213 protein-coding genes, 1 tRNA gene and 4 pseudogenes (1 of these 218 only partly in view) are annotated in these 225,140 nt (G+C 62.9%); 124 read left to right on the top strand and 94 right to left on the bottom strand.

Going from position 1 to position 225,140, the window contains the following annotated elements; all coding sequences use genetic code 11:
- The 3 genes from ACYU03_RS25585 to ACYU03_RS25575 form a co-directional block, all read left to right on the top strand.
- Positions 1-392: the end of a 5-(carboxyamino)imidazole ribonucleotide synthase gene (locus ACYU03_RS25585; RefSeq protein ID WP_461887382.1), read on the top strand. Its footprint begins 691 nt before the window's first position; 392 of the gene's 1,083 nt are visible here — the last part of the coding sequence; its start codon lies beyond the left edge, outside the window; the stop codon is at positions 390-392.
- A 94-nt stretch (positions 393-486) separates the two neighbouring features.
- Complete coding sequence (locus ACYU03_RS25580) at positions 487-732, top strand: GlsB/YeaQ/YmgE family stress response membrane protein (protein WP_461887381.1); 246 nt, start codon at positions 487-489, stop codon at positions 730-732.
- 49 nt (positions 733-781) lie between these two features.
- Positions 782-1,315 (top strand): DUF3299 domain-containing protein, encoded by a 534-nt coding sequence (locus ACYU03_RS25575; RefSeq protein WP_461887380.1) that lies wholly within the window; start codon positions 782-784, stop codon positions 1,313-1,315.
- 49 nt (positions 1,316-1,364) lie between these two features.
- On the opposite strand, the gene ACYU03_RS25570 is transcribed toward ACYU03_RS25575, so the two are convergent.
- Together ACYU03_RS25570 and ACYU03_RS25565 are read right to left on the bottom strand one after the other, a co-directional pair.
- Positions 1,365-2,261 (bottom strand): D-hexose-6-phosphate mutarotase, encoded by an 897-nt coding sequence (locus ACYU03_RS25570; RefSeq protein WP_461887379.1) that lies wholly within the window; start codon positions 2,259-2,261, stop codon positions 1,365-1,367.
- 72 nt (positions 2,262-2,333) lie between these two features.
- The gene (locus ACYU03_RS25565; protein ID WP_003253317.1) at positions 2,334-2,732 is read right to left on the bottom strand and encodes an acyl-CoA thioesterase; all 399 of its coding nucleotides are present in this window, start codon (positions 2,730-2,732) and stop codon (positions 2,334-2,336) included.
- A 361-nt stretch (positions 2,733-3,093) separates the two neighbouring features.
- Here ACYU03_RS25565 and ACYU03_RS25560 point away from each other — a divergent pair, with 361 nt between their 5' ends.
- The 7 genes from ACYU03_RS25560 (at position 3,094) to ACYU03_RS25530 (ending at position 12,546) form a co-directional block, all read left to right on the top strand.
- Positions 3,094-4,383 (top strand): MFS transporter, encoded by a 1,290-nt coding sequence (locus tag ACYU03_RS25560; protein WP_461887378.1) that lies wholly within the window; start codon positions 3,094-3,096, stop codon positions 4,381-4,383.
- 165 nt (positions 4,384-4,548) lie between these two features.
- Positions 4,549-5,547: a phosphate ABC transporter substrate-binding protein PstS gene (locus tag ACYU03_RS25555; protein WP_461887377.1), complete on the top strand. Its 999-nt coding sequence runs from the start codon at positions 4,549-4,551 to the stop codon at positions 5,545-5,547.
- Between the two features lie 139 nt (positions 5,548-5,686).
- Positions 5,687-7,975 carry an ABC transporter permease subunit gene (locus ACYU03_RS25550; protein ID WP_461887376.1) on the top strand — a complete coding sequence of 763 codons (2,289 nt, stop codon included), beginning with the start codon at positions 5,687-5,689 and terminating at the stop codon, positions 7,973-7,975.
- A gap of 17 nt (positions 7,976-7,992) precedes the next feature.
- The gene (pstA, locus tag ACYU03_RS25545; protein ID WP_461887375.1) at positions 7,993-9,663 is read left to right on the top strand and encodes a phosphate ABC transporter permease PstA; all 1,671 of its coding nucleotides are present in this window, start codon (positions 7,993-7,995) and stop codon (positions 9,661-9,663) included.
- A gap of 101 nt (positions 9,664-9,764) precedes the next feature.
- Complete coding sequence (gene pstB, locus ACYU03_RS25540; RefSeq protein WP_461887374.1) at positions 9,765-10,598, top strand: phosphate ABC transporter ATP-binding protein PstB; 834 nt, start codon at positions 9,765-9,767, stop codon at positions 10,596-10,598.
- Positions 10,599-10,717: 119 nt separating this feature from the next.
- Positions 10,718-11,488, top strand: a complete 771-nt coding sequence (phoU, locus tag ACYU03_RS25535) for a phosphate signaling complex protein PhoU (RefSeq protein WP_461887373.1) — start codon at positions 10,718-10,720, stop codon at positions 11,486-11,488.
- A gap of 161 nt (positions 11,489-11,649) precedes the next feature.
- Entirely contained in the window at positions 11,650-12,546 is an 897-nt protein-coding gene (locus tag ACYU03_RS25530; RefSeq protein ID WP_461887372.1) for a response regulator, read from the top strand.
- Between the two features lie 113 nt (positions 12,547-12,659).
- Here the strand turns inward: ACYU03_RS25530 and ACYU03_RS25525 are convergent, their stop codons facing one another.
- The 3 genes from ACYU03_RS25525 to phoB all read right to left on the bottom strand — a co-directional run bounded on the left by ACYU03_RS25525 (position 12,660) and on the right by phoB (position 16,264).
- Positions 12,660-14,000 (bottom strand): hemolysin family protein, encoded by a 1,341-nt coding sequence (locus tag ACYU03_RS25525; RefSeq protein WP_461887371.1) that lies wholly within the window; start codon positions 13,998-14,000, stop codon positions 12,660-12,662.
- Positions 14,001-14,112: 112 nt separating this feature from the next.
- Positions 14,113-15,453: a phosphate regulon sensor histidine kinase PhoR gene (gene phoR, locus ACYU03_RS25520; protein WP_461887370.1), complete on the bottom strand. Its 1,341-nt coding sequence runs from the start codon at positions 15,451-15,453 to the stop codon at positions 14,113-14,115.
- A 121-nt stretch (positions 15,454-15,574) separates the two neighbouring features.
- Entirely contained in the window at positions 15,575-16,264 is a 690-nt protein-coding gene (gene phoB, locus ACYU03_RS25515) for a phosphate regulon transcriptional regulator PhoB (RefSeq protein WP_012312105.1), read from the bottom strand.
- A 149-nt stretch (positions 16,265-16,413) separates the two neighbouring features.
- On the opposite strand from phoB, the gene ACYU03_RS25510 reads away from it, so the two are divergent.
- A complete protein-coding gene (locus tag ACYU03_RS25510) occupies positions 16,414-16,785 on the top strand; it encodes a COG4315 family predicted lipoprotein (protein ID WP_461887369.1) in 372 nt (123 codons plus the stop codon).
- A 69-nt stretch (positions 16,786-16,854) separates the two neighbouring features.
- On the opposite strand, the gene ubiA is transcribed toward ACYU03_RS25510, so the two are convergent.
- Complete coding sequence (gene ubiA / locus ACYU03_RS25505; protein WP_461887368.1) at positions 16,855-17,745, bottom strand: 4-hydroxybenzoate octaprenyltransferase; 891 nt, start codon at positions 17,743-17,745, stop codon at positions 16,855-16,857.
- Positions 17,745-18,305: a chorismate--pyruvate lyase family protein gene (locus ACYU03_RS25500; RefSeq protein ID WP_461887367.1), complete on the bottom strand. Its 561-nt coding sequence runs from the start codon at positions 18,303-18,305 to the stop codon at positions 17,745-17,747. Before ACYU03_RS25500 ends, ubiA begins: the two co-directional genes overlap by 1 nt.
- 153 nt (positions 18,306-18,458) lie before the next feature.
- Between ACYU03_RS25500 and ACYU03_RS25495 the strand changes: the two genes are divergently transcribed.
- The 4 genes from ACYU03_RS25495 to ACYU03_RS25480 all read left to right on the top strand — a co-directional run bounded on the left by ACYU03_RS25495 (position 18,459) and on the right by ACYU03_RS25480 (position 20,845).
- Entirely contained in the window at positions 18,459-18,626 is a 168-nt protein-coding gene (locus tag ACYU03_RS25495) for a rubredoxin (RefSeq protein WP_003253349.1), read from the top strand.
- Between the two features lie 32 nt (positions 18,627-18,658).
- Positions 18,659-19,807, top strand: coding sequence for an NAD(P)/FAD-dependent oxidoreductase (locus tag ACYU03_RS25490; RefSeq protein ID WP_461887366.1), 1,149 nt, complete (start codon positions 18,659-18,661; stop codon positions 19,805-19,807).
- Positions 19,808-19,994: 187 nt separating this feature from the next.
- Complete coding sequence (locus tag ACYU03_RS25485; RefSeq protein ID WP_461887365.1) at positions 19,995-20,294, top strand: HU family DNA-binding protein; 300 nt, start codon at positions 19,995-19,997, stop codon at positions 20,292-20,294.
- 176 nt (positions 20,295-20,470) lie between these two features.
- Complete coding sequence (locus tag ACYU03_RS25480) at positions 20,471-20,845, top strand: helicase (RefSeq protein ID WP_461887364.1); 375 nt, start codon at positions 20,471-20,473, stop codon at positions 20,843-20,845.
- Positions 20,846-20,857: 12 nt separating this feature from the next.
- Here the strand turns inward: ACYU03_RS25480 and ACYU03_RS25475 are convergent, their stop codons facing one another.
- From ACYU03_RS25475 to exbB, 6 genes are all read right to left on the bottom strand, one after another.
- Positions 20,858-22,261: an HDOD domain-containing protein gene (locus ACYU03_RS25475; RefSeq protein ID WP_461887363.1), complete on the bottom strand. Its 1,404-nt coding sequence runs from the start codon at positions 22,259-22,261 to the stop codon at positions 20,858-20,860.
- 78 nt (positions 22,262-22,339) lie between these two features.
- Positions 22,340-24,418, bottom strand: a complete 2,079-nt coding sequence (gene recG / locus ACYU03_RS25470) for an ATP-dependent DNA helicase RecG (RefSeq protein WP_461887362.1) — start codon at positions 24,416-24,418, stop codon at positions 22,340-22,342.
- A 9-nt stretch (positions 24,419-24,427) separates the two neighbouring features.
- Complete coding sequence (locus ACYU03_RS25465; protein WP_461887361.1) at positions 24,428-25,348, bottom strand: LysR substrate-binding domain-containing protein; 921 nt, start codon at positions 25,346-25,348, stop codon at positions 24,428-24,430.
- A 93-nt stretch (positions 25,349-25,441) separates the two neighbouring features.
- A complete protein-coding gene (locus ACYU03_RS25460) occupies positions 25,442-26,176 on the bottom strand; it encodes an energy transducer TonB (RefSeq protein WP_461887360.1) in 735 nt (244 codons plus the stop codon).
- The gene (exbD, locus tag ACYU03_RS25455; protein WP_186553034.1) at positions 26,173-26,601 is read right to left on the bottom strand and encodes a TonB system transport protein ExbD; all 429 of its coding nucleotides are present in this window, start codon (positions 26,599-26,601) and stop codon (positions 26,173-26,175) included. Before exbD ends, ACYU03_RS25460 begins: the two co-directional genes overlap by 4 nt.
- A gap of 3 nt (positions 26,602-26,604) precedes the next feature.
- Positions 26,605-27,606: a tonB-system energizer ExbB gene (gene exbB, locus ACYU03_RS25450; RefSeq protein ID WP_461887359.1), complete on the bottom strand. Its 1,002-nt coding sequence runs from the start codon at positions 27,604-27,606 to the stop codon at positions 26,605-26,607.
- Between the two features lie 194 nt (positions 27,607-27,800).
- On the opposite strand from exbB, the gene ACYU03_RS25445 reads away from it, so the two are divergent.
- A complete protein-coding gene (locus ACYU03_RS25445) occupies positions 27,801-28,658 on the top strand; it encodes an SDR family oxidoreductase (RefSeq protein WP_461887358.1) in 858 nt (285 codons plus the stop codon).
- 137 nt (positions 28,659-28,795) lie between these two features.
- Here the strand turns inward: ACYU03_RS25445 and ACYU03_RS25440 are convergent, their stop codons facing one another.
- From ACYU03_RS25440 to ACYU03_RS25420, 5 genes are all read right to left on the bottom strand, one after another.
- Positions 28,796-29,530, bottom strand: coding sequence for a hypothetical protein (locus ACYU03_RS25440; RefSeq protein WP_461887357.1), 735 nt, complete (start codon positions 29,528-29,530; stop codon positions 28,796-28,798).
- Positions 29,531-29,582: 52 nt separating this feature from the next.
- Positions 29,583-29,963, bottom strand: coding sequence for a RidA family protein (locus ACYU03_RS25435; protein WP_461887356.1), 381 nt, complete (start codon positions 29,961-29,963; stop codon positions 29,583-29,585).
- Positions 29,964-29,986: 23 nt separating this feature from the next.
- A complete protein-coding gene (gene spoT, locus ACYU03_RS25430; RefSeq protein ID WP_461887355.1) occupies positions 29,987-32,095 on the bottom strand; it encodes a bifunctional GTP diphosphokinase/guanosine-3',5'-bis pyrophosphate 3'-pyrophosphohydrolase in 2,109 nt (702 codons plus the stop codon).
- A 59-nt stretch (positions 32,096-32,154) separates the two neighbouring features.
- A complete protein-coding gene (gene rpoZ / locus ACYU03_RS25425) occupies positions 32,155-32,418 on the bottom strand; it encodes a DNA-directed RNA polymerase subunit omega (protein WP_461887354.1) in 264 nt (87 codons plus the stop codon).
- A 166-nt stretch (positions 32,419-32,584) separates the two neighbouring features.
- Positions 32,585-33,460 (bottom strand): LysR family transcriptional regulator, encoded by an 876-nt coding sequence (locus ACYU03_RS25420; protein WP_461887353.1) that lies wholly within the window; start codon positions 33,458-33,460, stop codon positions 32,585-32,587.
- A gap of 244 nt (positions 33,461-33,704) precedes the next feature.
- On the opposite strand from ACYU03_RS25420, the gene ACYU03_RS25415 reads away from it, so the two are divergent.
- The 3 genes from ACYU03_RS25415 (at position 33,705) to ACYU03_RS25405 (ending at position 37,537) form a co-directional block, all read left to right on the top strand.
- Positions 33,705-35,087, top strand: coding sequence for a glutamine synthetase family protein (locus tag ACYU03_RS25415; protein WP_461887352.1), 1,383 nt, complete (start codon positions 33,705-33,707; stop codon positions 35,085-35,087).
- A gap of 4 nt (positions 35,088-35,091) precedes the next feature.
- Positions 35,092-35,886 (top strand): gamma-glutamyl-gamma-aminobutyrate hydrolase family protein, encoded by a 795-nt coding sequence (locus ACYU03_RS25410; protein WP_461887351.1) that lies wholly within the window; start codon positions 35,092-35,094, stop codon positions 35,884-35,886.
- 103 nt (positions 35,887-35,989) lie between these two features.
- Positions 35,990-37,537: an APC family permease gene (locus ACYU03_RS25405; RefSeq protein WP_461887350.1), complete on the top strand. Its 1,548-nt coding sequence runs from the start codon at positions 35,990-35,992 to the stop codon at positions 37,535-37,537.
- Between the two features lie 88 nt (positions 37,538-37,625).
- Here ACYU03_RS25405 and gmk read toward each other — a convergent pair whose 3' ends face one another.
- Together gmk and ACYU03_RS25395 are read right to left on the bottom strand one after the other, a co-directional pair.
- Positions 37,626-38,246, bottom strand: coding sequence for a guanylate kinase (gene gmk / locus ACYU03_RS25400; protein ID WP_461887349.1), 621 nt, complete (start codon positions 38,244-38,246; stop codon positions 37,626-37,628).
- A 9-nt stretch (positions 38,247-38,255) separates the two neighbouring features.
- Positions 38,256-39,119, bottom strand: coding sequence for a YicC/YloC family endoribonuclease (locus ACYU03_RS25395; RefSeq protein WP_461887348.1), 864 nt, complete (start codon positions 39,117-39,119; stop codon positions 38,256-38,258).
- Between the two features lie 223 nt (positions 39,120-39,342).
- Between ACYU03_RS25395 and rph the strand changes: the two genes are divergently transcribed.
- Both rph and ACYU03_RS25385 read left to right on the top strand, forming a co-directional pair.
- Positions 39,343-40,065 carry a ribonuclease PH gene (rph, locus tag ACYU03_RS25390; protein WP_461887347.1) on the top strand — a complete coding sequence of 241 codons (723 nt, stop codon included), beginning with the start codon at positions 39,343-39,345 and terminating at the stop codon, positions 40,063-40,065.
- A gap of 16 nt (positions 40,066-40,081) precedes the next feature.
- A complete protein-coding gene (locus tag ACYU03_RS25385) occupies positions 40,082-40,450 on the top strand; it encodes a DUF4870 domain-containing protein (protein ID WP_461887346.1) in 369 nt (122 codons plus the stop codon).
- Between the two features lie 58 nt (positions 40,451-40,508).
- On the opposite strand, the gene ACYU03_RS25380 is transcribed toward ACYU03_RS25385, so the two are convergent.
- Complete coding sequence (locus ACYU03_RS25380) at positions 40,509-41,288, bottom strand: exodeoxyribonuclease III (RefSeq protein WP_461887345.1); 780 nt, start codon at positions 41,286-41,288, stop codon at positions 40,509-40,511.
- 80 nt (positions 41,289-41,368) lie between these two features.
- Here ACYU03_RS25380 and pyrE point away from each other — a divergent pair, with 80 nt between their 5' ends.
- Entirely contained in the window at positions 41,369-42,010 is a 642-nt protein-coding gene (pyrE, locus tag ACYU03_RS25375; RefSeq protein ID WP_461887344.1) for an orotate phosphoribosyltransferase, read from the top strand.
- Between the two features lie 197 nt (positions 42,011-42,207).
- On the opposite strand, the gene argB is transcribed toward pyrE, so the two are convergent.
- The 4 genes and pseudogenes from argB to coaBC all read right to left on the bottom strand — a co-directional run bounded on the left by argB (position 42,208) and on the right by coaBC (position 46,324).
- Complete coding sequence (gene argB / locus ACYU03_RS25370; protein WP_461887343.1) at positions 42,208-43,113, bottom strand: acetylglutamate kinase; 906 nt, start codon at positions 43,111-43,113, stop codon at positions 42,208-42,210.
- A 30-nt stretch (positions 43,114-43,143) separates the two neighbouring features.
- Positions 43,144-44,520, bottom strand: a pseudogene (locus ACYU03_RS25365) (phosphomannomutase/phosphoglucomutase); the annotation flags it as partial.
- 130 nt (positions 44,521-44,650) lie between these two features.
- Positions 44,651-45,106, bottom strand: coding sequence for a dUTP diphosphatase (dut, locus tag ACYU03_RS25360; protein ID WP_461887342.1), 456 nt, complete (start codon positions 45,104-45,106; stop codon positions 44,651-44,653).
- A 9-nt stretch (positions 45,107-45,115) separates the two neighbouring features.
- A complete protein-coding gene (gene coaBC, locus ACYU03_RS25355; RefSeq protein WP_461887341.1) occupies positions 45,116-46,324 on the bottom strand; it encodes a bifunctional phosphopantothenoylcysteine decarboxylase/phosphopantothenate--cysteine ligase CoaBC in 1,209 nt (402 codons plus the stop codon).
- Between the two features lie 133 nt (positions 46,325-46,457).
- On the opposite strand from coaBC, the gene radC reads away from it, so the two are divergent.
- Positions 46,458-47,144: a RadC family protein gene (radC, locus tag ACYU03_RS25350; protein ID WP_461887340.1), complete on the top strand. Its 687-nt coding sequence runs from the start codon at positions 46,458-46,460 to the stop codon at positions 47,142-47,144.
- Here the strand turns inward: radC and ACYU03_RS25345 are convergent.
- A complete protein-coding gene (locus ACYU03_RS25345; protein ID WP_461887339.1) occupies positions 47,128-48,717 on the bottom strand; it encodes an ABC transporter substrate-binding protein in 1,590 nt (529 codons plus the stop codon). The genes radC and ACYU03_RS25345 overlap by 17 nt on opposite strands.
- A gap of 361 nt (positions 48,718-49,078) precedes the next feature.
- Between ACYU03_RS25345 and rpmB the strand changes: the two genes are divergently transcribed.
- Positions 49,079-49,315 (top strand): 50S ribosomal protein L28, encoded by a 237-nt coding sequence (gene rpmB / locus ACYU03_RS25340; RefSeq protein ID WP_461887338.1) that lies wholly within the window; start codon positions 49,079-49,081, stop codon positions 49,313-49,315.
- A gap of 11 nt (positions 49,316-49,326) precedes the next feature.
- Positions 49,327-49,482 (top strand): 50S ribosomal protein L33, encoded by a 156-nt coding sequence (gene rpmG, locus ACYU03_RS25335; protein ID WP_012703270.1) that lies wholly within the window; start codon positions 49,327-49,329, stop codon positions 49,480-49,482.
- A gap of 68 nt (positions 49,483-49,550) precedes the next feature.
- Here rpmG and ACYU03_RS25330 read toward each other — a convergent pair whose 3' ends face one another.
- Both ACYU03_RS25330 and ACYU03_RS25325 read right to left on the bottom strand, forming a co-directional pair.
- On the bottom strand, positions 49,551-49,754 hold the full coding sequence (locus tag ACYU03_RS25330; RefSeq protein WP_461887337.1) for an I78 family peptidase inhibitor: 204 nt from the start codon (positions 49,752-49,754) through the stop codon (positions 49,551-49,553).
- Positions 49,755-49,834: 80 nt separating this feature from the next.
- Positions 49,835-50,194, bottom strand: coding sequence for a cupin domain-containing protein (locus ACYU03_RS25325; RefSeq protein WP_461887336.1), 360 nt, complete (start codon positions 50,192-50,194; stop codon positions 49,835-49,837).
- Between the two features lie 195 nt (positions 50,195-50,389).
- Here ACYU03_RS25325 and ACYU03_RS25320 point away from each other — a divergent pair, with 195 nt between their 5' ends.
- Both ACYU03_RS25320 and ACYU03_RS25315 read left to right on the top strand, forming a co-directional pair.
- Entirely contained in the window at positions 50,390-51,883 is a 1,494-nt protein-coding gene (locus tag ACYU03_RS25320; protein ID WP_461887335.1) for an aldehyde dehydrogenase, read from the top strand.
- An 87-nt stretch (positions 51,884-51,970) separates the two neighbouring features.
- Positions 51,971-53,110 carry an MFS transporter gene (locus ACYU03_RS25315; RefSeq protein WP_461887334.1) on the top strand — a complete coding sequence of 380 codons (1,140 nt, stop codon included), beginning with the start codon at positions 51,971-51,973 and terminating at the stop codon, positions 53,108-53,110.
- A 45-nt stretch (positions 53,111-53,155) separates the two neighbouring features.
- Here ACYU03_RS25315 and ACYU03_RS25310 read toward each other — a convergent pair whose 3' ends face one another.
- Entirely contained in the window at positions 53,156-54,712 is a 1,557-nt protein-coding gene (locus ACYU03_RS25310) for a phospholipase D family protein (protein WP_461887333.1), read from the bottom strand.
- 60 nt (positions 54,713-54,772) lie between these two features.
- A complete protein-coding gene (locus tag ACYU03_RS25305) occupies positions 54,773-56,203 on the bottom strand; it encodes an aminotransferase-like domain-containing protein (protein ID WP_461887332.1) in 1,431 nt (476 codons plus the stop codon).
- A gap of 176 nt (positions 56,204-56,379) precedes the next feature.
- Between ACYU03_RS25305 and ACYU03_RS25300 the strand changes: the two genes are divergently transcribed.
- Positions 56,380-56,595, top strand: a complete 216-nt coding sequence (locus ACYU03_RS25300; RefSeq protein WP_461887331.1) for a DUF1127 domain-containing protein — start codon at positions 56,380-56,382, stop codon at positions 56,593-56,595.
- Here the strand turns inward: ACYU03_RS25300 and ACYU03_RS25295 are convergent.
- The gene (locus ACYU03_RS25295) at positions 56,592-57,884 is read right to left on the bottom strand and encodes an NAD(P)/FAD-dependent oxidoreductase (RefSeq protein ID WP_461887330.1); all 1,293 of its coding nucleotides are present in this window, start codon (positions 57,882-57,884) and stop codon (positions 56,592-56,594) included. The genes ACYU03_RS25300 and ACYU03_RS25295 overlap by 4 nt on opposite strands.
- Before the next feature lie 170 nt (positions 57,885-58,054).
- Here ACYU03_RS25295 and ACYU03_RS25290 point away from each other — a divergent pair, with 170 nt between their 5' ends.
- Complete coding sequence (locus tag ACYU03_RS25290) at positions 58,055-58,408, top strand: YkgJ family cysteine cluster protein (RefSeq protein ID WP_461887329.1); 354 nt, start codon at positions 58,055-58,057, stop codon at positions 58,406-58,408.
- Positions 58,409-58,411: 3 nt separating this feature from the next.
- Here the strand turns inward: ACYU03_RS25290 and dadR are convergent, their stop codons facing one another.
- On the bottom strand, positions 58,412-58,900 hold the full coding sequence (gene dadR, locus ACYU03_RS25285) for a transcriptional regulator DadR (protein ID WP_461887328.1): 489 nt from the start codon (positions 58,898-58,900) through the stop codon (positions 58,412-58,414).
- Positions 58,901-59,056: 156 nt separating this feature from the next.
- Between dadR and dadA the strand changes: the two genes are divergently transcribed.
- From dadA to ACYU03_RS25255, 6 genes are all read left to right on the top strand, one after another.
- A complete protein-coding gene (dadA, locus tag ACYU03_RS25280; RefSeq protein WP_461887327.1) occupies positions 59,057-60,358 on the top strand; it encodes a D-amino acid dehydrogenase in 1,302 nt (433 codons plus the stop codon).
- Positions 60,330-60,683, top strand: coding sequence for a RidA family protein (locus ACYU03_RS25275; RefSeq protein ID WP_461887326.1), 354 nt, complete (start codon positions 60,330-60,332; stop codon positions 60,681-60,683). Before dadA ends, ACYU03_RS25275 begins: the two co-directional genes overlap by 29 nt.
- A gap of 86 nt (positions 60,684-60,769) precedes the next feature.
- The gene (gene alr, locus ACYU03_RS25270; protein WP_461887325.1) at positions 60,770-61,843 is read left to right on the top strand and encodes an alanine racemase; all 1,074 of its coding nucleotides are present in this window, start codon (positions 60,770-60,772) and stop codon (positions 61,841-61,843) included.
- Positions 61,844-61,951: 108 nt separating this feature from the next.
- Complete coding sequence (locus tag ACYU03_RS25265; protein WP_461887324.1) at positions 61,952-62,500, top strand: cupin domain-containing protein; 549 nt, start codon at positions 61,952-61,954, stop codon at positions 62,498-62,500.
- Positions 62,501-62,637: 137 nt separating this feature from the next.
- Positions 62,638-63,060: a c-type cytochrome gene (locus ACYU03_RS25260; RefSeq protein WP_461887323.1), complete on the top strand. Its 423-nt coding sequence runs from the start codon at positions 62,638-62,640 to the stop codon at positions 63,058-63,060.
- A gap of 1,399 nt (positions 63,061-64,459) precedes the next feature.
- Positions 64,460-66,322: an acetyl-CoA hydrolase/transferase C-terminal domain-containing protein gene (locus ACYU03_RS25255; protein ID WP_461887322.1), complete on the top strand. Its 1,863-nt coding sequence runs from the start codon at positions 64,460-64,462 to the stop codon at positions 66,320-66,322.
- 110 nt (positions 66,323-66,432) lie between these two features.
- Here ACYU03_RS25255 and xpt read toward each other — a convergent pair whose 3' ends face one another.
- Entirely contained in the window at positions 66,433-67,005 is a 573-nt protein-coding gene (gene xpt, locus ACYU03_RS25250) for a xanthine phosphoribosyltransferase (RefSeq protein WP_461887321.1), read from the bottom strand.
- 63 nt (positions 67,006-67,068) lie between these two features.
- Positions 67,069-69,078 carry a DNA helicase Rep gene (gene rep, locus ACYU03_RS25245; RefSeq protein ID WP_461887320.1) on the bottom strand — a complete coding sequence of 670 codons (2,010 nt, stop codon included), beginning with the start codon at positions 69,076-69,078 and terminating at the stop codon, positions 67,069-67,071.
- 265 nt (positions 69,079-69,343) lie between these two features.
- Here rep and ACYU03_RS25240 point away from each other — a divergent pair, with 265 nt between their 5' ends.
- A complete protein-coding gene (locus ACYU03_RS25240) occupies positions 69,344-71,005 on the top strand; it encodes a putative bifunctional diguanylate cyclase/phosphodiesterase (RefSeq protein WP_461887319.1) in 1,662 nt (553 codons plus the stop codon).
- 39 nt (positions 71,006-71,044) lie between these two features.
- On the opposite strand, the gene ACYU03_RS25235 is transcribed toward ACYU03_RS25240, so the two are convergent.
- Positions 71,045-72,433 (bottom strand): NorM family multidrug efflux MATE transporter, encoded by a 1,389-nt coding sequence (locus ACYU03_RS25235; RefSeq protein WP_461887318.1) that lies wholly within the window; start codon positions 72,431-72,433, stop codon positions 71,045-71,047.
- 154 nt (positions 72,434-72,587) lie between these two features.
- Between ACYU03_RS25235 and ACYU03_RS25230 the strand changes: the two genes are divergently transcribed.
- The gene (locus tag ACYU03_RS25230; protein ID WP_461887317.1) at positions 72,588-73,517 is read left to right on the top strand and encodes a LysR substrate-binding domain-containing protein; all 930 of its coding nucleotides are present in this window, start codon (positions 72,588-72,590) and stop codon (positions 73,515-73,517) included.
- 23 nt (positions 73,518-73,540) lie between these two features.
- On the opposite strand, the gene hglS is transcribed toward ACYU03_RS25230, so the two are convergent.
- Together hglS and ACYU03_RS25220 are read right to left on the bottom strand one after the other, a co-directional pair.
- Positions 73,541-74,935, bottom strand: a complete 1,395-nt coding sequence (gene hglS, locus ACYU03_RS25225; RefSeq protein WP_461887316.1) for a 2-oxoadipate dioxygenase/decarboxylase HglS — start codon at positions 74,933-74,935, stop codon at positions 73,541-73,543.
- 170 nt (positions 74,936-75,105) lie between these two features.
- Positions 75,106-75,996, bottom strand: a complete 891-nt coding sequence (locus ACYU03_RS25220) for a LysR family transcriptional regulator (protein WP_461887315.1) — start codon at positions 75,994-75,996, stop codon at positions 75,106-75,108.
- Positions 75,997-76,130: 134 nt separating this feature from the next.
- On the opposite strand from ACYU03_RS25220, the gene amaB reads away from it, so the two are divergent.
- On the top strand, positions 76,131-77,621 hold the full coding sequence (gene amaB / locus ACYU03_RS25215; RefSeq protein ID WP_461887314.1) for an L-piperidine-6-carboxylate dehydrogenase: 1,491 nt from the start codon (positions 76,131-76,133) through the stop codon (positions 77,619-77,621).
- 210 nt (positions 77,622-77,831) lie between these two features.
- Positions 77,832-79,118 carry an L-pipecolate oxidase gene (amaA, locus tag ACYU03_RS25210; protein WP_461887313.1) on the top strand — a complete coding sequence of 429 codons (1,287 nt, stop codon included), beginning with the start codon at positions 77,832-77,834 and terminating at the stop codon, positions 79,116-79,118.
- 1 nt (position 79,119) lies between these two features.
- Here the strand turns inward: amaA and ACYU03_RS25205 are convergent, their stop codons facing one another.
- From ACYU03_RS25205 to ACYU03_RS25170, 8 genes are all read right to left on the bottom strand, one after another.
- A complete protein-coding gene (locus ACYU03_RS25205) occupies positions 79,120-80,547 on the bottom strand; it encodes a mechanosensitive ion channel domain-containing protein (RefSeq protein ID WP_461887312.1) in 1,428 nt (475 codons plus the stop codon).
- A 149-nt stretch (positions 80,548-80,696) separates the two neighbouring features.
- On the bottom strand, positions 80,697-81,713 hold the full coding sequence (locus ACYU03_RS25200; protein WP_461887311.1) for an alpha/beta hydrolase: 1,017 nt from the start codon (positions 81,711-81,713) through the stop codon (positions 80,697-80,699).
- Between the two features lie 32 nt (positions 81,714-81,745).
- A complete protein-coding gene (locus tag ACYU03_RS25195) occupies positions 81,746-82,006 on the bottom strand; it encodes a DUF2790 domain-containing protein (RefSeq protein ID WP_461887310.1) in 261 nt (86 codons plus the stop codon).
- Positions 82,007-82,197: 191 nt separating this feature from the next.
- Entirely contained in the window at positions 82,198-83,685 is a 1,488-nt protein-coding gene (locus ACYU03_RS25190) for a YifB family Mg chelatase-like AAA ATPase (RefSeq protein WP_461887309.1), read from the bottom strand.
- Between the two features lie 94 nt (positions 83,686-83,779).
- A complete protein-coding gene (locus ACYU03_RS25185) occupies positions 83,780-84,070 on the bottom strand; it encodes a DUF3077 domain-containing protein (protein WP_461887308.1) in 291 nt (96 codons plus the stop codon).
- Between the two features lie 75 nt (positions 84,071-84,145).
- Positions 84,146-84,574, bottom strand: a complete 429-nt coding sequence (locus ACYU03_RS25180; protein ID WP_461887307.1) for a TOBE domain-containing protein — start codon at positions 84,572-84,574, stop codon at positions 84,146-84,148.
- 40 nt (positions 84,575-84,614) lie between these two features.
- Complete coding sequence (locus ACYU03_RS25175) at positions 84,615-84,968, bottom strand: gamma-glutamylcyclotransferase family protein (protein WP_461887306.1); 354 nt, start codon at positions 84,966-84,968, stop codon at positions 84,615-84,617.
- A 5-nt stretch (positions 84,969-84,973) separates the two neighbouring features.
- On the bottom strand, positions 84,974-85,237 hold the full coding sequence (locus ACYU03_RS25170) for an accessory factor UbiK family protein (RefSeq protein ID WP_461887305.1): 264 nt from the start codon (positions 85,235-85,237) through the stop codon (positions 84,974-84,976).
- A gap of 407 nt (positions 85,238-85,644) precedes the next feature.
- Between ACYU03_RS25170 and glnK the strand changes: the two genes are divergently transcribed.
- From glnK to sutA, 3 genes are all read left to right on the top strand, one after another.
- On the top strand, positions 85,645-85,983 hold the full coding sequence (gene glnK, locus ACYU03_RS25165; RefSeq protein WP_002555808.1) for a P-II family nitrogen regulator: 339 nt from the start codon (positions 85,645-85,647) through the stop codon (positions 85,981-85,983).
- A 42-nt stretch (positions 85,984-86,025) separates the two neighbouring features.
- Positions 86,026-87,348 (top strand): ammonium transporter, encoded by a 1,323-nt coding sequence (locus ACYU03_RS25160; protein WP_461887304.1) that lies wholly within the window; start codon positions 86,026-86,028, stop codon positions 87,346-87,348.
- A gap of 473 nt (positions 87,349-87,821) precedes the next feature.
- A complete protein-coding gene (gene sutA, locus ACYU03_RS25155) occupies positions 87,822-88,148 on the top strand; it encodes a transcriptional regulator SutA (RefSeq protein WP_461887303.1) in 327 nt (108 codons plus the stop codon).
- Between the two features lie 140 nt (positions 88,149-88,288).
- Here the strand turns inward: sutA and ACYU03_RS25150 are convergent, their stop codons facing one another.
- From ACYU03_RS25150 to lptM, 6 genes are read right to left on the bottom strand one after another with little or no spacing between them, the layout of a single operon-like run.
- Entirely contained in the window at positions 88,289-88,984 is a 696-nt protein-coding gene (locus ACYU03_RS25150; RefSeq protein WP_461887302.1) for an HAD family hydrolase, read from the bottom strand.
- Positions 88,981-89,880: a tyrosine recombinase XerC gene (gene xerC / locus ACYU03_RS25145; protein ID WP_461887301.1), complete on the bottom strand. Its 900-nt coding sequence runs from the start codon at positions 89,878-89,880 to the stop codon at positions 88,981-88,983. The genes ACYU03_RS25150 and xerC overlap by 4 nt, the downstream gene beginning before the upstream one ends.
- Positions 89,880-90,590, bottom strand: coding sequence for a DUF484 family protein (locus ACYU03_RS25140; protein ID WP_461887300.1), 711 nt, complete (start codon positions 90,588-90,590; stop codon positions 89,880-89,882). Before ACYU03_RS25140 ends, xerC begins: the two co-directional genes overlap by 1 nt.
- Positions 90,591-90,603: 13 nt before the next feature.
- The gene (gene dapF / locus ACYU03_RS25135) at positions 90,604-91,434 is read right to left on the bottom strand and encodes a diaminopimelate epimerase (protein WP_461887299.1); all 831 of its coding nucleotides are present in this window, start codon (positions 91,432-91,434) and stop codon (positions 90,604-90,606) included.
- 4 nt (positions 91,435-91,438) lie between these two features.
- Positions 91,439-92,686 (bottom strand): diaminopimelate decarboxylase, encoded by a 1,248-nt coding sequence (gene lysA, locus ACYU03_RS25130; protein WP_461887298.1) that lies wholly within the window; start codon positions 92,684-92,686, stop codon positions 91,439-91,441.
- Between the two features lie 9 nt (positions 92,687-92,695).
- On the bottom strand, positions 92,696-92,839 hold the full coding sequence (gene lptM / locus ACYU03_RS25125; protein ID WP_461887297.1) for an LPS translocon maturation chaperone LptM: 144 nt from the start codon (positions 92,837-92,839) through the stop codon (positions 92,696-92,698).
- Between the two features lie 206 nt (positions 92,840-93,045).
- On the opposite strand from lptM, the gene cyaY reads away from it, so the two are divergent.
- The 3 genes from cyaY (at position 93,046) to rnk (ending at position 94,145) form a co-directional block, all read left to right on the top strand.
- Entirely contained in the window at positions 93,046-93,378 is a 333-nt protein-coding gene (cyaY, locus tag ACYU03_RS25120) for an iron donor protein CyaY (RefSeq protein ID WP_461887296.1), read from the top strand.
- 1 nt (position 93,379) lies between these two features.
- Positions 93,380-93,601, top strand: coding sequence for a DUF1289 domain-containing protein (locus tag ACYU03_RS25115; RefSeq protein ID WP_461887295.1), 222 nt, complete (start codon positions 93,380-93,382; stop codon positions 93,599-93,601).
- A gap of 133 nt (positions 93,602-93,734) precedes the next feature.
- Positions 93,735-94,145, top strand: a complete 411-nt coding sequence (rnk, locus tag ACYU03_RS25110; protein ID WP_461887294.1) for a nucleoside diphosphate kinase regulator — start codon at positions 93,735-93,737, stop codon at positions 94,143-94,145.
- 27 nt (positions 94,146-94,172) lie between these two features.
- On the opposite strand, the gene ACYU03_RS25105 is transcribed toward rnk, so the two are convergent.
- The 3 genes from ACYU03_RS25105 to ACYU03_RS25095 all read right to left on the bottom strand — a co-directional run bounded on the left by ACYU03_RS25105 (position 94,173) and on the right by ACYU03_RS25095 (position 97,811).
- Positions 94,173-97,028, bottom strand: coding sequence for a class I adenylate cyclase (locus ACYU03_RS25105; protein ID WP_461887293.1), 2,856 nt, complete (start codon positions 97,026-97,028; stop codon positions 94,173-94,175).
- Positions 97,029-97,193: 165 nt separating this feature from the next.
- Positions 97,194-97,439 (bottom strand): TIGR02647 family protein, encoded by a 246-nt coding sequence (locus tag ACYU03_RS25100; protein WP_461887292.1) that lies wholly within the window; start codon positions 97,437-97,439, stop codon positions 97,194-97,196.
- Positions 97,440-97,511: 72 nt separating this feature from the next.
- On the bottom strand, positions 97,512-97,811 hold the full coding sequence (locus tag ACYU03_RS25095) for a hypothetical protein (protein WP_461887291.1): 300 nt from the start codon (positions 97,809-97,811) through the stop codon (positions 97,512-97,514).
- Between the two features lie 146 nt (positions 97,812-97,957).
- On the opposite strand from ACYU03_RS25095, the gene ACYU03_RS25090 reads away from it, so the two are divergent.
- Complete coding sequence (locus ACYU03_RS25090; protein ID WP_461887290.1) at positions 97,958-98,620, top strand: glutathione S-transferase; 663 nt, start codon at positions 97,958-97,960, stop codon at positions 98,618-98,620.
- An 81-nt stretch (positions 98,621-98,701) separates the two neighbouring features.
- Here the strand turns inward: ACYU03_RS25090 and argH are convergent, their stop codons facing one another.
- The gene (argH, locus tag ACYU03_RS25085) at positions 98,702-100,096 is read right to left on the bottom strand and encodes an argininosuccinate lyase (RefSeq protein WP_461887289.1); all 1,395 of its coding nucleotides are present in this window, start codon (positions 100,094-100,096) and stop codon (positions 98,702-98,704) included.
- Between the two features lie 218 nt (positions 100,097-100,314).
- Between argH and ACYU03_RS25080 the strand changes: the two are divergent.
- The 8 genes and pseudogenes from ACYU03_RS25080 to rsd form a co-directional block, all read left to right on the top strand.
- Positions 100,315-100,422: pseudogene (locus ACYU03_RS25080) on the top strand (sensor histidine kinase); the annotation flags it as partial.
- The gene (locus tag ACYU03_RS25075; protein WP_461887288.1) at positions 100,419-101,165 is read left to right on the top strand and encodes a LytR/AlgR family response regulator transcription factor; all 747 of its coding nucleotides are present in this window, start codon (positions 100,419-100,421) and stop codon (positions 101,163-101,165) included. The pseudogene ACYU03_RS25080 and the gene ACYU03_RS25075, both read left to right, overlap by 4 nt.
- 105 nt (positions 101,166-101,270) lie before the next feature.
- The gene (gene hemC, locus ACYU03_RS25070) at positions 101,271-102,212 is read left to right on the top strand and encodes a hydroxymethylbilane synthase (protein ID WP_461887287.1); all 942 of its coding nucleotides are present in this window, start codon (positions 101,271-101,273) and stop codon (positions 102,210-102,212) included.
- Entirely contained in the window at positions 102,209-102,976 is a 768-nt protein-coding gene (locus ACYU03_RS25065; RefSeq protein WP_461887286.1) for a uroporphyrinogen-III synthase, read from the top strand. The genes hemC and ACYU03_RS25065 overlap by 4 nt, the downstream gene beginning before the upstream one ends.
- Positions 102,977-103,021: 45 nt before the next feature.
- Complete coding sequence (locus tag ACYU03_RS25060) at positions 103,022-104,122, top strand: uroporphyrinogen-III C-methyltransferase (protein ID WP_461887285.1); 1,101 nt, start codon at positions 103,022-103,024, stop codon at positions 104,120-104,122.
- Positions 104,119-105,357, top strand: coding sequence for a heme biosynthesis HemY N-terminal domain-containing protein (locus ACYU03_RS25055; RefSeq protein ID WP_461887284.1), 1,239 nt, complete (start codon positions 104,119-104,121; stop codon positions 105,355-105,357). Before ACYU03_RS25060 ends, ACYU03_RS25055 begins: the two co-directional genes overlap by 4 nt.
- Before the next feature lie 258 nt (positions 105,358-105,615).
- The gene (locus tag ACYU03_RS25050) at positions 105,616-106,092 is read left to right on the top strand and encodes a disulfide bond formation protein B (protein ID WP_461891549.1); all 477 of its coding nucleotides are present in this window, start codon (positions 105,616-105,618) and stop codon (positions 106,090-106,092) included.
- Between the two features lie 229 nt (positions 106,093-106,321).
- The gene (rsd, locus tag ACYU03_RS25045; protein WP_461887283.1) at positions 106,322-106,792 is read left to right on the top strand and encodes a sigma D regulator; all 471 of its coding nucleotides are present in this window, start codon (positions 106,322-106,324) and stop codon (positions 106,790-106,792) included.
- A gap of 9 nt (positions 106,793-106,801) precedes the next feature.
- Here the strand turns inward: rsd and ACYU03_RS25040 are convergent, their stop codons facing one another.
- Positions 106,802-107,467 carry an FKBP-type peptidyl-prolyl cis-trans isomerase gene (locus tag ACYU03_RS25040; RefSeq protein ID WP_461887282.1) on the bottom strand — a complete coding sequence of 222 codons (666 nt, stop codon included), beginning with the start codon at positions 107,465-107,467 and terminating at the stop codon, positions 106,802-106,804.
- A 313-nt stretch (positions 107,468-107,780) separates the two neighbouring features.
- Here ACYU03_RS25040 and ACYU03_RS25035 point away from each other — a divergent pair, with 313 nt between their 5' ends.
- Complete coding sequence (locus ACYU03_RS25035; protein WP_461887281.1) at positions 107,781-108,881, top strand: AlgP family protein; 1,101 nt, start codon at positions 107,781-107,783, stop codon at positions 108,879-108,881.
- Here ACYU03_RS25035 and ACYU03_RS25030 read toward each other — a convergent pair.
- Complete coding sequence (locus ACYU03_RS25030; RefSeq protein ID WP_461887280.1) at positions 108,857-109,339, bottom strand: TIGR02444 family protein; 483 nt, start codon at positions 109,337-109,339, stop codon at positions 108,857-108,859. The genes ACYU03_RS25035 and ACYU03_RS25030 overlap by 25 nt on opposite strands.
- Positions 109,340-109,389: 50 nt before the next feature.
- Here ACYU03_RS25030 and ACYU03_RS25025 point away from each other — a divergent pair, with 50 nt between their 5' ends.
- Positions 109,390-111,300: an ATP-binding cassette domain-containing protein gene (locus ACYU03_RS25025; protein ID WP_461887279.1), complete on the top strand. Its 1,911-nt coding sequence runs from the start codon at positions 109,390-109,392 to the stop codon at positions 111,298-111,300.
- A 97-nt stretch (positions 111,301-111,397) separates the two neighbouring features.
- Positions 111,398-112,030 (top strand): LysE family transporter, encoded by a 633-nt coding sequence (locus ACYU03_RS25020; RefSeq protein WP_461887278.1) that lies wholly within the window; start codon positions 111,398-111,400, stop codon positions 112,028-112,030.
- 43 nt (positions 112,031-112,073) lie between these two features.
- Here ACYU03_RS25020 and ACYU03_RS25015 read toward each other — a convergent pair whose 3' ends face one another.
- Complete coding sequence (locus ACYU03_RS25015) at positions 112,074-112,820, bottom strand: slipin family protein (protein ID WP_461887277.1); 747 nt, start codon at positions 112,818-112,820, stop codon at positions 112,074-112,076.
- A 2-nt stretch (positions 112,821-112,822) separates the two neighbouring features.
- Complete coding sequence (locus ACYU03_RS25010; RefSeq protein WP_461887276.1) at positions 112,823-114,196, bottom strand: NfeD family protein; 1,374 nt, start codon at positions 114,194-114,196, stop codon at positions 112,823-112,825.
- Positions 114,197-114,293: 97 nt separating this feature from the next.
- On the opposite strand from ACYU03_RS25010, the gene ACYU03_RS25005 reads away from it, so the two are divergent.
- The 3 genes from ACYU03_RS25005 to ACYU03_RS24995 all read left to right on the top strand — a co-directional run bounded on the left by ACYU03_RS25005 (position 114,294) and on the right by ACYU03_RS24995 (position 115,760).
- Entirely contained in the window at positions 114,294-114,752 is a 459-nt protein-coding gene (locus ACYU03_RS25005) for an aminoacyl-tRNA deacylase (protein WP_461887275.1), read from the top strand.
- Positions 114,753-114,814: 62 nt separating this feature from the next.
- Positions 114,815-115,057 (top strand): DUF2789 domain-containing protein, encoded by a 243-nt coding sequence (locus ACYU03_RS25000; protein WP_461887274.1) that lies wholly within the window; start codon positions 114,815-114,817, stop codon positions 115,055-115,057.
- Positions 115,058-115,127: 70 nt separating this feature from the next.
- Positions 115,128-115,760, top strand: a complete 633-nt coding sequence (locus ACYU03_RS24995; protein WP_461887273.1) for an NADH:ubiquinone oxidoreductase subunit N — start codon at positions 115,128-115,130, stop codon at positions 115,758-115,760.
- Here ACYU03_RS24995 and ACYU03_RS24990 read toward each other — a convergent pair whose 3' ends face one another.
- The 4 genes from ACYU03_RS24990 to ACYU03_RS24975 all read right to left on the bottom strand — a co-directional run bounded on the left by ACYU03_RS24990 (position 115,761) and on the right by ACYU03_RS24975 (position 119,484).
- Entirely contained in the window at positions 115,761-116,198 is a 438-nt protein-coding gene (locus tag ACYU03_RS24990) for a CBS domain-containing protein (RefSeq protein ID WP_461887272.1), read from the bottom strand. It lies immediately after the preceding gene.
- Between the two features lie 148 nt (positions 116,199-116,346).
- Positions 116,347-116,658, bottom strand: a complete 312-nt coding sequence (locus ACYU03_RS24985; protein WP_461887271.1) for a hypothetical protein — start codon at positions 116,656-116,658, stop codon at positions 116,347-116,349.
- A gap of 827 nt (positions 116,659-117,485) precedes the next feature.
- Complete coding sequence (locus tag ACYU03_RS24980) at positions 117,486-119,225, bottom strand: dipeptidase (protein ID WP_461887270.1); 1,740 nt, start codon at positions 119,223-119,225, stop codon at positions 117,486-117,488.
- 182 nt (positions 119,226-119,407) lie between these two features.
- Positions 119,408-119,484 (bottom strand) — tRNA-Arg (locus ACYU03_RS24975).
- Between the two features lie 312 nt (positions 119,485-119,796).
- Here ACYU03_RS24975 and ACYU03_RS24970 point away from each other — a divergent pair.
- The 9 genes from ACYU03_RS24970 (at position 119,797) to ACYU03_RS24930 (ending at position 129,759) form a co-directional block, all read left to right on the top strand.
- Positions 119,797-120,546, top strand: coding sequence for a GntR family transcriptional regulator (locus tag ACYU03_RS24970; protein WP_461887269.1), 750 nt, complete (start codon positions 119,797-119,799; stop codon positions 120,544-120,546).
- Positions 120,543-122,270 (top strand): fumarate reductase/succinate dehydrogenase flavoprotein subunit, encoded by a 1,728-nt coding sequence (locus ACYU03_RS24965; RefSeq protein WP_461887268.1) that lies wholly within the window; start codon positions 120,543-120,545, stop codon positions 122,268-122,270. Before ACYU03_RS24970 ends, ACYU03_RS24965 begins: the two co-directional genes overlap by 4 nt.
- Positions 122,271-122,408: 138 nt before the next feature.
- Positions 122,409-122,654 carry a 4Fe-4S dicluster domain-containing protein gene (locus tag ACYU03_RS24960; RefSeq protein ID WP_028629110.1) on the top strand — a complete coding sequence of 82 codons (246 nt, stop codon included), beginning with the start codon at positions 122,409-122,411 and terminating at the stop codon, positions 122,652-122,654.
- Between the two features lie 128 nt (positions 122,655-122,782).
- Positions 122,783-124,189, top strand: coding sequence for an ABC transporter substrate-binding protein (locus tag ACYU03_RS24955; protein ID WP_461887267.1), 1,407 nt, complete (start codon positions 122,783-122,785; stop codon positions 124,187-124,189).
- A 52-nt stretch (positions 124,190-124,241) separates the two neighbouring features.
- Complete coding sequence (locus tag ACYU03_RS24950; protein ID WP_461887266.1) at positions 124,242-125,024, top strand: ABC transporter permease; 783 nt, start codon at positions 124,242-124,244, stop codon at positions 125,022-125,024.
- Positions 125,024-125,878, top strand: a complete 855-nt coding sequence (locus tag ACYU03_RS24945) for an ABC transporter ATP-binding protein (protein WP_461887265.1) — start codon at positions 125,024-125,026, stop codon at positions 125,876-125,878. The genes ACYU03_RS24950 and ACYU03_RS24945 overlap by 1 nt, the downstream gene beginning before the upstream one ends.
- Positions 125,875-126,840: a HEAT repeat domain-containing protein gene (locus tag ACYU03_RS24940; protein ID WP_461887264.1), complete on the top strand. Its 966-nt coding sequence runs from the start codon at positions 125,875-125,877 to the stop codon at positions 126,838-126,840. Before ACYU03_RS24945 ends, ACYU03_RS24940 begins: the two co-directional genes overlap by 4 nt.
- Positions 126,840-127,112 carry a DUF971 domain-containing protein gene (locus ACYU03_RS24935; protein WP_461887263.1) on the top strand — a complete coding sequence of 91 codons (273 nt, stop codon included), beginning with the start codon at positions 126,840-126,842 and terminating at the stop codon, positions 127,110-127,112. Before ACYU03_RS24940 ends, ACYU03_RS24935 begins: the two co-directional genes overlap by 1 nt.
- A gap of 118 nt (positions 127,113-127,230) precedes the next feature.
- Positions 127,231-129,759, top strand: coding sequence for a dermonecrotic toxin domain-containing protein (locus tag ACYU03_RS24930; RefSeq protein ID WP_461887262.1), 2,529 nt, complete (start codon positions 127,231-127,233; stop codon positions 129,757-129,759).
- 8 nt (positions 129,760-129,767) lie between these two features.
- Here ACYU03_RS24930 and ACYU03_RS24925 read toward each other — a convergent pair whose 3' ends face one another.
- Together ACYU03_RS24925 and ACYU03_RS24920 are read right to left on the bottom strand one after the other, a co-directional pair.
- Positions 129,768-130,631 carry an ABC transporter ATP-binding protein gene (locus ACYU03_RS24925; RefSeq protein WP_461887261.1) on the bottom strand — a complete coding sequence of 288 codons (864 nt, stop codon included), beginning with the start codon at positions 130,629-130,631 and terminating at the stop codon, positions 129,768-129,770.
- A pseudogene (locus tag ACYU03_RS24920) lies at positions 130,628-132,148 on the bottom strand (ABC transporter permease); the annotation flags it as partial. The pseudogene ACYU03_RS24920 and the gene ACYU03_RS24925, both read right to left, overlap by 4 nt.
- 362 nt (positions 132,149-132,510) lie before the next feature.
- Between ACYU03_RS24920 and ACYU03_RS24915 the strand changes: the two are divergent.
- A complete protein-coding gene (locus tag ACYU03_RS24915) occupies positions 132,511-133,572 on the top strand; it encodes an ABC transporter substrate-binding protein (RefSeq protein WP_461887260.1) in 1,062 nt (353 codons plus the stop codon).
- A 47-nt stretch (positions 133,573-133,619) separates the two neighbouring features.
- Positions 133,620-134,525 carry a TauD/TfdA dioxygenase family protein gene (locus ACYU03_RS24910; RefSeq protein WP_461887259.1) on the top strand — a complete coding sequence of 302 codons (906 nt, stop codon included), beginning with the start codon at positions 133,620-133,622 and terminating at the stop codon, positions 134,523-134,525.
- Between the two features lie 77 nt (positions 134,526-134,602).
- Here the strand turns inward: ACYU03_RS24910 and ACYU03_RS24905 are convergent, their stop codons facing one another.
- Positions 134,603-135,514: a LysR family transcriptional regulator gene (locus ACYU03_RS24905; protein ID WP_461887258.1), complete on the bottom strand. Its 912-nt coding sequence runs from the start codon at positions 135,512-135,514 to the stop codon at positions 134,603-134,605.
- A 187-nt stretch (positions 135,515-135,701) separates the two neighbouring features.
- Between ACYU03_RS24905 and ACYU03_RS24900 the strand changes: the two genes are divergently transcribed.
- From ACYU03_RS24900 to ACYU03_RS24880, 5 genes are all read left to right on the top strand, one after another.
- Positions 135,702-138,047 carry a TonB-dependent receptor gene (locus tag ACYU03_RS24900; protein ID WP_461887257.1) on the top strand — a complete coding sequence of 782 codons (2,346 nt, stop codon included), beginning with the start codon at positions 135,702-135,704 and terminating at the stop codon, positions 138,045-138,047.
- A 15-nt stretch (positions 138,048-138,062) separates the two neighbouring features.
- Positions 138,063-139,778, top strand: coding sequence for an aryl-sulfate sulfotransferase (locus ACYU03_RS24895; RefSeq protein WP_461887256.1), 1,716 nt, complete (start codon positions 138,063-138,065; stop codon positions 139,776-139,778).
- Positions 139,779-140,081: 303 nt separating this feature from the next.
- Positions 140,082-141,524, top strand: a complete 1,443-nt coding sequence (gene gabD, locus ACYU03_RS24890; protein WP_461887255.1) for an NADP-dependent succinate-semialdehyde dehydrogenase — start codon at positions 140,082-140,084, stop codon at positions 141,522-141,524.
- Positions 141,525-141,707: 183 nt separating this feature from the next.
- Positions 141,708-142,988: a 4-aminobutyrate--2-oxoglutarate transaminase gene (gene gabT / locus ACYU03_RS24885; protein ID WP_461887254.1), complete on the top strand. Its 1,281-nt coding sequence runs from the start codon at positions 141,708-141,710 to the stop codon at positions 142,986-142,988.
- 138 nt (positions 142,989-143,126) lie between these two features.
- Positions 143,127-144,332 (top strand): HDOD domain-containing protein, encoded by a 1,206-nt coding sequence (locus ACYU03_RS24880; protein ID WP_461887253.1) that lies wholly within the window; start codon positions 143,127-143,129, stop codon positions 144,330-144,332.
- Positions 144,333-144,417: 85 nt separating this feature from the next.
- Here the strand turns inward: ACYU03_RS24880 and desA are convergent, their stop codons facing one another.
- Complete coding sequence (gene desA, locus ACYU03_RS24875) at positions 144,418-145,596, bottom strand: delta-9 fatty acid desaturase DesA (protein WP_461887252.1); 1,179 nt, start codon at positions 145,594-145,596, stop codon at positions 144,418-144,420.
- Between the two features lie 150 nt (positions 145,597-145,746).
- Here desA and dibA point away from each other — a divergent pair, with 150 nt between their 5' ends.
- The 16 genes from dibA to ACYU03_RS24795 all read left to right on the top strand — a co-directional run bounded on the left by dibA (position 145,747) and on the right by ACYU03_RS24795 (position 160,579).
- Positions 145,747-147,642, top strand: a complete 1,896-nt coding sequence (dibA, locus tag ACYU03_RS24870; RefSeq protein WP_461887251.1) for a phosphodiesterase DibA — start codon at positions 145,747-145,749, stop codon at positions 147,640-147,642.
- 203 nt (positions 147,643-147,845) lie between these two features.
- Positions 147,846-148,028, top strand: coding sequence for a sulfur starvation response protein OscA (oscA, locus tag ACYU03_RS24865; protein ID WP_461887250.1), 183 nt, complete (start codon positions 147,846-147,848; stop codon positions 148,026-148,028).
- 46 nt (positions 148,029-148,074) lie between these two features.
- Positions 148,075-149,082: a sulfate ABC transporter substrate-binding protein gene (locus ACYU03_RS24860; protein WP_461887249.1), complete on the top strand. Its 1,008-nt coding sequence runs from the start codon at positions 148,075-148,077 to the stop codon at positions 149,080-149,082.
- A gap of 87 nt (positions 149,083-149,169) precedes the next feature.
- Positions 149,170-149,988 (top strand): sulfate ABC transporter permease subunit CysT, encoded by an 819-nt coding sequence (cysT, locus tag ACYU03_RS24855; RefSeq protein WP_461887248.1) that lies wholly within the window; start codon positions 149,170-149,172, stop codon positions 149,986-149,988.
- 14 nt (positions 149,989-150,002) lie between these two features.
- On the top strand, positions 150,003-150,875 hold the full coding sequence (gene cysW, locus ACYU03_RS24850; protein WP_461887247.1) for a sulfate ABC transporter permease subunit CysW: 873 nt from the start codon (positions 150,003-150,005) through the stop codon (positions 150,873-150,875).
- Positions 150,876-150,878: 3 nt separating this feature from the next.
- Positions 150,879-151,868 (top strand): sulfate/molybdate ABC transporter ATP-binding protein, encoded by a 990-nt coding sequence (locus ACYU03_RS24845; RefSeq protein WP_461887246.1) that lies wholly within the window; start codon positions 150,879-150,881, stop codon positions 151,866-151,868.
- Positions 151,869-152,205: 337 nt separating this feature from the next.
- Entirely contained in the window at positions 152,206-153,003 is a 798-nt protein-coding gene (locus ACYU03_RS24840) for an energy transducer TonB (RefSeq protein ID WP_461887245.1), read from the top strand.
- Positions 153,004-153,039: 36 nt separating this feature from the next.
- Positions 153,040-153,765, top strand: a complete 726-nt coding sequence (locus ACYU03_RS24835) for a MotA/TolQ/ExbB proton channel family protein (protein WP_461887244.1) — start codon at positions 153,040-153,042, stop codon at positions 153,763-153,765.
- Position 153,766: 1 nt separating this feature from the next.
- Complete coding sequence (locus ACYU03_RS24830) at positions 153,767-154,168, top strand: ExbD/TolR family protein (RefSeq protein ID WP_461887243.1); 402 nt, start codon at positions 153,767-153,769, stop codon at positions 154,166-154,168.
- A gap of 449 nt (positions 154,169-154,617) precedes the next feature.
- On the top strand, positions 154,618-155,199 hold the full coding sequence (locus tag ACYU03_RS24825; RefSeq protein WP_461887242.1) for an alpha/beta hydrolase: 582 nt from the start codon (positions 154,618-154,620) through the stop codon (positions 155,197-155,199).
- A 66-nt stretch (positions 155,200-155,265) separates the two neighbouring features.
- The gene (locus ACYU03_RS24820) at positions 155,266-156,213 is read left to right on the top strand and encodes a sigma 54-interacting transcriptional regulator (protein WP_461887241.1); all 948 of its coding nucleotides are present in this window, start codon (positions 155,266-155,268) and stop codon (positions 156,211-156,213) included.
- A 185-nt stretch (positions 156,214-156,398) separates the two neighbouring features.
- Positions 156,399-157,184, top strand: coding sequence for a MetQ/NlpA family ABC transporter substrate-binding protein (locus tag ACYU03_RS24815; protein ID WP_461887240.1), 786 nt, complete (start codon positions 156,399-156,401; stop codon positions 157,182-157,184).
- Between the two features lie 444 nt (positions 157,185-157,628).
- Positions 157,629-158,294 (top strand): amino acid ABC transporter permease, encoded by a 666-nt coding sequence (locus ACYU03_RS24810; RefSeq protein WP_461887239.1) that lies wholly within the window; start codon positions 157,629-157,631, stop codon positions 158,292-158,294.
- Positions 158,275-158,934: an amino acid ABC transporter permease gene (locus ACYU03_RS24805; RefSeq protein ID WP_461887238.1), complete on the top strand. Its 660-nt coding sequence runs from the start codon at positions 158,275-158,277 to the stop codon at positions 158,932-158,934. The genes ACYU03_RS24810 and ACYU03_RS24805 overlap by 20 nt, the downstream gene beginning before the upstream one ends.
- Positions 158,931-159,704 carry an amino acid ABC transporter ATP-binding protein gene (locus tag ACYU03_RS24800; protein WP_461887237.1) on the top strand — a complete coding sequence of 258 codons (774 nt, stop codon included), beginning with the start codon at positions 158,931-158,933 and terminating at the stop codon, positions 159,702-159,704. The genes ACYU03_RS24805 and ACYU03_RS24800 overlap by 4 nt, the downstream gene beginning before the upstream one ends.
- Positions 159,701-160,579, top strand: coding sequence for a transporter substrate-binding domain-containing protein (locus tag ACYU03_RS24795; RefSeq protein WP_461887236.1), 879 nt, complete (start codon positions 159,701-159,703; stop codon positions 160,577-160,579). The genes ACYU03_RS24800 and ACYU03_RS24795 overlap by 4 nt, the downstream gene beginning before the upstream one ends.
- A 51-nt stretch (positions 160,580-160,630) precedes the next feature.
- On the opposite strand, the gene ACYU03_RS24790 is transcribed toward ACYU03_RS24795, so the two are convergent.
- Positions 160,631-163,018 carry a penicillin acylase family protein gene (locus ACYU03_RS24790; RefSeq protein ID WP_461887235.1) on the bottom strand — a complete coding sequence of 796 codons (2,388 nt, stop codon included), beginning with the start codon at positions 163,016-163,018 and terminating at the stop codon, positions 160,631-160,633.
- 85 nt (positions 163,019-163,103) lie between these two features.
- Between ACYU03_RS24790 and ACYU03_RS24785 the strand changes: the two genes are divergently transcribed.
- Complete coding sequence (locus ACYU03_RS24785) at positions 163,104-163,670, top strand: sugar O-acetyltransferase (RefSeq protein WP_461887234.1); 567 nt, start codon at positions 163,104-163,106, stop codon at positions 163,668-163,670.
- On the opposite strand, the gene ACYU03_RS24780 is transcribed toward ACYU03_RS24785, so the two are convergent.
- A complete protein-coding gene (locus ACYU03_RS24780; protein ID WP_461887233.1) occupies positions 163,649-164,206 on the bottom strand; it encodes a DUF6436 domain-containing protein in 558 nt (185 codons plus the stop codon). The two genes, ACYU03_RS24785 and ACYU03_RS24780, sit on opposite strands and share 22 nt — an antisense overlap.
- 214 nt (positions 164,207-164,420) lie before the next feature.
- On the opposite strand from ACYU03_RS24780, the gene bipL reads away from it, so the two are divergent.
- Positions 164,421-165,347 (top strand): phospholipase BipL, encoded by a 927-nt coding sequence (bipL, locus tag ACYU03_RS24775; RefSeq protein WP_461887232.1) that lies wholly within the window; start codon positions 164,421-164,423, stop codon positions 165,345-165,347.
- Here the strand turns inward: bipL and ACYU03_RS24770 are convergent, their stop codons facing one another.
- Positions 165,348-166,100 carry a hypothetical protein gene (locus ACYU03_RS24770; protein WP_461887231.1) on the bottom strand — a complete coding sequence of 251 codons (753 nt, stop codon included), beginning with the start codon at positions 166,098-166,100 and terminating at the stop codon, positions 165,348-165,350. It lies immediately after the preceding gene.
- 114 nt (positions 166,101-166,214) lie between these two features.
- Here ACYU03_RS24770 and ACYU03_RS24765 point away from each other — a divergent pair, with 114 nt between their 5' ends.
- Both ACYU03_RS24765 and ACYU03_RS24760 read left to right on the top strand, forming a co-directional pair.
- A complete protein-coding gene (locus ACYU03_RS24765) occupies positions 166,215-166,847 on the top strand; it encodes a 2OG-Fe(II) oxygenase (RefSeq protein WP_461887230.1) in 633 nt (210 codons plus the stop codon).
- Entirely contained in the window at positions 166,834-167,337 is a 504-nt protein-coding gene (locus ACYU03_RS24760) for a 2-thiouracil desulfurase family protein (RefSeq protein ID WP_461887229.1), read from the top strand. Before ACYU03_RS24765 ends, ACYU03_RS24760 begins: the two co-directional genes overlap by 14 nt.
- A gap of 21 nt (positions 167,338-167,358) precedes the next feature.
- On the opposite strand, the gene ACYU03_RS24755 is transcribed toward ACYU03_RS24760, so the two are convergent.
- Positions 167,359-167,862 carry a transporter substrate-binding domain-containing protein gene (locus tag ACYU03_RS24755; RefSeq protein ID WP_461887228.1) on the bottom strand — a complete coding sequence of 168 codons (504 nt, stop codon included), beginning with the start codon at positions 167,860-167,862 and terminating at the stop codon, positions 167,359-167,361.
- 220 nt (positions 167,863-168,082) lie between these two features.
- Here ACYU03_RS24755 and ACYU03_RS24750 point away from each other — a divergent pair, with 220 nt between their 5' ends.
- Positions 168,083-168,559, top strand: a complete 477-nt coding sequence (locus ACYU03_RS24750) for a DUF4399 domain-containing protein (RefSeq protein ID WP_461887227.1) — start codon at positions 168,083-168,085, stop codon at positions 168,557-168,559.
- A 67-nt stretch (positions 168,560-168,626) separates the two neighbouring features.
- Here ACYU03_RS24750 and serA read toward each other — a convergent pair whose 3' ends face one another.
- On the bottom strand, positions 168,627-169,856 hold the full coding sequence (gene serA / locus ACYU03_RS24745) for a phosphoglycerate dehydrogenase (protein ID WP_461887226.1): 1,230 nt from the start codon (positions 169,854-169,856) through the stop codon (positions 168,627-168,629).
- A 171-nt stretch (positions 169,857-170,027) separates the two neighbouring features.
- Here serA and ACYU03_RS24740 point away from each other — a divergent pair, with 171 nt between their 5' ends.
- From ACYU03_RS24740 to ACYU03_RS24725, 4 genes are all read left to right on the top strand, one after another.
- On the top strand, positions 170,028-171,425 hold the full coding sequence (locus tag ACYU03_RS24740; protein WP_461887225.1) for an FAD-binding oxidoreductase: 1,398 nt from the start codon (positions 170,028-170,030) through the stop codon (positions 171,423-171,425).
- Positions 171,426-171,456: 31 nt separating this feature from the next.
- A complete protein-coding gene (locus ACYU03_RS24735) occupies positions 171,457-172,122 on the top strand; it encodes a fumarylacetoacetate hydrolase family protein (protein WP_461887224.1) in 666 nt (221 codons plus the stop codon).
- A gap of 165 nt (positions 172,123-172,287) precedes the next feature.
- Positions 172,288-173,214, top strand: coding sequence for an SdiA-regulated domain-containing protein (locus tag ACYU03_RS24730; protein WP_461887223.1), 927 nt, complete (start codon positions 172,288-172,290; stop codon positions 173,212-173,214).
- 90 nt (positions 173,215-173,304) lie between these two features.
- Complete coding sequence (locus ACYU03_RS24725) at positions 173,305-174,216, top strand: SdiA-regulated domain-containing protein (protein WP_461887222.1); 912 nt, start codon at positions 173,305-173,307, stop codon at positions 174,214-174,216.
- Between the two features lie 54 nt (positions 174,217-174,270).
- Here ACYU03_RS24725 and rpiA read toward each other — a convergent pair whose 3' ends face one another.
- Positions 174,271-174,942, bottom strand: a complete 672-nt coding sequence (gene rpiA / locus ACYU03_RS24720) for a ribose-5-phosphate isomerase RpiA (protein WP_461887221.1) — start codon at positions 174,940-174,942, stop codon at positions 174,271-174,273.
- Between the two features lie 152 nt (positions 174,943-175,094).
- Here rpiA and ilvA point away from each other — a divergent pair, with 152 nt between their 5' ends.
- Both ilvA and ACYU03_RS24710 read left to right on the top strand, forming a co-directional pair.
- Positions 175,095-176,609 (top strand): threonine ammonia-lyase, biosynthetic, encoded by a 1,515-nt coding sequence (gene ilvA, locus ACYU03_RS24715; protein WP_461887220.1) that lies wholly within the window; start codon positions 175,095-175,097, stop codon positions 176,607-176,609.
- A 38-nt stretch (positions 176,610-176,647) separates the two neighbouring features.
- Entirely contained in the window at positions 176,648-177,073 is a 426-nt protein-coding gene (locus ACYU03_RS24710; RefSeq protein ID WP_461887219.1) for a DUF2269 domain-containing protein, read from the top strand.
- Between the two features lie 31 nt (positions 177,074-177,104).
- On the opposite strand, the gene ACYU03_RS24705 is transcribed toward ACYU03_RS24710, so the two are convergent.
- Positions 177,105-177,761 carry a histidinol-phosphatase gene (locus tag ACYU03_RS24705; protein WP_461887218.1) on the bottom strand — a complete coding sequence of 219 codons (657 nt, stop codon included), beginning with the start codon at positions 177,759-177,761 and terminating at the stop codon, positions 177,105-177,107.
- A gap of 141 nt (positions 177,762-177,902) precedes the next feature.
- On the opposite strand from ACYU03_RS24705, the gene ACYU03_RS24700 reads away from it, so the two are divergent.
- Positions 177,903-178,382, top strand: a complete 480-nt coding sequence (locus tag ACYU03_RS24700) for an RNA pyrophosphohydrolase (protein ID WP_196144209.1) — start codon at positions 177,903-177,905, stop codon at positions 178,380-178,382.
- 22 nt (positions 178,383-178,404) lie between these two features.
- The gene (gene ptsP, locus ACYU03_RS24695) at positions 178,405-180,684 is read left to right on the top strand and encodes a phosphoenolpyruvate--protein phosphotransferase (protein WP_461887217.1); all 2,280 of its coding nucleotides are present in this window, start codon (positions 178,405-178,407) and stop codon (positions 180,682-180,684) included.
- A 92-nt stretch (positions 180,685-180,776) separates the two neighbouring features.
- Here ptsP and ACYU03_RS24690 read toward each other — a convergent pair whose 3' ends face one another.
- Positions 180,777-181,523, bottom strand: a complete 747-nt coding sequence (locus tag ACYU03_RS24690) for an NRDE family protein (RefSeq protein ID WP_461887216.1) — start codon at positions 181,521-181,523, stop codon at positions 180,777-180,779.
- A 131-nt stretch (positions 181,524-181,654) separates the two neighbouring features.
- Here ACYU03_RS24690 and ACYU03_RS24685 point away from each other — a divergent pair, with 131 nt between their 5' ends.
- Genes ACYU03_RS24685 through ACYU03_RS24675 form a run of 3 tightly spaced genes read left to right on the top strand, consistent with a single transcriptional unit; the run spans position 181,655 to position 184,282 of the window.
- A complete protein-coding gene (locus ACYU03_RS24685) occupies positions 181,655-182,437 on the top strand; it encodes a sulfite exporter TauE/SafE family protein (protein ID WP_461887215.1) in 783 nt (260 codons plus the stop codon).
- 15 nt (positions 182,438-182,452) lie between these two features.
- Positions 182,453-183,262 (top strand): prolipoprotein diacylglyceryl transferase, encoded by an 810-nt coding sequence (lgt, locus tag ACYU03_RS24680; protein WP_461887214.1) that lies wholly within the window; start codon positions 182,453-182,455, stop codon positions 183,260-183,262.
- Positions 183,263-183,310: 48 nt separating this feature from the next.
- On the top strand, positions 183,311-184,282 hold the full coding sequence (locus tag ACYU03_RS24675; protein ID WP_461887213.1) for a thymidylate synthase: 972 nt from the start codon (positions 183,311-183,313) through the stop codon (positions 184,280-184,282).
- 115 nt (positions 184,283-184,397) lie between these two features.
- Here ACYU03_RS24675 and cadR read toward each other — a convergent pair whose 3' ends face one another.
- A complete protein-coding gene (cadR, locus tag ACYU03_RS24670; RefSeq protein ID WP_461887212.1) occupies positions 184,398-184,841 on the bottom strand; it encodes a Cd(II)/Pb(II)-responsive transcriptional regulator in 444 nt (147 codons plus the stop codon).
- Positions 184,842-184,986: 145 nt separating this feature from the next.
- On the opposite strand from cadR, the gene ACYU03_RS24665 reads away from it, so the two are divergent.
- The 6 genes from ACYU03_RS24665 (at position 184,987) to ACYU03_RS24640 (ending at position 192,700) form a co-directional block, all read left to right on the top strand.
- Positions 184,987-187,242: a heavy metal translocating P-type ATPase gene (locus tag ACYU03_RS24665; RefSeq protein ID WP_461887211.1), complete on the top strand. Its 2,256-nt coding sequence runs from the start codon at positions 184,987-184,989 to the stop codon at positions 187,240-187,242.
- Between the two features lie 7 nt (positions 187,243-187,249).
- Positions 187,250-188,116 carry a LysR family transcriptional regulator gene (locus tag ACYU03_RS24660; protein WP_461887210.1) on the top strand — a complete coding sequence of 289 codons (867 nt, stop codon included), beginning with the start codon at positions 187,250-187,252 and terminating at the stop codon, positions 188,114-188,116.
- Between the two features lie 139 nt (positions 188,117-188,255).
- Positions 188,256-189,320, top strand: a complete 1,065-nt coding sequence (locus ACYU03_RS24655) for a putative 2-aminoethylphosphonate ABC transporter ATP-binding protein (protein ID WP_461887209.1) — start codon at positions 188,256-188,258, stop codon at positions 189,318-189,320.
- Position 189,321: 1 nt separating this feature from the next.
- Complete coding sequence (locus ACYU03_RS24650; RefSeq protein WP_461887208.1) at positions 189,322-191,046, top strand: putative 2-aminoethylphosphonate ABC transporter permease subunit; 1,725 nt, start codon at positions 189,322-189,324, stop codon at positions 191,044-191,046.
- A 39-nt stretch (positions 191,047-191,085) separates the two neighbouring features.
- On the top strand, positions 191,086-192,111 hold the full coding sequence (locus tag ACYU03_RS24645) for a putative 2-aminoethylphosphonate ABC transporter substrate-binding protein (RefSeq protein WP_461887207.1): 1,026 nt from the start codon (positions 191,086-191,088) through the stop codon (positions 192,109-192,111).
- A 34-nt stretch (positions 192,112-192,145) separates the two neighbouring features.
- On the top strand, positions 192,146-192,700 hold the full coding sequence (locus tag ACYU03_RS24640; RefSeq protein ID WP_461887206.1) for a phosphonate degradation HD-domain oxygenase: 555 nt from the start codon (positions 192,146-192,148) through the stop codon (positions 192,698-192,700).
- 63 nt (positions 192,701-192,763) lie between these two features.
- Here ACYU03_RS24640 and ACYU03_RS24635 read toward each other — a convergent pair whose 3' ends face one another.
- Both ACYU03_RS24635 and ACYU03_RS24630 read right to left on the bottom strand, forming a co-directional pair.
- The gene (locus ACYU03_RS24635; RefSeq protein WP_461887205.1) at positions 192,764-194,128 is read right to left on the bottom strand and encodes a GTPase/DUF3482 domain-containing protein; all 1,365 of its coding nucleotides are present in this window, start codon (positions 194,126-194,128) and stop codon (positions 192,764-192,766) included.
- Complete coding sequence (locus ACYU03_RS24630) at positions 194,121-195,500, bottom strand: DUF2868 domain-containing protein (protein ID WP_461887204.1); 1,380 nt, start codon at positions 195,498-195,500, stop codon at positions 194,121-194,123. The genes ACYU03_RS24635 and ACYU03_RS24630 overlap by 8 nt, the downstream gene beginning before the upstream one ends.
- Before the next feature lie 75 nt (positions 195,501-195,575).
- On the opposite strand from ACYU03_RS24630, the gene ACYU03_RS24625 reads away from it, so the two are divergent.
- Positions 195,576-196,094, top strand: coding sequence for a dihydrofolate reductase (locus tag ACYU03_RS24625; RefSeq protein ID WP_461887203.1), 519 nt, complete (start codon positions 195,576-195,578; stop codon positions 196,092-196,094).
- A gap of 100 nt (positions 196,095-196,194) precedes the next feature.
- Here ACYU03_RS24625 and ACYU03_RS24620 read toward each other — a convergent pair whose 3' ends face one another.
- Positions 196,195-197,586 (bottom strand): L-cystine transporter, encoded by a 1,392-nt coding sequence (locus ACYU03_RS24620; RefSeq protein WP_461887202.1) that lies wholly within the window; start codon positions 197,584-197,586, stop codon positions 196,195-196,197.
- Positions 197,587-197,828: 242 nt separating this feature from the next.
- On the opposite strand from ACYU03_RS24620, the gene ACYU03_RS24615 reads away from it, so the two are divergent.
- Positions 197,829-198,884, top strand: a complete 1,056-nt coding sequence (locus ACYU03_RS24615; protein WP_461887201.1) for an HAD family hydrolase — start codon at positions 197,829-197,831, stop codon at positions 198,882-198,884.
- A 311-nt stretch (positions 198,885-199,195) separates the two neighbouring features.
- On the opposite strand, the gene ilvD is transcribed toward ACYU03_RS24615, so the two are convergent.
- On the bottom strand, positions 199,196-201,037 hold the full coding sequence (ilvD, locus tag ACYU03_RS24610; RefSeq protein ID WP_461887200.1) for a dihydroxy-acid dehydratase: 1,842 nt from the start codon (positions 201,035-201,037) through the stop codon (positions 199,196-199,198).
- Between the two features lie 507 nt (positions 201,038-201,544).
- Between ilvD and mgtE the strand changes: the two genes are divergently transcribed.
- The gene (gene mgtE / locus ACYU03_RS24605; RefSeq protein WP_461887199.1) at positions 201,545-202,600 is read left to right on the top strand and encodes a magnesium transporter; all 1,056 of its coding nucleotides are present in this window, start codon (positions 201,545-201,547) and stop codon (positions 202,598-202,600) included.
- Positions 202,601-202,782: 182 nt separating this feature from the next.
- Here mgtE and ACYU03_RS24600 read toward each other — a convergent pair.
- Both ACYU03_RS24600 and ACYU03_RS24595 read right to left on the bottom strand, forming a co-directional pair.
- A pseudogene (locus ACYU03_RS24600) lies at positions 202,783-202,971 on the bottom strand (MFS transporter); the annotation flags it as partial.
- A gap of 315 nt (positions 202,972-203,286) precedes the next feature.
- Positions 203,287-204,483, bottom strand: coding sequence for a class I SAM-dependent rRNA methyltransferase (locus ACYU03_RS24595; RefSeq protein WP_461887198.1), 1,197 nt, complete (start codon positions 204,481-204,483; stop codon positions 203,287-203,289).
- 207 nt (positions 204,484-204,690) lie between these two features.
- Between ACYU03_RS24595 and ACYU03_RS24590 the strand changes: the two genes are divergently transcribed.
- The gene (locus ACYU03_RS24590) at positions 204,691-205,503 is read left to right on the top strand and encodes an HDOD domain-containing protein (protein WP_461891548.1); all 813 of its coding nucleotides are present in this window, start codon (positions 204,691-204,693) and stop codon (positions 205,501-205,503) included.
- A 3-nt stretch (positions 205,504-205,506) separates the two neighbouring features.
- On the top strand, positions 205,507-206,319 hold the full coding sequence (gene mutM, locus ACYU03_RS24585) for a bifunctional DNA-formamidopyrimidine glycosylase/DNA-(apurinic or apyrimidinic site) lyase (RefSeq protein ID WP_461887197.1): 813 nt from the start codon (positions 205,507-205,509) through the stop codon (positions 206,317-206,319).
- A gap of 45 nt (positions 206,320-206,364) precedes the next feature.
- Here mutM and ggt read toward each other — a convergent pair whose 3' ends face one another.
- From ggt to ACYU03_RS24555, 6 genes are all read right to left on the bottom strand, one after another.
- Complete coding sequence (gene ggt / locus ACYU03_RS24580; protein WP_461887196.1) at positions 206,365-208,047, bottom strand: gamma-glutamyltransferase; 1,683 nt, start codon at positions 208,045-208,047, stop codon at positions 206,365-206,367.
- Positions 208,047-208,298, bottom strand: coding sequence for a YfhL family 4Fe-4S dicluster ferredoxin (locus ACYU03_RS24575; protein WP_009396754.1), 252 nt, complete (start codon positions 208,296-208,298; stop codon positions 208,047-208,049). Before ACYU03_RS24575 ends, ggt begins: the two co-directional genes overlap by 1 nt.
- Before the next feature lie 129 nt (positions 208,299-208,427).
- On the bottom strand, positions 208,428-208,907 hold the full coding sequence (coaD, locus tag ACYU03_RS24570; protein ID WP_461887195.1) for a pantetheine-phosphate adenylyltransferase: 480 nt from the start codon (positions 208,905-208,907) through the stop codon (positions 208,428-208,430).
- Positions 208,908-209,019: 112 nt separating this feature from the next.
- On the bottom strand, positions 209,020-210,618 hold the full coding sequence (locus ACYU03_RS24565) for a GMC family oxidoreductase (protein ID WP_461887194.1): 1,599 nt from the start codon (positions 210,616-210,618) through the stop codon (positions 209,020-209,022).
- 25 nt (positions 210,619-210,643) lie between these two features.
- Entirely contained in the window at positions 210,644-211,141 is a 498-nt protein-coding gene (locus ACYU03_RS24560) for a twin-arginine translocation pathway signal protein (protein ID WP_461891547.1), read from the bottom strand.
- Positions 211,142-211,179: 38 nt separating this feature from the next.
- The gene (locus ACYU03_RS24555; RefSeq protein ID WP_461887193.1) at positions 211,180-212,610 is read right to left on the bottom strand and encodes a coniferyl aldehyde dehydrogenase; all 1,431 of its coding nucleotides are present in this window, start codon (positions 212,608-212,610) and stop codon (positions 211,180-211,182) included.
- Between the two features lie 153 nt (positions 212,611-212,763).
- On the opposite strand from ACYU03_RS24555, the gene ACYU03_RS24550 reads away from it, so the two are divergent.
- Complete coding sequence (locus ACYU03_RS24550; RefSeq protein WP_461891546.1) at positions 212,764-213,429, top strand: TetR/AcrR family transcriptional regulator; 666 nt, start codon at positions 212,764-212,766, stop codon at positions 213,427-213,429.
- A gap of 36 nt (positions 213,430-213,465) precedes the next feature.
- Positions 213,466-214,320, top strand: coding sequence for a sulfurtransferase (locus ACYU03_RS24545; protein WP_461887192.1), 855 nt, complete (start codon positions 213,466-213,468; stop codon positions 214,318-214,320).
- A 77-nt stretch (positions 214,321-214,397) separates the two neighbouring features.
- Here the strand turns inward: ACYU03_RS24545 and ACYU03_RS24540 are convergent, their stop codons facing one another.
- The 6 genes from ACYU03_RS24540 to ACYU03_RS24515 all read right to left on the bottom strand — a co-directional run bounded on the left by ACYU03_RS24540 (position 214,398) and on the right by ACYU03_RS24515 (position 221,709).
- Positions 214,398-215,390 carry a hydrolase gene (locus ACYU03_RS24540; RefSeq protein WP_461887191.1) on the bottom strand — a complete coding sequence of 331 codons (993 nt, stop codon included), beginning with the start codon at positions 215,388-215,390 and terminating at the stop codon, positions 214,398-214,400.
- Between the two features lie 60 nt (positions 215,391-215,450).
- Positions 215,451-216,863: a M16 family metallopeptidase gene (locus ACYU03_RS24535; RefSeq protein WP_461887190.1), complete on the bottom strand. Its 1,413-nt coding sequence runs from the start codon at positions 216,861-216,863 to the stop codon at positions 215,451-215,453.
- Positions 216,856-218,178, bottom strand: a complete 1,323-nt coding sequence (locus ACYU03_RS24530) for a M16 family metallopeptidase (RefSeq protein WP_461887189.1) — start codon at positions 218,176-218,178, stop codon at positions 216,856-216,858. The genes ACYU03_RS24535 and ACYU03_RS24530 overlap by 8 nt, the downstream gene beginning before the upstream one ends.
- A 96-nt stretch (positions 218,179-218,274) precedes the next feature.
- Complete coding sequence (rsmD, locus tag ACYU03_RS24525; RefSeq protein WP_461887188.1) at positions 218,275-218,865, bottom strand: 16S rRNA (guanine(966)-N(2))-methyltransferase RsmD; 591 nt, start codon at positions 218,863-218,865, stop codon at positions 218,275-218,277.
- The gene (locus tag ACYU03_RS24520; protein WP_461887187.1) at positions 218,865-220,361 is read right to left on the bottom strand and encodes a M16 family metallopeptidase; all 1,497 of its coding nucleotides are present in this window, start codon (positions 220,359-220,361) and stop codon (positions 218,865-218,867) included. Before ACYU03_RS24520 ends, rsmD begins: the two co-directional genes overlap by 1 nt.
- On the bottom strand, positions 220,354-221,709 hold the full coding sequence (locus ACYU03_RS24515; protein ID WP_461887186.1) for a M16 family metallopeptidase: 1,356 nt from the start codon (positions 221,707-221,709) through the stop codon (positions 220,354-220,356). The genes ACYU03_RS24520 and ACYU03_RS24515 overlap by 8 nt, the downstream gene beginning before the upstream one ends.
- Positions 221,710-221,939: 230 nt before the next feature.
- Between ACYU03_RS24515 and ftsY the strand changes: the two genes are divergently transcribed.
- Genes ftsY through ftsX form a run of 3 tightly spaced genes read left to right on the top strand, consistent with a single transcriptional unit; the run spans position 221,940 to position 225,108 of the window.
- Complete coding sequence (ftsY, locus tag ACYU03_RS24510) at positions 221,940-223,418, top strand: signal recognition particle-docking protein FtsY (RefSeq protein WP_461887185.1); 1,479 nt, start codon at positions 221,940-221,942, stop codon at positions 223,416-223,418.
- Complete coding sequence (gene ftsE / locus ACYU03_RS24505; RefSeq protein ID WP_461887184.1) at positions 223,415-224,086, top strand: cell division ATP-binding protein FtsE; 672 nt, start codon at positions 223,415-223,417, stop codon at positions 224,084-224,086. The genes ftsY and ftsE overlap by 4 nt, the downstream gene beginning before the upstream one ends.
- Positions 224,083-225,108, top strand: a complete 1,026-nt coding sequence (gene ftsX, locus ACYU03_RS24500; RefSeq protein ID WP_461887183.1) for a permease-like cell division protein FtsX — start codon at positions 224,083-224,085, stop codon at positions 225,106-225,108. Before ftsE ends, ftsX begins: the two co-directional genes overlap by 4 nt.
- The last annotated feature ends 32 nt before the right edge of the window (positions 225,109-225,140 follow it).

Raw genomic sequence — 225,140 nt, 5'->3', positions numbered from 1 at the left:
TGCTCAAGCAGCTCGATTATGTCGGCGTGCTGGCGTTCGAGTTCTTCGAGGTCGACGGTGGCCTGAAAGCCAACGAGATCGCCCCGCGCGTGCACAACTCCGGGCACTGGACCATCGAAGGCGCCGAGTGCAGCCAGTTCGAGAACCATCTGCGTGCAGTGGCAGGCCTGCCGCTGGGTTCGACGGCGAAGGTCGGCGAAAGCGCCATGCTCAACTTCATCGGCGAAGTACCGGCGGTGGACAAGGTCGTGGCCGTCGACGAATGCCACCTGCATCACTATGGCAAGGCCTTCAAGGCCGGGCGCAAGGTTGGCCACGCCACCCTGCGTTGCGCCGATATGGCCAGCCTGAAGAAAAAGATCGCTGAGGTCGAAGGTCTGATCGCAAGCTGATTGAACCTCTGCGGGCTTCAAGCCCTCTGAATGGCGGTATGCCGAAGCGCTGACTAGGCTTGGGCATGTTCCATTTCCATTCAGAGGGATTTTCATGGGTATCATCGGAACCATTTTCATCGGCCTTATCGTCGGCCTGCTGGCGCGCTTCCTCAAACCCGGCGACGACAGCATGGGCTGGATCATGACCATCCTCCTTGGCATTGCCGGCTCCCTGGCGGCCACCTATGGCGGGCAGGCGCTGGGTATCTACCAGGCAGGCGAAGGTGCCGGTTTCCTGGGCGCGCTGATTGGCGCCATCATCCTTCTGGTGATCTACGGGTTCATCAAAAAACGTTGATTGCAGGCTAGAATGCCCGGCAACCCATCTGTGTTGCCGAGCATTTTCCATGCGTGCGTTTTTCCTGATTCCCCTGCTACTGGCCAGCAGCCTGGCCCGCGCCGAGTTGCCTGAGACCGACTGGCTGGAACTGATGCCCAAGTCGGATCAGAAAGCCCTGGAGCAGATGCCCGAAATCGATCACGACTCCCCGGAAGCCATGGGGACCTTCACCGAAAAGGGCGGCCTGAAGCAGAGCAAGGGCTTGCCAGCGGTGATGTATTCGACCAAGACCGTGCCGGCCATGAACGGCAAGCAGATCCGTCTGGGTGGCTATCCGGTGCCGTTGGAAAGCGATGCCAAGGGCAACAGCACATTGTTCTTCCTGGTGCCTTACCCGGGCGCGTGCATCCATGTGCCGCCGCCGCCACCCAACCAGTTGGTGCTGGTGCGTTATCCCAAGGGGCTGAAGATCGACGATATTTACACGCCGTTGTGGGTCAGTGGCACGTTGAAGGTCGAGCAGGTCAGCAACGACCTGGCCGATGCCGCTTATGCCATGGATGCGGGGGCGGTGAGGGTGGTGGAAGAGGCGGACTTGTAGGCGCAGGGGCGGGGCCGCTATGCGCCCCGTCAGTTGTTGCAGTGCCGGCTTAGAGTGCTTCGTTGCCGATACTGACGCTTAACGAATGGCTGGCGCCAGGCGCCAGAGTCACCACATCGTCCCAGGCATTCGCCGTTTCGATGCACAGCATGCGCTGCCAGCCATCATCGGCCATGTCCGGCAAGTCCCGGGCACGGTCCGTCCACGGATTCCAGATCACCGTCGAGCGCGAGCCGCGGCTGAGCAGCGTGGTGCGCCGGTTCCAGTGGGGGTCGAGGATGCTCAGCCGTGCGGGCGTCTGCAGGTAGATGCGGTCGGTTTCGCCGGCAAAGCCCAACTGCCCCTGTTGCTTGCGCTGTTGCCAGTTGGCGAGGGTCTCGATGTAGTCCAGGCCTTCGACACCTTCGACTTGTACCTGGCGCGCGTCGCTGACAGCAAAGTAGCTGTGCAGCGCCTGGCTGATGGTCACGTTGTCGTTGCCGAGGTTGTAGCTGGTCAAGGTCAGGTTCAGCTGTTCACCCAGCTCGATCAGCAGCTTCAACTCGACGTTGTGCGGCCAGCCCGGTAGGTCGCCCTGGGCCTCGGGCAGACTGAACTCGATGCGAAGATCGTCGCCATCGCCGTCCATACCCAGCAATTGCCAGTCGCGGTCGCGTGCCAGCCCATGGGCTGGCGCCTGTTCGCCGTGGAACATGGCTTGCACACTCTGCGGATTACGCTGGAGGTTACCGAACCAGGGCCAGCACACCGGCACTCCGGCGCGCACGGACTTGCCGTGCTTGAACAGGGCCTGGTCGCTCAACCACAACAAAGGCGGTTCGCCCAGCCGCTGATAGCTCAGGACCTGGGCGCCCTGCTGGGCGATCAGTAGTTCGGCGTGGTCACTGGTGATACGCCAGCAATTGAGTTCGCCGTGTTGTTCTGCTTCGACCTTGGGAGTAGCCATGAGCTTGTCTCGTTGGTTTGCCGTAGGGCCTTTGGGCCTTGTGCCTTGCCACGAGTTTACCGCGCCCGAGGCTCAGCGACGAGGAACAGAGCGGGTACGGCCACTGCCATCGATGGCGACGAAGACGAACACCGCTTCGGTCACCTTGCGCCATTCACTGGACAGAGGATCGTCGCTCCACACCTCGACCATCATCTGGATCGAGCTGCGGCCGATTTCCAGGGTCTGGGTATAGAAGGACAACTGCGCGCCCACGGCTACGGGGACCAGGAAGGCCATGCGATCGATCGCCACCGTGGCTACCCGACCGCCAGCGACGCGGCTGGCCATAGCGGTGCCGGCCAGGTCCATCTGAGCGACCAGCCAGCCGCCGAAGATATCGCCAAAACCGTTGGTTTCGCGGGGCAATGCGGTGATCTGCAAGGCCAGGTCGCCTTGCGGAATAGGATCTTCTTGTTCGAGTTCAATCATGCCGTGGGGCCTCTGACCCGTGACGCTTCGTTGGTTGGCGCAATGACGGACGCCGTGAAAAACGATTCAGCACGAAACATACTACGCTGTTTTCGCTTTGCCTGGCGGCCAAGGGAAACTCTGCGAAACCGCCTGAGCATACAGACCGGCGTTTTCGCACAACATCCCACCTGGGGCGCAACCTTTTCCTACGAGAGGCCCAGTATATAGAGCCGCACATCCAGCGACGACCATGCATTCATGAATATCTGTATGGATTTTGTACCGCTATGTGCGCCCTGGAGCAATTTGTTATCTTCGCTGCTTCCCGAGCCAGGCGCCGCGTCACCAGCGGCTTGCACTACCTAATAAGAGAATGTCGATGACCTCCGTGCCCAGCAGTATCGAGCAGCCCTCACGGCCGCTGACCCACAGTGACTACAAGACCTTGTCGTTGTCCGCCCTTGGCGGCGCGCTGGAGTTCTACGACTTCATCATTTTCGTTTTCTTCGCCACCGTGGTCGGCAAGTTGTTCTTCCCTGCCGACATGCCGGAGTGGCTGCGCCTGATGCAGACTTTCGGCATCTTCGCTGCCGGCTACCTGGCGCGACCGCTGGGCGGCATCATCATGGCCCACTTCGGCGACCTGCTCGGGCGCAAGAAGATGTTCACCCTGAGCATCTTCATGATGGCTGTGCCGACCTTGATCATGGGCCTGTTGCCGACCTACGCGCAGATTGGCCTGTGGGCGCCGGTCCTGTTGTTGCTGATGCGGGTGATCCAGGGCGCGGCGATCGGGGGTGAAGTGCCCGGGGCCTGGGTGTTCGTCTCCGAGCATGTGCCGGAGCGCAATACTGGCTATGCCTGCGGCACCCTAACTGCTGGCCTTACGTCGGGGATCCTGCTCGGGTCCGTGGTAGCAACCCTGATCAACGGTATCTACAGCCCAGAGGAAGTGGCGGATTTCGCCTGGCGTATTCCGTTCCTGCTCGGTGGTGTCTTTGGCCTGTTCGCGGTCTACCTACGCCGTTGGCTGCATGAGACTCCGGTGTTCGCCGAGATGCAGGCGCGCAAGGCGCTGGCCGAGGAAGTTCCGCTGCGCGCAGTGCTGCGGGACCACCGTGGCGCCATCGTGCTCTCCATGTTGCTGACCTGGCTGTTGTCGGCAGGCATCGTGGTCGTGATCCTGATGACCCCGGCGCTGCTGCAGAGCCTCTACCACGTCAGCCCGACCGATTCGTTGCAGGCCAACAGCTTGGCCATCGTGCTGCTCAGCTTTGGCTGCATCGCCGCCGGCCTGCTCGCTGACCGCTTTGGCGCCGGCCGAGTGTTCGTGATCGGCAGCCTGTTGCTTCTGGTTTCGTCCTGGACCTTCTTCCACACGTTGCCGACCCATCCGGAGTGGTTGTTCCCCCTGTACGCGCTGACCGGCCTGTGTGTAGGTGTCGTTGGCGCCGTTCCTTATGTGATGGTCAAGGCCTTCCCACCCATAGTGCGTTTCAGCGGCCTGTCGTTTTCCTACAACCTGGCCTATGCCATCTTCGGTGGCCTGACACCGATGGTGGTCACTGCCTTGCTCAAGTTCAGCCCCATGGCGCCGGCCTACTATGTGGCGGGTATCTGCACCGTTGGTCTGTTGGTGGGATGCTTCCTGCTGGCGAAGAACCGCTGAAATCCCTCTAGCATCCTCCTAGCAACATTTTGCAAAGGCCATCCCGCAGTCGCGGTGATGGCCTTTCATCCAATTGTCACATTCGGGTCATAGAGTGTTCATGCGGCCTGCAGATACTTGGGCCAGATCCATCTCACTCCCCGAATATTGTGCTAGGAGCAAGGCATGAAACTGAAGCGTTTGATGGCGGCCCTGACTTTCGCCGCTGCTGGCGTTGCCACCGCCAATGCGGTAGCCGCTGTCGACCCTGCGATCCCGACTTATACCAAGACCACTGGCGTGTCGGGCAATCTCTCCAGCGTCGGTTCCGATACCCTGGCCAACCTGATGACCCTGTGGGCCGAGGCCTACAAGAAGGAATATCCGAACGTAAACATCCAGATCCAGGCTGCCGGTTCCTCCACCGCGCCACCCGCGCTGACCGAAGGTACCGCCAACCTCGGCCCGATGAGCCGCAAGATGAAGGACGTCGAACTGCAGGCCTTCGAACAGAAGTACGGCTACAAGCCAACCGCCATCCCGGTTGCCGTCGACGCCCTGGCCGTGTTCGTGCACAAGGACAACCCGATCAAAGGCCTGACCATGGCCCAGGTCGATGCAATCTTCTCTTCGACCCGCCTGTGTGGTGCCAAGACCGACGTGAAAACCTGGGGTGACCTGGGCGTGACCGGCGACCTGGCCAACAAGCCAGTTCAACTGTTCGGCCGTAACTCGGTATCTGGCACCTACGGTTACTTCAAGGAAGAAGCCCTGTGCAAAGGCGACTTCAAGCCTAACGTCAACGAACAGCCTGGTTCGGCTTCGGTTGTGCAATCGATCAGCAGTTCGCTGAACAGCATCGGCTACTCGGGCATCGGCTACAAGACCGCCAGCGTCAAGACCGTGGCCCTGGCCAAGAAAGAAGGCGGTGACTTCGTGGAAGACAACGAAGCCAACGCCCTGAACGGCACCTACCCGCTGTCGCGCTTCCTGTACGTCTACGTCAACAAGGCGCCGAACAAGCCTCTGGCTCCGCTGGAAGCCGAGTTCGTGAAGCTGGTGCTGTCGAAAGTGGGCCAGGAAGTCGTGGTCAAGGACGGCTACATCCCGCTGCCGGCCAAAGTCGCCGCCAAGGCGCTGGCTGACCTGGGGCTGGAAAACGCCGCAGGCGTCGCCAAGAACTAAGCGTGAGACCGGTGGGGGTTGGCAAATGTCCGCTCCCACCAACAATTCTCAGTCCGCAGCCAGGGAAACCTGAGAGGCGGACTTTTTTGCGTCACTGCACTGTCATGTTTTTGTCATACGGGACCGCTAGGGTGTGCGCATGAATGATCTGGCCAACTCCACAATGACCCAAAATCCTCCTCCCGTGCGAATTGACTTCAATACGCCCGAACTGCAACGCAAGCGCCGTCTGCGCGCCCTCAAGGACCGCCTGACCCGCTGGTACGTACTGGTGGGCGGGCTTGCCGTGCTCGCGGCTATCACGCTGATCTTCTTCTACCTGGCCTATGTGGTGCTGCCGTTGTTCCAGGGCGCCGAACTGACCAGCAGGAAGGCCATGGAGCCGGCCTGGCTGCAGCAGGATGCCGGCAAGCCGCTGATGATCGCCCTCGAAGAGCAGAACCTGTTGGGGATGCGTGTTTCCGACAAGGGCCAGGCCTTGTTCTTCGACACCAAGAACGGTGATGAGGTCAAGCGCCTGGACCTGCCGCTGCCGGCGGGCACCCAGGTGACCTCCATCGGCGGTGACCAACCAGGCAGCCCCTTGGTGGTGCTGGGCCTGTCCAACGGCCAGGCGCTGGTGTTCAGCCACAGCTACAAGATCACCTACCCAGACAACAACAAGACCATCACCCCCGCTATCGACTTCCCCTATGGCCAGGAGCCGTTCGTCCTGGATGAACAGGGCCGGGCGCTGGAGCATGTCAGCCTCAACTCCAATGGCGATACGCTGGTCGTTGCCGCTTCGATCGGTTCCGATCTGCAGGTGGTGTCGCTGACCCGCGAAGAGAACATGATGACGGGTGAGGTCACCAGCGACCAGGATCGTATCGACCTGCCGCAGATGAACGAGCCGGTGAAAGCGATCTTCATCGACCCACGCCAGCAGTGGCTCTATGTGATCAATGGTCGTGCTCAGGCGGATGTCTTCAGCCTGCGCGACAAGAGCCTTAATGGCCGCTACAAGCTGCTTGCGGACGGCAATGCGCAGATCACCGCCAGCACCCAGTTGGTGGGTGGCATCTCGCTGATCTTCGGCGACTCCAAGGGTGGCCTGAGCCAGTGGTTCATGGCCCGTGACCCGGACGGGGAGCAGCGTTTCAAGCAGGTCCGCTCCTTCCAGATGGGTAAGGCCGCGATTGCCCAGATCGATGCCGAGGAACGTCGCAAGGGCTTCATTGCGCTGGACGACGACGGCAAGCTTGGCGTGTTCCACAGCACCGCGCACCGTACCCTGCTGGTAGAGCCTGCGGCCGAAGGCGCGGGTGTGTTGGCTCTGTCGCCACGCGCCAACCGCATCATCATCGAAGAAGGTGGCAAGCTGCTGCCACTGAGCCTGAGCAATCCGCACCCGGAAGTCTCCTGGAGCGCGCTGTGGGGCAAGGTCTGGTATGAAAACTACGATGAGCCGCAGTACGTCTGGCAGTCCACCGCTTCCAACAGTGACTTCGAGCCCAAGCTGAGCCTGTCGCCGCTGACCTTCGGTACCCTGAAGGCCGCGTTCTACGCGATGATCCTCGCTGCACCGCTGGCCATCGCCGCCGCCATCTACACCGCCTACTTCATGGCGCCGGGCATGCGCCGCAAGGTCAAGCCGGTGATCGAGTTGATGGAGGCGATGCCGACGGTGATCCTCGGTTTCTTCGCCGGTCTGTTCCTGGCGCCGTACTTGGAAGGCCACCTGCCCGGCGTGTTCAGCCTGTTCCTGTTGACGCCTATCGGCATCCTGCTCGCAGGTTTCATCTGGAGCCGGCTGCCCGAGTCTATCCGCCTGCGCATCCCGGATGGTTGGGAGGCAGCGATCCTGATCCCGGTGATCCTGCTCACTGGCGGGTTCGCGCTGTACATGAGCCCGTTCATAGAGACGTGGTTCTTCGGCGGCGACATGCGCCTGTGGATCACCAACGACCTGGGCATCACCTACGACCAGCGCAACGCCCTGGTGGTCGGTATCGCCATGGGCTTCGCGGTCATCCCGAACATCTACTCGATCGCCGAAGACGCCGTGTTCAGCGTGCCGCGCAGCCTGACCCTGGGCTCCCTGGCCCTGGGTGCCACGCCTTGGCAGACCCTGACTCGCGTGGTCATCCTGACCGCCAGCCCGGGGATCTTCTCGGCGCTGATGATCGGCATGGGGCGCGCGGTGGGTGAAACCATGATCGTGCTCATGGCCACCGGCAACACCCCGGTCATGGAACTGAACCTGTTCGAAGGCATGCGCACCCTGGCTGCCAACGTAGCGGTGGAGATGCCTGAGTCGGAAGTCGGCGGCAGCCACTACCGCGTACTGTTCCTCGCTGCACTGGTGTTGTTGATGTTCACCTTCGTGATGAACACCTTGGCTGAGCTGATTCGCCAGCGCCTGCGCAAGAAATACTCGTCGCTTTGATAGAAAGGTAGAGATCCGTGAAACAGGATTCCCTCAAAGGCTGGTTCAAGAGCGGCGCCCCCGGCGTCTGGATCAGTGGTGGCGCGGTCGCCATCGCAGTGATCATGACCGTGGGTCTGCTTACAGTGATCGCCGTCCGCGGCCTGGGCCACTTCTGGCCGGCTGACCTGATCCAGGCCAATTACAATGTGCCCGGACAGCCCGATCACGTGGTGATCGGCGAAGTGGTGCAGATGGAAGAAGTACCGCGCGCCCGTCTCAAGGGCGCTGGCTTGCCGGTGCCGGACGATGGTCCGGAGTTCATGACCCGTGAGTTGGTCAAGGTCGGCAACCGTGATCTCAACGGCAGCGACTTCAGTTGGGTGGTCGGCGAATGGCTGACCGACCTGCAGAAGCCGGTGGACCTGATCGCCCTGGAACGCCGCGAGTGGGGTAACTTCTATGGCTACCTGGTCAGTGTGAAGGAAGAGGGGCGGGTGGTCGCCGAAGGCCAGGCAGCCTGGGCCGAGCTGCAGGCGCGCCTCAAGCGTGCGAACAAGCTGGCCAGTGAACTGCAGACCCTCGAGAAAAAGGATATCGGTGCCATTAACCATGGCCTCGAACGCCTTCGCTTGCAGGGGCGCAAGCTGGAGCTGCGCGGTAAGCTCGACGCCGCCGCCCAGGCCGACATCGAAGCCGGCCGGGCTGAGCTGAATAACCGCTACAAGGCCATCGAGGAACGTCTCGGCGACCTGCACCAGGCCTTCGCCCGCGATAGCCTGGTGGCTCGTGACGGCAATGGCCGTGAGGTGGAGATCAACCTGAGCAAGGTGGTCCACGCCTACCAGCCGAACGCCATGGGCAATTTCACCAAGATGGGTGTGTATTTCGGCAAGGTCTGGGAGTTCCTCAGCGATGACCCGCGTGAGGCCAACACCGAGGGCGGTATCTTCCCGGCCATCTTCGGTACGGTGATGATGACCCTGATCATGGCCGTGATCGTCACCCCGTTCGGTGTGCTGGCCGCTGTCTACCTGCGTGAGTATGCGCGCCAGGGGCCGGTGACCCGTCTGATCCGTATCGCCGTGAACAACCTGGCTGGCGTACCGGCGATCGTCTACGGCGTGTTCGGCCTGGGCTTCTTCGTCTATGTGCTGGGTGGCTCGCTGGACCACCTGTTCTTCCCAGAGGCCTTGCCGGCGCCGACCTTTGGCACACCGGGCCTGCTCTGGGCTTCGCTGACCCTGGCGTTGCTGGCCGTGCCGGTGGTGATCGTCGCCACCGAAGAAGGTTTGGCACGGATTCCGCGTACCGTTCGCGAAGGCTCTCTGGCCCTTGGTGCGACCAAGGCCGAGACTCTGTGGAAGATCGTCCTGCCGATGGCCAGCCCGGCGATGATGACCGGGATGATCCTCGCCGTGGCCCGTGCCGCCGGCGAAGTGGCGCCGCTGATGCTGGTAGGTGTGGTGAAACTGGCGCCTTCGCTGCCGCTGGATGGCAACTACCCATATCTGCACCTGGACCAGAAGATCATGCACCTGGGCTTCCATATCTACGATGTCGGCTTCCAGAGCCCGAACGTCGAGGCCGCGCGGCCGCTGGTGTACGCCACGGCGTTGCTGCTGGTGCTGGTGATCGCCACCCTGAACCTCTCGGCGGTGTGGATTCGTAACCACCTGCGCGAGAAGTACAAGGCGCTGGACAGCTGACTTTAGCTTTAAGCCACAAGCGGCAAGCCCCAAGCAGATTGCCGCTTTGCCCTAACTTGCAGCTTGCAGCCTGAGCTTGCAGCTACAAATGGAGTGAGACCATGCAACACGAAACTCATGCTCATGGCATCGACATGTCGGCCTTGGGCCGCGACAAGCAGAGCCTGCGCCTGGCTGATGAAACCGTAGCCATCGAGGTGCCTGGCCTGAGCCTGTACTACGGCGATAAGCAAGCGCTGTTCGACGTCAGCATGAATATCCCCAAGCAGCGTGTGACCGCCTTCATCGGCCCGTCCGGCTGTGGCAAGTCGACCCTGCTGCGCACCTTCAACCGCATGAACGACCTGGTCGATGGCTGCCGTGTCGACGGCGCGATCAACCTGTACGGCAACAACATCTACCGCAAGGGTGAAGACGTGGCCGAGCTGCGTCGCCGCGTCGGCATGGTGTTCCAGAAGCCCAACCCGTTCCCCAAGACCATCTACGAGAATGTCGTCTACGGCCTGCGTATCCAGGGGATCAACAAAAAGCGCGTACTCGATGAAGCCGTGGAGTGGGCGCTCAAGGGCGCGGCCCTGTGGGAAGAGGTCAAGGACCGGCTGCATGACTCGGCACTCGGCTTGTCCGGTGGCCAGCAGCAGCGTCTGGTGATCGCCCGTACCATCGCCGTGGAGCCGGAAGTGCTGTTGCTCGACGAACCCTGCTCGGCACTGGACCCGATCTCGACCCTGAAGGTCGAAGAGCTGATCTACGAGCTCAAGTCCAAGTACACCATTGTCATCGTGACCCACAACATGCAGCAGGCGGCGCGGGTTTCCGACTACACCGCGTTCATGTATATGGGCAAGCTGGTCGAGTTCGGCGATACCGACACCCTGTTCACCAACCCGGCGAAGAAGCAGACCGAAGACTACATTACCGGCCGCTACGGCTAACGGCAGCTGCGAGCTTCAAGCGGCAAGCTGCAGAAAGCAGCTCGCACGCGGCCAAGGACTGACACGAACCACTTAAAGCTTGCAGCTTGACGCTTGCAGCTTCTTCGCGGAGCGATAGCATGATTAACAAAGATAGCCTTACGCATCACATCTCCCAGCAGTTCAACTCCGAACTCGAAGAGGTGCGCAGCCACCTCTTGGCGATGGGCGGCCTGGTCGAGAAACAGGTCAACGACGCGGTTACTGCACTGATCGAGGCCGACTCGGGCCTGGCCCAGCAAGTGCGTGAGGTCGACGACCAGATCAACCAGATGGAGCGCAACATCGACGAGGAATGCGTGCGCATTCTCGCCCGCCGCCAGCCGGCGGCCTCTGACCTGCGTCTGATCATCAGTATTTCCAAGTCGGTGATCGACCTTGAGCGCATTGGCGACGAGTCGACCAAGATTGCCCGCCGCGCCATCCAGCTGTGCGAGGAGGGTGAGTCGCCACGTGGCTATGTCGAGGTCCGGCATATCGGTGACCAGGTGCGCAACATGGTCCGTGACGCCCTGGACGCCTTTGCCCGCTTCGATGCCGACCTGGCCCTGTCGGTGGCCCAGTACGACAAGACCATCGACCGCGAGTACAAGACGGCCCTGCGCGAGCTGGTGACCTACATGATGGAAGATCCGCGGTCGATCTCGCGGGTCCTCAGCGTTATCTGGGCCCTGCGTTCGCTGGAGCGTATCGGCGACCACGCGCGCAATATCTCGGAGCTCGTGATCTACCTGGTGCGCGGTACCGACGTGCGCCACCTGGGCCTGAAGCGAATGAAGGCCGAGGTCGAAGGTAGCGGTGCAAGTGAAGTCGAAACCGCTAATGTTCCGGCTGAATCTGACGATAAATAAAGCTGCCTCGAGAATGAACGCCCGGCTCTGGCCGGGCGTTTTCGTTTGCGCTCGGGCAAAACAGCAGGCACCCGCGAACGATGGACGAGTCCCGGCGTGACCAGTTTTGGCAAATGGCCATCAGTCGGCGGTATGCTAGTCGGGAGTCAAGAGGAGTGGCGATGAGTAAAGTCAGTGTACTGGTTGTGGATGATGCGCCGTTCATTCGTGACCTGGTGAAGAAGTGCCTGCGCAACGCCTTTCCGGGCATGCTGATCGAAGACGCGGTCAACGGCCGTAAGGCCCAGACTCTGTTGAGCCGTGAGCGTTTTGACTTGGTGTTGTGCGACTGGGAAATGCCGGAAATGTCAGGTCTGGAATTGCTGACCTGGTGCCGTCAGCATCCGCAGATGAAAACGCTGCAGTTCATCATGGTGACCAGCCGTGGCGACAAGGAAAACGTGGTCCAGGCCATCCAGGCCGGGGTATCGGACTTCGTCGGCAAGCCTTTCACCAACGAGCAGTTGTTGACCAAGGTGAAGAAGGCGCTGACCAAGCTCGGCAAGCTGGAGAGTCTGGTTGCCAGTGCCCCGGCGCGGTTCAACTCGGCCTTTGCCACCGATTCGCTCAAATCCCTGACTGGGGGCCGTGCGCAAAGCGTCCAGGCTACGCCTGCGGCAGCACCGGGCAAGCCACTGATCGAGCCTTCCACCGCCAAACTGGCTGTCGCTGCGGCGCCAGTGGGACGAGGCCAGGGACAACTGCGTCTGGCCAGCGGCAGCCTGCCTTGCGTGATCAAGGCCCTGAGCCTTAAGGAAGCGCTGCTGGTGATCCGTCGTACCGATGCTTTGCCGCATGTCCTGGAAGGTGCGGTACTGGACCTGGAGCAGGGCGAGAATGCCGAAGTGGCCCGTCTCAATGGCTACCTGCATGCGATCGCGGCACTGGAGCCCAAGGCTGACAGTGACTGGCTGCAGCTGACCTTCAAGTTCGTCGACCAGGACGCCCAGAAGCTCGACTACCTATCGAGGTTGATCGCCCGGGGCACCGCGCAGAAGCATTTCATTCCCGGCGCCTGAGAGGCGGTCTCGATAATGTCGGTACCAGTTGATGATGCCAAGGCACAGCTTCGCCATGAACAGGAGCACTATGCGGGCTGCCGGACTTCACCGTCGGCAACCCGTGACCTGGCTCAGTCGAGCTTGAGGACCTTGGTCAGGACGATCTTCGGGCCTTTCATCTTCTTGATGATGATGCGCAGGCCTTCGACCTCCAGGACCTCCTCTTCCTCGGGCACGCGCTTGAGGGTCTCGTAGACCAGGCCCGCAAGGGTTTCCGCCTCGATATGGTCCAGGTCCACGCCGAGCAGGCGCTCGACCTTGAACAGTGGCGTGTCGCCACGCACCAGCAGCTTGCCCGGCTGGTAGGCGAGGATGCCGCGTTCGGTCTTGCGATGTTCGTCCTGGATGTCGCCGACCAGCACTTCCAGCACGTCTTCCATGGTCAGGTAGCCGATGACCTTGCCGTCGGCCTCCTCGACCAGCACGAAGTGCGCACCGCCTTTGCGGAACTGTTCGAGCAGTTGCGACAGCGGCATGTGCCGGGACACGCGCTCGAGCGGCCGGGTCAGCTCGCTGAGGTCCAGGGTCTCGGGGATGTGGTCCAGCTCGGCCAGTTCCAGCAGCAAGTCCTTGATGTGGAGAAGCCCGATGAACTCAGCGCGTTCGGCGTCGTAAACCGGATAACGGCTGAATTTATGCCGGCGGAACATCGCCAGGATCTCCTTCAGCGGCGCATGGGCGTCGAGGCTGACCATGTCTTCTCGGGAGTTGGCCCAGTCGACCACCTCCAGCTCACCCATTTCCACGGCCGAGGCCAGCACGCGCATGCCCTGGTCGCTCGGGTCCTGGCCACGGCTGGAGTGGAGGATCAGCTTGAGTTCCTCGCGGCTGTAGTGGTGCTCATGGTGCGGGCCGGGCTCACCTTGGCCGGCGATGCGCAGGATGGCGTTGGCGCTGGCGTTGAGCAGGTAGATGGCCGGGTACATCATCCAGTAGAACAGGTACAGCGGCACGGCGGTCCACAGTGACAGCAGCTCGGGCTTGCGGATCGCCCAGGACTTGGGCGCGAGCTCGCCGACCACGATGTGCAGGTAGGAGATCACGAAGAAGGCGATGAAGAAGGAGATCCCTTTGATCAGTTCTGGTGTGTCGACGCCTATGGCCGCTAGTAGTGGTTCGAGCAAGTGGGCGAAGGCTGGCTCACCGACCCAGCCCAGGCCCAGGGAGGCGAGGGTGATACCCAGCTGGCAAGCCGACAGGTAGGCGTCCAACTGGTTGTGGACCTTGCGCAGGATGGAGCCGCGCCAGCCGTGCAGCTCGGCAATGGACTCGACCCGGGTCGAGCGTAGCTTGACCATGGCGAACTCGGCGGCAACGAAGAAACCGTTGAGCAGCACCAGGAACAGGGCAAAGAGAATCATGCCGAAATCGGCAAAAAGTGAAATGAAACTGATACCAGCGGAAGGGTCCATGATGGGGTTTTACGGGGTCCGTCTTCAGGAAAAGGGAGAAAGCGGTGCCAGCATGGGCTGGCACAGGAGAGCCAATGTAGCGGCTGAAGCCGCAAATGCAAAGGGTCGCGCCTCAGGAGGGCTTGCTGGTGGCGATCTGTACAGGGGCGAAATGGCAGGTGAAAGTGCTGCCGTGCCCCGGCACGCTGCTGATTTCCAGGGTGCCCCGGTGTCGTAGCAGCACATGCTTGACGATGGCCAGGCCTAGGCCGGTGCCCCCGGTGTTGGAGGCACGGCTCGAATCGACCCGGTAGAAGCGTTCGGTCAGGCGGGGCAGGTGCTTGGCGTCGATGCCGATTCCCGAGTCCTGCACGCTCAAGTGCGCGCCCTTGCCATCGGTCCACCAGCGGATGCGGATCTGGCCTTCGTCCGGGGTGTACTTGACCGCATTGAAGATCAGGTTGGAAAACGCGCTGCGCAGTTCCGCCTCGCTGCCTTTGAGGCGTACGCCCGGGGTGGCTTCCAGGGTGATGCGCTGGTTGCGTTGGCCGGAGAGGGCCTGGGCGTCGGCTTTCACCGACTGCAGCAAGGCGTCGACGGTCACCGGTTGATTGTCCGAGGGGTAGTCAGTGGCTTCCAGTTTGGCCAACAGCAATAGGTCGTTGAGCAGCGTTTGCATCCGTCCACTTTGCTGGTGCATCTGCTGCAGGGCGCGGGTCCAGCGCGGGTTGACCTCCTCCACGTTGTCCAGCAGGGTTTCCAGATAGCCGGTGATCACAGTCAGTGGTGTGCGCAGCTCGTGTGAGACGTTGGCGACGAAGTCCTTGCGCATCTGCTCGAGCTGGTGGATGCGGGTGACATCACGCACCAGCATCAGGTGCTCGTTGTTGCCATAACGGGTGATGTTCAACTGCACCCGCAGGCGGTCGTTGATCGGTGAAGGGATTTCCAGGGGTTCGAGGTAGTTTTCCTGCTCGAAATATTCCTTGAAGCGCGGATGGCGGACCAGGTTGGTCACTGGCTGGCCACCATCCTGAGGGGTCTTGAGGCCCAGGAGGGTCTCCGCTGCGCGGTTCCACCATTCCAGGTTGCCTTCGCTGTCGAGCATGATCACCGCATCACGCAGGGCCGCAGTGGACTCCTGGACCCGGTCGATCACCGCTTGCAGGCGCCCCCGCACGCGCTGATCGCGACGTTGCAGGTGATAGATGCTGTCGAACACTTCACCCCACAGGCCATAGCCATCGGGCGGGGCTTCATCGGGTTGGTGATTGCTTAGCCAGTGATGCAGGCGCAGCAGTTGCTTGAGTGTCCAGCCCAGGTAGAGCGCCAGGCCCAGGGCCAGGCTCCAGCCGTAATAGCCACTGATCAGGCCGCCCAGCAGGCAGGCAGTGATCAGCAGGAGCATGTGACGAATCAGGGTTGAATGCCAGTTCTGGTTCAATTGACAGATCCTTCGGATCAGCTGCGACATGCAAGCTACACGCTGCAAGAAGAAGCGGATCGGTGGTGCTGTTAGTCCTTTCTATCAAGCCTGGAACTGTGAGCCTGGTAAACGCAGCCTGCTCGTTCAGCTTGAGGCCTGGAGCTTGCAGCTAGCTTTTCGTAGAAAAGCGGTAGCCGGTGCCGCGGACGGTTTGTACCAGATTTTCATAGGCTTCACCCAGCGCTTTGCGCAGGCGACGGATGTGTACGTCGACGGTGCGCTCCTCGACATAGACGTTGCCGCCCCAGACTTGGTCGAGCAACTGGCCGCGGGTGTAGGCGCGTTCCTGGTGGGTCATGAAGAATTGCAGCAGGCGGTATTCGGTCGGGCCCATCTCGGCCGGCTTGCCGTCGATGGTCACGCGGTGGCTGATCGGGTCGAGCAGCAGGCCACCGACTTCGATGGGGGCTTCGCTGTCGCTGGGGCCAGCGCGGCGCAGCACAGCCTTGAGGCGGGCCACCAGTTCGCGGGGCGAGAAAGGCTTGGTGATGTAGTCGTCGGCGCCGACTTCCAGGCCCTGGATCTTGTTGTCTTCCTCACCCTTGGCGGTGAGCATGATGATCGGGATGTCGCCGGTCAGCTCGTCACGCTTCAGACGGCGGGCCAGTTCGATGCCCGACGTGCCCGGCAGCATCCAGTCGAGCAGGATCAGGTCTGGCTTGCGGTCCACGATGATGGCGTGGGCCTGCTGCGAGTTTTCCGCTTCCAGGCAGTCATAGCCGGCCATCTCCAACGCAACGGCGATCATCTCGCGAATGGGCGCTTCGTCGTCAACGATCAGAATGTTTCTGCCAACCATGCTCAATACCTCTCCCAGGAACGGTGTCTTGGCCCGCATTAGATAACGGAATTATTGCAGTCGTGTGACAGGTCGTGGGGCGTTCTAGCGACATCCCATGACTGAGCTAGGCTTTTAATCCCCAACCCCCGAGAAAAACGGTGAATCCAATGACACGATCAACGCTGAACTGGATGGCTCTTTTCGCTGTGCTGGCGCTGCCGGGGGTGGCGTCTGCCCACCATGCCGAGGAGAGGGACGGCGTATGGGTCGATAACGACGGCATGACCCTCTACACCTTTGACAAGGACACCGATAACAAGTCCGTGTGCAACGACGGGTGCGCGAAGAACTGGCCGCCACTGCTGGTCAAGCCCGGCGATGAGGCGGCCGAGGACAAGTGGACGCAGGTCAGGCGGGATGATGGTTCCATGCAATGGGCCTACGGCGGCAAGCCGCTGTATACCTTCGTCAAGGACAAGAAGGCCGGGGATACCACCGGCGATGGTATCAACGATGTCTGGCACGTTGCCAAGCCATGAGTCGATCTTGCATTTGCAGGAGCCAGTGTTAGCTGGCTCCTGTCCCGGCCCTGCAAAGCAAAGGATCTTTCAGCGCAGGGCGTACTCCAGCACGATGCTGATGAAGATCAGCATCCCCGCCCAATGGTTGTGCAGGAAGGCCTTGAAGCAGGAGTCGCGGTCCAGCTTGCGTGTCGACCAGTATTCCCAGGCGAAACACAGCGCCGCGCCGAACAGGCCGAGGTGGAACCAGCCACCCAGCTCGAACTGGTTGCCGGCCAGCAGCAGGCAGCCCAGCGACAGCATCTGCAGGGTCAGGATGATGGTGCGGTCTGCCTCGCCGAAGAGAATGGCCGTGGATTTCACGCCGATCTTCAGGTCATCGTCGCGGTCGACCATCGCGTAATAGGTGTCGTAGCCCACGGTCCACAGCACGTTGGCGATGTACAGCAGCCAGGCGCTTGCCGGCAGTTCGCCGCCGGCGGCGGTAAAGGCCATGGGGATGCCCCAAGAGTACGCTGCGCCCAGCACCACCTGCGGGTAGTAGGTGTAGCGCTTCATGAAGGGGTAGCAGGCGGCCAGTGCCAGGGCGCCGAATGACAGCCACACGGTCCTGGCGTTGGTGCACAGCACCAGCAGGAAGCTCAACCCGACCAGAATGGCGAACAATACCAGGGCTTCGCGTGATTTCACCCGGCCGCTGGCCAGAGGACGGTCGGCGGTGCGTTTGACGTGGCCATCCACCTTGCGGTCGGCAAAGTCGTTGATGGCGCAGCCGGCGGCGCGCATCAGCACGACACCGAGGCCGAAGATCAGCACATTGGCCAGGGTTGGCGAGCCCTCGCCGGCGATCCACACCGCCGACAGGGTCGGCCACAGCAACAGGTAGATGCCGATCGGGCGGTCCATGCGGCTCAGCTGGATGAAGTCCCAGGCCCGTGGGTGCAGGCGGTTGAGCGATTTGAGCATCTGCAGGTACATCAGCGAGTCTCCTCGACGGCCGCGGCTTGCCACAGGGCTGGCAGGAACACCTCGGCCACCAGCACGTTAAGACCTTCGCGTTCGAACCGCGAGCGTCGGCCCCAGAGCCCGTCGTGTGGCGCATCGGCTGGCAGCCATGCCTGTGGGTAGCGGCACACCTCGATCGGGTGGCGGGTGAAGGCCTGGTCGCAGAACAGCAGCTCGCCCAGCGAGCGGCTCCCCAGGGTTTCGAGGTCCAGGCCGCCGCGCAACAGGGCGCTGCGTGCCGCCACGCTGCGCGCGAACACCCAGGCCTGGCCGTGGCCACGCAGGTACACCTCGCGCACCCAGCCTTCTGCGCCGGGCGGCAGGTCGAGCGCCAGGCACTCGTCGTCACGCAAGCGTTGCCAGCCTTCGTAGAGTGGCGTGACGGCGAAATGATCGTCGGACAGGCGGGTCAGGCGGCGGGTCAGGGACCCCTGGTCGAACAGCCAGTCGAGGGTCGGCTGGGTGATGTCACAAGCCAGCTGTGAATACGGCAGCCACGCTACAGCGGCTGCTTGCGGGGTTTCGTACGGCACGTTAGGTATGCTGATACAGGCCAGAGAGGTGGCGAGCTTAGCATGTTTGGCCAGGCTGCTTGCATACTGCTGGCAGGGCCAGTACAAAGCCCCTGGCTGATGGCCGCCCCGAAGTGGCCACGCCAAAGCCTGAGTCTGTTCGAGGAACCCGTGATGAAGAAGTGGCAGTGTATTGTCTGTGGCCTGATCTATGACGAGGCCGAAGGCTGGCCGGACGATGGCATCGCCCCCGGTACCCGCTGGGAAGATGTGCCCGAAGACTGGCTGTGCCCCGATTGTGGCGTCGGCAAGAGCGATTTCGAAATGATCTCCATCGGCTGATCCACCCCCATTCTGACGAGAGGAAGCAAGACATGACGTCCCCTGTGGTGATCATCGGTACTGGCCTGGCGGGCTACAACCTGGCCCGTGAATTTCGCAAGCTCGATGGCGAAACGCCTTTGCTGCTGATTACCGCTGATGATGGTCGTTCTTACTCCAAACCCATGCTGTCGACCGGTTTCGCCAAGCAGAAGGACGCCGATGGCTTGTGCATGGCGGAGGCGGGCGCCATGGCCGCCCAGCTCAAGGCCGAAATCCGCACCCATACCCGCATCAGCGGTATCGACCCTGGCCACAAGCGCCTGTGGATCGGCGAAGAAGAGGTGCCTTATCGTGACTTGATCCTGGCCTGGGGCGCGCAGACCGTACAGGTGCCGATAGAAGGGGACGCGAGCGATGCGGTCTTCCCGATCAACGACCTCGAGGATTACGCGCGCTTTCGCGTTGCAGCAGCAGGCAAGCAGCGCGTGCTGATTCTCGGGGCTGGCCTGATCGGTTGCGAGTTCGCCAACGATATGAGCCTGGGTGGTTACCAGGTCGAGGTGGTGGCGCCGTGCGAGCAGGTCATGCCAACCCTGCTGCACCCGGCAGCCGCTGCCGCCGTACAGGCCGGCCTGGAAAGCCTGGGTGTGGTTTTTCACCTGGGCCCAGTGCTGACACGCTTGCAGCGCACGGGGGAAGGGCTGGAGGCACACCTCTCGGATGGCAGCGTGATTGCCTGCGATTTGGTAGTGTCGGCCATCGGCCTGCGCCCACGCACCGACCTAGCGGCGGCGGCGGGCCTGCAGGTCAATCGTGGCGTGGTGGTCGATCGGCAGTTGCGCACGTCCCACGCCAATATCTTCGCCTTGGGCGACTGCGCGGAAGTCGATGGCCTCAACCTACTGTATGTCATGCCTCTGATGAGCTGTGCCCGGGCCCTGGCGCAGACCCTCAATGGCAATCCCACCGCTGTGGCCTACGGGCCCATGCCAATCACGGTGAAGACACCGGTTTGCCCACTGGTGGTCTCGCCGCCACCGCCTGGGCGCGAGGGTACCTGGCAGGTCGAAGGCCAGAATGCGGACCTCAAGGTGCTCTGCCATGACGCCAATGGCGAGCTGCTGGGCTATGTCCTGACAGGCGCGGCGGTCATGGAGAAGCTGGCGCTGAACCGGCAGCTTCCGCCGCTGATGGCGTAAATAGCAGGCGTTATGTCTGGTTTGCCCTGTCCTGGCTGCGACAAAGGCCGCCTAGAGACTGGCGCGACCCCTGTCAGCATGCCATCCTCACTCCCGTCTGCCGCAGATTAGAGCCTGCGGTGCCTTGAGCGCTGCTCTCGGGAGCAGCACGGCATAACAACAAAAAACCCGTCAAAGAGGCTTCACTATGCGTAAACCAGAACTCGCCGCTGCAATCGCCGAAAAGGCTGATCTGACCAAGGAAAAGGCCAACCAGGTCCTCAATGCCGTGCTGGATGTCATTACCGCCGCGCTGGATAAAGACACGGTGACCTTGGTCGGCTTCGGTACATTCGAGAAACGTCACCGCGGTGCTCGCACTGGCAAGAACCCGCAGACCGGCGCACCGGTCAAGATCAAGGCTAGCAACACCGTTGCCTTCAAACCCGGCAAATTCCTCAAGGACAGCGTCAATTCGGCTCCGGCACCCAAGAAAAGCAAAAAGTGATGTCTCGAACCCACTGCATGCGCTAACAAACGGGCACCTTATGGTGCCCGTTGTTTTATGCCGTCGGGATGCCTACCTCATGCTTGCTGACGGAATGGACCTGGATGAACGGTTAGCAATCGTTCATTAAAAGGCTAAGATGCGCGACTCAGTCATTTTGTTGCCGAGGCGCATACATGAAGTTTCGCTTTCTTCTCTGGGCCATGGGCCTGCTGATGGCCAAGGCCAGCCGGAAGAACCCGGCATTCCAGCAGCAATTGCAAGGTAAGGACCTGGTCTTCCAGATGCAGACCCTCGACGGCAGGGTCGCACGGCACTTCATCGTCAAGGACCTGCGTATCACCAGCAAGGGCGGCGTGCATCCGCAACCGGCTTTTGCCATTGCCTTCAAGGACGCCGCGTTCGGCTTTGCCACCCTGCAGGCCAGCAACAAGCAACTGGCGTTCATGCAGGGGATTCAGGACAAGAATATCCAGATCAAGGGCAACCCAGCCCTGGTGATCTGGTTCCAGGGCCTGATGAAGTACCTCAAGCCTAAAAAGAAAGCCTGAGTAAGGGGCGGATCAGTGGTTCGTGTGGAACTGGGAAGCCAGTTCGCGCAACAAGACCTCGGCTTCCAGCACCTTGCTGACCACATCTTCGGCTTTCTCCCGGGTCAGGCTGAGACGCTCGAACAGGGCTTCGGGAATGGGGGCCTCGGGCCCCGAGCCGATGCCACGCGAGCGCAGCAGGCGTGTGGCCAGGCATACCAGGTTGGGGAAGGCCGCGTATTCACCGTCATAAGACGGATCGTGCTGGAAGCGCAGCGCGGTGGACAGCTCTTGTGGCATGTCCCAGAGCCCCATCAACCAGGCGCCGATCTGTTCCCGGCTGATGCCCAGCAGGTGTTGTTCGACGTAGGTGTGGCACAGGTGCGGGTTGACCTCCAGGTGGCGGCAGATCAGCGAGAAGTGCGGTGGAAACACGTGCGCCAGGAGCAGGTAGCCGAAATTGTGCAGCAGTCCGGCCAGGTAGGTGAGCCCGGCTTCCGGGCGTTCGGCGCGCGGCATTGCGCGGGTCAGGCCTTCGATGACTGCGGCAGTGTAGATCGATTGCTGCCAGTACGGCGTGGCCTGTTGCGGGTGGTCCTTGGGCAGGTTCATGGTCTTGCCCAGCGCCAGACCCAACGCCAGGTTGATCACCAGGTCGAAGCCCAGCACCCGTACGATGGCATCTTCGACCGAGCGGATCTTGCCGGGCGAGGCATAGTAAGGCGAGGCCGCCCAACTGACCACCTGGGCGGCCAGGGCCGGGTCGGTCTCGACCACGCCGGTAATGTCGTCGATGCTGGCGTTGGGGTCGACGCGAAGCTTGATGATCTTGTGCGCGGTATCCGCCAGGGGCGGGATTTCGATGGTCTGCTCCAGGCGTTGCTGAATGCGCCGCGCGGTGAAGGCTTGGACGGCCTGGGTGATTTCCTCACGGTCATCGCCTGGGCGGTCGAGGTTGGGGCGGATGTCCCTGACGGGTTCGCCGAAGTTGCCGGCACTGGCTTTGCTCAGCATCTTCTTGAAGTCGTCGCGGGCGATTTCAAGCAGCAGGCCTGATTCGCCAGACTGGACCAGCAGAGCGTCCGGCACCAGCAGGCTCTCTTCGTAGAGGCATGGCGAGCTGGTCAGCGCCGGAATGGCGGGCAGGGCCTTCAGGCCGTGCTTGTCGAGCATCTGTTTCAGGCGCGCCAGGGGAACGGCAACGAGCTTGCGGCCGGTGAGTTCGGTCAGGCGCTTGAGGTCCAGCAGTTGGCTCTGGGGGAAGAGCACCATCAGGGCCCCGATCTCGTCGTCGAGCAGAATTGCCTGGACCTTGGCGGCAGGTGGCAGTTGCGGCTGCTCAGATACTTCGCGATAGGCGATGCCAAGCTTGTCGAGCAACAGCCGGATGACAGACGGAGCGTGGGGGGTTGCGGTGTCCAGAGCAACTTCAGTCATGGTCTGTATCCAAATTCTTCTACGATCGCAAAGTATAACCAGCTTCGATCATGAGCTGGATTCATTCTGGGACGGGTATTACACCTGTCCATATTGCTGGCCATGGCGCAGCCAGCGGTCGAGCAACGGGCTCACATGGCCGGGCCAGCGTGCCAGCAGGGCCTGGGCTGCGTCACGCACCGCCGGCAGCAGGTCGGCATCGCGCATCAGGTCTGCGACCTTGAACTGCAACAGGCCGGTTTGCCGGGTCCCGAGCATTTCACCTGGGCCGCGCAGCTCCAGGTCCTTTTCGGCGATGACGAAACCGTCGTTGGTTTCCCGCATGATCCCCAATCGCTCGCGACCAATCTGTGACAACGGTGGGTGGTAGAGCAGTACGCAGTGGCTGACCGCGCTGCCTCGGCCCACCCGGCCACGCAACTGGTGGAGCTGGGCCAGGCCGAGCCGTTCGGGGTTTTCGATGATCATCAGGCTGGCGTTGGGCACGTCCACGCCGACCTCGATCACGGTAGTGGCCACCAGCAGTTGCAGGTTGCCTTCCTTGAACTCGGCCATGACAGCGGCCTTCTCCGCGGGCTTCATGCGCCCATGGATCAGGCCGACACGCAGTTCGCCAAGGGCGCTGCCGAGCTCCTCGAAAGTGCTTTCGGCGGCCTGGCAGGTCAGCTCTTCGGATTCCTCGATCAAGGTGCAGACCCAGTAAGCCTGGCGCCCTTCGGCGCAGGCGGCGCGAACCCGCTCGACCACTTCGAAGCGGCGGCTGTCGGCGACCAGCACGGTATTGACCGGGGTGCGGCCAGGCGGCAACTCGTCAAGGACCGAGGTGTCGAGGTCGGCATAGGCACTCATGGCCAAGGTGCGCGGAATGGGTGTTGCGGTCATGATCAACTGGTGCGGGCACAGTTGGCCGTCGACGCCCTTCTGGCGCAATGCCAAGCGCTGCTGGACGCCGAAGCGGTGCTGTTCATCGATGATCGCCAGGGCCAGGCGCTTGAACTTCACCTCTTCCTGGAACAACGCATGGGTGCCGACCACCATGGGCGCGCCGTTGGCGATCTGCTCCAGGGCACTGATGCGGGCCTTGCCCTTGAGCTTTCCGGCCAGCCAGGCGACTTCTATCCCAAGCGGCTCCAGCCAGCGTTTGAAGGTGATGAAGTGCTGCTCGGCGAGGATCTCCGTAGGGGCCATCAGCGCCACTTGGTAACCCGCCTCGAGCGCCTGCAGCGCAGCCAGGGCGGCAACTACTGTCTTGCCGGCACCGACATCGCCCTGGACCAGGCGCAGCATGGGCTCTGGTTGGCTCAGGTCGTAGGCGATCTCATTGCCGACACGCTGTTGGGCGCCGGTGGGTGTGAAACCGAGGTTGGCCAGGTATTGCGCTGGCAGACGGGAGGCCTTCGGCAGTGCCGGGGCGCGCAGGGAGCGCAGGCTTTCGCGCAGGCGTTGTTGCGACAGCTGGTGGGTCAGCAGTTCTTCGAAGGCAAGGCGGTACTGTGCCCAGTGCTGGCCCTCGGCGAGCTCGTCGAGGTCGGCATCGGCCGGCGGGTTGTGCAGGTAGCGAATGGCGTCGTCCAACGGCGCCAAGTGGTAATCCCGGGCCATTTCCTCCGGTAGCCAGTCCGGCAGGCTGCGCGGGCCGAGCATGGCCAGGCTCTGTTGGCACAGCAGGCGTAGGCGTTGCTGGGTCAGGCCTTCAGTCGTCGGGTAGATCGGCGTAAGGGTCTGCTCGACAGGGGGCGGGGGCTCGTCGCCATTGAGCGCGCGATACTCCGGGTGGTAGATCTCCAGGCCGGAGGCCCCGGGGCGGGCTTCGCCATAGCAGCGCAGATGGGTCCCGCGCTTGAGGCCGTTCTTCTGCGCATTGCTGAAATGATAGAAGCGCAGGCTGAGCACGCCAGTGCCGTCACCTAGGCGCACCACCAGGCTGCGGCGTTTGCCCATGGTGACATCGGCGCCGCTCACCACGCCTTCGATGACCGCGTCTTGACCGGGACGCAGGGCCCCGATGGGCACCACACGGGTGCGGTCCTGATAGCGCAGGGGCAGGTGGAACAGCAGATCCTGGAGGTTTTCCAGGCCGACCTTGGCGAGCTTCTCCATCATGGCGTCGCCAACACCCTTCAGCTCCGTGACCGGGACCCTCGACAACTCGGTCATGGGACTGTCCTACTGATCCACAGGTGGCTTGGCCACCGAGCACAGTCGGATCGAATCGGCGAGGATCTCGATGGCCTTGGGCCGTGGGAAGCTAGCGCGCCAGGCAATGGCTACGGTACGGAACGGTGCTGGCGGAGTCAGCGGACGTACTTCGATGACGCCTGGTGCGTAATGGTGGCTGTGCACGGCCGACAGCGGCAGGATCGACACACCGAGGCCGGAAGCGACCATGTGGCGGATGGTCTCCAGGGAGCTGGACTCCACCGTGGTGTGCTTGGAGCCGTCGCTGCCCTTGCTCAGGGTCGGGCAGGCCTCCAGGACCTGGTCGCGGAAACAGTGGCCCTCACCGAGCAGCAGCAGGCTCTTGTCGTTGAGCATGGCGGTGTCGATGGTTTGCTTCTGTGTCCAGGGGTGCTCGCTGGGCATCAGCACGTAGAACGGCTCGTCGTAGAGCGGCAGGGTCAGCACGTCGGCCTCGTTGAAAGGCAGTGCGATGATGACAGCGTCCAGCTCGCCGTTGCGCAACTTTTCGCGCAGCACGTGGGTGAAGTTCTCTTCGATGTACAGCGGCATCTGCGGGGCAACCCGGTGCAATTGCGGTATCAGATGCGGAAAGAGGTAGGGGCCGACAGTATAGATGGCACCGACCTTCAGCGGAGCGGTCAGCTGGTTCTTGCCGGCTTGGGCCAGCTCGCGGATGCCTTGGGCCTGTTCCAGGACCTTTTGTGCCTGGGCGACGATGCCTTCGCCGACCGGGGTCAGGCGCACCGCGCTCTTGCTGCGCTCGAAGATCAGTACGCCAAGCTCGTCCTCAAGCTTTTTCACGCCGACCGACAGGGTCGGCTGGCTGACATGGCAACGTTCGGCGGCATGACCGAAGTGCTGCTCTTGGGCGAGGGTGACGATGTAGCGTAGTTCTGTGAGGGTCATAACGTGCGTCCATGAAGTTGCGGCCCCAGCATAGCGGGTGCAATCGATAGACGCACGTTATCAGACTTGCCTTTGTATGACAGAAACAAACTGTCAGCGTCTGTCCAGCGAGTAGACGAAAGGTGCTACGACTTCAATGCTGCCGTTGTTCAGCAGTTCCTTCGGTGGTTTCGGCACCGGCTGAGCCTTGCGGATCATCTCCAGCGTAGCCCGGTCCAGGGCTGCGCTACCCGAGCCACCGGCCAGGGAGTAGGACAAGATCCGGCCTTCGGCGTCCACTACGAAACGCAGGCGGTTGATGCCTTGCAGGCCACGGCGTCGAGCGTCTTCCGGGTAGCGTTTGTACTTGCCCAGGTGGCGCAGCAGGTCACTCTGCCAAGTTGGCAGGGCATTGCTGTTGGCCGCGATGCTCGGTGCCGGTGCCGCCGACTTCTGCGGTGGCGCGGTGCTGGGTGGCGAGTCGACCACTTCCTCGGCCGGTGGCTTATCCTGCGGCGGCTCAGGCTTCTTCTCAGGCTTGGGCGGCTGCGGTTTGGCCTTTGGCTTGGGTGGCTTGGGAATGGCGATCTTCGGTTTCGGGGCCTCGACCAGCTTCGGCAGCTCCGGTTCTTCGACCGGCGCTGGCGGCTGGGGCGTGACCACCTTGGGTGGTGGTGGCGGCGCAGGCTCAGGCAGCGGTGCCAACTCGACCATCATGGCTGCCGGAGGCAGCTCCACGGCCTGAGGCACCGACCAGTTGAGCGTGAGCAGCACAGCGACGGCATGGATTCCCAGCACGATCGCCAGGCTGCCGCTGTAACGCGCCAGGTTATGCCGCGTCTTCGTCATTTCTTGGCTGCCGTCTCGAGCCCGACCAGACCGACCTTGAGGTAGCCGGCCGCGCGCATGTTGTTCATCACTTCCATCAGGTCACCGTAATCCACGCCCTTGTCGGCCTGGAAGAAAATGGTGGTTTCCTTGTCGCCCTTGGTCTTGGCGTCGAGCATTGGGCCAAGCTGGTCGGGCTGTGCTACCTGATCGTCGCCGACGTACAGCTTCTGGTCGGCCTTGACGCTGACGAACACCGGCTTCTCCGGCCTGGGCGCCGGTTTGGCGGTCGAGGCCGGCAGGTCGACCTTGATATCGACCGTGGCCAGGGGGGCTGCGACCATGAAGATGATCAGCAGCACCAACATCACGTCGATGAAGGGCGTGACGTTGATTTCGTGGTTTTCGGCGAGGTCGTCGCCACCTTCGTTAAGATGCAGGCCCATGGCTTACCCCACTTTCACCATGTGGGGGGCGGTGCGCTCGCCGGACTGATGGTCCAGGTCGCGGCTGACCAGCAGCAGGACCTGGGCCGAAGCGTCTGAGACCTGAGCCTTGTAGCCGGCGATGGAGCGGGCGAAGACGTTGTAGATGACCACGGCAGGGATCGCGGCGACCAGGCCCAGGGCAGTGGCCAGCAGGGCTTCGGCGATACCCGGTGCGACCACGGCCAGGTTGGTGGTTTGGGTCTTGGCGATGCCGATGAAGCTGTTCATGATTCCCCACACGGTACCGAACAGGCCGACGAACGGTGCTGTGGAACCGATAGTGGCGAGGACGCCGGTGCCGCTGCTCATGTTGCGGCCACTGGCGGCAACCAGGCGTTCGAGACGGAAGGCGACGCGCTCCTTGATACCTTCCTTCTCACGGGTGTTGGCCGAGAGGCGCATCTCTTCCAGGGCGTCATGGACCAGCAAGTGGGCCAAGGTACCTTCCTTGTTCGAGGCTTCGCTGGCTTCCTTGAGGCTGGCGGACTGCTTCAGCCCGGCGATTTCGCCGCGCAGGCGGCGCTTGGCGCCCAGCAGCTCGAAGCCCTTGGCGATCCAGATGGTCCAGGTGATGATCGAAGCGATGACCAGGCCGATCATGACGATCTTGACCACGATGTCGGCGTTCTTGTACATGCCCCATGGGGACAGGTCGTGGGCCATGCCCAAGGTGGTGTCTTCGACCAGCGCTTCAACGTTCTCGTCCGCCGCTGCCTGGGCATCGGCAGGTGCTTGCGCCGGGTCGGCGGCATCGGTGGCTGCCTCGGGAGCGGCAACTGCTGGATCGCTACCAGGTGCTGCTGGCGTTGCAGGGGCAGCTTCGACCGCAGGAGTGTTGGTTGCTGGTGCGACTGGCTCATCGGCCATGGCGGCCGGCGCCAGTACCAGGCTGAACATCAGCGCGGCAATGGCGCGCCATGCGCGCGACGTGGTTGGCGAAGCGGAAGGTTGAGTACGTGTCATGCTGGCCGGACCTGATGAAGAAGAAAATGGTGAGTGTCCTTCAAGGCCTCGAGGCGGGCCGAGAACAAATGAGGGCGCCATTATTGCAAGTAATTCTTGTTAGCAGAAGTAATAAAGTTACTTTTTTTCACCTTCGCCTAGCCGCTTATCGGCTAATCCGGCTAGGCTGAATCTTTGGTCTATGGAGTTTAGTGATGTCTGCGCGTTCTGCATTGATCGTCGGCTGTGGTGATGTCGGCGGCCGTTTGGCCAGGCAATTGCTGGCCTGCAATTGGCAAGTCAGTGGGTTGAGGCGTTCGGTCGATCAGTTGCCGGCGGGGGTGCAGCCGGTCGCAGCTGATTTGTCCGACAGGCGTTGTCCTGCCGCCTGGCCGGAGCGTGCGCCTGACTACTTGGTGTACTGCGTGGCAGCCAGCCAGCATGACGAATCCGGTTATCAGGCGGCTTATGTCGAAGGCTTGCGCAATGTCCTGAAATGGCTGGAGGCGAAGGAGCAGCGTCCGCGTCGCTTGCTGTTCGTTTCCAGCAGCAGTGTCTATGCCCAGCAGGAAGGGGAGTGGATCGACGAAACCGCCGCCACCACGCCGGAAGGCTACTCGGGGCGGGTCATGCTCGAGGCCGAGCGCCTGGCGCTCGATAGCGGGATTCCCAGCACTCTGGTGCGCTTGACCGGGATCTACGGCCCGGGGCGGGAGTGGTTGCTCAGTCAGGTGCGCCAAGGTTATCGCGTAGCCGAGGAGCCTCCTTTGTATGGCAACCGCATCCATGCCGAGGATGCCGCCGGCCTGCTCGCCTTCTTGTTGCAGGCTGATGCCCGGGGCGTGACGCTCGATGAGTGCTATATCGGCGTTGACGATGACCCGGCGCCACTGGCTGAGGTCGTGGCCTGGCTAAGAGCACGCATGGGTGTCACCGAATGGTCCGAGCAGCAGCGGGTGCGCCGTACCGGCAGCAAGCGTTGCAGCAATGCACGAGCCCGTGCATTGGGCTGGTCACCGCAGTACCCGAGCTATAGGGAAGGTTATGCCGCGATACTCGAAGGGCGTAGCTGAGGGGCAAGATCTTTTCGCTGAGGGTCGGCGAGGACCTTGTCCTCAATCGCGACACAAGGTCACTCTCATGGATGCAGCGCCTGAGGGTGTGTTAAATGGCCTTGTGCGCGATGGGCCGTTACTCGGGAGACGCAGAATCAATCGCGCTCGAGCAGCCATTGGCGAGGGCCAGGCGCCAGTTGTGGCATTTCATCCGGCTGGGCGCTGTTGCGTGCCCGCAGGATTTCGAGGCTGTCACCGTCGCGCTTGAAGATCCATGGGTTACCCCGTTGGTTACGCTCCAGCCAAAGGCTGTCGTACTCGCCGCTGATGGTGGCGCAGTCGCCGGCCAGGCACAGTGCATAGCGATCCAGTTCCGGCAGGCCATCGACACTGCCGTTGTCATGGAAGTGGACAATGCCGCCTTTGCCCGGCCCTTCGATGATCTTCCAATTGCCGCCCAGGTAGGCGCCGTAGAGCGCTTTCTCGAAACTGCTGCCGGTAGGAGCGGTGCTGGACGCAGGGGATAGGGCCTTCTTGAAACTCTGCTGCGGCGCGCCCTGGTTGCCGGCCTGGATCAGTTGATTGCCATCCAGCGCCAGATGCTCGCTCTGATCGCTGAAGAATGTCACCCGCCATTGCTTTTCGTCAGCGTCCAGTTGCCCTTCGGCAACTTCGAAGCCATTGGCGTAGCTGGCTTGTTGGCGGGCCACATCGACCTTCCATTCGAAGTTCGGGCCATTGCTGGCCAGGGCCTGGCGCAGGCTGGTGCCTTTGGTGGCGGCGTCGATGGCGTTCTGGTTGATCCAGATGCCGTTGTAATCTTCGGGCTTGTGGCTGGCGCAGCCGGCCAGCAGCAGGGCTACCAGCGAGAGGGTCAATGCATGGCGCATGGAGATGCCTTCAGGAGGGAGGTGGCGGGCGTGGTACCCGCCACCGAGGGTATTACTCGAGGACCAGAATGGCGTCCATCTCGACTTGCGAACCGCGTGGCAGGGCAGCAACGCCGATGGCTGCTCGGGCTGGATAGGGCTGCTCGAAGTAGCGGCCCATGATCTCGTTGACCTTGGCGAAGTGGCTTAGGTCGGTCAGGAAGATGTTCAGCTTGACGATGTCCTTGAACGAACCGCCAGCGGCTTCGGCAACGGCCTTGAGGTTCTCGAAGACCTGGACGGTCTGGGCTTCGAAGCCTTCGACCAGCTCCATGGTTTTCGGGTCCAGCGGGATCTGCCCGGACATGTATACGGTATTGCCGGCCTTGATCGCCTGGGAGTAGGTGCCGATGGCGGCAGGGGCCTTGTCGCTGTTGATGACGGTCTTGGTCATGATGACTCCTTGCTGTTGTCGGACTACGTACGCATGCGGGTGATGCGGATCACGCCGGTCAGGGTACGCAGCTTCTTGATCACGCGGGCCAGGTGCACGCGATCGCGCACGCTGACCACCAACTGGACCACGCTTATACGGCCGTCGCGTTCGTCCATGCTGATTTTCTCGATGTTGCCGTCGGCGGCATTAACACTGCTGGCCAGTAAGGCGATCAGGCCGCGCTGGTGTTCGAGCTCGACGCGCAGCTCGACATTGAATTCGCCAGTGACGTCTTTGGCCCAGGAGAGCTGCAGGCACTTCTCGGGATTGTGGCGGATTTCACTGATGTTGCGGCAGTTTTCCAGGTGCACGACCATGCCTTTGCCGGCGGACAGGTGGCCGACGATCGGGTCCCCCGGAATCGGCGTGCAGCACTTGGCATAGCTGAGGACCAGGCCTTCGGTGCCGCGGATGGCCAGCGGGCCTTCGGGGCTTGGCAGTTGCTCGCCTTCGGCGGACAGCAGACGGCGGGCGACCACGTAGGCCATGCGGTTGCCGAGGCCGATGTCTTCCAGCAGGTCTTCGACCAGCTCCAGGCGGTACTCGGAAAGGATGGCCTTGATGCGCTCCTGGGGGATTTTGTCCAGACTGCTGTCGAAACCGGTAAGCACCTTGTTCAGCAGGCGTTCGCCGAGGCTGATCGACTCGGAGCGGCGTTGCTGCTTGAGGGCGTGGCGGATGTGGGTGCGCGCCTTGCCGGTGACCACGAAGTTGAGCCAGGCCGGGTTTGGGCGCGCGCCGGGGGCGCTGACGATTTCCACCGTCGAGCCGCTCTGCAGGGGCTCGGACAGCGGTGCCAGGCGTCGGTTGATGCGGCAGGCGATGCAGCTGTTGCCGACATCGGTATGCACCGCGTAGGCGAAGTCGACAGCGGTGGAGCCTTTGGGCAGCTCCATGATCCGCCCCTTGGGCGTGAAGACGTAGACCTCGTCCGGGAACAGGTCGATCTTCACGCTTTCGATGAACTCCAGGGAGTTGCCTGCGCGCTGCTGCATTTCCAGCACGCCCTTGACCCATTGGCGGGCACGGGCATGGCTGCCCTTGGGTTGTTCGTCGTCGCTGGACTTGTACAGCCAATGGGCGGCGATGCCGTTGTTGGCCATCTCTTCCATTTCGCGGGTGCGGATCTGGATCTCGATGGGCACCCCGTGCATGCCGAACAAGGTGGTGTGCAGCGACTGGTAGCCGTTGGCCTTGGGGATCGCGATGTAGTCCTTGAAGCGGCCAGGCAGCGGCTTGTACAGGTTGTGTACGGCACCAAGCACGCGGTAGCAGGTGTCAACCTTATCGACGATGATGCGGAAGGCGTAGACGTCCATGATCTCGTTGAAGGCGCGGCGTTTGCCGCGCATCTTCTTGTAGATGCCATAGAGGTGTTTCTGCCGGCCGCTGACTTCGCCTTCGATGCCGTCCACGGCCAGGCAGTGGGACAGGGACTGCTCGATCTTGTTGACGATTTCCTTGCGGTTGCCGCGTGCGCGCTTGACGGCCTGGTAGATGCGCGCAGAGCGCATCGGGTGCATGGCCTTGAAGCCCAGGTCCTCGAATTCGACGCGCACGCTGTGCATCCCCAGGCGGTTGGCGATGGGGGCATAGATCTCGAGGGTTTCCTTGGCTATGCGGCGGCGTTTCTCGCCTGACAGCACTTCCAGGGTACGCATGTTGTGCAGGCGGTCGGCCAGCTTGACCAGGATCACGCGGATGTCGCGGGCCATGGCCATGGCCATCTTCTGGAAGTTCTCGGCCTGGGCCTCGGCTTTGGTCTCGAAGTTCATCTGGGTCAGCTTGCTGACCCCATCGACCAGTTCGGCGACGGTCTCGCCGAATTGCGCGCTGAGGGCTTCCTTGGCGATGCCGGTGTCTTCGATCACATCGTGCAACATGGCGGCCATCAGGCTCTGGTGGTCCATGTGCATGTCGGCCAGGATGCTCGCCACCGCCAGTGGGTGGGTCACATAAGCTTCGCCACTGCGGCGGCGTTGGCCGTCGTGGGCTTGTTCGGCATAGAAATAGGCTCGGCGCACCAGGTTGACCTGGTCGGGGCCGAGGTAGGTCGACAGACGATCGGCGAGGGCGTCTATGCTCGGCACAGGATTACCTCCTGCCGAGGAGCGGGGACCTGCGCCGTACGACGTCGACCAGGCATGGCTTAGACCGCCTCGTTGGCCTCGTCCTCGAACGCGGCGAAGACCGGATCCTCGGTGACGATCTCTTCGGCGGCGATGAACTCGGGGGTGACGATGCCTTCAGCGATTTCACGCAGGGCAACGACGGTTGGCTTGTCGTTTTCCCATGCCACTTTCGGCTCTTTGCCGCCGGTGGCCAGCTGACGGGCACGCTTGGTAGAGAGCATGACCAGCTCAAAACGGTTATCCACGTGTTCTAGGCAATCTTCAACGGTTACGCGGGCCATGGTCTTCCTCGTAGCAAATGCGGTATGCGCGGTGCCCAGAATGGGCGGGCGGACTCGATAGTTTAAAAAATCACCAGCCATTAGGGAAGGGCTGATTTCAGTTCCACCGTCGCCTGGAGCCGACAATAGCGGCTCAGAGGGCCGCTGCACAACAGCGGATGAGGTGTTAGCGCAGCATGGCGTCGCGCAAGCGCGGGGTCAGTTCCTCGAACAGAGCCTGCACCGACCGCAGGGCACGGCAGTCCGGACGGGTCAGCAGCCAGAGCTGGGTGTCGCAGCCGGGCAGGGCGTCGCTCAGGGCTTCGACGCCCGGCAGGCCATGCACCATGTAGTCGGCCAGGGCCGCCACGCCCATGCCACTGCTGACCAGTTGGGCGATGGTCGACATACCGCTGCAGTGGTAGCGCGGCATCAGGCCGGGGAATTGTTGGTTGCGCCAGACCACTGTGGGGTGGTCCTGCATGGCGTCGTCCGGGGCGATCCAGGGCACGTTGGCCGGCGACTCGGCAAGACGCTCGCGGAACTCTGGGCGCCCGCAGACGACATAGGACGTCGAGCCGAGGCAGCGGCCCACCAGGTGTTCCGGTGGCGTATTGGTCAGGCGCAAGGCGATGTCGGCATCGCGCCGGTTGAGGTTGGCGAACGTATTGGAAGTGCCGAGCTCCAGCGACAGTGCCGGGTAGTTGGGCATGAAGGTCGACAGTGCGGGCAGCAGCAGACTGTGCAATACCGCCTCGGTGCAGGTCAGGCGCACCGTGCCGCTGACGACCTGTTCGCCGCTTGTCAGGGCGATCCTTGCGGCATCCAGCGCTTGCTCGGCGCGTTCGGCCTGCTCAGCCAGGGCCTGGGCGGTGTCGGTCGGCAAGTAGCCCTTGCGGCTCTTGACGAACAGCGCGGTGCCCAATGCCGACTCCAGGCGGCGGATCGAACGGAATACCGTGGAGACATCGACCTTGAGCAGCTCGGCGGCCTTGGCCAGGGATCGACCGCGTTCAAGAGCCAGGACCAGGGAGAGGTCGGCATGGGTGATCTGATATTGCATGGACGCACGCTCTGCTTGCCGAAATGCCAATGTCTGTTGCGTGGGAGCCATTTTATAGTGAAACGGCACCCGGGAATCAATTCATCGGGTTGTCACAGGTTTGTGCAGGTGCCTTGAGCGCCGTGCAGGCCCTTCCCCACGATGGGAAAGCAAGAACAACAACAGAATCAGCCATCGCCGCCTGAGAGGCGCACGCCGTATCCCCTCACATCGCCGCACCATTGAAATCAAAGGATGTACAGCCATGACGTCGGTAACCCCGTGCGCCAGCCCTTCCAGCGAGATGAATGACTTCCTCCAGGCCCATCCGGATACGCAGTTCGTCGACCTGCTGATCTCCGACATGAACGGCGTGGTGCGTGGCAAGCGGATCGAGCGCGCTAGCCTGCACAAGGTCTACGAGAAGGGCATCAACCTGCCGGCCTCGCTGTTTGCCTTGGACATCAATGGCTCGACCGTCGAAAGTACGGGCCTGGGCCTGGATATCGGCGATGCCGACCGTATCTGCTATCCGATTCCCGATACCCTCTCCTACGAGCCCTGGCAAAAGCGCCCGACCGCGCAACTGCTGATGACCATGCATGAGCTCGACGGCACGCCGTTCTTCGCTGACCCGCGTGAAGTGCTGCGCCAGGTGGTGAGCAAGTTCGATGAATTGGGCTTGCAGATTTGCGCCGCTTTCGAGCTGGAGTTCTACCTGATCGACCAGGACAACCTCAACGGCCGTCCGCAGCCACCGCGTTCGCCCATTTCCGGTAAGCGCCCGCAGTCGACCCAGGTCTACCTGATCGACGACCTGGACGAGTACGCCGACTGCCTGCAAGACATGCTCGAGGCGGCCAAGGAGCAGGGCTTGCCTGCCGATGCCATTGTCAAGGAAAGCGCCCCGGCGCAGTTCGAGGTCAACTTGCATCATGTCGCCGACCCCTTCAAGGCTTGCGACTACGCGATCCTGCTCAAGCGCCTGATCAAGAACATCGCCTATGACCATGAGATGGATTCCACCTTCATGGCCAAGCCCTATCCGGGCCAGGCGGGCAACGGCTTGCACGTGCACATCTCACTGCTGGACAAGAAGACTGGCAAGAACATCTTCAGCAGTGACGACCCGTTGCAGAGTGACGCCCTGCGCCATGCCGTAGGTGGTGTGCTGGAGACCTTGCCAGCGTCGATGGCCTTCCTTTGCCCGAACGTCAACTCCTACCGTCGCTTTGGCGCGCAGTTCTACGTGCCCAATGCGCCGAGCTGGGGCCTGGACAACCGTACCGTGGCCGTCCGCGTGCCCACCGGCAGCAGCGATGCGGTGCGTATCGAGCACCGGGTGGCTGGCGCCGATGCCAACCCCTACCTGATGCTGTCGGCCATTCTGTCCGGCATCCACCATGGGCTGACCAACCAGGTCGAGCCGGGTGCGCCGATTGAAGGCAACGCCTACGAACAGTTGGAGCAGAGCCTGCCGAACAACCTGCGCGATGCCCTGCGCGAGCTGGACGACAGCGAGATCCTGAACAAGTACATCAGCCCGGACTACATCGACATCTTCGTCGCCTGCAAGGAAAGCGAGCTGGCCGAGTTCGAAGTTTCGATCTCCGACCTGGAATACAACTGGTACCTGCACACGGTGTAAGCCCATGAACAAGATCGCAAGCCGGATGTCTGGCCCCCTGATCGGTGTCAGCGCCTGTCGTCAACAGGTTGGCAAAAACTCGTCGCACACCGTGGGCGACAAGTACGTCGAGGCCGCGGGCTTCGCCGGCATCCCGCTGATCCTCCCAGCGCGTGACGAGCCGAGCGATCCGCAAGCCCTGCTGGCCCACCTGGACGGCATTCTTTTTACCGGTTCGCCTTCAAATGTCGAGCCGCATCATTACAATGGCGCCCCCAGTGCGCAGGGGACGCATCACGACGTTGCGCGCGACCGCCTTACCCTGCCGTTGCTGCAGGCGGCCATTGCCGCAGGCGTGCCGGTGTTCTGTATCTGCCGCGGGTTTCAGGAATTGAACGTGGCGTTGGGTGGTTCGCTGCATCAACGGGTCCATGAGTTGCCTGGCTACCTGGACCATCGCGAGCCGTACGATGCGCCTCTGGATGTGCAATACGGCCTTCGACATCCAGTCAGCATCGAGCCTGGCGGGGTGTTCGAGCGCCTGGGACTGGCGGCGCAGTTCGAGGTCAACTCGCTGCACAGTCAGGGCATCGACCGCCTGGCTGCTGGCCTGCGTGTCGAGGCACGGGCCCCGGATGGCCTGATCGAAGCGGTGTCCATGGAAGATGCGCCGGGCTTCGTGCTCGGCGTGCAATGGCATCCGGAATGGCGTTTCGCCGAAAACCCGGTCTCGCTGCGCCTGTTCCAGGCGTTCCGTGAGGCCTGCAGTGCCTACGCGGCGGGGAGGGCTATCGGCAGAAAACATTCTGACGTCGCCTGAAAGTCTCGGAAGACTCGACCCTCGCAGCGAGCTTTCAATGAGTGAAAGCGGGCCTTCTACGGGAGGCCCTGAAAAACAATACCAATATCGACGGCAAATACTCATGAGCGAATACACTGAAGCCGGCCGCCCCCCCGATGTGGCGGGGCAGGCGGGCAGTTCTGCCAAAGCGCCTGGTAAAGGCCTCGCCAAGGGGCGTTTGGGCCTGCTGGCCACCGTGGTGCTGGGCATCTCCACCATCGCCCCGGTCTATACCCTGACCGGAGCCCTTGGCCCGACCGTGCGGGAGGTCGGCGCTCATTTGCCGGCAGTGTTCATTGTCGGCTTTCTGCCGATGCTGCTGGTTGCCCTGGGTTACCGCGAACTCAATGCGGCCGAGCCGGACAGCGGCACCTCCTTCACCTGGTCGGCACGCGCCTTCGGGCCAATGATCGGCTGGATCGGTGGCTGGGGCCTGGTCACCGCCACGACCATCGTTCTATCCAACTTGGCCGGCGTTGCGGTCGACTTCTTCTATCTCTTCCTGGGGCAGATCACGGGCAAGCACGAGGTGGCGGCGCTGGCTGACAATCTGTTGGTCAACATATCCACCTGTTGTGTGTTCATCGCCCTGGCTGTGTGGATCTGTTGCCGGGGCATGGGCACGACCATGACCGTGCAATATGGCCTGGTGGCCCTGCAACTGGTGGTGTTGATCGGCTTTGCCTTCGCCGCCTTCGGTGAGACGACGGCACCACCGCCGCTGCAGTTCGACTTCGACTGGTTCAACCCTTTTGGTGTCGACTCCTTCTCCGCCTTTGCCGCCGGTCTTTCCCTGTCGATCTTCATCTTCTGGGGTTGGGACGTGTGCCTGACCGTCAGTGAGGAGTCCGTGGGCAGCGAAGAGGTGCCTGGCCGGGCCGCTACCGTGACCGTACTGCTGATCCTCGGCTTGTACCTGCTCACCGCGATCGCCACCCTGCAGTTCGCCGGGATCAGCGATGTTGGCCTTGGCTTGGGTAACCCGCGCATCCAGGAAAACGTCTTCGCTCACCTGGCCGGTCCGGTCATGGGACCACTGGCGATCTTGATGTCGATCGCGGTGCTGGCCAGCACCGCGGCGTCGTTGCAGTCGACTTTCATGTCGCCAGCCCGCACCCTGCTCGCCATGGGCTACTACGGGGCGGTGCCGCAGCGCTTTGCCAGCGTTTGCCCGCGCTCGCAGACTCCACGCTACGCCACCATCTGCGCAGGCGTCGCTGCCGGCATCTTCTACGTGACCATGCGCACCCTGAGCGAGAACGTACTGGCCGACACCATTACTGCGCTGGGTATGATGATCTGCTTCTACTACTCGCTGACAGCCTTCGCCTGTGTCTGGTACTTCCGCCACAGCCTGTTCGGCAGCGTGCGCCACTTCTTGATGCGTGGCGTGTGTCCTTTGCTGGGCGGGGTGATCCTGTCGGTGATCTTCGTGCGTACCGCAATCGACAGCGCCTCGCCGGAGTTCGGCAGCGGCTCGCATGTCGGCGGCTTGGGGCTGGTGTTCGTGATCGCGATGATCATCTCGATACTGGGTATCGTGCTGATGGTGCTCTCGCGCTGGCGTGCGCCGGCTTACTTCCTCGGCGCGACCCTGCGCCAGCAGGCGATGCTGCCTGTGCAGTCGTAAGCCATGGCAAGGCTGGCGCCTTGCATCGCTATCCTCAGAAGGCGATGCAAGGCACAGCGGCCCTGTCCCATGCTAAGGCTGGCGCTGTTCAGGCGAGCAATTGCTTGAGCAGCGCGCCATGACGCTGTTGCTGGTTCTTCTGCTCCAGGCGATTGGCACGGAAGACTGCCTTGAGGTCTTCGAGGGCAGTGGCGAACTCGTCATTGATGATGACGTAGTCGTACTCGTTGTAGTGCACCATCTCGCTGACCGCTTCGCGCATCCGACCTTCGATGATTTCGTCGCTGTCCTGACCCCGGTTGTTCAGGCGCTGGCGTAGGGCCTGCTGGCTGGGCGGCAGAATGAAAATCGAGCGGGCCTCGGGCATCAGTGCGCGAACCTGCTGGGCCCCTTGCCAGTCGATCTCAAGGATCAGGTCGAAACCCTGGTCGAGGGTCTGCTGCAGGGCGCTGCGGGAGGTGCCGTAGAAATTGCCGAACACTTCAGCATGCTCGAGGAAGTCGCCCTGATCGATCAGGGCTTTGAACTCGACGTGCTCGACGAAGTGGTAGTTCACCCCGTGCTGCTCACCCGGGCGCATGGCGCGGGTGGTATGCGAGACCGAGACGCGAATGCCCGAGTCGGCGTCGGTCAGGGCCTTGACCAGGCTGGTCTTGCCGGCGCCGGAGGGCGCCGAGACGATGTAGAGGGTACCGCTGCTGTGGTTCATGGTAGGGGGTTACTCGATATTCTGTACTTGTTCACGCATCTGTTCGATCAGCACCTTGAGGTTGACTGCCGCCTGAGTGCTGCGTGGGTCGAAGGCCTTGGAGCCGAGGGTGTTGGCTTCGCGGTTGAGCTCCTGCATCAGGAAGTCCAGGCGCCTCCCGGCGGCGCCACCGGACTTGAGCACCCGGCGTACTTCGGTGATGTGGGTGCTGAGGCGGTCGAGTTCCTCGGCGACGTCACTTTTCTGCGCCAGCAGGACCATTTCCTGTTCCAGGCGCTGCGGGTCGAGCTCGGCCTGCAGGTCACCAAAGCGGTCGAGGATCTTCTGCCGCTGCGCGGCCAGCATCTGCGGCACCAGGGCGCGCAGGGTGGTGACCTCGGCAGTCATGCCGTCCAGGCGCTCATTGATCAGGCGGGCCAGCTCAGCGCCTTCTCGGTTGCGCCCGGCCTTCAGTTCCTTCAAGGCTTCTTCGAACAGAGCCATCGCCTCGGCATTCAATGCCTGCGGATCGCTGGCATCGGCCACCAGCACGCCCGGCCAGGCCAGGACCTCAAGAGGGTTGAGCGGGGCCGGCTGCTTGATCAGGCTGGCCACGGTCTCGGCGGCCGCGACCAACTGCGCGGCACGCTCGCGGTCGACTTGCAGCGGTTTGCCGGTGCTGTCTTCGTTCAGGCGCAGGGTGCATTCCACTTTGCCACGCGACAGGCCCTGGCGCAGGCTTTCGCGCACGGCGCCTTCGAGGTCGCGCAGGGCCTCTGGCAGGCGCAGGTGGGGTTCAAGGTAGCGGTGATTGACCGAGCGTAGCTCCCAGACCAGGGTGCCTTGGCTGCCGGCGCGCTCGACTCGAGCAAAAGCGGTCATGCTATGCACCATCGGGAGTACCTCGCGGAGTCGTGTGAAAGGGAAGCCTTTCGGCTGCAAGGCGCAGGATTGTAGCGCAGTGCGGCGCCTGCGCCCAATCCAGCCACGGTACAAAGCTGCCAAAAGGCTGCGGAAAAAGCCGACAGGGAGCAGCCCTGCGACAATAGGCATGTCTTCACGGCACACGGGGCCTTATAATGCTCGGCAGATTCAAGTCCCAGTACAGGTATCCCAGATGAAACGTCCAAGTGGTCGCGCCGCCGATCAGCTTCGCTCGATCCGCATCACCCGCAACTACACCAAGCACGCCGAGGGATCGGTACTGGTCGAGTTCGGCGACACCAAGGTCGTCTGCACGGTCAGCGTCGAGAATGGTGTCCCCCGCTTCCTCAAAGGCCAGGGCCAGGGCTGGCTGACCGCCGAGTACGGTATGCTGCCGCGCTCCACCGGCGAGCGTAACCAGCGTGAAGCCAGCCGTGGCAAGCAGGGTGGCCGCACCCTGGAGATCCAGCGTCTGATCGGCCGTTCTCTGCGTGCTGCGCTAGACATGAGCAAGCTGGGAGACATCACTCTGTACGTCGATTGCGACGTGATCCAGGCCGATGGCGGTACCCGTACCGCTTCGATCACTGGCGCCATGGTCGCGTTGGTCGATGCCCTGCGTGTGGTCAAGAAGCGTGGCGGCCTCAAGGGCGGGGATCCGCTCAAGCACATGATCGCCGCCGTCTCGGTGGGCATGTACCAAGGCGAGGCGGTGCTCGACCTCGACTACCTGGAAGACTCGGCTGCCGAGACCGACCTGAACGTGGTCATGACCAGCGCGGGTGGCTTCATCGAAGTCCAGGGTACCGCCGAAGGCGCACCGTTCCAGCCTGAAGAGCTGAACGCCATGCTGGCGCTGGCGCAGAAAGGCATGGGCGACCTGTTCGAACTGCAAAAAGCTTCGCTGGCTGACTGACAAGGAGGTGCAGGGCATGAGCGATCCGACCTTGCCGGTGCCGCCACCCAACGCCGAGATCCGGCAGTGGGCGATGTTCTGCCACCTGTCTGCCCTGCTTGGGCTGGTCGTTCCCCTGGGCAGCCTGCTGGGCCCATTGGTGATGTGGATCTGGAAGCGTGAGCTGGACCCTTTCATTGATGCCCAGGGCAAGGAAGCGCTGAACTTCCAGATCAGCGTGACCATCGCCGCCTTCATCTGCTTCCTGCTGATGTTCGTGCTGGTGGGCGTGGTGCTGTTCGCCATCCTGGTGATCGCGGTGCTGATCCTGATCATCCTGGCCGGTGTCAGGGCCAACGAAGGGCAGCCCTACCGCTACCCGTTGATCTGGCGTCCGATCAAGTAACCGACATGACAGGCACAAAGAAGCCGACTCGAAGTCGGCTTTTTTGTGCCTGTCATCCTTAGATGGTCAGCGTCCAGTCGTAGTCCACGATCAATGGCGCGTGCTGGGAGAAGCGTGGCTGGCGCGGCAGGCGTGCGCTGCGCACGAAGCGACGCAAGCCTGGCGTGAGCACTTGGTAGTCGAAGCGATAGCCCAGGTTGAGCATCTCGGCCTGCTCGTTGTCCGGCCACCAGCTGTACTGGTCGCCTTCACGGCTGACTTCACGCAGCGCGTCGACATAGCCCATGTCCCCGATGATCGTATCCATCCAAGCCCGCTCCGGAGGCAGGAAGCCCGGCGACTGCTGGCTGTCACGCCAGTTCTTGATGTCGAGCTTCTGCTGCGCCACATAGAGCGAGCCGCAATAGATGTATTCGCGACGCTTGCGACGTTGCTTGTCCAGGTACTTGGCGAAGTCGTCCATCAACTTGAACTTCTGGTTCAAGTCTTCGTCGCCGTTCATACCGGAAGGCAGCAACAAGCTGGCGATGCTTACCTTGTCGAAATCGGCCTGCAGGTAACGCCCGTAGCGGTCGGCTGTCTCGAAGCCCAGGCCGCTGATGACTGCCTTGGGCTGCAACCGCGAGTACAGTGCCACGCCACCTTGGGCAGGCACTTCCGCGTCGCAGGCATAAAGGAAGTAGCCATCGAGCTGAAAAGCCGGGTCGTCGAGTTCAAAGGCCGAGGCGCGGGTATCCTGAAGGCAGATGACGTCGGCATTCTGGGCTTGCAGCCAGCTGAGCAATCCACGCTCGGCCGCAGCCTGAATGCCATTCACGTTCACACTGATGATCCGCATAAATGGCCCCAAAAATCTCGTGCGTGTATGATACCCGAGCTCAACTCATTTAGCTAAATCCGTGGTGTCCGGGACTCTTCATGCAGCCGTATCAACGCGACTTTATTCGTTTTGCCATCGATCGCGGGGTTCTGCGCTTCGGTGAGTTCACCCTGAAATCGGGGCGTACCAGCCCGTATTTCTTCAATGCAGGCCTGTTCAACAGCGGTTCGGCCCTGGCTCAGTTGGGGCGTTGCTACGCGGCGGCCATCGTCGACAGCAAGATCCCTTTCGACGTGCTTTTTGGCCCGGCCTACAAAGGTATTCCCCTGGCATCCGCTACCGCGGTAGCCCTGGCCGAGCAACACCAGCTCGACGTGCCATGGTGCTTCAACCGCAAGGAAGCCAAGGACCATGGCGAAGGCGGCAGCCTGGTCGGCGCGCCGCTGGCCGGTGATGTACTGATCATCGACGACGTGATCACCGCCGGCACCGCCATCCGCGAAGTCATGCAAATCATCAGCGCGCAGCAGGCCAAGGCCGCTGGCGTTCTGATCGCCCTGAACCGCGAAGAGCGTGGCAATGGCGAGCTGTCGGCGATCCAGGAAGTGGAGCGCGACTTCGGTATCCCGGTGGTCAGCATCGTGTCGCTGACCCAGGTGCTGGAGTTCCTGGCCGATGACCCGCAGCTCAAGCAGCACCTGCCGGCTGTGGAGGCGTATCGGGCTCAGTACGGGATCTGATCCATCCCCACGAACAAGGCGAGCCCTGAGTATGGTTTGGGGCCGCTGCGCGTCCCATCGCGACACAAGCCCTCTGTGGGAGCGGCCTTGTGTCGCGATGGGCTGCGTAGCAGCCCCACCTGAAGGCACCCCAGCTTAAGTGAACAGCATTGCCCTCAGGGGTCGCCTTTTTCGTCTTCCGGGACTGCCTGAGAACCTCAGCGTGGCTTGCGGTTGGTGATCAGGGTACCCACGCCGCTGTCGGTGAAGATCTCCAGCAGTACGGCATTGGGTACGCGGCCATCGATGATGTGCGAGCTGTTCACGCCACCTTGCACCGCTTCCAGGGCGCACTTGATCTTCGGTAGCATGCCGCCGTAGATGGTGCCGTCGGCGATCAGTTCGTTGACTTGCTCGGTGGTCAGGCCGGTCAGCACTTGGCCCTGCTTGTCCATCAGGCCCGCGATGTTGGTCAACAACATCAGCTTCTCGGCCTTCAGCGCCTCGGCCACCTTGCCAGCCACCAGGTCGGCGTTGATGTTGTACGACTCACCGTTGGCTCCCACGCCGATCGGTGCGATCACCGGGATGAAGTCGCCCTTGACCAGCATGTTCAGCAGCTCGGTGTTGACCCCGACGACTTCGCCGACATGGCCGATATCGATGATTTCCGGAGTGGTCATCTCCGGGGTCTGACGGCTGACGGTGAGCTTCTTGGCGCGGATCAACTCCGCGTCCTTGCCGGTCAAGCCGATGGCGCTGCCGCCATGGCGGTTGATCAGGTTGACGATGTCCTTGTTCACCTGGCCGCCGAGGACCATCTCCACCACGTCCATGGTCTGCGAGTCGGTGACGCGCATGCCATCGATGAAGTGGCTTTCGATCGACAGGCGCTTGAGCAGGTCGCCGATCTGCGGGCCGCCGCCGTGCACCACTACAGGGTTGATGCCCACGGCCTTCATCAGCACGATGTCACGGGCGAAGCCGGTCTTGAGCTCTTCGCTCTCCATCGCGTTGCCGCCGTACTTGATCACCAGGGTCTTGCCGACAAAGCGGCGAATGTAAGGCAGCGCTTCGGACAGTACCTGGGCGACATGGGAAGCGGCATCGCGGTCGAGGGTCATGCAGGGCTCCAGTAAGGAACAGATAGTCGGTCAGAACGGCAGTTGCAGCTCAGGGGCAACCCGCAGCAACTGGGCGCGGAAAACATCCTTGATACGTTGCAACTCGGCGTCATTGTCGGCCTCGAAGCGCAGGACCAGCACCGGTGTGGTGTTGGAGGCGCGGACCAGGCCCCAGCCCTGGGTGTAGTCGACCCGCACACCGTCGATGGTGGTCAGGCTGGCGTCACCCCAGTCGGCGTCGCGTTGCAGTGCATCAATGATGCTGAATTTACCCTCGTCGGTCACATCAATATTGAGTTCCGGCGTGGAAATGTCGTTCGGGAACGCGGCAAACAGGGTTTCGGCATCCTGTTCTGCCTTGCTGAGGATCTCCAGCAGGCGCACGGCACTGTAGATACCGTCGTCGAAACCGTACCAGCGTTCCTTGATGAAGATATGCCCGCTCATTTCGCCTGCCAGCAGCGAACCGGTTTCCTTCATCTTCTTCTTGATCAACGAGTGACCGGTTTTCCACATTAGTGCGCGGCCGCCGTGTTGCTCGATCAGTGGGGTCAGGCGTCGGGTGCATTTGACGTCGAAGATGATCTCGGCGCCCGGATTGCGCTCCAGTACATCCAGGGCGAACAGCATCAGCAAGCGGTCGGGGTAGACGATGGTGCCGGTGTTGGTCACCACGCCGACGCGGTCGCCGTCACCGTCGAAGGCCAGGCCGAGGTCCGCGCCGGTCTCCTTGACCTTGGCGATCAGGTCTTCGAGGTTTTCAGGCTTGCCCGGGTCCGGGTGATGGTTGGGGAAGTTGCCGTCGACATCGCAGAACAGCGGGATGACCTCGCAGCCCAAGGCTTCGATCAACTGAGGCGCGATAACCCCGGCGGCGCCGTTGCCGCAATCCACCACGACCTTGAGCGGCTTCGCCAGTTTGATGTCGGCGATGATCTTCTGGGAGTAGCGATCGAGGATCTTGACCTTTTCCACGCGACCTTCGCCACGGCTCAGGTCGTTGGTCTTGAGGCGGGTCAGCAGGGCCTGGATCTGCTCATTGGCCAGGGTATCGCCGGCGATGACGATCTTGAAGCCGTTGTAGTCCGGTGGATTGTGGCTGCCAGTGAGCATCACCCCCGACTTGCCGGCCAGGACGTTGGCGGCGAAGTACAGGGCTGGAGTCGGCACCAGGCCGACATCGCTGACCTGGCAACCTGCGTCAGCCAGGCCCTTGATCAATTGCTCCACCAGCATCGGCCCGGACAAACGGCCATCGCGGCCGACCGAGACCTGGGGTTCGCCCTGGGCCAGGCTCTGGGCGCCGATGGCGCGGCCGATCCAGTAGGCGGTTTCACCGGTCAGGGTCTTGCCGACCACGCCACGGATGTCATAGGCGCGGAAGATGCTGTCGGGCAGTGCGGGTGCCAGGTTGGCCATGTCATTCATCTCTGGAGCTTCAATTGTCAAAGGCCTCTGGGATGACGCAAATAGAACGCTTGGATGATGGTTGCGCCGGAGAGTTCGCCATCCATGGCCTCGAGGGTTGTTTATCGACTCAGTGGCTGCCGGAGTGGCCGAAGCCGCCCGCGCCGCGCTGGCTTTCGTCGAACGACTCGACGATGTCGAAGTGTGCCTGCACCACTGGGACCAACACCAATTGCGCGATGCGCTCGCCGATGGCAATGGTGAAAGGGGTCTGGCCACGGTTCCAGCAGGACACCATCAGTTCGCCCTGGTAGTCGGAATCGATCAGGCCGACCAGGTTGCCCAGCACGATGCCGTGCTTATGGCCCAGGCCCGAACGCGGCAGGATCAACGCGGCCAGGCCGGGATCACCGATGTAGACCGACAGGCCGGTGGGGATGAGCAGGGTCTGGCCCGGCTCCAGGACAGTGTCTTCCTTGAGCATGGCGCGCAGGTCCAGGCCGGCGGAGCCAGGCGTGGCGTACTGTGGCAGGGGGAATTCGCTGCCAATGCGGGGGTCGAGGATCTTGGCTTGGAGAGCGTGCATGTAAACGTATCAGACCTGGTTGAGCCGTTCGGCGATGAAGGCGACCAGCTGGCGGGCGATCTTGCCCTTGCTGGTCTGCGCGAAAAGGGTTTGGTGTTGCTGGCGATCGATCACGGTGAGGGCGTTTTCCTCACTGTTGAAGCCGATGCTGGGGTTGGCCACATCATTGGCGACGATCAGGTCGAGGTTCTTGTCCTTGAGCTTGCGCGTGGCGTAATCGAGCAGGTGCTCGGTCTCGGCGGCGAAGCCGACGCTGAATGGGCGGTCAGGACGTCCGGCGATGGTGGCGAGGATATCTGGATTGCGCACCATCTGCAGCAGCAGGCCGTCGCCAGTCGTAGGGTCTTTCTTGAGTTTTTGCGGGGCAACCACTTCCGGGCGGTAGTCCGCGACCGCCGCTGAAGCGATGAACAGGTCGCAGGGCATGGCCGCCTCGCAGGCCGCGAGCATGTCGCGCGCGCTCACCACGTCGATCCGCGTGACCCGGTCCGGGGTCGGCAGGTGCACGGGGCCGGTGACGAGGGTCACCCGAGCACCGGCTTCCGCCGCTGCCTCGGCCAGGGCGAAGCCCATCTTCCCGGAGCTATGATTAGTGATGTAGCGCACCGGATCGATGTTTTCCTGGGTCGGACCAGCGGTGATCAACACGTGTTTGCCGGTCAGCGACTGGCGCTTGAAGCTTTCTGCTGCGAACCATGCCAGGTCGTTGGCTTCGAGCATACGGCCCAGGCCGACGTCGCCACAGGCCTGGCTGCCGGAGGCCGGGCCGTACACCTGGATGCCACGGCTTTGCAGCAGGTCGAGGTTGGCCTGGGTGGCCGGATCGCGCCACATGGCCTGATTCATCGCCGGGGCAACGGCCACGGTGGCGTCGGTGGCCAGCACCAGCGTGGTCAGCAGGTCGTTGGCCATGCCCTGGGCCAGGCGGGCCATGAGGTCGGCGGTGGCTGGGGCGATCAGCACCAAGTCGGCCCACTTGGCCAGCTCGATATGCCCCATGGCTGCCTCGGCGGCAGGGTCGAGCAGGTCCATGTGTACCGGGTGACCCGAGAGCGCTTGCAGGGTCAGCGGCGTGATGAACTCGGCACCGCCACGGGTCATGACGACGCGCACCTGCGCACCGTGTTCCAGGAGTCGACGAATCAGCTCGGCGCTCTTGTAGGCGGCAATGCCGCCACCCACGCCGAGAACGATGCGCTTGCGATACAGCCGCTGCATAGGCTTGCCTTTTGTTCAGTGAAAGCACGCGGCGACGATGGCTGCCTGCGGCAGATCGTCGCTGTAAACGGGACGAAATAGATTAACACAGCGTTTGCGGCCTACGCGCGACGCCACAGCATAGGGAGATGGGATGAGTATTCGAGATTGGCCGCTAATGGAACGTCCGAGGGAGAAGCTGTTGGAACAGGGAGCGGCGAGCCTGTCGGATGCCGAGCTGCTGGCAATCTTTCTACGAACCGGGGTCAGTGGGCTCAGCGCTGTGGACCTTGCCCGCAATCTGCTCGGACGGTTCGGAGGGTTTCGCGGCCTGCTGGAGGCTGACCGCAAGGACTTCAATCGCGGACTGGGGTTGGGAACGGCAAAGTACGCGCAGTTGCAGGCCATCATGGAGTTGGCCCGGCGCCATTTGGCAGAAGGGCTGCAACGCGATTCCGCGCTGGAAAGCCCCGAGGCGGTGCGCCAGTACCTCAAGGCTCAACTGCGCCATGAGCCGCATGAAGTCTTCGGGTGTCTTTTTCTTGATGCCAAGCATCGCTCATTGGGCTTCGAGGCGTTGTTCCACGGGACCATCAACCAGGCCAGCGTACACCCGCGGCAAGTCGTGAGGCGGGCGCTCGCCAAGAACGCCGCAGCGTTGATCCTGTGTCACAACCACCCCTCCGGCGTGCCCGATCCTAGCCCGGATGACCTTCATGTGACTCTGGTGCTGAAGCAAGCACTGGGGCTTATCGACGTGCGCGTGCTCGATCACATCATCATCGGCGACGGCGAGCCGCTGTCGATGGTCGAGCACGGCTGGTTCAGCGCGACACCTTGACCGTGGCGAAGTCCTGACGGCCAAAGGGGCTCACCTGGTAGTCCTCGACCCCCTGGCGTATCAGAGCTGCCGCCGTCGGGTGCGCCAGCGGCAGCCACAGTGCCTGCTGCTGGATCAGCGCCTGGGCCTGCTGGTACAGGCGGCTGCGCACGCTCTGGTCACTGGTGGTGCGTCCGGCGTTGATCAACTGGTCAAGGCGGTTGTCGCAGTAGCGGGCGAAGTTGGTCCCGGACTTCACTGCCGAGCAGGCGAACTGCGGGGTCAGGAAGTTATCCGGGTCACCATTGTCACCGGCCCAGCCCATGAACAGCAGGTCGTGCTCGCCGGCCTTGGCCCGGCGGATCAACTCGCCCCATTCGATCACGCGGATCTCGGCCTTGATGCCGATTTTGGCCAGGTCGGCTTGCAGCATCTGTGCGCCGAGGCTGGGATTGGGGTTGAGTAGGCTGCCCGAGGGGCGGGTCCAGATCGTGGTGCTGAAGCCCTCGGGGAGGCCGGCCTTGGCCAGCAGCGCCTGGGCTTTTTTCAGGTCGGTGGGATAGCCGGGCAGGTCCTTGGCATAGCTCCAGGTATTGGGCGGGTAGGGGCCGTTGGCGGCAGTGGCGGTGTCTTCGAACACGGCCTTGAGGTAGTTCGGCTTGTCGAAGGCCAGGTTGATGGCCTGGCGTACTTCCGACTTGTCCAGTGGCGGGTGCTGGCTGTTGATGGCGACGAAGGCAGTCATGAAGGCGGGGGTACTTCCCACCTTCAGGTTGCTGTCCTTGGCAGCCTCGGCAATATCCAGCGGCTTGGGTGACAGGGCGATCTGGCACTCGTTGCGCTTGAGCTTCTGCAGGCGCACGTTGGCATCCGGAGTGATGGCATAGATCAGCGGGTCGACTGCAGGTTTGCCAGCGAAATAGTCAGGGTTGGCGCGGTAGCGGATCACCGCGTCCTTCTGGAAGCGGTTGAACACGAAGGGGCCGGTGCCGATGGGCTGGCTGTTGAGCTTCTCCGGGGTGCCGGCCTTGAGCAGCTTGTCGGCGTACTCGGCGGAGTAGATCGAAGCGAAGCCCATGCTCAGGGTGGCCAGGAACGTGGCGTCCGCATGGGTGAGGGTGAAGCGTACGCTCTGTGGGTCGGGGGCTTCGATCAGCTTGATCAGGCTCGGCAACTGCAGGGACTGGGCGTGTGGGTAGCCGCTCTGGGCGATCTTGTGCCAAGCGTGGGCGGGGTAGAGCATGCGTTGGAAACTGAACAGCACGTCATCGGCATCCAGCTCGCGGCTCGGCTTGAAATACGGCGTGCTGTGGAACTTCACTCCGGAGCGCAGCTTGAAGTCATAGACCAGGCCGTCCTCCGACACCGTCCAGCTTTCCGCCAGGCTGGGCACTACCTTGCCTTCCTGGGCATCGAACTCGACCAGGCGGTTCATCAGCACGTCGGCCGAGGCGTTGGTGGTGGTCAGTGAGTTGTATTGGACCACGTCGAAGCCTTCTGGGCTCGCTTCGGTGCAGACACTCAGGGCCGCGGCCTGGGTCATGGCCGAAGCGAACAGGGTGGTGAACAACAGGGGAAGGACAGCGGCACGCATGGTGACTCCTTGGCTGATCAATGGCCCATCTGCCAGTGCAGTCTGGAAACGTCCTACCCTAGTTCGCCGGCTAGCAAATGACCACACCCTTTTTTACAAATCCGGCGACGAGCGGTCGACAGTCCGTTGGCCTTGTCGCTATGCTGGCCGCGCGCACTCAGCCTCAGGGCAATGCACATCTTCTGTTGTTGTGGCGCAGTCTTTCTGGTATAAAGCAGCGCTCTTTTCTAGGGGCTCGACCTGTCGCTTTGATGGGCCTGGTCGATAAGACCCCCGGAAACACGGCGCCTGGCGCCAAAGACTGAGAGATTAAGCGGCCAACCCATGCCGGGTTGGGCATGTGGTTTTAGAGGGCTGAGGCATGTCGAGAGTCTGTCAAGTTACCGGTAAGGGTCCGGTAACCGGGAACAACATTTCCCACGCAAACAACAAAACCCGTCGTCGTTTCCTGCCGAACCTGCAGCACCATCGCTTCTGGGTCGAGTCCGAGAAGCGTTTCGTGCGTCTGCGCGTTTCCGCCAAGGGCATGCGTATCATCGACAAGCGCGGCATCGATGCCGTTCTGGTCGACATTCGCCGTAGCGGCGCCAAGGTCTAAGGGAGACAATCATGCGTGAATTGATCCGTCTGGTTTCGAGTGCTGGCACTGGCCACTTCTACACCACTGACAAGAACAAGCGCACTACTCCGGACAAGATCGAGATCAAGAAGTACGATCCGGTCGTCCGTAAGCACGTGATCTACAAGGAAGCCAAGATCAAGTAATTGATCGGCAACCAAAAAAACCCGCATCTTTGGATGCGGGTTTTTTTATGGGCACAAGAATCGCGGGATCAACCGAAGCGGAAGCCCTGGATGGCATCGTCCTCGTCCACGACGATCGTGATGCGCTGCAGGTCGTACTCACGGGTGGTGAATTCGCTGGGGCCTACTACACGCAGGCGGCCGGTCAGTTCGCTGATCGTGGCCTTGACGCTCGGTTCGTAAGGGGTGCCGATCAACGTTTCCAAGGCTTGCAGGGCTTCTTCATTGGTCATGGTCTGACTCCTTTCATGAGTGATTACCCGTATGGGCCAGGCCATGTTCGCGAGGGCCGCTCCTGCGCCTGCGGTATCTATTACTTCTGCTCGAACATCACGTAGATCTTGCGGCAAGGCTCCAGCACTTCCCAGGTGCCCTTGAAGCCTGCCGGAATGACGAAGCGATCCCCAGTGCGCAGGGTCTTGGCGCTGCCGGCCTCATCGCGCAGCACCGATACCCCCTGGACGATCTCGCAATACTCGTGCTCGGTGTAGTTCACCGTCCATTGACCGACGGCCCCTTCCCAGACACCGGCGGCAAATTGGCCGCAAGGGCTCGAATAGTGGTTGTAGACTGCTTGGTCCGGGTCGCCCTTGAGGATCTTCTCCGCTGCCGGACGGTAGCGTTCGGCTTCGGTGATGGCCTGGGCAAAGTCTATGATCTGGTCGATGCTCATGGTGTGTCCCTTTTATTGTTTAATAAAATGCACATCAGTAGGCTTTTGGGCCGCTCGTGTCAAATATATTGATAGTTGGCATTGGGTGGTTTAGGGTGGCGGTTGCCTGTGCGTCTTCGTCGCCCGGCCAGAATTTTTGACAGCGCCCGTGAGTCCTCAGTGCGGCGTTGCACTTTTACAAGAGAGGAGTTTCGTATGACCACCCTGACTCGTGCGGACTGGGAACAGCGTGCCCAACAATTGAAGATCGAAGGCCGTGCCTTCATCAATGGCGAATACACCGATGCTGCCTCCGGCGAAACCTTCGAGTGCCTGAGCCCGGTCGATGGGCGTTTCCTGGCCAAGGTCGCCAGCTGTGACGCCGCCGATGCCCAGCGCGCGGTGGAAAACGCCCGCGCCACCTTCGACTCGGGCGTCTGGTCGCGTCAGGCCCCGGCCAAGCGCAAGGCGACGCTGATCCGCTTTGCCAACCTGCTGCGTCAGAACGTCGAGGAGCTGGCCCTGCTGGAAACCCTGGACATGGGCAAGCCGATCAGCGACTCCTCCAGCATTGACGTTCCGGGTGCCGCCCAGGCGCTGCATTGGACTGCTGAAGCCATCGACAAGGTTTACGACGAGGTCGCTCCGACCCCGCACGACCAGCTTGGCCTGGTGACCCGCGAGCCAGTGGGTGTGGTCGCGGCTATCGTACCGTGGAACTTCCCACTGCTGATGGCCAGCTGGAAGCTGGGCCCGGCCCTGGCAACTGGCAACTCGGTGGTGCTAAAGCCGTCCGAGAAATCTCCGCTGACCGCCATCCGTATCGCTCAGTTGGCGATTGAGGCAGGTATCCCGGCGGGCGTGCTCAACGTACTGCCAGGTTATGGCCACACCGTCGGCAAGGCCCTGGCCCTGCACATGGACGTCGATACCCTGGTGTTCACCGGCTCGACCAAGATCGCCAAGCAACTGATGATCTACGCGGGCGAGTCGAACATGAAGCGCGTCTGGCTGGAAGCAGGCGGCAAGAGCCCGAACATCGTCTTTGCCGACGCCCCTGACCTGAAGGCCGCCGCCGAAGCCGCCGCCAGTGCCATCGCCTTCAACCAGGGCGAAGTCTGCACCGCCGGTTCGCGCTTGCTGGTCGAGCGCTCGATCAAGGACCAGTTCCTGCCGCTGGTGCTGGAAGCCCTGAAAGGCTGGAAGCCGGGCAATCCGCTGGACCCGGAGACCACCGTCGGCGCGCTGGTCGATACCCAGCAGATGAACACCGTGCTGTCCTACATCGAAGCGGGCCACACTGATGGCGCCAAGCTGTTGGTCGGTGGCAAGCGCACCTTGGAAGAAACCGGCGGCACCTACGTCGAACCGACTATCTTCGACGGCGTGAACAACGCCATGCGCATCGCCAAGGAAGAGATTTTCGGCCCGGTACTGTCGGTGCTGACCTTCGACACGGCCGAAGAAGCCATCGCCATCGCCAACGACACCCCGTACGGCTTGGCCGCTGGTGTCTGGACCGCCGATATCTCCAAGGCGCACCTGACCGCCCGCGCCCTGCGTGCTGGCAGCGTGTGGGTCAACCAGTACGACGGCGGTGACATGACTGCGCCGTTCGGCGGCTTCAAGCAGTCGGGCAACGGCCGCGACAAATCGCTGCATGCGCTGGAGAAGTACACCGAGCTGAAAGCCACCTGGATCAAGCTGTAAGCCTGATCGCTGTTGGCTGACACAGCCGGGCCGGCGCATGCCGTCCCGGCTGTGTCGTTTCTGCTGTATGAGGTCTGGGAGGCCGAGATGCGTTGGGGAACCTATTTCGCTGTGCTGGCATCGGTGCTCAGTGTCGGGTTGGCGCTGGGCGTGAGCATGCCGCTGGTGTCCTTGCGCCTGGAGGCGTGGGGTTACGGCGGGTTCGCGATTGGGGTGATGGCGGCCATGCCGGCCATTGGTGTCTTGCTGGGTGCCAGCCTGTCCAGCCGACTGGCCGGTTGGGTTGGCGTGCCGGCTGCCATGCGTCTGTGCCTGTGGGGTGGAGCGCTGTCCATCGGCCTGTTGGCGCTGTTGCCCAGCTATCCGCTGTGGTTGGTGCTGCGCCTGCTGATCGGCATGGCCCTGACGGTGGTCTTCATCCTCGGCGAAAGCTGGATCAACCAATTAGTGGTGGAGCACTGGCGCGGCCGGTTGGTGGCGTTGTATGGCAGCAGTTATGCCCTGAGCCAGTTGGCCGGCCCGCTGGTACTTGGTTTTCTGGGTTCGGAGGACGACTTCGGTTTCTGGGCAGCGACTGGCTTGCTGATCTGCGCGCCTCTGTTGCTTCTGGGGCGCGGCGGCGCGCCGAGTACCGAAGCCTACAGCGTCACGCTTGGCGATCTGGTCGGTTTCTGCCGGCGCCTGCCGGTGATCGCTTGGGCGATCGCCCTGTTCGCCGCCTTCGAGGCGATGATCCTCACCCTTTTGCCGGTGTACTGCCTGCAACAGGGCTTCACTACGGAAGTGGCCTTGTTCATGGTCAGTACCGTGGTGGTCGGTGATGCCGTGCTGCAGTTGCCGATCGGTGCGCTGGCTGACCGCATGTCGCGGCGCACGCTGTTCAGCGGTTGTGCGTTGACCTTGCTGTTCTCCAGCCTGGCGATCCCCGTGCTCTTGCATACCCCGGCGATCTGGCCGTTGTGGGTGCTGTTCGGTGCCAGTGCCGGCGGTTTGTTCACCTTGTCGTTGGTACTGATCGGTGAGCGCTACCGGGATGATGCGCTGGTGCGCGCCAACGCCCATGTGGCGCAGCTCTGGGGTATCGGTTGCCTGCTTGGCCCTCTGCTGGCAGGCGCAGGCAGCCAGTGGGTCAGCGGGCATGCGTTGCCGTTGCTGATGGCGGCGGGTGCGTTCGGCCTGGTGCTGCTGACCCGGCGCCGGGATGCTTTCGAGCCTGCTGCGACATGATTCTGGAGCGGGGCTTTCGCCGCATGGTGGTGCTTAGCCGTTCCTCTACAGCATCTTCTCCAGCCCGACCGCCTTGCTGATCCAGGCATTGAAGCGGCGCCAGAAACCTCCAGGCTCGGTAGTCAGGGTGTGGAGCCGCTCGTTGTCCTCGGTGACCCACACCAGTTTGCCGTCGACCAGCCGCGGCTGGTAACTCAGGGACGGCGCCATGCCCTGGACCGCAAGGTCGCGGGTGTATTCGGCCAGTTCCGGGCTGTCCACCATCACGCCGACCTCGGTGTTCCACAGCACCGAGCGCGGGTCGAAGTTGAACGAGCCAATGAAGGTCTTGCGCCGGTCGAAGACGATGGCCTTGCTGTGCAGGCTGGAGTCGGAACTGCCGTGAAACCTCAAGCCACGGCTTGCGCTGGGGTCGCCGGGCTGGCGGCGCAGTTCGTAGAGCTGCACCCCATGCTCCAGCAGGGCCCGCCGGTATGGGGCATAGCCACCGTGCACTGCCGGTACGTCGGTGGCTTCCAGGGAGTTGGTCAGCAGCTTGACCGAGATGCCAGCGTCGGCGTGGCTGGTCAGGTAGAGCAACCCGGACTCGCCGGGCACGAAGTAGGCCGACACCAGGATTAGTTCGTGACGGACATTTTTCAGGTCCGGGGCCAACTGCTGGGTCATCAGCAGATTCGGGTCCGGTTCATCGAGGGCCAGGACTTTGCTTGGCGCATCCCATAGCGCTTGGCCGTGGGCCCAGATCAGTTCATTGCGCCAGACATCCAGGCGTGGCCGTGATTGGTAGGCCATCAAGCGGTCATACAGCCTCTTGCGCTTGATTCGCGCCTCGGCCAGGGACACTTCCAGACGGCGGCGGCTTTCGCGCAGGTCGCGGGCGTCCGGCTGGCGCCAGAGGAAGTCGCCGATGGGACGGCTCAGGGCGCTGTTCCAGTATTGGTCGAAACTGTGCCCCAGTTGTTCGGCCACAGGTCCTACCCCGAGCAGGTCGATATCGGTGAAGTTCAGGTTGGGTTCGGCGTCGAAATATTCATCACCCAGATTGCGCCCGCCGACGATGGCCATGCTGTTGTCCACCAGGAACAGCTTGTTGTGCATGCGCCGGTGTTGTCGCGACAGGTTGAACAACCGGCCCATGGTGCGGGTGACGCCGGTACTGCGGCCCAGATGCAGCGGGTTGAATACGCGGATGTGGATATTCGGGTGGGCGGCCAGTGTGCCCATCAAGGTGTCCAGGCCGTCGCTGGTGGTGTCATCGAGCAGGATACGCACGCGCACGCCGCGGTCGGCCGCACGCAGCAGCTCGTGGACCAGCGCGCGGGTGCTCAGCCCGTCGTGGACGATGTAGTACTGCAGGTCGATGCTTCCTTGAGCGTTGCGGATCAGCTCGGCCCGGGCGCGGAAGGCCTCGGTGCTATGGGACAGCAGACGAAATCCGGAACGTCCTTCATAAGGCGCCGCCTGGCGCTGTACGGAACGACCGAAGGCCGAATCGTTGGCCGACAGGGCCTGGCTGACTTCACGGGGTGTGTCGATGCTGGCGCAGCCGGTGAGGCCGAGCAGAAGCGCCAGCAGCAGAGGCAGAGCTCGCTGGAGTCTCAAGGGCGGATCGTCCTGTACAGCAAAAGCCTATGGATATGGACCGCGTAGGGCGGCGCAAAGTTACCTGCCGTTTTCGTCCTCGGCCAGTAGACGAACGGCGGTTTCACCAACCTTACGCACGGCCGCTTCGATTTCAGGGGTGGGACGTGAGGCGAAGTTCATACGCAGGCAGTTACGGTACTTGCCCGACGCCGAGAAGATACTGCCCACAGCGATCTGTACCCCTTGCTCCAGTAAAGCCCGGTTCAGGCGCAGGGTGTCGAAACTTTCCGGCAGTTCGACCCAGAGCATGAAGCCGCCCTGGGGGCGGCTGGCGCGGGTGCCCGGTGGGAAGTAACGGGTCACCCAGTCGCTCATCTGGTCGCGGCTGCGCTGGTACTGACTGCGCATGCGCCGCAGGTGCGGCTGGTAGTGGCCGCCCTCGATGAAGTCAGCGATAGCTAGCTGTGGCTGGGTGGCTGTGCTGCCGGTGCTGATGTACTTCATGTGCAGTACCCGTTCCAGGTAGCGCCCTGGCGCTACCCAGCCGATGCGCAAGCCGGGGGCGAGCGTCTTGGAAAAAGAGCTGCACAGCAGTACGCGGCCATCGTCGTCGAACGACTTGATGGTTCGCGGGCGCGGGTAGGTGTAGGCCAGGTCGCCGTAGACATCATCCTCGAGGATCGCCACGTCGAAGCGCTGCGCCAGGGTCAGCAGGGCCTTTTTGCGCGCCTCGGGCATGATGTAGCCGAGAGGGTTGTTGCAGCTGGGCGTGATCTGGATCAGCTTGATTGGCCACTGCTCCAAGGCCAGTTCCAGTGCTTCCAGGCTGATGCCGGTCAGCGGATCGGTGGGGATCTCCAACGCCTTCATGCCCAGGCCCTTGAGGGTCTGCATGGCGCCGTGGAAGCTGGGCGAGTCGACCGCGACGATATCGCCAGGTTGGCAGGTGGCGCGGATGCTGGTGGACAGGGCCTCGTGGCAACCGGTGGTCACGACCAGGTCATTGGGCCCCAGGTGGCAGCCGGAATCGAGCATCAGCCGGGCAATCTGCGCGCGTAGGGCCAGGGTGCCGTGGATGTTGTCGTAGTACAGGCCAGGCATGTCCTGGCGCCGGCTGAGCTGGGCCAGGCTGCGCAACAGGGGTTTGAGGGTCGGGCTGTCGATGTCGGGCATGCCGCGCCCGAGTTGGATCACGTCCTGGTGAGGCGTGCTGCGCACCAGTTCCAGCACTTGTTCCCATTGCGAGATATCCACAGGCCGTTGGGCGGGACGGCTGATGGCGGGCAGGGCCGGCAGGTGGCGGGTTTCCGGGACGAAGTAGCCGGATTTAGGTCGTGGGGCGACCAGGCCGTTGTCCTCCAGCAGGCGGTAGGCCTGCTGGACGGTGCTCAGGCTGACACCGTGTTCAACACTCAGGGCGCGCACCGAGGGCAGGCGCTCACCAGGGCGGTACAGGCCCTGTTCGATGCGTGCGCCGAGCAGTTCGGCGAGGTTGATATAGAGCGTCACAGGTATACTCCTGTGCTGTCGACGACAGCGACCAGTACAGATGAAGCCAAAATACAGCATTCAGTGGTGTAATCACCAATTCTGTATGGAAATAATAAAGCTGTATTGGATCTGTATTGTTCGGGTGCCGGGCGCGCATGCTTTCCCCAGAGTCAACTTGCCTGGAGAACACTGCGATGAACGGCTTGAGCGATGTGCGCTTGCAACTGCAAGGTGAAGAACAATCACAGCTCTACAGCGCCCCTGTGGGGTTGGGGCTCTGGGGCCTGATGCTGCACCGCTGGCGCACTCGTCGGGCGCTGTTGCAGCTGAGTGACGCGCAGTTGCGAGATGTTGGCCTGACCTGGGAGCAGGCGCGTGGGGAAGGGCGTAAGCCCTTCTGGCGAGCCTAGAGCAGCTCCTTGAGCCGGTGCCAGAGCATCCCCAGGGCCAGCAGCGGCGAGCGTAGGTGCTGACCGCCGGGGAAGGTCACGTGGGGTACCCGGGCAAACAGGTCGAAGCGGCCGCTTTCCTGGCCACTGATGGCTTCACCGAGCAGGCGTGCGGCCAAGTGCGTGGCATTCACGCCGTGACCCGAGTAGGCCTGGGCGAAGTAGACGTTCGGTTGGCTGGCGAGTCGGCCGATCTGCGGCAGGCGGTTGGCACCGATGCCGATCATGCCGCCCCACTGGTAGTCGAGGCGCACATTGGCCAGCTGTGGGAACACCTTGAGCATCTTGGGCCGCATGTAGGCGGCGATGTCCCGTGGATCGCGGCCCGAGTAATGGCAGGCGCCACCGAACAGCAGGCGGCGGTCGGCCGACAGGCGATAGTAGTCCAGGGCCACGCGCTGGTCGCATACCGCCATGTTCTGTGGTAGCAACTGCCTGGCGAGCGTTTCATCCAGGGGCTCGGTGGCGATGATGTAGCTGCCTGCCGGCAGGACCTTGCCGCCAAGTTCAGGGTTCAGGTCGTTGAGGTAGGCGTTGCAGCACAGGACTAGGGTCTTGGCGCGGACCCGGCCGTGGGCGGTATGCACCTGCACCTGTGGGCCGTAGTCGATTCGGGTGACCGCCGATCCCTCGAACAGTTGCGCGCCCAGGCGGCTAGCCACGGCCGCTTCGCCGAGGGCCAGGTTGAGTGGATGCAGGTGGCCCGAGCCCATGTCGACCAGGCCGCCGACGTAGCGGTCGGAGCCGACCACGCTGTGGATCTGTTCAGCCGGTACCAGGCGCAGTTCATGGCGGTAGCCCAGGCTGCGCAATTCCTCGGCGTCCTCCTTGAAACCCTCCAGGTCACGCGGCTTGTTGGCCAGGTCACAGTAGCCCCAGGTCAGGTCGCACTCGATGGCGTGGCGTTCGATGCGTGCGCGGACGATGTCCACTGCTTCCAGGCCCATCAGCTTGAGGCTGCGCACCCCGTCTTCACCGAGCAACGGCAGGAACTGCTCCAGCCCATGGCCGACCCCGCGGATCAATTGACCACCGTTGCGTCCACTGGCGCCCCAGCCGATCTTGTGTGCTTCCAGCAGGGTGACCGTGAAACCACGTTCGGTGAGCTCGATGGCCGTGTTGAGCCCTGAGTAGCCACCGCCGACGATGCACACATCGCAACTATGCTCGCCCTCGAGCTGCGGATAATCCGGCTGGGGCGCACTGCTGGCGGCATAGTAGGAAGCGGCGTGGGGCGCGCTGGGTTTCATCGGGGCGTCCTGATCAGGGTGTTCGGAAAATTCGACGCAGGATAAGCCGTGCTTCCAAGGCCCGGCAACCGATCCTCGCTCGGGGGGCAACCGGGCTGCCCCCCCCAATTGGCCTCGATGGCCAGCGCTGGGGCACAATGGGCGCCTGTCCTTTGCCTGTGTCCACTGTCATGAGCTGTAACCGCCACAAGATCCTCTTCCTGCGCGAGCTGATTCCCTCGTTCGAATGCGAGCCGGGCTGTCATGACTGCTGCGGGCCGGTCACCACCTCGACAGAGGAAATGGCCCGTTTGCCGCGCAAGAGCCAGGCCGAGCAGGAGGCCGCTCTGGAGCGGCTGGATTGCGTGCACCTTGGCCCGCAAGGTTGCACCGTGTATGAGGACAGGCCGCTGATCTGCCGCCTGTTCGGTACCACGCCCCGGTTGGCGTGCCCGCGTGGCCGCGGGCCGGAGACGATGATCGAGCCCGAGGCCGAGCAACTGGTGCACCAGTACATCGCCAGCACTCGGCAAGTGCTGGTCTGAGCCTCAGTCCGGGACCGGCAGGTTGAGGCTTTCCTTCACCTCTTCCATGACGATGTAGCTCTTCGACTCACGCACATGCGGCAGCTTGAGCAGGATGTCACCCAGTAGCTTGCGGTAGGAGGCCATCTCCGAGATCCGCGCTTTCACCAGGTAGTCGAAATCACCAGACACCAAGTGGCATTCCAGCACGTGGGGCAGCTTGAGCACTGCGCGGCGGAACTCTTCGAAAGTGTCGCCTGACTTGTAGTCCAGGCTGATCTCGACGAAGACCAGCAAGCTGCCCTTGAGGTGCTGCGGATTGAGTCGGGCGTTGTAGCCCATGATGATCCCTTCGCGCTCCAGACGCCGGACCCGCTCGGTGCAGGGGGTGGTCGAGAGGCCGACCTTTTCGCCCAGTTCGGTGAACGAGATACGTCCGTCAGCCTGCAGGATGCGCAGGATATTGCGGTCGATCTTGTCCAGTTCACGTTTACTTTGATGCTGGGTTCTCATAGTGGATGCCCCTCCATAAAAGGCAACTTTGCCGAGAATTCTCGCCAAATATAGGCCTTTATATAGTGAAAAGCACTGGCCTGTCGTCCCTATACTGCGCCCATCCATGCCATTTCAACAAAAGTCTGCGGTACGCCGCGTGCGAGGGATAACAACATGCGAGTTCTGGTGCTTGGTAGCGGTGTGATCGGAACCGCCAGTGCCTATTATCTGGCCCGGCAAGGTTTCGAAGTCGTGGTGGTCGACCGTCAGCCAGCGGTGGCGATGGAAACCAGTTTTGCCAACGCCGGCCAGATCTCGCCGGGTTATGCCTCGCCCTGGGCCGCGCCGGGCGTGCCGCTCAAGGCCATCAAGTGGCTGCTCGAGCGCCATGCGCCGCTGGCCATCAAGGCTACCGCCGACGTCGACCAGTACCTGTGGATGGCGCAGATGCTGCGCAACTGCACGGCCAACCGTTATGCGGTGAACAAGGAGCGCATGGTTCGCCTGTCCGAGTACAGCCGTGACTGCCTCGACGAACTGCGCGCTGAAACCGGCATCGCCTACGAAAGCCGTACTCTTGGCACCACCCAGCTGTTCCGGACCCAGGCGCAACTGGATGCCGCGGCCAAGGACATCGCCGTACTGGAGCAGTCCGGTGTGCCTTACGAAGTGCTGGACCGCGATGGCATCGCCCGCGTTGAGCCAGCCTTGGCTAACGTCAAGGACATCCTTGCCGGTGCCTTGCGCCTGCCCAATGACCAGACCGGCGACTGCCAGCTGTTCACCACCCGCTTGGCGGAGATGGCGGTCAAGCTGGGCGTCGAGTTCCGCTTCGGCCAAAACATCCAGCGCCTGGATTTCGCCGGCGACCGCATCAACGGTGTGTGGGTCGACGGCAAGCTGGAAACCGCCGACCGCTACGTGCTGGCCCTGGGCAGTTACTCGCCGCAAATGCTCAAGCCGCTGGGCATCAAGGCCCCGGTCTATCCGCTCAAAGGCTATTCGCTGACCGTGCCGATCACCGACGCGGCAATGGCGCCAAGCTCGACCATCCTCGATGAAACCTACAAGGTCGCCATCACCCGTTTCGACAACCGCATCCGTGTCGGTGGCATGGCCGAGATCGCCGGTTTTGACCTGTCGCTGAATCCGCGTCGACGTGAAACGCTGGAGATGATCGTCAACGATCTTTATCCTCGCGGTGGCGACCTGAGCCAGGCCAGTTTCTGGACCGGTCTGCGCCCGGCCACTCCCGATGGCACGCCGATCGTTGGGGCCACGTCGTTCCGTAACCTGTTCCTCAATACCGGTCACGGTACCTTGGGCTGGACCATGGCCTGTGGCTCTGGCCGCCTGCTGGCCGACCTGATCGCGCGCAAGAAGCCGCAGATCAGCGCCGAAGGCCTCGATATTTCTCGCTACGGAAACAACCAGGAGATTGCAACGCATGCCAATCCAGCGCCAGCTCACCAATGAGCGCATGAGCCAGATCGTCATCCACAACGGCACCGTCTACCTGGCGGGCCAGGTCGGTGACGACATGAACGCCGGGATCGAGCAGCAGACCCGCGAGACCCTGGCCAACATCGAGCGCCTGCTGGACCAGGCGGGTACCGACAAGACCCGTATCCTCTCGGTGACCATCTACCTGAAGGACATCGATGCGCACTTCCAGGGCATGAACGCCGTCTGGGACCAGTGGCTGCCCCAGGGCGTCGCGCCAGCCCGCGCCACGGTCGAGGCCAAGCTGTGCGAACCGGAAATCCTCGTTGAATTGTCGGTGGTCGCCGCACTGCCGTAAACCGCTCCCTCACCCCGGTACGGCGGGCACCACCCCCGTCCGTGCGTACCGGGTCTTTATAACCAGACTGCCAGAAGGCTGCCGCCATGCGTCCCGCCCGCGCCCTGATCGATCTCCAAGCCCTCCGCCATAACTACCGTCTGGCCCGTGAACTGACTGGGGCCAAGGCTCTGGCCGTGATCAAGGCGGATGCCTATGGGCATGGCGCGGTACGGTGTGCCCTGGCCTTGGAGGCCGAGGCCGACGGTTTCGCCGTGGCCTGCATCGAAGAGGCGCTGGAGCTGCGCGCTGCCGGGATCAAGGCACCGGTGCTGTTGCTCGAAGGTTTCTTCGAAGCCAGCGAGCTGGCGCTGATCGCCCAGCATGACCTGTGGTGCGTGGTGCATTCGCTGGGGCAGTTGGAGGCGATCGAGCAAGCCCAACTGCACAAGCCTCTGACCATTTGGCTCAAGCTCGACACTGGCATGCACCGGGTCGGCCTGCACCCGAAGGACTATCCGGGCGCCTATCAGCGACTGCTGGCGACCGGTAAGGTGGCGCGCATCGTCTTGATGAGCCACTTCGCCCGGGCCGATGAGCTCGACAGCCCTGCCAGCGAGGAGCAGGTGGCGGTGTTCGAGGCGGCGCGCCAGGGGTTGGCGGCCGAATGCAGCCTGCGCAACTCACCGGCGGTGCTGGGTTGGCCGCAGGTTCCCAGCGATTGGGTGCGCCCCGGCATCATGCTGTACGGCGCCACGCCGTTCGAGGTACCCCAGGCCCAGGCCGAGCGCTTGCAACCGGTCATGACGCTGCAATCGCGGGTAATCAGCGTTCGCGAATTGCCTGCTGGTGAACCGGTCGGCTACGGTGCCAAGTTCATCAGCCCGCGACCGACCCGGGTCGGCGTGGTCGCCATGGGCTATGCCGATGGTTACCCGCGCCAGGCGCCTACCGGCACGCCAGTGGTGGTTGCCGGCAAGCGCACCCAACTGATCGGTCGGGTGTCGATGGACATGCTCTGCATCGACCTGACCGATGTGCCGGAGGCCGGCGTCGGCAGCCCGGTGGAGCTCTGGGGCAAACAGGTGCTGGCCAGCGATGTGGCTATCCAGGCCGGCATGATTCCTTACCAGATGTTCTGCAACCTTAAGCGAGTACCCCTGGACTATTGCGGCGATTGAAGCGGCAAAGCGGACAGGCTGGGAGTCGAAGTGTTGTAAATACTGAACGCTGTTGCCATGATATCGTTCACTTTCGACCCCACCCGTTCGTTTCAGGAGGCTCCAGCTTTGGACGTCGGTGAACGACTACAAGCCATCCGCAAGCTCAAGGGCCTGTCCCAGCGTGAACTCGCCAAGCGCGCGGGTGTGACCAACAGCACCATCTCGATGATCGAGAAGAACAGCGTGAGCCCATCGATCAGCTCGCTGCGCAAGGTGCTGAGCGGTATCCCGATGTCCATGGTCGAGTTCTTCTCTGCCGAGCTCGAGGCCGAGAGTTCAACCCAGGTCGTCTACAAGGCCCACGAACTGATCGACATTTCAGACGGCGCCGTGACCATGAAGCTGGTCGGCAAGGCCCATCCGAGCCGTGCCATAGCCTTCCTCAACGAGATCTACCCGCCCGGTGCCGACACCGGTGAAGAGATGCTCACCCACGATGGCGAAGAGACCGGCATCCTCCTCGAGGGTCGCCTGGAATTGGTGGTCGGGCTGGAGACATTCATCCTCGAGGCAGGCGACAGCTATTATTTCGAAAGCACCAGGCCTCATCGCTTCCGCAACCCCTTCGATGAGCCGGCCCGGCTGATCAGCGCCGCCACCCCGGCCAACTTCTAAATCCTTGCGCGGCGGATTGTCGCGTCTATACCCCTTTGCTCTATAGGGTTGTTTCACGGGGTCTGGGATCTCGCTATACTTCTCAACGCCTGCGAACCGTGGCCGTGGGCGTGATTAGCCACCATGAGGGTGTACGCGTGAATCCAATCAAGAAAATGCTGGCCGTACCAGCAGCCGTATTAGCCCTTTGGGCAATCAATGCACACGCAGCGACCAACGACGATATCGCCAAGCGCCTGGAACCAGTCGGCCAGGTATGCGTTCAGGGGCAGGAATGCAAAGGCATGGAAGTGGTCGCTTCGGCGGGTGGCGGCGGCGCCAAGACTCCTGATGAAGTCATCGCCAAGCACTGTAACGCATGCCATGGCAGCGGCCTGCTCGGCGCGCCGAAGATCGGCGACACTGCCGCCTGGAAAGAACGCGCCGACGAACAGGGTGGTCTCGACGGCATCCTGGCCAAGGCCATCACCGGCATCAACGCCATGCCACCGAAAGGCACCTGCGCCGACTGCTCGGACGAAGACCTCAAGGCCGCTATCGAGAAGATGTCTGGCCTCTGAACCATACGTCCTCTGACAAAACCCGTCGCTTGGCGTAATGCTGTTCACTTAAGCAGAGCAGCCTTATGCCCCATCAGAAACCGGATCCTTGAGATCTTCACCGCCCTCGGTCTCGAAAGCTTGGGGCGGTGATCTTGCAATAGTCAGCTGTTCATATTGGCATCCGCCCGGTCTTCGGCTTGTTAGTCGCCGCCTGTAGTCGGGAAGAAAGGGATACCCAAGTCAACACCCATCGCAGTCGCGGCGGGGTAGTGCGGCTTGAATCGAGACCCTTCCATCGCGCACTGGGTGAAAGATCTAATGCTTTACTGGTGTGATTCTGCGTGGTGCTCTGTCCTTTCTAGATATTCGAGATATCTTTCGTAGTCCTTGGGGCGGGCGCACCTTTGTATGTTGGGGTCCATATCCCATGCGAAACGACGGTCTTGGGGGGACTCTTGAAGGATGGATCTTCCATTACTGCAAGCTGTGGTTAGTGATGCTGTAAGTATAATGAGTACGTACAGCTCTCCTGCTCATTGAGTCACTCCCCTGAACTGACTATTCCATGAAATAAGGAGTAGCTATGGTTTTTCGATATGGTGTTTTCAGTCAGGTAGGCTCAGCTGTGCTGCCAGCAAGTCAGGCCATGGTTGGAGGTCAGTATCTGCCCTCTCAAAATGGTCGCTACCATCTTCGCTTGCAAGGTGATGGGCAACTGGTTCTTGAGGACAGGCAGCGTATCATCTGGAGGGCAGACGGCACTTATAGTTCAGCCATACACAGAAAACGGTTGCGCGAGCCACTTCAGTTTGTTGTCAGTAACTCTGGTTTTCTCTACGACCCTATGCGAAGCAGGATCTGGATAGACGAAGGCACGCAAACGCTGGATAAATCACATTGGTACAATAATTCCCTAAAGTTAACGGATGATGGAGATGTTGTCATATATGACCGGCGGAATGGGTAGGTCCGCTGGGCTCGCCTTGGATTTGCACCTAAAAGGCTTCCTCGCCCCAAGCTGATTGGTCATAAGTATGAGGAAAATTGGTAGTGGTATGACTGGAAGATTGAACTTCGAACGACTCGACAAAAGTGTGTAATGCTGCCCGCTTAAGTACTTGAGCCCAAGTGCTAGTTCTAGAAATTCTGATGCCAGACCCTTGGCGTCAGACTTCTTATATCCATTCACCAGCAGTTGCTCGACCTCGCGACCTTTTCAACAAGGGGTTCTGGATCACCGTCCAAGGTCGATGAGGATTGCCAAAATCCGGTAGCCGGTGGTCCGTAAAGCTGCTCCGCTTAAGTGAATAGCACTACGCCGCTTGGCGGGCTTTGTCGTGTTTGCCGCTGGCCTGTGCAGCAAAGGCCGGGCATGCTCGGTCCAAACCTGAATGCACGGATGTCACAGGAGGCCGAGATGGCGTACAGCTGTTCGATAGAACAGGCGGTAGAACAGGTGTTGGCACGCTTGCCAGCGCATATTCACATGGGGCTGCCATTGGGTCTGGGCAAGCCCAATGCCTTCGTCAATGCGCTGTATGCCCGGGTGCGTGAGCTGCCTGACCGGCGCCTGACCCTTTACACCGCATTGAGTCTGGGCCGCCCGGCGCTGGGCGATGGTTTGCAACGGCGCTTTCTCGAGCCTTTTGTCGAGCGGGTCTTCGGGGACTATGAAGAACTCGATTACTTGGCAGACCTGCGCCGCGACAGCCTGCCAGCCAACATCCGCGTCGAACAGTTCTTCATGCAGCCGGGCAGCCTGCTGCATAGCGAGACGGCGCAGCAGGACTACGTCAGCAGCAACTACAGCCATGCGGCGCGCGACATCAATGCCAAGGGCTTGAACCTGGTTGCGCAACTGGTGGCCGATACGCCTGAACGTCCTGACCACCTGAGCCTGAGCTGCAACCCGGACATCACCCTCGACCTGCTGCCGATGATCGCTCGCCGCCGCGCGGCCGGCGAAACTATCCTCCTGCTTGGCCAGGTGCATGCCGAGCTGCCCTACATGCCGGGTGACGCGGAACTCGAGCGGGCCGACTTCGACCTGTTGATCAACGCGCCGGAAAGACGCCGGCTGTTCTCGACACCGAACATGCCAGTCACGTCCCAGGATCATTTCATCGGCCTGCACGCCAGCGCGTTGGTGCGTGACGGCGGCACTCTGCAGATCGGCATCGGTGCCATAGGCGATGCCGTGACCGCTGCCTTGCTGGCGCGGCAGGCCGATAACCCGGCGTATCAGGCGCTGCTCGACGACATTGACCTGCGGCCCTGGCAGGCCCTGGTCGAGCGGGAAGGGGGCGTCAGTCCGTTTGCCCAGGGCCTGTACGGTTGCAGCGAGATGTTCGTCAATGGCCTGCTGGCGTTGGCCGAGGCCGATGTGGTGCGCCGGCCCGCGGATGAGCACGGCGTGCTGGTGCATGGCGGCTTCTTCCTCGGCCCGCAGGCCTTCTACCAGCGCTTGCGCGAGATGCCGCTTGCGCGGCGCAACGTGTTTGCCATGAGCGCCATCAGCTTCATCAACGAGCTCTACGGGCAGGAGGCACTCAAGCGCCGGCAACGCCGCGATGCCCGCTTCATCAACACGGTGTTCAGCATGACGCTGATGGGCGCCGGAGTGGCCGACCAGTTGGAAGACGGGCGAGTCCTCAGCGGCGTGGGCGGACAATACAACTTCGTTGCCCAGGGCCACGCCCTGGAGGGCGCTCGTTCGATCCTGCTGTTGCGCAGCTGGCGCGAGGCAGGGGGCGAGGTGAGTTCGAACCTGCTCTGGCAGTACGGCCACTGCACTATTCCCCGACACCTGCGCGACATCGTGGTCACCGAGTACGGCATCGCCGACCTGCGCGGGCAGACCGACAGAGAAGTGATTGCGCGGTTGCTGGCTATCAGTGATTCACGGTTTCAGAAGACGTTGATGGAGCAAGCCAAGGACGCGGGGAAGTTGCCACAGGATTTCCAGCTCGACGCGCGTTTTACCGACAACTCGCCACAGCGCCTGGAAGCGATACGGCAGCGCCACGCGCAGCTGTTTCCCGAATATCCCCTGGGCAGTGACTTCACCCCTGAAGAGCGCGACCTACTGAGGGCGCTGAACTGGCTCAAGAGCAAGTTCAAGCTCAGCGAGGTGCTGGAACTGGGCAAGGCGGCGCTGGACGCGCCTGAGCCCGAAGCGTATCCGGCACAACTGGAGCGCATGGGCTTGGAGAAACCGCAGGGGTTGAAGGAGGAGCTCTACCAGCGTTTGCTGCTGGCAGGTCTGCAGGCAACCCGTTGAGATGTGTTGTCAGGGCTGGCCCTTAGCGCGTGAGTCGGGGCGCCGAACCGCCGCTCCTATAGGTACGGTATACACCGCTAAAACCAATAGGAGCGGGCGGGGCGTCGCGATCACTCGACGAACGTCACCACACCACCGGCCAGCGATTTCACGCGTGCCAGCGATTCGACGCGGTAGCCCTGGCTGTCCAGCTCGGCACGGCCGCCCTGGAACGATTTCTCGATGACGATGCCCAGGCCCGCCACGGTGGCGCCAGCCTGCTTGATGATCGAGATCAGCGCCTGGGACGCCTTGCCGTTGGCCAGGAAGTCGTCGATCACCAGCACGCGGTCGCTGCTGTTGAGGTGACGCGGCGAGATGGCCACGGTGTTCTCGGTCTGCTTGGTGAAGGAGTACACCGAGGCGGTCAGCAGGTTTTCCGTCAGGGTCAGCGATTGGTGTTTGCGGGCGAAGATCACCGGCACACCGAGCTTCAGGCCGGTCATCACCGCCGGGGCGATGCCCGACGCTTCGATGGTGACGATCTTGGTCACGCCGGAGTCGGCGAACAGACGGGCGAACTCGTCGCCGATCAGTTGCATCAGCGCCGGATCGATCTGGTGGTTGAGAAACGCATCGACTTTTAGAACCTGATCGGAAAGCACGATGCCTTCTTCGCGAATCTTCTGGTGCAGTGCTTCCACTGTGGTATTTCCTCGATGTAGCAAGAATGGCCACGGCGCAAGGCCGCGACAAAGGTTGATGTTCTAGCGTTTGAGCATGGCGCGGATATCGGCCAGTGCGTTGTTGCCGCGCGCGGCTTTCACTTCTGTCGGCGCATCATCCAGGCCTTCCCAGGCCAGGTCGTCTGCCGGCAGCTCGTCGAGAAAACGGCTGGGGGAGCAGTCGATGATCTCGCCGTACTGCTTGCGCTTGGCGGCGAAGGTAAAGGCCAGGGTCTGGCGTGCGCGGGTGATGCCCACGTAGGCCAGGCGGCGTTCTTCCTCGATGGTATCGGCCTCGATGCTGGAGCGGTGAGGAAGGATTTCTTCTTCCATGCCCATGATGAACACGTAGGGAAACTCCAGGCCCTTGGAGGCGTGCAGGGTCATCATCTGCACGCCCTCGGCGTTCTCTTCCTCTTCCTGCTGGCGCTCGAGCATGTCGCGCAGCACCAGCTTGCCGATGGCGTCCTCGATGGTCATGTCACCCTCTTCGTCCTTCTCGAGGGTGTTCTTCAGTGCATCGATGAGGAACCAGACGTTGCTGATGCGGAACTCCGCCGCCTTGTCGCTGGCGGTATTGGTGCGGATCCAGTTCTCGTAGTCGATGTCGCGGACCATCTCGTGCAGCGCGGCGATCGGGTCTTCCAGGGCGACCTTGTGGCGGACCCCGTCGAGCCAGTGCTTGAAGCGCTGTAGGCGCTCGGTGTAACGGGCGTCGAGGTGCTCGCCAAGGCCCAGCTCCTCGCTGGCCGCGTACATCGATACGCCACGCTCGGTGGCGTAGTTGCCGAGCTTCTCCAGGGTGGTCGAACCGATCTCCCGGCGCGGCACGTTGATCACTCGCAGGTAGGCGTTGTCGTCGTCCGGGTTCACCAGCAGGCGCAGGTAGGCCATCAAGTCCTTGACCTCCTGGCGGCCGAAAAAGCTGTTGCCGCCAGAGAGGCGGTACGGCACCTGATGGTGCTGCAGCTTGAGCTCAATCAGCTTGGCCTGGTAGTTGCCGCGGTAGAGGATGGCGAAATCGCTGTAGGGGCGGTTGGTCCGCAGGTGCAGGGTGAGGATCTCCATGGCCACCCGCTCGGCCTCGGCTTCCTCGTTCTTGCAACGGATCACGCGGATCTCATCGCCGTGGCCCATCTCACTCCACAACTGCTTCTCGAAAGCGTGCGGGTTGTTGGCGATCAGCACGTTGGCGCAACGCAGGATGCGGCTGGTAGAGCGGTAGTTTTGCTCCAGCATCACCACCTTCAGGGAGGGATAGTCCTCCTTGAGCAGCATTAGGTTTTCCGGGCGGGCGCCGCGCCAGGCATAGATCGACTGGTCATCGTCGCCCACCACGGTGAACTGGTTGCGCATGCCGATCAGCATCTTCACCAGCAGGTACTGGCTGGCGTTGGTGTCTTGATATTCGTCCACCAGCAAGTAGCGCACGCGGTTCTGCCACTTTGCGAGGATATCGGCATGTTCCTCGAACAGCTTCACCGGCAGCAGGATCAGGTCGTCGAAGTCCACCGCGTTGAACGCCTTGAGCGTGCGCTGGTAGTGGGTGTAGACGATGGCCGCAGTCTGCTCGCGCGGGTTGCGGGCCTTTTCCAGGGCTTCGGCCGGCAGGATCAGGTCGTTCTTCCAGGCGCCGATCATGTTCTTGATCTCGTCGACGCCGTCGTCACCCGAGTATTCCTTTTGCATGATGTCGGACAGCAAGGATTTGATATCGGTCTCGTCGAAGATCGAGAAGCCCGGTTTGTAACCCAGCCGCTCGTGCTCCTTGCGGATGATGTTCAGGCCCAGGTTGTGGAAGGTGCACACCGTCAGGCCCCGCCCTTCGCCTGGACGCAGCAGGGTGCCGACACGTTCCTTCATCTCCCGCGCGGCCTTGTTGGTGAAGGTCATGGCCACGATGTACTGGGCGCGGATACCACAGTTCTGGATCAAGTGGGCGATCTTGCGGGTGATGACGCTGGTCTTGCCGGAACCTGCACCGGCGAGCACCAAAAGAGGGCCGCCGACATAGTTCACGGCTTCTTGTTGCCGGGGATTGAGTCGGGACATGCTAGAAACCGGGGGTCGCCAGAAAATAGCCGCGCATTTTAGCAGGCATGTGGCCTTTGTGGCGCGACCGTCTGACAGTGAACTGCCAGTGATCCGGATTTGCCGGTTCCATTACTTTCGCGCAGGATGCACGGCGCAAACCGACGTGATGCGGGCAATGGAATGGCATGGGTTCAAGTGAAAATCATTTTCAGTCATGGGTTAGGATACCCCGCGATCGTTGAGTAACCTCATCTTGACTGTCTTCACGTCCTAAGGAGCCTGCTTGTCCACGCCCGTCGAACCTCTGCGTTTGCTCTTGCTGGCCGATGAGCCGGAGTGGGCCTCAGTGCTGCGTAAGTGCCTGCAACCACTGGTTGGCAATACGGTGTTGCTGACCGCTCCCAATTGGGAGGCGGTCGACAGTTTGTTCTGCGCTGATCGCCAGGCTGTAGTGCTGGCCACGCCTGCGTTGCAGCCAGCACTGGGGCGCTGTGACCTGCCGATGGTGCTGTTGCTGGAGCAGGAGCCGGAATTGCCGCCGCCTGGCGTCAGCGACTGGCTGGTCCTTGCGCAGCTTACTCCCGACATCCTGCGCCGCTGTCTGCGCCATGTGCGTGAGCGCGGCGTGCTGGAGGCCACATTGCAGCGCTTGGCCGAGCAGGACCCGCTGACTGGCATCGCCAACCGCCAGGGCTTCCAGACCCTGCTGGCTGCGCGCCTGGCCGAGCACGACGGGCGAGGGGTAGCTCTTGGTCATCTGGACCTGGACAACTTCCGTCATGCCAACGACGCTCTGGGGCACCAGGCTGGCGACCGCCTGATCCTGCAGGTGGTCGGACGCCTGAAGGGCCAACTGGAGGCAGGCGACCAGATCGCCCGCTTGGGCAGCGACGAGTTCGCCTTGCTGATCGACACTCGCCGCGACGCACAGCGCGCCGAGTGGATGGCTGAACGCATCGTCGAGGCGATGGCCGAACCTTACTGGGTCGAAGGCGAAAGCCTGTTGCTCGGCTGCAGCCTCGGCGTGGCCCACGCCCGTGCCGAGGGCGGCGCCGACCCTTTGATGTGGCATGCGCACATCGCCATGCAGCAGGCCAAGGGGACCCAGGGATGCACCTTTCATGTCTTCAACGAGCGGATCAACCACAATGCCCGCAGCCTTGCAGACTTGGAAAGCGAACTGCGCCGGGCATTGCGCCGCGATGAGCTGGAGCTGCATTACCAGCCCCGCTTGAGCCTGGCTGATGGCCGTATCGTTGGTCTTGAGGCCCTGGTGCGTTGGCGCCATGCCGAGCGCGGCTTGCTGCCTCCGAGCGAATTCGTGCCCTTGGCCGAGCAGAGTGGCCTGATCGTGCCCTTGGGCTACTGGGTCATCTCGCGTGCCCTGCGTGATATGCAGGCCCTGCGCGAGCGCGGCCTGATGCCGCTGCACATGGCGGTGAACCTCAGCTTCCGCCAGTTCCAGGACAGCCAACTGCTGGCGACCTTGAGCCGGTTGATCATCGAGCATGGCGTCGATGCATGCTGGCTGGAATTCGAATTGACCGAAACCGCCGTCATGCGCCGCAACGACCTGGTCCAGCAAACCATGGAGGCCTTGGGCCGGTTGGGTGTGCGCTTCTCGCTGGACGACTTCGGGACCGGATTTTCCTCTTTCGTCCACCTCAACAGCCTGCCGATCACCTTGCTCAAGGTTGACCGCAGCTTCGTCGGTGGTATGGAGCTGCGTGAGGAAAATCGCAAGCTGGTGCACGCGATGATCAACCTGGCGCATAACCTCAACCTTGAAGTCGTTGCCGAGGGCGTGGAGACGCCAGAGCAGATGGCGTTGCTCAGGGATTTTGGTTGCGACCAGGTGCAGGGTTACCTGATCAGCCAGCCGTTGCCGATCGATGAGTTGATGGACTATCTGCTGGCGGAGCCAGGACAGCGAGTGGTCGGGTAGGAGCCCGCGTCAGCTGGCGATGGGCCGCGTAGCGGCCCTTCAGGCCGAAACCGCGGCCTTGCCCACGACGCCAGCCCGCCCCAGCATCCGACGCATCCGCCATTCGAACGCCAGGGTCAGGCTGACCGCCGCACAGGCCAGGCCCAGCGCCAGTCCCCACCAGACGCCCACCGCGCCGCCACCCAAGGTGAAGGCGAACACCCATGCGCAGGGCGCGCCGATCAGCCAGTAGCAGCCCAGGCCGACCAGGAAGGTCGTCTTGGCGTCCTTAAGGCCGCGGATCGAGCCCATGGCGATGGTTTGCATACCGTCGAACAGTTCGAACCAAGCCGCGACCATCAACAGGTTCACCGCCAGTTGGATGATGTTGGCGAATGCCGGGTCGTCATGGTCGAGGAACAGGCCCACCAGGGCCTCCGGATACAGCCAGAACAGCGCCGCGAAGGCAAACATCACCAAGGCGCCGAAGCCGATCCCGACCCGTCCGGCGCTGCGGGCTGCCAGCAGCTTGCCTGCGCCGTAGTACAGGCCTACGCGCATGGTTACCGCATAGGACAGGCCGGTCGGCACCATGAACGCGGTAGAGACGATCTGCAGGGCGATTTGGTGCGCCGCGAGTTCCGTGCTGCCGAGCACGCCCATCAGCAGGGCGGCGAAGGCGAACAGGCCGACTTCCACCATGTAGGTGCCGCCGATCGGCAGGCCGAGCCGCCACAGCTCGCGCAGGGCCGCCCAGGATGGCCGCGCCAGGCCCCGGCGGATCGGATAGGCCGCGTAGGCTGGGTGCCAGCGGATGTACAGCGCCAGGGCGATGGCCATGGCGGTCGAGACCAGGGCAGTCACCAGGCCGATACCCATCAGGCCCAGCTTGGGCAGGCCGAACATACCTTCGATCAAGGCATGGTTGAACAAATAGTTGAATACCGTGCCGACCAGGCTGATGACCATCACCGGTGTCGAGCGCCCCAGGGCGCTGGTGAAGCCACGCATGGCCATGAAGCTCAGGTAGCCGGGCAGGGCGAAGGGCAGCAGCGACAGGAACTGACCGGCAGACTCGACGTTTTCCGGGCTTTGCCCAAACAGCAGCAGGACGGGCTGGATGTTCCACAAGACCAGGCCGGCAGCCAGCGCCAGACCCCAGGCCAGCCACAGCCCGGCCTGGGTCAGGCGGGTGGCTCCCGCTGTGTCGCCGGCGCCTTGGCGGATGGCGACCAAGGTGCCTACCGCTGCGATCACGCCCAGGCAGAAGATCGATACGAAGGAATAGCTGGCCGCGCCCAGGCCGCCCCCGGCCAAGGCTTGCGGGCTGATGCGGGCCATCATCAGGGTGTCGGTCAGCAGCATCAGCATGTGCGCCAACTGCGAGGCGATCAGCGGCCCTGCCAGGCGCAGCAAAGCCTTGAGTTCGGTGGTGGGCGCAACGTGCATGGGGCAATCCTTCTGCCTGAGTCTGAATGAGCCGAGGATTCTGAGGCTTTGCTCAGCTATACACAAAAGGATAAAAGCGATCATTGCCATGACTTAAACTCATGTAGGTATGATTCTGCCCACCTCCTTCAAACCCCCGTCTGGAAGGTTCGAGATGTCCCGTCAACTTCCTCCTCTTTATGCCTTGCGCGCATTCGAAGCGGCTGCCAGGCACAGCTCCTTCACCCGCGCCGGGGATGAGTTGTCGATTACCCAGAGCGCGGTCAGCCGGCATATCCGCACCCTTGAAGAGCATTTCGCCTGCCGTCTTTTCGTGCGCAGCGGCCGCAACCTGCAGATGACCGAAGCGGCGCGTCTGCTGTTGCCGGGTGTGCGCGATGGTTTCGCAGCGCTGGAGCGGGCCTGCAATACCCTGCGTGGCGAAGATGACATCCTGCGCATGAAGGCCCCTTCGACCCTGACCATGCGCTGGCTGTTGGCGCGCCTGAGTCGTTTCCGCCATTTGCAGCCAGGCAACGAGGTGCAACTGACCAGCGCCTGGATGGATGTCGACCATGTGGATTTCAACCAGGAGCCTTTCGATTGCGCGGTGTTGTTGAGCGACGGCGTGTTCCCCGCCGACTGGGAGGTACGCCGGCTGTTTTCCGAATTATTGATTCCGGTCGGGGCGCCGGAGTTGCTCGATGATGGCCCTTGGGACGCACGTCGCCTGGCTGGCGTCGAGTTGCTGCACCCGACACCGGACAAGCGCGACTGGCGCAGCTGGTTGGCGCGCATGGGGCTGGCTGACAAGGTTTCGCTCAAGGGCGGCCAGGTCTTCGATACCTTGGAGCTGGGCATGATCGCTGCTGCGCGGGGCTATGGCGTGTCCATGGGCGACTTGCTGATGGTTGCCGAGGATGTCGCCCAGGGCCGCCTCAGTCTGCCCTGGCCGACAGCCGTAGCCAGCGGGTTGGATTATTACCTGGTATGGCCCCGCACCCGGCCCGGCGGCGAGCGCCTGCGTCGGTTGAGCGAGTTCCTGCAAGAGGAGGCTGGCGCCATGGACCTGCCAAAGGTCGAGATATTGCCTGCCAATGCCTGAAACATGTGGCCTAGGCCCATGGCTTACAGCGACGCCAAGTCCAATGCCTGGGCACAGCCCTGCAACGAACGCTGCTCACTCTGCGCATACAGCGCCAGCTCATCCTGCACCCTCAGCCCCAACGCCTCTTCGAAGGCATCCCGGTTGGCGTTGGCGCCGTATTCGCTATGCGCGTCATCGCCCAGGTTGGACTGGAAGATCCCGGCGGCGCTGACCGGCAGGAAGTCTTCATAGACCAGGGCCTCGTAATGCACATGACCCGCCTCGATCAGACCTTGCAGGCTGGTGGGGCGGTCAGCTTGCCCACGGGCGGCAAGGCCTTTGTCGGTGGCGAAATAGCGAAAGTAAGCCAGGCCTTGTTCGCGCATCTGCGCCAGGTCATCCGGGAAGGCCTCGAAGTGCTCCTTGAGCAGCGTCATGTAGCGCTCGGCATTGGCCTCCGCCGGCACACCGCCTAGCGCGTTACGGGTAGCATCGAGCAACTGGTCATAGAGCTGGCGGCCCTTGGGTGTCAGGGCCGCGCCACGTTGCTCGATCTCGCCGAAGCGGGCGGTATGGCTGCCGACGGCGCCTTGCTGGTCGCTGAAGGCGACCTTTTCCTGCAGGGCCTTGAAGCTGGTCTGGCGCAGCAGGATCGGGTGGCGGCGGGTGGGCGGACCTTCGACCACAGCCTTGGGCGGGATGCCTTTGGCCGGCATGCCGACCTGAATCGCATCGATGTCCAGGGTGCGTGGGGTCAGGTGGTTGATGTGCGGGCCCTTGAAGGCCACCACATCGGCGATCAGGCGGTGCTGGTCGTGCAATTGCTGGTACTGCTCGGCGGTCACCGTGGCGTCCTGGTGCCAGCGGAAGGTGTGCAGGGCTTCGTTGACGAAGGTTTCGGCATCGGCAGCGTTCAGGCCACCGTCACGCTCGCACTGGGCAATCAGCTCCAAGGCGCGTGGGGTGAAGATCTGCCGTTTGGCCAGGATGCTGCGGGCCAGTTCACGCAGTTGCGGGTTGTCGATCAGCTCCAGGCGCAGCAGTGAGGTGAAGACACGGAAGGGGCTGATGTGCAGCGACTGCTCGTGCACGGCGCGGAACGCGGTGGAGTGCACCGGCACCCCGGCCGAGCTCAAGTCGTAATAGCCCACCGGCTGCATGCCCATGACCGCGAATAGGCGGGCGATGGTCGCTAGCTCCTCTGCCGTGCCGACACGGATGGCGCCGTGGCGCTCCTGGTCGAGGCGCTCGATCTCGCCGGTCCAGCGCAGGGCCTGGGCGGTCTCGGGCTGCTGGGTCAGGACCTGCTGGTTGATTTCACTCACCAGCTCCAGCAGCGTGCCGTACAACGGCACTTCCTGTTTGTACATGAGCGACATGGCGGCAGAGAACTGCGCGCGGATGCTGTCCGGGCTGACGAAATCTTGAGCGGGCATCGCTAGCTTCCTGGGTGAATGGGACCTTTACATGAAAGCGAGGAATGCACTTGCTGCACAAGCGAAAAAAAGTGAATGTATCATTCCTTTTTCGATCGACCCTGACGCTCAATTGCGGACAAGCCTACGCCTACGGGGCCGCCATTGGCTGCAACGCGGTCCTGGGATAATCAGCTGTCCAACTGTTCCTTTGTCCATTCCACCAGGGCCCGCACTTTCGGCACTTCAGCCGCATGTTCGGCAAACGCCAGGTAATACGCGCCATTGCTGCGCATTGCATGATTCCAGGGCGTGACCAGGCTGCCCTCGGCTAGTTCCTTGGCCACCAGATAGCGCGGTACCAGGGCCACGCCACAGCCGGCCTGGGCGGCGCTGAGCGACATATAGAAGGTGTCGAAGCGCGGGCCATGGTAACTGTTGGCCGAGTGCAGGCCCTGTTCGAGGAACCATTCATGCCAAGCCTCGGGGCGCGAAGTGCTTTGTAGCAGCACCATTTCGGCCACTTCGCCGGCGTCTGCCAGCGGGCGGCCTTGTAGCAGGTCCGGCGAGCACACCGGCACCACCTCTTCGCGGAACAGCTCGATGCAAGTTGCGCCGGGCCAGGTGCCCTGGCCGAAGAAGAACACCACATCGGCTGTCGCCTGGAGCAGGGCGAAGGGCTCCATTTCGTTGCGGATGTCCAGATGGATGTTCGGGTGGCGCTTGCCGAAACCCTTGAGGTTGGGAATCAACCAGCGCACGCCAAAACTCGGTTGAGTGGCTACCTTCAATACTTCGGTCTGCTCGCCGTAGGAGAGGATGTAGCGGCTGGACATGTCGACCTGGGTGAGGATCTTGTTGACTTCGGCCAGGTACAGGGCGCCGGCCGGGGTCAACTGCAGGCGGCGGCGGATACGCAGGAACAGGTGGTGGCGAAGCATTTCTTCGAGCTGCGCCACTTGCTTGCTCACGGCGCTCTGCGTCAGGTGCAGCTCTTCGGCGGCGCGGGTGAAGCTCAGGTGGCGGGCGGCCGCCTCGAAGCACTGTAGGGCGGCCATCGAAGGCACCAGGCGTTTGGACATAGCGGTCTCTAGGGCAAAAGGGTCATTACCTGACGGAATGATATGCGGAATAAAGGTCGTTTGTTGCGCCAGTGTGATCGGATTAATACTGATCCACATCACGATTTCAACCATTCACCAAGCAGGAGAAGAACATGGTTGCGGGATTGCTCGAGCGCCTCGGTGTACCGGCTGCGGTCTATACCCAGGGTGACTACCCTGTACACACCCCGATCGATGGCAGCCAGATTGCCTCGGTGAAACTGGAAGACAAGGCACAAGTCACCACCCGCATCGACCAGGCCCAGCAAGCCTTCGAAGCCTGGCGCAGCGTTCCTGCGCCACGCCGTGGCGAGTTGGTGCGCCTGTTCGGCGAAGTGCTGCGTGCACACAAGGCCGACCTGGGTGAACTGGTGTCCATCGAGGCCGGCAAGATCACCCAGGAAGGTCTGGGCGAAGTGCAGGAAATGATCGATATTTGCGACTTCGCCGTCGGCCTGTCGCGTCAGTTGTACGGCCTGACCATCGCCTCCGAGCGCCCGGGTCACCATATGCGTGAGACCTGGCACCCGCTGGGTGTGGTCGGTGTGATCAGCGCCTTCAACTTCCCGGTCGCGGTGTGGGCGTGGAACACTGCTTTGGCGCTGGTTTGCGGCAACGCCGTGGTGTGGAAACCGTCGGAGAAGACCCCGCTGACCGCGCTGGCCTGCCAGGCCCTGTTCGAGAAAGCCCTGAAGGCCTTCGGTGATGCGCCAGAAGGGCTGAGCCAGCTGGTCATCGGTGGCCGCGAAGCTGGCGAAGCCTTGGTCGACGATCCACGCGTCCCCCTGGTCAGCGCCACTGGCAGCACCCGCATGGGCCGTGAAGTCGGCCCGCGCGTTGCCGCCCGCTTTGGCCGCAGCATCCTCGAACTGGGCGGTAACAACGCCATGATCCTGGCCCCAAGCGCGGACCTCGACCTGGCCGTGCGCGGCATTTTGTTCTCCGCGGTCGGCACTGCAGGCCAGCGCTGCACCACCCTGCGCCGTCTGATCGTCCACCGTTCGGTCAAGAACGAAGTGGTCGCCCGGGTCAAGGCTGCCTACGGCAAGGTACGCATCGGTGACCCGCGCAAGGACAACCTGGTCGGCCCGCTGATCGACAAACTGTCGTTCGACGCCATGCAAGGCGCGCTGGCCAAGGCACGTGACGAAGGTGGCCAAGTGTTCGGTGGCGAGCGCCAGTTGCAGGCTGAGTACCCGAACGCCTACTACGTGTCGCCGGCTATCGTCGAGATGCCAGCCCAGAGCGAAGTGGTGCGCCACGAGACCTTCGCACCGATCCTCTATGTGTTGGCCTACGACGACTTCGACGAGGCTCTGCGCCTGAACAACGAAGTGCCGCAGGGCCTGTCCTCGTGCATCTTCACCACCGACCTGCGTGAGGCAGAGCGCTTCCAGAGCGCTTCGGGTAGCGACTGTGGCATCGCCAACGTCAACATCGGTACCAGCGGTGCGGAAATCGGCGGTGCCTTCGGTGGCGAGAAGGAAACTGGCGGTGGCCGCGAGTCTGGCTCCGATGCCTGGAAAGGCTACATGCGCCGCCAGACCAACACCGTCAACTACTCGCGCGAGCTGCCGCTGGCGCAGGGGATCGTGTTCGACTGATCGAGGCCACCTTGCCGAGTGTCTGCTGTTGGGGCCGCTTTGCGACCCCTCGCGACACCAGGCCGCTTCCACAGGTTCTGCAACGCTTCTCAGATGAGCGCATGTCCTGTGGGGCGGCCTTATGCTGCGTTCGAGGGCAAAGCCCCCGTAATCACCAGACGCTGCACACCCTTGATGTACCGCAAAGAAGAACAACAGCTGGAGCCGGCCATGCCCGAGTTGCGTCAAGAATGTCTGTGGGAATTCGTCACCAAACCGACCTTCGCTACCCAGGCGCTGGCCGGTGAGCACAAGGCTGATGTCTGTGTCATCGGCGCTGGCATCACCGGCCTGTCGGCGGCGATCCACCTGCTGGAGCAGGGCAGGTCAGTGATCTTGCTGGAGGCCTGGAAGGTCGGCCATGGCGGTTCGGGACGCAACGTCGGCTTGGTCAACGCAGGCACTTGGATTCGTCCCGACGATGTCGAGAGCACCCTTGGCCAGCAGCAGGGCAGCCGCCTGAACAAGGTGCTTGGCGAGGCGCCGGGCGAAGTGTTCGCCATGATCGAGCGCTTGGGCATCGACTGTCAGGCCCAGCACAAGGGCACGCTGCATATGGCACACAACGCCACTGGCGTCGCTGACCTGGAGGCTCGCCACGAACAATGGCGCCGGCGTGGTGCCGACGTCGAGCTGCTGACCGGTGCGAAGTGCCAGGAATACTGCGGCACCGACAAGATTTCCGCCGCGTTGCTCGACCGCCGCGCCGGCACCATCAACCCCATGGGCTACACCCAGGGCCTGGCTGCTGCCGTGGTGCGCCTGGGTGGCAAGCTGTTCCAGCAATCGTCCGTCGAAGGCCTGGAGCGCGAAGGCGACGCTTGGCGAGTGAGGACCGCACAGGGTTCGGTCAAGGCCGACAAGGTGGTGATCTCCACCGGCGCCTACACCGAAGGCGACTGGAGCAACCTGCAGAAGCAGTTCTTCCGCGGCTACTACTACCAGGTGGCCTCCGTGCCATTGCAGGGTAACGCCGCTGACAAGGTGCTGCCGCATGGCCAGGGCTCCTGGGACACCCGCACGGTGCTTAGCAGCATTCGCCGTGACGATCAGGGGCGTCTGTTGCTCGGCAGTCTAGGCCGAGTAGATAACAAGCCGGCCTGGTTCGTGCGCAGTTGGGCCGACCGTATCCAGAGCCATTACTTTCCGGAGTTGGGCAAGGTCGAATGGGAAATGCACTGGACCGGTTGCATCGATTTCACCCCTGATCACCTGATGCGCCTGTTCGAGCCGGCCCCAGGCCTGGTCGCGGTAACCGGCTACAACGGTCGAGGCAACACCACTGGTACGGTTATCGGCAAGGCGTTCGCTCAATTCCTGCTGCAGGACGACCCGGGCAGTCTGCCTATTCCGTTCTCGCCAATGAAGCCCGTGTCGGCGTCTGCGCTGCGCACCACGTTCTACGAGACCGGCTTCTCCCTGTACCATGCAGGCCAGTGCCTGCGTGTGGTGCTCTGAGTTATTTGTGCAGCCAACTGAGGAAGCCGCCTTTCTTGATCTGGGGTGGCTTTTGCAGCAGCAGTGACTGGCTGGCTTGGCGGCGGAAGTGCTGGAGCTTACTCAGCGCGGACTCTACCTCGGTGCGCTGGGCCAGACAGCTGCGCACCTGTTCCTTGTCGATACGGTAGAGCAGGCAACTGGTCAGGGTGCGGAACTCGGCATTGGAGCCCTCGCTATCGACGATGCCTTCTATGCCCAATACCTCGCCGGGGCCCATGCGCCCGGCTTCGATAAGCTTGTCGCCATCACGTATCGACGCCGAGACCACTCCGCTGCCGATCACCAACAGGTAACCGGAGTTGTCCCCGACACCCAGGATGATCTGGTTCGCCAGGTACTCGACCGCCGTCATGCGCTGGCTGAGCGCATCGCGTTCTTCTTCGTTCAGCGAACGGAAAATCCGTACCTCTTCCAGCAGCTCGCGCGGGCGGCTGCGCGGGTGTGTCGCGCTGCTGCTGTTCCATATCACCCCGGTGGCCTCGAGGTGGCGGTGGGCCAGATCGAATAGCTGGTTGCGCACCTCGGTCTTCCTGTCCATGGCCGCGACGAAGCCGCTGGCCTCATATTCCACCGACTCCAGGGTCGAGCTCTTCACGGTTGCTTTTGGGCGCGGTTTGTCGAGCAGCGCGCTGGTGCCTTGCAAGGCTTTGTCCAGGGCGTCGAGCACCCGCTTCGGGCGTACCCGCGCAGGCACCACTACAGTGATGGAAACCCCATGCATATCACTGGGCCGACTGAAGTTGAGCAACTTGGCCTTGGCCGTCACCGAGTTGGGAATCACCGCCATGCTGCCTGTGCCGGTGAGCAGGCGAGTGGTGCGCCAATCGATATCGATCACCTTGCCTTCGGTGCCGTCGATGGAAACCGAATCACCCACCTGGTACGGCCGCGTGGTATTGAGCACGATGCCTGAAAATACGTCGCTCAAGGTGCTCTGCAGCGCCAGGCCGATCACGATAGCCATCACCCCGGAAGTGGCCAGCAAGCCCTTGACTGGCAACTGCATCACATAGGCTGCGGCAGCGACCACCGCAGCCAGGAAGATCACTGCCCCGATCACGTCCTGTAGCAGCCGCCCGGTATGGCCGCTGCGGGCGATCAACAGCAGGCCGAAGACCACTGTCACCGTGCGTGCGCCGAACAGCCACCAGGCGATCGCGAGCACCGTTGCCATGAGGTTGCGCGGTACGTCATCGGCCCAGGGGGGCGGTTGCAGCGGAGTCATTCCGGCCGTCAGCAGCACCCAACTGAACAGCAGGAAGATCAGCAGGCGCGAAGCGATGCGCCAAGGCCGTCGCTCGATAGGAATCAACTGCCAGAGCGCCAGGTCGAGCAGTAGCAGGAAGCTACCCAGCAGCAAGGGTGACGCCTGGATGAAGGCCAGCATGATGGTCTCGACGCGGGGGAGGGCTGAGAGCTAGTAAAGAGCAGCCTCGGTGGACAATCAACTGATCGCGGGACAGCTCCGCTCTTGCGCCGATCGACCCAATAGACAAAGGCCGCGTGAGCGGCCTTGTCGGTGGTGCGTTGTGACGTTTACTTGAGGTGTTGCTTCAGCGCCTGTGCGGCCTGGTCCATGGCACTGCGGGTGCCTGGCACCTGGCTCAGCACGTTGAGCAGACCGAAGTCATGGATCATACCGTTGTAGCGCACGGCGGTCACCGGCACGCCTGCGGCGTCCAACTTGCGGGCGTAGGCTTCACCTTCGTCGCGCAGCACATCCATCTCGGCTGTTTGCACCAACGCCGGCGGCAGTCCCTTGAGCTGGTCCAGGCTGGCGCGCAGAGGAGAGGCATGGATCTCATTGCGCTGTTTCGGGTCGGTGGTGTAGCTGTCCCAGAACCACTGCATCATGTTGCGGGTGAGGAAGTGACCCTCGGCGAACTGGTTGTACGAGCCGTTGTTGAAGTTGGCATCGGTCACCGGCCACAGCAGGGCCTGGAAGCGCAGTTTCGGCGTACCGGCCTCCTTGGCCTTGAGGGCGACCACCGCCGCCATGTTGCCTCCTACGCTGTTGCCGGCCACCGCCAGGCGGCTGCCATCCACGCCGATCTCCTTGCCGTGCTCGGCCACCCAGCGGGTCGCGGCGTAGGCTTGGTTGATAGCAGTGGGGTACTTGGCCTCCGGCGACGGTGTGTAGTCGACATAGACTGCTGCGGCCCCGGAGCCGACCACCAGGTCATGGATCAGGCGTTCGTGGGTAGGATAATCCCCCAGTACCCAGCCACCGCCGTGGAAGAACATGAACACCGGCAGCTCACCACGCGCGCCCTGGGGACGCACCACCCGGATCTCCAGGGCCTGGCCATCAGCCTGGATGGTCTTGCGCTCGACCTGGATGCCGGACAGATCCACCTTGACTCCCGCCTGGGCATCCACCAGTACGGCGCGTGCAGCTTTGGGGGCGAGCGTTTCCAGCGGCTGGCCACCACCGGCGGCCAGCGCGTCGAGGAAACCCTGGGTGGTGTGTTCCACGCCGGGGCTGCCGGCGGCGAAGCTGCTGTTGACGGCGAGAGTGAGCAGGCCGGCGGTCAGGGTGCGGGAAAGGTTCATGTTCTAACTCCTCTGTGGATGGGCCGGCGGTTTCAGTTCTGGTTGGCGCGGTTGGTGTTCAGTTGGTCGTAGCTCACGGCCTGGACCCGGCCGCTGCTGTCGCGGTAGGTCATGGTCGTGGTGACCACCTGATCTTGGGCGTTGGTTGGTGCGTCGATAGCGATCACTTGGGCGATATCCAGGTTCATGCCGTAGCGATAAGGAGTGGCTTCGGTGGCCTGGGCGAAGGCGCCTGCACTGGTGCCCAGCGTCAGGGTGGCGAGGGTGATGGCGAACAGTTTGCGAATGGTCATGATGGTTCTCCGATAGCTGGGTCTGGGATCTGGAAGGTGCTGCTTGTTTCTGTGAATTAATCTTGCGCGAAAATATTTAGCGCGCAAAATAAATGCTCGCTATGAGCGCGATACAGGCTGTGCATGAGCCGCTGCCAAGCGGTTTTTCAGGGCAGGATCGAGTAAAACGGCGACACGGATTCTCTGGGAGGTCAGGCGCCCGGGCGATATTGTAGGGCCTCGGCCAGATGTGGCCGGGTGATGGTCTCGACCTGTTCGAGATCGGCAAGGGTTCGCGCCACCTTGAGCAGGCGGTGTGCGGCGCGCAGTGACAAGGTCAGGCGCTCGCAGGCGTTTTCCAGCCAGGCCTGGTCCGCTTTCGTGAGCGTGCAATAGCGGCGGAGACCGTTGAGATCGAGGAATGCGTTGGCGCAGCCTTGGCGTTGCTGCTGCAGCTCTCTTGCGGCTGCGACAACACTGGCGACGCTGGCACTGGACTCGCCGCTGGGATTGCCCGACAGGACGGTGGTTTCCCTGGCCACGGTCAGGTGCAGGTCGATACGGTCGAGCAAGGGGCCGGACAGCTTGTTGCGGTAACGCTGGACCTGTTCGCTGCTGCAGCGGCAGCGTCCCGTAGGGTCGCCGAGATAACCGCAAGGGCAGGGGTTCATGGCCGCGACCAACTGGAAGCGTGCCGGGAAGCGGACCTTGTCCTTGGCCCTGGCCACGACGATTTCACCCGATTCCAGGGGCTCGCGCAGCACTTCCAGTACACGGCGTTCGAACTCCGGCAGCTCATCGAGAAAGAGCACGCCATGATGTGCCAAGGTGATTTCGCCGGGTTGTGGACGGCTGCCTCCGCCCACCAGGGCCGGGCCTGAAGCGGAGTGATGCGGATGGCGGAAGGGGCGTTGTGGCCAGCTGTTCAGGGGGGTATGCCCGCTGACCGACTGGATGGCGGCCACCTCCAGCGCCTCGCGCTCGTTCAAGGGTGGTAGTAACCCGGGCAGGCGGCTGGCAAGCAAGGTCTTGCCGGTGCCGGGAGGTCCTGTGAAAAGCAGGTTATGAGCCCCGGCCGCTGCAAGCAGCAATGCCCGCTTGGCGGCCAACTGGCCTTGTACTTCACTGAGGTCGGGGTAGGGGCGGCTGTGCAGCAACAAGCCGTTGGCCGCATACGGCGGTAGCGGCGACTGCCCGTTGAGGTGCGCCACCAGCTCCAGCAGATGCCCGACCGCATACACCACCAGCCCGGACGCCAGGCAGGCTTCTTCGGCGTTTTCCCTTGGCACCACCAGCGCCCGCCCGGCATCCCGAGCCGCCAATGCTGCGGGCAGTACCCCTTGCACCGGGCGCAAGGCACCGGAGAGCGCCAGCTCGCCCAGGCATTCGATCTCGCTCAAGGTGTTGACTGGCACCTGGCCGTTGGCGGCGAGGATGCCCAGGGCAATGGCCAGGTCATAGCGGCCACCATCCTTGGGTAAGTCGGCAGGCGCGAGATTCTGCGTGATGCGACGCGCCGGATACTCCAGGCCCGAGTTGAGAATCGCGCTGCGTACTCGGTCTTTGCTCTCCTTGACTGTCGTTTCGGGCAAGCCGACCAGGGTCAGCGTGGGCAGGCCGTTGGCCAGATGGGTTTCGACGCTGACAGCCGGGGCCAATACGCCAACCTGGGCGCGGCTGTGGACAAGGGCGAGGGACATGAACACTCCATGATCGAGGCAAAGGCCGCGTCCTGCGGCTTTGGAAGGATAGTGGGGTGGCGCAGGCCAGGAGGGTAAAGACTGCTTCCGGGTTTTACGAAGGCGTTGAACCTTGGCCTGACTCTTGGCCAAAAGTCAGGTCGTCTACGACTTCTTTGGCGAGGTCACTCAGGACATTCGCGGCATAGGCAGCGTTGTAATCGTTATCCAATGCCGCTTGCTGTGTCAGCTTTTTCACGCAGCCCATGATCAGGGATGCCTTTTCCAGGGTGTAGGGACTGAATACAACAGCGCAAAGGTGGGAAAAGTATGTTTGGGAAATTGACTGCAAGGAATAGGGAGTATCTGAAGTAACTAACCGATTGGCCGAATGAGAGACTCTCATGAACCATGGAGTCTCCCTCCGGACTGTTGCATGCCTTCGTTCCTGCGATCAGCTACTGTGCTCGCGGAAAAGGGCTTAAGGCGCCACACCCAGAATGATGTGCGACGCCTTGATCAGCGCGGTGGCTGTCACGCCTGGTGCGAGGCCGAGCTCCTGGACGGCCTCGCGTGTGACGATGGCGAAGACTTCGGTGCCGCCCGCCAACTGCAGCACGACCTCGGCATTGACCGCGCCGTCGCCGACGCGCACCACCTTGCCTTCCAGGCTGTTGCGGGCCGACAGCTTGTAGCCGGCGGCATCGGTCATCAGTACCACCCAGGGCGCCTTGACCAGAGCCACGGCGGACTTGCCGACGTTGATGCCCAGGTTGTGCAGGCTGGCCATGGTGACCACGGCCACCAGTTTCTCACCGCCGGCCAGGGTCAGTTCCACTTCGGCATTGACTGCACCGGGTTGGACGCTGCTGACGGTACCTTTGAAAACATTGCGTGCACTGACTTTCATGGTTTGACGCTCCGTGTGATCAACCATCGCACCTGAGGGATCAGGCGCGGACATAAACCCAGGCGGTCAGCCCCGAGGCCAGGGTCACGGCCACGCGCTTGTAGTCCGCTACTTCATAACGGTCGGCAGCTGCCAGTTCCGTCTCGCTGATCTGGAAGACCATGCCGGCGACGCTGTCGTCGGGGTTGGTACTGGGCGAGACGATGGGGTGATGGGTCTTGCCGCTAGTGGCCAGGACATCTGGATCGGTGATCTCGACCCAGTCCTGGCGATAGCCGGGCATGTGGTCGGCCTGGCCAGTCAGCTCGCGGCCGAAGTTGGCCAGTTGCACGGCCTTGTCCTGCAGGGTGCCGTAGGAGAACAGCAATACCGGATAGTCGCGGGATGGCTGCATGGTGGTTACTGCTCGCCCGGCGGGGTCATCCGCGCTTCCAGTTCGGCGACCTGGGCCTCCAGGGCTTCGAGGCGGGCGCGGGTGCGTGCCAGGACCACCATCTGGCTGTCGAATTCTTCACGGCTGACCAGTTCCAGCTTGCTGAAAGCACCTTGCAGCAGGGCTTTGAACTGGCCTTCGAGTTCGGCGCGCGGTTGTGCGGTGTCGCCACTGAACAGGCGCGAGGCCTGGTCGCTCAGGGCATCGAGAAAGGCTTTGGGCGCGAGCATGTTGGGCTGTCCGCTGGTCGTTGAAAGGGCGTCAGTGTAGCACGGGGCAAAAGTGTGCTCGTGTTGCACACTTTTTGCGCATCGCGATGCCGGGGTGCGCACCGAAACTGTGCGTCACAGCCATGCTGGCGACTGGCCAAACCCGAGTATTTGGCGCAACTAGCTGTTTTTTGGCGGATTGTCGGACCTGGCAAGGTTTCTGCAATGTCCTGAGCGAGCCATGCACTGATGCAGTCCCTTGTGACCAGGCAGTGCGCAGGTGAAACCGGAAGTTCGTTTGCCATAGCCGGATTGCATTGTCGGTCAGGGATTGAGGCCGACGATGCGTTACAAAGCCAGGCGCTGCGCTTAGACTTGAGACGGGTTTGTTTTCCTGGGGCAAGTCCACTAATTCGGGAGAAAGTTTCATGAAGCTAGTCACTGCCATCATCAAGCCGTTCAAGTTGGACGACGTGCGCGAGTCGCTGTCGGAAATCGGCGTGCAGGGCATCACCGTCACCGAGGTCAAGGGCTTCGGTCGGCAGAAGGGCCACACCGAGCTGTATCGCGGCGCCGAGTACGTGGTCGACTTCCTGCCCAAGGTGAAGATCGATGTCGCTATCGACGACAAGGATCTGGACCGGGTGATCGAGGCCATCACCAAGGCGGCCAATACCGGCAAGATTGGTGACGGCAAGATCTTCGTGGTCAATCTGGAGCAGGCGATCCGCATCCGTACCGGCGAAACCGATACCGACGCGATCTGACAAAAAAGCCTCACAAACCCCAACGCCCCAGGAGAAAACAACATGACTCTGCGTAAGATCGCAGGGCTAGGAGCCCTATTGTCCCTCACAATGCCCGGCTTGGCCTTGGCAGAGGAGGCGACTCCCGCGCTCAACTCCGGCGATACCGCCTGGATGCTGACCGCCACAGCCTTGGTGCTGTTCATGACCATTCCGGGCCTGGCCCTGTTCTACGGCGGTATGGTGCGTTCGAAGAACGTGCTATCGGTCATGATGCAGTGCTTTGCCATCACCGGCCTGATGAGCATCCTCTGGGTGGTCTACGGCTACAGCCTGGCGTTCGATACCACCGGTATGGAACAGGGCGTAGTTAACTTCAACTCCTTCGTAGGTGGATTCTCCAAGGCCTTCCTCAGTGGCGTCACGCCTGACAGTCTGACCGAGGCCTTCCCTGAAGCCGTCTTCATCACCTTCCAGATGACCTTCGCCATCATCACGCCGGCGCTGATCGTCGGTGCCTTCGCCGAGCGCATGAAGTTCTCCGCCATGCTGATCTTCATGGGCGTATGGTTCACCTTGGTCTACGCGCCGATCGCGCACATGGTCTGGGGCGGCGATGGCGCGCTGATGGGCGATTGGGGTGTGCTGGACTTCGCCGGCGGCACCGTGGTGCACATCAATGCCGGTGTCGCTGGCTTGGTGGCCTGTGTGGTGCTGGGCAAGCGTAAAGGCTACCCGACCACGCCGATGGCGCCGCACAACCTGGGCTACACCCTGGTGGGCGCGGCCATGCTGTGGATCGGCTGGTTCGGCTTCAACGCAGGCTCCGCCGCCGCGGCCAACGGTAATGCTGGCATGGCCATGCTGGTAACCCAGATCGCCACCGCTGCCGCTGCCCTTAGCTGGATGTTCGCCGAGTGGATCGGCCACGGCAAACCGAGCGCCCTGGGTATCGCTTCGGGTGTGGTCGCAGGCCTGGTGGCTATCACCCCGGCCGCCGGCACCGTTGGCCCGATGGGGGCCCTGGTGATCGGCCTGTCTTCTGGCGTGATCTGCTATTTCTGCGCCACCAGCCTCAAGCGTAAGCTTGGCTATGACGACTCCCTGGACGCCTTCGGCGTACACGGTATCGGCGGTATCGTCGGCGCGCTCCTCACAGGTGTGTTCGCCGCGCCTGCCTTGGGTGGTTTCGGTGAGGTCGACGACATTGCTGCCCAGGTCTGGATTCAGGCCAAGGGCGTGATCTTCACCGTGGTCTACACCGCTATTGTGACCTTCGTGATCCTCAAGGTACTGGATGTGGTGATGGGCCTGCGGGTCAACGAAGAAGAAGAGTCGGTCGGCCTCGACCTGGCTCAGCACAACGAGCGTGGTTACAACCTGTAACTACCGCTGAAAAAAACTTGCCCGGCTTGCCGGGCATTTTTTTGTCCGAATTTTGCTTGGATTGGTAGGTGCAAACGGTTTCCTACCGCAGTTTTACAGGCGCTCGAAACGCTTGCCAGCTGTAGCCCGAAAACTTACAGACTCGAGTGCGTTTTAGGTGCTTTGCTTTTTCTCCGGGCGCGCTAGAATGCGCGCCGAAGGGTGCTGACGACCTGTCCGCGCACTTCGCCACCCTTTGCTAGGCTTGCCAATGAGTGCGCTGCCCTCTTGGGCGAAGCCGATGAACTCCGGTTGGTGGCTCTGATTTTTCGTCAGGTCCTGCCAGGAGCAGAACTTGCACGGTACCCCTCGGTATTCGAGGGAGATGCCCGGGCGGTGGCCACCCCACGGCCCTGAATTTTCACTGGTGGCTGTCGGTCTACGGCAACACTGGTCTATAACTAATCTGCTTTTCGAAAGTCATGAGGTAGAACATGAGCGACGACGATCTGGAAAATGATGACCTCGAAGTAGGCGACGAAGACGAAGGTGATGAAGGCCTCGAAGCAGCGGCGGACGATGTAGCGGAAGACGCTGGCGACGACGACAGCCCTGCACCGGCTGTCAAGGGCAAGGCCAAGACTGCGGTCTCGGTAGACGAGATGCCCAGCATGGAAGCCAAGCAGAAGGAGCGCGATGCGCTGGCCAAGGCCATGGAAGAGTTCCTGGCCCGTGGCGGCAAGGTCCAGGAGGTCGAGGCCAACGTGGTCGCAGATCCACCCAAGAAGCCGGACAACAAGTACGGTAGCCGCCCTATCTGAGTGGTTTCGTCAGCAAGAAAGCCCGCCGTCGCTGCGGGCTTTTTTGTGCGTCTCTTCAGGGGAGAGGAACCAGCGTCAGCTGGCGATACAAGGCGAAGCCTTGCCAGCTGACGCGGGGTGCTGCAGGGATCTGGGTCGGCTCAGCGCCAGCGAGCCAAGACGTCAGGCAACTGTGACAGGCGCTGGATTTCCGCGTCAGGTGGCGTCTCGGCGTCCCAGGCCTTGCCCCGGGGGTTGAACCAGACCGCCCGCAGGCCGGCACGCTGGGCGCCGGCAATGTCGTCACCGGGGTGGTCGCCGATGTGGACGGCCGCCCGAGCATCCACTTCACCCCGACGCAGGGCCTCGAGAAAGGGCTCGGGGTCGGGCTTGCCGATGCCGATATCCTCGGCGCATAGGGCGAACTTGAAGTAGTCGGCCAGGCCCAGGCGGCGCACATCGGCATTGCCATTGGTGACCACCCCGAGCGTGTAGTGGTGGCGCAGGATTTCCAGCACCGGCTGGACCTCGGGGAAGACCTCGACCTGGTGCCGCGCATGGAGGAACACTTCGAAGCCTTCGTTGGCCAGGTCCTGGGCATGCTTCTCGCTGTAGCCGACTTCCTCGAGGGCATGGAACAGCACACGCCGGCGCAGGGCGCTTATGCGGTGTTTCAGGCCGGGCTCAGCCTGGACCAGACGCTCGCGAATGGCGTACAGGTGCTCGACCGGCACGCCGCCCAGTGTCGGTGCATTGGCTTGCAGCCAGTCGCGCAGGACGACCTCGGCGCTGGCTATCACTGGCGCGGTGTCCCACAGGGTATCGTCCAGGTCGAAGGTGATCAGCTTGATGCTCATGAGTCACTGCCTTTGCTGCGTTTGGCCCTGGGATGGGCGCTGTCGTACACCGCGGCCAAATGCTGGAAGTCCAGATGAGTGTAGATCTGCGTGGTTGCGATGTCGGCATGGCCGAGCATCTCTTGCACCGCACGCAGGTCCTGGGACGATTCGAGCAGATGGCTGGCGAAGGAATGGCGAAGCATGTGAGGGTGCAGGTGCTGGCCCAGCTCGCGTTCACCGGCGGCCTTGACCCTTAGCTGGATGGCCCGCGCGCCAAGGCGCCGGCCTTGGCGGCTGAGGAACACGGCATTGTCTTGGGGCGCGCTGATGCCGCGCAGTTTCAGCCATTGTTCCAGGGCTTCACGGGCTTTGCGGCCCACCGGCAGGACACGGGTTTTGCTGCCCTTGCCGCGCACCTGGACCAGCCCGGCAGCGAGGTCGAGCTGATCCAGGTCCAGGCCGGTCAGCTCCGAAAGGCGCAGGCCGGAAGAATAGAACAGTTCGAGGATCGCCTGGTCGCGACGGGCGATGAAGTCGTCATCCACGGCGCCGTCGAGCAACTGCAGGGCGCGGTCGGTATCCAGGGTCTTGGGCAGGCGTCGCTCACCCTTGGGCGGCGACAGGCCGTTGGCCGGATCGTGCTGGCACAGGCCTTCACGGTTGAGGTAGCGGTAGAAACCACGCACCGCTGAAAGCAGCCGTGCCAGGCTGCGCGAGGACTGGCCGTGATGGTGCTGGCGCGCCACCAGCTGGCGCAAGTGTTGGATCTGCAGGGCATTCCAGCTGGCGATGCCTTGGCTGTCGCAGTATTCGAGGACCTTGTCGAGATCGCCGCGGTAGGCCAGCAGGGTGTGTTCGGACACCTGGCGCTCGTTGCGCAGGTGTGCGCAATAAGCTTCCAGCTGGTGCTTCATCAGCGCACCTGACGCAAGGTCTGGGTAAAGCGCGGTACGACGCGGCCGAGGACTTCGGCGATGTAGCTGAGGAACAAGGTGCCGACGGTGCTCCTGTAGTGCTGCGGATCGCGGCTGCCGATCGCGAGCACGCCGTGCAGGCCTTGGTATTCGAGCGTGGCCACCGCGCTGGAGCCGACCTCCTTGCGTTGCTCCTCGCCGAACAGGAAGTCCAGCTCATGGTCGCGCAGGCTGCCGCTCACCGTTTTGCCACTGCCCAGCAACCCGCCGATGGCCTGCTGAGCCTCGCTGCTGTTGACCCACCGGCCCACCGGCGTGGCGCTTTCGCTGAACAGGATCAGGCTGACGAAGGGCACCTGGAACTCCTGGCGCAGGCTGTCTTCGACGGCCATCACCACTTCCTCCAGGCTGTTGGCGTCAAGCAGGTCGAGGATCAGCCGACGGGTCTTGTCGAACAGACGGTCGTTGTCGCGGGCCACGTCCATCAACTGCGAGAGTCGGTGGCGCATCTCGATGTTGCGGTCACGCAGCAGCTTGAGCTGACGTTCCACCAGCGACACGCTGTCGCCACGCTGGTGGGGAATGTGCAGCTCGCCGAGCAGTTCGTCGTGCTCGGCGAAGAAGGTCGGGTTGGCGCGCAGGTAAGTCGCCACCGCCTCGGCATCGAGGTTGCTGGCCTGCTCGGTTGAAGCCTGGTGCTGATCGGTCATGGCGGATACTCGTTTAGAGACGAACCTGTCCTTCGAACACGCGCACGGCTGGGCCGGTCATCAATACCGGCTTGCCGGGGCCTGCCCACTCGATGGTGAGGCGTCCGCCGGGCAAGTCAAGGGAGACCGGCGATTCCATCCAACCTTGGCTGATGGCGGCTACCGCAGCGGCACAGGCGCCGGTGCCGCAGGCCTGGGTTTCCCCGGCGCCGCGCTCCCAGACGCGCAGATTGGCGCGGTGACGGTCGATGACCTGGAGGAAGCCGACGTTGACCCGTTGCGGGAAGCGCGGGTGGTGTTCGATCTGGGGGCCGAGCTCGTGCACCGGCGCGGTCTTGATGTCATCGACCCGCAGCACGGCATGGGGGTTACCCATGGAAATGGCCGCCAGCTCGACCCTGCGACCGGCAACGTCCAGAGGATAACTCAAGGCCTGGGTCGGGGCGTCGAAGGGGATTTCTGCCGGAGCCAGCCGTGGCGGGCCCATGTCTACGCAGACCTGGCCATCGTTGCGCACGTCCAGCTCGATGATGCCGCCCTTGGTTTCGACGCGGATGCGCTTTTTCGCGGTCAGGCGCTTGTCTTGCACGAAGCGGGCGAAGCAGCGCGCTCCGTTGCCGCACTGTTCGACCTCGGAACCATCGGAGTTGAAGATCCGGTAGCGGAAATCTACGTCCGGGTTGCTCGGCGCTTCGACGATCAGCAGTTGGTCGAAGCCGATGCCGGTGTGCCGGTCACCCCATTGCTTGGCGTGTTTGGGCTGGATGTGCGCGTGCTGGCTGACCAGGTCGAGGACCATGAAGTCGTTGCCCAGCCCGTGCATCTTGGTAAAACGCAGCAGCATGGGCTCACTCCGGCAGCAGGCTTTCGCCGGCAAACAGCTCGGCCACGGTTTCGCGACGACGCACTTCGAAGGCCTGGTCGCCATCGACCAGTACTTCGGCGCAGCGGCCACGGGTGTTGTAGTTTGAGCTCATGACGAAACCATAGGCGCCAGCCGAGTGAACGGCCAGCAAATCACCTTCGGCCAGGTTCAGTACGCGCTCCTTGGCCAGGAAATCGCCGGTCTCGCAGATCGGCCCGACCAGGTCATAGGCGCGGCCTTCGCCCTCGCGCGGCTGCACGGCGCTGACCCCCATCCAGGCCTGGTACAGGGCCGGGCGGATCAGGTCGTTCATCGCCGCGTCGATGATGGCGAAGTCTTTGTGTTCGGTGTGTTTGAGGTACTCCACGCGGGTCAGCAGGACGCCAGCGTTGGCCACGATATAGCGGCCTGGCTCGAACACCAGGGCCAGGTCGCGTTCGCCGATACGCTCGCGGATAGCCTTGATGTAGTCGGCCACCAGTGGCGGCTCTTCGTCGCGGTAGCGCACACCGACACCGCCACCCAAGTCCAGGTGACGCAGGTGGATGCCGCACTCGGCCAGGCGGTCGACCAGCACCAGCAGGCGGTCCAGGGCATCAAGGAAGGGGGCCAGGGTAGTCAGTTGCGAGCCGATGTGGCAGTCGACGCCGACCACTTCCAGGTTCGGCAACTGTGCGGCGCGCACATACAGGGCCTCGGCTTCGGTGATGGCGATGCCGAACTTGTTTTCTTTGAGGCCGGTGGAGATGTACGGGTGGGTACCGGCGTCGACATCCGGGTTGACCCGCAGCGAGACCGGAGCTTGCACGCCCAGCTCGGCAGCGACTTGCTGAAGGCGTTCGAGCTCGTCGGCGGACTCGACGTTGAAGCAGTGGACACCCACCTCCAGGGCGCGGCGCATGTCTTCGCGGGTCTTGCCGACTCCGGAGAAGACCACGCGGTCGGCGCGCCCACCGGCGGCCAGCACACGCTCCAGCTCACCGCCGGAGACGATGTCGAAACCGGCGCCCAGGCGCGCCAACAGATTCAGCACACCCAGGTTGGAGTTGGCCTTGACGGCGAAGCAAACCAGGTGGGAGGTGCCTTGCAGGGCGTCGGCATAGCTACGGTACTGGGCTTCGATGTGCGCCCGCGAATAAACGTAGGTGGGGGTGCCAAAACGTTCGGCGATGGCCGACAGGGCCACGCCTTCCGCGAACAGTTCACCGTCGCGGTAGTTGAAAGCGTCCATGGGGTTCCCTTACTGGTGCTGGTGCTGGTGCTGATGCGACGTGTTGCCGTCCTTGCCGTCATCAGGCAGGTACAGTGGGCCCTTCTGGCCGCAGGCCGAAACCAGGCAAGCAACCGCGACCAGCGCCGCGAGGGAGGAAATCAGGCGCTTCATGGCGAAATCCTTTGAAATAAGCAGTATTGCGCCCGAGTATACCGAGCGACCGCCTGCTTGCCTATGCAGCTACCGGCCCGCCCGGCGGGGCGTGGCCGGGAATGAAACAAGGAGCGGGGCTCGGCGGTGTTATCCTTTGCATTCGCCACGCCGCGCTCGTATCGTGCCCGGCTTGCATGTGTGCAGCCATATTCGAGGTTCTTGCAATGAGTTTGACCGAAGCGCGTTTTCACGACCTGGTCGACGCGACCCAACAGGCCCTGGAAGACTTGTTCGATGAGAGTGACCTGGACCTGGACATGGAAAATTCGGCCGGAGTGCTGACCATCAAGTTCGACAACGGCAGCCAACTGATCTTCAGTCGCCAGGAGCCCTTGCGCCAGCTGTGGCTGGCTGACCGTTCGGGTGGTTTCCACTTCGACTACGACGAAGACAGCGGCAAGTGGGTCTGCGAGAAGAGCGAAGAGCTGCTGGGCGAGATGCTCGAACGTATCGTCTGGGAACGTGCTGGCGTCAAGCTGGACTTCGAAGAGATCTGAGATGAGCACTCCGGCACGGCCGCCAAAGCCGCTCTATAGCAACGTCAGCCCGGCGGTGCCTTCGCCCTGCATCAGTGTCTGCCGGCTGGACGAATACAAGGTCTGCACCGGTTGCTTTCGCCATGTGGAGGATATCCGCCAGTGGCGTTCGGCCGATGACGAGCGGCGCCGGCAGATCTGCCGTGAGGCCCTGGCACGGCGCCAGGAGGCCGCGACGCACTGACGCCGGGCACTTGTGTATTTGCCCGGCTGTGGTAGTGTCGATAGTGCATCGGCCTTGCCGAGCACCCCACAAACCCCGCCCTTGGGCGGGGTTTTGCTTTATTTGCCCGGTAAAAAAGGAGTCTGACTGGATCATGAGCACCAAGCCTTCCCTTATCCTCACCCGATTGGACGTACAGCGTCTCGAGCGTCTGATCGACAGCCTCGATGAAAGTACGCCGGGTGTGCTCGCCCTTCAGGACGAGCTGGACCGCGCCGAGCAGGTAGTCGGTCACGAGGAGGTCCCGGCCGGCGTGGTGACCATGAACTCGCGGGTTCATTGCCGTGAAGAGGCCAGCGGCAAGGATTACCACCTGACCCTGGTCTACCCGAAGGACGCCGGTCCCGAAGGCAAGGTCTCGGTGTTGGCGCCAATCGGTTGCGCGCTGTTGGGCCTGTCGGTGGGCGAGCAGATCGACTGGCCGGCGCCAGGCGGCAAGACCCTCAAGCTCAAGCTGCTGGAGGTCGAATACCAGCCTGAAGCGGCCGGCGATTTCGACCTCTGATCCCTGCGGGGGCTTGGCCCTCGATCATCAAGTCATCTCCTCCAGCGCCTGCGCCAGGCTGTCGTTGAGCGCCTGTTCCAGCTCGCGCTTGTAGCGCAGGTAGAGGATGGTCGAACCCTGGTCATTGGCCAGTAGCCCGGACAAGTCCAGATCGGTGATGTAGCAGTGCCCGGCGCCTTGGCGCTGCTGGATGATCTGGCGGGCGACCACGGCGTACAGCTGGTCCCCATGTTCGAGCAGGGAGAACGCCTGCTGGTTGTAATACAGGGTGACATCTACCTCGTCGCCGACGCCGGTCTGGAGAATCGCCTGTACCTCGTAGAATGACTGGCCGATGCTGTCAGTCGGTGCCGGGCGCGACTCCAGGCTGCGGACCTTGCCGCCTCCCGAGGGCAGTAACTGGTAGTAGAGGATGCCTATCGAGGCCTGTCGCAGGCTGTCGAGAGGCAACTGGGCCTCGCGCCGGGCCATGATCGACTGGAAGAAGCGCTGCAACGGCAACAGTAGGTTGTACTCGTCATGCAGCGGTAGGCGTTGTTGCCAGAGGGCGTTGTGTTCATCCAGCACATGGATATCGGCCCAGCCGTCCAGCAGCCGGTAGAACACCTGGATGCACTGGGGCTGGCCCTGTTCCAGCAGCAGGGGCAGGTCATGGTCCTGCAAGGCGTTGGGGTCCAGGTACAAGGGGCTGTATTCGCTGCGTTCCTCGCCCAGGTAGCGCAAAACGGCATCATGACCCTCCAGGGTGACCAAGATGACTTGACCGGCCTGGAGTTCAAGGACGTGGGTATGCTGCTGCACCTGCAGCAGGTAGCGGTGGCTCAGGCCCTGATCGAGCAGCCGTTGCGCCGTTTCGAACACCTCTTCCACGCGCTGGCTGATGGCGTGGGCGCGGTTGTGACAGAAGCAGTGCACCCGCAGGCGTGGCCGATGAGGGTGTTGCCCCAAGCCATTCAGGTAGTCACGCAGGCACCGCACCAGTGCATGTTCGCCGTCATAGCGCTGTACCAGCACTTCGTTCCAACTGTTGAGGGTGACCTGGTCCAGGGTTAGCACCAAGTTCTCGCGCACACCGGCATAGCTCAATGAGTCGGTGCGCTCGGTGGTCATCAGAATGTTCAGGTCGCGATGTTGGCGCAGCGGGTCGATGCCGACGTTGACCAGCAGCAGAATCTCGTCGGCCACACTCGGTTGCAGCAGGCGGACCTCGCTGACGGTCGTCAGCGGCAGAGGTACGCTCTGCTGCAGGCTGCCCAGCAGGTTGAACAGCTCGAACTCGCTCAAGTCGCTGACACCCGGGTGCAGGGCCAGGCGGGTGCTATTGTCGATCACGCCGTTGCGGTGCGCCCAGGTGAGCAACTCGAGCAGTGCGCGGCAGCGCTTGATCGGGCTGAAGTGCTCCCATTCGTGCACGCCCAGGTTGCCGCTGTACAGGCCCCACTGGTGCGTCCCAGGTTCCTTGCGGTTAGGGGATTGGACCAACGTCAGGGTGCCTTCGGCCAGGTCCGGGGCGATGCCCGGGTTGATCACCTCGACTTTCCCCGCGCGGCGTTCGAAAGCTGCGTACAGACGACGGCCAAGCACGTTGAGGTCGCGCTGGTCGAGGCGGCTGCTGGCGTTCTGGTCGCGGGCGAACTGGCTGAGAAAACGGTAGCTATGGTTCAGCTCGGCCACTAACTCCCGACGTTCGTTGGCCACCTCGCGTACCTTCCACTGGCCGCGGCTGTCGAGCAGAGCCAACTGGCGTTCATCCCACCCCCACTCGGCGACCAACCGCTCCAGCAGCTGGCGCTGCCAGCCTCCGTTGCGTTGCCTGGCCAACCCGCTGAGTTTCTTGTTCACCTTCAGGTACAGGCTGCGCCGTACCAGCTCCAGGCGCTGGTTCTCACCCCGGCGCTGCAGGTACTGCTCGATGCGTCGGTAGACCATCATGTAAGGATCGAGCTCGTCCAGGTCGAGGCGGTTGGCGAACACCGCCTGCTTGAAGTCCAGGCTCAGGCAGCGCCCGCCAGGGTGTTCGCTGGCGTAGACCTCGGTCAGCAAGAGCTTGAGCACAGACTTGTAAGGTGAGTCGATGCCTTTGAACAGTTGCCAGAGCCCTGCGCCGACGAATTCGCCCGGCGGAATGTGCGCCAAGTGTCCGAGGTCGAGGCTGTCCTCGGCGCGGACGAAGCGCTTGGACAGCAGCGTCTGGGTGTATTCCCGGTAGTTCGCTTCCTCGTACACCGGCACCAGCCACCATAAGGGAGTGCGCCCGGCTAGCCAGATCGCTGTGCGGTAGAACTCGTCGAGCAGCAGGTAATGCTGGGTTGTGCCGCAATCATCTGAGCTGAGCTGGCCATCGCGCTCGCCCTGGACGAAGCCTTGCGGCTCGATCAGAAACAGATGGGCTTCGGCCCCCTGGCTCGCGGCCCAGGTCTCCAGCAATCGGCATTTCCTGCGAAGCTCTGCCAGTTCGCTCTCGTTCAGGTCCGCGGCATGGCAGATCCATAAGTCCATGTCGCTTTGCTCGGCCTGGGCGAGGGTGCCTAGGCTGCCCATCAGGAACACGCCATGGATCGGTCGCGGCGGATTGCCGTGGCGGGCTTTATAGGAGAACGAGCGGGTCAGGCGCTGGGCTTCGGCCAACAGGTTGGCATCGGGTTCGAAGGTCGAGATGCCGGCCGGCGTGTTGCCGGACACATAGCCTGGCAAGAGCGGGTGGTTGACGTGAAAGAACAACGGCAACAGGGTCAACACCTGTTGCTGGCGGCTGGACAAGCCTTCCATTGCACGGTCCAGGCGGCCCTGGTTGAGTTGCAGGAAACGCGCTCGCAGCTTGGTCAGCACCTTGCGGTCGATGCCTTCATCCAGGTCGGGGCGAATTTCGTGCGGGCGGTTCATTGCATACTCAGGCCATCCGTGGAGCACGGGTGGAGTTTAGCCTGAGTGTGGGAGTCGGATTAAGCGCTATTTGATTTATTGGCGCCATTTCCTCCGCAGGGCTATTGGCGCACTACGGCAGGAGCCATCGCCAGCTGACGCTGGCTCCTGCACAGGTATTCGGATTCAGGCCGGCTCGGTCACCTTGAGAATGGTCAGCAGTTGCTGGGCATGTTCGGCGGCATCCAGCCCCAGGCTGGTCAGGTAGCCGCCGTCGGGCAGAGAGGTCAATTGCTTGTCGTGCAGGCGCCGTGCGGCGGCGATCAGCGCAGGAGAGGCATTGGTGTGAACCTTGATGCCTTCCTGGTGGCTGTCGAGGTTGAACAGGGCGAGTACTTCCAGTTCGGCGATCAGTTCGGGGGTGAAGGACATGATGACTCCTGACTTCCAGACAAGGACGGCGGCACCGACGCCGGTGCCTGGTCTTGCAGTGTAGTCAGTATTTCACTCGTCGCCTTGATCTGACTCAGGCGGCAGCTCCGGCAAGGCGCGCAGGGCGCTTTCGTACCATTCACCGTTGAACGGGCGGTCTTGTTCGAGCATTGCGTCGATCTCAATGGCCAGCACGTGGGCCATGAGGTTCAGGATGTCCTCGCGCTCGTAGCCGACCAGGGTGAGCTTGTTGAAGGTGGCCTTGGCGGCAGGTGGTTCGCCACTGTCGATCTGGTTTTCGATGGCCTGGGTCAGGGTCGCCTCGGCGAAGGCTTCTTCATCGTTGTTGTCGATATCGGTGGGCTCGCTCATGGCGCTACTCCTGTGGTGGGAAGCACAGTTTGCCATGCCCGCGCTGGCAATGCCCGGTCATCGACGGCGCGTATGAAGCTGGCCAGAAGGGGGCCTGGGGTCTATAACAGCCCAGCCAACCCCTCACGGCCTGGAGGCTGTTTTTCATGCTCAAGCTTCACGGATTTGCGGTCAGCAATTACTACAACATGGTAAAGCTGGCGCTGCTGGAAAAAGGCCTGCCTTTCGAAGAGGTGCTGTTCTTCGCTGGGCAGAGCCCGCAAGCATTGGCCATCAGCCCGCGCGGCAAGGTACCGGTGCTGGAGACCGAACACGGCTTTGTCAGCGAGACCAGCGTGATTCTCGAATATATCGAGCAGACCCAGGCGGGTACGCCCTTGTTGCCTGTCGATGCCTTCGCCCAGGCCAAGGTGCGCGAGCTGACCAAGGAAATCGAGCTGTACATCGAGCTGCCGGCACGTACCTGTTACGCGCAGGCGTTCTTCGGCATGCAGGTCGAGTCATCGATCAAGGAAAAGGCCCGCAGCGAACTGCTGGCGGGCATCGCCACGCTCAAGCGCAACGGTCGCTTCGCGCCTTATGTGGCCGGTGAGCAGTTGACTCTGGCCGACCTGATGTTCTGCTTCTCGGTCGATCTGGCCTGGGTTGTGGGCAAGAAGGTGCTGGATATCGACTTGCTGGAGGACTTCCCGCAGGCCAAGGCGTTGCTCGAGCTACTGGCGCAGAACCCGCATATTCAGAAGATTGAGGCCGACAAGGACGCGCAGATGCCGGCGTTCCTGGAGATGATGCGCAGCGGCAAGCGTTGATCCCAGGGCAAGGCTAATTGGTAGGAGCCAGCGTCAGTTGGCGATGGCTCCTACCTGTATGGAGTGCGCAGCAGTTGCGCTTTAACGCGAAGCTAGCAGCGCCTTGCCACGCGCCACGGCAGCGCGGACCTGTGCCGGCGCGGTGCCGCCGATGTGGTTGCGGGCGTTCACCGAGCCTTCCAGGGTCAACACGGCGAATACGTCCTGCTCGATCTGGTCGCTGAACTGGCGCAGTTCGTCCAGGCTCATCTCGGCCAGGTCCTTGCCAGTGTCGACACCGTACTTCACCGCGTGGCCGACGATCTCGTGGCAGTCGCGGAACGGCAGGCCACGGCGGACCAGGTAGTCGGCCAGGTCGGTGGCGGTGGAGAAGCCGCGCAGGGCCGCTTCACGCATGACGGCGTGCTTGGGCTTGATCGCCGGAATCATGTCGGCGAAGGCACGCAGCGAATCGCGCAGGGTATCGGCGGCGTCGAACAGCGGCTCCTTGTCTTCCTGGTTGTCCTTGTTGTAGGCCAGCGGCTGGCCTTTCATCAGGGTCAGCAGGCCAGTCAGGGCGCCGAACACGCGGCCGCTCTTGCCACGTACCAGTTCCGGAACGTCTGGGTTCTTCTTCTGCGGCATGATCGAGCTGCCGGTGCAGAAACGGTCAGGTAGGTCGACGAACTGGAATTGCGCGCTGGTCCACAGCACCAGTTCTTCGGAGAAGCGCGACAGGTGCATCATCGCTACGCTGGCAGCTGCGCAGAATTCGATGGCGAAGTCGCGGTCGGACACACCGTCCAGCGAGTTGCCGGCAACCGCCTCGAACCCCAACAGCTGGCAAGTGAGTTCGCGGTCGATCGGGTAGGTGGTGCCGGCCAGCGCAGCGCTGCCAAGGGGCATGCGGTTGGTGCGCTTGCGGCAATCCACCAGGCGCTCGTAATCGCGGCTGAGCATCTCGAACCAGGCCAGCAGATGGTGGCCGAAGGTCACAGGCTGGGCAGTCTGCAGGTGGGTGAAGCCGGGCATGATGGTCTCGGCTTCGCGCTCTGCCTGCTCCAGCAGGCCCTGCTGCAGGCGGGTGATTTCGGCCAGGATCAGGTCGATCTCGTCGCGCAGCCACAGGCGGATGTCGGTGGCCACCTGGTCGTTGCGGCTGCGGCCGGTGTGCAGTTTTTTGCCGGTGATGCCGATGCGGTCGGTCAGGCGCGCCTCGATGTTCATGTGCACGTCTTCCAGGTCGACGCGCCAGTCGAAAGTCCCGGCCTCGATCTCACCTTGGATGGTCTTCAGGCCGTCGATGATGGTGTCGCGCTCGGCATCGGTAAGGACGCCGACCTTCGCCAGCATGGTGGCGTGGGCGATCGAACCCATGATGTCGTGGCGGTACAGGCGCTGGTCGAAATTGACCGAAGCGGTGAAACGGGCGACGAAGGCGTCGACGGGCTCACTGAAGCGGCCGCCCCAGGACTGATTGGTCTTGTCGGTGCTCATGGATTCACTCATTGAAGGCGTGAACGAAAAAAGTGGCGCCGATAATAGCAGGGTTGGCGCGGCTGCCGCAGGACGCCGGTCGAGAGAAATACGAGCAGTTGCCATGGGCACGGCGCTGCCTGGGCCCTGCAAAGGATATTTAGCGATTGAACGGCAGCGTTCCGGCAACCGTCTACAGTTGGACAGAGGCTCGGTAGCATTTCATGCGGAGCCAGTGAATCTTTAGCCATCGTGCGAGTCTGAGCGTGGATCGCCGTGACGGTCGAAACCTCACCTGTCTACGCTATCCTTGTGCGAGACTCACTCAGGAATCCAGCGCAATATGAATGTCCTGATCGTTGATGACGAACCCCAAGCCCGTGAGCGCCTGAGCCGCTTGCTCGGCGAACTCGAGGGCTACACCGTGCTGGAGCCCAGCGCCACCAACGGCGAGGAGGCCTTGGCCCTGATCGATAGCCTCAAGCCCGACGTGGTCCTGTTGGACATCGGCATGCCAGGGCTGGACGGGCTTCAGGTCGCCGCCAAACTGTGCGAGCGTGAAGCGCCGCCAGCCGTGGTGTTCTGTGCCAGTGACGACGAATTCACCATCCAGTCCTTCAAAGACAGCACCCTCAGCCATGTCACCAAACCGGTGCAGCCGCAGGGGCTGCGCGAAGCCCTGCGCAAGGCCGAGCGCCCGAACCGTACGCAACTGGCCGCCTTGACCCGCCCAGCGCAGGAAAGCGGCACTGGGCCTCGCAGTCATATCAGTGCCCGAACGCGAAAGGGCATCGAGTTGATTCCCTTGGCCCAGGTCATCTATTTCATCGCCGACCACAAGTACGTGACCCTGCGCCATGAGGCCGGCGAGGTCCTGCTCGATGAGCCGCTCAAGGCTCTGGAAGACGAGTTCGGCGACCGTTTCGTGCGCATCCACCGCAATGCCCTGGTTGCCCGGGAGCGCATAGAGAGGCTGCAACGTACGCCGTTGGGGCACTTCCAGCTGTTCCTCAAGGGCCTGGACGGCGATGCCCTGACCGTTAGCCGGCGACATGTGGCCGGTGTGCGCAAGATGATGCAAACGCTCTGACACAGCACATCCGCGGCCAGGGATGGCCGGGACATGACCTGGATCTGCCGAGGAATCCGACGGAGCTGTTATCATCGGTGGCATTTCTCTCGTTCGGGGCGCTCCATGTCCACTCGCGAAATCCGCATCGCCACCCGCAAAAGTGCTCTTGCCCTGTGGCAGGCCGAATATGTCAAAGCCCGCTTGGAACAGGCCCATCCCGGCCTGACTGTCACGCTGGTACCCATGGTCAGCCGCGGCGACAAACTGCTCGACTCCCCGCTGTCGAAGATCGGCGGCAAGGGATTGTTCGTCAAGGAGCTGGAAACCGCCTTGCTCGAGCAACAGGCCGATATCGCCGTACACTCGATGAAGGACGTGCCGATGGACTTCCCCGAAGGCCTGGGGCTGTTCTGTATCTGCGAGCGCGAAGACCCGCGTGATGCCTTTGTCTCCAACCGCTTCTCCAGCCTTGACGTCTTGCCTGCCGGCAGCATCGTCGGCACCTCCAGCCTGCGCCGCCAGGCCCAGTTGCTGGCCCGTCGGCCGGACCTGGAAATCCGCTTCCTACGTGGCAACGTCAACACTCGTTTGGCCAAGCTCGATGCCGGTGAGTACGACGCGATCATCCTGGCGGCCGCGGGCCTGATCCGCCTCGGCTTCGAAGACCGCATCACCGGCTTCATCAGTGTCGATGACAGCCTGCCGGCCGGAGGCCAGGGCGCTGTTGGCATCGAATGCCGTACAGCCGACACGCAGATCCACGCGTTGCTGGCGCCTTTGCACCATGCCGACACCGCAGACCGGGTGGTGGCTGAGCGGGCGATGAACAAGCGTCTGAACGGCGGCTGCCAGGTGCCGATCGCCTGCTATGCAGTGCTCGAAGGCGAGCAGCTCTGGTTACGTGGCCTGGTCGGTCAGCCCAGTGGCGGCACCTTACTGGTGGCGCAGGCGCGTGCGCCACGCAGCACTGCTGAAGCGTTGGGCGTACAGGTCGCCGAGGATCTCCTGGGTCAGGGTGCCGAGGCGATTCTCAAGGAAGTCTATGGCGAGGCCGGCCACTCGTGAGCGGGTGGCGCCTGTTGCTGACCCGTCCTGCTGAGGACTGTGCGGCGCTGGCGCAGACGCTTGCCGCTGCCGGCATCCAGAGCAGCAGCCTGCCGCTGCTGGAGATCGAGCCTTTGGCGTTGGAGGCTGGGCAGCTCGACAAGGTGCGTCAACTGGCCCTCTACCAGGCCGTCATCGTGGTCAGCAAACCCGCGGCGCGATTGCTGCTCGGGCTACTTGCCCGATGCCCAGCACCCACCGCGCAGCCTGCCTGGTTCACGGTGGGCGCGGCTACTGCCCAGGTCCTCGAGCGTGAGGGGCTGCAGGTCGCGTTCCCTTCCCGGGGCGATGACAGCGAGGCCTTGCTGGGCCTGCCTGCCTTGCGCCAGGCTGTCGCCGCTACGGCGCCACGCGTGCTCATCGTGCGTGGCGAGGGAGGGCGCGAACTGCTGGCCGAGCGTCTTGGGGAGCAAGGTGCTAGTGTCGATTATCTGGAACTGTATCGCCGTCGGTTGCCGAGCTACCCGGCCGGCACCCTGGCGCGCAGGGTCGATGGGGAACGCCTGAACGGCCTGGTGGTCAGCAGTGGGCAAGGGCTTGAACACTTGCAACAATTGGCTGGCGCCGATTGGCCACGGTTGGCGCAGTTGCCGCTGTTCGTGCCCAGCCCGCGGGTCGCCGACCAGGCCCGGGCCTGGGGCGCGCAACAGGTAGTGGATTGCCGCGGTGCCAGTGCCGCGGCCTTGCTGGCAGCCGTGCAGCGAATCGCTGCACCTGCCCTCTAAGGCGCTAAGCTGTTTGGCGAGCGCCCCAATGCAAAGGATGGATACGTGAGCGAAACTGTCTTGCCCAACAATGAACAGCAATCGGCGCCCGAGGTGCCTGAACCTACCGCTGCCACGCCGGCCAAGCGTTCCGGCAACGGCTTGGCGATCCTGGCCCTGCTGCTGGGCGCGGCAGGTGTCGCAGTCGGGGGATGGGGTGTCTGGCAGGTACGCCAGTTGCAGGGTAGCGAGCAAGGGCAGGGTCAGCACCTGCAGGTGCTGAACGAGCGTACCGAGGCCTTGCAGCAGCGTGAACAGCAGATTACTACGCAGTTGGCGGCCTTGCCGCCGGCCAGCGAGCTGGAAGACCGCCGTCGGCTGGTCGCGCAATTGCAAGGCGACCAGCAACGCCTGAGCCAGCGCCTGGAGACCGTTCTCGGTGCCAGCCGCAAGGATTGGCGCCTGGCCGAAGCCGAGCACTTGCTCCGCCTAGCCACCCTGCGCCTGTCGGCGCTCCAGGACATTGCCAGCGCCAGAGCCCTGGTCGAAGGTGCCGACGAGATTCTGCGCGAGCAGAGCGACCCCGCCGCTTTCGCCGCGCGCGAGCAGTTGGCGCGCAGCCTGGCGACGCTGCAGAGTGTCCAGCAGCCCGACCGTACCGGTCTGTTCCTGAAACTTGCCGCGCAGCGCGAGCAGGTGCAGCAGTTGAACGCCGTGGCCCCCGAGTTCGACAGCAATGCCGATGCCCTGGGCGCCCTCACCGCCGATGGCGATGGCGCCAGCCGCTGGTCCCAGTGGTGGGCGGAGATCTCCAAGTACTTCCAGATCGATTTCAATGCGGACGAAAATGTCCGTCCGTTGCTGGCCGGGCAATCGTTGAACCAGTTGCGCCTGGCCCTGAGCCTGACCATCGAGCAGGCCCAGTGGGCAGCTCTCAACGGTGAGGCGAAGGTCTATACCCAGGCCCTGGATGACGCGCGCAGCGTCCTGCTGGCCAACTTCAATCCGGACAACCCGCAAAGCAAGGCCATGCTGGACAGCCTCAACGAACTGGCCGAGCAGCCTGTCTCTGTGGTGGTGCCTGACCTGAGCGAAAGCCTGACGGCGGTGCAAGCCTACATCGAGCGCCGGCACCTGCCGGCCGAAGCCGAGGGGGCCAAGCCATGAAGCGCGTCTACCTGCTGGCGGTCCTGGCGATCGCCGTGGCCGCCGCGCTGGGTATCGCCATCGCCAAGCACAGCGGCTATGTGTTGATCGCCTACGGTGGTTTCAGGTACCAGTCGGGGCTGTGGGCGGCGCTGGGCGCACTGGTGGGCGTCATCCTGGCACTGTGGCTGTTGCGTTACCTGGTCGGCCTGGTATTGACCTCCTCGGGTGTGGTCAACCCATGGTCCCGGCGCAACCGCAGCCGGCGCACCCGCCTGGCCATCGAACAGGGTCAGCTTGACCTGGCCGAGGGCCGCTGGGCCAGTGCTCAGCGTCACCTGCATCGTGCAGCGGAGCACGAGCGCCAACCCCTGCTGTACTACCTCGGTGCCGCGCGTGCAGCCAACGAGCTGGGCCGTACAGAAGACCGCGACCAACTGCTCGAGCGAGCCCTGGAGCGTCAACCCCAGGCAGAGCTGGCTGTTGCCTTGACCCATGCCCAACTGCAGATGGACAGTGGGGACAGGGATGCGGCGCTGGACACTCTGCACGCCATGCAGGAGCGCCATCCACATAACGCCCAGGTATTGCGGCTCCTGCAGCGCCTGCATCGTGAGCGTGGCGAATGGTCCGAAGTGATCCGCCTGATGCCCGAGCTGCGCAAGGGCAAGGTACTTCCGGCGCAGGAGTTGGCCGAACTGGAACAGCGTGCCTGGGGCCAGAACCTGTGCCTGGCGGCAACCCGTGGCGAGGACTCGCAAAGCGCCCGTCAGGCGTTGGAGCGGGCCTGGCAGCAACTGACCGCTGCCCAGCGCCAGGAGCCGCAGCTGGTGCTGGCCTATGCCGAGCAACTGCGCCAGGTCGGCGCGCAAGGTGAGGCCGAGCAGGCCCTGCGCGCGGCGCTCAAGCGTCAATACGAAAGCCACTTGGCTCGCCTGTATGGGCTGGTCTGTGGTGACGACCCGGCGCGTCAGTTGCAAACGGCTGAAGGCTGGCTCAAGGACCACCCGGAGGACCCCAGCCTGCTGTTGACGCTGGGTCGTCTGAGCTTGCAGAACCGCCTGTGGGGCAAGGCGCGGGATTACTTGGAGAGCAGCCTGCGGCTGCAGCGCAATCCGGAAACCTGTGCGGAACTGGCCCGGCTGCTGGCCGGCCTGGGCGATACTGAGCGCAGCAACCAGCTGTTCCAGGAGGGATTGGGGCTGCTGGACGAACGTTTGCTTGCCCTGCCTTTGCCCGAGGGCGTCAAAGCCTGAAGCGGCCTGGAGCCCGCGTCTAGACGGGGCTCCAGCTTTCGGCCACAGCCTTCCCAGGCCTCTGGGGGATTTTTCGTCTATTTGGACGGAGATTTCCTACAAATTTCCCCGTCATTTGCCTTGTTTAACAGGGACATATCCTGGTTGTAGCGCCTTGAAACAAAGCGCGCCTTTCCTCTACCGTTCGCAGCCATGTCACGCTTTTCAGGACTTGTCATGCCTGTGGCCCGTTTGCGTTCCCCGTTCTTCCCGGCCTTCATGGCCGCGGTACTGATCATGGCTGTCACGGTCTGCCTGGAATACAGCCAAGGCCTGACGCCGTGCCCCCTGTGCTACAGCCAGCGGCTGTTCCTGGCGGCCTTCGGCCTTGTCTGCCTCTGCGCCGTGATCCACTCACCCGCACGGCGCGGCGCCTGCATCTATGGAGTGCTCGCCTTGATCTGTGCGGGAAGTGGCGCGATGCTCGCGGCGCGGCAGGTATGGTTGCAGAGCTCGCCGATGGCGCTCATGGAGTGCCGAGCCCCACTCGGGCAGATTATCGAAAACATACCCTGGAGCCAGGTGCTGAAAATGATGGTGCTCGGGAGCAAGGAGTGCACCGCGATACATTGGAGCTTTCTGGACCTGACTTTGCCGGAGTGGAGCCTACTGGCTTTTCTGCTTTTGGCTCTGCCGATCCTGTCGAGTTTGCTGGCGTATCGCTTCAGCAGGCTGTTGCGCATGAGCGAAACCTGACCCAGCTCAATTTCCGGTGAATTGACGATCAGTGGTCGTGTGTAACGGGATTAAACACTTGTATGAACTTTATCCACTGCGTACCTTGAAGGCCAAGGCGTGCGGGAATACTCTCCCAGCACGCATACCGAAAATACAACTGCTCGATGCCGTCTTGCGGACGTTACTTTTGTTCCGCAGTGTTGTGGAACGAGGTGCAGCGGCATTACCCAGAAGGGAAGAAATCGCCATGCTCGATAGTTGTCAGAATGCTCAGGAACGCTGGGGTGGGGTTCATCAGCTGATTGATCGATGGCTCAAGGAGCGGGAAGAGTTGGTGCAGGCTTTTCGAAGCTTGCGCGATGCCCGTCCGGCCTTCGCCGACAAGGACAAGAACCGCGATTTCTGCGCAGTCCTGGTCGACTATGTCTCGGCTTGGCATTTCGAGATCAGTGAGCAGTTGGTCAGCGAGGCGAAGGCTTTCGGCGACACGCGTAGCCTGGAACTGGCCACGCAGATCAGCCCGCGTATCGACGACATCACTCAGATCGCGCTGGCTTTCAATGACCATTGCGACAAGGGGCAGTGCAGCGACCCTGAACGCTTCGCCAAGAAGCTCACCGAGCTGGGCAGCCTGCTGCACGAACGCTTCGAGCTCGAAGACTGCCTCATCGAAGTGCTGCACAACGCGCACAAGGAAGAAGGCGCAGTAGAGGCCTGACAGCCGGCCTCAGTCGGTTGCGGCAAGCAGTTCTATCTCGAACACCAGCGGGGTATAGGGCGCGATCAGGTCACCTGCGCCCTCGGCACCATAGGCTTGCGCCGACGGTATCACCAGCCGCCATTTTGCTCCTGCCTTCATCCGCGGCAATGCCACCTGCCATCCTTCGATCACGGAATCCAGGTTGAACCATTGCGGTTGCTGGCTCTGATCGAACACCGAGCCGTCCGGCAACTTGCCTACATAGCGAACCTGTACCTTGCCGCCTGTCTTGGGTGGTGCGCCGGTCCCACCTGCCAGTTCGCTGTAGAGGATGCCACCCGCCAACTCATGCACCCCGGCACGGGCCCGTTCGTTGGCCATGAAGCGCTTTTCCGCTGTCAGCATTTTCTCGACTTGGGCCTGTTCGGCATCCGCGCTCGCCTGCTCGTCATGCGTCTGGAGAATGGCTTGCATCCGCGCCTTGTCGAGCTTCAGCGGTTCGTTCCGGTAGGCCTGGCGCAGGCCTTCCAGCAGCACCTCAAGCTGAAGGCCAGGCACTTCATCACGCAGGCGCTCGCCCAGGCTGGCACCCAGGCTGTAGGCCAGGTCATGGTCGCTGGTGGGCGTAGGCTCGGGGCTGGCGAGGCCAAGAGGAGCAAACAGGCACAGGCCGAAAAGCAGATAACGAGGCATGGACAACTCCTGCTACGACAAGGGCGAAGTATGCCAGCCTTGTTGGCGGGAGATGTGCAAATATCAGCAATACTTTGTCGAGCAACTACACTTGCATCCAGCTGCAAGATAACAACTTTGCCCAGGCATGCAACGCGGCGCGTTTGATACTGTCAACATCCAGGGTCTGTTGCTGTTTCATTCTCGACCGCCTTGCCGCGAGAAATGCCCCGATTAGGCATCGCTCGGTCGGGAATGAAACATCATAGACCCTAGCGGCGGTAGCAGCAGAAGCATAGTATGAGCCGCATTCTCGTCAGCCAGGAGGTAAACCATGTCGGCTAAAAAGAAGCCAGTAAGTACGCCGTTACACCTGCTCCAGCAACTTTCGGGCAGCCTGCTCGAACACTTGGAAGATGCCTGCTCGCAAGCGCTGGCTGATGCTGAAAAACTGCTGGCCAAGTTGGAAAAGCAACGTGGCAAGGCGCAGGAAAAACTGCACAACTCCCGTCTCAAGTTGCAGGACGCTGCCAAGGCCGGTAAAGCCAAGGCGCAGAACAAGGCCAAGGCGGCAGTAGGGGAACTTGAAGACCTGCTCGACTCGCTCAAGGATCGGCAATCGCAAACCCGCACTTATATCTTGCAACTCAAGCGTGACGCCCAGGAAAGCCTGAAGTTGGCCCAGGGCGTGGGCAAGGTTCGCGAGGCGGCTGCCAAGGCGCTGGATCAGCGCGCTGCCAAAGCAACCGTCAAGCCTGTTGCGGCGAAACCGTCTGCCAAGGCCTCGGCCAAAGCAGCGGCTAAACCAGCCGCCAAGCCAGCTACCACCAAGGCCGCTGCGAAACCGGCAACCAGGTCGGCCGCAGCTAAGGCGCCAGCCCGGGCCGCCGCTGCGAAGCCTGCAGCCAAGCCAGCGGCGGCCAAGGCACCTGCTCGGGCTGCCGCTGCGAAGCCTGCAGCCAAGGCAGCGGCGGCCAAGGCACCTGCTCGGACTGCCGCTGCGAAGCCTGCAGCCAAGTCAGCGGCTGCCAAGGCGCCAGCCCGGGCTGCTGCTGCGAAAACTGCAGCCAAGCCAGCGGCCACCAAGGCACCCGCCAAGCCAGCCGCCGCGAAGCCTGCAGCCAAGCCAGTTGCCACCAAGGCACCCGCCAGGGCCACCGCTGCGAAACCGGCGGCCAAGCCCGCCGCTACCAAGGCCCCGGCCAAAGCTGCTGCCGCGAAGCCAACTGCCAAGCCAGCCGCTGCGAAACCCGCAGCCAAGCCCGCAGCTGCAAAAGCGCCCGCCAAACCAGTGGCCGCCAAGCCTGCCGAAACCAAACCTGCTGCTGCTCCGGCGTCCGGCGCCAGCACGCCAGCGCCAGTAAGCAATTCGGCAGCATCAACGGCTTCGACACCGGCAGCCAGCCCGGTTCAGTCGCCGTCCTCGGCCTCCTGAAGCCCTTGGGCGGCGATGCGCAGCTGTTGCAGCGCGTCGCCGGCCAGGGCTTTGCCTGGCATCAGCCGGGCCAGCCAATCGTTCGTGGGCTCGGTCGAGCCCACGGGCCACTCGCCGGCCAGCGCCCCCAGACGCTCCAGCAGGCGACGTTCAGCCTCCAGTTCCAGACCTTTCACTTGCTCGCGCAGGGCTGCCAACTGCGGGTCTTCTGCTGCCTGATCGCGCCATTGCTGGCGCAGGCAACGTAGCGGTCCGACAACCTCCCGCTGCCAAGGCCCGGCCACCTCGCGCAGTGCCTGCACCCGCGCCTCGCTGGCTGGTACACCCCGTGCCTGCAGCCAAGCCCCACAGAGCAGCAGGCAGACATCGCCACCCTGGTCCTGCAGGCCCAGGCAGGCAGCTTCCACGCCGGGACGGGCATACAGGGCCAGGGCGTAATTCCACAGGTCGGTGTGCATGGTTCAACTCGCGCCAGTGACCGAGGAAGCTGGTAGACTCCGCGGCCATTATGATCAGACTATCGAACCTCACTTTACAGCGTGGTCCGCAGCGCTTGCTAGAAGGCGCCGAGATGACCCTGCACACCGGTCACAAGGCCGGCCTGATTGGCGCCAACGGTGCCGGTAAATCCAGCCTGTTCGCCTTGCTGCGCGGTGAACTCACGCCTGATGCCGGCGACTGCCAGGTGCCCGGTGACTGGCGCATCGCCCACATGCGCCAGGAGGTCGATACCCTGGACCGCCTGGCCGTGGACTATGTACTCGACGGCGATGTCCGCCTGCGCAAGGTCCAGGCCGAATTGGCCGCTGCCGAAGCCGCGCACGATGGCACCGCCCTGGCCAGGCTGCACAGCGAACTGGACAGCGCCGACGGCTACACCGCTGACGCCCGGGCGCGCAAGTTGCTGGCCGGTCTCGGTTTCACCAACGAGCAGATGGACCGCCGCGTCGGCGACTTCTCCGGTGGCTGGCGGATGCGCCTGAACCTGGCGCAGGCGCTGATGTGCCCATCGGACCTGCTGCTGCTCGACGAGCCGACCAACCACCTCGACCTGGATGCCATCCTCTGGCTGGAAGAGTGGCTCAAGGGCTACCCCGGCACGCTGCTGCTGATTTCCCATGACCGCGATTTCCTCGATGCGGTGGTCGACCATGTGCTACATGTCGAGCAATGCAAGCTGAACCTCTACCGTGGCGGCTACACGGCCTTCGAGCGCACCCGTGCCGAACGCCTGGCGCAGCAGCAGCAGGCCTACGAGAAGCAGCAGGCGCAGCGCGCGCACATGGAAAAGTACATCGCCCGCTTCAAGGCCCAGGCCACCAAGGCCCGTCAGGCCCAGAGCCGGATCAAGGCCCTTGAGCGCATGGAGGAGCTGTCGGCTGCCCATGTGGATTCGCCTTTCGACTTCAGTTTCCGCGAGTCGGAAAAGATCTCCAGCCCACTGCTCGACCTCTCCGAAGGTCGCCTGGGCTATGGCGACAAGGTGATTCTGGAGAAGGTCAAGCTGCAACTGACTCCGGGGGCGCGGATCGGCCTGTTGGGCCCCAACGGCGCGGGCAAGTCGACCCTGATCAAGAACCTTGCTGGCGAGCTGGAGCCGCTGTCCGGGCGCCTGGTTCGAGGCGAAAACCTCGCCGTCGGCTACTTCGCCCAGCACCAGCTCGATTCGCTGGACGACAAAGCCAGCCCGCTGTTGCACCTGCAACGCCTGGCGCCGACCGAACGTGAGCAGACCTTGCGTGACTTCCTCGGTGGTTTCGACTTCCGTGGCGGGCGCATCGACGAGCCGGTGGTGAACTTCTCCGGTGGCGAGAAGGCGCGCCTGGCCCTGGCCCTGATTGCCTGGGAGCGGCCGAACCTACTGTTGCTCGACGAACCGACCAACCATCTGGACCTGGAGATGCGCCTGGCCCTGACCATGGCCCTGCAGGAATTCAGTGGCGCGGTAGTGGTTGTCTCCCACGACCGGCATCTGCTCAAGAGCACCACCGATGACTTCCTGCTGGTGGCCGACGGCAAGGTCGATACCTTCGACGGTGACTTGGACGACTACAGCCGTTGGCTGGTCGAGTACCGCCAGCGCAATGCGCCGGTGAGCAATACCCCGGTCAACCCGGACAAGACCGACAAGAAAGCCCAGCGTCAGGCTGCTGCTGCGCTGCGTCAGCAACTGGCGCCGCACAAGCGCGAAGCTGACAAGCTCGAGCGTGAGCTGGGCGAGGTTCACACCCAGCTGGCCGAGATCGAAACCGCCCTGGGTGATAGCAGCCTCTACGAGGCCGCGCGCAAGGACGAACTGCGGGATCTGCTGGCCCGTCAGAGCAAACTCAAGGTGCGTGAAGGCGAATTGGAAGAAGCCTGGATGGAAGCCCTGGAGCGTTTGGAAGGCATGCAGGCCGAGCTGGAGGCGCTGTCCTGATAGAGGCTGCCTGCGGTGGCCTCCCAAAAAAGCCGTGGTGATTTTTTCGACAACGCATTAGCTTAGTGTTTTGCAAGATGTAAGAGCGAGGTGTGCGATGTCGATGGAAACCTGGTTGGCCTTCTTTGCTGCGTGCTGGGTGATCAGCCTGTCGCCGGGCGCCGGTGCCATTGCATCGATGTCCAGCGGCTTGCAATACGGCTTCTGGCGTGGGTACTGGAACGCCCTGGGCCTGCAACTGGGGCTGATCCTGCAGATCGCCATCATCGCTGCCGGGGTCGGTGCGATCCTTGCGACCTCCGCCACCGCGTTCCAGGTTATCAAGTGGTTCGGCGTGATCTATCTGGTCTACCTGGCGGTCAAGCAATGGCGCGCCTTGCCTGCCGATCTCAGTGACAATGCGGCCGTGCGCCCGCTCGGCAAGCCGTTGACCCTGGTGTTCCGCGGCTTCCTGGTCAACGTCAGCAACCCCAAGGCCCTGGTCTTCATGCTCGCGGTATTGCCACAGTTCATCAACCCACATGCCGCGCTGCTGCCGCAGTACATGACCATCACTGCCACCATGATCACCGTCGATCTGCTGGTGATGGCCGGCTACACCGGTCTGGCAGCCCGTGTGCTGCGCCTGCTGCGTACGCCCAAGCAGCAGCGCCGCATGAACCGCACATTCGCTGGCCTGTTCATCGGTGCCGCGACCTTGCTGGCAACCATCCGCCGCACCCCGGTCTGACCTGGGCCGCCTGGCGGCATCCTACTGCAGGAGCCAGCGCAAGCTACTTGTCGAACATCCCCTTGAGCAGGTCGATAGGCAGCGGGAAGATGATGGTCGAGTTCTTGTCGCCAGCGATGCTGCCCAGGGTCTGCATGTAGCGCAGCTGCATCGCCCCGGGCTCCTTGCCGAGCATCTGCGCGGCTTGCATCAGCTTCTCCGAGGCCTGCAATTCACCTTCGGCATGGATCACCTTGGCCCGCCGCTCCCGCTCGGCCTCGGCCTGGCGGGCAATGGCACGGACCATCGACTCGTTGAGGTCGACATGCTTGATCTCGACGTTGGCCACCTTGATGCCCCAGGCGTCGGTCTGGGCGTCGAGCACCTCGCGGATGTCCAGGTTCAGGCGCTCGCGTTCGGCCAACAGTTCGTCCAGTTCATGTTTGCCGAGCACCGCGCGTAAGGTGGTCTGGGCCAGTTGGCTTGTGGCGTTGAGAAAGTCCTCGACCTGGATGATCGCCTTTTGCGGATCCAGCACCCGGAAGTACACCACGGCATTGACCTTGACCGAGACGTTATCGCGGGTGATCACATCCTGTGGCGGCACGTCCAGCACCACCGTGCGCAGGTCGACCCGGACCATCTGCTGGATGCCCGGGATCAACAGGATCAGCCCCGGCCCTTTGACCTGCCAGAAGCGCCCCAGTTGGAACACCACGCCACGCTCATATTCGCGCAAGATACGTAATGCCGACATCAAGAGCACGGCGATGAGCATCACCAGTGCGCCATAACCCAGTTGCATGAACATCTTCACTCTCCTTGCGACGCTGCTGGCGCGGTGGCGCTGACCTCCAGCACGACGCCACGACGGGCGACCACGCGCACGCGCTGACCAGCTTGCAGCGGTGTCGCGCATTGGACTTGCCATTGTTCGCCCTGGGCCTGCACCGAGCCGCAGAACGGGTTGTCCGGCGTTACCCTGATCACCGTGACCAGGCTGCCGACCAAGCCGGCATCACCGCTGACCACGGCCCGCTGGCGCGCTTTCAGCGCCATACCGAGCACGCCGCCGAGCAGCAGCGCCGACAGCACGGCCAGGCCGACGATCAACGGCAGGGGGATGCCATAGCCGGGGACGTCGGTGTCCATCAGGATCACCGCTCCGACCACGAAGGCGACTATGCCGCCGAAACCGACTATGCCAAAGCTGGGTAAAAACGCCTCGGCGATCATGAACGCAAGGCCCAGCAGGATCAGCGCGACGCCGGCATAGCTCACCGGCAACAGCTGCAGGGCATAGAGCGCCAGCAGCAGGCAGATGCCGCCGACTACTCCGCCGACCCCCGAGCCGGGGTTCATGAACTCGAACAGTAGGCCGTAGACACCGACCATGATCAGGATCAGGGCCACGCTCGGATTGGTGATCACTGCCAGCAGGCGAGTGCGCCAGTCCGGCAAGTGCTCGACCAGTACCGCGCCATTGGTCTGCAACTGACGGGATTGGCCGGCGGCCTCCAGGGTCTTGCCGTCGAGTTGGCGTAGCAGGTCTGGCAGGTCGTTGGCCAGATTGTCGACCACCTTCAGGCGCAAGGCTTCGCTGGCCGACAGGCTGACCGACTCACGCACCGCCTGCTCGGCCCACTCGGCATTGCGTCCGCGCAACTGCGCCAGACCACGGATATAAGCGGCGGCATCATTGACCTGTTTGCGTGCAAGGGTGTCCTGATCGCTGGGCGGCGCGGGCTTGTCACCATTGGGCGCCTTAGGGGGAGTGGGGTCCTTGGGCGGACCGCCGATCTGCACCGGGGTGGCGGCGCCGAGGTTGGTCCCCGGCGCCATGGCCGCGACGTGGCTGGCATAGAGGATATAGGTGCCGGCGCTGGCGGCGCGGGCGCCACTGGGGGCTACGTAGCTGGCCACTGGCACCGGGCTTGCGAGGATGGCTTTGATGATCTGGCGCATGGCGCTGTCCAGGCCGCCAGGGGTGTCCAAGCGTATCACCACCAGTTGCGCATCCTCGGCCTGGGCCTGCTCCAGGCCGCGCAGCAGATAGTCGGCGCTGGCCGGGCCAATGGCATCGTCGATGCTCAGCACCCAGATGCTGCCACCAGACGCTGCCTGACCGCCCGGCAGAGTGCCGAGCATCAGTATCAACAGCAGCCAACGACAGTATTGAGCGATCACATGGTGGCACCCGATAAGGAACTGTTCTTGAAGTTTAGCCGTACCTGCTCTGGAGACCGCCTAAACTTCAGGATGGGGGTAAACCCGGAGGTGCATCATGCGTATGGCCAAGACCCTTCAGCAGAGCCTGGACAAGGCCAACTGCGACTACGACATCGTTTCACATCCACACTCGGCCACCAGCCTGGAGTCGGCCCGTACGGCCGGCGTACCCGCCGAGCGGGTCGCCAAGTCAGTGATGCTGGACGACCGTCATGGCAACTACCTGATGGCCGTGCTGCCGGCCAACCGCCACCTGGACATGAGCAAGGTGCGCATGACCGGCGCTTGGCAACTGACCCGTGAAAGCGGCTTGCCGCAGCTGTTTGGCGACTGCGAGCGCGGCGCTATCCCGGCGCTTGGCGATGCCTATGAGATAAAAATGCTCCTTGACCCGACCTTGACCCGTCAAGGCGATGTCTACCTTGAGGCGGGTGATCACGATCACCTGATCCACATGAGCATGGAGCAATACCTGAAGCTGGTGCCTCACGCCGAAGTGCGCGAGCTCTGCTGATGACCGTCAACCCAATGCCGGGCTGGCCTCGTGGACGGCTGGCCTGGCCCGAGGAGTGAACCATGGAAGCACCGAGCCATCTCTTTTCCGAGCTGTTCAAACAACTGGGCCTGCGTGATGACGCGGAGGGTATCGACCAGTTCATCACGACCCACTCGCCGCTCAAGAACGACATCAAGCTGGTCGATGCGCCCTTCTGGTCGGAGTCCCAGCGTGCGTTTCTCAAGGAAAGCATCACTGACGATTCGGATTGGGCAGTCCCTTTCGATCAACTCAACGAGGCGTTGCGCCGTCCGAGAAAATAAACGCCGAGTGGCACCTGATGGATGATCCGGCGTTGCTATGCTCAGGAGAAAACAATAAGGGGATAGCGCAATGAAAGATCCCTACGCACCGGGCTTCTGGTGCGCCGTGACCATCCTGGGCACCCTGACAGCCGGCTATTTCTACGGTATCCGGCACACCCATCAGATGGGCCAGGCCCTGCAGTTTCTCTATGCTGCCGCCGCGGTCACCGCGGCCGTGGCGTTGGTTGCCTTGGCCTGGATCGCCTGGCAGCAGTTGCACCTGAACAAGCGCGAAGTGGTGCAAGGCCGAACGCTGGTGGCGATCTGGAACACCAAGGTCGCTCTACGCCGGGTCGAAACCGTGTTCGACCGCTATTTTTGGGGGAGCTACTGGCAGCCCGGGCGGACCTTCCAGGAAGTCATGGGTGAGCTCGAAGGCACGCCGTTGGAACAAAGCCTGGAAGCGCTCAAGCGCCAATGCCGCGAACTTGACCGGGAAACTCACGATCGCCGCTGGCTGGGCAACGCTCGCGAGCTCTCCAGCGTGGCCACGGCCATGGCCCGCGAACGCTATCAGCTGGATCTGTGCGATTCACAGCAGAGCAGCGGCCATGGCACGGCCGTGCTCAACCGTGATCTTGAAGTGCTGGTGTACACCTGGTCGGCGCGCCTGCGCAGCTTCGACCACCAGCTCGACGAGCTGGAGCGCGAGTACCACTGATCATTCGCCGCGGATGTACTTCTCCAGCTCCAGGATCAGGCTGGCCTGGTGGGCGATGGTTTCCTTGACCAGATCCCCGATCGACAACAGGCCGATCAGTTGGCCGTTCTCGACCACAGGCAAATGGCGCAGGTGGCGGTTGGTCATCAGGTTCATGCAGAACTCGGTGTTCTGGTGCGAATCGACGGTGACCACTGGCGAACTCATGATCTCGCGCACGGGCGTCGCCGCGGATGAGCGGCCCTTGAGCACCAGCTTGCGCGCATAGTCGCGTTCACTGACGATCCCCACCACGCTGCCGTCCTCGATCACCGGCAGGGCGCCGATGTTTTTTTCCGCCAACAGTTTGAGCGCATCGAGCACCGTGTCCTCGGGGCTTATGGTGTAGACCTCATGATGCTGGGTTTTTGTTTTCAGGAGCTGTGCCACGTTTTTCATATAGGCCTCTGCGAGGATAGGGCGCGTTGTAACGGCAGATATCTACAGAATCGTGCACGAATGGCGACACGGCAAGAAAGAAAGCGGCATCGACCTCATTGAAAAACGTCATTGGGCCCGGCTGCCACCAAACGGCCGGGCGCATCGTCTATGTCTTGACCTGTTCCTGGGTTTCGGCCGCCAGGCCATCCAGCAGCGCTTCGACCAGGCCTTGCGCCATCTCGATCGAGTGCATGGTCGACCACAGCAGCCCGCGTGGGCCCGACGGGTCGGTTTCCACGGCCTTGGTGCCGGTTTCGTAGGCGCAACTCAGGTAGACCGAGGCATACATCAGGGCCTCTTGGGCCGTGATGCCCGGACGGATGGAGTACACGGGGGAAGGAATGGTTCCACCGCCGCAGGTCTTGGATACCGTGGCCCATTGGGAGGGGAGAGGGGGATCGGGTGTCACTTTTTTCATGGCAAGTACTCAGCTTGAGCTGACACTTATCCGTTACCACACGAATAGGTGGCAGCTGTACGCGGGGTGGTAAACCGGACGAGTACCTGAGTCCGGCAGGCTCGAAAGCCTCCCGCGCACAGCCACCATAGACTGTTCAGGTACTCGCAGAACTTCGGGTTACCACACCCGATCACCGAGATATTCGGCGACGAAAATGAGCCTAGAGGTACGAGTTCCTGGGGACAAGGTCATGGCTGTCGACAGAATGCGTAGGGTATTTCCTAGGACCTGTAAACGACCAGTGATTTTGCGAGACCGAGGACAAAATCAGATATTTCCTATCCCTCTGTTGCATGGGCAATTAACGGGTGCGAAGAATCAGAAAGCGTTCGGGCTTTCGTGTTTTTCCAGCCAGGGTTTGGCGAGCGAACAGAACGCTACATAGAACTGGATGACAAGAAACAGCAGTGGGTCGTAGCCAATCAGCGGGGGATCCTAATTGACCTCGAGGCGGTCGCTCATCCCTTGGATGCTAGGAGGTCCAAGATATGCATTGACGGTCACAGGAAGTACTTGGCCCCGGTCACTGCGTATCACGCAACCGAGGCCAAGATTCGAAGTATCAGTTGACTACGCGGAAGGACGACCTTGAAGGCAGGTTTACCACACTAAAGTGGAACAACCCATCTTGCCTGCAATTTCCCTTCATATGACCTTGGCTTGCCAAAGCCTACGCAGCTCCGCCGACAAATTTTCTGCTGTCACCGTAGTCATGACCCATGGTTGAGGCCTCAAGGCGAGTGCCTATCAGGCATCGCTCCATCAGAAGGGCGAGCCCTCAAACCTCACAGCTTCGGCATCTGCCCGATCCGCCCCATCATCTCGGTCACGATCTGCAGGTCCAGCATGAACTGTTCCACGGTCTTGAACTCGTTGTCGTTGTGCCCGGTGTACTTCACATCCGGCATGGCCAGGCCGAATTGAACGCCGTTGGGCAGGTCGTGAACCGAGGTGGCGCCGGCGGAGGTGCCGAACTGGTGTTCCATGCCGAGGTTCTCGCTGGCCACGGCCAGCAGCGCCTTGACCCACTCACCTTCTGGGTTGCGGTACATCGGCTCGTCGATGGTGTAGTCGAAAGCCACGGCAACTTGAGACTGCTTGCTCCAGGCATCCAGCTTGCCGGCGATTTCGCTCTTGAGGGTCTCAGTGGGCTTGCCGACCGGCACGCGCAGGTTGACGGCGAGCTTGAAGGCCTTGTCGTCCTGGCCGACATAAGTCAGGGAGGCGGTCAGCGGCCCCATGAACTTGTCCTCGAAGCCGATGCCCAGCTTCTTGCCCAGGTAGTCCAGCCCCCAGTTGTCGGCGGCATAGCGCGCGGCATCGGTGATCTGGTTGTGCTTGAGCGCGACCTGCCCATCGAGGCTGTTGATGAAGTCCAGCATCCTCGCCACCGGGTTGACGCCCGATTCGGGCTCGGAGGAGTGGGCGGAGACGCCGCTGACCGTGAGCTGGACGTCCTTGCCGACGGCCTTGGCGGTCACGCCGAAGTTGCCGCCGTTGCGCTTTGCATAGTCCGCGCCGGCCTTTTGCAGGCTGGTGGCAAGTTCGGCGGGCTGGTCGGTGACGAACGTGGCGACCGAGGCCGACGGGATCTGGTTGGTGGCCAGGCCACCGGTCATCGAGGTGATCTCGGCGCCTTTGCCCACTGCGGCACGCCGGGCAAAACTGGCCATGACGGTGCCGTAGCCCTTCTCGGCGATCACCACTGGGTAGCCGCCATCGAGCGCCAGGTTGTAGTTGGGCGTCGGGTTGCGTTCGAAGTAGTAGGGGATGGCGTCGCCGCTGGTTTCTTCGGTGGTGTCGATCAGCAGCTTGAAGTTACGCGCCAGAGGCAGCTTCTCTTCCTTGATGATTTTCATGGCGTAGAGCGCTACCACGATGCCGTTCTTGTCGTCCTCGGTGCCACGACCGTACATGCGGTCGCCGATCAGGGTGACCTTGAACGGGTCGATGCGGGTGCCGTCTTCCAGCACCCAGTTTTCCGGGGTTACCGGCACCACGTCGGCATGGGCGTGGATGCCCACGACTTCGTCGCCGCTGCCTTCGAGGGTGACCTCGTAGACGCGGTTGTCGATGTTGCGGAAGTTCAGGTTGAACGCCTGGGCAAGGCCCTTGAGCTTGTCGGCGATCTTGAGGAACTCGGGGTTCTCATGTTGCGCGACGCCTTCGACCTGGAAGGTCGGGATCGCCACCAACTCACGCAAGGTTTCGGTGGCGGCCGTGCCGTACTTCACCCGTGCATAGAGGCCCAGCAGGCGGTGGATCTCATTCTGCTGTTCGGCGGAAAGCGCCTTGTTGTCGAGGAAGGCGTTGATGGTCGGGCCGAGGTCGTCGGTCTTTGCCAGCTCGCTCTTGGCCAGGCGACCGAGGAATTGCCTGAAATCCGTGACCGATGTGTCAGAGAAGTTCTTGAGGATGGCTGCGCTCTGTTGCGGGGTGATGTTGGCGTGCGCTGGCGTGGTGAGCGACGCGAGGCTGGCCAGCATCAGGGTGGTCGCGGCCAGGTGCTTTAGTGAGAAATCCATTGCGGTGGGCATTCCTTTGCAGGCAGTTGGAGAGAAGTGTCTGATTGACCAGACGAAACCTGTCCACGCTAACACCACGAGGGAGGGGGACGGGAGCCCCTGAACGGCACCTGTCGCACAGAATGGCAAAAGCGGCGCAGAAACGAAAAAGCCCCGGGAAATGTCCCAGGGCTTTTCAGGTATGGCGCACTCGGCGGGATTCGAACCCACGACCCCTGCCTTCGGAGGGCAGTACTCTATCCAGCTGAGCTACGAGTGCAACGGGTCGCAATGATACCCATCTCGGTTGGCGGCGTCCATCGTCTTGATCTGTCGCTGTTTTTACCTAGGAAGCGGCCCTGGCCCTGTAGGAGCGGGCTTGCCCGCGATAGCGTCAGTGCAGCCTACCTTGCGACAGAGAGAGGGTTACGCGTCTGATCGCGGGCAAGCCCTCTCCTACAGGAGGCCGGGCGGGCTGCCATGCTGTAGCCATATCCTTATTCAATAAAAGTATTTCCTGAGTCGTTCTTATGTTCGCTAATCTCTCGTCACAACTTGTTATAACAAGTCAGGATCATAAGCGAAGACGACCATGGCCGAACTGCTCCCCCTTTCCCCTGTACCCCTCTACAGCCAGCTCAAGGAGTTGCTGCGCGGGCGTATCCTCGACGGGACCTACCCACCCCACAGCCGCATGCCTTCGGAGAACGAGCTGGGCAAGGCTTTCAGCGTCAGCCGCATCACCGTGCGCCAGGCGTTGGGCGACCTGCAGAAGGAGGGGCTGATCTTCAAGATCCACGGCAAGGGCACTTTCGTGGCCAAGCCCAAGGCCTTTCAGAACGTCAGCACCCTACAGGGTTTGGCGGAGTCCATGACCCAGATGGGCTACGAGGTGATCAACCGCCTGCGCAGCTTGCGCCATGTACCGGCAACCCCGCTGGTGGCGGCGCGCCTGCAAGTGGAAGAGGGCAGTTTGGTCACCGAGATCCGCCGGGTGCGCCTGATCAACCGCGAGCCGGTATCGCTTGAGCTGACCTGGTTGCCGAAGGCTGTGGGCGAGAAGCTGGAGAAGGCGGACCTCGCCACCCGCGACATCTTCTTGGTCCTGGAGAACGACTGCGGCATTGCGCTGGGCCACGCCGACCTGGCCATAGATGCCGTGCTGGCCGACAGCGACCTGACCCAGGCGCTGGAGGTGGAGGAGGGGTCGCCGATCATGCGTATCGAGCGCCTGACTCATACCGCCGACGGCACGCCACTGGACTTCGAACACCTCTATTACCGCGGCGATGCCTTCCAGTACCGCCTGCGCATCGACCGTCAGAAGGGGCCCAAGGCATGAGCATCGAACACCAGGATTACGACATCGTCGTCATTGGCGGCGGCACGGCTGGCCCCATGGCCGCGATCAAGGCCAAGGAGCAGGACCGCAACCTGCGTGTTCTGCTGTTGGACAAAGCCAACGTCAAGCGCAGCGGCGCGATCAGCATGGGCATGGATGGCTTGAACAACGCGATCATCCCCGGTCACGCCACGCCTGAGCAGTACACGAAGGAAATCACCATCGCCAACGACGGTATCGTCAACCAAGCCGCCGTGCATGCCTATGCCACCCACAGCTTCGAAACCATCGAGCAACTGGACCGCTGGGGCGTGAAGTTCGAGAAGGACGAGACCGGCGACTACGCGGTGAAGAAGGTCCACCACATGGGTGCCTACGTATTGCCCATGCCTGAAGGCCACGACATCAAGAAAGTGCTCTACCGCCAGCTCAAGCGCGCTCGGGTGGAGATCAGCAACCGTATGGTCTGCACCCGTCTGCTGCTGGACGCTGAAGGTGCCGCCGCCGGGGTGATGGGCTTCGATTGTCGCAGTGGCGAGTTCCGGGTGATCCGCGCCAAGGCGGTGATTCTCGCCTGCGGTGCCGCCGGGCGCCTGGGCTTGCCGTCCTCGGGCTACTTGATGGGCACTTACGAAAATCCGACCAACGCTGGCGACGGCTACGCCATGGCCTATCACGCGGGTGCTGAGCTGGCGAACCTGGAGTGCTTCCAGATCAACCCGCTGATCAAGGACTACAACGGCCCGGCCTGTGCCTACGTCACCGGTCCCTTGGGTGGCTATACCGCCAACGCGAAGGGCGAGCGCTTCATCGAGTGCGACTACTGGAGCGGGCAGATGATGTGGGAGTTCCACCAGGAGCTCGAAGGTGGCAACGGCCCGGTGTTCCTCAAGTTGGACCACTTGGCCGAGGAAACCATCCAGACCATCGAAGAGATCCTGCACAGCAACGAGCGCCCCAGCCGTGGCCAGTTCCACAACAACCGGGGCACCGACTACCGCCAGCATATGGTCGAGATGCACATCTCCGAGATCGGCTTCTGTTCAGGCCATTCGGCGTCGGGTGTATGGGTCAACGAGAAGGCCGAAACCAGCGTCAAGGGGCTCTATGCTGCCGGCGACATGGCTGCCGTGCCGCACAACTACATGCTCGGCGCCTTCACCTACGGCTGGTTCGCCGGCCGCAACGCGGCGCACTACGTGGCCGACCGTGCGTTCGCCGAGGTCGATGCCGAACAAGTGGCGCGCGAGCGAGCGCGGGTGTTCGCACCGCTCAACCGTGAGCATGGCCTGCCGCCAGCCCAGGTGGAGTACAAGCTGCGGCGCATGGTCAACGACTACCTGCAGCCACCCAAAGTGACCAAGAAGATGGAGATCGGCCTGGCGCGTTTCGCCGAGATCGAGCAAGACCTGGCGCAGATGAAGGCCAGCAATCCCCATGAGCTGATGCGGGCGATGGAGGTCTCGGTCATCCGCGACTGTGCCGAGATGGCTGCGCGGGCTTCGCTGTTCCGTGAGGAGAGCCGTTGGGGCCTGTATCACCACCGGGTGGACTTCCCCGAGCGCAACGACGCTGAGTGGTTCTGCCATTGCCATCTGAAGAAGGGCGAGGACGGGCGCATGACCAGTTTCAAGACGCCGGTGGAGCCCTACCTGATCCCGCTGGATGCACAGGAGCAGCAGGCATATGACCGGCTGCGGGTAAAGGCTGATGCGGCTGCCTGATCCGTGCATGCCCCTGTAGGAGCTGGCTTGCCCGCGATGAGGCCAGACCAGGCACCCGGGATATATGGCGCCAGCCCCTACGAATGTTGTGCAGACCCTGAATAGAACGAGAGCCACAGGCTCCAAGGACACCGTGAAATGGCCCATCAACCCCAGGAAATCTTCTTCCGTAGCAGCGCGCCGGTCACCATCGACGAAGACAAGTGCATCGCCGAAAAAGGCTGCACCGTCTGCGTCGAGGTCTGCCCCATGGACCTGCTGGCAATCAACCCGGCCACCCAGAAGGCCTATATGGCCTTCGACGAATGCTGGTACTGCATGCCGTGCGAGAAGGATTGCCCGACCGGTGCGGTGAAGGTGGAGATCCCCTACCTGCTGCGCTGACCGGCTCCATAAGCGACACGCCATCCGGCCAACCACCGGACGCCCCAACCGCAAGCCCCCTCGTTTCCCACCACCCAGCCGTGTGGCGGAGACGATTCCAATACCTATAGATTCGAGGGGAAACACCCATGCGCCTTACTGCAACCGTGGCCGGCCTCGCGCTGGCGATCTTCAGCCTGAGCGCCAGCGCGCAGACCATTCGCGTCGCCATCGGCACCCAGGACACCACCATCAACTGCGCCACCGGTGGCCTGCTCATCCGCGAGCTGGGCTTGCTCGACAAATACCTGCCCCGCGACGGCAAGTACAAGGATGCCGAGTACAAGGTGGAGTGGAAGAACTTCACCAGCGGCGCGCCGCTGACCAACGAGATGGTCGCCGGCAAGCTGGATTTCGGCGCCATGGCTGACTTCCCTGGCTCCTTCAACGGCGTGGCGCACTTGGATGCGGGCAAGCAGAGCCTGTTCATCACTGTGCTGTCGGGCAGTATCCGTGGCAGCGGCAACGGCATCGTGGTGCCGGCGACTTCCAGTGTGCAGTCGCTGGCCGAGCTCAAGGGCAAGACCATCTCCGTTCCCTTCGCCTCCACCGCCCACGGCATGTTGTTGCGTGCCGTCGCCGCCCAGGGCTGGGACCCGCAGAAGGACGTGCGCATCATCGCCCAGGCCCCGGAGATTGCGGGCTCCGCCCTGCGCAGCAACCGTATCGAGGCCCATGCCGACTTCGTGCCGTTCGCCGAGCTGTTCCCCAACCGTGGCTTCGCCCGCAAGATCTATGACGGCTCCCAGGCCGATGCCCCGACGATGCATGGCGCTCTGGTGGATGCGGACTATGCGAAGCAGTACCCGGAAGTGGTCACTGCCTACTTGCGCGCCAGCCTTGAGGCTGACCGGCTGTTCGCTGCCGAACCGGAGAAGTACAGCGAGCTGATCGAGAAGGTCACCGGCATCGAAGCGGAGGTGAACTACCTGTTCCATGGCCCGCTCGGCCTGCAGACTCGCGACCTGACCTGGAAGCCCGAATATCGCCAGGCGGTGGCCACTTCTATCGACACCCTCAAGTTGCTGAAGAAGACCGACCGTGGCCTGGACACCGCGAAGTTCATCGACGACCAGTACATCCGCGCGGCCTTCAAACAGGCCGGTTTGGACTACGACAAGGCCCTGAAGAACTACGACCCGCTGCCGCTGAAGGCTAACGACGCACTGACTGGCAAACCGATCACGGACTTCAGCCGCCTGGCGCAAATCTGGGTGCGCGGTGAGGACAAGGTCCGCCACTACGCTTCGCCGCAGGCCGCGCTGAGCGCTTTGGCGCAGTTGGAGGAGGAAGGCAAGGACATCCGCGCCATCTATGCCCAGGCGGCCGACAGCGGCATCAAGCTGCTGGCCAACCAGGCCTGGTTCGTGCGCAACGACAAGGGTGAACTGTCGGCCTTCCTGCTCAAGGACCAAGCCGAACAATACGCCAGGCAGCATGGCGGCACTGCGCTGGACTTCGTCAGCCCTAACCAGAAGCTGGTGGCCCGGCACTGATTAAGGCAGCCCTTCCTTCTTGGGAGAGAAGGGCACCTTCGGGAGACGTTCGATGAGTGCAACCCTCTACCGTTGGCCCCTGCGCTTGGCTTCGCTGGGTGCTTGCCTGCTGTTCTGGCAACTGGCGGCCAACGCGCGCCTGGACCTGGGGCTGTTCACCTTCACCTATGTGCCCACGCCTGCCGCTGTGTTGGACGCTGCCTGGCGGTTGTTGCACTCCAGCGAGCTGTTGTCGCACCTGTCTAGCAGCCTGTCACGGGTGTTCGCCGGTTACCTCACTGCTGCGCTGCTGGGCGTGCTGTTGGGGCTGGTGATCGGTCGTTCGCAATGGGCCGAAGACAGCCTGCTGCCGCCGTTGGAGGTACTGCGGCCGATTCCGGCGGTGGCCTGGATTCCGCTGGCGATCCTGATGTTCCCGTCGTCAGAGGCGTCCATGGTGTTCATCACCTTTACCGGCGCGCTGTTCCCGATCCTGCTCAATACCATTCATGGGGTCGAGGCGGTGGACCCGCGCCTGGTCGCTTCGGCACGCAGCCTGGGCGCCGGCCGGCTGGCCATCCTGCGCGAAGTGATCTTGCCGGGTGCGGCGCCGAGCATTGTCACGGGGCTGGCCATCGGCATGGGCACCTCCTGGTTCTGCCTGGTCACCGCCGAGATGATTTCGGGTCAGTTCGGCATTGGCTACTACACCTGGGAGTCCTACACCTTGCAGAACTATCCAGACATCGTGGTCGGCATGCTGCTGATAGGCGTGCTCGGCATGGGCAGCAGCGCATTGGTCAAACGCCTGGGCGCGTTGGCGACTCCTTGGTACCACGTTCGGAGGAACGCCTGATGAGCAGTTATCAACAGGTTGCCGAGCCGGGGCGGATCGATGCCCGTGGGCTGTCCATCCGCCTGGGCCAGGGGCGTGAGGCTTTCGAAGCCGTGCAGGCACTGGACTTCTCTATTGCGTCGGGCGAGTTCGTCTGCATCCTTGGGCCGTCTGGCTGTGGCAAGTCGACCCTGCTGGGCGCCCTGGCCGGGCACCTGACGCCCAGTGCCGGGCGGCTCGAAGTGGATGGCCATGCCATCGACGGGCCTTCGCCGCAGCGCGGTATGGTGTTCCAGCACCATACCCTGCTGCCTTGGCGCAGTGTGCTCGACAATGTCGCCTTCGGCCTGAAGATGCAGGGCGAGGGCAAGGTGGAACGGCGCCGTCGTGCTGCCGAGTTTCTTCAGTTGGTCGGCCTGGGCGATTTCGCCAATCGTTGGCCCAGCCAGCTTTCTGGGGGCATGCAGCAGCGCGCCGAGATCGCCCGTGTGCTGATCAATCGCCCGCGCCTGCTGTTGATGGACGAGCCTTTCGGCGCTCTCGACGCCCAGACCCGCTCGCGGATGCAGGAGCTGTTGCTGGACATCTGGACGCGCATCCGCACCACCGTGGTGTTCGTCACCCATGACATCGACGAAGCGTTGTTCCTGGCCGACCGCATCCTGGTGATGAGCCCGCGTCCCGGGCGCTTCATCGAAGACCTACGCCTGGACTTTCCCCGGCCACGCCGCACCAGCTTGCTCACCAGCCCCGGCTTCACCCACCTCAAGCGTCATTGCCTGGAACTGCTTCGCCATGAAGAAGGCCGCGAACTGCCACGCCTGACGCCATTGGGGCTGCCCAACGACCATCCGCCATTGCGAATTGCCCTATGACCGACCGTACGACTGACAACCCCGACATCCTTGAACTGCTGCCACGTCTGACCGCTACCGACGAGGGCGTGCGACGCATTGCCCTGATCGAGCTGGCTGACCTGGAAGACCCCGATGGCCTGCCGTGGCTGACCGATGCCCTGTTGGTCGACAACGCCGCCGAGGTGCGCGCCGAGGCGGCGCGGCTGCTCGAAGCCTGGGAAGAGCCCGAGGTGGTGCAGGCACTCTGCGCAGCGTTGGCTGATGCCGCCGAGCCGGTGCGTCTGGCGGCGGCCCAGAGCCTCAGCGAATTGAAGAGCCTGGATGCCGGTCAACTGATCCTGCCATGGGCGGCCCACGCTGATGCCTTCGTGCGTGCCAGTGCCTTGCGGGCCCTGCGAGAGTTGCGCTTGGAAGAGGCCGCCGGTCCGGCGCTGAGGGCGCTGCACGACCCTGACGCTGCGGTGCGCCGGGAGGCGGTGGGCATCCTCGGCTGGCTCAAGCACCAGCCGGCCTTGCCGGCCCTGGCGCAGCTCGCCGCGCAGGAGGCGGATACTGAGGTGCGGCGTGCCGTCATCGGCGCCCTGGGCCTTGCCCGCGATGCCAGCGTGTTGCCGGCCCTGACCGCCGCCTTGGGCGACCAGGCCTGGCAGGTGCGCGAGGAAGCCGCCACCACCCTGGGCAAGGTTGGCCATGACCAGGCTGGTCCGGCGCTGGTGGCAGCCCTGGACGATGCCTATTGGCAGGTACGCCTGCGCGCCGCGCGCTCGCTTGGGCGGCTGCGTTATCGCCAGGCGCTGGCCGGCTTGGCCGAGTTGCTCGGCCATGGTATCGCCAACCTGCGCAAGGAGGCCGCATTGGCGCTGGGTGAGCTGGGTGACGGCGACGCTTTGCCGGCGCTGCGCAACGCCGAGGCCGATAGTGATCCGGAGGTGCGCAAGGCGGTGCGGATCGCCCTGGCGCAGTTGCAGGGAGCCGTTTGATGAATGCTCCCAGCGCGCTGCAAAACCTGCGCGGGCAAGGCGATCTGGCGCTGCAGTGGGCGGACACCCTGCAGGTGATCAGCCATGCCCGACTGCGCGCTGCCTGCCCCTGTTCGCAATGCCGGGCGGCAAGGTTGCGTGGGGGCATCTCTACGGTTCAGGCGGGGGTTCGCCTGGAGCGTCTTGAGCTGCAAGGCTATGGCGTGCAACTGATATTCAGCGATGGGCATGATCGCGGTATCTATCCCTGGGAGTACCTGAGCACGCTCTAGCGGGCCACCCAGCGTTACTGCGTTCGAGCCCAGCGCAGGTGTCATCTCGCTACCGCCAAGGCCTGCGTCGTTGACTGTCAAATCCTTGCTCCCCCAAGCCGGAGCAAGGAGCTTCAAAATGGCAATCGACCTCGAACACTACGCCCTCAGCCTGATGTCATTGAAGGACGGACATGCGCTGATGGACAAGGCTCGCCGCTACCTGGACGCCTGGCCTGATCTCTACGGCCTGGCGCACAAGGTGGCCGGCGAGTACCTGCACCAGCACACCGGCAAGACGCTCGACCCCGACAAGATATGGTGGCACGTGTTCGACAGCGCGGTCAGTGCGCCGACCTTCACCGGTTGGAGCCATAGTGGCAAGCCGCGCGAATCAATACGCTTCACCGAGTTGCTGATTCGGCGTTTCGACGGCGGTTTCCAGGCCGCGCCGGATACCCTGCCGCTGTATGGCGGGTTCTATACGCAGGATGGCAATGCCGGGCTATATGACGCCACCAACCAACTTGCGCTGGACCCGCAGAAGGTGATGGATGACCTCTGGGCCTTGGACTTCGCGTCTGAGGTCCGCCAGCGCAGCGAACGTTTCTGGAGCCAGGAAGGCCAGGACTTTGCGCTGCTGGCCAAGGCGCGCTTGCTTGCTTCGATCGACATGGCAGTGCGCGAGGGGTTGCTGGAAGACATCGATCGCCAGCGTCTGTTCGCCTGGCTTGGGCTCGAGCAGGGCCAGCCGGTCACGCTGGCAATCCTGGGCACTCTGCACGGTGTCGACAACAGCGCTGGCCTGCACCTGCAACACTACTTGGTCGGAGGTGCAGGGCACCTGGTCACCTTCCAGCATGCCGACGGTCGTGTGGTGCTGTATACGCCCACTACGTCTACCCCTTTGCAAGCCTTCGCCGATCGTGCGGTGCTGACAGCCTGGGTCGCCGCCCGTTTGGCGGCGGACGATGCGCTGGTCTGGTTCAATGCCGTGCACCGCAGCGACCATCGATCGACCCAGGCCGAGCGTGAGGCCCATCTGCAACTGCTGCGTAGCCGTAGCGGCACATCCTCTGACCCGCAATGGCCGTTCGGCGAAGGGCGTGCGCTGGAGCAGGATCTGTTCGTCGAGCTGCAGGCCTGGGCCAAGGCCGATCTGCACGTCAGCCAGGACGAAATGATCAGCAACAGTGACCTGCGCAAGCAGCTCTGGCGTGGCTACCTGGGTGCCTTCATCCACGTGTTCGGCGGCTTTGCGCCGGTCGCCTGGCCGATTGGCCTGGCGATGCTCGGTGCGGGTACCGCGCGCCTGACGCTGGACATCGACGCGGCGGTGCGCGCCCATTCGGCCGGTGAGCGAAAGAGCGCGATCCTTTCGGCCGTCGGCGATGCCCTGGTGGTGGCGTTCTCCATCATCGACGTGGGGCTGGGCGTCAAGGCCATGACCTATCGCGCACCACCCCATGAGCGTTTGGCCAAGCCAGATACCTGGCTGGCGGTGGAGGGGGTGGGCGAGGACGTGGCAGACCTCGATGCCAACCGCATCCTCTTCGAGCCTGCGCAAACCCAAGGGGTGCTCAGGGGTGTCAGCGTGACCGACGATGGCGCCACCTGGATCGAGATGCAGGACATGTCGCTGCGGGTGCGCTACAACCCGACGCTGCCCAGCTGGTTGGTGGTGCGCGATGAAGACCCCTATGGACTGCTACCCAATCTGCCGGTGCGTCCTGATAACGAGGGGCGGTGGCAACTGCTCGCCCCGGGCGAAGAGCTGGGGACATTGCAGTCGGACTTCTGGGACGTCTATATGCAGCCCAATGACGAGTTCTGTTGGCAGATGTCCAATGATATCGAGGCACGGCAGCGGGCCTTGCTCGAACAGGCGAACTTCCCGGAACTTGGTGTCGATCAAGCGCCTCAAGTGGATGAGCACGGATACCGTTATGTCGAGCACGACGGCAAGCGTCACTACACCTTTCGCCAGCAGGACGAGTTGCACAACATGTTGCTGATGACCTACAGCAGCGAGATGTCCCAGGTGAACAACCTGTTCCGCTACGGCAAGTCGATTGCCGAGGGGTTGCCCGACGAAGACCTGCCTGCGTACCTGACGCTGCTGTTCGACTCGCTGGAGCCGCTGCCCAGGAGCAACGCCTCGCGCCTGTGGCGTGGTGGCAATAACCATCGCGCAACGGGTGGGGCGCATTACCGTACCGGTGATTTGCATGCAGGCGATGTGTTGGTCAGTACCGACATCACCTCGTTCACCGAGAATCCCTATGTGCTCCAGTCCTTTGTTTCGCCGCGGGTCATGGCCGGCTCATCCCTGGAACACACCAATGTGTTCGATGACACTTCGGTGGTCTACGAGCTGGTGGGCGGTGGGCACCACAGCGGCGTGCCGATCGCGCCGATGTCCATGCACCCTATCGAGGCGGAGGTCATTTTCACCCCGGGCAAGTATTTTCGCGTCGAGTCGGTGCGTGAGGTGCGGGGTGAACGCTATCAGTTCATCAAAGTGAGGCTGCGCGAGGTGCAGAAGCCCGCTGACGAACCCATCTATGACTTGCGCACTGGACAGCTTTTCGACCGTCAGGCCTATGCCGAGCGGGTTCAGCATGAAAGCCTGGTCGAGCGCTTTTTCCCGGCAGCTGACTGGAGCTGATTTGACGCCTACAGGGCGATGAACTCCGGTCGCAGCCCTTCGACGCGCAGCGCTGGCGCCCGACGGTAGCCGTCGGCGCCGGTGATCTGGTGCAGGACTTTTTCGCGCAGCTCGTGCAAGGCCACACCGGTGCGCTGGCGCGGGTGGGGCAGGTCGATATCCACCACCGCCTTGATGCGCCCCGGGCGCGGCTCCAGCACTATGACCCGGTCAGCCAGGTAGGTGGCCTCCTCGGCATCATGGGTCACCAGCAAGGTGGTGACCCCGGAGCGCTCGCGAATAGCCAGCAACTCATCCTGCAGTTGTTGGCGGGTCAGGGCGTCGAGGGCGCCGAAGGGTTCGTCCAGCAGCAGGATACGCGGGCTCGCCACCAGCCCTCTGGCGATGGCCACGCGTTGGGCCATGCCGCCGGAAAGCTGATGTGGGTACGCCGACTCGAAGCCGGTAAGGCCGACCAGATGTATGAATTCACGGACCTTGCGGGCACGCTCACCCTGGTTGAGCTTTTCGTTGACCAGCCCCAGCTCGATGTTTTGCGCTACGGTCAGCCAGGGGAATAGCCGGTGTTCCTGGAAGACGATGCCGCGCTCTGCGCCGATGCCGCTGACCGGCTTGCCGTCGACGTGGATGGTGCCGCTGAAGTCGGTGTCCAGGCCCACCAGCAGGCGCAGCAGGGTGGACTTGCCGCAGCCGCTGGAGCCGACGATGGCGATGAACTCGCCTTCGTTGATCGCCAGGTTGAAGTCATGGATGGCCTCGAACGCCTGGCCATCCACCGAGAAGACCTTGCCGACCCGTTCGAAACTGACCAGAGGTGGGATAGCGTGTGGCTGGTTGGCCGCTTCCAGGGCCGAGGTGTTGAAGGCGTTCATGCGTTTCTCCAGCGCGTGGCGCGCGATTCAAGGCGTTGTCCGAGGTTGCCCAGCAGGGCGCCGATCAGGCCGATCAGGACCATGGCCGCCATGACCTGGTCCATGCGGAACAGTTGTTGAGCACCGATCATCAGGCTGGCGATGCCACCGTCCGAGGGCATGAAGTATTCCGCGCCGATGGTACCCAGCCAGGCGTAAATCAATGACAGGCGCAGGCCGGCGAAGATCGCCGGGGCGGCACCCGGCAGGACCAGCAGGCGCAGGCGGTGTGGCAGGTCCAGGCGTAGGGTGCGGGCTGCTTCGCCCAATTGTGGCGACAGGCTGGCGATGCCACGCTGGGTGGCGATGAACAGCGGGAAGAAGGCCGCCAGGCTGACGAACACCACCTTGGCGCCTTCGCCCAGGCCGAACCAGGCCGTGAGCAGTGGCACCCAGGCGAAGATCGCGACCTGGCGCAGGGCTGACAGGCTAGGACCGAACAGGCGCTCGGCGGTGCCCGACAACCCCAGCAGCAGGCCCAGCAGGAAACCGGTACCGCCACCCAGCAGCAAGCCCGCCAGCGTGCGTTGCAGGCTCAGGCGCAGGGCCTCGGGCAGCGATCCGTCGACCAGGCCGCTGGCCAGGCTGCGCAGGACTTCCAGTGGCGAGGTGAGGATATTGGCGTCGACCCAGCCGAAGCTGTTGCAGGCTTGCCAGAGGAACAGCAGTGCCAACGGCAGCAGCGCACCTTGTAGGCGTTGCCAGCCCCGCGCCTGGTATTGCTGGCGCTGTTCACCGGTGGCGGCTTGCGGCCAATGCAACAGGTATCGCTCGACCAGGCTGAAACTACGGTCCATCACCGCCCCGATCAGGCCGATCAACAAGATGCACAGAAACACCAGGTCGAGCATGAACAACTGCCGGCCCCAGACCATCAGGTAGCCAATGCCTTCGCTCGACGCCAGCAGCTCCACGGCCAGCAAGGAGGTCCAGCCGGTGGCCAGGGCCAGGCGCACCCCGGCCAGAAAGGCGGGCAGGGCGGCCGGCAGCAGCAACCGCAGGAACAGCAGGTGAGGGGGAAGGCGCAGGGCGGCGGCGGCTTCACGCAGCTTTGGCTGGGCATCGCGTACGCCGACTAGGGTATGCAGCGTCACAGGCACCACCACGGCCTTGACCAGCACCACCAGCTTGAGCAACTCGCCGATCCCGAAGAACAGCATGAACAGGGGGATCCAGGCCAGCGTGGGAATCTGCGCCAGGGCCACGAAGCTTGGGTACACAAGGGTTTCGGCGCGTCTCGAGGCACCCAGCCAGGTGCCCAGCAGCAGGCCGCCGGTGATCCCCGCAAGCAGGCCCCAGACCAGACGCTGCAGACTTATCCACAGGTGCTCCCAGAGTTCGCCCGAACCGAACTCCAGCGCGCTCTGCCAGACCAGTGAGGGGGCGGGGAGGATCTGTTCGCTCATCCAGTGCAAGCGACTGGCAACGACCCAGAGCAGAGCCAGGGCCAGCGGCAACAGCCAGGGCAGCAGACGATCCATGTTCACCCGCAGCCGGGGCAGAGCGGGAATGGCGGGCCCTGAAGTCAGGATACGGCTCATCGGGCATCTCTCGCGTTGTGGTTGTTAGGTTATGCATTTATGGAATTAAAAATATCCACTAATGACTTCAAGAGATAAGAGCACGCAGCAGTGCTGTCCGGAAGGCTTTGCCGTTGCGTTTCCCTCATATTTTTTATGCGCTTTCTGCAAGCTTCGCTGAGAGCCGCGTGCTGCCTGATTCATTGCTAATAGTTATTAAAAAATGAATTTTTAATCTTTGTTGACTCCAAGCAGAGGCGCCTAGGTTTCAGGCCATAGCGCCGGTAGTCGCCGGTGGCAGCCTGCCAAGGAGCCTCCCTATGAAAACCCTGTTCAACCAAGTGCTCAGTGCCTTTGCTTCTCCCGTGTTGATCGGGCTGCTGGGAGCGTTCCCGTTGGTGGCCCAGTCCAGCCAGACGGCCCAACCGCAAGCCATCCGCATCGCCGTGCCTGACCTGAGTGCTGGCAGCCAGCACAGTGGTGGTGGTGTGGTGGATGTACTGCGCAGCCAGCAGTTGCTGGAGAAAGAGTTTGCCAAGGACGGCATCCACATCGACTGGCGCTTCTTCAAGGGCGCCGGTCCCGTGATCAATGAAGCCCTGGCCAACGGTCAGGTGGACTTCGCCTACTTGGGCGACTTGGCCGCGATCATCGGCAAGGCGAATGGGCTGGATACCCGCGTGCTTTCCGCTGGTGTACGGGGCGTGAAAAGCTACCTCGGCGTGGTGCCGGGCTCGGGCATCAAGACCTTGCAGGACCTCAAGGGCAAACGCGTGGCGGTGTTCCGTGGCACCGCCAACCAACTGTCGTTCGCCAGCGCCCTGGCTAGCCAGGGCCTGAGCGAGCGCGACCTGAAGGTCATCAACCTGGATTTCAACGCCGCCAACGCCGCGCTTGCGGCCAAGCAGATCGACGCCACCTGGGGGCTTTCCAGCCTGCTGGCCCTGCGTGACCGTGGTTTGGTCGAGTTGCCGGTGAACTCGCGGGACCTGGAAGGCGCGGGCAGCACTCAGTCGGTCCTGATCGGCACGGGCGACTTCATCCGCCAGCACCCTGACCTGGTCGCACGACTGGTCAAGGCGCAGCAGCAGGGCGTGACCTGGCTGCGTGACGAGAACAACCGGGATGCCTATGTGGACCTGGTGTCGAACCTGGCCAATTACCCGAAGGTGATCCTCAAGGATGACCTGGCCACCGAAGACCTGGCCCGCTACTTCGATCCGCACCTGGATGCCGAATTCGTCGCCCTGCTGCAGCAAGGCGTGGACCTGGCGGCCAAGGAGCGCCTGATCCGGCGCGGCTTCCAGGTTTCCGAGTGGATCGAACCACGCTTTCTCGATGCCGCCCTGCAGACCGAGCAGGCCGTGCAAGCTTCACGCTGAACCCAGACCGATTCCGACCCCCACCCCCTGACTGTGAGGACCACAGTATGAGCACTGCCGCACTGGCTACACAGCCGCAAACCGTCGAGCTCGACATCCAGCCAATTGCCGGACGCATTGGCGCCGAGATCCGAGGCGTGAGGTTGGCCGCCGACCTGGATCCCGCCACTGTCGAAGCGATCCAGGCCGCGCTTGTCGAGCACAAGGTGATCTTCTTCCGTGGTCAGACCCACCTGGATGACCAGGAGCAGGAGGCCTTCGCCAAGCTGCTGGGCGACCCCGTCGCCCACCCGACAGTGCCGGTGCATGAAGGCAGTAGTTTCCTTCTGCAGCTTGATGGCGCCGACGGCCAGCGAGCCAATTCCTGGCATACGGATGTCACCTTTGTCGACGCCTATCCTAAAGCATCGGTGCTGCGCAGCGTGGTCGCGCCGGCTTCCGGTGGCGACACGGTCTGGGCCAATACCGCTGCGGCCTACCAGGAGTTGCCCGAGCCATTGCGTGAGCTGGCCGACAAGCTCTGGGCCGTACACAGCAACGAATACGACTATGCTGGCGTTCGTCCGAACGTCAGCGCCGAAAAGTTGGAGCGCTACCGCAAGGTCTTCACCTCCACCGTGTACGAGACCGAGCATCCGGTGGTGCGCGTGCACCCGATCAGCGGTGAGCGCACCTTGTTGCTGGGGCACTTCGTCAAGCACCTCAAGGGCTATTCAAAGTCGGATTCGGCACACCTGTTCGCCGTACTGCAAAGCCATGTCACCCGTCTGGAGAACACTGTGCGCTGGCGTTGGCAGGCAGGCGACGTGGCCATCTGGGACAACCGCGCGACCCAGCACTACGCTGTGGATGATTACGGTACCCAGCCGCGCACTGTGCGCCGGGTGACCCTGGCCGGAGAGGTGCCGGTGGGGGTGGATGGGCAGTTGAGCCGTACGGTGCGCAAGGACTGACCCTGTTTGAGCATGGCGCGGAACCTGTAGGGGCGCCGAACTGCCGCTCCTACAGGGACAGGAGGTGCAATCCTTTTTCAGCACTCCCCATCACAGGCGATCAACTGATTCACCAGCGACTGCGCCAGCGGTGACAGTCCATACCCCAGCCGACTGACGATGCCATAGCGGGTATAGAACGCCTCTTGGTCTTCCGGCAGGTCCACCAGCTCCAATGCCACCAAGCCCTGGTCTACCTGATAAGGCCGCAAGTTGCCTCTGCAGGCGATGCCGATGGTGTCCGAGTGCATCACCACATTGAGCAGGGCATAGCCGTGCTCGCATTCCACACTGGGCGCAAAATCCTGGCGACCGCTGAGGTCGGCCAGCACCTTGCGGATGTTCGGTGGGCGGAAGGTGGTGGCCAGGGGGTAGTCGAACAGGTCCCGTGCATGCACCACGGCACGCTCGGCCAAGGGGTGGCCGGCACGGCAGCAGAAGTCCCAGCGCTGTGGTGCGAGCTTGTGTACCCGATAGTCCGGGTCAGCTTCGAACTGCCTGGTATCGGCGACGAAGAATTCGATCTCCTCGGCCATGAGGCGGCGGTTCAGCGCCTGCCAATTATCCACTTGGAAGCACGTGCGCGCCCCCGGGAACTCGCTGACGAAGCGCGCCACCGCGCGCGGCACCAGGCCGCCCGCTGGTGCTGGCCCCGAGCCGAAGCGCACCACGCCGGTGGTGGCGCCGTTGAACTGGTTGATCTCGTTGACCAGGTTGTGCGCGCCGTGCACCAGCCGGCGCGAATGCTCCAGCACCAGCAAGCCCTGGCGGGTCGGCACCAACTCTTTGCTGGCGCGATCGACCAGGCGGCAGCCGACGTTGTGTTCCAGCGTCTGGATGCTGCGGCTGAAGGCCGATTGCGAAAGGTTCACCGCCGCGGCGGCCGCAACGAAGCTGCGGTGTTCCACGAGGGCGATGAAGTGTCGGAGTTGCCGAAGGTCTATATGCATTTTCTACATTAAAAGTTTCGGTGAAATGCAATTGCTGCTCAGGGTTAGCACCCTTATAAAGGGACTCTCTTATTCCACAAAATATGAATTACAAATATTTATATTCATTTAAAGAATAAACGTTTGCCACGCGATTCGGTTCCGCCAACGGAAATGCTCGCCAAGGCTCGTGCCCAAGGAGCATTGCATGTCCCGACTTTCCAAGTGGCCGGCGCGCGCGTCGGTGTTTTCCCTACAACCTCTGGCCGCTGCCGTGCTGCTGGGCAGCGCCGGCATCAGCCTGCCCAGTGTTGCCGATGAGGTGGTCAGTGCCGCGCCTGCAGCCGAGCAGGAGGCCAAGCTTGGCACTGTCACGGTCAACGCCCGCCGCCGTGAGGAAACCTCGCAGAGCGTGCCGACCCCGATCAGTGTGCTCAATAGCGAGACCCTGGAAACCCAACGCATCTACCGAGTGCAGGATCTGCAACAGCTGGTGCCCAGCACCAACGTCGCCTATGTACATGCGCGGCAGTCGAGCATTTCCATCCGCGGGCTGGGCAACAACCCGGCCAGCGATGGCCTGGAAGGCAGCGTCGGCGTCTACCTGGACAACGTCTATCTGGGGCGTCCGGGCATGGCCGTATTCGACCTGCTGGACGTGGAGCAGCTCGAAGTGCTGCGTGGCCCCCAAGGCACGCTGTTCGGCAAGAACACCACCGCTGGTGTGCTCAACATCACCACGCGCAAACCAACCTTCCATACCGAGGGCAGCATCCAGTCATCCCTGGGCGAGGACGGCTACTGGCAGACCCAGGGCAGTTTCTCCGGGCCCCTCACCGATACCCTCGCCGGACGCATCAGCGCCTACCGCACCGAGGACGACGGTTATGTGAAGAACGTCTATAACGGCGATGACCTCAATGGTGGCAAGCGCCAGGGCTTTCGCACCCAGTTGCTGTTCCAGCCCAGCGATACCTTCAACCTGCGCTGGATCGGCGAATACAACGAAGAAGACTCCAACAACGGCATTCTCAGCCTCTACAGCACTGGGCCGACCATCAACGGTGTGAACCGCTACGAGAGCCTGGCGGCTGCGGCGGGCGCGACCCTGGTGTCGGGCAAGGACCGCAAGGTCAATTTCGATGCCGACCAGCAGGTGACGGTGTTCCAGGGCGGCACCTCGGTGGAGGCCAACTGGACCCTGCCCAATGACTTCACCCTGACGTCCATCACCGCCTACCGCTGGTGGGACTTCACACCGCGCAACGACGACGGCCTCAATGTTCCGGCGTCGTACAACGCCGGCGTCTCAGTGCGCGACAAGCAGTACTCCCAGGAGATCCGTCTGGCCTCGCCTACGGGTGGCGCCTTTGACTATGTGTTGGGCGCCTATTACTTCAAGCAGGACCTGGACAACCACTCCTTCAACTATTACGGGCCCCAAGCAGACATCTGGAACGCCACCCCGGATGGCGCCCTGGCCAATGTCGCTAGTCTGGGCGATGGCCATATCGAGACCGACAGCTATGCACTGTTCGCCCAGGGCACCTGGCATGTCACCGACAAGCTGGATTTCACCGCTGGCATCCGCGGCACCTATGAAGAAAAGAGCGCCTGGGTCGAGCGCGATGCGCCAGTCGGTGGCGCGCCGGTCAGCGGCGCCGCGGCGGCAGCGCGCGAAGGCAGGGCGGGGGCCTATGACTCGGGCGACTTGAACCAGTACAGCTTCAGCCCTTCTGGCCTGCTGAGCCTGAGCTACCGCTTCAACCCCAATGTGCTCGGCTATGCCTCGCTGTCCCATGGCGAGAAGTCCGGCGGCATCAACCTCACCGTCGGGGCCGCCCCTCGCCTGGGCACCGACTCCCTGCTGGTCGGCACCGAGCGGATCAACAATGCCGAACTCGGGGTCAAGAGCACCCTGCTGGACAATCGGCTGTTGCTCAACGCCAACCTGTTCTGGGCCGAAGTGCACGGCTACCAGGCCAATGTCTATGACCAGGTCAACCGCGTTCAGTACCTGGCCAATGCCGGCAGCGTGCGCTCCCGTGGCCTGGAGTTCGAAGCCACCGCCTTGCCGGTGCGGGGCCTGACCCTGAACTTCAACGGTTCCTGGAACGACGTGCGTTACACCGACTACGACGACGCGCCTTGCCCGCCAGAGGTGAGCCTGGCCAACCCGGCCGCCACGTGCGACCTCTCCGGGCACCAGGTAGTCGGGGCTTCCAAGTACATCGCCAACCTCAATGCCCAGTACAAGTGGCAACTGACCGACCGCGTCGAGCCTTACGTCACCGCCAGCTACGCCTTCCGCTCCCGGGCGGTGGGCACCATCGACGATTCCGACTACGGCCAGATCCCCAGCTACGCGCTGGTCAACCTCTCCGGCGGCGTGCGCCTGGACCAGGGCGATGGCGTCCTCGACCTGTCGCTGTGGGTGAAGAACGCCGGCGATAAGACCTACTTCACCAGCCTGTGGAACTCCGCCAACGGCGGCTATGCCGGTGTGCTCGGCACCCCGCGCACCGTCGGCGCCACCGCCCGTTACGACTTCTGAACAAGGAGCTTTGCCATGAATGCCAAGACTGAAACCCCTGATCTGCCCGAAGGCGCCTGCATCACCGCCAAGGTTCCGGAGCGTAACGAAGCCTTGCTCGGCGACGTGGTGGTCAACCCCTATCGGCTGGCGCCGCTGACCGCCATCATCCGCGACGGTGGCCGGGTCATCAGCGCTGCCCATGTGCGGGTGCTGGGGCGCGGCGAACGCGGTGTGGATATCACCTACGAGGTGTCTGACCGTTCACTCTGGACCTATGGCGGCATCCCGGTGTTCGGCCTGTACCCGGATTACGTCAACCAGGTGGAGGTGACCTACAAGCTCGACGGCGAGCGTCTGCGTGAGCGCTACGAGATCTACGCGCCCGCCGTGCGCCTGCCGGTAGTGGCTAAGCAGACGGCGGCCTTGCCTGAGGTGGAGCCGGTCAAGGTGGCGCCAGGCTTCGAGCGACGCCTGTACCTGTTCAACCACTTGCTCGGCGATATTCCTGGCGGTCGAGCGTTCAAGTGGAATGCCCTGGGTGGTGCCGCCGAGTGGGACCAGGTCGGCAACAACTGGATCGCCGACAGCAATGGCGATGTGCGCTGGTACCTGGACATTGAGCAGATCCACGATTCCAACCGCAGCGACAGCCTGGGCGGCACCATGGGCTTCCAGCAGACCCGCGACGGCAAGCTGATCTGGGGACAGGGCCAGACCTACTCCAAGTACGACCTCCTGGGCCGGCGCATCTGGCAGCGCAGCCTGCCGGACAAGTTCGCTGACTTCTCCCATGAGATCCGCGAGACCGGCAACGGCACATACCTGCTGCGGGTGGGTACCAGCGATTACCGCCGTCCGGATGGCAAACGCGTGCGCTCGATCCGCGACCACATCATCGAAGTGGATGAAGCCGGCGACGTGCTGGACTTCTGGGACTTGAACCCGATCCTCGACCCTTACCGCGGCGAACTGCTGGAAACCCTCGGCAAGGCTGCCATTCAGCTCCCCGACGGTGTGCAGAAGCAGGACAGCACCCTGGCCAACGAACTGCTCGAGGGCGACCTGCCGTTCGGCGACACCCCCGGTGTCGGGACCGGGCGCAACTGGGCGCATGTCAACGCCATCGACTACGACGCCAGCGACGACAGCATCATCATCTCCGCCCGGCACCAAGGTGTGGCGAAGATCGGCCGCGACAAGGCCGTGAAGTGGATCCTCTCCTCGCCCCAGGGATGGCCGGCGCACCTCAAGGCCAAGGTGCTGACCCCGGTGAATGCCCAGGGTGAGGTGCTGGCAGAGCAGCAGGGGGCTTACGCCGAAGATTTCGACTGGTCCTGGACCCAGCACACTGCCTGGCTCACAGGCCAGGGCACCTTGACCGTGTTCGATAACGGCTGGGGGCGCAACTTCGCGCCGACCAAGCTGAGCGGTAACTACAGCCGGGCGGTGGAGTACCGCATCGACGAAGACAAGGGGACGGTCGAGCAGGTTTGGGCCTACGGCAAGGAACGCGGCGACGAGTGGTACAGCCCGATCACCTCGGTGGTGGCCTACCGTGCCGATACCGACACCCAGTTCATCTATTCGGCGTCGGTGAACTACCTGACCCCCGAGAAACTCACCACCACGGTGCTCAACGAGGTCAAGCGCGGGACCCAGGAGGTGCTGGTCGAGCTTAAGGTGCACAGCCGCCAGCCGGGCAGCGTCGGCTATCGGGCGCTGGTGATCGATCTGGACCGGGCATTCTGACCGGGACCTGCCGGGAGGGCCGTCGGTCCTCCCATTCTTCCTCCCTGGCCTGCATGGGCTACCTTTGATGGGGCCGCTTTGCGGCCCTATCGCGACACAAGGCCACCTTGCCACCGATCCGGAATCTGGATGGGGTGTTCAGCCGTTCGTTCTTTTTTTCGAACAGCCTATTGTCCTTTACCCCAGCAGACCCTAGGATTCGTTTGAGATTTCAAACGGGTGCTGAACACTTCAGCCCGGTGTGTGACTTTCAACAATCAATAATTCGCTCCGTGCGTGCACGGTGCTGTTAAGGAAGCCGACATGCAGCTTAAAGACGCTCAGTTGTTCCGCCAGCAAGCCTTCATCAACGGTGAATGGCTTGATGCGGACAACGGCCAGACCATCAAGGTGACCAACCCGGCCACCGGTGAAGTCATCGGCACCGTGCCGAAGATGGGCGCCGCGGAAACCCGCCGTGCCATCGAGGCGGCCGACAAGGCCCTGCCGGCCTGGCGCGCACTGACCGCCAAGGAGCGTTCGGCCAAGCTGCGCCGCTGGTTCGAGCTGATTATCGAGAACCAGGACGACCTGGCCCGCCTGATGACCACCGAGCAGGGCAAGCCGCTGGCTGAAGCCAAGGGCGAAATCGCCTACGCTGCCTCGTTCATCGAGTGGTTCGCCGAAGAGGCCAAGCGCGTCTACGGCGACACCATCCCAGGTCACCAGCCAGACAAACGCCTGATCGTCATCAAGCAGCCGATCGGCGTGACCGCAGCGATCACCCCGTGGAACTTTCCGGCCGCGATGATCACCCGTAAAGCCGGCCCGGCCTTGGCCGCTGGCTGCACCATGGTCCTCAAGCCTGCTTCGCAGACTCCGTATTCCGCCCTGGCCCTGGCCGAGCTGGCCACCCGTGCTGGCATCCCGGCTGGCGTGCTGAGCGTCATCACCGGCAGCGCTGGTGAGGTCGGCGGCGAGCTGACTGGCAACTCCCTGGTACGCAAGCTGTCCTTCACTGGCTCGACCGAGATCGGCCGCCAACTGATGGAAGAGTGCGCCAAGGACATCAAAAAGGTTTCCCTGGAATTGGGCGGCAACGCGCCGTTCATCGTGTTCGACGACGCTGACCTGGATAAGGCGGTCGAGGGCGCGATCATCTCCAAGTACCGCAACAACGGCCAGACCTGCGTCTGCGCCAACCGCATCTACGTCCAGGACGGCGTCTATGACGCGTTCGCCGAAAAACTGAAAGCGGCCGTCGGCAAGCTGAAGATCGGCAACGGTCTGGAAGACGGCACCACCACCGGTCCGCTGATCGATGGCAAGGCCGTGGCCAAGGTCCAGGAGCACATCGAAGACGCCGTTGGCAAAGGCGCCAAGGTTCTTTCCGGTGGCAAGCTGATCGAAGGCAACTTCTTCGAGCCGACCATCCTGGTCGATGTGCCGAAGACCGCTGCTGTCGCTAAAGAAGAGACCTTCGGCCCGCTGGCGCCGCTGTTCCGCTTCAAGGACGAGGCCGAAGTCATCGCCATGTCCAACGACACCGAGTTCGGCCTGGCTTCGTACTTCTATGCCCGTGACATGAGCCGTGTGTTCCGTGTCGCCGAAGCGCTGGAGTACGGCATGGTGGGTATCAACACTGGCCTGATTTCCAACGAAGTCGCGCCATTCGGCGGCATCAAGGCTTCGGGCCTGGGCCGCGAAGGCTCCAAGTACGGTATCGAGGACTACCTCGAGATCAAGTACCTGTGCATCAGCGTCTGATCACAGCCTAAAGGTTTTACCTCTGCCAGTGGGGCGCGAGAGCGACGTCTCACTGGCCTTTTTTACACCGCGACACCTGGTGGCCAGGGCCCTTGCAGCAGTCGATCAACGCATGCTGCCTGCAGCGAACCCCAGCCACCCCCGAATAAAAGCGCCGCCCGCATACGGCGCAATGAGGGCATTATGAGCAAGACCAACGAATCCCTGATGCAACGCCGTGTCAACGCCGTCCCACGTGGCGTTGGCCAGATCCACCCGATCTTCGCCGAAACTGCGAACAACGCCACCGTCACCGACGTCGAAGGCCGTGAGTTCATCGATTTCGCCGGCGGTATCGCGGTACTGAACACCGGTCACCTGCATCCGAAAGTCGTTGCCGCTGTCCAGAAGCAGCTGACCAAGGTCAGCCACACCTGCTTCCAGGTCCTGGCCTACGAACCCTACGTCGAGCTGTGCGAGAAGATCAACGCCAAGGTCCCAGGCGACTTCGCCAAGAAGACCCTGCTGGTCACCACCGGCTCCGAAGCTGTTGAAAACGCCGTCAAGGTCGCCCGTGCCGCCACCGGCCGTGCTGGCGTGATCGCCTTCACTGGCGGCTATCACGGCCGTACCATGATGACCCTGGGCCTGACCGGCAAGGTCGTTCCGTATTCCGCTGGCATGGGCCTGATGCCAGGCGGCATCTTCCGCGCCATCTTCCCGAACGAGCTGCACGGTATCAGCGTCGACGACTCGATCGCCTCCATCGAGCGCATCTTCAAGAACGACGCCGAGCCAAAAGACATCGCCGCGATCATCATCGAGCCGGTTCAGGGCGAGGGTGGTTTCATCCCGGCTCCGAAAGAGCTGATGAAGCGTCTGCGTGCTCTGTGCGACGAGCACGGCATCCTGCTGATCGCCGACGAAGTACAGACTGGCGCTGGCCGTACCGGCACCTTCTTCGCCATGGAGCAGATGGGCGTCGCGCCTGACCTGACCACCTTCGCCAAGTCCATCGCTGGCGGCTTCCCGCTGGCCGGTGTGTGCGGCAAGGCCGAGTACATGGACGCTATCGCCCCGGGCGGCCTGGGCGGCACCTATGCCGGTAGCCCAATCGCTTGCGCCGCAGCCCTGGCCGTGATCGAGGTGTTCGAGGAAGAAAATCTGCTGGACCGCAGCAAGGCCGTTGGCGAGCATCTGGTCGCCGGCCTGCGCAAAATCCAGGAGAAGAACCCGATCATTGGCGATGTCCGTGCCCTGGGTTCGATGATCGCTGTCGAAGTCTTCGAAGGCAAAGACTCGCACACCCCGAACGCCGCTGCCGTGGCTCAGGTTGTCGCCAAGGCGCGTGACAAAGGCCTGATCCTGCTGTCTTGCGGTACCTACGGCAACGTCCTGCGTATCCTGGTGCCGCTGACCGCACCGGACGAGCAACTGGACAAAGGCCTGGCAATCATCGAAGAGTGTTTCGCTGAACTGGCCTAAAGTGTGACGCGTCAGGAAAAACCCGCTTCGGCGGGTTTTTTTTATGCTCAAGCAAGATGCAGAACGCTAAGGTTGTGAGATGAACAGTGTTGGAAGGCGCACAGGATTGCGTGCCAAGGATTGCCTGGAGGTTTACCCATGAGCGCTACGGCCCCCACCCCTCCTTGCGTGCTGATTGTGGAGGGCGATCCGTGGGTGCGCGACATGCTGAGCCAGATGTTGCTTAGCGTACGTTGCGATGCCCGCTTGCAGGTCTGCGCCGATGGCTTCCAGGCGCTGGCAGCGCTGGCCAGCCAGCCTGACCTGATCATCGCCTCCCGCGAGTTGCCCGGCGTCGATGGCCTCGACCTGTTGCGCAGCGTGCGCGCCAAGGGGCGTAAGCCGGCCTTGCCCTTCATCCTCATGAGCAGCCGCAACGACAGCGCCAGCGTGCGCGAGGTCCTGCCTTTCGCACCGACGGCCTACCTGAGCAAGCCGCTGAACTTGGATTCCTTGCGCCAACGCCTGGAGGCAGTGTTGCTTCAGGTGGGCGAGCAGATCGCCTGCCCGGTGCCGCCGCTGCCGCCTGGCGCTACCCTGCCACGCTTTCTGGAGCAAAAGCGTGCGACCGCCGACGGCGGGCCGCTGTTCGCGGATGTCCAGGTGGCGCTCAAGCGGGCACTCAACCCTCACGGGCTGAACCTCAAGGTTCTGGAGGAAGAAGTACGCAACGACCCACAGATCACTGCGGTGCTCATCGCCGCGGCCAACAGCGCGGCCTTGCACCGCGAGACTGCGGCGGTGACCTTGATGCAGGCATTGAGCAAGCTCGGCACCATCCAGAGCACGAACCTTATCCTCGGCATGGCCCTCAAGCGTAGCGCGCGGCTCAGCGATCCATTGCTGGGCAGGTATGCAGAGGGCTACTGGAACCTGTCGTTGCACACGGCCGAATTCGCCCGCAGCCTGGCGCGCATGCTGGAGCTGGATGAAGAGCGTTGCTACTGCGCGGGACTTCTGCACTGCCTGGGCGACCTGGCCCTGTTGCGCTGCTTGCAGGAATGGCGGTTGGCAGGGGGCGAGCTGGACGAAGATGCCATCGAGCTCTCCCTGGAACAGCATGGCGCCGGCTTCGGCTCGGCACTGCGTACCCGCTGGCGGCTGCCGTTGGAGCTCCGCGAACTGATCGCCGCGGTCTACCAGCTAGGTGGCGGTGTGTACTCGCGTGAAGCCTTGGCCTTGAACCTGGCCGGGCAACTGGCACGCCTGCCGGACGGCCAAGGGCTGGAGGAACTGGCCGATGGCAAGACTGCGCGCCTGCTCAAGCTGGGCATGGCGGAGCTGGGGCGGCTACGCAAGGCCTGAGGCACTGGCGGTGGTCGATGTTACATCTGTAGGAGTGGGCCTCGGCCCCTCTGTCGCAGAGGGTGCCGGGCAACTATGGTCAGGCTTAAGCCGGACGCAGGGAGTAGGCCTTGAGCTGCGCGGCAAAGTCACGCAAGGCCTGGATGCCGCTGGCTTCGGCCTCATGCACCCAGTCCTTCATGGCGGCGAGCATGTCGTGGCCATTGGCGCTGGTGCGTGCCCAGATCTGTTGCAGCGCCAGGCGCTTCTCGTAGATGGTTTTGAGTGCCTGACTATGGGCGAGCATGGACTCGATACGCACATGGTGGCGGTCCTCCAGCAGGCTGGGCTCGCGTGAAAGCAAGCGCTTGGCGCGGCGGAACTGGTGGCGCACCGAATCGTCGACCCTGGCCAGTTCTTGCTTGACCAAGGGGGCGATCACCAGCTTGCGGTACTGGGCCATGATCTGGAAGCGGTTGTTGAGAATGGCCATGGCGGTGTCCATGTCCAGGTTGCCCTTGCCCTCGACCCGGTGGGCGATGGGCGCGACGCGCTGTACCTTGGCCAGGCGCAGCAGGCAGAACAGGCGGATCCACGCCCATCCCATGTCGAACTCCCAGCGCTTGACCGAGAGTTTGGCCGAGTTGGGATAGGTGTGGTGATTGTTGTGCAGCTCTTCACCGCCGATGATGATGCCCCAGGGCACCAGGTTGGTGGCGGCATCGCGGCACTCGAAGTTGCGGTAGCCGACCGCGTGGCCCAGACCATTGACCACACCGGCGGCCCAGAAGGGGATCCACATCATCTGCACGGCCCAGATGGTGATGCCGATGGTGCCGAACAGCAGCAGGTCGATCACGGCCATCAAGGCTATGCCGCCGAGCTTGTAGCGCGAGTAGAGGTTGCGCTCGATCCAGTCATCCGGGCAGTTCTTGCCGTAGATGCGCAGGGTCTCCGGGTTGCGGGCCTCTTCGCGGTAGAGTTCGGCGCCTTTGCGCAGCACCGTGGACAGGCCCTTGATCACTGGGCTGTGTGGATCGTCGACCGTCTCGCATTTGGCGTGGTGCTTGCGGTGCACCGCCGTCCATTCACGGGTGTTCTGCGCCGTCGTCAACCACAGCCAGAAGCGGAAGAAGTGCTTGAGCCCGGCATTCAGCTCCAGTGAGCGGTGGGCGGAATAGCGGTGCAGGTAGACGGTGACACTGACGATGGTCACGTGGGTCATCAGCAGTGTGACGGCCAGCAGCTGCCAGGCCGACAAATCGAGCAAACCGTTGTACCACATAGGGGGAGGGGCCCTCGGAAACAGATAGAAACAGCACTGGCATTATCTCCTGACAGGGAAATAAAACCAGTCGGCCTTTTTGATAGGAGGTCACGGGATGTTTCAGCCTTTATAATGCCCCACCTTTTCTTATGGTTTTATCCCTCCGACATGTCTGTATCCGCTCGCGACGCCTTGCGCATGGCCGCGCTCTATCTGGTGCTTTCCGTATTCTGGCTGGTGTTGTCCGAGTATGTGTCGCGTGAGCTTTTCGACGATCCGGCGGTCCTGGCCATCGGGCGCCAGATCAATACCTTCGCCTGGGTCCTGGTCAGCGCGCTGCTGATCTTCGTGTCCCGGGCTCGCTTGCTCAGTTTCATCGGTGCCGGCGCGCGTTTGCGCCGCGAGGACCGTGAGCGCCTGCGCATGGCCGCGGCCGTGTTCGATAGCACCCTGGAAGGCGTGCTAGTGACTGACCGCGACGGTTTGATCGTGCACGTCAACCGGGCCTTCATGCGTATCACCGGCTACCAGCAGGATGAGGTAATTGGTCAGCGCCCGAGCAAATTCAAGTCCGGCCGCCATGGCGCATCCTTCTACCAGCAGATCTATGCGGCCCTGGCCGAGAAGGGCGAGTGGAGCGGGGAGATCTGGAACCGCCGCAAGAGCGGCGAGATTTACCCGCAATGGCAGACCATCTGCGCCATCCACGACGATAGCGGTGCTCTCAGCCACTATGTGGCGGTGTTCAGCGACATCAGCGCGATCAAGCATTCGGAACGCGAACTGGCCTACCTGGCGCACCACGATCCCTTGACCGATCTGCCCAACCGCCTGCTGTTCAACGACCGCGCCGAACAGGCGCTCGCCGCGGCCCAGGCTAACAAGCGCGGTTGTGCCTTGTTGCTGCTCGACCTCGACCACTTCCAGAGCATCAACGACAGCCTGGGGCACAACGTTGGCGACCAGTTGCTCAAGCATATGGGCGAGCGCCTGCGTGAACTGCTGGGTAGCGCTGTGACCCTGGCCCGCCTTGGTGGTGACGAATTCGCCGTGCTGGCCGAAAACTGCCAGCAAGTAGGGCAGGCGGCCACGCTGGCCCAGAGCATAATCGACCGGATGAAGGAGCCTTTTGCGCTCGAGGGGCATCGCCTGTTCGTGAGCGTCAGCATCGGTATCAGCTTGTTCCCCAGCGATGCCTTGAGTGCCGATCAGTTGCTGCGTAATGCCGATTCGGCGTTGTTCAAGGCCAAGAACAATGGCCGCTCAGGCTATGCGTTATATACCGAAGAGCTGACCGCCCATGCCCAGCGCCGGGTCGAGACTGCCGGCGAGTTGCGGCGCGCCCTCGAGCAGGCGGAGCTGAAGGTGTTCTACCAGCCCGTGCATGACCTGCTGAGCCGGCAGCGGGTGGGTGTCGAGGCCTTGGTGCGTTGGCAGCATCCCCAACGCGGCCTGGTGCCACCCAGCGAGTTCATCCCGATCGCCGAGCGCACCGGGCTGATCGCCGAGATTGATACCTGGGTGCTGCGTCAGGCCTGTCAGCAGATGGTCCACTGGCAGGCTGAGGGACGTCAGTTGGAGTTCGTCGCAGTGAACATCTCCAGTCGGCTGTTCGGCCAGCGCGATCTTTATCGGCAAGTGGCCGAGGTGCTGCATGAGACCGGGATGAACCCGGCCGTGCTGGAGCTGGAAGTGACCGAAAGCGCGGTGATGGAAGACCCTGAAATAGCCTTGGAACAGTTGCACCGCCTGCGCGAACTGGGCTTGCGCCTGGCCATCGATGACTTTGGCACTGGCTACTCTTCGCTGTTGCGCTTGAAGCGCCTGCCCGTGCAGAAGCTCAAGATCGACCAGGGTTTCGTCGCCGGGTTGCCTTGCGACGAAGATGACGCTGCCATCGTTCGGGTGATCATCGCTCTGGCCCACAGCATGAACATGCAGGTGCATGCCGAGGGTATAGAACAGGCCGCGCAGGCGAGCTTCCTGCTCGAGCAGCAATGCCAACTGGGGCAGGGATACTGGTTCGGCAGGCCAGTGCCGGCAGGGGACTTGCGTTGGTCCTGAGGCCTACCATGTCTCGGCAGGAGCTAGTCGACGCTGGCTTCTGCATCAGCGCCGTAACCCCTGAGATGCTGGTTTTTCTTTTTTGTTATATAAAAATTCTTAAACAGTATTTTTAAGAATATCTGCCTCTCTCTAAGATTGCCCTCACGCCAGGCGCAATCCCCTTCTTCTGCCCGGCACCCTTACTCACTAGGAGAACGAGCATGAGTGCATCTCTGCGTAGCATCGACGGACAGGACGAAGCCACCATTCTGCGTGAAATCCAGAGCGCCCTGCGCGACCTGCGGTTTGGCGCGGTGGAGATCACCGTGCACAACGCCCAGGTCGTGCAGATCGAACGCAAGGAGAAGTTCCGCCTGCAGCAGCCGGGCCACAAGTCTGGCTGAGTCCGTACCCATTCCAACTAGAAAAATGCCAATCGGGAGCTTCACCATGTCCATCCGCCGTTATGCGCTTGCCGCCTTGGCCAGTGCCGTTTTTGCCGGTTCCGCGATCGCCAAGGACTACGAATTGCTGAACGTGTCCTACGACCCGACCCGCGAGCTGTACCAGCAGTACAACGCCGAGTTCATCAAGCACTGGCAGGCCAGCCATCCGGACGACAAGGTGAAGATCCAGCAATCCCACGGCGGTTCGGGCAAGCAGGGCCGCGCGGTCATCGATGGCCTTCGCGCCGACGTCGTGACCCTGGCCCTGGCCGGCGATATCGATGAGATCGCCAAACTGGGCAAGACCCTGCCAGAGGATTGGCAGACCCGCCTGCCGGACGCCAGCACGCCTTACACCTCGACCATCGTGTTCCTGGTGCGCAAGGGCAACCCCAAGGGCATCAAGGACTGGGGCGACCTGATCAAGCCGGACGTCTCGGTCATCACCCCGAATCCCAAAACTTCCGGCGGCGCACGCTGGAACTTCCTCGCCGCCTGGGCCTATGGCCTGAAGGCTGGCGGTAGCGAAGAAAAGGCTCAGGAATACGTGGAGGAGTTGTTCAAGCACGTGCCGGTGCTGGACACCGGCGCCCGTGGCTCGACCATCACCTTCGTCAATAACGGCCAGGGCGATGTCCTGCTGGCCTGGGAAAACGAAGCCTTCCTGGCGCTCAAGGAAGACGGTGGCAACGACAAGTTCGAGATCGTCGTGCCTTCCCTGTCGATCCTCGCCGAGCCACCTGTGGCCGTGGTCGACAAGAACGCCGAGAGGAAGGGCAATACCGAGATCGCTACCGAGTACCTCAAGCACCTGTACAGCCCAGCTGGGCAGAAGATCGCTGCGCAGAACTTCTATCGTCCGCGTGACGAGAAGGTCGCGGCCGAATTCGCCACGCAATTCCCGAAACTTGACCTGGTGACTATCGACAAGGACTTCGGCGGCTGGAAGACTGCTCAACCCAAGTTTTTCAATGATGGCGGTGTGTTCGACCAGATCTACTCGGCACAGTGATCTGTGCCCAATAGGATCGACACCCTTCAGTAGCCAGCATGGGCCCGGGACTTGTCCCGGGCTCCGTGCGTTCAACCAGGGACCTCTATGTCACGTCGTATCTCCCCTGTCATACCCGGCTTCGGGCTGACACTGGGCTACACCTTGGTGTACCTCAGTTTGATTGTGCTCATACCGCTGGCGGCCATGTTCGTGCATGCGTCCCAGCTCACCTGGGAGCAGTTCTGGAACATCATCAGCGCGCCGCGGGTTCTCGCCGCGCTCAAGCTGAGCTTCGGAACCGCCCTGTTCGCCGCCCTCATCAATGGTGTGATCGGTACCCTGCTGGCCTGGGTGCTGGTGCGATACACCTTCCCAGGGCGCAAGATCATCGACGCCATGATCGACCTGCCGTTCGCCCTGCCGACCGCGGTGGCCGGCATTGCCCTGACCGCGCTCTACGCGCCTTCCGGCTGGGTCGGACAGTTTGCCACTGACCTTGGCTTCAAGATCGCCTACACCCCGCTGGGTATCACCTTGGCGCTGACCTTCGTCACCCTGCCATTCGTGGTGCGGACGGTGCAGCCGGTGCTGGCCGATATCCCGCGTGAAGTGGAAGAGGCCGCTGCCTGCCTGGGCGCCAGGCCGTTGCAGGTCTTCCGCCATGTGTTGGCTCCGGCACTGTTGCCAGCCTGGCTGACCGGCTTCGCCCTGGCCTTTGCCCGTGGCGTTGGCGAGTATGGTTCGGTGATCTTCATCGCCGGCAACATGCCGATGAAGACCGAGATCCTGCCGCTGCTGATCATGGTCAAGCTGGACCAGTACGACTACACCGGCGCCACTGCCATCGGCGTGCTGATGCTGGTGGTTTCCTTCATCCTGCTGCTGCTGATCAACTTGTTGCAGCGGCGTATCGAAACCCCTTGAAGGAGGCCAAGGCAATGTCTACGTCATCCCTGGGCGCGGTCGCTTCGGCCAATGCCGCCCGTCGTGGCAGCGCGGTCTCCCGCCGTGTGTTGGTCGTGCTGGCCTGGTTGGTCTTCGCGCTGTTCCTGTTGCTGCCGTTGGTCATCGTAGTGTCTCAGGCCCTGAAGATGGGCTTCGGAACCTTCTTCGAAGCGATCTTCGAGCCGGACGCCCTGTCGGCGTTGAAGCTGACTCTGCTGGCCGTGTTCATCTCGGTGCCGCTGAACCTGGTGTTCGGCGTCTGCGCGGCGTGGTGTGTGAGCAAGTACGATTTTCGTGGCAAGAGCATCCTGGTCACGCTGATCGACCTGCCATTCTCGGTGTCACCGGTGATCGCCGGTCTGGTCTATGTGCTGATGTTCGGTGCCCAGGGCCTGTTCGGCCCGTGGCTGCAGGACCACGATATCCAGATCGTCTTCGCCCTGCCGGGCATCGTGCTGGCGACCATCTTCGTCACCGTGCCTTTCGTCGCCCGTGAGCTGATCCCGCTAATGCAGGAGCAGGGCACCCAGGAAGAGGAGGCCGCGCGCCTGCTCGGTGCCAATGGCTGGCAGATGTTCTGGCACGTGACCCTGCCGAACATCAAATGGGGCCTGATCTATGGCGTGGTGCTTTGCACGGCCCGGGCCATGGGCGAGTTCGGCGCAGTGTCGGTGGTCTCCGGGCATATCCGCGGGGTCACTAACACCTTGCCGCTGCATGTCGAGATCCTCTACAACGAATACAACCATGTCGCGGCCTTCAGCGTGGCCAGCTTGCTGCTGATCCTGGCGCTGTTCATCCTGCTGCTCAAGCAGTGGAGCGAATCCCGCATTAACCGCCTGCGCCACAACGCAGCGGAGGAATAATTCATGTCGATCGAAGTTCGTAACGTCAGCAAGCGCTTCCACGCCTTCCAGGCCCTGGACAACATCAACCTGGACATCTACAGCGGCGAATTGGTCGCCCTGCTCGGCCCTTCCGGCTGTGGCAAGACCACCCTGCTGCGCATCATCGCCGGACTGGAAACCCCGGACCAGGGCAGCATCGTGTTCCATGGCGAAGATGTTTCCGGCCATGATGTGCGTGACCGTAACGTTGGTTTTGTGTTCCAGCACTACGCGCTGTTCCGCCACATGAGCGTGTTCGACAACGTCGCCTTCGGCCTGCGCATGAAGCCCAAGGGTGAGCGTCCGAGCGAGAGCAAGATCGCCGAGAAGGTCCATGAGCTGTTGAACATGGTCCAGCTCGACTGGTTGTCCGACCGCTACCCCGAGCAGTTGTCCGGTGGGCAGCGTCAGCGTATCGCCCTGGCCCGCGCCCTGGCGGTCGAGCCCAAGGTGCTGCTGCTCGACGAGCCGTTCGGCGCCCTTGATGCCAAGGTGCGCAAGGAGCTGCGCCGCTGGCTGGCGCGTCTGCACGAGGACATCAACCTGACCTCGGTGTTCGTCACCCATGACCAGGAAGAAGCCATGGAGGTTGCCGACCGCATCGTGGTGATGAACAAGGGCGTGATCGAGCAGATAGGCTCACCAGGCGAAGTGTACGAGAAGCCGGCCAACGATTTCGTGTACCACTTCCTTGGCGACTCCAACCGTTTGCACTTGAGCGAGGGGCATCACGTGCTGTTCCGCCCCCATGAAGTGTCGCTGTCGCGGCATGAGGTCGAAGGCCACCATGCGGCGGAAGTCCGCGATATCCGCCCACTGGGCGCCACCACCCGGGTGACCTTGAAGGTCGAGGGGCAGAGTGAGCTGATCGAGGCAGAAGTGGTCAAGGACCATGACAGCCTCAGTGGCTTGGCCCGGGGCGAGACGCTGTTCTTCAGGCCCAAGGTCTGGCAGAAGGTGGCCGATCTCTGAGGTGGTGAAAATCCCGGGGCTGTGCCCCGGGATTTTTTTTGCCTGCTGATTCCAGGCTTTGCGCCTTGCCAGACGCAGGGTGGCTGACACCGTCTCTTATCAATGCCTTGCGCGAATATTTTGCATGCCTGAGATGCATGTTGTTTCCCCTCATCGGCTACAGCCCTTTAATCGCGCGGGTTTGCCACGGATCGTGATTTTCAATATTCCCTAAAGATCTATATTTAACTTTAAAGATTACTTTCAGAGATAAGCGTCTGGCATCGATGATTCAGCCATGCGAGGGGCTGTAGCCGGCCCACCATGACCTGCATCACGATCCCCCAGGAGTTGATCAATGGGTAATGTCCAGACGGCCGTCAGGGCCTACGACCAGCCATGGCGCCAGGCGCCGGGTGGCGATCTGGTCGACCTTGGCCGCACGCTTCGTCTGCCGTTGGCGCAGTTGCGCCTGCAGCGCACACCGGTCAGCGGCCTGCGCCGCCGCGACAAGGTCGTGCTCGGTATCTTTGTCCTGGCCCTGCATGGCGCCGTGGCCTATTGGGTCAGTCAGCAGCCGACGCCGGAGCTGCCGGTGGTCCCGCCGGAAATCCCGCCGATGACCATCGAGTTCGCCCAGCCGGCACCGCCGGTAGTCGAGCCACCACCACCCGCACCAGCGCCTCCCGTGGTCGAGCCGCCGCCACCGGTGGTCGATGAGCTGGCGGTCAAGCCTGCGCCCAAGCCGGTTCCGAAACCCAAGCCCAAACCTGTGCCCAAGCCGGTCGCCAAGCCACAGCCCAAGCCGGTCGAGGCCCCACCGCCGCCGCCGGTGGCTGCGCCTGCGCCACCCGCGCCACCGGCTCCGGCGCCGATCACACCGGCCTCGGCCAACGCGGCCTACCTGAAGAACCCGGCGCCGGAGTACCCGCAAATGGCTCAGCGCCGTGGCTGGGAAGGCACCGTGCTGCTGCGGGTCGAGGTATTGGCCAGCGGCAAGCCGGGGCAGATCCAGATCCAGAAGAGCAGTGGTCGCCAGGCGCTCGATGATGCCGCCCTGGCTGCCGTGAAGCGCTGGAGCTTCGTTCCGGCCAAGCAGGGCGACGTCGCCCTGGCGGGCTGGGTCAGCGTGCCCATCGACTTCAAGCTTCGTTAATTCGTGCCAATCGACCGAACTTAGAGAGAACCCATCATGAGCTTACTGGCATCCCCACTCGAATCCGTTGAAAGCGCAGTCATTTGGCTGCTGATCGGCTTTTCCGTCGCGACCTGGGCCCTGGCGTTGATCAAGGTCGTCCAGTTCGTCCGCCTGAAGAACCAGGACAAACGCTTCCACCAGAAGTTCTGGGCCGCGTCCAGCCTGGACTCGGCCGCCGAGGTGAGTCATGAGCAGCCGGGGCCAGCGGCGCGGGTCGCCCAGGCCGGTTATGCCGCTATTGCCGTGGGCGAGCCAGGCCAGCAGACCAGTGACCTGAGTCATGCGATCAACCATCAGGACCGCCTCGAACGCGCCTTGCGCCAACAGATCGTCCGTGAGCGCCGCTCGCTGGAAACCGGCTTGGCCGTAGTCGCCAGTATCGGCAGCACCTCGCCCTTCATCGGCCTGTTCGGCACCGTGTGGGGCATCATGGAAGCGCTCAAGGGCATCAGCGCGGCCGGTTCCGCCAGCCTGGAAACCGTCGCCGGCCCTATTGGCGCGGCACTGGTGGCCACCGGCGTGGGGATCGCCGTCGCGGTGCCAGCGGTGCTGGTCTACAACTACTTCCTTCGGCGTTTGAAGCTGACCGCCGCTGACCTGGACGACTTCGCCCATGACTTCTACAGCCTGGCGCAGAAGAGTGCCTTCCGGGTCCTGGTGCACCCGACTGTGCACAAGGCCCAGGCAGGCTTCACCCAGCCGGTGAAGGAGGCGTCCTGATATGGCCTTTTCGACCCAGGACAGCGATGAAGTCCTCAGCGAAATCAACGTCACGCCGCTGGTGGACGTCATGCTGGTGCTGTTGGTGGTGTTCATTGTCACCGCGCCCCTGCTGACCAACGCCATCCCGATCAACTTACCCAAGACCGAGGCCGTAGCCCCGGTGGAGCAGAAGGATCCGTTGGTGGTGAGCATCGACGCCGAGGGTAAGCTGTTCATCAATAAAGATGAGATCCAGCCCGACCTGCTGGAAACCAATCTCCAGGCGGCCAAGGCCGAGGATGCCGACCTGCGTGTTCAACTGCAGGCTGACGACGGCGTCAACTATGGCGAAGTGGCAAGGGCCATGGCAGCCATCGAACGGGCTGGGATCACAAAGCTGGCGGTGATCACCGCACGCTGAGCAACAGACTTCAGGCAAGTGCTTCAAGGCCATTTCTCTGGCAGGGGATGGCCTTTTTTTATGGCTAGCGGGTATGGGCCTTGGGCTTTTTGGTGTTCTTGAGACCCCGCACGGCGCATCGCGACACAAGGCCGCTCCCACAGTAGCCTTGGCGCTGGGCGAAAGATTGTGCGGGGGCTGTTGCGGCCACCTCGATATCTTTGTCGTACAAACAAGGGCTAAGACTTCGGTCTATCAGGCCATGGCGCGTTGCAACAGCTGTGGGAGCGGCCTTGTGTCGCGATGCGCCGTGCGGGGTCTCAAGAGTGCCAAAAGACTAAAGGCATGCCCCTGCAATCCGTAAAGAAAGTTTCTAATGGTTATTAATAAATAGCTTCTTATTCCTTTACGAATATAACCGTCTCCCTATACTGAACACCAAGCACGCAAACCCAGAAGGAGGCGTCCCCATGCGCAATGAGCTGATTCGTTACCTGATTGTGCCGGGCTGGCAAGGATCGCCAGACAATCATTGGCAGAGTCACTGGCAACGCAGCCTGCCCAATAGCGCGCGCGTCGAGCAGGAGGACTGGTTGACCCCGCAGCGTCATGCCTGGGTGCAGGCGTTGGAGCAGGCGGTTGCCGCCGAGCGTTCACCGGTGATTCTGATTGCCCACAGCCTGGGCTGCATTACTGTCGCCCATTGGGCCGCCCAGGCCAGCCCGGCTTTGCTGCGCCGTGTGCGGGGCGCATTGTTGGTGGCACCGGCTGATGTTGAGCGGCCGACCTGCGCCCCAGCCCTGCGCAATTTTGCACCCATACCGTTGCAGGCGTTGCCGTTTCCCAGCCAGGTGGTCAGCTCCGACAACGACCCGGCCGTGAGTGTGCCGCGTGCGATGCACCTGGCACGCGCCTGGGGTGCCGAAGCGGGACTGCTGGCCAATGCCGGGCACATCAACGTCAAATCCGGGCATGAGCGTTGGGAGCAAGGCTTTGCTTACCTGTTCCGCCTACAAGGCCGGATCGAGCAGCGGGCACTGCGCCGGGCCTGAGCCGGCCGACAATCCGCATAACTGTTACAACGTCCGGCCACCGACGGCCCGGGGCGGGAGTTCGCCATGAGTTTTCACAACACGTTCGGCCAGCCACTGCTGACCTTCCCTGAATTGGACAAGAGTCCGTTGAGCATCCGCGCCAAGGCCCTGGTGTTCGTCGACCCGCGTTCACAGCAACTGCGCCAGGCGCTGGAACGCCTGGCGCCACAGTCCTTGCCGGTGTTGATCCGTGGCGAGACCGGCACTGGCAAGGAGTTGTTGGCACGGCAGATACACCGGGCCAGTGACCGTGGCGGGCTGTTCGTGTCGGTCAACTGCGCGGCGATCAGCCTGACTTACGCCGATGCCGAACTCTTCGGCTACAGCGCCGGCGCCCACAGTGGCACGGCCAGTAGCCGGGCGGGTTGGTTCGGGTCGGCCAACGGCGGCACCCTTTACCTGGACGAAATCGCCGACCTGCCGCTTGCCATCCAGGTCAAGTTGCTGGCCGCGCTGGAGAACCGCGAAGTCACCCGGGTCGGCGCCCATCACCCGCAGGCCGTGGATGTGCGCCTTGTGGCCGCCTCGAGCATCGACCTGGCCCAAGCCGTACATGCCGGACGCTTCCATGAGCGCCTGTACCACTATCTGCGCGAGGGCCAGTTGGAACTGCCGGCCTTGCGCGAGCGGGTAGGGGATATCCTGCCCTTGGCCGAGTACTTCGTCGGTATCTACAGCCCCCGGCTGGACCGCCCTGTGCCACTGATCAGCGAAGCGGCGCAGCGGGTGCTGGAGGCGCATAGCTGGCCAGGCAACACCCGCGAGTTGGAAAACGTCATCCACTTCGCCCTGCTGGTGAGTCAGGGAGACGAAATCCTCCCCGAACACCTGGGTCTGCCGGACACCGACCCCGTGGCGAGCCTGGCGGAGCAACTGGATCAGTTGACCCGTAGTCGCCAGCCTGAAGCACGTTCGGCCCTGCGCCGGGTGCTGGAAAATGCACTGGCCCAGTTGGACAAACCCGCACGGTAGAGCGCTGCGAACGAGCTCATAAGTAAAAAGTCGGTTTTTTCATTTTTTTTGGAATAAGTAACTAAGTAAAAGATATTGTTGCGGAATAAAAAATCTCGGTATCGTCCGCCTCACGCCGGCCGCTCAGCGGTTGGCAACCGACTTTGCCATCAGTCGATGGCCCCAGCTTGAGAATAAGGATCACCATGAAAAAGGCTCTGTTGATGACTGCTCTGGCCGCCGCCCTGTCGGTGGCCGGTTTTGCCCAAGCGGGCGAGAAACTGGTGGTGGCTGCCACGCCGGTGCCCCATGCCGAGATCCTCGAACTGATCAAGCCGACCTTGGCCAAGGAAGGTGTGGACCTGCAGGTCAAGGTGTTCACCGACTACGTCCAGCCCAACGTGCAGGTTGACCAGAAGCGCCTGGACGCCAACTACTTCCAGACCCTGCCGTACCTGAAGAACTTCAACGAAGGCAAGGGCACTCACCTGGAAACCGTGATCGGTGTGCACGTCGAACCCTTCGGCGGCTACTCGAAGAAGGTCAAGAGCCTGGACGAGCTGAAGGAAGGCGCCACCGTCGCTATCCCTAACGAAGGCAGCAACAGCGGCCGCGCCCTGCTGCTGTTGCAGAAGGCTGGCCTGATCACTCTGAAAGATCCGAAGAACGCCCTGGCCACGCCGAAAGACATCGCCGAGAACCCGAAGAAGCTCAAGTTCCGTGAGCTGGAGTCGGCCATGCTGCCGCGCGTGCTGGACCAGGTTGACCTGGATATGATCAACACCAACTACGCTCTGGAAGCCGGCCTCAATCCTGCCAAGGATGCCCTGGTGATCGAAGGCAGCGACTCGCCTTACGTGAACTTCCTGGTCGCCCGTCCGGATAACAAGGACAGCGAAGCCATTCAGAAGCTGGCCAAGGCCCTGACCAGCCCGGAAGTGAAAGAGTTCATCGAGAAGAAGTACAGCGGTGCGGTACTGCCGGCGTTCTGATCGCCCCTCACGCAGTTATCTGTGCACAACGCCGACGCCTTTTGCGTCGGCGTTTTCGTTTGTGAGGGTCAGCGTTGGCCGCTGAGGGCGCGGCGCAGCGCAATCAGCCATTGCAGTTGTTCGTTGGTGGCGGGGGGGCAGGGGCTGCTCATCGTTGTCGTCCTTGTTGATTGACGTGCCGTGCAAATCACTCCTTCTGGAAGTATTGGAGGCTATTTCGGTACGAAAGATTCCGGTGTTTGGAAGGATTTTTTTCGGCTACCCCGTGGGTGAATATAGATATGCAATAAAGGTATTTAAATAAATTTTTTTATACCTTTAGAGTCTTTGTCTCCGTGCTTATCGGCACATTCTTTTTTTCGTGAGCGTCGCCGAGCCACCCTTGTGCGACCTGAGATCCTGCCCTATGCCGTATCCTCGCAAGCGCATGTCGAGGCCCTATCCATGACCTTCGACGTCGCCTTCATCCTCAGTACATTGCCGGCGTTCCTCAAGGCTGTAGGGGTGACCCTGCAGGTGGGCCTGATCGCCATTGCCACCTCCCTGGCCGTGGCGGTGATCAACGCGGCGATCCTGGTGTTCCGTACCCCCTTCCTGTGGCGCGCCGTGAAGCTATATGTGGAGCTGGCGCGTAACACGCCGCTGCTGATCCAGCTGTTCTTCGTCTACTTCGCCCTGCCGAGCCTGGGTCTTAAGATCTCGGGCTTCGCAGCGGCGATCATCACCATGACCTTCATGGGCGGCGCCTACCTGACCGAGGTACTGCGCGCCGGCGTCGAGGCGGTGCCGCGCGCGCAGCTGGAGTCCGGACGTTCCATCGGCCTCTCGGAAGGCCAACTGCTGCGCCATGTGATCCTGCCCCAGGCTGGCATCCTCAGCCTGCCGGCGCTGTTCGCCAATTTCATCTTCCTGCTCAAGGAGACCACCGTGGTCTCGACCGTGGCGGTGCCAGAGATCCTCTACACCACCAAGAACTACATCGCCCTGTACTACAAGACCTACGAAATGCTGGCCGTGCTGACCCTGCTGTGCGTGCTGCTGTTCCTGCCGTTGTCACTGTTGCTGCGTTACCTGGAAAGGAGGCTGCAACATGGCCAGTTCGGGTCTTGAGCTGCTGCTGGTCTCGCTGCCGCAACTGGCGGCCGGGGCTGGGCGGACCTTGGCGATCTCTGCCTTGGGCATTCTCTTCGCCACTTTGGGCGGTGTGCTCTATGGCGTGCTGGCGACGGTGGGCAACCGTTGGGTAAACCTGGCCTTGCAAGTCTACCTGGAGCTGTTCCGGGCGATTCCGGTGCTGGTCTGGTTGTACCTGCTGTTCTTCGGCCTGCCGATTTTCTTTGCCCTGAGCATCCCCAGCTTCTGGTGCGCAGTGCTGGTCCTGGGCTTGTGGGGCGCCAGCGAGGTTGGCGAGGTGGTGCGTGGCGCACTGCAGTCACTGCCTCGTGGGCAGCGTGAGGCCGGGCTGTCGATCGGCCTGGCCGGCTGGCAGTTGTACGGCTACGTACTGTTGCCCCAGGCCCTCAAGCGCATGACCCCACCGACCATCAACATCTACACGCGGATCATCAAGACCAGCTCGCTGGCGGTGCTGATCGGCGTGATCGACGTGATCAAGGCTGGCCAGCAGATCATCGAGCGCACCTACGAGTCGGTGCTGATCTATGGCGTGCTGTTCCTGTTCTTCTTTTTCATCTGCTATCCGCTTTCCGCCGCTTCGCGCGCGCTGGAACGCCGCTGGGCCCAAGCATGAGCGCACTGATCGAGTTCAAAGGCTTCAACAAGTATTTCGGCGAGCACCAGGTGCTCAAGGATATCGACCTGCAGGTCCAGGCTGGCGAGGTGCTGGTGATCCTGGGCCCTAGCGGTTGTGGCAAGAGCACCTTGTTGCGTTGCCTCAATGGTCTGGAGCAGGCCCACAGCGGGCAGTTGCGGCTGGCTGGGCGTGAACTGCTCGCCCCGGGCACTGACTGGCGCCAGGTGCGGCAGCAAGTGGGCATGGTGTTCCAGAGTTATCACCTGTTCGGCCACATGAGCGTGATGGACAACCTGTTGCTCGGGCCGCTCAAGGTACAGCAGCGTGAGTGCCGCGAAGCTCAGGCCCAGGCCGAGGCGTTGCTGGAGCGGGTTGGCCTGCTGGACAAGCGTGACGCCTATCCGCGCCAGTTGTCCGGTGGTCAGCAGCAGCGCATCGCGATCGTCCGGTCGCTGTGCATGAACCCCCAGGTGATGTTGTTCGACGAGGTCACCGCAGCGCTTGACCCGGAAATGGTCAAGGAAGTACTGCAGGTGATCCAGGGGTTGGCCCGCGAGGGTATGACCCTGCTCATCGTCACCCATGAAATGGCCTTCGCTCGCGCGGTGGCCGATCGCATCGTGTTCATGGAGGCCGGCAGGATCCTTGAACAGGGCGAGCCCGAGAGCTTCTTTACGAACCCGCGGACCGCACGCGCGCAGCAGTTCCTGGAGAAATTCTCCTTTGTAGAAAGCCTGCCGAAGACACTGCAAAAGGAACTGTCATGAAAACTGCCAAAGCGTCAAAACTGCTGCTCTCGCTATTCGGTCTGGCCTTGCTGGCCGGCTGCGACAAGGCTGAGGAGCCGGCTCAGTCCGCCTCTGCCAACCCCGCTCCGGCGACCAGCTACCTGGAAACCATCAAGGCCCGCGACAAGCTGATCGTCGGCGTCTTCACCGACAAACCGCCGTTCGGCTTCGTCGATGAGAGTGGCCGCTATGTGGGCTTCGACACCGATATCGGCCGGCGCTTCGCCAAGGATTTGCTGGGCGACGAGAACAAGGTCGAGTTCGTCGCGGTCGAGCCGGCCAGCCGTATTCCCTTCCTGCAAAGCGACAAGGTCGACCTGATTCTAGCCAACATGACCGTGACCCCGGAGCGCAAGGAAGCGGTGGAGTTCACCAACCCCAACCTGCGTGTCGCCGTGCAGGCTCTGGTGCCTGAGGGCAGCGAGGTGCAAAAGCTCGATGACTTGGCCGACAAGACCATCATCGTCACCACCGGCACCACCGCGGACATCTGGTTGACCCAGAACCACCCGGACTGGAAGCTGCTCAAGTTCGAGAAGAACAGCGAGTCGCTGCAGGCCCTGGCCAATGGCCGTGGCGATGCTTATGCCCAGGACAACCTGATCCTGTTCAGCTGGTCCAAGCAGAACCCAGGCTACCGCGTGTTGCCCCAACTGCTGGGTGAGGAAGCACCGATCGCTCCAGCGGTGAAGAAGGGCAATATCGAGCTGCGTGATTGGGTCAACGCGGAGCTGGCGAAGCTGGGTGAGGAGAAGTTCCTGCTCAAGCTGTATGACCAGTACGTGCGCAAGGAACTGAGCGATGACACCCCTCCGGAAAGCGTGATCGTCGAAGGCGGCAAGTGGCAGGGTTGAGTTGAGCCGCTGGGTTTGCCGGAGCATGCGCCCCGGCAAGCCCGTTCTCCTTCAGTTGCGAGGTGTATCCGTGGCTGCTGGCACCAACTGCAAGGTGCTCTGGGCCGGAATCACCCCCATCTGCGCCCTCTGGTAACGCCCCTCGATATAGTCCTCGGCCTGGTCGCGATAGTGCTTGTCGAACAGTACGCCGCTCTGCCCGACCGGATTGATGGTCAGCGCCTGCCCTGCGTCGGCGAAGTCGACCAGGCGTCGGGTCGAGGGGCCATAGGTGACTGGCCAGGGGGCCGGGCCGATCTTCGCCGAGAGGTTGTTCGGCACTTCATGGGTGCCCGGCGCGGCGAAAGTGCCGACATTGAACAGCAGGTTCAGCGGCTTCTGTGAGCCCAGGGGATGGTTGTGGGTGAGGGTATGGGCCTTGCCCCATTGCCATTGCCTCGAGTCCTTGCCTAGGGTTTCGCGCAGGTGCGCCAGGCTGTGTTGCCAGGCCAGCCTGACAACGGCGGCGCGGTCGTGCTGTTCGCTGCTGCCCCGCGGGTTCCACCAGGGTGAGCCGGCATCGGCGGCCAGGCGTGGCAGAGCAGCATCGATGGCACGGGTGCTGATCAGCACCTGAAACCAGGTGTCACCCAGTTCGTCATGTAGGGCGCTGTAGGCGAAGTCATAGAGAAACTGGTTGAACAGTGTGGCGCTGGTCGAGTCCAGGGGATAGTCGCCGCGCCAGGCGGCCAGTTGTTCCACCAGTTCCTTTTCCTCGTCGCCTTCGGCAATCTCCCGCAGGGTGCCGAGCAGGGGCGCCAGGGTGCGTGGGCCATAGTCGGTGGTGGTGTCCAGTTGCAGAGCCTGGCTGTTCTGGGTATCCCAGCGGATAGCGGTATCGGCCAGGTGCCGGTCGAGCTGGCGGCCACGGTCGGGCAGGTTGTAGTAGCCCGGCACCGGGATGGAGGCGGGCGGCTGGAAGTTGGCCGAGACGATATAGCCGCTGGCCGGGTTCTCCTGCTGCGGGTTGGTGCTGAAGGGGTAGAAGCCGAGTTTGTTGGCTTGCGTGCTGGCACCGTCGAGAAGAAAGGCCGGGTTGACGCCCGCGGGGCGTATCGGCAATTGCGCCGCAGCCCACCAGCCGATGTCACCACGGGCGTTGGCCCAGACCAAGTTCAACCCGGGCGCCTGGATCTTCGCCGCGGCAGTGCGCATCTTGGCCAGGGTGTCGGCACGGTTGACCTGGTAGAAGCCTTCAAGGATGGGGTTCTCGGTTTCCAGGAAGGCCCACCACAGGGCGATGGGCGTCGGCCCTACCGTGTCGCCCAGCACCTCGTTGACGATCGGGCCATGGGGCGAGCGACGCAAGGTGATGGTGAGCGGGTCTTCACCTTTGACCGCAATCGTTTCCTCGACCTTCTCAAGCTCGCGCCACTGGCCATCGACCATTACCTGGTCGGCGTTGTCCGGGTTGAGCCGTTCGACAATCAGGTCGACATCGTCGTTCTGGAACATGGTCAGGCTCCAGCCGAAATCATGGTTGTGCCCCAGCGATGCGAAAGGGTTGAGTGCCTGGTGGTAGCCGTACAAGTTGAAGCCCGGTGCTGACAGCTCGGCCTCGTACCACACGGCCGGGACGGCGAAGCTGATGTGCGGGTCGCCAGCGAGCAAGGGTTTGCCGCTGCGGGTGCGACTGCCGGCCACGGCCCAGGCGTTGCTGCCTTCGAATTGCGGGATGGCGGCATCGTCCAATGCGTCATGGCTCAGGCGGGCCAGCTGTTCGAGGCTGCGCCAGTCTTCTGCGGCCAGGGCGGCGGGGTTGCTCAGGGCACCGTCGGGTTGCCAGTCGAGGTCGAAGATGCGTAGGTACTCCGGGCCAAGTTGGTCACGTATATAGGTGAGCGCCGGCTCGGTGCGGAAGGCGGCGGCGAAGCTGTAGGCCATGTAGCCGGCGATGCTCAGGGTGTCCTGGGCAGTGAAGGGGCGTGGCGTGATGCCCAGCACATCGAACTCGATGGGCTTGGGGTGGCCGGCTTGCCAGGCGTTCACGCCCTCCAGGTACGCTTGCAAGGCCAACCAGGCGGGGGATTGCTTGTCCTGGCGCTGGACCATGCGTTCGGCCTGCTCGCGGATGCGCAGGCTGCGGAACAAGGTGTCGGTGGGCACCAGTTTGCTGCCAAGAACTTCGGCCAGTTCGCCCCGCGCCAGGCGGCGGATGATCTCCATCTGGAACAGGCGGTCCTGGGCATGCACGTAGCCCAGCGCACGGTACAGGTCGGCCTCGTTCTGCGCCTGGATATGCGGCACGCCGCGGGTGTCGTAGCGCACGCTGACCGGCGCCTGCAGGCCATTGATGGCCACCTCGCCCTCACGCTGCGGCTGCTTGCCGTGCACGTACCAGTAACCGGCACCGGCGGCCATGGCGATGACCACGGCCAACAGGGTCAGGCTGCGTCTCATCGAAACTCCTTGTACATTCGGGGGGAAATTGTGGTCGGATCATCGACACATTCGCGAACAGAGAATAGTCCCAAAAGGTACCCAGATGACCCTTAGCGAAAAACAGAAGATGCTCAGTGGCCAGCTCTATCACGCCAGCTGTCCGCAGCTGCAGGCCGAGCAGATCGCCAACAAGCACTGGATGCAACGCTACAACAACAGTTCCGAGCTGTTGAACGAAGAGCGCCATGGTCTGTTGGTCGAACACTTGGGGGCTGTTGGCCAAGGCGCTGTGATCCGTCCGCCGTTCTATTGCGACTATGGTTACAACATCAGCATTGGCGCCAATACCTTCATGAACTTCAACTGCGTGATCCTCGACGTGCTGCCGGTCAGCATCGGCGACGATTGCCAGATCGGGCCGGCAGTGCAGATCTATGCCGCCGACCATCCCTTGGACCCCGAGGTGCGCCGCAGCGGCCTGGAAAGCGGCCGGCCGGTGTCCATCGGCAATAACGTCTGGATCGGTGGTGGAGCGATCATCCTCCCAGGGGTGACTATCGGAGACAACGCCGTGGTCGGTGCTGGCAGTGTGGTTACCCGAGACGTGCCGGCGGGGGTGACGGTGATGGGGAACCCGGCGCGGGCGCGTCAGCCGGCCCAGGGACAATAGCAGCCCACCGCCAGCGTATTGGAGGCTTGCACCGGCCGCCCTTCGGACAACGCTTTGAGAATCGGCTCGATGAAGCTGTTGCTGGCATTGCACACGGCGCCTTCGCTGTAGGGGCCGAAGTAGGCAAGACGGCCCTGATGGTCCCAGATGGCCACGGCGGGGCTGGCGGGAAGGTGCTCGCTGCCGGGCAAGGTGTTCAAGGGCCGCAGGGCGCTGAGGTTGGCCGGCAGTTGGCCATGGCTGCCAGGCTTCTGCAGCACATGGAACTCGACGCCCAAAGGAGCGAAGCGCTCGATCAGTTCACCCAAGTGTTGTTGGTTGCCGACATTGCATGGGCAGGCCGGGTCCCAGAAGTGCACCACGCGGATCGGGCCGGGGCCGGCGAGGTCGGCTGGCAGTTGCAACGAATGGCCGGAAAACAGCGCGGTCTGGTTGTCGAAGGGGCGCAGGTAGCGGGCTTGGAAGCTGTCGTAGGCCCACCAGAGGCCAGCGGCGCAGAGCAGCAGGATGAGCGCTGTCGTGAAGGTCTTGCCCATGAAATGTCCGTAGTGTTTGTCGCGGTGGGCCGGTTTGGCCGGTTCAGGCAAGTTTGCAAGGCGAGGGCTTTGCCCTTGGTCGCAACCCCGCCGGCTCATTATTGACCGGCAGGATGCCAATCCCTCGCGATCAGTGTCGGAAAGGTCCGCCAGCTTGCCACGGCGCGGCCGAGAGCTGAATATCGCAGATCAATACTTGCTCCGGATGTGCCCGATGCCTGCGTCATTCCACCCCGATCTGCTGCGCGCCAGCTTGTCTCCCCTGGCCGCGCGCCAGCCTTTGTCGGCCCAGGGCCTGGACTACCAGCGTTACTACGGGCTGGATCTGCCGGTACGCAGTTGGCTGGGCGGCTTCCAGGTGGCGGGTTTCGAGCTGGTCGGGCAAGTCTGGCTGCCGGAGCAACCGGTGGCGACCTTGTTCCTGTTGCATGGCTTCTACGACCACATGGGCCTGTACCGGCATGTGGTCGAATGGGCGCTAGGGCAGGGGTACGCGGTGATCGCCTGCGACCTGCCGGGACATGGGCTTTCCAGCGGCGAGCGAGCCAGCATCGACGACTTCGCCGTCTACCAGCAAATGCTGCAGGCGCTCTTCGAGCAGGCGCGTATCCTGGAGCTGCCACGGCCCTGGCACCTCTGTGGACAGAGCACCGGCGGGGCAATCGTGGTCGATCATTTGCTCTACGAAGGCGAACGCAGCCCGGCCGATGGCCAGGTGATCCTGCTGGCGCCACTGGTGCGGCCACGGGCCTGGCTTTGGTCGAAGCTCAGTTACTGTGTGCTGCGCCACTTCGTCAATGGCATCGAGCGGCGCTTCAGCGAAAACAGCAACGATCCGACCTTCCTGCCGTTCCTGCAGGCCGATCCGCTGCAACCCCGGCGCCTGCCGACTGCCTGGGTCGGTGCGCTGGTGGCCTGGGTCAAGCGCATCGAGGCCGCTCCCCGCAGTGCGCGGCGGCCATTGATCGTCCAGGGAGAAGCGGATGGTACGGTGGACTGGCCCTATAACCTGAAGGTGCTGCGGGCCAAGTTCGCTGAGCCGCAGATCCTGATGCTGCCCGAGGCGCGGCATCACCTGGCCAATGAACTGCCAGGTATTCGCCAGCGCTATTTCGACTTCATCGATCAGCGGTTGGGTTGATCACTGCAGATCGGCAGAGCTCTGGCCGACGGCCAGGCCTGCACGGATCGCTGCCAAGGCGGCCTTGTAATAGGCCTGGCCATCCTCCGACTCGGCGAAGGTGGCGAACTCCTCCAACTCTGTGTCGGAGAGGTCGCGGTAGACATACAGCAGGGTGTTGTTCAGGTCATTGCCGATCTGCTCCATCAGGCGCTGGCGCTGGCCGTCGAGCAGACCCTGGGCCTGGCCGCCGCCGAACAGGCCGGGGATCATCGAGCTGAGGCTGTCGGCCGCGACGCCAGCGATCGCCAGGCTGACCTCCGCCCCGGCCTCGCGGGCGGGCAGGGCCTGGGCCAAATGGCCGATGATCAGCAGGCGGTTGTCGCTGGCTGCCATCTTCGGCAAGCCCTTGGCATGCTTGGCCAACTGGTCGCGGCGGGTGGCCAGCAGCTCAGCCGTGACCACTTTGCGCCCCAGCGGCGACTGGAAGAAGGTCAGCGCGGGCCTGGGGTTTTCCAGGTTGGCGCGCAACTGTGCCTGGGCACGGCGGTCCATGGCCTGGGCCTGGAAGCGTTGGTTGCTGTTATTGACCAGGGCCTGGAATACCGCAGGCGGCAGACTGTTCTGGTAGCGCTGTTGGGCGGCGCTTACGGCATCGGTGAAGTGGGCGCGCTGGTCGGGCCAGCCGGCCGCCTTGTACAGTTGGTCGAGGCTGTCTGCCCAGACAGGCATGGTGCAGACCAGCATCAGCAGCAGAGAAAACAAACGGCGCATTCAGGACTCCTGTCGGCAGGCCGCTATTGTCTGCGGCGCAACGGGACTTTGTCGAGACGCCAATGCACACTCTCAGCCAAGTGGCGCTGTCGGTTTGCGTGGCGGATGGATACTATGCGCGCCATGCACATATCTTCTGATCATCCCTTGCTGTTGCGCATTGTCGACGACCTGGCCACCCGTGGCTGGTCGCAGCAGAACCGCTTCCTGCCCCAGGCTTTGACCCTGGCACTCGCGGCCGAGTGCCATCAGCGTGCCGCTGAAGGTGAGCTGGCGCCAGCCGGGGTGGGGCGAGGTGCTGCTCAAGAGGTGCGCGAAGGGATTCGTGGCGATCATATCCAGTGGATCGAAGCGGGCCAGTCCGAGGCCTGCGACAGTTACCTGGAGGTGATGGAGAGCCTGCGCCAGGCGCTCAATCGCGGGTTGTTCCTGGGATTGGAAGATTTCGAATGCCATTTCGCCCTGTACCCACCGGGCGCGTTCTACCGCAAGCATCTGGACCGCTTTCGCGACGATGACCGACGCATGGTCTCTGCGATCATCTACCTTAACGAAGGTTGGCTTCCGGATGACGGTGGACAGTTGCGCATGAGCCTGGCCAAGGGTATCGAACATGACGTGCAGCCGAGCGCTGGCTGCCTGGTGGTGTTCCTCTCCGGCGATATCCCCCACGAAGTGCTGCCGGCGCGACGGGACCGGCTGTCGTTGACCGGCTGGTTCCGCCGCCGTGGCAATGAACCCTTCTAGCCTGCCCAAGGTGCTGGTCAGCGCCTGCCTGCTGGGGCAGCCGGTGCGCTACGACGGTCGTGCCAGCGGCCACCCGGGTTTGCTGCAGCGTTGGCAGGCTGAAGGCCGGGTGGTGCCGCTGTGCCCTGAGGTCGCCGGTGGCCTGCCGACGCCGCGCCCGCCAGCTGAAATCCCTGGCGGGCAGGGTGGGGCGGTGCTCGAGGGGCAGGCGCGGGTGGTGACGGTCCAGGGCGAGGATGTCAGTGGTGCGTTCCTGGCCGGGGCGCAGCAGGCGCTTGCCCTGGTTCGCCAGCACGGCATCCGCGTGGCGGTGCTCAAGTCCGGCAGCCCATCGTGCGGCAACCGGCTGACCTACGATGGCAGTTTCAGCGGGGTCAAGGTGCCGGGCGAGGGTGTGACCACGGCCTTGCTGCGTCGTGAAGGGGTACTGGTATTCAGCGAGCTTGAGTTGGACGAGGCAGCGCGCGCGTTGGCTGGAATTGCCGATTGACCTGCGAAGGGTCTGTGGCGGCTATTGCTCAGCAGTCGTCCGGGACGTGTCTTGCAGCCACTTCTGCTCCAGCGCCGCCAGGCGTCCATCGTCCCTGATGCGCTGCAACGCGTTGTCCAGCGTGCCCTGAAACGCTGGGTTGCCTTTCTGGAAGGGGATCACCCATGACGGCTTGTCATCGCCACCCAGGTTATAAGGTTTGCTGATGTCCAGCCGCTCTTCGAGTTGCTCGTCCGCGCTGAGCTGATTCAGGGCAATGTCGTACTTGCCGCTTTCCACACCTGGCAGTAGCTCATCAGCGGTTGTCACGATGAACTCGGCACGCACATCCAACTCTTTTGCCAGGGCTTGGCCAAGTTCGATCTCGAAGCCGGTCAGCTTGTCGTTTTCCTTGAAGTTGAACGGTGGTGTGTCGGCCGGTACGGCGATGCGCAGTTCGCCCCGGTCGTTCACTTCGTCGATCAGTTCGGCTTGTGCCCATGGACTGATCAGTAGTGCCAGCAATACGCCTATGGTCAAACGCATGAATGCCCCTTTTCCTTGGCAGGTGAATTCAGTCGCCAGAACTTCCTCTGGTTGTCCCGGTCGCAGGCTATGACCCCGGCCCCGGGGCAATGTTTACGACAGTATGAAATATTTATGCTATCGGCTTTAAACACCTATTGAAGCATTTGGACTATGTTGAATAACCGCCGCCATTCGTTTCATGGGCAGCGGTCAATGAAGTGAATCACAGGAGAAGTGAATGAAAAGCCTATTTTCGCGTGCTGCTGTTGCCGGCCTGTTGATGGGGGCGTCGGTGCTGGCCAGTGCTGCCGACGGCCTGAAAAGCCAGGAGCCGCCGAAAGGTGCCAAGGTGTTCATCGTTTCCCCGGCCAATGGCGCGACGGTCGACAAGACCTTCACCGTCACGTTCGGAATCGAGGGCATGGAGCTCAAGCCGGCAGGTGATGCGACCCCGCACACCGGCCATCATCATCTGCTGGTGGATGTCGACAAGGAGCCTGCGCAAGACCAGGTCCTGCCGACCAGCCTATTGCCGGAGAACAACCAGCCGCTGCCGGCCGGCCCGCAAGTGTTGCACTTCGGCAAGGCGCAAACCGAGGTCACCCTGACGCTGACACCGGGTGAACATACCTTGCAGCTGGTGCTAGGCGATATGTACCACGTGCCGTTCAAGCCGAGCGTGGAGTCGGAGAAGATCACTGTGACCGTCAAGTAACACGGGACAACGGCAATGAAAAAGGGAGGCCACCAGGGCCTCCCTTTTTCTCATGCAGCAGGATAACTCAGAACAGGACGCGGGAGCGGATGGTGCCCTTGACCTGTTGGAGCTTCTCTTGTGCCAGGTCCGAGTACTCGGCATCCACGTCGATCACCACATAACCCACTTTCTCGTTGGTCTGCAGGAACTGGCCGGAGATGTTGATACCGTTCTCGGCGAAGACTTTGTTGATCTCGCTGAGTACGCCAGGGATGTTCTCGTGGATGTGCAGCAGACGGTGCTTGCCCGGGTGAGCCGGCAGGGCGACTTCCGGGAAGTTGACGGACGATACCGAGGTACCGTTGTCGCTGTACTTGACCAGCTTCTCGGCCACTTCCAGGCCGATGTTGGCCTGGGCTTCGGCGGTGGAGCCGCCGATGTGCGGGGTCAGGATCACGTTGTCCAGGCCACGCAGCGGGCTTTCGAACTCTTCATCGTTGGAGCGTGGCTCGACCGGGAACACGTCGATGGCGGCGCCGATCAGGTGCTTGTCCTTGATGGCGGCGGCCAGGTGGTCCAGCTCGACCACGGTCCCACGGGCGGCGTTGATCAGGATGCCGCCCTTCTTCATGGCGCGGATTTCCTTCTCACCGATCATCCACTGGGTGGACGGCAGCTCCGGCACATGCAGCGAGACGATATCGGACATCGCCAGCAGTTCGTGCAGGTTGCCTACCTGGGTCGCATTGCCTAGCGGCAGCTTGGTGATGGTGTCGTAGAAGTAGACCTGCATCCCCAGGCTTTCGGCCAGGACCGACAGTTGGGTGCCGATCGAGCCGTAGCCGACGATGCCCAGCTTCTTGCCACGGATCTCGAAGGAGTTGGCCGCGCTCTTGATCCAGCCGCCACGGTGGCAGGAAGCGTTCTTCTCGGGAATGCCGCGCAGCAGCAGGATGGCTTCGGCCAGGACCAGCTCGGCGACGGAACGGGTGTTGGAGTAGGGCGCGTTGAACACGGCGATGCCGCGCTCGCGGGCAGCGCCCAGGTTGACCTGGTTGGTACCGATGCAGAAACAGCCGACAGCGACCAGTTTCTTGGCGCAATCGAAGACCTCTTCGGTCAGTTGAGTGCGCGAGCGGATGCCGATGAAGTGCGCATCGGCGATCTTTTCCTTCAGTTGGGCTTCCGGCAGGGAACCGGTGAGGTACTCGATATTGGTGTACCCGGCAGCCTTGAGGGTATCCACTGCAGTCTGGTGGACGCCTTCGAGAAGAAGGAACCTGATCTTGCTCTTGTCGAGAGAAGTCTTGCTCATCTGCGTAAACCTGTGTCCCGGAGAAAAAATGGCAGGGAAGTGAAGCAGCGCGGCATCGGCCTGTAGCACGAATGGCGGGGGGCCTATGCTAGCATAGGCGACTCCCGATGAGCTCATTCCGACAGGTGAAGAGTGCTCAGGGTGACTATGAATCGTTCGAGAGTTCTACCGATGACTTACTCCGCGGTACTTGATGAGCTGATGACCCTGGTCGACCCTGGCAAGGTCCTGACCGACCCGGCTTCGCTGGAAGCCTACGGCAAGGACTGGACCAAGCACTTCGCGCCTGCGCCGCTGGCGATCGTGTTTCCGAAGAGCACCGATCAGGTCCAGGCCATCGTCCGCTGGGCTAACCAACACAAGGTGGCGCTGGTGCCTTCGGGCGGACGAACCGGCCTGTCGGCGGCGGCCGTGGCAGCTAATGGCGAAGTGGTCGTGTCCTTCGACTACATGAATCAGATCCTCGCGTTCAACGAGTTCGACCGTACCGTGGTCTGCCAGCCAGGCGTGGTGACCAAGCAACTGCAGTTGTTCGCCGAGGAGAAGGGCCTGTACTACCCGGTGGACTTCGCGTCGTCCGGCTCCAGCCAGATTGGCGGCAACATCGGCACCAACGCGGGCGGGATCAAGGTCATCCGCTATGGCATGACCCGCAACTGGGTGGCCGGGCTGAAAGTGGTCACCGGCAAGGGCGACCTGCTGGAGCTGAACAAGGACCTGGTCAAGAACGCCACCGGCTATGACCTGCGCCAGTTGTTCATCGGCGCCGAGGGTACCCTTGGCTTCGTGGTCGAGGCGACCATGCGCTTGGACCGCGCGCCACGCAACCTGACGGCCATGGTGCTGGGCACGCCGGACTTCGACTCGATCATGCCGGTGCTGCATGCCTTCCAGGGCACGCTTGACCTGACCGCCTTCGAATTCTTCTCCGACAAGGCCCTGGCCAAGGTCCTTGGTCGTGGCGATGTGCCGGCCCCTTTCGCCACCGATTGTCCCTTCTATGCGCTGCTGGAGTTCGAAGCCAGCACCGAGGAGGTGGCCAACTCTGCCTTGGCTATCTTCGAGCATTGCGTCGAACAGGGCTGGGTGCTCGATGGTGTGATGAGCCAGAGCCAGACCCAGTTGCAGAACTTGTGGAAGCTGCGCGAGTACATTTCCGAGACCATTTCCCACTGGACGCCCTACAAGAACGACATTTCGGTGACCGTGTCGAAGGTCCCGGCCTTTTTGGGGGATATTGACGCGATCGTCGGTGAACATTACCCCGACTTCGAGGTTGTCTGGTACGGCCACATCGGTGACGGCAACCTGCACCTGAACATCCTCAAGCCCGAGCAGATGGACAAGGACGCGTTCTTCGCCACGTGTGCAAAGGTGAACAAGTGGGTGTTCGAGATCGTCGAGCGCTACAACGGCTCGATTTCCGCCGAGCACGGCGTGGGCATGACCAAGCGTGATTACCTGGGCTACAGCCGTTCGCCAGCGGAAATTGACTGCATGAAAGCGATCAAGGCAGTGTTCGATCCGAACGGAATCATGAATCCGGGTAAGATCTTCGCTCCCGAGTAATTGCAGTATCCACAGCGCTAGGAGTTGGCCAATGAGCTATCAGCACCAGTATGTAGACGGCACACATATTCATTTCCCCTTGGGCAAGGTGGTGTGCATAGGCCGTAACTACGCCGAGCATGCAAAGGAACTGGACAACCCTATCCCCACCGAGCCGCTGCTGTTCATCAAGCCGGGCAGTTGCGTGGTGCCGCTGCAAGGTGGCTTCAAGATCCCTACCGACCATGGCTCGGTGCACTACGAGGCGGAAATCGCCGTGCTGCTGGGCAAGCCGCTGTCGTTGCACCCGACCGAGGAAGAGGTCCGCGACGCGATTTCTGGTTTCGCCCCAGCATTGGACCTGACCTTGCGTGACGTGCAAGCGAAACTGAAGGAAAAGGGCCTGCCCTGGGAGCTGGCCAAGAGTTTCGACGGCGCTTGTGTGCTGGCGCCCTTCGTAGCCAGCGGCACCTTCGAAGACCTGGCCGACATCGGCATTCGCCTTACTATCAACGGCGAGGTGCGCCAGGATGGCAACAGCGCGCTGATGCTCAACCCGATCATTCCGATGATCCAGTACATGGCGGCGCATTTTTCCCTGCACCCGGGTGATGTGATTCTCACCGGCACGCCGGTCGGCGTCGGCCCTCTGAATCCGGGCGACGAGCTAGTGCTGGAGCTGCCAGGCGCCAGCCGTTTCGAGAGTCGCGTACTCTGATCTGCATGGCGATGGCAGTACTGGCTGCCATCGTCTGTTCAAGCCATCCGGCGGTTTTTGGCATTTTTTTCACAAATAATCCGGATAATGCACGGCTTTCCTCCATGTGCGTGTGCCGGTGTCGTGCTGTAAGGCTGGCAAGAACCCCCAGGAACACTCCTTTCGATGGCTTTTCCCTCCAGCGTTTCCCTGCCTCCGCTGCGCAAGCGTCCTACTTTCCTGCGTTGGCCTTTCTGGCTGATGGTGGCCGCAGTGATCGGTTACGGCGTGTCTGTTGCCATGCACTGGGATGACCGGGGTCTACTGTGGGTCAAGGAGCGTTTCGAAAGCCCCGTTACCCAGAAGGAAAGCATCTGGCTGCCGGACTACCGGGTAGACATCGACGCCAAGGTGTTGCCTGGCATGGAGGACGATGAGGCGTCGGACCTGGCCTTCAGCCCGCAAACTGGCACCCTCTTTGCCGTGATGGGCAAGAATCCCTTCCTGGTCGAGCTGAGCCTCGATGGCGATGTGCTGCGCAAGATGCCGTTGGTGGGCTGGAACAATCCCGAAGGTGTCGCGGTGCTCGAAGGCGGGCAACTGGCGATCGTCGATGAGCGGGAGCACGACATGACCCTGGTCAAGGTGGATGCCCACACGACTTCGCTCAATCGCGCTGATTTCACACGTTATGACCTGGGCGAGTCGAAGAAGAGCAACAAGGGCTTCGAGGCGGTGGCATGGGACCCGAAGCGCCAGCGCATCGTGATCGGCGAAGAGCGTCCACCGCAGCTGTTCGTTTGGAACAGTGATGGTCATAGCCCCTTGACTGGCGCCAAGCGCGTGCTGCCCAGCGACGAACTGGACCTACGCAACCTCTCGGCGTTGAGCATCGACCCACGCACCGGGCACCTGCTGGCGCTGTCTGCCGACTCGAACATGCTTCTGGAGCTGGACGAGCAGGGCGAGCAAGTCAGCTTCATGACCTTGCTCGGTGGCTTCAATGGCCTGAAGGACACCCTGCCTCGCGCAGAAGGCACGGCCATGGACAATGAGGGTAACCTCTACGTGGTCAGCGAGCCGAATCTGTTCTACCGTTTTCGCAAGGACTGACACCATCATCGGAAAGCACCGACGATGGCATTAAGCTTCATTTCAGTTGTAAGTGGTTAGATTCGCTCACCTCAAGCTGAGTCTGCCTTTATGCGCCGTATTTCCCGCCTACCCCTGATGCTTGTCTTGCTTGGCCTGGCCGCCGTGTTGGTGCTGGGTATTGCCGGGCAGGAGTTCCGCTTGTTCGAGCGCGGCTGGTTCAACCTCAAGACTTGGTGGCAGCCTTCTGAGGAGAGCATAGGGCTGGATCAGTACCGGGTGGTGGTCGAGGCCCAGCCCATCGACGGCCTGGATGACGACATTTCTGCGCTGACCTTCGATCCTGACCGTAAGACCCTGTTCACTGTCACCAACTCGCGTTCTGAACTGATCGAGTTGTCCCTGGAGGGGCGGATTCTCCGGCGTGTGCCACTGACCGGCTTTGGCGACCCGGAAGCGGTGGAATACGTGGGGCCCAACAGTTACGTGATCACCGACGAGCGCCAACAGCGCCTGATCAGGGTTCACCTGCGGGATGACACGCTGTTCCTTGATGCCAACGACGCCGAGCAGCTGACCCTCGGCATTGGCCTGAACGGCAACAAAGGCTTCGAAGGCTTGGCCTACGATTCGGTGGGCAAGCGCTTGTTCGTGGCTAAGGAGCGCGACCCGATGCTGATCTACGAGGTGCATGGCTTTCCCCATGAGAACCTCGAGCAGCCCTATGCCGTGCACGTGGTGCAGGACCGCAAGCGTGATTCGCGGTTGTTCGTCCGGGACCTGTCGAGCCTGCAGTTCGACGAGCGCAGCGGCCACTTGCTGGCCCTGTCGGATGAGTCGCGGCTGGTGCTGGAGCTGGATGTGAAGGGGCGGCCGCTGAGCACCCTGTCGTTGCGCAAAGGCTTCCAGGGGCTCAAGCGCAGCGTGCCGCAGGCCGAGGGCATCGCCATGGATGATGCCGGGACCATCTATCTGGTGAGTGAACCGAACCTGTTCTATGTGTTCAGGAAGCCGGTGGAGTAGCCCGCTCTTCTGGCAGGAGCGGGCTGTGAGGCCGGAGCGGAGGTGCCGAGACGGTCAGGCCTTGAGCGTCTTCACACCTTCCGCAGTGCCCAGCAACAGCAGGTCTGCCGGCCGTGCCGCGAACAGGCCGTTGGTGACCACGCCGACGATGGCGTTGATCTGGCTCTCCAGGGCCACCGGGTCGGTGATCTGCAGGTTATGCACGTCGAGGATGACGTTGCCGTTATCGGTGAGCACCCCTTCGCGGTACACCGGATCGCCGCCGAGCTTGACCAGTTGGCGCGCCACATGGCTGCGGGCCATGGGGATCACCTCGACCGGCAGAGGGAAGGCGCCGAGCACTGGTACCAGCTTGCTGGCGTCGGCGATGCAGATGAAGGTCTTGGCCACGGCGGCGACGATCTTCTCGCGAGTCAGGGCCGCGCCGCCGCCCTTGATCAGGTTCAGGTGCTCGTCGCTTTCGTCGGCGCCGTCGACGTAGAACTCCAGTTCGCTGACGGTGTTCAGCTCGTAGACCGGGATGCCGTGGCCCTTGAGGCGGGCGGCGGTGGCTTCGGAGCTGGCGACCGCGCCGTCGAAGGCGGTCTTGTGCTTGGCCAGGGCGTCGATGAAGCAGTTGGCGGTCGAGCCGGTGCCGACGCCGACGACGCTCTTGTCATCGAGCTTGGGCAGAATGAAGTCGACAGCGGCCTGGGCGACAGCCTGTTTGAGTTGGTCCTGAGTCATGCGGGCTCCGGAGGGGGCAGGAGAGGAACGGTAACGGAAGCGGCCTAGTATAGCGGCAAGTGCCGGCAAAACCTCGGCTTTGCTGTGGTCGCCCGACGTGGCGCTGGGGTAGACTCGCAGCCCTTGTCCCGCGGCCCAGTGATGCTTTCCCGATGCTCGAACAGTACGTCAAGAAGATCCTCACCTCGCGCGTCTACGACGTTGCGGTAGAAACCCCGCTGCAAGGCGCCGGGCAACTGAGCAAGCGCCTAGGCAATCAGGTCCTGCTCAAGCGCGAAGACCTGCAACCGGTGTTCTCCTTCAAGATCCGCGGGGCGTACAACAAGCTGGCGCAACTGAGCCGTGAGGAGCTGGCCCGTGGCGTGGTCACCGCATCGGCTGGCAACCATGCCCAGGGCGTGGCCCTGGCGGCCCGTGAACTGGGCATCAAGGCGACCATCGTGATGCCCAAGACGACGCCGGAGATCAAGGTCGAGGGTGTGCGCTCCCGGGGTGGCAAGGTCGTGCTGCATGGCGACTCCTTCCCTGATGCTCTGGCCTATTCGTTGAAGCTGGTCGACGAAAAAGGCTACGTCTACATTCATCCCTACGACGATCCGCACACCATTGCCGGGCAAGGCACCGTGGCCATGGAGATCCTGCGCCAGCATCCTGGGCAACTGGATGCGATCTTCGTACCTGTGGGCGGCGGCGGCCTGATCGCCGGTATCGCCGCCTACGTGAAGTACCTGCGCCCCGAGGTCAAGGTGATCGGTGTCGAGCCGGACGACTCCAACTGTCTGCAGGCGGCCATGGCTGCTGGCGAGCGGGTGGTGTTGCCACAGGTTGGGCTGTTTGCCGACGGCGTGGCAGTGGCGCAGATCGGCCAGCACACCTTCGATATTTGCAGGCACCATGTGGACGAGGTGGTGACCGTCAGTACCGACGAGATCTGCGCGGCTATCAAGGATATCTACGACGATACCCGCTCGATCACTGAACCTGCCGGCGCATTGGGCGTAGCCGGGATCAAGAAGTATGTCGAGCTCTACGGCGTGACCGGGCAAACTCTGGTGGCTATCGACTCCGGTGCCAACGTCAATTTCGACCGCCTGCGCCATGTGGCCGAGCGGGCCGAGCTGGGCGAGGGCCGCGAGGCGATTATCGCGGTTACCATCCCCGAGCGCCCGGGCAGCTTCAAGGCCTTCTGTGAGGCCATCGGCAAGCGCCAGATCACCGAGTTCAACTACCGCTACCACGATACTGGCGAAGCGCATATCTTCGTCGGTGTGCAGACCCATCCGGAGAACGACCCGCGCGCGGCCCTGGTCCAGCAGTTGACTGAACAGGGCTTTCCGGTCACTGACCTGACCGACAACGAGCTGGCCAAGTTGCACATCCGCCACATGGTCGGCGGCCATTCGGCACGCGTCAGCGATGAGCTGGTGTTGCGTTTCGAATTCCCGGAGCGTCCGGGCGCGCTGTTCAACTTCCTCAACAAGCTGGGTGGGCGCTGGAACATCTCCATGTTCCACTACCGCAACCACGGCGCGGCCGATGGCCGCGTGGTGGCTGGTCTGCAGGTGCCGGAGGACGAACGCCACCTGGTGCCGGCGGCCCTGGCCAAGATTGGCTACCCATACTGGGATGAAACCGACAACCCGGCCTACCAACTGTTCCTGGGTTGAGCGGCTACGCTTGATGCAACGTCCAAGGAAGCGATGACATGGAATACCTGACCACCTTGAAAACCGTCCACATCCTGGCCACCGTGCTGCTGCTCGTCAGCGCGCTGGGCCTGGCCATATGGACCTGGTGGGCGCGGCGCCAGGGCGATACCAGCGCCTATGGCAAGGTCTTGCAGCGCCCGCTGTTGTTCGTCTGGCTGCTGATAGGCGTCTGCCTGGTGAGCATGCCATTCACTGGCTGGTGGTTGGTCCACCTGCTGGGCTGGCCGCTGGGGCAGACCTGGATTCTCGCTTCCAGCGTGATCTACACCTTCGGTGCCTTCAGTACCTGGTGGCTGTTGGTGCGCCTGAACCGACTGCGCCGGGCCGAGGCCACGGGTTTGCGTCTTACCTTGGCGCTGGCGGTGTTCAGTGGCGTTTGCTTCCTCTCCATCGCTGGCCTGATGGGCGCCAAGCCGGTCTAGGTCTCCAGGCGGTACAGCGGCCCTGCGTATTTCAATCGCGCAACGAAATCACCGGCCAGCCGCGGCGCTCGGCCTCGGCGCGCAGGTTCGGGTCGGGGTCGACCGCCACCGGGTTGGTCACTCGCTCAAGCAGCGGCAGGTCGTTCAGAGAGTCGCTGTAGAAGCAACTGTCTTCCAGGCTGTAGCCATTCTCCCGCATCCAGCGCTCCAGACGCGTCACCTTGCCTTCACGGAAGCAGGGTATATCGGTACTGCGGCCGGTATAGCGGCCGTCGTGCATCTCGCATTCGGTAGCCAGCAGCGTCTGCACGCCCAGGCGCCGGGCGATGGGGCCGGTAACGAAGCGGTTGGTGGCGGTGATGATCACTAGCTTGTCGCCGGCATCGCGATGTTTTTGTAGAAGGGCCAGGGCCTTGGGCAGGATGATCGGCTCGATGCAGTCGCGCATGAACTCGCGGTGCCATTCGTCGAGTTGCGCCATCTCGGTGGTCGCGAGGATCTCCAGGGCAAAGGCCAGGTAGGCCTGCAGGTCCAGGGTGCCGTCAAGGTAGTTCTGGTAGAAGCCATCGTTGCGGCGCTTATAGGCGACCGGGTCAAGGATGCCGCGTTCGCAGAGGTAGTCGCCCCAGGCGTGGTCGCTGTCGCCGCCGAGGAGGGTATTGTCCAGGTCGAATAAAGCCAGGCGCATCGCAGTCACTCGCATAACCCCATGGGAAGGCCGCAGGATACGGACTTTTCATATCCCTGCACATAAGCTGGGGCGGGCGCGTTGCTGCGCTTGCAAGCTTTGTGGAACAATGCGGTGACATGCGTTTTCGAGGTTGCTGCCGTGATCGACCCGGATGGTTTTCGCCCCAATGTCGGGATCATTCTCACGAATGATGCCGGGCAGGTGCTATGGGCTCGGCGGATCAACCAGGATGCCTGGCAGTTCCCCCAGGGAGGTATCAACCCTGAGGAAACGCCGGAGGATGCCCTGTACCGCGAGCTGAACGAAGAGGTTGGCCTGGAGCGCGAGGATGTGGAAATTCTTGCCTGCACCCGCGGCTGGTTGCGTTATCGTTTACCCCAGCGTCTGGTGAGGACCCACAGCCAGCCGCTGTGCATCGGCCAGAAGCAGAAGTGGTTCCTGCTGCGGCTGGTCTCCAATGAGCAGCGGGTCCGGATGGACCTGACCGGCAAGCCGGAGTTCGACGGCTGGCGCTGGGTTAGCTATTGGTATCCGCTGGGCCAGGTGGTGACATTCAAGCGCGAGGTTTACCGCCGCGCCTTAAAAGAGCTTGCCCCGCGCCTGCTGACGCGCGACTGACGACGGAGTTCGACCCCGAGCCATGCTCAATACGCTGCGCAAGATCGTCCAGGAAGTGAACTCCGCCAAAGATCTCAAGACGGCGCTGGGGATCATTGTCTTGCGCGTCAAAGAGGCCATGGGCAGTCAGGTCTGCTCGGTCTATCTGCTCGACCCGGAAAGCAACCGTTTCGTCCTGATGGCCACCGAAGGCCTCAACAAGCGTTCGATCGGCAAGGTCAGCATGGCCCCCAACGAAGGCCTGGTCGGCCTGGTCGGTACCCGGGAAGAGCCGCTGAACCTGGAAAACGCGGCCGCTCACCCTCGTTACCGCTATTTCGCCGAAACCGGCGAGGAGCGTTTCGCCTCCTTCCTTGGCGCACCGATCATCCACCACCGCCGTGTGGTCGGTGTACTGGTCATTCAGCAAAAGGAACGCCGCCAGTTCGACGAAGGCGAAGAGGCCTTCCTGGTGACCATGAGCGCGCAGCTCGCCGGGGTCATCGCCCATGCCGAGGCCACCGGCTCCATCCGGGGCCTGGGGCGCCAGGGCAAGGGCATCCAGGAAGCCCGTTTCGTCGGCGTGCCGGGTTCGCCGGGCGCCGCTGTCGGCCGTGCTGTGGTCATGTTGCCGCCCGCCGATCTGGACGTGGTGCCGGACAAGACCGTCGAGGACATCGACGCGGAGCTGAGGCTGTTCAACAACGCCCTCGAAGGTGTGCGCGCGGACATGCGCAAGCTTTCGGCCAAGCTCGCTACCCAACTGCGCCCGGAAGAGCGCGCGTTGTTCGATGTTTACCTGATGATGCTCGAAGACGCCGCCCTGGGAGGCGAGGTGGTGCAGGTCATCAAGACTGGCCAGTGGGCCCAGGGCGCCTTGCGTCAGGTGGTCGGCGAGCACGTCAGCCGTTTCGAACTGATGGACGACGATTACCTGCGCGAGCGGGCCTCCGACGTCAAGGACCTGGGCCGCCGCCTGCTGGCCTACCTGCAGGAGGCCCGCCACCTGTCGTTGGTCTACCCCGACAACACCATCCTGGTCAGCGAAGAGCTGACCCCGGCCATGCTCGGCGAAGTGCCGGAAGGCAAGTTGGTCGGCCTGGTGTCGGTGCTCGGGTCCGGTAACTCCCACGTTGCCATTCTCGCCCGGGCTATGGGCATTCCCACGGTCATGGGCCTTGTCGACCTGCCGTATTCGAAGGTCGATGGCATCGACATGATCGTCGATGGCTACAAGGGCGAGGTCTTCACTAACCCTAGCGACGTGCTGCGCAAGCAATACAGCGAGGTGGTCGAGGAGGAGCGCCAGCTGGCCCAAGGCCTGGATGCCCTGCGCGAACTGCCGTGCATCACCCCCGATGGCCATCGCATGCCGCTGTGGGTCAACACTGGCCTGCTTGCCGATGTCGCCCGCGCCCAGCAGCGTGGGGCGGAAGGTGTGGGCCTGTACCGGACCGAAGTGCCGTTCATGATCAACCAGCGCTTCCCCAGCGAGAAGGAGCAGTTGGCGATCTACCGTGAGCAACTGGCGGCCTTCCATCCGCTGCCGGTGACCATGCGCAGCCTCGATATCGGCGGTGACAAGGCGCTGTCCTACTTCCCGATCAAGGAAGACAACCCCTTCCTCGGTTGGCGCGGCATCCGCGTGACCCTCGACCACCCGGAAATCTTCCTGGTCCAGACCCGCGCCATGCTCAAGGCCAGCGAGGGCCTGAACAACCTGCGCATCCTCCTGCCGATGATCTCCGGCATCCACGAGCTGGAAGAGGCCTTGCACCTGATCCACCGGGCCTGGGGCGAAGTCCGTGACGAAGGCACCGACGTGCCGATGCCGCCGGTTGGGGTGATGGTGGAGATTCCTGCGGCGGTGTACCAGACCCGCGAACTGGCGAGGCAAGTGGACTTCCTCTCGGTTGGCTCCAACGACCTGACCCAGTACCTGCTGGCCGTCGACCGCAACAACCCGCGTGTCGCCGACCTTTACGACTACCTGCACCCGGCGGTGTTGCAGGCCTTGCAGACGGTGGTGCGCGACGCCCATGCCGAAGGCAAGCCGGTAAGCATCTGTGGTGAGATGGCCGGTGACCCGGCGGCGGCAGTGCTGCTGATGGCCATGGGTTTCGACAGCCTGTCGATGAACGCCACCAACCTGCCCAAGGTCAAGTGGATGCTGCGTCAGATCAACATGAGCAGGGCTCGCGAATTGCTGGGCGAAGCTATGGGCCACGACAACCCGCAGGTTATCCACAGCTCGCTGCAACTGGCGCTGAAGAACCTGGGGCTGGCGCGGATGATCGGGCCGGGGGCGAACAAGACGCTCTGACAGCGGCCAAAATTGACCAATCACAGCACCCTCGATCCTGTGTGGGCCTTGTGTCGCCATTGGGTCGCAGAGCAGCCCCAGTTGTCAGGCACTCAAACCTCGATTTCCACCTCGCCCAAATGCCCACCAAACGGCCCGAAACTGCGCTCCACCATCCGCCGCTGGCCCTGAGCGTCGACGATCAGCACGGTGCTGGCCCGAGTGCCGTAGTTCTGGCTGGCAATGAATACACTCGATAGCAGCCGCTCGGTCGCCATGCCTACGCCTGTTTGCGGCAGTTCGGCATCCGGCGCTTGTGCAGCATCGCCGAGCAAATCCAGCAGCCGCTGCGGTTGCGGGTCGGCCAGCTCCCTTTGCAGCCCTTCGCGGGCCTTTATCAGCTTGGGCCATGGAGTATTCAACCCTGCATTGGACAGCCCGTAGGTGCCAGGTGCCAGCAATCGCGGCGATGGCTCGTGGGCATGCAGGTAGCCCAGTTGCCCGGTGTCGCCCACCACCAGGTTAAACCCGGAATATTGCGCGCTGTGGCTGGCGACCTGGTCAAGATAGGCTTCGACTCCCAACTCGCCCTTTAGGTAGGCCGCCACCAGTTCGCCCCGCGAGCGCGACCCCTGGGGCTGTTGCGGGTCTCGGATATTGGTCAGCGCGGCGAAGCGCCCGTTCGGGCCGACGCCCAGCCAGGTCCCTCCTGCCTCCAGATCGCGCCCGGCATATACTCCCGGTGCGTCTTCCCATGCCCTCAGGCCCTGGGTCGGGCGGGCGTAGAACTCGTCGCGGTTGGCCGCCACGATCAACGGCAGAGCATGCCCGGGGCGCCAGGCGAAAACGATCAGGCACATAGGTTGGCCTCTGTGTTTTTGCCCACTCTACTCATCGCGGCAATATCGATCCACAACCTGAACGAGTCTTCACTAGAGGCGTGGGGCTCGCTTCCGTTACCATGCCGGATTGTTTTCCATGGGGGCGACGAATGGAGTTCGTACTCTACCTGCTGTTGGGAGCCTGTGCCGGCGTGCTGGCCGGGCTGTTCGGCGTGGGGGGCGGCATCATCATCGTGCCGGTGCTGGTGTTCAGTTTCACCCTGCAGGGCTTCGACGCCTCGGTGTTGACGCACCTGGCGGTCGGCACTTCCCTGGCGACCATCGTCTTCACCTCGATCAACGCTATCCTCGAACACCATCGACGGGGCGCGGTGCAGTGGCCTGTCTTTATCTGGATGACACTGGGAATCCTGGTCGGCGCCGGGATCGGGGCCAAGACCGCGTCGCTGATCCAGGGGCCGATGCTGCAGAAGATCATTGGTGTGTTCGCCCTGGTGATCGCCGTGCAGATGGCCCTGGAGCTCAAGCCCAAGGCCAGCCGCAGCATTCCTGGCAAGCCCGGTCTGGTCGCCGCTGGAGGCGTGATCGGCTGGGCCTCGGCCATCTTCGGCATCGGCGGTGGTTCGCTGACCGTACCGTTTCTCACCTGGCGCAGCCTGCCCATGCAGCAAGCGGTGGCAACGTCCTCGGCCTGCGGCTTGCCGATCGCCATCGCCAGTGCCCTGAGTTTCATGGTCCTGGGCTGGCATGATCCGCACCTGCCGGCGCACAGCTTGGGTTACGTCTACTTGCCGGCGCTGGTGGGCGTTGCCGCGACCAGCATGTTTTTCGCCCGCTTCGGCGCGCGCCTGGCGCACAAGTTGTCGCCGCGCCTGCTCAAACGCCTGTTCGCCGCGCTGCTGTTCTGTGTCGGCTTGAGCTTTCTGCTTTAAACGAGAGGAATCACCATGCTGCCTTACCCGCAGATCGATCCCGTGGCCGTGGCCATCGGGCCGCTGAAAATCCACTGGTACGGGTTGATGTACCTGATCGGCATCGGCGGCGCCTGGCTGCTGGCGTCGCGTCGGCTGAACCGCTTCGACCCGACCTGGACCCGCGAGAAACTCTCCGACCTGGTGTTCTGGCTGTCCATGGGGGTGATCGTCGGTGGCCGGCTCGGTTATGTGCTGTTCTACGACCTGCAAGCTTACCTGGCCAACCCGACCCTGATCTTCGAGGTCTGGAAGGGCGGCATGTCGTTCCATGGCGGCTTCATCGGCGTGATGCTGGCGGCCCTCTGGTTCGGCAAGCGCCACAACAAGTCGTTCTTCGAGCTGATGGACTTTGTCGCGCCGCTGGTGCCCATTGGCTTGGGCGCCGGACGTATCGGCAACTTCATCAACGCCGAGTTGTGGGGCAAGGCCACCGATGTGCCCTGGGCGATGGTCTTCCCGCCGTTCAGCGACCCGGCCCAGCTCCCGCGCCACCCGTCGCAGCTGTACCAGTTCGCCCTGGAAGGTGTGGCACTATTCCTCATTTTGTGGGTGTTTTCCCGCAAGCCACGGCCGACCATGGCCGTCTCCGGCATGTTTGCGCTGTTCTACGGCATCTTCCGTTTCATCGTCGAGTTCGTGCGGGTGCCGGATGCCCAGCTCGGCTATATCGCCTTCGGTTGGCTGACCATGGGCCAACTGCTGTGCGTGCCGATGGTCCTCGCTGGCATCGGCCTGATCTGGTGGGCCTACCACCGTAAACCCACGGCCAAGACCGCCGTCTGATTTTCCACGGCAGGGGCCACCCCCTGCCGTCTTTGCTACAGGTAAGCCATGAAACAGTATCTAGACCTGGTCCGTGACGTCATCGAGAACGGCACCCTGCAGGGCAACCGCACCGGCATCCGCACCATCAGCCTGCCAGGCGCCATGCTGCGCTTCGACCTGCAGAAGGGCTTTCCGGCGATCACCACCCGCAAGCTGGCGTTCAAGTCGGCGATCGGTGAAATGGTCGGGTTCCTGCGTGGGGTGAGGAACGCCGGGCAGTTCCGCGAGCTGGGCTGCAAGGTCTGGGACCAGAACGCCAACGAGAACGCCCAGTGGCTGGCCAACCCATTCCGCCAAGGGCATGACGACCTTGGCGAGATCTACGGCGTGCAGTGGCGCCAGTGGCCGGGCTACAAGCGTATCCCGCTGAGCAACCCGGCGGCCATCGAGATGGCCGAGCAGCAGGGCTTTCGCCAAATCGCCAAGGATGAGGAAGACGGCCAGGCGTTCGTCATCCTGTACAAGGCCATCGACCAGGTGCGCCAGTGCCTGGACACCATCGCCAAGGACCCAGGCAGCCGGCGTATCCTGTTCCACGGCTGGAACTGCGCCCAGCTCGATGAAATGGCCCTGCCGCCGTGCCACCTGCTGTACCAGTTCCACCCGAATGTCGAGACCAAGGAAATCTCCCTGACCCTCTACATCCGCTCCAACGACCTGGGCCTGGGCACGCCATTCAACCTCACCGAAGGCGCCGCACTGCTGTCGCTGTTCGGTCGCCTGACCGGTTATACGCCGCGCTGGTTCACCTATTTCATCGGTGATGCGCACGTCTACGAGAACCACCTGGACATGCTCAACGAGCAGCTCAAGCGCGAGCCGCTGGCGGCGCCGAAGCTGGTGATCAGCGACCGTGTGCCGGACTTCGCCAAGACCGGTATCTATGAGCCGGAGTGGCTGGAGAAGATCGAGCCGAGTGACTTCAGCCTCGAAGGCTACGAGCACCATGCGCCGATGACGGCGCCGATGGCGGTCTGAGGTGTAGCCAAGCCCGCTCCTACGGACGGGCGCAAACCTTAAGGGCAGCGCAGCATTTGTAGGCGCGGGCTTGCCCGCGATTGCAATTGCAAGAACGGCGAAAATGACCTGACAGTCAGTGCCCGTGGCTCCTGCCCACATGTGAGTGTTCCGTTTCCGGTGCCGTCACCGCGCCATTTACCTCCAGATGCTGCAGGATCGAGCACTGCGCCTCCTGGGCATGGCAGTGCTGGCGCAGCTCCACCAGTTGCGCCTGCAGGGCCAGCAAGCCGTCGATGCGTGCCTGCACATGCTCGATATGCTCGTCGATCAACGCATTGACGCTCTCGCACTGGGCTTCCGGGCTGTCGCGCAGGCGCAGCAGGCTGCGGATCTCGTCTAGGGTCATGTCGAGGGTGCGGCAGTTGCGGATGAAGGTCAGCCGCTCCACGTGCGTCTGGGTGTAAAGCCGGTAGTTGCCCTCGCTGCGCGCCGGTGCCGGCAGCAACTGCTCCCGTTCGTAGTAGCGGATGGTTTCCACGGCGCAGTCGGTGGCCTTGGCCAGTTCTCCGATCTTCATGACGAATCCCCAACAGATGGCTTGACCCTATAGTGGCTACAGGGTGTTCACTTGGCAACAGGCTCTTGTAGGAGCGGCGATGCGGCGTACCGACTTGCCCGCGATGACGCCAGTGAGTCCACCACTGCAATTACAGGGATGAACCATGAACCAGCCTGTCAGTCATGAACACAAGCACGATCACGGCCAGGACCATGCGCATGGCGGCCATTGCCACGAGCCACATGCTCACAGCTGCTGCGGCTCCGTTGCGGCACCTGCCTTGGTGCAACTGACCGAAAAGGCCAGCAGCAAGGCGGCGCTCAGCCGCTTCCGTATCGAGGCCATGGACTGCCCGACCGAACAGACCCTGATCCAGGACAAGCTGGGCAAAATCGCAGGCATCGAGCAATTGGAGTTCAACCTGATCAACCGCGTGCTCGGTGTGCGCCACACCCTTGGTGACACTCTGGGCATCGAGCGGGCGATCAGCAGCCTGGGCATGCATGCCGAACCGCTGGCGGACAGCGACGATGGCACGGCAACAGCGCCGCATGCCACGAAGACGCGTTGGTGGCCGCTGGCGCTGTCCGGTGTCGCGGCGGTGGCCGCGGAAGTCATTCATTTTGGCGAACTAGCACCGGAATGGGTGGTGGCGCTGATCGCCCTGACGGCGATCCTCGGCTGTGGCCTGGACACCTACAAAAAGGGCTGGATCGCCCTGAAGAACCGTAACCTGAACATCAACGCCCTGATGAGCATCGCTGTGACTGGCGCGGTGTTGATCGGCCAGTGGCCGGAGGCGGCGATGGTGATGGTGTTGTTCACCATCGCCGAACTGATCGAAGCCCGCTCCCTGGACCGCGCACGCAACGCCATCAGTGGCCTGATGCAACTGAGTCCGGATTTGGCCACGGTGCAGCAGGCCGATGGCCAGTGGCGTGAGGTCGAGGTACGCGAGGTGGCCCTGGGTGCTTTGGTCCGGGTGCGGCCGGGCGAACGTATCGGTCTGGATGGCGAGGTGGTCGATGGGCAGTCCAGCGTCGATCAGGCGCCGATTACCGGCGAGAGCCTGCCAATTGAAAAGGGCGCTGGCGACAAGCTGTTCGCCGGCACCATCAACCAGGCTGGGGCGCTGGAATACCGGGTGACCGCGGCGGCGGGGCAGTCCACCCTGGCGCGCATCATCAAGGCGGTGGAAGAGGCCCAAGGCGCGCGGGCGCCGACCCAGCGCTTCGTCGACCGCTTTTCGCGCATCTACACCCCGGTCGTGTTTGCCGTGGCCCTGGCGGTGGCGGTGATTCCGCCGCTGTTCATGGCTGGCGCCTCTTGGTTCGACTGGATCTACCGTGCCTTGGTATTGCTGGTGGTGGCCTGCCCCTGCGCCTTGGTGATCTCCACCCCGGTGACCATCGTCAGCGGCCTGGCCGCAGCGGCGCGCAAGGGTATCCTGGTCAAAGGTGGCGTGTACCTGGAAGGCGGGCGCAAGCTGGACTTCCTGGCCTTGGACAAGACCGGCACCATCACCCATGGCAAGCCGGTACAGACCGATTTCAAAGTGCTCGACCCGCTGTTCGAAGGCCGTGCCCAGGCGCTGGCCGCCAGCTTGGCCGAGCGCTCCGACCACCCGGTTTCGCGGGCCATTGCGGTGTTCGCGGGCGAGCAGGGCCTGGCCTTGAGCCAGGTGAGCGATTTCGCCGCCCTGGCTGGGCGAGGGGTTCGTGGAGAGATCGACGGGGAGGCGTACCACCTTGGCAACCACCGTCTGGTCGAGGAACTGGGCCTGTGCTCGCCACAACTGGAGGCCGAACTCGACCAACTGGAGCGCCAGGGCAAGACCGTGGTCCTGCTGCTCGACCGCTCCGGTCCGCTGGCGCTGTTCGCCGTGGCGGACACGGTCAAGGACAGCAGCCGCCAGGCCATCGCTGAATTGCACGCGCTGGGCATCAAGACGGTCATGCTCACCGGCGATAATCCGCACACCGCGCAAGCGATCGCCAGCCAGGTGGGTATCGATCAAGCCAGGGGCGACCTGTTGCCGGCGGACAAGTTGCAGACCATCGAGGAACTCTATGCCCAGGGCCATCGGGTCGGCATGGTCGGCGATGGCATCAACGACGCGCCCGCCCTGGCCCGGGCGGAAATTGGCTTCGCCATGGCCGCCGCAGGCACCGATACGGCCATCGAGACCGCCGATGTGGCGCTGATGGACGACGACTTGCGCAAAATCCCGGCCTTCGTCAGGCTGTCGCGCCAGAGTGCGGCGATCCTGACCCAGAACATTGTCCTGGCATTGGGGATCAAGGCGATTTTCCTGGCGATCACTTTTGCCGGCATGGCGACCATGTGGATGGCGGTTTTCGCCGACATGGGCGTGAGCCTGCTGGTGGTGTTCAACGGCCTGCGCCTGCTGCGCAAATAGGGGATGTATGCAGAGTTCGGAGTTGAAAGCCTTCTACATGGTGGCCCGCCTGGGCAGCATCACCCTGGCGGCGAAGAAGCTCGGACTCAGCCAGCCCACGGTGACCACGCAAATTCGCAACCTGGAAAGCCAGTATGCGGTCGAGTTGTTCTACCGGGGCGGCCGGCGCTTGACCCTGAGCGAAGAGGGCGCCCGTCTTCTGCCGATGGTCAAGACCTTGCTGCAGCAGGAGGCCGACATCGAGTTCTTCCTGCGCAACAGCGGCCAGGCCCAGGGTAGCCTGCGCATTGCCGCGACCGCACCTTATTACATTCTCGATCTGGTGAAGATCTTCCGTGAGCGTCTGCCGCAGGTGGAAGTGGCCGTGGAGATCGGCAATTCCCAGCAGGTGCTGGAGATGCTCGAAGACTACCGTGTCGACCTCGCCGCCTCGTCGCAGTTGCTGGAGGACGCGCGGTTGGTGCGGCGGGTTCTGGGTTCCGATCCTTTGGTGCTAGCAGTGCACCGCCATCATCCGCTGGCCCAGCGTCAGGCGTTGTCCATCGACGCCCTGGCCGGCCATTGCCTACTGATGCGCGAGCAGGGCTCGACCACACGCAAGCTCACCGAGCAGATGCTGCAGGAGGCTGGGGTCAAGGTCGGTCCGCTGCTGGAGATCGGCAGCCGTGAATCCATCCGGGAAGCAGTGCTGCGCAACATCGGTATCAGCATCATTGCCCGCCATGAAGTGCCGCATAACCCTGAGTTGCGGGTGCTGACGCTGGAGGGCGCGCCGGTGATGCATGAGTACCTGTACTGCCTGAAGGAGCGGCGCCAGGCGCGCCTGCCGGCGGCGTTCCTGGGTATGGCCCAGGAAGTGGTTGGCGTCAGCTGACGGCTTTGCAATGCCTCGTTTGGCATTGAAGCTCCACCCCAAATCCATCAATACCACTATCGGTATCTTTTGCCTCCACGCCACAGAACCTTCGCATTGACTCCCTAGCATGGCCCCATCTCTTCGGTGAGGCCTTGTCATGAACAACGCAGTCGCAACCCCTGGCGCACAGATGAAAGTGCGCGGTATCCACAAGCGTTTCGGCGCTTTCACGGCATTGCACGATGTCTCCCTGGACGTCGCCGCTGGCGAGCTAGTGTGCCTGCTCGGCCCTTCAGGCTGCGGCAAGACCACCCTGCTGCGCTGCATCGCAGGCCTTGAGCGCCAGGACCGTGGCACGCTGTACATCGGCGAGCGCGATATCTCCGACCTGCCGCCCCAGGCCCGTGACTACGGCATCCTGTTCCAGTCTTACGCCCTGTTTCCCAACCTGACGGTCGAGGCCAATATCGCTTACGGCCTGGCGGGCAGTGGTCGTGACCAGGTGCGTCAGCGGGTGGCGCAGATGCTCGAACTGGTCGGCCTGTCCGGCAGCGAGAAGAAGTATCCCGGCCAGCTTTCCGGTGGCCAGCAACAGCGCGTGGCCTTGGCCCGCGCCCTGGCGCCATCGCCATCGCTGTTGCTGCTCGACGAACCGATGTCTGCGCTGGATGCGCGGGTCCGTGAGCACCTGTGCAGCGAACTGCGCCAACTGCAGCGCCAACTGGGCATCACCACCCTGATGGTGACCCACAATCAGGACGAGGCCATGCTCATGGCCGACCGCATCGCGGTGATGAACAACGGTCAGGTCGAGCAATACGCCACGCCCCAGGAAATCTACAACCAGCCGGCTACCCCGTTCGTCGCCGAGTTCGTCGGCCAGGGCAATTGGCTGCCGTTCCAGCGCAGCAGCGACAGCCATGCCCAGGTCGGTGCCATGAGCATGCGTCTGGCAGCGGGTGCGGGGCAGGCCAGCAGCGGCCGTCTGTTCTGCCGCCCCGAGGCGATCAGCGTCAACCCGCCGGTGCATGAGGAGAACCTGTTCCCGGCGCGGGTGCGGGAGATCACCTTCCTCGGCAACCGCTGCCGCATGAGCTTCGAGCTCAATGAGCTGCCGGGCCATGCCTTGCTCGCCGAGGTGGCTCCAGAGTCGATGCCGCGCCTGGGTTCCCAGGATATCTGGGTCGCCCTGCCGCCGAGCAGCCTCCAGGTGTTTGCCTGAGATGGCCGCGCCAATGTCCCTGCCGGTCTCCCAGGTCAAGGCCGCGCCGCGCGGCGGCGTCGCCCTGGGTGATCGCCTGTTCGTAGTCGGTGGCAAGAGCTTGCTGCTGGTTTTACTCATTCTCTCCGTGTTGATGCCGTTGCTGGCGATCTTCTGGCGTGGTTTCAGTGGTGACGCCGGCCAGGGCGGTGGCCTGGGGGCGGCCCGCGAGTTATTCGCCAGCGCCAACTTCCATTGGCTGCTGGGCAACAGCCTCAAGGTCGCGCTCAGCGTCTCGCTTATCGTCGTGCCACTGGCCTACTTGTTCGCCTACGCGCTGCAACGCACGTTGATCCCAGCCAAAGGCCTGTGGCGTGGCATCTCGCTACTGCCGCTGCTGGCGCCATCGATGCTGCCGGCCATTGCCCTGGTCTACCTGTTCGGCAACCAGGGTCTGTTGCGCGGGTTGCTGAGCGACAACATCTACGGTTTCTGGGGCATTGTCCTCGGCGAGGCGATCTACACCTTTCCCCATGCGCTGATGATTCTGCTCTCGGCCCTGTCGCTGGCCGATGCCCGGCTGTTCGATGCCGCTTCGAGCATGGGGGCCGGGCCCTGGCGGGCGTTTCGCAGTATCACTTGGCCGGGTACCCGCCAGGCCGTGTTCGCCGCTTTCTGCCTGGTGTTCACCCTGACTATCACCGACTTCGGTGTACCCGTGGTGGTCGGCGGCGACTACCAAGTGCTGGCGCTGGAAGCCTACAAGGCTGTGGTTGGCCAGCAGCAGTTTGGCCGTGGTGCCCTGATCGGCATGGTCTTGCTGGTGCCGGCGCTGCTCAGTTTTGCTGTCGACGCTTGGTTGCGCCGCCGACAGGGCGAGGCCATGAGCGGCCGTGCCCAGGTGTTCCAGCCGCAGCCCTCGCGCCGCCGCGATGCCTGCTTCCTGGCCGTGGTGCTGTTGGTCTGCGCAGTGTTGCTGCTGGTGGTTGGCATGGCGGTGTATTCGTCGCTGGTGAAGTTCTGGCCCTACAACCTGTCGTTGTCGCTCAAACACTACATGTTCGAGGACACTGCTGGTGGCGGCTGGCTGGCCTACCGCAACAGCCTGACCATGGCCCTGGGCACGGCGCTGATCGGCAGCGCGGTGATTTTCACTGGCGCCTACCTAATGGAAAAGACCCAGGGCCAGCGCCTGCTCAACCAGTCCCTGCGCTTGCTCAGCTTCATTCCGATGGCGGTGCCGGGCCTGGTCTTGGGCTTGGGCTACGTGTTCTTCTTCAACCTCAGCGGCAACCCTCTGCATGTGTTCTACGGCAGCATGGCCCTGCTGGTGGTGTGCACCATCGCCCACTACCTGACCACCGCGCAGATGACCGCGACCACCGCCTTGCGTCAGCTCGACGGTGAGTTCGAGGCCGCTGCGCTGTCGCTCAAGGCGCCGTTGTACCGGCATTTCCTGCGGGTGACTGTGCCGATCTGCCTGCCGGCCCTGCTGGACATCATCCGCTACCTGTTCGTCTCGGCGATGACCACAGTGTCGGCGGCGATCTTCCTCTACAGCCCGGACACCATCCTCGCCGCTGTCGCCGTACTGAACATGGACGACGCCGGCAACGTCGGCGGCGCTGCCGCCATGTCGACCCTGATTCTGCTGACCAGCGCCGCCGTTTCGCTGCTGCTTGCCGGTGCTTCACGCGGACTGCTACGCCGCTCCCAGGCCTGGCGCCAGCGCGTTCCCGGCCATTGACCGACCTCCCAACCCTGTACCGTTCAAAGGAACCGCATCATGTTCAAGCCCACCGTACTTGCCGCTGCCGTCCTCGCTGCGTTCAGCCTGCAGGCTTCGGCCGCGCAGACCCAGCTGACGGTCTACACCGCTCTGGAAGCCGAGCAGCTCAAGACCTACAAGCAGGCTTTCGAAAAAGCCAACCCGGATATCGAGATCAAGTGGGTGCGCGACTCCACCGGCATCATCACCGCCAAGCTGCTGGCCGAGAAAGACCGCCCGCAGGCTGACGCGGTCTGGGGCCTGGCCGCCTCCAGCCTGGCCATCCTCGACCAGAACGGCATGCTCGAGCCATACGCGCCGACCGACCTGGAAAAGATCGGCGAGAATTACCGTGATGCTGCCAACCCACCGGCCTGGGTCGGCATGGACGTCTGGGCCGCGACCATCTGCTTCAATACCGTCGAGGCTGAGAAGCAGGGCCTGAGCAAGCCCGTGAGCTGGCAAGACCTGACCAAGCCTGAGTACAAGGGCAAGATCGTCATGCCGAACCCAGCCTCGTCCGGCACCGGCTTCCTCGATGTCAGCGCCTGGCTGCAGACCTTTGGCGAGCCGCAGGGCTGGGCCTACATGGATGGCCTGCACCAGAACATCGGCCAGTACGTCCACTCCGGCTCCAAGCCGTGCAAACTGGCGGCGGCGGGTGAGTTCCCGATCGGTATCTCCTTCGAATACCCAGCCGTGCAGCTCAAGCGCCAGGGCGCGCCGCTGGACATCATCCTGCCGAAGGAAGGCCTGGGCTGGGAGATCGAGGCGACTGCGCTGATCAAGGGCAGCCAGCAGGTTGACGCGGCCAAGCGCCTGGCCGACTTCTCCGCAAGCCCTGCGGCGATGGAGCTGTATAAGGAGAACTTCGCTGTCCTGGCCCAGCCGGGCATTGCCAAGCCGCAGAGCGAACTGCCGGCCGACTACGAACAGCGCCTGATCAAGAACGACTTTGCCTGGGCGTCGAAGAACCGCGACCAGATTCTGGCTGAATGGCGCAAGCGCTATGATGGGAAGTCGGAGAAGGTTGCCCAGCAGTAACGACCCCGGTTATCCACAAGGAGGCTGAAGCCAGATGCGTAACAGCGAGCAGATCGTCCACGACACCTTCGCCCTCTACGAGCGCCATGGCGCCGAGGACTACATCGGCGAGCCGGTGTCGCAGCTGGAACACATGTCTCAGGCAGCCCAGCTGGCGCTGGCGGAAGGTTATGACGACGAGGTGGTGCTGGCCGCCTTCTTCCACGACATCGGCCATTTGTGCGGTGAGGGGGAGGGCAACATGGGGGGCTATGGTGTGGTCAGTCACGAGCGAGTCGGTGCCGAGTACCTGCGGCGCTGTGGGTTCAGCGAGCGCCTGGCACGCCTGGTGGAGTACCACGTCGAAGCCAAGCGCTACCTGACCCTGCGCCAGCCAGGTTACTACCAGCGACTCAGCGAGGCCAGCCGGCGCACCCTGGAGTACCAGGGCGGGGTGATGAGCGAGGCCGAGGCCGATGCTTTCGAGCAGGACCCGCTGTACGCGGTGAGCCTGCGCATGCGCCAGTGGGATGAGATGGCCAAGGAGGTCGATGTACCGGTGCTCGACCTGGAGGTGCTCAAGGGCAAGGCGTTGGCGCTGTTGCACTGAGTTTTGGACAGCACGCCGAATCCATTGGCGCTATAGGTGTCGTTCGCATGAGGGGCACGGGGTTCAGAGCTCTTGCAACAGCGCCTCGATCTGCTCCTGTCGCTCCACCTGGTTCACCCTTGCCCCGGGGTTGAGAGACGACCATTGAGGATGTGCCCGTGCCTTGCCAAGGGCTTCGGGCAGCTTGCCTTGGCGCCAGGTCTGATCCTGTGGCGCGGTAAGGCGGATGCTGTCTTGTGCGGCATGGCCACGGCTGTCGAGGGCTTGCATCAATTGCTGCTGACGCAAGGCGAGCAGGCGTAGCACGCTGTCATCCACGGTCAGTTCGCGCTGCCCCTTGAGCTTGCCCATCAGCCGCGAACCGTAGTTGCGCGCGGTCTGCAGGGCGCCGCCGGCAATGGCGCCGGCCAGTGCGGCGGCACCGAGGGTCAGGCCGCCAACCAGCAGATCGACTCCGGCACCGGCAGCCGCGCCGGCAGCCACGCCGCCGCCCAGGCGCACACCGAGCAATTTGAGGGTCTCGGGGTTGAACAGGTCATCGCCCCAACGGCCGTCGAGCAGCGGCAGGTCACCGGCGCTGGCATCTTCGCGGCGGAAGGCATAAAGCTTGAGCAGGGCTTCGACGCAGCGTTGTTCGCGCTGACGCACGTCCTGGCGCAGGGCCTCGATGGCCTTGGCCTCGGCGGCCGCTTCGGCCTCGACACTGCGCCGGCAGGCCGCGCAATCGAGCAGCAACTCGGCGATCAGGCGCTTGCCGCTGTGCTGCCGCGCCAGGCGCTGTGCCTGCTGGTCATCGATCAGCCGTTGCAGCGCTGGCCGGGCATCTTCCAGCAACAATGCCAGGCTTTCATACAGGCGGCGCTCGCCATCCTCCGGTGGTGCGACGCTGTCGAACCGCACCAACGCATGCAGGCCCAGGCGAGCCAGGGCCTCGCGCCACTCCGGCTCGCGGTGCTGATGGCTGGCGACGAAGTTAAGCACCGGCAGCAATGGCTTGCCGCAGCCGGCCAGCACCTCCAGCTCGTCACGGTACTTGGCCAGCACCGGTTCACGGGCGTCGATCACATAGAGGCCGGCGTTACTCGCCAGTAACTGGCGCAGCACCTTGGCCTCTTGTTCGAAACGCTGGCGTGCTTCGCTGCCTTGGAGGAAACGCTCCAGGCGCGCCGGCCCATCGAGCCGTTCACCCGGGCGCTCCAGGCGTTCCAGATAGTCGAGCAAGGCGATGGCGTCTTCCAGGCCTGGTGTGTCATAGAGTTCCAGCAGCGGTTCGCCGTCCACCGACAGGCGTGCTCCTTCTACATGGCGCGTGGTGCTGGGCCGGTGCGAGACCTCGCCGAAGCCGACATCACGGGTCAGGGTGCGCAGCAGCGAGGTCTTGCCGACGTTGGTGTGGCCGACCACGGCCAGCTTCAATGGCTCAGTCATGGCCATGCTCCAGCCAGTTCATCGGTGCCGTGTCGGCGTGGGGCAGGCCGAGCTGGTCCAGCGCCCGGTGCCAATCGCCCAGGCGCGCGGCGTCCAGGGCTTGGCCGGGTCCCGCCTGCAGCAGCCAGACGCGTGTGGCGCCAGCGTTGCGCGCCAGCTCCGCGAGCAACGCCAGGCTGCCGCGGTCCGGCGAGCGCCGTGGGTCGCAGGCGATCGCCAAGCGGGCCGGGGGGAAGCGGCTGAGCTGTTCCAGCAACCTGTTGCGCGACTCGCGGCTGTCGAGAACTCCGGCATCCTTGACGGCCTTGGGCAGGGCTGGCGGCCAGGGGCGCTGATCATCCAGTTCCAGGCCGACCAGCAAGGCGCCGCTGCTGCCGCTGTCGAGTTGACTGGAGGTGAACTGCGGCAGGGTATCGGGCTCGGCATCCTGTACGCCCAGGCGTTCGCTGCTGGGCATCAGGCTGCTGCGCAGCGGGTTGTAGCCGGGCAGGTTGAGGTCCAAGGCAAGGCGTTCGCGGCCCTGGCGCCAGCGCCACAGGCACAGCAGTGCCAGCAACAGGCGTGGAAGAATGCCGTACACGATCAGCACGCCAAGCAGCCATCCGGCCCAGGCCTGGCGGGCCAGGTCGAGGGCGGGCAGGTTGTCGCCGCTGGCGCGGATCATTTCCACGTCCGGGGTGTTGAAGCCGATCAGGGAGGGCAGGGCGCCGAGGGCCTGGGTCAGGGTGACGAAGGTGTCGGCACCGAGAATGGTGGTTTCCCAGACGAAGCCATAGCGTCGGGTCGCCAACAGGGCCAGCAACAGGGCCAGCGCCGAGACCAGTGCCGCCAGCCACAGGCTGTGCACCAGAAGGCCGAGCAGCCAGCGGTTCAGGCGCTGGCGCTGCAGCAGCACCAGCAGGGCCGGTGCCAGGTGCGCGGCCTTGGCATCGCGGGCAAAGCGTTCACTGAGCCAGAGCCACAGCCGGCCAAGGCCCGTGCTGTGTTCGGCAGAAAGGAAGAAACCCGCCGCCCAGCCGAGCAGCAGCATCAGGTTCACACCCAGCAGACTGCCCAAGGCCCAGAACACGTTCACCGGGCGTTGGCCGTCGCCCAAGGCCGCGAAGGCCAGGCCTGCGCCACTGAGCACCGCCATGAACAGCAGGGCCAGAAGGGCCAGGCGCGCACCTTGTTTCCAGTGCAGCAGGGCAGTGCTCATGCCATCGCGTTCGGCCAGCCACAGGGCGCGGCTTTCGATACGTGCAGCCAAGTCGCCGCCCTGCTGGCGGGCGCGGCGGTTGGCTTCCTGGTCTTCCAGCGGGCCGGCATGTTCCTCGCGCAGGCGCACCGCTTCGGTGAGCCAGCGCTTGTCGAGTTCAGTCAGTCCAGTCACAGGGTCTTCCGTTGAACAAATCAGCCCACAGCATAACCCAGGCATCGCGGGGCGGCCTTTGCTATCCTCGCCGGCATGAACACATCACTCCCCCTCAGCCTGATCGCGGCGCTCGCCGAGAACCGCGTGATCGGCATCGACAACAGCATGCCCTGGCACCTGCCGGGGGATTTCAAATACTTCAAGGCCACCACCCTGGGCAAGCCGATCATCATGGGCCGCAAGACCTGGGATTCGCTTGGCCGGCCGCTGCCAGGCCGGTTGAACCTGGTGGTCAGCCGCCAGCCTGGCTTGCGCCTCGAGGGCGCCGAAGTCTTCGCTTCATTGGAGGACGCTCTGGTTCGGGCAGAGCAGTGGGCACGGGAGCAGGGCGTCGACGAGCTGATGCTGATCGGCGGGGCGCAGCTGTATGGCCAGGCGCTGGAGCGTGGGTTGGTCAGCCGCATGTACCTGACCCGGGTCGAACTGAGCCCGCAAGGGGATGCCTGGTTTCCAGCGTTCGACAAGTCGGCATGGGCGCTGGTATCCAGCCAGCCGCAGGCCCCGGAAGGCGAGGGGCCTGCGTATCACTTCGAGGTGTGGGAGAAGCGCTGAAACCGTGGCGCTCCCGCGATGGCGAGGGTGAATGTACCACCGCAATCGCGGGTAAGTCGGGGCGCCGAACCGCCGCTCCTACAAGACCGTGCGAGTCCTGTCAGGAGTGGTTCAGCTCGGCATGCGCCTCGGCACCCAGCACCTGATGGTCGGTCTGCTTGAGCAACTGGCTGGTCACTACACCTGCGGTCATCGAGCCGTTCACGTTCAGTGCGGTACGGCCCATGTCGATCAGCGGCTCGACCGAGATCAGCAAAGCCACCAGCTCCACCGGTAAGCCCATCGCCGGCAGCACGATCAGCGCGGCGAAAGTCGCGCCACCGCCGACACCGGCGACACCCGCCGAGCTCAGGGTGACGATGGCCACCAGGGTGGCGATCCATAGCGGGTCGAAGGGGTCGATACCTACCGCTGGGGCCACCATCACCGCCAGCATTGCCGGGTACAGGCCGGCGCAGCCGTTCTGGCCGATGGTCGCGCCAAAGGACGCGGAGAAGCTGGCAATCGACGGCGGCACACCCAGGCGCTGGGTCTGCGCCTCGATGTTCAGCGGGATGCTGGCGGCGCTGGAGCGGCTGGTGAAGGCGAAGGTCAGCACTGGCCAGACTTTGCGGAAGAAGCGCAGCGGGCTGACACCGGTGGCGGCCAGGATCAGGCCGTGGACCACGAACATCAGCCCAATGCCGATATAGGACACCACCACGAAGCTGCCCAGCTTGAGGATGTCGTCCAGGTTGGAGCTGGCGACCACCTTGGTCATCAGAGCCAGCACACCATACGGGGTGAGCTTCATCACCAAGCGCACCAGGCGCATCACCCAGGCCTGCAGGGTGTCGATGGCGGATAGGGCGCGGTTGCCCTTTTCGGCGTCGTCCTTGAGCAGTTGCAGAGCGGCCAGGCCGAGGAACACGGCGAAGATCACCACGCTGATGATCGAGGTCGGCTTGGCCTTGGCCAGGTCGCCCACTGGGTTGCTGGGCAGGAACGACAACAGCAGCTGCGGAATATTTAGGTCGGCGACCTTGCCGGCATAGTCACTCTGGATCGCCTGCATGCGGGCCATCTCCTGAGTGCCGGCGACCAGGCCCTCGGCGTTGAGGCCGAACATGTTGGTCAACAGGATGCCGATCAGCGCGGCGATAGCGGTGGTCACCAGCAGGGTACCGATGCTCAGCACGCTGATGCGGCCCAGCGAGGATGCATTGTGCAGGCGTGCGACAGCGCTGAGGATCGAGGCGAAGATCAGTGGTATCACGATCATTTGCAACAGCTGTACATAGCCGTTGCCCACTAGGTCGAGCCAGCCGATGGTGGCCTTGAGTACCGGATGGCCGGCACCGTAGAGGGCATGCAGCGCGCCACCGAACAGCACGCCAAGGACCAGGCCCAGCAAGACCTTCTTCGCCAGGCTCCAGTCGGTACGGCGGGTTTGCGCCAGGCCCAGCAACAAGGCCAGGAACGCCAGCAGATTGAGTGACAGTGGCAGATTCATTGAAGCTCCAGAAACATCGAGTCGGGGCATCGCGTCTATGCGCGATTGCGAACAGAAATGCTAACAGGCTGAAAACAAACGAATTTATATCTAAATCGAATTTGCATAGTCGTTTATGGAATAACGGATTGTCGTGCGTGGCAATGAACAAGGCGTTTAAGAATGTTTGGGCGTCGCACGGGGCTCAGGGCATCTCGCGGGTTTGGACTAGCTTCAATGGGTCTTATTCAGGAGAAATGCATATGACGTCTGCTCCGAAAATCCTCGCATCCTTCCTGAGCCTGGCGCTCAGCGCCTCGGTGTGGGCCACGGAACTCAAGCACTGGCCCGCCGACGCGGCCAAGCAACTGGACAGCATGATCGCCGCCAACGCCAACAAGGGTAACTACGCGGTGTTCGACATGGACAACACCAGCTACCGCTTCGACCTGGAAGAGGCCCTGCTGCCATTCATGGAGAACAAGGGGCTGCTCAGCCGTGACAAGCTCGACCCTTCGCTGAAGCTGATCCCGTTCAAGGACACCGCCGACCACAAGGAAAGCCTCTTCAGCTATTACTACCGGCTTTGCGAAATCGATGACATGGTCTGCTACCCTTGGGTGGCCCAGGTGTTTTCCGGCTTCACCCTCAAGGAGCTGAAGGTTCAGGTCGATGAGCTGATGGCTTCCGACAAGCCGGTCCGCAGTACTTACTATGAGGGGAACGAGGTCAAGTCCATCGACGTGCAGCCGCCGAAAGTCTTCACTGGCCAGGCCGAGCTGTTCAACAAGCTGATGGAGAATGGCATCGAGGTCTATGTGATCTCTGCTGCGTCCGAAGAGCTGGTGCGCATGGTCGCCTCCGACCCCAAGTACGGCTACAACGTCAAACCCGAGAACGTCATCGGAGTCAGCCTGCTGCTCAAGGACCGCAGCACCGGAGAGGTGACCACTGCGCGTAAACAGATCACGGCCGGCCACTATGATCCCCAGGCCAACCTGGACCTGGAGCTCACGCCTTACCTATGGACCCCCGCCACCTGGATGGCGGGCAAGCAGGCGGCCATCCTCACCTATATCGACGAGTGGAAGAAGCCGGTGCTGGTCGGCGGCGACACGCCCATCAGCGATGGCTACATGCAGTTCCACGGTGTGGACGTGAGCAAGGGCGGCATCCACCTGTGGATAAACCGCAAGGCCAAGTACATGGACCAGCTCAATGGCATGATCGCCAAGAATGCGGCGGCCCAAGCTCGGGAGGGGTTGCCGGTGACAGCGGACAAGAACTGGGTGATCGTCACGCCGGAGCAGATCCAGTAGGCACTGTGATGAAGGTGCCCACTTGTAACACGCAACTCCTGTAGGAGCGGGCTCGCCCGCGAAGGGTCGGCGCAGCCACTACAGAACCTGAATAAAAAACGACGCACTGGGCTAGTGCTGTTCACTTAAGACATCTGTCGTATGGTTTGAGGCCGCTGCGCTCCCCATCGCGACACAAGCCACTCCCACTTGCAAGCCTTCTGTGGGAGCGGCCTTGTGTCGCGATGGGCTGCGTAGCAGCCCCACCTGAAGGCGTTCCAGCTTAAGTGAACAGCATTAGCACTGGGCGCCATTTTTATTGCGGTGAAGCCTTACAAGCCTTCGAGCATCGCCTTGTTGCGCACCGCGCCCTTGTCGGCGCTGGTCGCCAGCAGGGCGTAGGCCTTGAGGGCGGTGGTCACCTTGCGTGGGCGGACTTCAGCCGGCTTCCAGCCTTTCTTGTCCTGTTCGATGCGGCGGTTAGCCAGTTCCTCGTCGCTGATCAACAGGTTGATCGAGCGGTTGGGGATATCGATGAGGATCTTGTCGCCGTCGCGCACCAGGCCGATAGCGCCACCGGCTGCGGCTTCAGGCGAAGCATGGCCGATCGACAAGCCCGAAGTACCACCGGAGAAGCGGCCGTCGGTGAGCAGGGCGCAGGCTTTGCCCAGGCCTTTGGACTTCAGGTAAGAGGTCGGGTAGAGCATCTCTTGCATGCCCGGGCCACCTTTCGGGCCTTCGTAGCGGATGATGACGATATCGCCGGCCTTCACTTCGTCTGCCAGGATGCCGCGCACGGCACTGTCCTGGCTTTCGAAGATCTTCGCGGTGCCTTCGAACACCAGGATCGATTCGTCCACGCCAGCGGTCTTCACCACGCAACCGTCCAGGGCGATGTTGCCGTACAGCACGGCCAGTCCGCCTTCTTGCGAATAGGCATGCTCGACGCTGCGGATGCAGCCGTTGGCGCGGTCGTCATCCAGGCTTTCCCAGCGTGTCGACTGGCTGAACGCGACCTGGGTCGGGATGCCCGCCGGGCCAGCCTTGAAGAACTCATGCACGGCGGCATCGTCGGTCTGGGTGATGTCCCACTTGGCGATGGCTTCTTCCATGCTCGGGCTGTGCACGGTCGGCAGGTCGGTGTGCAGCAGGCCCCCGCGGGCCAGCTCGCCGAGGATGCCGATGATGCCGCCGGCACGGTGCACGTCCTCCATGTGGTACTTCTGGATGTTCGGCGCCACCTTGCACAGCTGCGGCACTTTGCGCGACAGGCGATCGATGTCGCGCAGGTCGAAGTCCACCTCGCCTTCCTGGGCAGCGGCGAGCAGGTGCAGGATGGTGTTGGTCGAGCCACCCATGGCGATGTCCAAGGTCATGGCGTTCTCGAACGCCTTGAAGTTGGCGATGCTGCGCGGCAGGACGCTGCTGTCGTTCTCGCCGTAGTAACGCTTGCACAGATCTACGATGGTGCGGCCGGCCTGCAGGAACAGTTGCTCTCGGTCGGAGTGCGTGGCCAGGGTCGAGCCGTTGCCCGGCAAGGCGAGGCCCAGGGCCTCGGTCAGGCAGTTCATCGAGTTGGCGGTGAACATGCCGGAGCAGGAACCACAGGTCGGGCAGGCGCTGCGCTCGTACTCGGCGACTTTCTCGTCGCTGGCCGAGGAGTCGGCGGCGATGACCATGGCATCGACCAGGTCCAGGCCGTGGTTGGCCAGCTTGGTCTTGCCGGCTTCCATCGGGCCGCCGGAGACGAAGATCACCGGGATGTTCAGGCGCAGGGCGGCCATCAGCATGCCGGGGGTGATCTTGTCGCAGTTGGAGATGCAGACGATGGCGTCGGCACAGTGGGCGTTGACCATGTATTCCACTGCGTCGGCGATGATCTCGCGGCTTGGCAGGGAATAGAGCATGCCGTCATGGCCCATGGCGATGCCGTCGTCGACCGCGATGGTGTTGAATTCCTTGGCCACGCCTCCGGCGCGTTCGATCTCGCGGGCCACCAGCTGGCCCAGGTCCTTCAGGTGCACGTGGCCCGGGACGAACTGGGTGAAGGAGTTGGCGATGGCGATGATCGGTTTCTTGAAGTCGTCGTCCTTCATCCCGGTGGCGCGCCACAAGGCACGGGCGCCGGCCATGTTGCGGCCGTGGGTGGACGTTTTCGAGCGGTAATCAGGCATGAAGCACTCCTGGCGGCTAAATCAGGTCATAAAAGGGAAGTGAGCTTCTCTTGTCCTTTGTGCCGAAGGCCGGTAGCCGCTGGCACGGATGAGGCCGAAAGCACTACGGGATCGCCGCGTGTTCGACCAGAGCTCATAAACCCGCCGGGGATGTCTGGCGATGAATAGCCCGATTCTACACCGCTGGCGCGGTGAAGGAATGGCGTTATGGATGGCTGGCCGCTTTACGGCGGTGGATTGAGGGTTTTCAGGTTGGCGGGCGATTTGTAGGACCCTTCTGAAATGATGCGCAAAGCCCATTTTCCAGCTGACGCCGCAGCCTTGGTTGCCTATTATCCCGGCGCCGCATGTGCGGCTTCACGAGACAAGACCTCAATGGACCTTCCCAGTTTCAGTTCATCACGAACCTGCAAATTGGCACTGAGCGCGCCGTCGCCAGGGCTGCCGACGGCTTGAGCCTGCAAGGCTGAGGTCTGTGGGCGCCTGTGCCGGCGCCTGGAGAACCTCATGCACCACCTTTCCGACAGCCTCACCCCTACCGTCGACCTGCGCCAGCAGGCCCAGGCCCGACGTGACCACCTGCTGCAACCCGAGCGCTACGCACCAGGCACTGCTGGCGCCTTGATGAGCAGCGAGTATTCCAGCCTGGACAATGGCCTCAGCGCCAGCCAGGCCATCGACATGCTGCGCCGCGAGGCGGCAGACGCCGAAACCATCTACCAGTCCTATGTCCTCGACGGGCAACGCAACCTGCTCGGTACCCTGTCCCTGCGCGAACTGATCCTGGCCGCGCCCGACTTGCCCATCGAGCACCTGATGATCCGCCAGGTGATCAGCGTACGTACCGACACGCCCCAGGAAGACGTGGCCCGACTGATCCGCCAGCACGACCTGCTGGCTGTGCCGGTGCTGGATGGGCAAGGGCGCCTGATGGGCATCGTCACCTGCGACGAGGCTCTGGACGTGGTGGTCGAAGAGGCCACCGAGGACTTCCACAAGGGCGCGCTGATCGGCACCCACATTGGCAACCTGAAGGACGCGACCATCGGCCTGCTCTACCGCAAGCGCGTGCTCTGGCTGGTGCTGCTGGTGTTCGGCAACCTGTTTTCCGGGGCGGGCATCGCTGCCTTCGAGGAGACCATCGCCGCCCATATCGCCCTGGTGTTCTTCCTGCCCCTGCTGGTCGACAGCGGCGGCAACGCCGGCGCCCAGTCAGCGACCCTGATGGTCCGTGGCCTGGCCACTGGTGAAGTGGCCTTGCGAGACTGGTTGCACCTGCTCGGTCGTGAATGCGGTGTTGCCCTGGCCCTGGGCTGCACCATGGCCGTGGCGGTGGCCTCGCTCGGTATCCTGCGCGGCGGCCCGGACATCGCCCTGATCGTCGCCTGCAGCATGCTGGTGATCGTCCTGATCGGCAGTCTCATCGGCATGAGCCTGCCCTTCATGCTCAGCCGCCTGAAGCTCGACCCAGCTACCGCCAGCGGCCCGCTGGTGACCTCCATCGCTGACGCCGCCGGCGTGCTGGTGTACTTCGGGATTGCTGCGCAGGTATTGGAAATCTGATCGTCCTAACGGGCAGTGATCGGCTGGCTGTTCGAGAGTCTCATCAGCAGTAGCCAGCCGAACACTCCCACCCCGATGAATCGCAAGGCTAGGGTCGCCACCGCCTGTGCAGATGATCATCGGCAGCAGCATACCGGCCACTGATAATCCTGCGACCATGAGCCAGAGCGTCAACACCCACTTGCCAGCAACAAGCGCTTGCGGCCCATGTGATCGGATAATGGCCCGATGATGCACTGAAAAATGGCGACGCCGATTGCAAAAAGGCTGATCGAGTAGGCGATGTCAGTTGTGCTGACACCGAAGTTCGTCGCTAAGGCTGGGAAGGAGGGGAGAATGACATCGAGAGGGAATACGCCCAACAGGCTCATGAGCAACAGGAGAAAGACTATTTGCGGGACCACCGTTGTTTTCTTGTCGTGGCAAGGAAAGGTCGAGGCTTAGTCCAGGGGCTTTCTCGAAGTGTTCAGGAGTATTCCGGTAGCTGTGTAGGTTCGCTCTTATCTTTTCTGGGGCACTGCTGTTCACTTCAGACATCAGTCGTTTGGTTTTAGGCCGCTGCGCGCCCATCGCGACACAAGGCCGCTCCCACAGAGGGCTTGGGGGAGCGGCCTTGTGTCGCGATGGGCTGAGTAGCAGCCCTGATTGCAGGCACTCATACGATCAGGGCCGGGATTGCTTGTCTATCAGCTATTCGGCAACAACCGGCAGGTAATGCTCTTGATATACCGCGTTTCCGGGATGGCCGGATGCACTGGATGGTCCGGGCCCTGGCCGCCGCGTTCGAGCAGTTGCAGGTTGCGGTCCAGGTGACGGGCGCTGGTCAGCAGGATGTTGTGCAGGTCGTCCTCAGGCAGGTGCATGGAGCACGAGGCGCTGACGAGGATGCCGTCCTTGGTCAGCAGGCGCATGGCCTGTTCGTTGAGGCGGCGGTAGGCGGCCTCGCCGTTCTTCAGGTCCTTTTTGCGTTTGATGAAGGCAGGCGGGTCGGCGACGATCACGTCGAAGCGCTCTTCAGCAGCCTTGAGTTCCTTGAGGGCTTCGAATACGTCACCTTCGATGCAGGTGAGCTTCTCGGCAATGCCATTGAGCGCGGCATTGCGCTCGACGCCGTCGAGGGCGAAGCCGGAGGCGTCCACGCAGAATACTTCGCTGGCGCCGAACACGCCCGCCTGCACGCCCCAGCCGCCGATGTAGCTGAACAGGTCGAGCACACGCTTGCCTTTGGCGTAAGGCGCCAGGCGCGCACGGTTCATGCGGTGGTCGTAGAACCAGCCGGTCTTCTGGCCTTCGCGCACCGGGGCTTCGAACTTCACGCCGTTCTCTTCCAGCGCGACCCAGTCCGGCACTTCGCCATAGACGGTCTCGACATAACGGCCCAGGCCTTCGGCGTCACGGGCAGCGGAGTCGTTCTTGAACAGGATGCCGCTGGGCTTGAGCACCTGGATCAGGGCGGCGATCACGTCGTCCTTGTGCTGTTCCATGGTGGCCGAGGCCAGCTGTACCACGAGGATGTCGAAGAAACGGTCGACCACCAGGCCCGGCAGTAGGTCGGAGTCGCCATAGACCAGGCGGTAGCAAGGTTTGTCGAACAGGCGCTCGCGCAGCGACAGGGCGACATTGAGGCGGTGTACCAGCAGCGATTTGTCCAGGGCCAGTTTGGCGTCGCGCGACAGCAGGCGGGCGCAGATAAGGTTGTTCGGGCTCAGGGCCACGACGCCCAGGGCCTTGCCGTTGGCGGCCTCGAGGATCGCCTGTTCACCGGCGCGAAAGCCTTGTAGCGGGGTCGCGGCGACGTCGATTTCATTGCTGTAGACCCACAGGTGGCCGGCGCGCAGGCGGCGATCGGCGTTGGCTTTGAGGCGAAGGCTGGGCAGGGACATGACGTCGCTCCGGAAAAAGAGCGGGAGTATAGCGTGTCGGCCACGTCCCCGGCGCGGGCCCGGCTAAAGTAAAGTTCCTCCGGACCGAATCAGTGGTTGTTACCCTGATGGACCACAGGGTTAAAATCGCGCCTCAATTCCGAGTGTGTAGACATGTCCCAGGAACTTTCCTCCGAACAGATCCAGCAAGCCTTGCAAGGCATCAGTATTCCGCCGCAACCGCAGATCATGGTCGACCTGCAGTTCGAGCAATACATGCCCGACCCTGACCTGGAAACCATCGCCAAGCTGATATCCCAGGATCCAGGGCTTTCCGGTGCTCTGCTCAAGCTGGTCAATTCGGCCCATTTCGGCCTGAGCAACAAGATCGGCTCGATCCAGCGCGCAGTGAACCTGCTGGGCAGCCGCTCGATCATCAACCTGATCAACGCGCAGTCGATCAAGGGCGAAATGAGCGACGAGACCATCGTCACTCTCAACCGTTTCTGGGATACCGCCCAGGATGTGGCCATGACCTGCCTGACCTTGGCCAAGCGCACGGGCATCCAGGCCGTGGACGAGGCCTATACCCTGGGGCTGTTCCATGATTGCGGCGTGCCGCTGATGCTCAAGCGCTTTCCTGAGTACATGAACGTGCTCGAGCAGGCGTACGCCAATGCGGGTGCCGAGCAGCGCATCGTGGATACCGAGAACCGGATCTTCAACACCAACCATTCGGTGGTCGGCTACTTCACCGCCAAGTCCTGGCGTCTGCCGGAACACATCAGCGCGGCCATTGCCAACCACCACAATGCTCTGGCGGTATTCTGCGACGAGTCGTCGCGCAACAGCCAACTGAAGAACCTCCTGGCCATCCTGAAGATGTCCGAGCACATCTGCGCGTCCTACCGGGTATTGGGCAACCAGAGCGTGGACTACGAATGGGAAATCGTCGGGCCGCTCGTGCTCGACTACATCGGGCTGTCGGAGTACGACTTCGAGAACCTCAAACAGACCATCCGCGAAATGAGTGGGCACTGAGTCATGCCAGAACTGCCAGAGGTCGAGACAACCCGGCGCGGTATTGCGCCATACTTGGAAGGCCAGCGGGTCAGCCGTGTGGTAGTGCGCGACCGCCGGCTGCGCTGGCCGATTCCCGAAGACCTCGATGTGCGCCTGTCCGGGCAGCGCATCGTCACGGTCGCACGGCGTGCCAAGTACCTGTTGATCAACGCCGAGGTCGGCACCTTGATCAGTCACTTGGGCATGTCGGGCAACTTGCGTCTGGTCGAACTGGGCTTGCCGGCGGGCAAGCACGAGCATGTGGATATCGAACTGGAGTCGGGCCTGGCCCTGCGCTACACCGACCCGCGGCGGTTCGGCGCCATGCTCTGGAGCCTGGACCCGTTCAATCACGAGTTGCTGATTCGCCTGGGGCCGGAGCCGCTGACCGACCTGTTCGATGGTGAGCGCCTGTTCCAGCTGTCCCGTGGCCGCTCCATGGCGGTCAAGCCGTTCATCATGGATAACGCGGTGGTCGTCGGTGTCGGTAACATCTACGCGACCGAGGCACTGTTCGCTGCTGGGATCGATCCGCGCCGCGAGGCTGGCGGCATTTCCCGGGCGCGTTACCTGAAGCTGGCGATTGAGATCAAGCGCATCCTGGCCTGCGCCATCGAGCGGGGTGGTACGACCTTGCGTGATTTCATTGGCGGAGATGGCCAGCCGGGGTACTTCCAGCAGGAGTTGTTCGCTTATGGCCGCGGCGGCGAGCCGTGCAAGGTCTGCGGCACGACCCTGCGTGAGATCAAGCTGGGCCAGCGTGCCAGCGTGTATTGTCCGCGCTGCCAACGCTGAGGCGGTCTCGGGGCTGCGCCATGCAAGACCGTTGGACGGTGGTGGTCAGTCGAGGACCACTGCCTCTCCAACCCCGCGTGGGTCGCTCGCCGCTTCCAGCGTGCCTACGCCCTTGTTCCAATACAGCACCTGCTGATTGCCATAACTACGCCCCAGGTCCTTGAGGCGGTAGCCGCGTGCTTGGAGTTCGGCCTTTTGCCGCTCGTTGAAGGCGTCGGGTTCGTGCTCGACCACATCGGGCAGGTACTGGTGGTGATAGCGCGGGATCGCCGGCCATTCGGCCACCGGTCGGCCCTCCAGGAAGCCGAGCATCGACAGTAGGACCATGCTGGGGATGCGGCTGCCTCCAGGGGTGCCGAAGGCGGCGAACTGACTGGGGCTTTCGATGAAGCTCGGGGCCATGCTCGACAGCGGCCGTTTGCCCGCCGTGACGGCATTGGCCTGGCTACCGGCAAGGCCGTAGCTATTGCTGCCGGAGGGGTCGGCAGCGAAGTCGTCCATTTCGTTGTTCAGCACAACGCCGGTCCCCGGCACGCTGAAGGCCGCGCCGAACGGCAGGTTGACCGATAGTGTGGCGGCTACGGCGTTGCCGTCGGCATCGATCACGGCGAAGTGAGTGGTGTGGTCGCCTTCGCGCCAGACCGGCGCGGGCGGCAGCACGCTGCTGGGGGTGGCCTGGTGCACGTCGATGCTCTCGGCCAGGCCCGTGAGGTAGTTGCGCGCCAACAAGCGATTGATTGGATTGCTGACGTAGTCTGGATCGCCGAGCAGGCCGCGGTCGCGGTAGGCGCGGCGCAGCACCTCCAGCACATAGTGGCTGCGTTGCACAGGTTCGGCACTCTGCCAAGGCAGGCGCTGCAGCATGGTCAGGCTCTGCGCCAAGGCGATGCCACCGGCCGAAGGTGGCGGGGCGCTGATCAGTTCGCGTTGGTCTGCTAGCCGCACGCGCAAGGGCTCGCGGCGGGCGGTATGGTAGTCGGCCAGGTCATCGAGGCTCCAGATGCCGCCAGCCTGTCGCACACCCTCGACCAGAGCCTGGGCGGCTGGGCCACGATAGAAGCCGTCACGGCCTTGGTCAGCCAGGCGTTGCAGGGTGAGGGCAAGCTCGGGCTGGTGGATCCGCGTGCCGAGGGCGGGTACGGCATTGTCGCGCAGGAACAGGCGGGCGCTTTCCGCGTCGTCACGCAAGGCGCTCAGGCGCATTTGTGCGCGATCACGGTAGATGCGGTCCACGGCGAAGCCTTGGTTGGCCAGGCGGATGGCCGGGGCCAGCGTGCTTTTCAGGGGCAGCCTGCCTTGGGTTGCGGCAAGGTCGGCCAGGGCCTGGGGTAGGCCGGGGATGGCGGCTGCCAGTGGGCCATTGATCGAGAGCCCGGGCTGGATCTTGCCGTCCTTGAGATACATGTCCGGCGTAGCGCGGGCTGGGGCGCGTTCGCGGGCGTCGAGAAAACTGTAGCGTGGCGTGCCGCCGGCTTCGCGCAGGAGGAAGAAACCACCGCCACCCAGGCCTGAGCCGTAGGGCTCGACGACCGCAAGGGCAGCGCTGATGGCGATGGCGGCATCGAAGGCGTTGCCACCCTGCGCGAGGATTTCCCGTGCCGCCGCCGTGGCCTCGGAGTGCGGGCTGGCGATGGCGGCGCGCCCTGGACCGTCGGCTATGGCGGCAGTGGCCAGCAGTGCCAGGATGGCACCGATGGCTGCGTTGCGAATTACGCCGACGAACGGCATCAGGCCTTGCCGGTGATACGACGGTACTTGGCCATCAGTTCCTCTTCGGTTTCCGGGTGAGCTTCATCCAGGGGGATGCAGTCGACCGGACAAACCTGTTGGCACTGTGGTTCGTCATAGTGGCCTACGCACTGGGTGCACAGGTTCGGGTCGATCACGTAGATCTCTTCGCCTTGGGAAATGGCGGCGTTCGGGCACTCGGGTTCGCAGACGTCGCAATTGATGCAATCGTCGGTGATGATCAGGGACATGGGGACTCCGGCCAGGACTCAAGACCCTGGCATGTGAAAACCAATGGGCACAATTGTGCCGCATTCGCGCCCGCAGTGCACGCGGGCGCGACGCTCAGGGCTAAGCGGACTAACCGTACAGGCCGTTCGTCACTTCTTGAATCGTTCGGTCAGGGCCTCGGCCACCACCGGGTGGACGAACTTGCTGATGTCACCGCCCAGAGCGGCGATCTCCCGGACCAGTGTCGAGGAAATGAACGAGTAGCGCTCCGAAGGCGTCAGGAACAGGCTCTCGACATCTGGAGCCAGTTGCCGGTTCATGTTGGCCAGCTGGAATTCGTACTCGAAGTCGGAGACCGCGCGCAGGCCACGCAGGAAGACATTGGCGCCTTTCTCCTTGGCGAAGTGCGCCAGCAAGGTGGAGAAGCCGATGACTTCGACATTGGGCAGGTGCCTGGTGACCTCACGCGCCAGTTCCACCCGTTGTTCCAGGGGGAACAGCGGATTTTTCTTGGGGCTGGCCGCTACTGCGATGATCACATGGTCGAACAGTCGCGAGGCACGTTCGACCAGGTCGCCATGGCCTTTGGTAATGGGGTCGAAAGTACCCGGGTACAACACTCGGTTCATCGCGTCATCCTGGCTGGAGTGCGTTGGGGAGTCGGATGGTAGCGCAGCGACTGCGCTCGGCCAAGTCGCCGACGCCGGCTGATGGCACTATAGACAGTGCGGATATTCGTTGTCATGCCCTCTGTGACAGGCGATTGACCAAGGCGTCGGTCAATCGGGCGCTGAGGGCATATACCGATAATTGTGGGTTGGCGCCGATGCTGGTGGGGAACAGCGAGCCGTCGTGGATCGACAGGTTCTCCAACTGGTGGTGCCGACCGAGGCTGTCGCACACTGCCCGGCGCGGGTCTTCGCCGAGGGCACAGCCGCCCATGACATGGGCGCTGCCCAGGCGGGTACGGAACAGTTCCAGGCGCAGGCCGTCGATCAGTGCGCTGGCCTGTTCCGGGCTGTTGACGTAGCGGCCATCGGCGTGGATCGGCATCACCTGCTCGGCCCCGGCGCCAAACTGGATCTGCGCCATGCTGTGGAAGGCCCGGCGCACGCCGTCCCAGAGGTAGTCGCTCACGGGGTAGTCGAGGACCGGCGAACCGTCGCTGCGCAGTTCGACCTGGCCGCCCTGGCTCTGGGGATGAAACCCGTCGCGCAAGAGCGCCAGCATGACTTGGGTATTGGGCAATTGGCCCATGCGCAGGGCACTTTCCTCGCCGTAGCTGCCCAATAGTGTGCTGGCCAGGGCTGGATGCAGCGGTGGAACCTCCAGCTTGTAGCCGACCGACCCAGCCACACCCTCGCGCCACTGGAAATGGTCGCTGTAGATTGATTGCGGTGCGCCATAGAACGGGTTGATGGTGTCTTTGAACAGCGCGGCGCTGAAGTTGACCAGATGCAGGAAGGTGCGTTTGCCCACCCGTTGGTGCGGGTCTGGCGTGTCGGAGCGCAGCAGCAACGCTGGGCTGTTGATGCCGCCCCCGGCCAGCACGTAGTGGCGGGCGCGGACATGGACCTGACGGCCGTTGGGGTGAATGCCATTGCTGTCCAGGGCCAGGCAGTGCAGGCCGGTGACCTGGCGGCCATCGTGCAGCAGGCGCTCGGCGCGGGCCAGGTAGAGCAGCTCGCCGCCCTGGTCGAGGGTGGCGGGGATGCTGGTCACCAGCATCGACTGCTTGGCGTTGACCGGACAGCCCATGCCGCAATAGCCCAGGTTCCAACAGCCACGCACATTGCGCGGGATCACGCTCCAGCTGTAGCCGAGGGCTTCGCAACCACGGCGCAGGACCTCGTTGTTGGCATTGGGCGGCATTTGCCAGGGACTGATGCCCAGGCGTTGCTCCAGGCGCTCGAACCAGGGCTGCAGATCCGTGCTGGCAAGCCCTTTGACGTCATGCTCGCGGGCCCAATGCTGCAGGGTGGCGTCTGGGGTGCGGAAGCTTGAGGTCCAGTTGATCAGGGTGGTGCCACCCACGGCGCGGCCTTGCAGAATAGTGACGGCGCCATCCTTGCTCATGCGTCCCAGGCCTTCCTGATACAGGCTGCTGTAGGCCTGGTCTTCAAGCATGTGGAAGTCGCTGCTGGTCCTGAGCGGACCTTCTTCGATCAGCAACACCTTGAAGCCGGCGGCGCTGAGCAGCTCGGCGCTGGTGCCGCCGCCAGCGCCGCTGCCGATCACGGCGACATCGGCCTCCAGCGTCAGATCGTGTTCCAGGCGTGAGCCATCGTGGGTTTTCCAGCCTCGGACAAGGCCTTGGCGAAACGGGTCGGCGACAGGCATTGGCAATGCTCTTGTTGTTGTATGGTCAGATCTTCGGGGGCCCAGGGTAACCGCAGGCCGCCCAGGATTCGGGGAGCTCGTACCAGGCCATCAGTAGCAGTTGCAGCAGGGAGGCGTGGCCCATGCGCAGCAGGTTCAGCGAGCTGTCTTGCCAACGCTGCAGGAACCTTTGCAATTGCTCTGGCCGAGCCTTGTCCCAACTGCCCCAGATGCCGGTCAGCGGGCCGCGGGTCAGGGGCAGGGTGAGGACGTCGAACAGTTGCCGGGTCAGCTTGAGCATCTCAAGCGATAACCCGCCCAGCTTGCGATCCAGGCTGTGGAGGAGTGGGTCGGTGGTCGCCTGGGTACCTGCCAGCACTACCGGGGCCAAGGCGCGCAGCAGCGGCAGGTCGTTGTCACGCAGCACGGAGAAGCCGGCGGCGGATGTCTGTGCGGAACAGCCACTGAGGCTGGCGCCCAGGCCGGCGGTGGCAAGGAAGGCGCTGGCGCCGAGGCTGAATTTGAGCAGCTCGCGGCGTTGCAGGCCGGCGGGTCGGGTATGCATTGCGGTCGGCCCTCGCTTCAACGAATGAACAACCTGTACACCAGGCGCTGCAAGGCCTTGCCGTAGGGCGGGTAGATCAGCCGGGCAGCGTTCAGGCGTTGCTTGGTCAGTACGGCCTTGGCCTTGCTGAAGGTCAGGAATCCTTCCCGGCCATGGTAGTGGCCCATGCCGGAAGGGCCGATGCCGCCGAAGGGCAGGTCGTCCTGGGCGACATGCAGCAGGGTGTCGTTCAGGCAGACGCCGCCGGAGTGGCTGTGCTGCAGCACATGCTGTTGTTCGCCACGGTCGTAGCCGAAGTAGTACAGCGCCAGGGGCCTGGGGCGCTGATCGATGTAGGCCAGTGCCTGGTCGAGGCTGTCGTAGGGCACCAGGGGCAGCAGTGGGCCGAAGATCTCATCCTGCATGATCTGCATTCCATCGTTGACCCCGAGTAGCAGGTGCGGTGGTAGGCGTCGGCCTTGGCGTGGCTCCTCGGGGTACAGGTCGATGACCTCGGCACCCTTTTCCCGGGCATCGGCCAGCAAGTGCTCCAGGCGTTGCAACTGGCGCAGGTTGATGATCGCACTGTAGTCGGGGTTGTCCGCCACCTTGGGGTAGAAGCGCCTGACGGCCTGCCGGTAGGCCTCGGCAAAACCCTGCAGGCGTGCGCGGGGCACCAGGACGTAGTCCGGGGCGACGCAGGTCTGGCCGGCGTTAAGGGTCTTGCCGAAGGCGATGCGTTCGGCGGCGGTGTCCAGCGGCACGCTGGTCGAAACGATGGCTGGCGACTTGCCGCCGAGCTCCAGGGTGACCGGCGTCAGGTTCTCTGCGGCGGCGCTCATGACCTGGCGGCCGATATGGGTGGCGCCGGTAAACAGTAGGTGGTCGAAGGGCAGCCGGGCAAATGCCTGGCCGACCTCCACCTCGCCCAGTACGACGCTGACCAGGTCTTCGGGAAACACCTGCGCCAACAGGCGCTTAAGTACCAGGCCTGTGGTCGGGGTGGCTTCGCTGAGTTTGAGCATCACCCGGTTGCCGGCCGCCAGGGCGCAGGTCAGTGGGCCGATGGCCAGGAGCAGCGGGTAGTTCCAGGGTGCGATGATCCCGACTACGCCCAGAGGCTGGTATAGCACCTTGGCGCCGGCCGGCTGGAAGGCCAGGCTGACTTGCCGTCGTGATGGGCGCATCCAGCGGCGCAGGTAGCGCTCGGCATGGCGCAGCCCCTGTACGGACGGCAGCAATTCGGCCAACCGGGTTTCATCGGCACTGCGTCCGGAGAAGTCTGTGCTGATGGCTTCGATCAGGCTGGCCTGCTGCTCCAGCAAGGCTTGGCGCAAGCTCTTCAGCCATTGCAGACGTTGTGCGACGGGAGGCATGGGGTTGCCAGAAAACGCCTTGCGCTGGATGGCGAACGACGAGGCGAGAGCAAGGTCGGAATGCATGAGAGGGAATTCGACTTCGGAGGACATAGGCGCTCCATCCACGGCAAGGTATCGATCACTAGAGCCTATACTCTAATTTGTACGATGGTGCGAATTTTTCCTACGGTTAACAGGTACATCCCGGACGGGATAAACCGTAAGATGAGCCTAATCATTCAAGCTCGGAGACTGCAGCTGATCATGGCCCCGCGCATGAAGACCCGCGAGCGCATCGTGCAGAACAGCCTGGAGCTGTTCAACCAGCAGGGCGAGCGCAGCGTCAGCACCAATCACATTGCCGCGCACATGGAGATTTCTCCCGGCAACCTGTATTACCACTTCGCCAACAAGCAGGAGATCATTGCCGTCCTTTTCAGCCAGTACGAAGAGCTGGTGGACAGCTTCCTGCGCCCGCCCATAGGCCGTGCTGCCACGGTCGAGGACAAGCGTTTCTACCTCAAGGCTTTGCTGGCGGCGATGTGGAACTACCGCTTCCTGCACCGCGACCTGGAGCATCTGCTCGAAAGCGACCCGGAACTGGCCGCCCGCTACCGGCGTTTTTCCCAGCGCTGCCTGCAACAAGGCCAAGCGATCTATCGGGGCTTCGTCGATGCCAACATCCTCGATATGGATGCTGTGCAGATCGAATCCCTGACCGTCAACGCCTGGATCGTCCTGACGTCCTGGGTGCGCTTTCTCTGTACGACACGCGAACATTCCGCGCACCTGGGTGAAGAAGCCTTCAAGCGTGGCGTCTATCAGGTGCTAGTGCTCGAGCAGGGATTTGTCACCGCCAGCGCACGACTGGCCGTGGACGCCCTGTGCCAAGAATTCCATGTACCTTTCAATCAGGCCCTGGAGCAGTAGGCCGGTGCCATCCGTTCAATCGATCAGGAGACTGTCATGCCCCTTGCGCAATTGATCACCCCCCAGCAACTGGCCGAGCGCCTGGAGTCCCCGGAGCTGGTGATCCTCGACTGCCGATTTGCCCTGGAGGATGTGGATTATGGTCAACGCAGCTACGCCGAGGGGCACATTGCCGGGGCTTGTTTCGCCGACCTGGAACGTGACCTGAGTGGGCCAGTGGTCAAGGGCCGTACGGGCCGGCACCCGCTGCCAGAGCCGCAGCGGCTTGTCGAGTGCCTGCGCAGCTGGGGCATCGACGACGACAGCCAGGTAGTGCTTTACGACGACGGCCCCGGCGCCTTTGCCGCTCGTGCCTGGTGGTTGCTGGCCTGGTTGGGCAAGCGTGATGGCGTGTTCATCCTCGATGGCGGCCTCAAGGCCTGGCATGCCGCCAGCCTGCCCCTGAGTCTCGACCCTCCGGCAAAACGCGAAGGCAACTTCAGCGGCAAGCCGGACATGAGCCTGCTGATCGATGCCGAGCACCTGGGCAAACGTCTTGGCCGGGCGGAACTGACACTGCTCGATGCCCGTGCGTTGCCGCGTTTTCGCGGTGACATCGAGCCCATCGACCCGGTGGCCGGGCATATCCCGGGCGCGCAATGCGCGGCCTTCACCGATAACTTGGGAGCAGACGGGCGGTTTCTGCCGGCCGAGCAACTGCATCAGCGTTTCGCGGAAAAACTGGCCGGTCGCTCGCCGGAACAATTGGTGGCCTATTGCGGCTCGGGCGTGACGGCTTGCCACAACCTGTTCGCCTTGTGTCTGGCGGGTTATCCACTGGCTCGGTTGTATGCGGGGTCCTGGAGTGAGTGGATCACCGATCCAAAGCGTGGGGTGGCCAAGGGCGATTGAGGGCGTAATCCCGAAGTAGGGGCCAGTGCCAGCTGGCGACGGGGCGCATCGCGGCCTCGCTTAATACCTGGTCGTCCTCATACCCCCTCTAGTAGCCACTGCGGAATCCGTCGCTCCAGGTAATACCCGGGATTGCGCAGGCTGCCATCGACAAACCCTACATGACCGCCCCGGTCATGCAGTTCGAAGCAGGTCTGCGGCGCCAGTTCGCTGGCGCTGGGCAGGCTGTGGCTGAACACGAAGGGATCGTCGCTGGAGTGGATGATCAGTGTTGGCGTACGGTTTTGGCCCAGGTAGTAGCGGCTGGAAGAACGTCGATAGTAGTCGTGCGCATCGCTGAAGCCGTTGAGCGGTGCGGTGACCTTGCCGTCGAAATCCCAGAAGGTGCGCAGCTTGCGCAGGGGGCCGAGACGTTCCAGAGCCGCCAGGGCCTCATGGTGGCCCTTGTCGCGAAAATGCTGCTGTTTCTGCTGCACGTAGGCCAGCATTTCGCGCATGAAATGCGCTTGGTAGACCTTGGAGAAGCCCAGGCCGATACGGTCGGCGCACTGGTCCAGGCGAAAAGGCACCGACACCGCCGCAGCCGCTTCCAAGTGGCTGGCCGAACCACTTTCGCCAAGGTACTTGAGCAGCACGTTGCCGCCCAGCGAGTAACCGACTGCATACAGCGGCGCCAGTGGGCGCTGGGCGCGCAGGTGGCGGATGGCTTCGGCCAGGTCTTCGCTGGCGCCGGAGTGGTAGCAGCGTGGCAGCAGGTTCGGCTCGCCGGAGCAGCCGCGCCAGTTCAGGGCGACGCTGGCCCAGCCACGGGCTTGCAAGGCTTGCTGCAGGCCTTTGACGTAAGGGGAGTTGGACGAGCCAGTCAGGCCATGTAGCACCAGCACCAGCGGTGTATCGGCTTCGTGTGGCCCATGCCAATCCAGGTCGAGGAAGTCGCCATCGGCCAGCCACAGGCGCTCGCGCGTACGATGCAGTTCGGGAAGCTTGCGCCAGAGCGGGCCCCACAAGGTCTGCAGGTGGGGGTTGGAGAGCCCGATGGCCGGGCGGAAGGTGGCGGTGAGACTGGGCATGCTGGGCGACTCAGAGTGTGCCTGCCTAGATTGCCATGAAACACCGCCACTGTACTTGTGCTATTGGTCGGTGGCCTGTGGTGCGGGTAGGGGTTGTTGGTCCGCGGTGGGGCCGATGCTGATGAAGAACAAGCGCTCCAGGTCGAACCAACGCTGAAGGGCTTGACGCACGTGTTCAGTCGTCAGTTGCGCGAGCGTGTCCAGGTAAGTTGAAAGATGACTGCTCGGCAATCCTTGGTGACTGATCTCTACCAGTATTTTGGCCAGTTGGTCATTGCGGGCGGTCTTCTTGAGCTGCTCGCCAGCCAGCTGACTCAGCGCCAGGTCGAGCTCAGCCTGGCTTGGGCCCTCCTGAATGAAGCACCTGAGTACCTGCAGGACCAGCTCATGGGAGGCGTCTTTGTGAGCCGCTGCGATGTCCCATTCGATCTTGAATAGTCCGCCGGCCCTGAACGGTACCAGCGAGGCGAGTACGGAGTAGGTAAGCCCCCGGCTGTGACGCAGTTGCGCCATCAACCTGGAGTCGGCGCCCCCACCCAGGATTTCGTTCGCCATCACCAGGGCCGGGAAGTCCGGATCTGTCGACGATATATTCAAGGGCAGGGCGAGCAATGCCTTGTCGCTGCTACCGGGATGCTCCACATGCAGTGTTTTCGCCTCGGCCACTGGGACCCTGGGCAGTTCGGCCGCCGCCCAGCCCTGGGGGAGCGCTTGGCTGATGGCGTCGATGATCGTTTCGGCTTGCTCGCGGGACAGGTCGCCCACCAGCGCGATTTCGACATTGTTGGCGGAATAGGCGCGTTGGTGAAAGGTGCGGAGCATGTCCCGCGTCACGCCAGCGACGCCTTGCGGCGTGCCGGCATAGTAGGTGGCGTAGGGGTGGCCGGCGAACAGGTGGGCTAGCGTCTCATTCTGAATCCGGTTGTCAGTATCGGTATCACGGTGTCGCAAGTGGCTGAGCAGCCGCTCCTTGATCCTCTCAAGCTCGGATGAGTCAAAGGCTGGGCGAGCGACCATATCTGTGAGCAGTTGGATAGCCTGGGTACGCAAACCTTCCTTGCTGAGGCTGCGCAGGGCGACAGTGGCATGTTCAAGGGACACACTCCTGGTCATGGTTGCGCCCAAGCCTTCGAGTTGTTCGGCGAACTGCGTGCCATTCATCCGTTCTGTGCCCTGGTCGAGCATATACAGGGTCAGCGCCGCCAACCCGGGGGTATCGCCGTCCAGTGTCCCGCCCGCAGTGAAGCGCAGCACCAGATCGATCATCGGCAGCTCATGGGACTGCACGAACAGCACGCGACTGCCGCCCTCGGTCTGCCAGCACTGGACATTGCGGTTGAGCCGTTCCACCTGGCCGAGGTCGATGCCCTGCACCGACGTCAGGCCGCCGAAGTCAACCTCCGCCGTAGCGGTGGCCAAGTGCTCACAGGTTTCTTGCCGTGATGGGCGTGGGATGGGTGTCGTGTTACTCATGGGCATTCTCCCCGGCAAGTAAATAGGTGGTGGCCAGGCGTTCGCGGCTGAGATACAGCTGGGCCGCCTGTTGAATGTTTTCACCACTGATGGCTTCGATAGCTTGTTGGTCCTGCTCCATCAGAGCAGGGTCCAGCCCACTGACCGCATGCTGCCCTATAGCTATGGCCTGCTGTCGGATATCGTCGAGAGTGAAGGTCTGCTGGGCCAGCAGCTGTGCCTTGGCCCGTTCGAGTTCGGTTAGGGTAGGGGGCGTCTGCCTGATGGATTCGATGATCGCCCATACGTGCTCTGCCGCTTCCTTGGGCGTGCCTTCTTCCGGGTTGGTGTAGGCCTGGAGACCTAGCAAGGTGTCTCCGCGAAGAACATGGTCATAATCCGAGATGTAGCCTCTCAGTACCGGTCTCTTGCGCACCAGCTCCCTGTACAGCCTGGCGCCGGAGCCTTTGGCGAGGAGCTGCAGGGCGAGGCGCAATGCGTGCACAGTCTCAGGTGAGCGGGCGGTAGCCAGGCTTGGTGTGTTGAAGGAGATGATCAGGCCATCACGAAGCCCGTGCAGAGTCAGGGCCTGATGGCGCTCTTGAAGCATCCCTGCCGTTCTGGGGGGCGCTGACGTTAGCAGGTGTGCCGCCGCCTGCAAGGTGCCGAAATGACGCTCTGTTATCTGCTGCAAGCGTTGCAGATCGATATCACCGACCACCACCAGCGTGGCGTTGTTCGGGTGGTACCCGCTTTGATACCAGGCGCGCAGCCGCTCCAGCGACATGCCCTGCAAATCGGCCAAGTGGTCGTATCTTGAGGTGGCGTAGGGGCTGTCGCCAAAGGCGATGCACCTGTGGCGCATGTCCGCCAGTACATCCGGCACGTTATCCACTTTCAGCCTGTGTTCGGCCTTGACCACCTCCAGGGCCCGGGCGAACTCCGCTTCACCAAGGCTCGCGCTGGCCATGGCATCGGCCATGGCCTCCAGCACGATCTCCAGGCGGCTCGAGGGCAGGGTCGCGTCAAACACTGTGGCGTCGTCCAGAGTGAAGGCGCTCGGTTTGCCGCCTAGCCGGTTGAGTACCTTGGAGTACTGGCCTGGAGCGAGCTTTCTGCTTCCTTCGAACATCAAGTGTTCCAAGAGATGAGAAAGGCCGAAGTGGCCGGGCGGTTCATGGCTTGCACCGATGTGGTACCACAGCTGCGCGCAGACCAGCGGGGTGCGGTGATCCTCACGCACGTAGACCGTGAGGCCATTGGGGAGGATGAAGTACTGCAAGGAGGGCGCTGGGACCGCGTTTGCGATCCCGCTTTGCGCGGGAGATGACGGCATGCTTGAAGTGCTCCTGGTTGGTAAAAGGCCGGAGCAGCTTCGGTGAATCAGAGAGCCCGCCTGCGTTATGTAGTTATGCAGGCGGGCTGGTGGCTATCAGCCGCGTTGCCAGAGTGCGTAATGCACCTGGCCGGTCTTCTTCTCGCGGTGCAGGCGCCAGTTTCCGGGCATTTGCAGGGAGGAGGGGGCGGCTTCGCTTTCGGTGTAGATCCAGGCGTTGTCACGCAGCCACTGGCGTTCCTCCAGGAGGTTGCAGGTGGTGGCCAGCAGGTCCTGATGGAAGGGTGGGTCGAGGAACACCAGGTCGAACTGTTGCTTCACATCGCCCTGCAGGTAGCGCAGGGCGTCGTTTTGCAGCACCTGGCCGCGCGGGCAACGCAGCACTTCCAGGTTGTGCCTGAGGTTGGCGATGGCTGCCGGGTTGCTGTCCAGGGCCACGGCGTCGGCCGCCCCCCGTGACAGCGCTTCCAGGTACAGAGCGCCGCTGCCGGTGAAGGCATCCAGTACATGGGCGCCTTCGATGTAAGGGGCGAGCCAGTTGAACAGGGTTTCGCGGACCCGGTCCGGGGTCGGGCGCAGGCCCTCGCCCGCGGGCACGCTCAGGCGTCGGCTGCGCCACTCGCCGGCAATGATGCGCAGATGGCCATGGCCTTGGCTGGGCCTGGCGGAATGGGATGGCTTGGCCATTAATGCTCCGGTACGCCGAGGGGTTGCTCGGCTGGTTTGTCAGTGGGCGGTGGCAGCGGTTTCTGCGGCACCTTTGGGCCCGCAGTGACGATGACCAGCTTGTTGGCTGCCAGATGCTTGTTCAGCGCGGCCTTGACCTGCTCGGTGGTCAGGCTTTGGGACTGTTGCATGAAGTCCTCCAGCCAGGTCAGCGGCAGGTTGTAGAAGCCGATGGCGCCCAGTTGCCCGACGATACTGGCGTTGCTGGCATTGGACAGTGGGAAGCTGCCGGCCAGTTCGCGCTTGGCATCATCGAGTTCCTGCTGGGTCGGGCCCGTCTTGAGGTAATCGGCGAGGATGTCCTGGACCAACTTGAGCGTGCCTTCGCTGAGTTCGGCGCGGGTCTGCAGGTTGATCATGAACGGGCCGCGCACCTGCATTGGGCTGAAGACCGAGTAGACCCCATAGGTCAGGCCGCGTTTTTCCCGCACTTCGCTCATCAGTCGGGTACCGAAGGTGCCGCCGCCAAGGATCTGGTTGCCCAGCGACAGCGCAGCGTAGTCCGGGTCGTTACGGTCGATGCCGAGTTGCGCCAGCATCAGGTGGGTCTGCTTGGACGGGAAGTCGATGTGCGTGATGCCCGGCTTGGGTTCGCTCGGTTGAGGCAGCTTGGCCAGGGCCGGGCCTTTGGGCAGGGCGGAGGAGACCTGCGCGGCGATGGCTTCGGCCTCGCTGCGGCTGAGGTCGCCGACCAGGGCGATGACTGCGTTGCCGGCGGCGTAAGTGCGGGCATGGAAGGCGCGAAGCTGCTCAAGGGTGACCGGTTGGATGCTCTCGGCAGTGCCGTCACTCGGGTGGGCGTAGGGGTGATCGCCGTAGAGGCGGGCGAACAGTGCCTTGCCCGCCAGCTTGCCCGGGCTCTGCTTCTCATACTCGAAGCTGGCCAGCAGCTGGTTCTTGATGCGCTTGAGGGCGTCTTCCGGGAAGGTCGGCTTGCCCACGACTTCGGCGAACAGCTTCAGCGCCGGTTCGCGTTTGTCGGCTGCGCTCAGGCTGCGCAGGGAGGCCACTGCCATGTCACGGTACGAGCCGTTGCCAAAGTCCGCGCCGAGGCTTTCGAAGCCTTCGGCGATGGCGGTCACATCCTTGCCGGCCACGCCCTCGTTGAGCATGGCGTTGGTCAGGGTGGCCAGACCGGGGGTGTCGCCATCCTGGCTGCTGCCGGCGGCAAAGGTCACGCGCAGGTCGAACATGGGCAGTTCGCGGGCTTCGACGAACAGTACGCGGGCACCTTCGGCGGTGTTCCAGTTCTGGATGTTCAACTGGCGTCGGCCTGGCGTCTTGCCGTCCAGTTCGGCCAGCGATTGCAGGGTGTTGGCCGGGCGGGCGGCGGTGCTGCCGGCCTTGGCGGCATTGTCCGACTGTACCGGTCGGGCCAGAAAGAAGGCCAGGGCCACCACCAGTGCCAGGATACCGAGGCCCAGCAGGGTGTAGCGGGGGGCGCTGCGATCACTCATGAGCGGACTCCTCGGGCAATACATGGGCAACGCTCAGGCGTTCGCGGGTGAAGTAGGTACGTGCGGCGTTCTGGATGTCTTGCGGGGTCACGCGCTCGAGTTCGTCCAGTTCGCTGTCGATGAGCTTCCAAGACAGACCTACGGTCTCCAGTTGACCGATGGTCATGGCTTGGCTGCTGATCGAGTCACGGTCGTAGACTAGGCCGGCGATCACCTGGGCACGCACGCGCTCGAGTTCTTCAGCCGAAGGCGGGGTCTTCTTGAGTTCATCGAGCAGTTGCCAGAAGCCTTTCTCGACATCGGCCAGGGTCTTCTGCTTCTGCACGTTCGGGGTGGCCGAGAGCAGGAACAGGCTGTCGCCGCGGGTGAAGGCGTTGTAGCTGGACGAGGCACCGGAGACCAGCTCCTGGTCACGCTCCAGGCGCGACGGCATGCGGGCGCTGTAGCCACCGTCGAGCAGGGCCGAGATCAGGCGCAGGGCGTGTACGCTACGCGGGTCCTGGGCGGTAGCCAGGCCCGGTACGTTGAAGCCGTAGATCAGGCTGGGCAGTTGAGTGCGCACATGCAGGGTCAGTTGGCGCTGGCCGGGCTCGGTCAGTTCCAGGGGCAGCTTGGCTGGAGGCACCGGGCGCTTCGGGATGGCGCCGAAGTACTTCTGAGCCAGACCCTTGACCTCATCGACGGTGACATCGCCAACCACCACCAAGGTGGCGTTGTTCGGGGTGTACCAGGATTCGTACCAGTGGCGCAGCTCCTCTACCTTCATGCGCTCGAGGTCGGCCATCCAACCAATGGTCGGGGTGTGGTAGCCGCTGGCCGGGTAGGCCATGGCGCGGAACAGCTCGAAAGCCTTGGCGTTGGGCTGGTCGTCGGTCCGCAGGCGGCGCTCTTCCTTGATTACCTCGATTTCACGGCTGAACTCGTCAGCGGGCAGGCGCAGACTGGACAGGCGGTCGGCCTCCAGCTCCAGGGCCACCGGCAGGCGGTCGCGGGCCAGGACCTGGTAATAGGCGGTGTAGTCGTCGCTGGTGAAGGCATTTTCTTCGGCGCCCAAGTCGCGCAGGATGCGCGAGGCTTCACCGGGGCCGACTTTGGCGCTGCCCTTGAACATCATGTGTTCCAGAGCGTGGGAAAGGCCGGTCTGGCCCGGGGTTTCGTAACTGGAGCCGACCTTGTACCAGATCTGCGAGACCACCACCGGGGCGCGATGGTCTTCGCGCACGACGACCTTGAGGCCGTTGTCGAGGATGAACTCGTGGGTAGGTTGTGGATCGGCGGCCAGGGCCGCGAACGGCAGACAAAGTGTGCTGAGCAGCAGGCCAGCGGCGTGGCGGGCTAGAGCATTCATACGTCGTTTAACCTGTAGGACGGCCCGCTAGGGTTTAGCGTCGACGGGCCTGGAGGTGCTAGGATACTGATCCGGTTGCCTGGCGACCATGCCTGTCGCGGATCTGGCCCGCAGGCCCCACGACAAATGTTGCGCATGAACCAGCCGGATTCAAAATAGTCTGTTCTGCGTTGAAAGAATTCCCGGTGCGCCGCTGGTGGCGCATCGCTACCCTGAGATAGCCGTCTTCCATGTTTGGTTCCAACGACGACAAAAAAGCGCCGGCCGAGGCTGGCGAGAAGAAAGGCCTGTTCAGCTGGTTTCGCAAGAAGCCGCAGCAACCTGTCGCCGAACAGCCGCAAACGCCTGAGCCGGTAGCGCCAGAGGCGCCCGTCGAACAGCCGCCCGCCGAGTCCGTGGTGGCCTCCCCGGCTGAGACTCCTGCCGCGGAGCCTGCAGTACCTCCCGTGGCCACGCCTGTTGCGCCAGCCACGGCAGCCGAGGTTCCGGCCCCTGTCGTGCCGGGGCCTACGCCTGAGCCTGTCGTGTCGGCTCCGGTCGTTGAGCCTGCCGCACCGGTCCCGGTTATCGAGCCAGCAGCGCCTGCACCTGTCGTGCCGCCGACCAGCAACCTGGTGTTGCCGGTCGAAGAAGAGCCGGTCGCACTGGTGCCTGACCTAGAGCCCCATGCCCCGCCAGCCATTCCAGAGCGTCCGGCGCCTGAGCCCGAGCCGGTTCCGGTGGCTGCGCCAGTGACCGTCGAGCCCGAGCCGGTGCCAGTCCGCGCCGAAGACAACAAAGGCGGCTTTTTCGCCCGCCTCAAACAGGGCCTGTCCAAGACCAGCGCCAGCATCGGCGAAGGCATGGCCAGCCTGTTCCTGGGCAAGAAGGCCATCGACGACGACCTGCTCGACGAGATCGAGACTCGCCTGTTGACCGCCGACGTTGGCGTCGAAGCCACCACGGCCATCGTGCAGAACCTGACCCAGAAGGTCGCACGCAAGCAACTGGCCGACAGCGATGCCCTGTACAAGTCCTTGCAAGGCGAACTGGCCGACGTGCTGCGTCCAGTCGAGCAGCCGTTGCGGATCCAGTCTCAGTCCAAGCCGTTCGTGATCCTGGTCGTTGGTGTCAACGGTGCCGGCAAGACCACCACCATCGGCAAGCTGGCCAAGAAGCTGCAACTCGAAGGCAAGAAGGTCATGCTGGCCGCAGGCGACACCTTCCGCGCTGCGGCGGTCGAGCAACTGCAGGTCTGGGGCGAGCGTAACCAGATTCCGGTCATCGCCCAGCACACAGGCGCCGATTCGGCCTCGGTGATCTTCGACGCGGTGCAGGCCGCCAAGGCTCGCGGCATCGATGTGCTGATCGCCGATACCGCCGGTCGGCTGCACACCAAAGACAACCTGATGGAAGAGCTGAAGAAGGTTCGCCGGGTCATCGGCAAGCTCGACGCCGACGCACCGCACGAGGTCCTGCTGGTGCTGGATGCGGGAACAGGGCAGAACGCCATCAACCAGGCCAAGCACTTCAACCAGAGTGTCGAACTCACGGGGCTTGCGCTGACCAAGCTTGATGGTACCGCCAAGGGTGGGGTGATCTTCGCCCTGGCCAAGCAGTTCGGCCTGCCGATCCGTTACATCGGCGTGGGCGAGGGCATCGATGACCTGCGTACCTTCGAAGCCGAGCCTTTCGTCAAAGCCTTGTTTGCCGAGCGGGAGCATCCATGATCCGATTCGAACAGGTCGCCAAGCGCTATCCCAACGGCCACGTTGGCCTGCATGAGTTGAGTTTTCGCGTGCGCCGGGGCGAATTCCTGTTCGTGACCGGCCACTCCGGTGCAGGCAAGAGCACCTTGCTGCGCCTGCTGCTGGCCATGGAGCGTCCGACCAGTGGCAAGCTGTTGCTGGCAGGGCAGGACCTCGGGCAGATCAACAACGCACAGATTCCCTTCCTGCGCCGGCAGATCGGCGTGGTCTTCCAGAATCACCAACTGCTGTTCGACCGCACCGTATTCAACAACGTCGCCCTGCCACTGCAGATCCTTGGCCTGTCCAAGGCCGAGATCTCCAAGCGTGTCGACTCGGCGCTCGAGCGCGTTTCGCTGGCCGACAAGGCCGAGCTGTTCCCCGGGGACTTGTCCACAGGGCAACAGCAACGTGTCGGTATCGCCCGCGCCATCGTCCATCGGCCGGCACTGCTGTTGGCCGACGAACCTACCGGTAACCTCGACCCGCGGCTGGCTGCGGAGATCATGGGCGTGTTCGAAGACATCAACCGCCTGGGCACCAGTGTATTGATCGCCAGCCACGACCTGGCGCTGATCGCGCGCATGCGTCACCGCATGCTGACCTTGCAGCGCGGTCGTCTGATCGGCGATGGGGAGGCCGGGCAATGAGTGCGACACGCAGTCCCAAAGTGTCGGAACGGGTCGCACCCAAGGCTGCTGACCCGCAACCGGCGAAAAAACGCAGTGGCAACGACGATGACGGTCCGGATTTTCGCACCCTGCTGCACGCCTGGCTGGAAAGCCATCGTGCCAGCCTGCTCGACAGCCTGCGCCGCCTGGGCAAGCAGCCGATCGGCAGTTTCTTCACCTGCCTGGTGATGGCTGTCGCGTTGAGCCTGCCCATGGGCCTGTCGCTGTTGTTGAGTAATGTTGAGCGACTGGGTGGGTCCTGGCAGCGTGCGGCGCAGATTTCGCTGTACCTCAAGCTCGACGCTGGCAGCCAGGATGGCATAGCCCTGCGGGACGAGATCAAGGGCATGCCGGGTGTGGCCGAGGCCGAGTACGTCAGCCGCGAGCAAGCGCTCGATGAGTTCCAACAGCAATCCGGTTTGGGTGAAGCGTTGCGCGAGCTGCCGGAGAACCCTCTGCCCGGCGTGGTGGTGGTGACTCCGACAGAAGTCGATAAGCCCGCTCTGGAAGCCCTGCGCCAGCGCCTGGCGCAACTGCCCAGGGTAGAGGCGGCGCAGTTGGACCTGGTGTGGGTCGAGCGCCTGGCTGCCATCCTCAAGTTGGGCGACCGCTTTGTCTTTGGCCTGACGGTTCTGCTGGTATCGGCGCTGCTGTTGGTAATTGGTAACACTATTCGTCTACATATCGAGAACCGTCGCACCGAGATCGAGGTGATCAAGCTGGTCGGTGGCACGGACAGCTATGTGCGCCGGCCTTTCCTCTATATGGGCGCTTTGTACGGCCTGGGCGCGGGCGTGCTGGCCTGGGGCATCTTGGCATTCGGCCTGAACTGGCTGAATGACGCGGTGGTCGGGCTTTCCGGGCTGTATGGCAGTGATTTCGCCCTGGCCGGTGTGCCGGCAGCCGATGGTCTGTCGCTCTTGATCGGAGCGGTATTGTTAGGGTATATCGGTGCATGGATCGCAGTGGCCCGCCATTTGAACGAGCTGGCGCCGCGATAGTATTTTTTTGCCAGCATTGACTATTTTCGTTT

It is taken from the genome of Pseudomonas sp. X10, assembly GCF_054889225.1.
Note: the sequence above shows the minus strand (reverse complement) of the source record. Positions and strands in the feature narration are given on the sequence as shown.

Coding starts and splice junctions, on each gene's coding strand:
- ACYU03_RS25580 (WP_461887381.1), top strand. CDS start 487: ATGGGTATCATCGGAACCATTTTCATCGGCCTTATCGTCGGCCTGCTG.
- ACYU03_RS25575 (WP_461887380.1), top strand. CDS start 782: ATGCGTGCGTTTTTCCTGATTCCCCTGCTACTGGCCAGCAGCCTGGCC.
- ACYU03_RS25570 (WP_461887379.1), bottom strand. CDS start 2,261: ATGGCTACTCCCAAGGTCGAAGCAGAACAACACGGCGAACTCAATTGC.
- ACYU03_RS25565 (WP_003253317.1), bottom strand. CDS start 2,732: ATGATTGAACTCGAACAAGAAGATCCTATTCCGCAAGGCGACCTGGCC.
- ACYU03_RS25560 (WP_461887378.1), top strand. CDS start 3,094: ATGACCTCCGTGCCCAGCAGTATCGAGCAGCCCTCACGGCCGCTGACC.
- ACYU03_RS25555 (WP_461887377.1), top strand. CDS start 4,549: ATGAAACTGAAGCGTTTGATGGCGGCCCTGACTTTCGCCGCTGCTGGC.
- ACYU03_RS25550 (WP_461887376.1), top strand. CDS start 5,687: ATGAATGATCTGGCCAACTCCACAATGACCCAAAATCCTCCTCCCGTG.
- pstB (WP_461887374.1), top strand. CDS start 9,765: ATGCAACACGAAACTCATGCTCATGGCATCGACATGTCGGCCTTGGGC.
- phoU (WP_461887373.1), top strand. CDS start 10,718: ATGATTAACAAAGATAGCCTTACGCATCACATCTCCCAGCAGTTCAAC.
- ACYU03_RS25530 (WP_461887372.1), top strand. CDS start 11,650: ATGAGTAAAGTCAGTGTACTGGTTGTGGATGATGCGCCGTTCATTCGT.
- ACYU03_RS25525 (WP_461887371.1), bottom strand. CDS start 14,000: ATGGACCCTTCCGCTGGTATCAGTTTCATTTCACTTTTTGCCGATTTC.
- phoR (WP_461887370.1), bottom strand. CDS start 15,453: ATGTCGCAGCTGATCCGAAGGATCTGTCAATTGAACCAGAACTGGCAT.
- phoB (WP_012312105.1), bottom strand. CDS start 16,264: ATGGTTGGCAGAAACATTCTGATCGTTGACGACGAAGCGCCCATTCGC.
- ACYU03_RS25510 (WP_461887369.1), top strand. CDS start 16,414: ATGACACGATCAACGCTGAACTGGATGGCTCTTTTCGCTGTGCTGGCG.
- ubiA (WP_461887368.1), bottom strand. CDS start 17,745: ATGTACCTGCAGATGCTCAAATCGCTCAACCGCCTGCACCCACGGGCC.
- ACYU03_RS25495 (WP_003253349.1), top strand. CDS start 18,459: ATGAAGAAGTGGCAGTGTATTGTCTGTGGCCTGATCTATGACGAGGCC.
- ACYU03_RS25490 (WP_461887366.1), top strand. CDS start 18,659: ATGACGTCCCCTGTGGTGATCATCGGTACTGGCCTGGCGGGCTACAAC.
- ACYU03_RS25485 (WP_461887365.1), top strand. CDS start 19,995: ATGCGTAAACCAGAACTCGCCGCTGCAATCGCCGAAAAGGCTGATCTG.
- ACYU03_RS25480 (WP_461887364.1), top strand. CDS start 20,471: ATGAAGTTTCGCTTTCTTCTCTGGGCCATGGGCCTGCTGATGGCCAAG.
- ACYU03_RS25475 (WP_461887363.1), bottom strand. CDS start 22,261: ATGACTGAAGTTGCTCTGGACACCGCAACCCCCCACGCTCCGTCTGTC.
- recG (WP_461887362.1), bottom strand. CDS start 24,418: ATGACCGAGTTGTCGAGGGTCCCGGTCACGGAGCTGAAGGGTGTTGGC.
- ACYU03_RS25465 (WP_461887361.1), bottom strand. CDS start 25,348: ATGACCCTCACAGAACTACGCTACATCGTCACCCTCGCCCAAGAGCAG.
- ACYU03_RS25460 (WP_461887360.1), bottom strand. CDS start 26,176: ATGACGAAGACGCGGCATAACCTGGCGCGTTACAGCGGCAGCCTGGCG.
- exbD (WP_186553034.1), bottom strand. CDS start 26,601: ATGGGCCTGCATCTTAACGAAGGTGGCGACGACCTCGCCGAAAACCAC.
- exbB (WP_461887359.1), bottom strand. CDS start 27,606: ATGACACGTACTCAACCTTCCGCTTCGCCAACCACGTCGCGCGCATGG.
- ACYU03_RS25445 (WP_461887358.1), top strand. CDS start 27,801: ATGTCTGCGCGTTCTGCATTGATCGTCGGCTGTGGTGATGTCGGCGGC.
- ACYU03_RS25440 (WP_461887357.1), bottom strand. CDS start 29,530: ATGCGCCATGCATTGACCCTCTCGCTGGTAGCCCTGCTGCTGGCCGGC.
- ACYU03_RS25435 (WP_461887356.1), bottom strand. CDS start 29,963: ATGACCAAGACCGTCATCAACAGCGACAAGGCCCCTGCCGCCATCGGC.
- rpoZ (WP_461887354.1), bottom strand. CDS start 32,418: ATGGCCCGCGTAACCGTTGAAGATTGCCTAGAACACGTGGATAACCGT.
- ACYU03_RS25420 (WP_461887353.1), bottom strand. CDS start 33,460: ATGCAATATCAGATCACCCATGCCGACCTCTCCCTGGTCCTGGCTCTT.
- ACYU03_RS25415 (WP_461887352.1), top strand. CDS start 33,705: ATGACGTCGGTAACCCCGTGCGCCAGCCCTTCCAGCGAGATGAATGAC.
- ACYU03_RS25410 (WP_461887351.1), top strand. CDS start 35,092: ATGAACAAGATCGCAAGCCGGATGTCTGGCCCCCTGATCGGTGTCAGC.
- ACYU03_RS25405 (WP_461887350.1), top strand. CDS start 35,990: ATGAGCGAATACACTGAAGCCGGCCGCCCCCCCGATGTGGCGGGGCAG.
- gmk (WP_461887349.1), bottom strand. CDS start 38,246: ATGAACCACAGCAGCGGTACCCTCTACATCGTCTCGGCGCCCTCCGGC.
- ACYU03_RS25395 (WP_461887348.1), bottom strand. CDS start 39,119: ATGGTGCATAGCATGACCGCTTTTGCTCGAGTCGAGCGCGCCGGCAGC.
- rph (WP_461887347.1), top strand. CDS start 39,343: ATGAAACGTCCAAGTGGTCGCGCCGCCGATCAGCTTCGCTCGATCCGC.
- ACYU03_RS25385 (WP_461887346.1), top strand. CDS start 40,082: ATGAGCGATCCGACCTTGCCGGTGCCGCCACCCAACGCCGAGATCCGG.
- ACYU03_RS25380 (WP_461887345.1), bottom strand. CDS start 41,288: ATGCGGATCATCAGTGTGAACGTGAATGGCATTCAGGCTGCGGCCGAG.
- pyrE (WP_461887344.1), top strand. CDS start 41,369: ATGCAGCCGTATCAACGCGACTTTATTCGTTTTGCCATCGATCGCGGG.
- argB (WP_461887343.1), bottom strand. CDS start 43,113: ATGACCCTCGACCGCGATGCCGCTTCCCATGTCGCCCAGGTACTGTCC.
- dut (WP_461887342.1), bottom strand. CDS start 45,106: ATGCACGCTCTCCAAGCCAAGATCCTCGACCCCCGCATTGGCAGCGAA.
- coaBC (WP_461887341.1), bottom strand. CDS start 46,324: ATGCAGCGGCTGTATCGCAAGCGCATCGTTCTCGGCGTGGGTGGCGGC.
- radC (WP_461887340.1), top strand. CDS start 46,458: ATGAGTATTCGAGATTGGCCGCTAATGGAACGTCCGAGGGAGAAGCTG.
- ACYU03_RS25345 (WP_461887339.1), bottom strand. CDS start 48,717: ATGCGTGCCGCTGTCCTTCCCCTGTTGTTCACCACCCTGTTCGCTTCG.
- rpmB (WP_461887338.1), top strand. CDS start 49,079: ATGTCGAGAGTCTGTCAAGTTACCGGTAAGGGTCCGGTAACCGGGAAC.
- rpmG (WP_012703270.1), top strand. CDS start 49,327: ATGCGTGAATTGATCCGTCTGGTTTCGAGTGCTGGCACTGGCCACTTC.
- ACYU03_RS25330 (WP_461887337.1), bottom strand. CDS start 49,754: ATGACCAATGAAGAAGCCCTGCAAGCCTTGGAAACGTTGATCGGCACC.
- ACYU03_RS25325 (WP_461887336.1), bottom strand. CDS start 50,194: ATGAGCATCGACCAGATCATAGACTTTGCCCAGGCCATCACCGAAGCC.
- ACYU03_RS25320 (WP_461887335.1), top strand. CDS start 50,390: ATGACCACCCTGACTCGTGCGGACTGGGAACAGCGTGCCCAACAATTG.
- ACYU03_RS25315 (WP_461887334.1), top strand. CDS start 51,971: ATGCGTTGGGGAACCTATTTCGCTGTGCTGGCATCGGTGCTCAGTGTC.
- ACYU03_RS25300 (WP_461887331.1), top strand. CDS start 56,380: ATGAACGGCTTGAGCGATGTGCGCTTGCAACTGCAAGGTGAAGAACAA.
- ACYU03_RS25295 (WP_461887330.1), bottom strand. CDS start 57,884: ATGAAACCCAGCGCGCCCCACGCCGCTTCCTACTATGCCGCCAGCAGT.
- ACYU03_RS25290 (WP_461887329.1), top strand. CDS start 58,055: ATGAGCTGTAACCGCCACAAGATCCTCTTCCTGCGCGAGCTGATTCCC.
- dadR (WP_461887328.1), bottom strand. CDS start 58,900: ATGAGAACCCAGCATCAAAGTAAACGTGAACTGGACAAGATCGACCGC.
- dadA (WP_461887327.1), top strand. CDS start 59,057: ATGCGAGTTCTGGTGCTTGGTAGCGGTGTGATCGGAACCGCCAGTGCC.
- ACYU03_RS25275 (WP_461887326.1), top strand. CDS start 60,330: ATGCCAATCCAGCGCCAGCTCACCAATGAGCGCATGAGCCAGATCGTC.
- alr (WP_461887325.1), top strand. CDS start 60,770: ATGCGTCCCGCCCGCGCCCTGATCGATCTCCAAGCCCTCCGCCATAAC.
- ACYU03_RS25255 (WP_461887322.1), top strand. CDS start 64,460: ATGGCGTACAGCTGTTCGATAGAACAGGCGGTAGAACAGGTGTTGGCA.
- rep (WP_461887320.1), bottom strand. CDS start 69,078: ATGTCCCGACTCAATCCCCGGCAACAAGAAGCCGTGAACTATGTCGGC.
- ACYU03_RS25235 (WP_461887318.1), bottom strand. CDS start 72,433: ATGCACGTTGCGCCCACCACCGAACTCAAGGCTTTGCTGCGCCTGGCA.
- ACYU03_RS25230 (WP_461887317.1), top strand. CDS start 72,588: ATGTCCCGTCAACTTCCTCCTCTTTATGCCTTGCGCGCATTCGAAGCG.
- hglS (WP_461887316.1), bottom strand. CDS start 74,935: ATGCCCGCTCAAGATTTCGTCAGCCCGGACAGCATCCGCGCGCAGTTC.
- ACYU03_RS25220 (WP_461887315.1), bottom strand. CDS start 75,996: ATGTCCAAACGCCTGGTGCCTTCGATGGCCGCCCTACAGTGCTTCGAG.
- amaB (WP_461887314.1), top strand. CDS start 76,131: ATGGTTGCGGGATTGCTCGAGCGCCTCGGTGTACCGGCTGCGGTCTAT.
- amaA (WP_461887313.1), top strand. CDS start 77,832: ATGCCCGAGTTGCGTCAAGAATGTCTGTGGGAATTCGTCACCAAACCG.
- ACYU03_RS25205 (WP_461887312.1), bottom strand. CDS start 80,547: ATGCTGGCCTTCATCCAGGCGTCACCCTTGCTGCTGGGTAGCTTCCTG.
- ACYU03_RS25200 (WP_461887311.1), bottom strand. CDS start 81,713: ATGAACCTTTCCCGCACCCTGACCGCCGGCCTGCTCACTCTCGCCGTC.
- ACYU03_RS25195 (WP_461887310.1), bottom strand. CDS start 82,006: ATGACCATTCGCAAACTGTTCGCCATCACCCTCGCCACCCTGACGCTG.
- ACYU03_RS25190 (WP_461887309.1), bottom strand. CDS start 83,685: ATGTCCCTCGCCCTTGTCCACAGCCGCGCCCAGGTTGGCGTATTGGCC.
- ACYU03_RS25185 (WP_461887308.1), bottom strand. CDS start 84,070: ATGAGAGTCTCTCATTCGGCCAATCGGTTAGTTACTTCAGATACTCCC.
- ACYU03_RS25180 (WP_461887307.1), bottom strand. CDS start 84,574: ATGAAAGTCAGTGCACGCAATGTTTTCAAAGGTACCGTCAGCAGCGTC.
- ACYU03_RS25175 (WP_461887306.1), bottom strand. CDS start 84,968: ATGCAGCCATCCCGCGACTATCCGGTATTGCTGTTCTCCTACGGCACC.
- ACYU03_RS25170 (WP_461887305.1), bottom strand. CDS start 85,237: ATGCTCGCGCCCAAAGCCTTTCTCGATGCCCTGAGCGACCAGGCCTCG.
- glnK (WP_002555808.1), top strand. CDS start 85,645: ATGAAGCTAGTCACTGCCATCATCAAGCCGTTCAAGTTGGACGACGTG.
- ACYU03_RS25160 (WP_461887304.1), top strand. CDS start 86,026: ATGACTCTGCGTAAGATCGCAGGGCTAGGAGCCCTATTGTCCCTCACA.
- sutA (WP_461887303.1), top strand. CDS start 87,822: ATGAGCGACGACGATCTGGAAAATGATGACCTCGAAGTAGGCGACGAA.
- ACYU03_RS25150 (WP_461887302.1), bottom strand. CDS start 88,984: ATGAGCATCAAGCTGATCACCTTCGACCTGGACGATACCCTGTGGGAC.
- xerC (WP_461887301.1), bottom strand. CDS start 89,880: ATGAAGCACCAGCTGGAAGCTTATTGCGCACACCTGCGCAACGAGCGC.
- ACYU03_RS25140 (WP_461887300.1), bottom strand. CDS start 90,590: ATGACCGATCAGCACCAGGCTTCAACCGAGCAGGCCAGCAACCTCGAT.
- dapF (WP_461887299.1), bottom strand. CDS start 91,434: ATGCTGCTGCGTTTTACCAAGATGCACGGGCTGGGCAACGACTTCATG.
- lysA (WP_461887298.1), bottom strand. CDS start 92,686: ATGGACGCTTTCAACTACCGCGACGGTGAACTGTTCGCGGAAGGCGTG.
- lptM (WP_461887297.1), bottom strand. CDS start 92,839: ATGAAGCGCCTGATTTCCTCCCTCGCGGCGCTGGTCGCGGTTGCTTGC.
- cyaY (WP_461887296.1), top strand. CDS start 93,046: ATGAGTTTGACCGAAGCGCGTTTTCACGACCTGGTCGACGCGACCCAA.
- ACYU03_RS25115 (WP_461887295.1), top strand. CDS start 93,380: ATGAGCACTCCGGCACGGCCGCCAAAGCCGCTCTATAGCAACGTCAGC.
- rnk (WP_461887294.1), top strand. CDS start 93,735: ATGAGCACCAAGCCTTCCCTTATCCTCACCCGATTGGACGTACAGCGT.
- ACYU03_RS25105 (WP_461887293.1), bottom strand. CDS start 97,028: ATGAACCGCCCGCACGAAATTCGCCCCGACCTGGATGAAGGCATCGAC.
- ACYU03_RS25100 (WP_461887292.1), bottom strand. CDS start 97,439: ATGTCCTTCACCCCCGAACTGATCGCCGAACTGGAAGTACTCGCCCTG.
- ACYU03_RS25095 (WP_461887291.1), bottom strand. CDS start 97,811: ATGAGCGAGCCCACCGATATCGACAACAACGATGAAGAAGCCTTCGCC.
- ACYU03_RS25090 (WP_461887290.1), top strand. CDS start 97,958: ATGCTCAAGCTTCACGGATTTGCGGTCAGCAATTACTACAACATGGTA.
- argH (WP_461887289.1), bottom strand. CDS start 100,096: ATGAGCACCGACAAGACCAATCAGTCCTGGGGCGGCCGCTTCAGTGAG.
- ACYU03_RS25075 (WP_461887288.1), top strand. CDS start 100,419: ATGAATGTCCTGATCGTTGATGACGAACCCCAAGCCCGTGAGCGCCTG.
- hemC (WP_461887287.1), top strand. CDS start 101,271: ATGTCCACTCGCGAAATCCGCATCGCCACCCGCAAAAGTGCTCTTGCC.
- ACYU03_RS25055 (WP_461887284.1), top strand. CDS start 104,119: ATGAAGCGCGTCTACCTGCTGGCGGTCCTGGCGATCGCCGTGGCCGCC.
- ACYU03_RS25050 (WP_461891549.1), top strand. CDS start 105,616: ATGGCCGCGGTACTGATCATGGCTGTCACGGTCTGCCTGGAATACAGC.
- rsd (WP_461887283.1), top strand. CDS start 106,322: ATGCTCGATAGTTGTCAGAATGCTCAGGAACGCTGGGGTGGGGTTCAT.
- ACYU03_RS25040 (WP_461887282.1), bottom strand. CDS start 107,467: ATGCCTCGTTATCTGCTTTTCGGCCTGTGCCTGTTTGCTCCTCTTGGC.
- ACYU03_RS25035 (WP_461887281.1), top strand. CDS start 107,781: ATGTCGGCTAAAAAGAAGCCAGTAAGTACGCCGTTACACCTGCTCCAG.
- ACYU03_RS25030 (WP_461887280.1), bottom strand. CDS start 109,339: ATGCACACCGACCTGTGGAATTACGCCCTGGCCCTGTATGCCCGTCCC.
- ACYU03_RS25025 (WP_461887279.1), top strand. CDS start 109,390: ATGATCAGACTATCGAACCTCACTTTACAGCGTGGTCCGCAGCGCTTG.
- ACYU03_RS25020 (WP_461887278.1), top strand. CDS start 111,398: ATGTCGATGGAAACCTGGTTGGCCTTCTTTGCTGCGTGCTGGGTGATC.
- ACYU03_RS25015 (WP_461887277.1), bottom strand. CDS start 112,820: ATGTTCATGCAACTGGGTTATGGCGCACTGGTGATGCTCATCGCCGTG.
- ACYU03_RS25005 (WP_461887275.1), top strand. CDS start 114,294: ATGCGTATGGCCAAGACCCTTCAGCAGAGCCTGGACAAGGCCAACTGC.
- ACYU03_RS25000 (WP_461887274.1), top strand. CDS start 114,815: ATGGAAGCACCGAGCCATCTCTTTTCCGAGCTGTTCAAACAACTGGGC.
- ACYU03_RS24995 (WP_461887273.1), top strand. CDS start 115,128: ATGAAAGATCCCTACGCACCGGGCTTCTGGTGCGCCGTGACCATCCTG.
- ACYU03_RS24990 (WP_461887272.1), bottom strand. CDS start 116,198: ATGAAAAACGTGGCACAGCTCCTGAAAACAAAAACCCAGCATCATGAG.
- ACYU03_RS24985 (WP_461887271.1), bottom strand. CDS start 116,658: ATGAAAAAAGTGACACCCGATCCCCCTCTCCCCTCCCAATGGGCCACG.
- ACYU03_RS24980 (WP_461887270.1), bottom strand. CDS start 119,225: ATGGATTTCTCACTAAAGCACCTGGCCGCGACCACCCTGATGCTGGCC.
- ACYU03_RS24970 (WP_461887269.1), top strand. CDS start 119,797: ATGGCCGAACTGCTCCCCCTTTCCCCTGTACCCCTCTACAGCCAGCTC.
- ACYU03_RS24965 (WP_461887268.1), top strand. CDS start 120,543: ATGAGCATCGAACACCAGGATTACGACATCGTCGTCATTGGCGGCGGC.
- ACYU03_RS24960 (WP_028629110.1), top strand. CDS start 122,409: ATGGCCCATCAACCCCAGGAAATCTTCTTCCGTAGCAGCGCGCCGGTC.
- ACYU03_RS24955 (WP_461887267.1), top strand. CDS start 122,783: ATGCGCCTTACTGCAACCGTGGCCGGCCTCGCGCTGGCGATCTTCAGC.
- ACYU03_RS24950 (WP_461887266.1), top strand. CDS start 124,242: ATGAGTGCAACCCTCTACCGTTGGCCCCTGCGCTTGGCTTCGCTGGGT.
- ACYU03_RS24945 (WP_461887265.1), top strand. CDS start 125,024: ATGAGCAGTTATCAACAGGTTGCCGAGCCGGGGCGGATCGATGCCCGT.
- ACYU03_RS24940 (WP_461887264.1), top strand. CDS start 125,875: ATGACCGACCGTACGACTGACAACCCCGACATCCTTGAACTGCTGCCA.
- ACYU03_RS24935 (WP_461887263.1), top strand. CDS start 126,840: ATGAATGCTCCCAGCGCGCTGCAAAACCTGCGCGGGCAAGGCGATCTG.
- ACYU03_RS24930 (WP_461887262.1), top strand. CDS start 127,231: ATGGCAATCGACCTCGAACACTACGCCCTCAGCCTGATGTCATTGAAG.
- ACYU03_RS24925 (WP_461887261.1), bottom strand. CDS start 130,631: ATGAACGCCTTCAACACCTCGGCCCTGGAAGCGGCCAACCAGCCACAC.
- ACYU03_RS24915 (WP_461887260.1), top strand. CDS start 132,511: ATGAAAACCCTGTTCAACCAAGTGCTCAGTGCCTTTGCTTCTCCCGTG.
- ACYU03_RS24910 (WP_461887259.1), top strand. CDS start 133,620: ATGAGCACTGCCGCACTGGCTACACAGCCGCAAACCGTCGAGCTCGAC.
- ACYU03_RS24905 (WP_461887258.1), bottom strand. CDS start 135,514: ATGCATATAGACCTTCGGCAACTCCGACACTTCATCGCCCTCGTGGAA.
- ACYU03_RS24900 (WP_461887257.1), top strand. CDS start 135,702: ATGTCCCGACTTTCCAAGTGGCCGGCGCGCGCGTCGGTGTTTTCCCTA.
- ACYU03_RS24895 (WP_461887256.1), top strand. CDS start 138,063: ATGAATGCCAAGACTGAAACCCCTGATCTGCCCGAAGGCGCCTGCATC.
- gabD (WP_461887255.1), top strand. CDS start 140,082: ATGCAGCTTAAAGACGCTCAGTTGTTCCGCCAGCAAGCCTTCATCAAC.
- gabT (WP_461887254.1), top strand. CDS start 141,708: ATGAGCAAGACCAACGAATCCCTGATGCAACGCCGTGTCAACGCCGTC.
- ACYU03_RS24880 (WP_461887253.1), top strand. CDS start 143,127: ATGAGCGCTACGGCCCCCACCCCTCCTTGCGTGCTGATTGTGGAGGGC.
- desA (WP_461887252.1), bottom strand. CDS start 145,596: ATGTGGTACAACGGTTTGCTCGATTTGTCGGCCTGGCAGCTGCTGGCC.
- dibA (WP_461887251.1), top strand. CDS start 145,747: ATGTCTGTATCCGCTCGCGACGCCTTGCGCATGGCCGCGCTCTATCTG.
- oscA (WP_461887250.1), top strand. CDS start 147,846: ATGAGTGCATCTCTGCGTAGCATCGACGGACAGGACGAAGCCACCATT.
- ACYU03_RS24860 (WP_461887249.1), top strand. CDS start 148,075: ATGTCCATCCGCCGTTATGCGCTTGCCGCCTTGGCCAGTGCCGTTTTT.
- cysT (WP_461887248.1), top strand. CDS start 149,170: ATGTCACGTCGTATCTCCCCTGTCATACCCGGCTTCGGGCTGACACTG.
- cysW (WP_461887247.1), top strand. CDS start 150,003: ATGTCTACGTCATCCCTGGGCGCGGTCGCTTCGGCCAATGCCGCCCGT.
- ACYU03_RS24845 (WP_461887246.1), top strand. CDS start 150,879: ATGTCGATCGAAGTTCGTAACGTCAGCAAGCGCTTCCACGCCTTCCAG.
- ACYU03_RS24840 (WP_461887245.1), top strand. CDS start 152,206: ATGGGTAATGTCCAGACGGCCGTCAGGGCCTACGACCAGCCATGGCGC.
- ACYU03_RS24835 (WP_461887244.1), top strand. CDS start 153,040: ATGAGCTTACTGGCATCCCCACTCGAATCCGTTGAAAGCGCAGTCATT.
- ACYU03_RS24830 (WP_461887243.1), top strand. CDS start 153,767: ATGGCCTTTTCGACCCAGGACAGCGATGAAGTCCTCAGCGAAATCAAC.
- ACYU03_RS24825 (WP_461887242.1), top strand. CDS start 154,618: ATGCGCAATGAGCTGATTCGTTACCTGATTGTGCCGGGCTGGCAAGGA.
- ACYU03_RS24820 (WP_461887241.1), top strand. CDS start 155,266: ATGAGTTTTCACAACACGTTCGGCCAGCCACTGCTGACCTTCCCTGAA.
- ACYU03_RS24815 (WP_461887240.1), top strand. CDS start 156,399: ATGAAAAAGGCTCTGTTGATGACTGCTCTGGCCGCCGCCCTGTCGGTG.
- ACYU03_RS24810 (WP_461887239.1), top strand. CDS start 157,629: ATGACCTTCGACGTCGCCTTCATCCTCAGTACATTGCCGGCGTTCCTC.
- ACYU03_RS24805 (WP_461887238.1), top strand. CDS start 158,275: ATGGCCAGTTCGGGTCTTGAGCTGCTGCTGGTCTCGCTGCCGCAACTG.
- ACYU03_RS24800 (WP_461887237.1), top strand. CDS start 158,931: ATGAGCGCACTGATCGAGTTCAAAGGCTTCAACAAGTATTTCGGCGAG.
- ACYU03_RS24795 (WP_461887236.1), top strand. CDS start 159,701: ATGAAAACTGCCAAAGCGTCAAAACTGCTGCTCTCGCTATTCGGTCTG.
- ACYU03_RS24790 (WP_461887235.1), bottom strand. CDS start 163,018: ATGAGACGCAGCCTGACCCTGTTGGCCGTGGTCATCGCCATGGCCGCC.
- ACYU03_RS24785 (WP_461887234.1), top strand. CDS start 163,104: ATGACCCTTAGCGAAAAACAGAAGATGCTCAGTGGCCAGCTCTATCAC.
- ACYU03_RS24780 (WP_461887233.1), bottom strand. CDS start 164,206: ATGGGCAAGACCTTCACGACAGCGCTCATCCTGCTGCTCTGCGCCGCT.
- bipL (WP_461887232.1), top strand. CDS start 164,421: ATGCCTGCGTCATTCCACCCCGATCTGCTGCGCGCCAGCTTGTCTCCC.
- ACYU03_RS24770 (WP_461887231.1), bottom strand. CDS start 166,100: ATGCGCCGTTTGTTTTCTCTGCTGCTGATGCTGGTCTGCACCATGCCT.
- ACYU03_RS24765 (WP_461887230.1), top strand. CDS start 166,215: ATGCGCGCCATGCACATATCTTCTGATCATCCCTTGCTGTTGCGCATT.
- ACYU03_RS24760 (WP_461887229.1), top strand. CDS start 166,834: ATGAACCCTTCTAGCCTGCCCAAGGTGCTGGTCAGCGCCTGCCTGCTG.
- ACYU03_RS24755 (WP_461887228.1), bottom strand. CDS start 167,862: ATGCGTTTGACCATAGGCGTATTGCTGGCACTACTGATCAGTCCATGG.
- ACYU03_RS24750 (WP_461887227.1), top strand. CDS start 168,083: ATGAAAAGCCTATTTTCGCGTGCTGCTGTTGCCGGCCTGTTGATGGGG.
- serA (WP_461887226.1), bottom strand. CDS start 169,856: ATGAGCAAGACTTCTCTCGACAAGAGCAAGATCAGGTTCCTTCTTCTC.
- ACYU03_RS24740 (WP_461887225.1), top strand. CDS start 170,028: ATGACTTACTCCGCGGTACTTGATGAGCTGATGACCCTGGTCGACCCT.
- ACYU03_RS24735 (WP_461887224.1), top strand. CDS start 171,457: ATGAGCTATCAGCACCAGTATGTAGACGGCACACATATTCATTTCCCC.
- ACYU03_RS24730 (WP_461887223.1), top strand. CDS start 172,288: ATGGCTTTTCCCTCCAGCGTTTCCCTGCCTCCGCTGCGCAAGCGTCCT.
- ACYU03_RS24725 (WP_461887222.1), top strand. CDS start 173,305: ATGCGCCGTATTTCCCGCCTACCCCTGATGCTTGTCTTGCTTGGCCTG.
- rpiA (WP_461887221.1), bottom strand. CDS start 174,942: ATGACTCAGGACCAACTCAAACAGGCTGTCGCCCAGGCCGCTGTCGAC.
- ilvA (WP_461887220.1), top strand. CDS start 175,095: ATGCTCGAACAGTACGTCAAGAAGATCCTCACCTCGCGCGTCTACGAC.
- ACYU03_RS24710 (WP_461887219.1), top strand. CDS start 176,648: ATGGAATACCTGACCACCTTGAAAACCGTCCACATCCTGGCCACCGTG.
- ACYU03_RS24705 (WP_461887218.1), bottom strand. CDS start 177,761: ATGCGCCTGGCTTTATTCGACCTGGACAATACCCTCCTCGGCGGCGAC.
- ptsP (WP_461887217.1), top strand. CDS start 178,405: ATGCTCAATACGCTGCGCAAGATCGTCCAGGAAGTGAACTCCGCCAAA.
- ACYU03_RS24690 (WP_461887216.1), bottom strand. CDS start 181,523: ATGTGCCTGATCGTTTTCGCCTGGCGCCCCGGGCATGCTCTGCCGTTG.
- ACYU03_RS24685 (WP_461887215.1), top strand. CDS start 181,655: ATGGAGTTCGTACTCTACCTGCTGTTGGGAGCCTGTGCCGGCGTGCTG.
- lgt (WP_461887214.1), top strand. CDS start 182,453: ATGCTGCCTTACCCGCAGATCGATCCCGTGGCCGTGGCCATCGGGCCG.
- ACYU03_RS24675 (WP_461887213.1), top strand. CDS start 183,311: ATGAAACAGTATCTAGACCTGGTCCGTGACGTCATCGAGAACGGCACC.
- cadR (WP_461887212.1), bottom strand. CDS start 184,841: ATGAAGATCGGAGAACTGGCCAAGGCCACCGACTGCGCCGTGGAAACC.
- ACYU03_RS24665 (WP_461887211.1), top strand. CDS start 184,987: ATGAACCAGCCTGTCAGTCATGAACACAAGCACGATCACGGCCAGGAC.
- ACYU03_RS24660 (WP_461887210.1), top strand. CDS start 187,250: ATGCAGAGTTCGGAGTTGAAAGCCTTCTACATGGTGGCCCGCCTGGGC.
- ACYU03_RS24655 (WP_461887209.1), top strand. CDS start 188,256: ATGAACAACGCAGTCGCAACCCCTGGCGCACAGATGAAAGTGCGCGGT.
- ACYU03_RS24650 (WP_461887208.1), top strand. CDS start 189,322: ATGGCCGCGCCAATGTCCCTGCCGGTCTCCCAGGTCAAGGCCGCGCCG.
- ACYU03_RS24645 (WP_461887207.1), top strand. CDS start 191,086: ATGTTCAAGCCCACCGTACTTGCCGCTGCCGTCCTCGCTGCGTTCAGC.
- ACYU03_RS24640 (WP_461887206.1), top strand. CDS start 192,146: ATGCGTAACAGCGAGCAGATCGTCCACGACACCTTCGCCCTCTACGAG.
- ACYU03_RS24635 (WP_461887205.1), bottom strand. CDS start 194,128: ATGACTGAGCCATTGAAGCTGGCCGTGGTCGGCCACACCAACGTCGGC.
- ACYU03_RS24625 (WP_461887203.1), top strand. CDS start 195,576: ATGAACACATCACTCCCCCTCAGCCTGATCGCGGCGCTCGCCGAGAAC.
- ACYU03_RS24620 (WP_461887202.1), bottom strand. CDS start 197,586: ATGAATCTGCCACTGTCACTCAATCTGCTGGCGTTCCTGGCCTTGTTG.
- ACYU03_RS24615 (WP_461887201.1), top strand. CDS start 197,829: ATGACGTCTGCTCCGAAAATCCTCGCATCCTTCCTGAGCCTGGCGCTC.
- ilvD (WP_461887200.1), bottom strand. CDS start 201,037: ATGCCTGATTACCGCTCGAAAACGTCCACCCACGGCCGCAACATGGCC.
- mgtE (WP_461887199.1), top strand. CDS start 201,545: ATGCACCACCTTTCCGACAGCCTCACCCCTACCGTCGACCTGCGCCAG.
- ACYU03_RS24595 (WP_461887198.1), bottom strand. CDS start 204,483: ATGTCCCTGCCCAGCCTTCGCCTCAAAGCCAACGCCGATCGCCGCCTG.
- mutM (WP_461887197.1), top strand. CDS start 205,507: ATGCCAGAACTGCCAGAGGTCGAGACAACCCGGCGCGGTATTGCGCCA.
- ggt (WP_461887196.1), bottom strand. CDS start 208,047: ATGCCGTTCGTCGGCGTAATTCGCAACGCAGCCATCGGTGCCATCCTG.
- ACYU03_RS24575 (WP_009396754.1), bottom strand. CDS start 208,298: ATGTCCCTGATCATCACCGACGATTGCATCAATTGCGACGTCTGCGAA.
- coaD (WP_461887195.1), bottom strand. CDS start 208,907: ATGAACCGAGTGTTGTACCCGGGTACTTTCGACCCCATTACCAAAGGC.
- ACYU03_RS24565 (WP_461887194.1), bottom strand. CDS start 210,618: ATGCCTGTCGCCGACCCGTTTCGCCAAGGCCTTGTCCGAGGCTGGAAA.
- ACYU03_RS24555 (WP_461887193.1), bottom strand. CDS start 212,610: ATGTCCTCCGAAGTCGAATTCCCTCTCATGCATTCCGACCTTGCTCTC.
- ACYU03_RS24550 (WP_461891546.1), top strand. CDS start 212,764: ATGGCCCCGCGCATGAAGACCCGCGAGCGCATCGTGCAGAACAGCCTG.
- ACYU03_RS24545 (WP_461887192.1), top strand. CDS start 213,466: ATGCCCCTTGCGCAATTGATCACCCCCCAGCAACTGGCCGAGCGCCTG.
- ACYU03_RS24540 (WP_461887191.1), bottom strand. CDS start 215,390: ATGCCCAGTCTCACCGCCACCTTCCGCCCGGCCATCGGGCTCTCCAAC.
- ACYU03_RS24535 (WP_461887190.1), bottom strand. CDS start 216,863: ATGAGTAACACGACACCCATCCCACGCCCATCACGGCAAGAAACCTGT.
- ACYU03_RS24530 (WP_461887189.1), bottom strand. CDS start 218,178: ATGCCGTCATCTCCCGCGCAAAGCGGGATCGCAAACGCGGTCCCAGCG.
- rsmD (WP_461887188.1), bottom strand. CDS start 218,865: ATGGCCAAGCCATCCCATTCCGCCAGGCCCAGCCAAGGCCATGGCCAT.
- ACYU03_RS24520 (WP_461887187.1), bottom strand. CDS start 220,361: ATGAGTGATCGCAGCGCCCCCCGCTACACCCTGCTGGGCCTCGGTATC.
- ACYU03_RS24515 (WP_461887186.1), bottom strand. CDS start 221,709: ATGAATGCTCTAGCCCGCCACGCCGCTGGCCTGCTGCTCAGCACACTT.
- ftsY (WP_461887185.1), top strand. CDS start 221,940: ATGTTTGGTTCCAACGACGACAAAAAAGCGCCGGCCGAGGCTGGCGAG.
- ftsE (WP_461887184.1), top strand. CDS start 223,415: ATGATCCGATTCGAACAGGTCGCCAAGCGCTATCCCAACGGCCACGTT.
- ftsX (WP_461887183.1), top strand. CDS start 224,083: ATGAGTGCGACACGCAGTCCCAAAGTGTCGGAACGGGTCGCACCCAAG.